Source organism: Actinokineospora fastidiosa (assembly GCF_014648415.1).
Taxonomy (GTDB): Bacteria; Actinomycetota; Actinomycetes; order Mycobacteriales; family Pseudonocardiaceae; genus Actinokineospora; species Actinokineospora fastidiosa.
In genome coordinates, this window is record NZ_BMRB01000008.1 from 1 (window position 1) to 208,041 (window position 208,041).

Here is a 208,041-nt window from a genome sequence, read left to right on the forward strand (position 1 = left end):
ACGAACATGTTACGCATCCACTGTGTGGTGTCTGAGACACCAACCACCCCCCAGCACCCGAGAAGACTCGGTGTGCGGGATGTGGGGGTTGTTTGTTTCATAGTGTTTCGGTGGTTTTAGCGGTGGGGAAACGCCCGGTCCCATTCCGAACCCGGAAGCTAAGCCCATCAGCGCCGATGGTACTGCACTCGTGAGGGTGTGGGAGAGTAGGACACCGCCGGACTTCATACCAGAAGGCCCGTTCTCGTAACGATCCGATTCAGTCGGACTGTTACAAGAACGGGCCTTCTGGCGTTTCCCTTTTGTCGAGGTGGCCTAGCGGACGCCCAGGCGCTCCAGCAGTTCGGCCGTGTCAGCCACGAACCAGGCATGGCGGCCTCGGTTGCTCTCGCGGACATAGGCGGCCAAGGCGGAGCTGCGGGAGACGTGCGTGGTGACGTCGCCGACGATCGCCACGTTCAGGTGGTAATTCAGCAGCTTCTGCACCATCTCCCCGGCTATCCGGGTGCTCAGGTCGAAGAACTCCGGCGTCAGCCGCGACACCGGGAGGGCAACCCAGTCGACCGACTGACCGTAGAGGCCGGGGACGATCGTGTCGAGCACATCGTCGGCTCCGGTCAGGACCGGCGCGTCCTCGGCGTACTCGAAGACGGGACCGTTCCGGGCTCCCATGGGGACCGCCAGCTCCGCCACTATCCGCCCGTCCTCGGGATGCACCGCGGCGCCGCAGGACGCCAGGACGCCGAGGGCGGCCGCGTTGTCCGGTGTCGTCTCGGCTACGACCACGCGGTGGCCCGAGCGGCGGGCGACGGTCAGGAGCTCGCGGACGGCGGCCGTGCCGATGCCCCGCCCCCGCGCGTCGCGGGCGAGCCACAGGCCGATCTCCGCCGTCGCCTCATCGACCGCGCGCATGCGGATGACGCCGACCGCGTCCTCTGCCCGGCAGATCGCGAACGACGTCGTGGTGGGGTCGGCGAGCTGGGCGTCGAGGAACGCGCGGTAGGCGGCGCGGGCCCCGGCTGTCCAGGTCTCGTGCCCCGGAGGCATGACCTCGGTCGTCGCCGCGGCCGTCGCGGCGACGGCGACGACGCGGTCGACGAGCGGGGCCAGCGGGGTCAGCTGGACCGCTGGGTCGGCGGTAGTGGTGTCCACCCCTCCGATTGTCCGGACCGGACAACCGGATTTCGGCCGCCGACGCCCACGACGCGCTCGCCCGACATCGCGCGGGCCACCTCGTGCAGGACCCGGCGCGCCGCCATGAGGTCGGCGGGGTCGCAGCGGTCCAGGGCGCTCAGGGCGTCGTGGGTCGAGTCGATCGCGAGGCCGCCGAGGTCGATCGCCCTGGCGTGCACGGACAGCAGCACGCGGCGCCGGTCGTGGTCGTCGCGGGTGCGGGTCACCATGCCCGCGCGGACGAGCCGGTCGACCAGCGCGGTGACCGATGCGGAGTTGAGGCCCAGGCGGCCGCACAGCCAGCCCGGGGTGGCCGGGACGCCGGTGCGCCTGGCCTCCAGCAGATGGATCAACGCGCGCAGGTCGGTCGGGTGCAGGTCGTGCTCCGCGGCGAACCGGGCGTCGAGCAGGTCCAGGCGCGCGGCGATGGTGCGCAGCAGCCGGACGGTGTGCAGGCGGGGGTCGAGGTCGTCCACCCGGGCCCTCCTTCGGGTCGGGATCGGCGGCCTGGTGACCACGGCCACGTGGACAGGTCGCCAATGCAAGTTAGGCTAACCTAAGTTGATACTGGAGGTGCGAGCATGGCCGTCCCCCTTGTCGAGCCGTACGACATGTCCGCCGCGGCGAAGCTGCCCCGCAACACCGTCGCGTGGCGCGTCGACGCCCAGCGCGCGGTTCTCGTCGTCCACGACATGCAGGACCGCATCGTCGCCTCCTTCGACGGAAGCCGTTCTCCTGCCATCGAGCTGGTGCACAACGTCGGCAAGCTGCGCGACACGTGCCGTGATGTCGCTGTGCCGATCGTCTACACGCTCCGCGGCCGCCAGGCCGGGGAACCGGTGTACGTGCCGCGCCCGTGCGACCTGGTGGTCGACGCGGGAGCGGGCGAGCCCTATGCCGCGCTGCGCGACGTCCTCGACGCCGGTGGCCGCGACCAGCTCGTCCTCGTCGGGGTCCGTGCCCACGCCGCCTGCCTCATGGCCGCGGGCGGGTCGTACCTGGCGGGGACGCAGGTGTTCGCGGTGGCCGACGCGATCGCCGACCTGAGCCTGGACGAGCACCGCCAGGCCGTCCGGTCCGCGGCCGAGTACGGCGCGATGACCACGACCACCGGCCGGGTCATCGGCGAACTCCTCGGCGTGCTCGCCTGAGAGCCCGCCACGCGGGTGAGCGTCCCGCCAGGAGAACCTGGCGGGACGCCCACATCCGGCCCGTCCCGGCCGGAGCCTAGCCGCGCATCGCGGTGATCAGCTCACCGTTGGTGGTGTCGCCGGACAGCTCCCAGAAGAACATGCCGCCGAGACCCTGCTGCGCGCTGTAGCTGCGCTTCCCCGCGATGGTCGCCGGGGTGTCGTAGCTCCACCACTGGTTGCCGCAGTGGGCGTACGCGGTGCCAGCGACGGTCCCGTTGGCCGGGCAGCGCGTCTTGAGGACCTTGTAGTCCTCGATGCCCTGCTCGTAGGTGCCGGGCGCGGGGCCCGTCGCCGTGCCGCCGGGGGCCGACTGCGTGACGCCGGTCCAGCCTCGGCCGTAGAACCCGATGCCGAGCAGCAGCTTGCTCGCCGGGATGCCCTTGGCCTTGAGCTTCTGGATGGCGGCGTCGGAGTTGAAGCCGTCCTGCGGGATGCCCGGGTAGGCCCGCAGCGGGGAGTGCGGGGCCGTCGGGCCCTGCGCCGCCCACGCGCCGAAGAAGTCGTACGTCATCGGCATGTACCAGTCGACGTACTGGGCGGCGCCCGCGTAGTCGGTGGCGTCGATCTTGCCGCCGTTGGAGGCGTCCGCGGTGATGGCCGCGGTGACCAGGTTGCTGGCGCCGAAGCGGGACCGCAGGGCCCGCATCAGGTTCTCGAACGCCTCGGGGCCGCTGGTGTCGCACTCCAGGCCGCAGGCGTTCGGGTACTCCCAGTCGATGTCGATGCCGTCGAACACGTCGGCCCAGCGCGGGTCCTCGACCAGCTTGTAGCAGCTGTCGGCGAACGCGGTGGGGTTGCGCGCCGCGTCGTCGAACCCGCCGGACCAGGTCCAGCCGCCGAAGGACCACACGACCTTGATGTGCGGGTACATCTTCTTCAGCTTGCGCAGCTGGTTGAAGCTGCCGCGCAGCGGCTGGTCCCAGGTGTCGCCGACGCCGTCGACGCTCTGGTCGGCCCCGTAGGACTTCTCGTAGTCCGCGAAGGAGTCGCCGATCACGCAGCGGCCGCCGGTGACGTTGCCGAACGCGTACATGATGTGCGTCAGCTTCGAGGCCGAGCCCGACGTGTGGATGTTCTTCACGTGGTAGTTGCGCCCGTAGACGCCCCACTGCGCGAAGTAGCCCACGACCTTGGAACCGGGCGGCGGCGGGGTGTCCGTCGTCGTCGTGGTGGTGGTCGTGGTGGTCGGGTCGTCCGAAGTGGTCGTGGTCGTCGTCGTGGTCGGCGGGATGGTGCCGTCGCACGACGCGCCGTTCAGGGTGCAGTTGGTCGGCGTGCCCGCACCCGAGCCGATGAAGCCGAACGACACGCTGGCGCCGGGGGCGACGGTGCCGTTCCACGACAGGTTGGAGAAGGTGTACTTGGTGCCCGACACCGAGCGCTGGGCGTCCCAAGAGGACGAGATCGTGCCGGGGCTGAGGGTGAACTCGATCCGCCAGTTCGTCAGTGCGGTGTCACCGTTGTTGCGGATCGTGTACTTGGCCTGCCAGCCCGAGCCCCAGTCCTGGGTCTTCTCGAACACGGCGGTCGGGGCGGCGGCGCCGCTGGCCGGGGCCGCTACTACCAGGCCCAGAGTGATCGTGCCAGCGGCCACCAGGGCCGCTGTCACATGCCATCGGGTTCTGGACACGTGGGTCACCTCGCAGGGAGAGGATCGGTGGGGGATGTTGGGTTGACTTTGGTCCAGACCACCTGACGGGGACAAGGTCTAGACCACTGGTCTCACTCGAATGGAGTAAGGCCGGTTCTAGTGTCGACAGGCCTCGGCCACCGTTTCGGCCGCTGCCCGCAGACTGGGGCGGGACGCCCCGAACGTGTCGATCCGCGCGCTGGCCCCGAGATCGGGGCCGGGCACGCCGGTCTCCACGTGGACGGTGACCGGATTGGTGTGGACCAATTCGGCCACCAGGGCGCGCACGGCCGGGTGCCGGTGCGCGTCCCGGGTCACGATGACGACCCCCGCCGCCGTGCGCGCGGCGGCCAGCGCATCGGCGGGCTCGGCCGCGTCGACGCGCAGGACGGTCGTCTCGGGGACCAGCTCGCTCAGGTGCGGGCCGAGCCCCCACGGCACGGGCCCGGCGGCGATGGTCGGATCGACCTCGACGTCGAGCACGAGCGGGTCTTCCAACTCGGGCAACGCGGTCGCGCGGATCGCCTTGCGCGCCACGGTGATGCCCAGTCGGTGGCGGTGGCTGTCCGGCCCCCCGCCGCCAGGATATGCGGGGGAGGAGGGTGGGGGCGAGGGATGGTCGGCGGGTGTGGACAGCCGCTCGCCGGTTGTCCACAGGCCCGTGGTCGTGTCAGCACTGCCGTCCCCGCGCCCGATATCCTGGCGGCGGGGGGCCGGATGCCCGCCATGCTCCGGCGCCGTGCCCAGCGCGCGGGTGCGGGCGGCGGCCTCGGCGAGGCGTTGCTCGTCCAGGGTGCCGTCGGCGACGGCGGCGGCGATGCGGCCGACGATGCGGTCCAGGACCTCGGGGCCCGCCTCCTCGCCGCCGATGCAGAGGGCGTCGGCGCCCGCGCGCAGCGCGCGGACGGCGGCCTCGGTGAGGCCGTCGGTGTCGCCGAAGGTGCCCGCGACGGCGCCCATCTCCAGCGCGTCGGTGATGACGGCGCCGGTGAAGCCGAGTTCGCCGCGCAGGATCTCGTTGATGGCGACGGAGTTGAGCGTGACCGGGTCGTCGCCCCACCCCGGGACCACCAGGTGGCCGGTCATCACTGCCCGCACCCCGGCGGCCAGCGCGGCCCGGAATGGGACCAATTCGCAGGCGCGCAGCTCCTCCGGGGTGCGGGGCAGGACCGGCAGCGCCACATGCGAATCCGATGTGGACGCCCCGTGACCGGGGAAGTGCTTGGCGCAGGCGGCCACGCCGACGCGCTGGTGCCCCCGCACGAACGCCCCGACGTGCGCGGCGGCGGCGTACGGGTCGGACCCGAACGCGCGCACGCCGATGATCGGGTCGTCCTGGGACAGCGTCAGGTCCGCGCACGGGGCCAGGTTCACCGTCACCCCGCAGGCGGCGAGCCTGGCCCCGAGCGCCGCCCCCACCTCGGCGGTCAGGGCGAGGTCGCCCGCCGCGCCCATCGCCAGCGGACCGGGCAGGTCGCTGCCGGTGGCCGCGTCGAGGCGGGTGACGTCGCCGCCCTCCTCGTCGATGCCGACCACGACGTCGTCGCGCTCGGCGCGCAGCGCGGCCGTCAGCGCGGCCACCTGCTCGTCGTCGACGACGTTGCGGCCGAACAGGACCACGCCGCCGAGCCCGGCGGCCACCCGCGCCCGCACCCAGTCCGGGGCGGTGGTGCCCCGGAACCCGGGCAGCAGCACCGCCTCGGCCATCGCGCGCACCGAGTCGTCCACTCCGGAACGCGCCGTCATCGGATTCGCCATCAGCCCTTCACCGCCCCCGCGGTCGCGCCGGACACCAGCTTGCGCTGGACGAACATGAAGAAGACCAGGGCGGGCACGGCGTAGATGACCGACGCGGCCATGATGCCGCCCCAGTCGGTGCCGAACGCCGTCCGGAACGACGACAGCCACACCGGCAGCGTCTGGTTGCCCTTGTCCCTGATGAACACCAGCGCGAACAGGAACTCGTTCCACGCGGTGACGAAGCTGAACACCGACGTGGCGACCAGGCCGGGCCCGAGCAGCGGCAGCGTGACCCTGCGGAACACGCCCCACCGGCCGCAGCCGTCCACCATGGCCGCCTCCTCCAACTCCACCGGGATGCCCTTCACGAACCCGCGCAGGGTCCAGACCGTGAACGGCAGGGTGAAGGCGACGTACACCAGCAGCAGCGACGGCAGCTTGTCGAGCAGGTTCGCGTCCCGCATGATCAGGTAGAGCGGGACGAACAGCGCCTCCAGCGGCGCCAGCTGGGCGATGAGCACCAGCAGCACGAAGCCCTTGCGGCCGCGGAAGCGCATGCGCGCCAGCGGCACGGCCGCCAGCAGGCCCGCCGCCAGCGCCACCGCCACCGAGCCGAGCGTGACGATCAGGCTGTTGGTCAGGAACGAGGTGAAGCCGTCCTTGCCGAACGCCGAGGCGAAGTTGTCGAAGGTGACCGACAGCGGGATCAGGTCGTAGTCCGGCGACAGGATCTGCGCGGGCGTCTTCAGCGCGGTGGTGATCATCCAGTACGTCGGGAAGAAGAAGAACACGGTGGCCGCGATGCCCAGCACGGCGAGGCCGACGCGCTGCCCACGGGTCTTGTGCATCTACAGCTCCGTTTCCTGCGAGCGGACCAGCAGGCGCATGTACCGCCAGGTCACCAGGACGAGGACGATCAGCATCAGCACGGCCACCGCGGCGGCCACGCCGAACCCGCTGCCGGAGATGCCCTTGAGGTACAGCAGCACGGGCAGCGTCGTGCTCTGCCCGTCCGGGCCGCCCTGGCGGATGGCCCAGACCTGGGTGAAGACCTTGAAGTCCCACAGCACCGACAGGAAGACCACGATCGCCAGCACCGGGCGCAGCGCGGGCCAGCTCACCGCCCGGAACGCCTGCCACCCGGTCGCGCCGTCGATCGACGCGGCCTCGTAGAGGTCCTTGGACGCGCCGAGCAGCCCCGCGTAGAGGGTGAACGCGACGAACGGCACGGCCTGCCAGCACACCAGCAGACCGATGACGGTCAGCGTGCTCGCGCCGGTGCTGAACCAGGAGTGGCCCGAGTAGCTCTCGAAGCCGAGCAGCACCAGGGTCTTGTTGAGGATGCCGTACTGCTGGTCGAACATCCACTGGAACACGGTGGTGGTCGCGATGATCGGCGTGGCCCAGGCCAGCACCAGGCTGATCTGCAGGGCCATCCGGACACCGCGGCTCAGGTGCCGCATCAGCACGGCAAGGCCGAGGCCCAGGAGCACGGTCGCGGCCACGACCCCGGTCGTGAAGACCACGGTGCGCAGGGTGATCGTCCAGAACTCCGGGTCGGACAGCACCTCGACGTAGTTGTCGAAGCCGGTCCAGATCACCTCGCCGCGCACGAGCTCGCCGAGGTTGAGCTCGCGGAAGCTGATGAACACCACCTGCAGCGCGGGCCAGCCCAGCAGCGCGACCAGGAACACCAGGGCGGGCGCCATCATCAGGTAGGGCACGGCCCGCTCGCTGACCCGCAGGAAGCCGCGGGGCCCGCGCGGGCCGGACCGCCCGGCCCGCGGGTTCGCACCCGCGGGCCGAGCGGCCCGTGCCGATGTCGTCGAGGTCATGACCCGATCAGCCCGCGAATGCCTCGTTGAGCACGGCGTTGGCGTCCGCGGTCGCCTGGTCGATGCTCTTGGCGCCGGTCAGGTACGCGGTGAGCATGTCCTTCAGCGGGTTCTGGCCCGCCTCGATCGTGGCCCAGCCCGGCGTCGCCGGGACGCCCTTGCCGTTGGTGGAGGACTTGGCCATGGCCGCGCTGGCCGGGCCGCCTGCCTCAAGGGCGGACAGGTCGGTCGAGGTGCCCGGGATCATGCCCGCCTTAGCGAACTCGCTCTGGTACTTCGCGCTGCTGATCAGCTTGATGTACTCCTTGGCGAGGTCCTGGTCCTTGCTGTTGGCCGGGATGGCCAGGTTCGAGCCGCCCTGGAAGACCGGCGCGGGGCCCGCCTTGCCCGGGATCGGGAACGCACCGGTCAGCTCGGTGATCTTCGGGTCGCTCTTGGCGGCCGTGGCGACCTCCCAGGGCAGACCGATGATCATCGCGACCTTGCCGCCGCCGTAGATGCCCGCCTGCTCGGGGGTCTGCTCGTCGGCGTCCTTGGGCGCCTTGGTGCCCGAGGCCTCGACCAGCTCCTTGTAGAACTCCAGGCCCGCCTTGGCCTGCGGGCTGTCCAGCGCCGCCTTGAAGGTGGTGCCGTCCTGGGTGGCGATGTCGCCGCCCTCGTCCCAGATGAACGACAGCAGCGAGTACCAGTTCTGGCCGGGCAGGTAGAGCGCCTGGAAGTCCTTGTCCGAGCCGAACTTGGCCTTCAGCTTCTCGATGGCGGCCAGCCACTCGGCGCGGTTGGTCGGCTCCGCGGTGACGCCCGCCTGCTCGAACATGTCCTTGCGGTAGAGCACCACGCGGTTGGCGGCGTAGAACGGCACGGCGTACTGCTTGCCGTCCCAGGTCGCCGAGCCCTCAAGGCCGGAGAGCCACTGGTCCTTGTTGAAGCTCGCGGTGTCCGCGCTGATGTCGAGCAGCACGCGCTGCTGGGCGAACTTCGGCGACTGGGTGTTGCCGATTTCGATGACGTCCGGGGCGTCGTTGCTGGCCAGGGCGGTGGTCAGCTTGTCCTGGATGCCGTTCCACTGCTGCACCTCGTACTTGACCGTCACGCCGGGGTGGGCGGCCTGGAACTCCTGGTGCAGCGCGTTGGTGAGGGTCTCGGGGGCCGACCCGTTCATCAGCCACACGGTCAGCTCCCGGGGACCGCTCTGGGCGTTGTCGCCCCCGGTGTCGCCACCGGAGCCCGCGCAGCCTGCGACCGCAAGGGCGACCGCGACACCCCCGATCAGCGACTTCGACCAACTTCTCACTGGAGGTACTTCCTTTCGAGCAGCCCATCCGGCAACGAAGGGCTTGAGTGGTTTAGACCATTGCGATTAGAGTGGTCCGTAGTTCTCGGGCTTGTCAAGATAAATGCGGAACCGTGACCTTTCGTCCCCGCAGCGGCCCACCCTGCCCATCGGCGCGCGACCAAGGAACACTCATGGCGGACAACCTCGCGGAAAACGGCCGGAAATCGGCCCGTACGCCCAAGCACTGGGCGCTGAAGGACCGGCTGCTCGCCATGGTCGCCGCTGCCGGGCCCGGCGGCCCGCTGCCCGGCGAGCGGGCGCTGGCCGAGGGGTTCGGGGTCTCGCGGACCACCGTGCGCAAGGCGCTCACCGAGCTGATGGCCGAGGGCAGGCTGACCCGCGTGCACGGCAGCGGCACCTACGTCGGCTCGGGCAAGGTGACCCAGCGGCTGCAGCTGTCCTCCTACACCGAGGACATGCGCTCGCACGGGCTCAACCCCACATCGTCCCTGCTGGAGGCCGCTATCGAGGCCGCGGAACCGGAGCTGGCCGCGCTGCTGGCCGTGCCTGCGGGGGCCGACGTGCTGCGGCTCAGGCGGCTGCGCAGCGCCGACGGTGAGCCCATGGCGATCGAGACGTCGCGGCTCCCGCTGACCCGCTTCCCCGGCCTGGAGGCCCGCGTCGGGGACACCTCGCTGTACCGGGTGCTGTGGGAGCACTACGGCGTGGAGCTGGGGCACGCGGAGGAGACGATCGAGACCACGCTGGCCACGCCAGCGGACGCCGCCCTGCTCGGCAATGAGGTCGGCGCGGTGATGCTTCGGCTGTCGAGGCATTCTTTCGACACCGACAATCGGCCGGTTGAATGGGTGCGCTCGGTTTACCGTGGCGACCGGTACAAGTTCGTCGCGACGCTGGTTTCCCCGCGCGAAGTGGAATAGGGAAGGAATTTTCCGGCCCGGTCGAATACGGCCGGGCCGCTTTTGTGCGGTCGCGTCGAAAGCGGCTCCTCTCCTCAGCGCTGCCTGCCGGGCACGCCCGGCCGGGTCTGCCACGGCAGGGGGCCCGAGAGCGGGCGGTACTCCACGCCCAGCGCGTCGAGCCGGGGCAGGTGGTGGGCGGCCAGCCGCTCGACGAACCCCGCCGGGTCGCGGCGCTCCGGCGGCGTCCACACCACCTCGGCGAAGGCGGCCAGCCGAGGGAACGCCGCGTAGTCCACCCGGCGCGGGCCGTCGAGGTGCTCGGTCCAGATCTGGGCCTGCGCCCCGAGCACGCGGTGGTGGGCGTCCTCGGGCAGGCCGTCGGGGATGGGGTCGTAGGCGTAGACGTCCTCGACCGTGCGCACGTACCCGACGGGGATCGGCTCGTCGGGGCGCTCGGACTGCCGGTGGTCGAGGTAGACGTGCTGCTCCGGGCACATGACCACGTCGTGGCCCGCGAGCGCCGCGGCCCGCCCGGCCTCCTCGCCGCGCCACGACGCGACGATGACCCCGGGCGGCAGGTCGCCTGCGTCCATCACGTCGTCCCAGCCCAGCGTGCGCCTGCCGTGCGCGGCCAGGTGCCTGCCCAGCGTGCGCAGGAACCAGCCGGGCACCGCGTCGACGGAGTCGAGGCCGAGTTCGGCGACCCGGTCGGCGTGGTGCTCCTGCCACTGCTTGGTCGGCACCTCGTCGCCGCCGAGGCAGACGACCGGCGCGTCGAACACGTCCAGCACGTGGTCCAGCACGGCGGTGTAGAAGTCGATCACGTGGTCGGTCGGGGCGAGGACGTGCTCGCTGACGCCCCACGCGTGCCACACCTCGACCGGCGCGCCGGACGCGCCGAGCTCCGGATAGGCGGCGATGGCGGCCTGGCTGTGGCCGGGCACGTCCACCTCCGGCACGACGGTGATGTGCCGCGCGCGGGCGTAAGCGACGATCTCGCGCAGGTCCGCGGTCGTGTAGAAGCCGCCGTGCGGGCGGCCGTCGTGGGTGAGGTCGCCGTCGGGCTGGCGGCCGGTCCACGAGCCCTTGCGCCAGGCGCCCACCTCGGTCAGCCGCGGATAGGCGGGGACCTCGATGCGCCAGCCCTGGTCGTCGGTCAGGTGCAGGTGCAGGACGTTGAGCTTGTGCGCGGCCATCAGGTCGATGAACCGCAGCACCGCCGCCTTGGGCTGGAAGGTCCGGGCGACGTCGAGGAGCACGCCGCGCCAGGGGAAGCGCGGGTGGTCGACGACCTCCCCGCACGGAAGCGTCCACTCGCCGGTGTGGATGTCGGCGGCGCGGAAGGCGTCCGGGCCGAGCAGCTGGCGCAGCGTGCGGGCGGCGTGGGCCGCGCCAGCCGCGTCGCCCGCGGTGGCCTGGACGCCCTGCGGTGTGATGGAAAGTCGGTATGACTCAGGATGTGGCAGCGCGACCGGGTCGATGACCACAGTGGAGGCGTCGGTGAGCGCGGCGGGGTCGGTGACCCGGCACGTCCCCCCGGTCGACCGGGCCGACACCGGGCGGGGGAGCAGGGTGTCGAAGGCGTTCATCCCCGATCCTTCCCCGCTGTTGCATCTTACGCAACATAGATTTCACTGGCGGCAATGGAGAGGATGGTAGAACGCGCTCATCCCGGGCACAAGCTGACCCTCTCAGGCGAACGCCACCATGCACGCGCCACGGACCGTGACACTGCCGACCGGCTCGCCCAGCTCGCCGGTGGCCGGGTCGCGGGGCAGCCAGGTGACGTTGTGGGAGCGCTGGTTGGCCACGTAGAGCCAGCGCCCGGTGGGGTCGACGGCGCAGTGCCTCGGCCAGTCCCCGCCCACCGGGACGCTCTGGCGCAGCGTGCCGTCGAGGTCGAGCCGGGCGATCACGTTCTCGCCCCGGTTGCTCGTGTAGAGGTGCGTGTCGGCCGCGATGATCTCGGCGGGGAACGTCTCGGGCGCGCCCGGCGCGGTGACGAGGTGGTGGCCGGTCACGGTGAAGGCGCCCGCGTCCCAGGCGAGCCGCGTGACGCCGGGGATGTACTCGCCCAGGACGTAGGCGGCGGTGTCCCCGTGGAACGCGAGGTGCCGGGGTCCCGTGCCCTTGGGCAGGTCGCAGCGCGCGTGCTGGGTGATCCGGCCGTTGTCGACTCGGTGGGTGAGCACTGCGTCCGCGCCGAGGTCGACGGCGACCAGCCAGTCACCGTGCGAGACGACCTGGTGCGCGTGCGGCTCGTCGGCCTCGTGGCGCAGGCGGTCGGTGACGGCGAGGGTGTCGAGGTCGTGGATCGTGACGGTGCCGTCGGTGTAGTGCGCGACGGCCAGGTGGTCGCCGTGCAGGCACAGGTGCGTGGGGCCCGCCTGGCCGGTCGCGACGACCCGGCGGACCCTCGGCGCGGCCGGGTCGGCGATGTCGAGCTCGGTGACGGCGCCCTCGGGCTCCTCGACCACCGCGTACAGCGTGGTCCCGCGCATGGCGAGGAAGGAGGGCTCGCGGACGTCGGCGAGCGTGTCGGTGACGGTGAGCCCGCCGGTGGCCGGGTCGGCGGTGGCGACGGTGAGGCCGTCGCCCTCGATGGCTCCGATGTAGACGATCACGGTGTCCCCTGGCGGATGCTGTGGCCCGGGAGGGCCCCGGTCGGTCGGCCGTCCTCGACCACGGGCACGCCGTTGACGAGGACGTGGTGGATGCCCGCCGCTGGCGTGCGCGGCTGGTCGAAGGTCGCCCTGTCGGCGACGGTGTCGGGGTCGAACAGGACGAGGTCGGCGGCGTATCCCTCGCGCACCACGCCGCGGTCGGCGAGCCCGAGCCTGCGGGCCGGGCGGCCGGTGAGGTGGTGCACGCACTCGACGAGGTCGAGGACCCCCTCGTCGCGGACGTAGTGGCCCAGGTAGCGGGGGAAGGTCCCCCAGGCGCGCGGGTGCGGCCGGTCGCCGACGAGCAGCCCGTCGCTGCCGCCGGTGTGGGCGGGGTGGCGCATGATCGCGCGGACGTTGTCCTCGTGGCCCACGTGCATCAGGCACGACGTGCCCAGCCGCTCGGCGACGAGGAGGTCGGCGAAGAGCTCGAACGGCCGAGAGGCCTGGCCGACGCGCGTGCCCACGTGGCGGCGGTTCGCGGGGTCGCGCACGCCGCTGATCTCGATGGCCGACCAGTCGACCGGCACGCCGTGGCAGCCGTCGGACCCCTCCTCCTCGATCTCGCGCCGGATGCGCTCGCGGGTCGCCGGGTCCGTCAGCCGCGCGATGGCGGCCTCCGGACCGCCCGCGGACGCCCAGCCGGGCAGCAGCGCGGCGAGGCTCGTGGCGCCGGGCAGGTACGGATAGGTGTCGAGGGTCAGGTCGGCGGTGTCCAGGAGCGCGAGGAGCTCCGGCGCGCGGCCGGCGTTCTCCGGGAAGTTGAGCGTCGCGTGGGCCAGGTGCAGGGGGCAGCCGGACGCCCGGGAGACGGCGATCATCTCGGCGTAGGCGTCGAGCGCGTTGCGGCCGTAGCTGCGGTGGTGGGGGCTGAAGTAGCCGCCGTGGGCCGCCACGACCTCGCACAGGGCGACGAGTTCGGCCGTGTCGGCGTACATCCCGGGGGAGTAGGTGAGCCCGGCGGAGAGGCCGAGCGCGCCCTCGGTCATGCCGGTGGCGACCTCGCGGCGCATGCGGTCCAGTTCGTCGGCGGTGGGCGGCCGGTCGTCGGAGCCCATGGCGAGCATGCGGATGGTGCCGTGCGGCAGCAGGTAGGCGGCGTTGACGGCGATGCCCTGATCGAGGCGGTCGAGGTAGGCGGCGACGGAGCGCCAGGACCAGTCGAAGTCCTCCGGGTTGCCGTTCCAGCCTGCGAGCTGGGTGCGGAGGGTGGCCAGGGTGGCGTCGTCGACGGGGGCGTAGGAGAGGCCGTCCTGGCCGAGCACCTCGGTGGTCACGCCCTGGGTGGTCTTGGCCTCGTGCGCGGGCTCGGTGAGCAGGAGCAGGTCGGAGTGGGAGTGCATGTCGATGAAGCCGGGGGACAGGACCAGGCCGTGGGCGTCCGTGCCCGCGCCGGGGACGCGCCCGATCCGGGCGACGCGGCCCTCGGCGACCTCGACATCGGCCCGATAGGCGGGGGCGCCGGTGCCGTCGATGACGGTGACGCCTTTGTAGACGGTCATCAGAAGAAGGTCCGGATGAGGTCGACCACGGTCTCGCCGTCCTCGGCGGTCACCGGGATGAGCGGCCACTTGTCGAAGGTGGTGCAGGGGTGGGAGATGCCGAGCGCCACCCAGTCCCCGATGGACAGTGGGTGGTCCGCGGGCACGCGGAGGTAGGTGTGCTGGTCGTTCATCGCCGTCACCTCGCAGCCCTCCAGCGGCGTCACACCGTCGGCGGTGCGGTGCAGGCGGGGGCGGGGCATCCCGAGGTCGTGGGAGAGGTCGCGCTTGCCCGCCGCCAGCAGGGCCAGTCCCGGCTCCGGGCGGGAACTCACCTGGGCCCACGCGGTCAGCGCGGGCTTGAGCGGCGGCACGCCCGTGAGGCGGGGCGTGGCGCCGAGAGGGGAGACGTCGCGGTAGAAGCCGTCGTCGTGGGTGATGTACGCGCCGCTGCGCAGGACGGGCAGCACGGGCATGGGCCACGCGCCGGTCAGGGACGCGGCGACCACGTCGAAGTACGCGCTGCCGCCCGCGGTGACGATCGTGCGCGGGGTCTCGACCATCGGGTGCAGGCTGACGGCCGCGGTCCGCAGGGCGTCGAGGTAGGACCAGACCGCGGACAGGCCCTCGACGTCGGCGGTGGAGGCGGCCGGGCCCTCGTAGCCCGCCACGCCCGCGAGGCGCAGCGCCGGGCTGGCGGAGACCGCCTTGGCGACGGCCGTGGCCTCCGCGAGATCCCGCACACCGGTGCGCCCGCCCGCCATGCCGACCTCCACCAGGACGTCGATGGGTCGCGGCGCGCCCGCCAGGCCCCGGGTCATGAGGTCGACGGCCTCGACCGAGTCGGCGAAGCACAGGAACTCGAAGCCGGGGTCGGCCAGCTCGCCGGACAGCCAGGCCAGGCCGCCGGGGTCGGTGAACTCGTTGGCGACCAGCACGCGCGTCACGCCGAAGGCGCGGCAGACCCGGGCCTGCCCGGCGTGGGCGACCGTGATGGCCCACGCGCCGAGGTCGAGCTGGCGGGCGAAGAGGGCCGGGGCCATCGTCGTCTTGCCGTGCGGGGCCAGCGCCAGTCCCTGCCGCGCCGACCAGTCGGCCAGCGTCGTGAGGTTGTGCTCCAGCGCGGCCTCGTCCAGCACGACCAGGGGGCCGAGGAAGCCGTCGCGGAAGAGGTTGGGCCGGGCCGCGGCGGTCTCGCCGAGCGTCCGGCCGGTGGGGACCTGGCGGAAGCGCCAGTCCAGCGGCTCGTCGCGGAGCCGGGCGACGGCGGACCTGTCGAGGCTGGCGTTCATGCGGTGCCGACCTTTCTCCCGGGTACCCGACTCCCGATCCGACCAGAACGAATCATTCTTGCCAAGTTGCACTACTTGCAACGCCTAGTGCGTCAGACGCTATGTGATGTGTAGCATGCCGCTGCGAACCGGTTAAGTTAACCGGGAGTTGTGGGGGTGCCTGTGGAGCGGGTCGACACTCCCGAGGTGCTGTGCCTCGGCGAGTCCATGGCCGTGTTCGTGCCCGGCGAGGACGGGCCCGCCGACCAGGTCCGGACCTGGGTCCGCGACGTCGGCGGGGCCGAGTCGAACGTCGCGTGCGCGCTCGCCGGGCTCGGGGTCCCGACGGGCTGGGTGAGCGCGGTGGGCGACGACCCGTTCGGCCGCGCCGTGGTCGCCGCGGTGGCCGCCGCGGGGGTGGACGTGTCCGGGGTCGCCGTCGACCCGACCCGCCCGACCGGGGTCTACATCAAGGAGGCCAACGCCTCGGGCAGCCCGATGCGGTACTACCGGTTCGGCTCGGCGGCCTCCGACATGGGGCCCGACGTGCTCGACCGCGTCGACGTCGCCGCCGCCCGGCTGGTCCACCTGACCGGGATCACCGCCGCCCTCTCGCCGCGCTGCCGCGCCCTGATCGAGGCCGTGCTCGACCGCGCGCCCCGGGTGTCGTTCGACGTCAACTGGCGGCCGGCGCTGTGGGACTCCGGCGCCCCGGACGTGCTGCGCGGCCTGGCAGCGCGCGCCGACATCGTGCTGGTCGGGGCCGACGAGGCCGAGGCGCTGTGGGGCGTGTCCGACCCGGCCGACGTGCGGGAGCTGCTGCCCGAGCCGACCACGCTCGTGGTCAAGCAGGGCTCGCTCGGGGCGACGCTGATCGAGGCGGGCGAGGCGGTGTTCGAGCCCGCGCTGCGGGTGGACGTCGTCGAGCCGGTCGGCGCCGGGGACGCCTTCGCCGCCGGGTTCCTCGCCGCCACGCTGGCGGGCCAGTCGCCGAGGCGGCGGCTGCGCGCGGGGCACCTGCACGCGGCGGGGGCCCTGCGCACCCAGCATGATGTTGCGGTCCCACTGCCCGGGGACCTCGTCGCCCGCCTGCTCGACGCGGACGCCGCGACCTGGGCGACGACGCACGTGACCGCCAGAGGGGTCAGATGAGCCAGAGCCTGGACCGCGCGCTGACGGTGCTGACCGCGCTCGCCGAGGGGCCGCGCACCCTCGACCAGCTCGCCGAGTCCGCGGGCGTGCACAAGACCACGGTGCTGCGGCTGCTGCGGACCCTGGAGGCCCACCGGTTCGTCCAGCGCGCCGACGCCCGCCACTACCGGCTCGGCGCGACCCTGTTCGACCTGGCGTCGCGGGCGCTCGATCAGCGCGATGTCCGCAGGCAGGCCGAACCGGCGCTGCGCGCGCTCAACGACGCCACCGGCCACACCGTGCACCTGGCCAGCTACGAGAGCGGCGAGGTCGTCTACATCGATAAGTACGAGAGCAAGCACCCGGTGCGCATGTACTCGCGCATCGGCAAACGGGCAGCGCTGCACTGCACCGCCGTGGCCAAGGTGCTGGTCGCGGCGTTCGACGAGCCGCGCCGCCGGGAGATCGCCGAGTCGATCACCTACACCCCGATGACCGAGAACACGATCACCAACGCCGCCGACTACCTGGCCGAGCTGCGGACCGTGGCCGAGCGCGGCTACGCCATCGACGACTCCGAGCACGAGGACTTCATCCACTGCGTGGCCGCGCCCATCCGCGACCAGGCGGGCGCCGTGCTGGCCGCGGTGTCGGTGTCGGTGCCGAAGATCCTGCTCGACCGGCCCGGCCTGCTGGCCCTGGTCCCCGACCTGCTCGCCGCGGCCGACACCGCTTCCCGCGCCTGCGGGTGGAACCCCGTCGGAAAGGACTGACATGCCCAGGACCGCCATCACCCCGCCCGGCGCGCTGCCCCCGCCCGTGCCGCTGTCGCCGGGCATCCGCAAGGGCAACATCGTGCAGGTCGCGGGCCAGGTGGCCGTCGACCCGGCGACCGGGTCGCTGGTGGGCGACACCGTCGCCGAGCAGACCCGGGCGTGCCTGCGCAATGTGTTCGCCGTGCTGGAGGCCGCGGGCGCGACCGAGCAGGACATCGTGATGCTGCGGGTGTACCTGACCGACGTGGCGCACTTCGCCGAGATGAACGCCGCCTACGCCGAGCTGCTCAGCGAGCCGTTCCCGGCGCGGACGACCGTCTACGTCGGACTGCCCGAGGGGCTGCTCGTGGAGATCGACGCCCTCGCCGTGGTCGACTAGTCACGCCGGGGACGCCGCGGGCGACGTACCCGGCGGAACCAGCGAACGGTCCGCGCGTCCCAGGGGACGAGGGACCGGCTACCGGCGTAAGGAGAGCTCCGACGATGGTGTTCAAGAAGATGCTGCGCGCTCTGGGCGTGGGCGGCCCGTCCGTGGACACCGTGCTGTCCTCGGGCTCGGCCATGCCCGGCGGCACGGTCACCGGCGAGGTCCGGATGCAGGGCGGCGAGCACGACGCCGACATCGATTACGTCGCCCTCTCGCTGGTCACCCGCGTCGAGCGCAGCGACGACACCCAGGGCCACGTCGAGTTCGACCGCCACGTCGTCGCAGGCCGCTTCCCGCTGCGCGCGGGCCAGACGCACGTCGTGCCGTTCCGCATCCAGATCCCGTGGGAGACCCCGGTGACCGCGATCGGCGGCCACCGGCTCCACGGCATGACGCTGGGGCTGCGCACGGAACTGGCGGTCGCGAAGGCCGTCGACAAGGGCGACATGGACCCGCTGCACGTCGAGCCGCTGCCGTCGCAGGCGGCGGTGCTGGCAGCCTTCGAGCGGATGGGCTTCCGCTTCCGGAGCGCGGATCTGGAGATGGGCCGCATCCACGGGGTGAACCAGCAGCTGCCGTTCTTCCAGGAGATCGAGTACCACCCGCCCGCCCAGCTGGCGGGCGGCATCAGCCAGGTGGAGCTGACGTTCATCACCGATGCGCACGGCATGACCGTCGTCCTGGAGGCCGACAAGCGCGGCGGCCTCTTCACCCAGGGCGGCGACGTCTTCGGCCGCTTCCAGGTCAGCCACGCGGAGGCGGAGACGACCGACTGGACGTCCCGCATCGGCGAGTGGCTGACACAGGCGGCGGGCAGGCGGGCGTCCTTCGGCCAGGGCGCCCACGGCGCCCATGGCGGCGATGGTGCCCATGGCGGCGGCCACGGCCTCCACGGCGGCGGCTTGGTCGCAGGCGCCGCCGCAGGCATCGTCGGCGGCATGATCCTCGGCGAAGTCCTGGACGAAATCGGCGACGCCATCTTCGGCGACGACTAGAAGCGACAGGCCGCCCTGAGTGGCGGCTGGGTGGCGGGTGGCCGGGCGGGTTGTGCGCCCGGTCGCCCGGTGGCCGGTCCGGTGGTCCTGATGGTGGTCGGCCGTGGTGGTGGGTCGGGTGGCGGCTGGGTGGTGGCCGGGCGAGTGGTTGGCCCGGTCGCCGAGCGGTCGGCCTGGTGGTCCTGACGGTGGGTTGGCCGTGATGGTGGTTGGCCGTGGTGGTGGTTGGTCGGGTGGCGGCTGGGTGGTGGCCGGGCGAGTGGTTGGCCCGGTCGCCCGGCGGTCGGCCCGGTGGTCCTTATGGTGGTGGGCCAGGGGTGGTGGGTTGGTCGTTGGCGGCCGGGGTGGTGGGTGGCCGGGGCGAGTGGTTGGCTCGGTCGGCTGGGGGTCGGCTCGGCGGCCCGAGGTGGTTGGCCGGATAACGGTCGGTGGTGCTGGCTGGTCGGGTGGGTGGTTAGCCCGATGGTCCCGGTGGTTGGCGCGGTGGCCCCGTGGTGGTGGTTGGTGGGGCGGTGGTTGTCGGGGGATGGTTGGCCGGGCCGGTGGTTGACCTGGTGGCCCGGCGCCGGTTGGCCGGATGGTGGTGGGGGGCGGGTGCAGATTCGGTGGGTGGGCGGTTGGCCCCAGCGGTCGGGCTGGCCCCGGGGTGGGGCCAGCCCGGGGGGTGGGCCGGGCCCGGGGTTGGGCCGGGCTCGGTGGTTTGGCCCGAGGGTGGTCGGTCAGGCGGTGGTTTGCCGGGTGATGGTTGGCCGGGTGATGGTTGGCCGGGGTGCGGTTAGCCGGGAGGGCGGGTGGCACGGTGCCCCGGTGGCCGAAGGTGGCTGGTCGGGTGGTGTTCTGCCGGGTGCCGGGTGCCGGGTGCCGGGTGCCGGGTGCCGGGTGCCGGGTGCCGGGTGCCGCTTGGGGTGCCGGGTGCCGGTTGGGTGCCGGGTGCGGGATGGGGGTGCGGGTGCTGGGTGCGCGGTGCCGGGTGCGGGCGTGCCGGGTGTCGGGTGGTCGGGCTGGTGGTTGCTGTGTGGCGGGCGGGAGTGGGCGGTGCTCGCCCCCCGTAGTCTTGGTTGCGTGTGGCAGCCCGATGCGGAGTTTCTGGCGTTCTGGACGGAACGTCATTTGTGTACGTTGACTACTCGGCGGGGGGATGGGTCGCCGCATGTTGTGCCGGTGGGGGCGACCTTTGATGGTGACGCTCGGTTGGTTCGGGTGATTACCTCGCGTGGGTCGTGGAAGGTGCGGAACGTGGTCGCTGATCCGGTGGTGGCTGTTTGTCAGCTGGACGGGCGGCGGTGGTCCACTGTGGAGGGGGTGGCTACCGTGCGGGACGATGCTGTTGCTGTGGGGGAGGCGGTTCGGCGGTATGCGGAGCGGTATCGGCAGCCTCGGCCTAATCCGGAGCGGGTGGTCATCGAGATCGCGGTGGGGAGGGTGATGGGGACTGTGAAGGGTGTCCGCGATCTCGGATGATGTGAACATCTGAAATCTTGTCAGATGATGGCGTCATCCGCGATGGAGATGATGTCATCATGCGGAATTGGGATGATGTCGCCATCTGGAAGTCAGATGGTGACATCATCTGGGGCTGCAAGATGCTGTCATCTGGGCTTAGGGGGTCCAGCGGATGTCGGCGAGGCCGGTGAGGGGGTGGGGTGGGGTGTCGGCCTCGGGGCGTGGGGGTGCGGTGTCGGCGTCGGTTAGGGCGGTGGGGAATTTGAGGCCGGTGCGGGCGCCTACCTCGGCGACCGGCAGTTGGTACACCGCGAACTCGTCCAGGTCCAGCGTCTCCAGCCGGTCCAAATTCTGGGTCAGGAGGAACGCCGACGCGCGCAGCTCCCCGCCCACCGTGTGCGCGATGACCTTCCAGAACTCCCGAGGCACCGCCACCCCCCGATACACCCGGTCGTCCGCGCCGAACACCGGGCCCGCCACCACGCTCACCCGCAGGTCGTCGACCTCTACGTCCTCGAAGAGCGCGTCCTCCAGACGCCCCCACAGCCCGTTCCGCGCCGCCTGGTTGAACGCGTCCAGCTGCGGCGTGATGTTGGTGAAGTAGAACGAGTCCCGGTTGGCGCGGTCCGCCTCCTCCGCGCTGCCCCACAGCAGATCCGCCCGCCGCGCCAGGTGGCCGCGGTCTAAGCGGTTGCCCCGGTACAGCTCGTCGCCGTGCTGGGTGTCGGCGGGCAGCCTCGGGTCCTTCACGAAGGCGATCCCCGACCGCGGCAGCTTGCGCAACCCGCTGCCGTCGATGTTCCACGCCACCCAGAACGCGAACCGGCGGACGGACGACAGCGCCAGCGAGAAGTGCGTGTAGTCGATAGTCGTGCTGCCGTCGAGCACCACCGCCGACGCCCCCGCGTCCAGCCCCGGCACCGGCACCTTCACGCCCAGGAACTCCGCGTCGTAGCCGATCGCGGTCTCGGCGACCTCCGGCCGGTCCAGCGTGATCCCCAGCTTGTCGAACACCGACTTGGGCAGGCAGGCCAGCGCGTGCTCGTCCGGGTCGCCGCCGCCCTCGCCCGCGAAGTGCAGCCCGGCCAGTACGCCGGTCGGCTTCCCGTCCGCCACGACCAGCCAGGCCGCGCCCGAGTCCCCGCCCCGGCTGATCTCGCCGTCGGCCGCGCGCCGGTCCGGGTCCGGGCCGATCTCCAGGCCGCCGATCTCCCGGGTGCCGATGGCCCCGCCGTAGTCCAGCTTGGCCAGCACGTCGACCCGCCGCACGATCCCGTGCGTGACGCCCGTCGTCCGGCCGCTCTTGACCACCGCGTCGCCCAGCTCGGGATCGCCCAGCTCGCTCGGCACCACGTCGAGGTCGAGCACCGACGGGTCGATCCCGCGCCCGCTCACCGACACCACCGCGCAGTCCCCGGCCACCCCCAGGTGCGAGCGCGCGAGCACGCCCACCGCGTTCTGCTCGGTGCGGTTGTCGTCATGTGTCCCCGGCTGAACGACCGTGTCGCCCAGTTCGCCGTCCAGCCCATGCAGGACGTGCCAGTTGCTCAACAGATATGGCGCGCCCGTCTCCCGGTCGTACACCACCGCGCCCACCGTCCCGCAGGTGATCCGGGGATGGCCGATGCTCACCCCCGGCCGCACCGGGTCCATCCGCGACTTGCGCGGCTCCGGCGGCGAGGCTTCCACCACGCGGAACGCGGGCCGGTAGGTCCGCTCCACCACGTCGGTCGGCACCGACACGCCCGCGATCTCGATCGACTCCGGCAGCGGCGACGTCGCCAGGTCCCCGAGCGCCTCCGGCTCCACCTTCGCGCCGACCGTGAACTGCACGCACACCTCGTCCGTGCGCTCGCCCCCGCGCACCTTGTGGCCGATGCCGATCGAGGTGACGTTCGGGTCGCGGAGGTAGTCCGAGCCGCGGAGTCGGACGAACGAGCGCAGCGCGGCGGAGAGATCCGTCATGGCGGTTCCTTACAAAAACGGTGGGGTGTCCCGACCATGCCCACGCCCACCGCCGGGCGACAAGGGCCGGGGGTCACCCGTCACCGCTTGTTGCCCTTTCGGTCACCCGCCCTGGCCCGAACGGGTTGCCGCTACCCGAAACGGGGGTGTCACCCACGCCGACGGGTGAACCGGTACGCTCCGGATGCGCGTACCGCAGGCGATCATTGGCTCTCCGTGATATTGATCAAGGTGCACGCGCAACAACTCACTCGGTGAGGTGAAGCTGGGATGGCTGGAGAAGGGGAACGTGAAGCTGACTAGTGGTCCGCAGCAGCCGGGCGACACCCGCGCTACCACGACCATCCGTTCCCGCCTGACCGGCGTCGTCGTCTTCCCCAGTGTGATCCTGCTGGTGATGTGGGCGGTCTTCTCGTCCTACACCGTCTTCGACGCGATCTACCTCAAGGCCGTCACCAGCGGCGTCAAGGACGCCTCGATCCCCGCGCTCAACACCTTCAGCGCCGTCCAGCGTGAGCGCCAGCTCACCATGACGGTGCTGTACTCCAACAACGACGACACCGTCGGCCTGGAGAACCAGCAGCGCGCCACCGACCGCGCCGTGCGCGAGCTGCAGACCGCGATGGCGGAGCTGTCGGCCAACGCGCCCACCGAGGTGACGGTCAAGGTCGAGGCGCTGACCGAGGTGCTCGGCCCGCTCGACCAGCGCCGCGCCCAGGTCTCGGCGGGCAACGCCGACCCGGACGAGATCTACCGCTACTACAACAGCCTGCTCGACGCGGCCCACGGCCTGTTCGACACGCAGGCCCGCATCGTGCCCGACCCGGTCGTGCTCCAGGAGGCCATCGACGCGGTCGGCCTGTTCCGCGCGGGCGACTTCATGTCGCGCGCGTCCTCGGTGGCCTCCGCCGCCATCGCCGCGGGCAAGTTCACCCCGGCCCAGCACGTCGAGTTCACGTCGCTGGTCGGCAGCTACCGCACGCAGCTGGCCGCGATCGCGCCGACGGCGACCGACCAGGTCCGCGACCACTACCGCGAGCTGACCGGCTCCGACACCTGGCAGCAGCTCGGCGCCGCGGAGAACCGGCTCATCGGGGCCGCCGCGCCGCCGCCACCGCCGGAGAACGGCGAGAACGGCGAGGACACCGTCGAGCCCACGGTCCCGGTCTCCGCCGCGCAGTGGCAGGAGCTGACCACCCGGGTCTCCGAGGAGCTGATCAAGCTCACCACCGAGCAGAGCAACGCGGCCGTGCAGCTCGGCCTCGACCGCGCCGACGAGCAGTTCACCGAGGTCATCATCGGCAGCCTGATCGCGCTGCTGGCCGTGGTGACCGGCATCGTGGTCGCCATGCGGATCTCCCGCCGCCTGGTCAACAAGGCCCTGGTCACCCGCCTGGAACAGCTCAAGACCGACTCGCTGCGGCTGGCCCACGAGCGGCTGCCGTCGCTGGTCGACCGGCTGCGCCAGGGCGACCGGGTCGACGTGGCCGCCGAGGTCCCGCCGCTGGACTACGGCACCGACGAGATCGGCCAGGTGGCCGACGCGTTCAACGCCGCCCAGTACACCGCCGTCGCCGCCGCGGTGAAGGAGTCCCAGGCGCGCGAGGGCGTCAACCGCGTCTTCCTCGGCATCGCCCACCGCCACCAGGGCCTGGTCCACCGCCAGCTCAAGATCCTGGACCGGATGGAGCGCGAGGAGGAGAACCCCGAGCACCTCGACTCGCTGTTCCAGCTCGACCACCTGGCCACCCGCGCCCGCCGCAACGCCGAGAACCTGATCATCCTGGCCGGCGAGCAGCCGGGACGGCAGTGGCGCAAGCCGGTGCGGCTGCTGGACATCCTGCGCGCCGCGGTCGCCGAGACCGAGCAGTACGTGCGCGTGCGGGTCAACCAGGTGCCGGACGTGTCCCTGCACGGCGTCGCCGTCGCCGACACCATCCACCTCGTCGCCGAGCTGGTGGACAACGCCGCGTCGTTCTCCCCGCCGCGCTCGCAGGTCGAGGTCTACACCAGCCAGGTCTCCGGCGGCGTCGTCGTCGAGATCGAGGACCACGGCCTCGGCATGGCCCCGGAGGACCGCGACCAGCACAACCGGATGCTGGCCCACCCGCCGGAGTTCGACGCGATGGCGCTGCGCGGGGAGTCCCGGCTCGGGCTGTTCGTCGTGGCCCGGCTGGCCGCGCGCCGCTCGATCCGCGTGGAACTGCGGGAATCCCCGTACGGTGGGACCGTGGCCCTGGTGTTCCTGCCCGCCGAGATCGTGGCCGAGACCGCGGAGTACCCCGCCGAGCCCGAGCGCCCCAGCCCGCGTCCGCGCAAGCAGACGGAGCGGCGCGCGGGCACGGTCCCCTCGGCCCGCGAGCCCGCCGCGCTGACCGCCCACGCGCCCCCCGGCCGGTCGCACCAGTGGGCCGACGCCGAGGAGATCGAGGCCCAGTGGCCCGTGGATGACGAGGAGATGCCGGAGATCTCCCCGCCGCTGCCGAAGCGGCTGATCACCGAGGAGAACGGAATCGGACCCACGCCGCGACGCGCCGATCCGCCCAGCAACGATGATCCGCACCCGCCCGCTCCCGAGTTGAACGGGAACGGCGGACGACCCGCCCTTCCGCGCAGGCAGCGCCAGCAGAACCTGGCGCCGCAACTGCGCGGGGAGCCCCTGCTGCCGGACTGGGCCGAGTACCCGGAGCCGGAGGAGGAGGATTCCGCCGAGCGGGTCCGCGACACGATGTCCGCGTTCCAGCGCGGCACCCGGCAGGCCCGCGAGGCCGATCCCGGGGTCGAGTCATGATCGCCGCCACGATGTCCGGTTACCCGGGGAAGGACCGCGCAAGGTGAACGACAAGATCGGCCAGGACCAGCAGCTGAACTGGCTTTTGGACGACCTGGTTCGTCGGGTCGTCGGCATCCGCCATTCGGTCGTGCTCTCCGCGGACGGCCTGCTCCTCGGCAGGTCGGCCGAACTGTCCAAGGACGACTCCGAGCACCTGTCGGCGATGGCCTCGGCGTTCCAGAGCCTGGCCAGGGGCACCGGCAGGCACTTCGGCGGCGGTCAGGTGCGCCAGACCATCGTCGAGATGGACCACGCGTTCCTGTTCGTCACCGCGGCGGGCCGCGGCGCGTGCCTTGCCGTCCTCGCCGAGGAGGACGCCGACGTGGGCATGATCGCCTACGAGATGAACATGCTGGTCAAGCGGGTGGGCGCGCACCTGGCGTCGGCGCCGCGCTCGGGGTCGACACCTCCGGGCGGCCAGCCCATGGCGGTGCCCGGCCGACGCCCGTCGTGAGGGCGCGCGGATGAACCCGGACCACGACTGGTGGTACGACGAGGCGGCTGGCCCCCTGGTCCGGCCCTACGCGATGACCAGGGGGCGGACGCGCCCGAACGCGCCGAACCTCAACCTGGTCACCCAGGTCCGCGCGGCCGGTCACCCGGCCGATCCCGGCGCGCTGAGCCCGGAGCACCTGCAGATCCTGGAGATCTGCCAGGCCCCGCTGTCGGTCGCCGAGGTCGCCGCCTACCTCGACGTCCCGCTGGTCGTGGTCAAGGTGCTGCTCGGCGACCTGATGGAGAGAGGTCACGTGGTCGCGGGCGCGCTGTTCCAGACCTCCGACATCACCGACACCAAGCTTCTGCAGGCCGTACTCGATGGCATTCGGAGGATCTGAACAGGTGAGCGACACGCCGCTGATCCCCACCTCGATCAAGATTGTGGTGGCGGGCGGATTCGGGGTCGGCAAGACCACGCTGGTCAACACGGTCTCCGAGATCCCGCCCCTGCGCACGGAGGAGGTGCTGACCGAGGCGAGCGTCGGGGTGGACGACCTCGTCGACGGCAAGGAGACCACCACCGTCGCGCTCGACTTCGGCCGCATCACGATCAACGCCCAGGTGGTCCTGTACCTGTTCGGCACACCCGGTCAGAACAGGTTCTGGTTCATGTGGGACGAGCTCGCCCACGGCGCGCTGGGCGCGATCGTGCTGGTGGACACCCGCAGGCTGGACTCCAGCTTCCCGTCGATCGACTTCTTCGAGCGGCGCGGGATCCCGTTCATCGTCGCGGTCAACGAGTTCGAGGGCGCGTGGCCGCACACGATGGAGGAGGTCCGGCACGCGCTGGACATCGCCCCGTCGGTGCCGGTGATCGCCTGCGACGCGCGCGACCGCGAGTCGGCCAAGCGGGTCCTGGTGGAGCTGGTCCACCACACGATGCGCAGGCTGGAGACGGCGCCCGCCTGATCACGGCGTCCACAGCAGGCTCGGCCGCCGCACCAGCCGCGGCGCGCCCGGTGCGTCGGGTTCGGGCAGCGCCGACAACTCGCGGGCGATCTCGGCGAGGTCGCCGCCGTCCTTGAGCCAGACGCAACCGTCCCCGTCGAGCACGCGCGCGCCGACGAAGTGCCCTCGGTCGAAGACGAACAGGGCGTCGGTGAAGTCCTGGCGGCAGCGCGTGCCCACCAGTCCGGCGAGTTCGCCGCGCCCGTCGCGCAGCGGCCGGAAGACCCAGCCCGCGTCCTTGAGCCGCACCAGCTCCGCGAGTTCGGGATACCGCCGGACCGAGTCGTTCACGGCTCCAGCACTCCTCGCGCGAGCGCGACGAAGCGCTCCAGGGCGTGAGCGCTGAAGAGGAGTTCGAAGCCCTCCTCGAAGGTGACCTCGATGGCCCCGCACGCGGTCACCTCCATTTCCATGCGGCAGTTGTCGTTGATACACGCCCAGGTCCCGAGGGCCATCTCACTCACTGTCGGTGCCTTCCGGTAGCAATACGCTGTGTTGCCGAAAGTAGGCCGTTGCCCACGTGGACAGAAAGGTGAGAGAACGATGACGGATCGCCACAAACTCGGAACGCCGCGCGATCGTGCGCTGGGAGCGGAACTTCGGAGCATTCGCGAGCAGGCTGGCATGAGCCTCACGCGGGTTTGCTCGCAACTCCACTGGAATGTCTCGACGCTAAGTCGACTCGAAAGGGGGATGCGCCATGTCTCGCCGGAGGCGGTGATGGGCCTGGCTGTGATCTATGGCCTGCCACCAGACCGGCGCAAGCAGTTGCTGCGGTGGGCAAAGACTTCGCCCGCATCAGGGTGGTGGGACAGCGGCCCGATGGGGATGCCAGGCGAGCTAGGAGCCCTGACCTCCTACGAAGAGGACGCCGTGAGGATGACCAAGTGGGCTCCCGGCCTGCTGCCCGGATTGCTGCAAACCGCCGAGTACGCCGCCGCCGTGATGCGGGACGACGGGCACAGTGAGGAGAAGGCCCAATCCCTTGTTGATGCCCGACTCCAACGACAGGCCTTGCTGGATCGCCGGAATGTGGATTATCTGGCGATCATCGGGATCGGCGCCCTTCGGAACATGTTGAGCAGCCGCAAGGACTTTGTCGAACAGCTATGGCATGTTCGGTGTCTGAGCAAGCGAGACGGCATCGACATCCGGCTGGTAGAGCGGCCGACGTTGCACGCCGTGGGCGGCTGGTACCTGCTGGACTTCGACCGCTTCGGCTCGATGGTGCATCTGGAGCACCTGCGATCGGCCACGTTCCTGTTCGACGAGGAGGCCAAGCCTTATCAGGAGGTCAAGCGACGCCTGCTGGAAATCGCTCTCCCGCCTGCGGAGACGACGACTAGACTGGAAGTGATCACCAAGATGTGCGAGGACGGGAGTTGGCCATGACCAAGGAAGCGTTGCGGTTCAAGAAGGCCAGCCGTTCTGCTGGCCACACTGAGTGCGTTGAACTTGCCCACACCCTGACTGCCGTCCGGGACAGCAAGAACGGCGCCGTCCTCACCGCCGACGCGCGCGCTCTGGTCGCGTACGCGCGCGCACAGCGCTGACGTTCCACCGGACATCGCTGTCGGCCAGGATGCCGGTGACGGACAGCGCTGATCGCGCGAAAACCGTTCGCTCAGCGCTCCTACACTGGGCTCCGTGACCACCGACGTACGTGCTCTCTTTCTGTCCACTGCGGACACCGCGGTCCGGCTCATCGCCCATCCGGCGGTGGGCCGGGCCTGGGACGGCCCCAGCGCGCTGCCCGAGTTCTCCGTCCGCGGCCTCGCCGGTCACCTGGCCGGGCAGATCTTCGCCTTGCCCACCGTGCTCGCTCTCGACGCGGCGACCAGCGAGCCCATCTCCGTGCTCGACCACTACCTGCGGGCCAAGTGGCGCGAGCCCGAGGTCCCGCTCGACGACCCGAGCAAGGTCAAGGCCCGCGACTCCGGGGAGTCCCACGCCGCCGACGGGCAGGACGCCCTCGTGCGGCGGGCGGGCGACGCCGTCCGCGACCTCGCGGACGCGCTCACGCGGGAAGCCGCCGACCGGGTCGTGCCCATCCCGTGGGCGGGCACGACCCTCACCCTCGACGGCTTCATCACCACGCGGCTGCTCGAACTCGTCGTCCACTGCGACGACCTCGCCGTCAGCGTCGGCATCGACACCCCGGAGCTGGACCCGGACGCGGTCGCCGTCGTGCTCGACGTCCTGCTGAAGCTCTCCGTCGACCGCCACGGCCCGATGAGCGTCCTGCGCGCGCTCAGCCGGGCCGAGCGCGCGCCCGCGCACATCTCCGCGCTGTGACGACCCGCTAGGAGATCGGTTCCGTGCGGCAGTGGAAGTGGCGCAGCAGCTTCGGCGCCGACACGATCCGCTGCCCCGGGACCGACTCCGGGTCCTTGGCGATCCCGGCGATCACCTCGGCCACGTACTCCAGGTGGCTCTGCGTGTAGACCCGCCTCGGGATGGCGAGGCGGACGAGCTCGTACGGCGCAGGCTTGACCAGCCTGCCCTCGGCGTCCTCGACGCCCAGGTACAGCGAGCCCAGCTCCGCGCAGCGGATGCCGCCCGCGACGAACAGCTCGCAGGCCAGCGCGTGGCCCGGGTACTGCGCGGGCTCCAGGTGCCTGAGCAGCCTGCCCGCGTTGAGGTAGAGCGCGTGGATGCCCGCGGGCCGCACGATCGACACGCCAGCGGCCTGGATCAGCTCGGCAAGGTACTCCGTCTGCGCCGCGCGGGTCCGCAGGTACGCCGGGTCCACCACCTCGCGCAGGCCGACCGCGATCATCTCCAGGTCGCGCCCGGCCAGGCCGCCGTAGGTGCGGAAGCCCTCGGTCGCGATGAGCATCGCCTCGCACCGGGTGGCCAGCTCCCGGTCGCGCAGCGCCAGGAACCCTCCCATGTGCACGATGGCGTCCTTCTTCAGGCTGCACACCGCGCCGTCGGCCAGGTCGAACGCCGCCCGCGCGACCTCGGCCGGGGTGCGGTCGGACCAGCCGGGCTCGCGCTGGATCACCAGCCAGGCGTTCTCGGCGAAGCGGGCGGCGTCGAGGATGAGCGGAACCCCGTGCGCGCGGCACAGCTCGGCCGTGGCGCGCAGGTTCGCCATGGACACCGGCTGGCCAGCGCCGCCGTTGTTCGTGATGGTCATGACGACCACCGCGACGTCCTCCGGGCCCGCCAGCATCGCCGAGAGCGCGTCGAGGTCGATGTCGCCCTTGAACGGGTCGTCGCTGTCGAGGTCCTTCATGGCCGCCGACGGCAGGTCGACGGCCGTCGCCCCGCTCAGCTCCACGTTGGCCCGGGTGGTGTCGAAGTGCGTGTTGGACACACAGACCCGGCCCGGACCGAGCATCGCGCCGAACAGGATGCGCTCGGCGGCGCGGCCCTGGTGCACGGGCAGGATGTGCTCGAAACCGGTCAGCTCGGCGACGGCGTCGTGGAATCGGAAATAGGACCGCGCGCCCGCATATGTTTCGTCGCCGAGCGCCCCTGCTGCCTGTTGCGCCGCGGAAAGCGCGCCTGTTCCCGAATCGCTGAGCAGGTCAATCGTGATCCGGTCGGCGGAAAGGTTGAACGGATTGTAACCCGCCGTTTGCATGGCCTCGGTCCGCTCGGCGCGGGTGAGCACCGGAATCGGCTCCACGACCTTGATTCGGTACGGCTCCATCAGCGGCATCGGCGACAACCCCTCGTCAGCACGTCAACTCCTCATGCGGCCCCCACACTACGGCCACGGGTGATCATGGCGTACGACTCGGCGGAGAGGTACACCGTCATCCCCGGCCGCGGCGGGCCGGTGCGCAGCGACAGGTGCGCGATCAGGCCGGGGCCGTCGCGCAGGTCGCGCCCGAGCACGGCCGACACGGCAGCGTCGACCGCGCGGGCGGGCACGCCGTAGCGGGTCGACAGGTCGCGCGTGCGGTTCAGCGCCTCCAGGTCGTCGGTGACGTAGTCGCGGACCGGGACGTACAGCGAGTACCCGCTGGGCTCGGCGCCGTCGCCGCTGAGGAAGGTGTAGGAGGACACCAGCGGCCTGCCGGTGTACGGACCGTCCGAACCGGCCGCGGCCAGGCAGAACCGGGCCACCTCGGCCGGGTCGCCGCCGCGGCTCACCGCGGCGGCGCGCTGGGCGTCGGCGCGGGTCGCGCCCGCCTGGCTGACGTACACCTTGGCCCGCGCGTCCGGCCGGTCGTCGAGGTCGAGCGCGAAGAACGAGTAGTGGTCCACTGAGGACAGATCGCGCAGCCCGCCGCGCAGCACCCGCTCCGCCCCGGTGAAGCCGAGCCGGTCCAGCGCCTCGCCGACCAGCTCCGGCGCGCGCTGGCGGCCGTGCGCGAGCGGGTTCAGGTACACCTTGAGCATCGGCCGCACGCCGGGCCGCGCGACCAGCGAGAACCACAGCGAGAACGGCTCGGCGGGGGTGTCGGCCAGGAACGGCTCGGCCACGCGGGAGAAGCGGTCCAGACACAGTGGAAGCCGGCTGGCGAGCCGGTCCAGCGCGGCGAGCGCGGCCCGCTGGTTCGCCGCGGGGGACGGGTCGTCGGCGACGCACTCGACCAGCAGGCGCAGGGTGGGCGAGCCGTCGGGGGCGAAGGCGACCGAGTACTCGATGGGGGAGTGGTCGTCGGCCACATCGGACGACCAGCGGGGAGCGGTCAGCGGCCAGCGCGCCGCGGCGCCGAGCAGGTCGTCGAGCAGGCCGCGGACCCGGTGCGTCGTGGCGCCCAATCCGATCGCGGAGCCGAGCGCCCGCAATTGCGCGTTGACGTGATCGCCGAGTGTTTCCGCGCTCATCCCGACTCCGAAGATTGTGAACACAACAGCCCGCCGACCGGGCAAACCTACGGGTGAACGCTGACCGTCCTCTACCGCCAAAATGGTGATCTACGCCTCGTCGCCACTCACCGAGCGTGAGAGATTTCGGCGAAACACCCGCCGGTTGTGATCCCACCGTCCTGTGTGATAAGAGCTCACTTTCGCTACGGAGCGTGGCTAATCGCAATTACCGCGATATGTTCGCCAATTCCTCGAATACCGTTGTGGCGAAGGTCCTGATCAGTGCGGATCGGACGGTTTGGACATCCACACCGGAGTGGACGGCCCATGGGATGATCACCGCGCGTGGTCGCGTGATCGCGCGCACGTCCTGCGGGCCAGGGCTCTGCCGCGCCCGATTCGTCGTGTTAGCTTGGATCCATGAGTTCGGAAGGCTGCAGTACCGCGCCGGGTCGCACCCGGCACCCCGCGGCGGTCCCGCCGTGTTGATCCTGCTCGGCCTCGCCACCATCGTCCTGCTCACCGCCGCGACGGGCTACTTCGTCGCGCAGGAGTTCGCCTACGTCGCCGTCGACCGCAACCGGCTGCGCGGCGCGGCCCAGGCGGGCGACAAGGTCGCCGAACGCGCCTACCGCGTCACCGAGCGCCTGTCGTTCATGCTCTCCGGCGCCCAGTTCGGCATCACCGTGACCGCCCTGCTCGTCGGCTACGTCTCCGAACCGCTCCTCGGCCGCGGCGTGGCCGAGGCGTTCGGCGCGACCGGGCTGCCCGGCGGCGTGACCACCGCGCTGTCGGTGGTCATCGCGCTGCTGTTCTCCACCGGCGTGCAGATGGTCCTGGGCGAGCTGGCGCCGAAGAACCTGGCCATCGCCAAGGCCGAGGCGCTGGCCCGGGCCCTGGCCCGCTCGACGCTGATCTACCTGGCCGTGTTCGGCCCGCTGATCCGCCTCTTCGACGCCGCGTCCAACCGGCTGCTGCGCGCCGTGGGCATCGAGCCCATCGAGGAGCTGCCGTCCGGGGCGACGGCGGAGGACCTGCGCGGCATCATCGACGAGTCGCGCAGCGGCGGCGCCCTCGACGAGGGCACCTCCCGGCTGCTGGAGGGCGGGCTGGACTTCCGCGTCCTGGTCGCCGGTCAGGTCATGACCCCGAGGGTCGACGTCCACACGCTGCGCGCGAACGAGCCCGCCGCGCGCGTGGTCGAGCTGCTCGACACCGGCCGCTCGCGGTTCCCGGTCGTCGGCGCGGACGTCGACGACGTCGTCGGCGTGGTCGGCCTCGCCGAGCTGCTGACCGTGCCGCCCGCCGACCGGGCCGCCGTGACGGTCGGCGAGATCGCGGCCGCGCCGCTGTACCTGCCCGACAGCCTGCCGCTGCCCGAGGTGCTGGAGCGGCTGCGCGCCGAGCACCGCCAGCTCGCCGTCGTCGACGAGTTCGGCGGCTTCGCGGGCGTGGTGAGCTTCGAGGACGTCGCCGAGGAGGTCGTCGGCGAGATCCTCGACGAGGACGACGCGGTCGAGGCCGCCGCCGTGGCCAACCCCGACGGCTCGTGGTCGCTGCCCGCCCGCTGGCGGGTCGACGAGATCGCCGAGGCCACCAGCATCGAGCTGCCCTCCGGCCCGGACTACGACACCGTCGGCGGCCTCGTGCTGGAGCGGCTGGGCCGCACTGCCCGGCCCGGCGACCGCGTCGAGGTGCCCGCGGCCCTGCCGGAGACCGACCCCGACGAACCGGCCCCGCGCCGGGTGGCCGTGATCGAGGTGGTCGACGTGCGCAGGCACGTGCCCGCCCAGGTCATGATCACGGTCCGCGACTCGGAGGTGCCCGCATGAGCCTCGGCTGGGCGCTGACCGTCTCGGTGCTGCTGCTGGCGGCCAACGCGTTCTTCGTCGCCGCCGAGTTCGCCCTGGTGGCGAGCAAGCGGCACCGGCTGGAGGAGATGGCAGCGGGCGGCAGCCGGGCGGCCAGGGCCGCCGTCGACGGCGCGCGGCACCTGTCGCTGATGCTGGCGGGCGCGCAGCTGGGCATCACCCTGGCCACCCTCGGCCTGGGCGCGCTGGCCAAGCCCGCCGTCGCCGAACTGCTCGCGCCGCTGTTCGACCTCGTCGGCCTGTCGTCGGGCTGGGCGGACGCGGTGGCGATCGTGCTGGCCGTGGCCCTGGTGGTGTTCCTGCACATGGTGATCGGCGAGATGGCGCCGAAGTCGTGGGCGATCTCGCACCCGGAGCGCTCCGCGCTGCTGCTGGCGCTGCCGTTCCGGGCGTTCACCACCATCACCAAGCCGCTGCTGCGCTGGCTCAACGGCATGGCCAACGCGCTGCTGCGGATGGTCAACGTGCAGCCGCAGGACACCGTCGCGCAGGCGCACGGGCCCGACGACCTGCGGATGCTGCTGCGCGAGTCGTACGAGCACGGCCTGCTGCCCGACCAGCAGGCGCGCATGCTCGCGGGCGTGCTCGACGTGCGGCGCATCCGCGTCGCCGACGTGATGGCCCCGCGCGCGGACCTCGTCACCGTCCCGGTGCACGCCGACACGGCCGCGATCGAGGCGGCCAGCCGCGACAGCGGCCGCTCCCGCCTCGTCGTGCTCGACCCGGGCCGGCCCGACGCCGACCCGCTCGGCATCGTCCACGTCCGCGAGGCCGTGCGCGCCGAGGCTGCCGGACGCCGCGCCACCGCCCGCGAGCTGATGACCGAGGCGCTGGTCCTGCCCGCCGAGCGCACCGCGGCCGAGGCCGTCGCGGAGATGCGCGCCCGGCGCGCGCAGCTGTGCCTGGTGCGCGGCGGCTCCGGCGCCGTGGTCGGCCTCGCGGCGATGGAGGACCTGCTGGAGGAGATCCTCGGCGAGTTCGAGGACGAGACCGACCGGTAGCGCGTTCACAGCGGTTTTTCAGGGTGGTTGCCTACCCTTGCCGATCGTGGACCGCAGGCTTCCCTTGCTCGGACTGACCTCGTTGCTCGCGGGCGTGATGGTGTTCCTCGCCCTGCACGTGCTCCCGCCGACCAGCGGGATCAGCCCGGTGCGCCGCACGCTCAGCGAGTACGCGCTCGGCGAGAGCAAGTGGGCCTTCGACCTGGCCGTCGTGCTGATCGCCCTCGGGTCGGCGCTGGTGTTCGCCGAGCTGCTGCGCCGCGGCCACGGCCGCTTCGCGGTCGTGATGGGCGCGGTGTGGACGGCCAGCCTGGTCGTGGTGGTCGTCTTCACCAAGACCGACTGGTCGGTGGGCCCGAGCCTGGGCGGCACCATCCACCGCTACGCCAGCGTGGCCGCCTTCCTGTCGCTGCCGGTGGCCGTGATGGCGGCGGCGGGCGCGGTCTTCCCGGCCGCCGCGGGCTGGCGGCTGCTCACCCGCGCGCTCAGCGCGGTCTCGCTGGCCTGGTTCGGCACGATCGTCGTCGGCGTGGTCAACATGGCCATGGGCGGGGTGAGCTGGTGGCGGTTCGTCCCGCTCGGCCTCGTGGAGCGGATGATCGCCGGGTTCGCGGTGGCGGGACTCGCGGTGCTCGTCCTCGGGCTGCTGCGGGCTAACCGGCAGGCCGCGCTCCCACGGTGAACGTCGTGGCCGCGGCGGTCAGCAGGCCGAGCAGCTCGGTCAGCGGGGTGCCGGAGAGCCGGTCGCGCCAGTCCACCGCGGTCCCCTCGACGTCGAGTCCCGTCTCGGTCACGGTGACGCCGGTGATCCGCACGTTCGGCGGCAGGTCGGGCAGCGCGACCGGGATCGCGGGGCGGGTCACCGGGACCCGCAGCCTGCCCGCCCGGACCGCCACCGGCCGCACCAGTAGCGCGCCGTGGGCCACCTCCGGCTCCACCTGGAGCGCGCCCGGCCAAGGGCTCTTCCGCACCCACAACCGGCCGTCGACCACCTCCAGCGCCAGGGGAGGCTTCGCGATCGCCTCGGCGGACACCGACACCCGCAGCCCGACCGACCCGATCACGACGCGCGTCGACAGCGGACCGCCGAAGCGCACATCGCGCCCGCACACCGTCAGCGCGTCGACCGGCAGGCCCGGCCACGCCACGTCCCGGGCGGCGAACCGCACCTCGTTGATCCGGCCCTGCGCCAACCCGACCGTGTCGGTGGACACAGCAAGGTCCACGACGGTCATCGGCACGTCCCGGACGGTCACCACGCGCCCGCGCATGCGGTCGGCCGCCACGCGCACGGCGCTCTCCAGCACCCCGGCCGGGGTCGCTGAGCGGCCGACGGACAGCAGCGCGTCGATCCCGGGGAGCCAGTCGCCGAACACCGGCCCAGTCTTGCCGACGCCCGCCTGGTGGGCCGGACGGGCGGGGGTTGTGCGTCAAGTGCGCGAACCACCACGCTGAGCGGGTACGACCGCGCGTCCCGCGATGGCGGGCGGGCTGCGGGAGACTACGATCGCAACGCCTTGTCAGCGCCAGTGTGAGTGCACCGTGGAGTCGGGTGGATGGATGTGTCCGTGGCCGCGCGCGACCTTGTCAGCGTTCTGCTGGTCGAGGACGACCCTGGCGACACCCTCCTGGTGAAGGAACTGCTGGCCGACGGCGACGCCCAGGTCCGGCTCACCACCGTGCGCACGGTCGCCGAGGCGCGCCGCAACCTGGCGGGCCAGGACTGCGTGCTGCTCGACCTCGACCTGCCCGACGCCACCGGCCTTGAGGCGCTGCGCCTGCTCGACGACCCCGACGGCGTGGCCGTCGTGGTGCTCACCGGCCGCTCCGACGCCCAGCTCGGCGTCGCCGCCGTGGCCGCGGGCGCGCAGGACTACCTGCTCAAGGGCGAGGTCGACCCCGACCTGCTGGCCCGGGTCATCCGGTATGCCGTCGGCCGCGTCAAGGCCGAGGAGATGCAGCGGCAGCTGCGCGAGGAGCGGCTGCTGGCGATGGAGAAGGCCCGCCTGGAGCGCGGCCTGCTGCCCTCGCCGCTGCTGGACGACCCCCGGCTGCGCGCCGACTTCCGCTACCAGCCCGGCCGCCAGCGCGCCCTGCTCGGCGGCGACTTCTACGACCTCGTCCAGGCCGACGACGGCACGGTCCACGCCATGGTGGGCGACGTCTGCGGCCACGGCCCCGACGAGGCCGCGCTCGGCGTCTACCTGCGGGTCGCCTGGCGCACGATGATGCTGGCGGGCAGGCCGGTGGACGAGGTCTTCGACGCGATGCAGCGCGTCCTGGTCCACGAGAGACACCTCGACGGGCTGTTCGCCACCCTGTGCACGCTGTCGGTCTCCGCCGACCGCGAGACCGCCGACCTGCGGATCGCGGGCCACCCCGCGCCCGTCCTGCTCACCCCGGACGGCGCCGCGCTGCTCAGCGCGCCCATCGGCATCCCGCTCGGCGTGCTCGACGAGGCCAGCTGGGAGGCGCAGACGGTGAAGCTCGGCCCGCAGTGGTCGGTCCTGCTGTTCACCGACGGGCTCATCGAGGGCCGCATCGGCTCCGGCGCCGAGCGGCTGGGGCCCGAGCGGCTGGCCGAGATGGCGGGCCAGTTCGCCGCCGCGGGCGGGGACTGGCGCGCGTCGCTGCTGGACGACCTCGTGCGCACCGTCTGCGCCCTCAACCAGGGCGACCTGGTCGACGACGTCGCGGCGCTCATGCTGACCAGGGTCGCGGATGCCTGAGCGCCGCCGCCCCCGCTGGCCGCTGCGTCAGTGGATCACCGTCACCATCGGCGCGGCCATCGCCATCTGCGTCACGTCCATCGTGATCGGCGCGCTGGCCATCGCCTCGCTGTCGGACAACCAGCACCAGCTGGTGGACCGCATCGACCCGGCCGTGCAGGAGGCGCTGCGCCTGGACAACGCCCTGCTCGACCAGGAGAGCGGCGTCCGCGGCTACGTGCTCACCGCCGACCCGGTCTTCCTCGACCCGTACCACGAGGGGATCGGCAGGCAGGAGGACGCGGTCACCTCGCTGCGCGAGCTGGTCCGAGGGCACGCCGAGCTGATCGCCGAGCTCGAACGGGTCGCCTGGCACATCTCGCTGTGGCGCAAGGAGTACGCCACCCCGGTCATCGACCTGGTGCAGGCCGACGTCGAGGAGCCGCAGAAACCCCTGCCCGAGCGCACCGAGGCCGCCAAGCAGCGCTTCGACGCCGTGCGCGGCGCGTCCAACCGGCTGCAGGCCGGGCTGGAGCGGGTGCGGGCGGAGAGCCGGGAGGCGCTGGACCGCGCCACGAACCGGGTCGTCGTGGTGTCGGTCGCCGTGGCCGTCGTCCTCCTGCTGATCTTCGTGCTGCTCACCCTGGTGCTGCGCGGCGCGGTCGTCGGCCCGCTGACGAGCCTGGCCGGACAGGTCCGGCGGGTCTCCGACGGGGACTTCCAGCACGCGCCCAAGGTCACCGGCCCGCAGGAGATCGTCACCCTCGCCGACGGCGTGGACTCCATGCGCAGGCGCATCCTCGACGAGCTGGCCGCCCAGCGGGAGATCAACGCCGAGCTCGACCTGCGCACCGAGGACCTGGCCCGCTCCAACAGCGAGCTGGAGCAGTTCGCCTACGTGGCATCGCACGACCTGCAGGAGCCGCTGCGCAAGGTCGCCAGCTTCTGCCAGCTGCTCGAACGCCGCTACAAGGGCCAGCTCGACGAGCGCGCCGACCAGTACATCGGCTTCGCCGTCGACGGGGCCAAGCGCATGCAGGTGCTGATCAACGACCTGCTCGCGTTCAGCCGGGTCGGCAGGCACGTCAACGACCACGTGCTGCTGTCCGCCGCGGACATCGTCGAGCAGGCGAAGGTCAACCTCGCCCACGCGCTGGAGGACGCGGGCGCCGAGGTGGAGGTCGGCGACCTGCCCGTGGTGCGCGGCGAGGCGGCGCTGCTGACCGCGGTGTTCCAGAACCTCATCGGCAACGCGGTGAAGTTCCGCGGCGAGGAGCTGCCCCGCATCCGCGTCGAGGCGGTCCGCGACGGGGACTTCTACGAGTTCTCGGTCAGCGACAACGGCATCGGCATCGAACCCGAGTACGCCGAGCGGGTGTTCGTGATCTTCCAGCGCCTGCACGGCAAGGAGGAGTACCCGGGCACCGGCATCGGGCTGGCCATGTGCCGCAAGATCATCGAGTATCACGGCGGCCGGATCTGGCTGGACCAGGAGTACGCTTCCGGGACGCGGTTCCGCTTCACCCTCCCGGTGCCAGATACGCTGGACGCCGAGGACGCCGAGGCGCCCCCCACACCGGATCGGAGCGAGGAAACCCAGTGAGCGAAGCGGACTTGAAGGCCATTGACGTCCTCCTCGTGGAGGACGACGAGGGCGACGTCCTGATGACGCGCGAGGCGTTCGAGCACTACAAGATCCGCAACTCGCTCCACGTCGTCCGCGACGGCGAGCAGGCCGTGCAGTTCCTGCGCCGGGAGGGCTCCTACGCCGACGCCCCGCGCCCCGACCTCGTCCTGCTCGACCTGAACCTGCCCCGCTTCGACGGCCGCCAGGTGCTCGCCGAGATCAAGTCCGACGCCGCGCTGCGCTCCATCCCGGTCGTCGTCCTCACCACCTCCGAGGCGGAGGAGGACATCGTGCGCAGCTACGAGCTGCACGCCAACGCGTACGTGACCAAGCCGGTGGACTTCGACCGGTTCATCGAGGTCATCCGCAAGATCGACGAATTCTTCGTGACCGTCGTCAAGCTGCCGGGCTGATCACCACGCGGCGGGCTGGTAGTCCTTGAGGAACACGCCGTAGAGGTCCTCTCCCGCCTCGCCCCGCACGATCGGGTCGTACACCCGCGCCGCGCCGTCCACCAGGTCGAGCGGCGCGTGGAACCCCGCGTCGGCCAGGCGCTCCTTGGTCGGCTGCGGGCGCTCGTCGGTGATCCAGCCGGTGTCCACCGACGTCATCAGGATGCCGTCGCGGTAGAGGTCGTCGGCGCTGGTGCGGGTGAGCATGTTGAGCGCGGCCTTGGCCATGTTGGTGTGCGGGTGCCCCGCACCCTTGTAGCCGCGGGCGAACACGCCCTCCATGGCCGAGACGTTGACGACGTACTTGCGCCGCGCCGTGGAGCGCTTCATGGCCGGGCGCAGCCTGCTGACCAGGATGAACGGCGCGGTCTGGTTGCAGAGCTGCACCTCGAGCAGCTCCACCGGGTCCACCTCGTGCACCCGGTGGGTCCAGCTGTTCACCGGATCGGGGTCGGGCACCAGGCCGCCCGCGTCGATGCCGTCCTCGGTGCCCGCGGTCAGCGCCTTGGCGGTCACCTCGGCGGGCGCGACCATCCCGGTGATCGCCACCGGGTGCGCCCGGTCCGCGCGGCCGAGCGCGACGATCTCCGGCAGCGGCCCGGACGGCAGCGGCGCGCTCTCCGCGGCGATCAGCGGCGCGTAGGCCGCGGGGGAGCGGCGCACGGTCTGGGCCGCGTTGTTGATCAGGATGTCCAGCGGCTCGTCGGCCATCAGGTCGGCCAGGGCGACCACCTGGCCGGGATCGCGCAGGTCGATGCCCACGACGCGCAGCCGGTGCAGCCACTCCGCGCTGTCCGGCTCGGCGGCGAAGCGGCGCACCGCGTCGGTGGGGAAGCGCGTGGTGATGGTCGTCCGCGCGCCGTCGCGCAGCAGACGCAGGGCGATATACATGCCGATCTTGGCGCGGCCGCCGGTGAGCAGCGCCGTGCGCCCGGTGAGATCGGTCCCGGCGTCCCGCTTGGCCCGGTTGACGGTCGCGCAGGCGGGGCAGAGCTGGTGGTAGAACGCATCGACCACGGTGTAGCGCTGCTTGCAGACGTAGCACGCGCCCGCCTTGATGAGCGTGCCCGCGACGGCGCCGGGGGCGTTCGACACCAGCGGGATGCCGCGCGTCTCGTCGTCGATGCGCTTGGGCGACCCGGTGGCGGTCGCGGCGATCACGGCCTGGTCGGCGGCTAACACCGCGGCCCGCTTGGCGGCCTTGCGCTGCTTGCGCACGGCCTTGTAGATGCCTGCGGTCGCCCTGCGCACGGCGACCGCGTGCGGGTGGTCGTCGGGCAGGGCCTCGACCTCGGCGAGGACCTGGAGGCAGGTCTGGAGGCGGTCCGCGTCGATGCCTGTCATGCCGTCCCTGCCGTGCTAGCCCGTCTGTTCGGCCCTCACTCTAGAAGCGGGCGGGCAGGGGGTTAACCGAGGGCCGCGAGCAGCTCCCGGCAGGCTCGCTCGCAGGCGCGGCAGGCGTCCGCGCAGGTCCGGCAGTGCTCGTGCATGTCGGCGTGGGACGCGCACTCGTCGCCGCAGCTCTTGCACGCGGTGGCGCAGGCTTCGAGGACGGCGCGGGTGAGATGGGCGTCATAGCCGGTGTGCCGCGACAGGACGCGGCCGGTGGTCTCGCAGATGTCGGCGCAGTCGAGGTTCGTGCGCACGCACTTGACCAGCTCCGCCACCATGTCCTCGCTCAGACAGGCGTCGGCGCACGCGGTGCAGGCCTGGGCGCAGGTGAAGCAGGCCTCGACGCAGGCGGCGAGCTTGGCGGTGTCGACTCCGCCGAGGTCCTTCGGGTAGGTCCTGAGCATGTCCGCGGCGACGCTCATGCGTCCGCTCCTCTCCTCTGGGGTGAGGACGCGGTACCCGGCGGGCGCGCCCAGGAAACGCGCCCTGCCGCGCCCAGGCCACCGGCGCGGCAGGACGCCCAGGCGGTCAGCCCTCCTGGAGCTCGGCCAGCGCGGCCTTCACCTTGTTCAGCTCCTCCTCCAGCTCCGCCATCCGCGCGCGGTGCTGCTCCCGAGCGGTCTCCAGGACCGACTCGATGGCGGTGGAGATGTCGGTGTGCAGCTCAGCCGCCGCCCGCGACACGGCGGCCGCCGGGACGGAGAGCCCCTGCAGGACCCGCTTGCCCGCCTGGGTCAGCTCGGCCTGCCACTCGCCGTCGGCGGTCCCGGTCACGGTCAGCGTCAACTCGACGGTGCGGGTCTTCTTGGCGGTGCTGACCGCCTTGGCCGCCCGCGGCTTCTTGGCGGCCTTGGGCTCGGCGGCCTCCTTGGGCTCGGCGGCCACGGTCTCCTTCGACTCGGCGGCCTGCGGCTCAGCGACCGGGTCGGGCGTCGCCGATGGCTCGGACCCGCTCATCTCGGGCGCACGCTCCACCGGCACGGTCTCGGTATCGGTCGACACCATCCACTCCCTCTCAGGACTCCTGCTGGACCGGTGTGAATTAGAACATCCGTTCGTCTGCGCGAGATCGTCGGGTTCGGTCCGCGCCCGCGGTGGCGAGGATCTCCACCGCGGGTCGGTCCCCCGGCCGGTCGGAAACCGGATGAGCGGCCGCCGGGCCATTGCCTAGGCTTGACGCGAGATGAGCACCGACCTCGACGCTTCCCCCGCCGACCTGCGCGATCGCCTGGCCGGGTTGATGGCGCACGACCGTGACCGGCTCGGCCGTCGGCTCGACGGTGTCCGCAAGCTGCGGGACAAGCACAAGCGGCGGGCGGTGCTGGGCCGCATCGAGGCCGACGTGGTCGCGGCGGAGGCGCGGGTCGCGGCGCGGCGGGCGGCGGTGCCGGTGCCGCGGTATCCCGAGGAGCTGCCGGTCAGCGCCAAGCGGGACGACATCATGGCGGCCATCCGCGATCACCAGGTCGTGATCGTCGCGGGGGAGACCGGGTCGGGCAAGACGACGCAGATCCCCAAGATGTGCCTGGAGCTCGGCCGGGGCGTGACCGGCCACATCGGGCACACCCAGCCGCGCCGCATCGCCGCGCGGACCGTCGCCGAGCGGGTGGCCGAGGAGTTGGGGACCGAGCTCGGCGAGGTCGTCGGCTGGAAGGTGCGCTTCACCGACCAGGTCGGGCCGAACACGCTGGTCAAACTGATGACCGACGGCATCCTGCTCGCCGAGATCCAGAACGACCGGCTGCTGCGCCAGTACGACACGATCATCATCGACGAGGCGCACGAGCGGAGTCTGAACATCGACTTCCTGCTCGGCTACCTGGCCAGGCTGCTGCCCGACCGGCCCGACCTCAAGATCATCATCACCTCCGCGACGATCGACCCCGAGCGGTTCTCACGGCACTTCGGGAACGCGCCCATCGTGGAGGTGTCCGGCCGCACCTACCCCGTCGAGGTGCGGTACCGGCCGCTGGTCGACCCGGAGGACCCCGACGCCGACCCCGACCGCGACCAGGTGCAGGGCATCCTCGACGCCGTCGACGAGCTGCGCGCCGAGGGACCGGGCGACATCCTGGTGTTCCTCTCCGGCGAGCGGGAGATCCGCGACACCGCCGACGCCCTCGCCGCCCGCAAGCTGCGCGACACCGAGATCCTGCCGCTGTACGCGCGGCTGTCCGCCGCCGAGCAGCACCGGGTGTTCCAGCCGCACCGCAACCGGCGGATCGTGCTGGCCACCAACGTCGCCGAGACCTCGCTGACCGTCCCGGGCATCAAGTACGTCATCGATCCGGGAACGGCCCGCGTCTCCCGCTACAGCAACCGGCTCAAGGTGCAGCGGCTGCCGATCGAGCCGATCTCGCAGGCGTCTGCCAACCAGCGCAAGGGCCGCTGCGGCCGCACCGCCGACGGCATCTGCATCCGCCTCTACACCGAGGACGACTTCCTCGCCCGGCCCGAGTTCACCGACCCGGAGATCCTGCGCACCAACCTCGCGTCGGTCATCCTGCAGATGACCGCGGCCGACCTCGGCGAGATGGCGGACTTCCCGTTCATCGAGCCGCCCGACCGCCGCCACATCGCCGACGGCGTCAACCTGCTGCACGAACTGGGCGCGCTCACCGCCGACGGCAAGGCGCTCACCCCCATCGGCCGCACCCTGGCCCAGCTCCCCGTCGACCCGCGGATGGGCCGCATGGTCGTCGAGGCGGGCAGGACGGGCGCGGTCGCCGAGGTCATGGTCATCGCCGCCGCGCTGTCCATCCAGGACCCGCGCGAGCGCCCGCAGGACCAGCAGCAGGCCGCCGCCGAGAAGCACGCCCGCTTCGCCGACCCCGACTCCGACTTCCTCGCCTTCCTCAACCTGTGGAACTACCTGCGCGAGCAGCAGAAGGAGCTGTCCGGCAACCGGTTCCGCAAGATGTGCAAGGCCGAGTTCCTGAACTACCTGCGCGTGCGCGAGTGGCAGGACATCCACTCGCAGCTGCGCCAGGTGGCCCGCCAGCTCGGCATCGACGTCAACGACACCCCGGCCGAGCCGCGCAATATCCACATCGCGCTGCTGTCGGGCCTGCTGTCGCACGTCGGCTTCCGCGACCCGCAGGGCCGTGAGTTCTTCGGCGCGCGCAACGCCAAGTTCGCAGTGTTCCCCGGCTCGGCCCTGGCGAAGAAGCCGCCGCGCTGGGTGATGGCCGCCGAACTGGTGGAGACCTCGCGGCTGTGGGGCCGCATCGCCGCGCGCATCGAGCCGGAGTGGATCGAGCCGCTGGCCGGGCACCTGGTCAAGCGCACCTACAGCGAGCCGCACTGGGAGGCGCGCCAGGGCTCGGTCGTGGCGATGGAGAAGGTCACCCTGTACGGGCTGCCGATCGTCGTCTCCCGCAAGGTCCAGTACGGCCGGATCGACCCGGAGCTGGCCCGCGACCTGTTCATCCGGCACGCCCTCGTCGAGGGCGACTGGCAGACCCGGCACAAGTTCTTCCACGCCAACCGCGAGCTGCTGCGCGAGGTCGAGGAGCTGGAGCACCGGGCGCGCAGGCGCGACATCCTGGTCGACGACGAGTCCCTGTTCGCCTTCTACGACCAGCGCGTCCCCGCCGACGTCGTCTCCGCGCGCCATTTCGACGCGTGGTGGAAGAAGACCCGCCACGAGCAGCCCGACCTGCTGACCTACCCGAAGGACCTGCTGGTCAACGAGTCCGCGCGGGACATCACCCCGGAGTCGTTCCCGGACACCATGACCCAGCGCGGGCTCACCCTCCCGCTCACCTACCGCTTCGAGCCCGGCCGCGCCGACGACGGCGTGACCGCGCGGGTGCCCATCGCCGTGCTCAACCAGCTCACCGGGGACGGGTTCTCGCTCACCGTGCCGGGGCTGCGCACCGAGGCGGTCACCGCGCTCATCCGCTCGCTGCCCAAGCAGCTGCGCCGGATGTTCGTGCCCGCCCCGGACTTCGCCAAGGCCGTCGCGGCCCGGCTCGCCGACGACGAGCCGTCGCTGCCCGACGCGGTCGGCCGGGAGCTGAAAGCCCTGACGGGCGTGGCGATCCCGCGCGACGCGTGGAACCTCGACGCCGTCCCCGACCACCTGCGCACGACCTTCGAGGTCGTCGACGACGGCAGGACCCTGGCGACGGGCAAGGACCTGGAGAAGCTGAAGCAGCAGCTCAAGGACAAGCTGCGGCAGTCGCTGACCGCCGCGACCGACCTCGCCCGCTCGGGGCTGACCGAGTGGACGATCGGCTCGCTGCCGAAGGTCGCGCGGACCGCGCAGAACGGCATGTCCGTCACCGCCTACCCGGCCCTGGTGGACGAGGGCGGCTCGGTGGCGGTGCGGATGTTCGACACCGAGCCCGAGCAGCGGCAGGCGATGTGGCTCGGCACCCGGCGGCTGGTCCTGCTGGGCGTGGCGTCCCCGGTCAAACAGGTGGTGCGCGCGCTGTCGAACCAGGCGAAGCTGACGCTCTCGCACAACCCGCACGGCAGCGTCAACGCCCTGCTCGCCGACTGCGTCGACTGCGCGGCCGACCACCTGATCACCGCAGCGGGCGGCCCGGCGTGGACCGAGGCGGCCTTCGCCCGGCTGCGCGAGTCCGTCCGCAGGGAACTGGTGCCGACGACCCTGACCACGCTCGAACGCGTCCGCGCCGTCGTGGCCGCGTGGCAGTCGGTCACCGAGCGCATAGCCCGCACCCGGGGCCCGATCTTCACCGAGCCGCTGGCCGACATCCGCGAACAGGTGGCGGGCCTGGTGTTCCCCGGCTTCGTCACGGCCACCGGCTTCGACCGCCTCGCCGACGTCGAGCGCTACCTGCACGGCATCGAGCGCCGCCTGGACAAGCTGCCCGAGCGCCCGGACCGGGACCGGACGTGGATGCACATCGTCCAGGACCTGGAGGACGCCTACCACGAGGTCCTCAACCGACTCCCGACCTGGGCCCAGGACACCCCCCGCGCGCGGGCGGTGCGGTGGATGATCGAGGAGCTGCGGATCAGCTACTTCGCCCAGACCCTCGGCACCGCCGGTTCAGTCTCCGACAAACGAATCCGCACCGCGATCGCCGAACTGGCGCCCTGATCGTCGGCTGGGCGTCGCACCTCCGGGTGGTTGTCCTCCCGCCTGCCATGCGCGTGCGCCGGCCGCGGTCTAGGACGCCCGCTGGAGGACACCCAGGCGTTCACCGCGGCCTGCGACCGCATGATCGTCACCGCGTTCCGCGGCACCGAACCGAGGAAGATCAAGGACTGGCTCTCCGACGCATCGACCCCGCCGTGGCCGGGGCCGGGCGGCACGGGGTTCATCCACTACGGCTTCGGCGCGGCGCTCCAGTCGATCTACCCGCCCGTGCGCGAGGCGATCACCGAGTTCCGCGACAACGACCAGACGATCTGGTTCACCGGCCACAGCCTCGGCGGCGCGCTGGCCGCGCGCACCGGTTCGTCAACAACAACGACATCGTCCCCCAGGTGCCGCCCGCACCGGCGTTCCAGCACACCGATGCGGTGCACTACATCGATAGCGACGGCAGGATCCGCGACTCCCTGTCGGTGTTCGGCGGGTTGGCCGACCGGGCCGAGGGGCTCACGGCGGACGCGTTCGCCCCGGCGGGCGACGGCCGTCCGGGACCACCTGATGAACCGCTACCTGGAAGCCCTGAGGAACAACGCGGGCTGATCAGAGCAGCATGTAGAGCCGCACGACCGTGCCGCGCTTGGGGCAGGAGCGGATGCGCACCAGGTCGCAGAGCTGGTTGGCCAGCCACACACCGCGGCCGCCGCGCACCGAGGGCAGGGGGGCGACCCGGCCGATCAGGGCGGAGTCGAGGTGGCCGCTGTCGCTGACCTCGCACACGATCGCGTCGGGCTCCGTCCACACGCGCAGGGTGCCGCGCTCGCCGCCGTGGCAGATGCTGTTGGTGACGATCTCGTTCACGGCCAGCGTGAGGTCCAGGGCGCGGTCGCGGTCGAGGCCCGCCGCGCTCGCCCTGATCGTCACCAGGTCGCGCAGTTCGGGGAGGTCGTCGAGGCAGAAGTGGGCGACGTCGGCGACGGTGTCGGGGTTGTCGTCCATGGCGGCGCTGAAGGTGACCGTCGCCAGGTCCGGGTCGTAGGACCGGCTCGGCCGCTCGGCGCCCGCCTCGATCACCGACCGGTGGCAGGTCTCCAGCCACGGCGGGCCGTCCACCGGGTACGGGCACATCAGCCGGAAGCCCGCGGAGTCGGCGAAGGCGATGTCCAGCAGGGCCTCGTGCAGCATGACCTCCGAGGTCGCCGCCGGGCTGCGCGTCGGCCACCACGACTGGCCCAGGCCGCGGACGCGCCCGCCGTCCGCGGCGTCGGCGATCTCGCGCAGCACGGGGACGATCCGGGCGGGGTTGGCGCCGACGGCGGCCATGTCGATGATCCGCACGGCCGTGCCGTCCTCGCCCAGGGCCTCGCGCAGCGGGTCGGCGGTGGCGGGCGGGACGATGGCGAACACGGTCTCCCCGTCGGCCAACCCCGCGCGCAGGTACGACACCGACTCGGTGACGAGCTCCGCGGTGTCGCTGTACACGAGGGCGTGGTGCGCGAAACCTCGTGTGGTCATGGGGCTGCCTCCGGGCGACCGGGTTCTCGGGGCCCCGGTCGGCCGACGCCAGGGTACCCAAACCGGCCGGTGGCTGCGAGGCATCCGGTGTGGCCGGGGGCGGCGCGCCGTGCGATCGTTTCCCACCATGGTCGTCTCCCTGACGGGCTCGCCGAAGAAGCTCCGGGTCAGCCTCGACGACTGGCTGATGATGGCGCTCGCCGTGGTGTCGGTCGGGCTGCTGGCCTACCGGGCGTTCTTCGACCCGCCGCCGCACGTGGCCGAGACGATCGTGCGGATCGACTGGGGCTTCTGCGCGGTCTTCCTGATCGAGTTCCTGTGGCGCTGGCGGGCGGCCCGGTTCCAGGCCCGGTTCCTGCGGGTCAACTGGTACGACGTCGTGGGCATGGTCCCCGTCGCCCACCTGGCGTTCCGCTCGTTCCGACTGCTGCGCGCGGTGCGGATCGCCGTCGTCCTGACCCGCCTGAGCAGGCCGGTCAACCGCTCGGTGGGGGAGGAGCTGGCCTACCGAGCCCTCGGCCGCTTCGGCGGCGCGCTGATCGACCCCGTCGTCGACCTGATCAAGAAGCCGCTGACGGTGGCGGTCCTGGACGAGGTCGTCTCGGTGCTGCGCACCGGCCACTACGCCCGCAACGTCGCCGCGGCGCTGGAGGAGAACCGCACCGAGATCCGCGCGATGGTCCTGGAGAAGATCAAGCAGGACCGGCAGGCGGGCAGGCTCTCGATCCTCCCCTTCCACGACGAGATAGTCGGCACCGTCACCGACACAGTCCTCCGAGTCGTCCTGGAGATGCTGGCCGACCCCCGCACCGACGAACTGATCAGCGACTTGCTGAGAGAGAACATCGACCAGATCCGCCGATCCGTCCGCGCTGGCGACCACCGCGACCTACCCGACCCAAGCCCGCCGGGCCTGTAGCCCCTGATCGGGGGGATGTCGGGGGAGGTAGCGCCCGCTCGGGGGCCTCACTGACCCGGGTCGGGCCGCCCGGGTTGGACCCTGAACGCGTGCACGGCTCGGGCAGGTGGGACAGCGAGACCCGCCCGAGCCAGCGTCGCTGCCGGGCTTGGGGGGCGGGGTCGATCCTGCGTTCGCCCACCGGGCATCGCTGCCCGGCTGGGGCAGGTGGGACGGGGCGACCTGCCCGTGCCTGCGTCGCTGTCGGGCTCGGGGACGGTGACGGGTTCGATCCCGCGCTTGCCCACCGGGCATCGCTGCCCGGCTGGGGCAGGTGGGACGGGGTGACCCGCCTGTGCCTGCGTCGCTGTCGGGCTCGGGGCAGTGACGGGTTCGGTCCGGTGTCCGCCCACGGGGTGTCGCTGCTCGGCTGAGGTAGGTGGCACATCGTGGCCCCGCCTGTGCCAGCCTTGCTGCCCGGCTTGGGGGTTGGTGATGGCAGTTCGGTCCCGCGCCCACCTACCCGGCTGGGGCGGCGGAACGTCGTGACGCGCCCTCCGGTGTCCGCCTGGTGGCGGCGTTGCTGGGCTTGGGTGGGTGGAGCGTCGTGGCCTCCGCGCTCCACCTCCCGTCTACTGGACGTCGCTGCCGGGTTCGGGTAGTTGGAACGTCGTGATCGGTTCGATCGCCTCCACGCCATCGACCTCGGCGAGGGCGGACACCGCGTCCACCGCGACCGCGCCGCTGATGACCCCGACCGAGTCGAGCACCTCGTCGACGCGCAGACCGGCGGCCTCCAGCCCGGCCACCACCTCGGGCAGCCGGGCCAGGCCGGAGTCCGCCAGCACGACGAGCACCCGCTCGACGGGGTCCTCGCTCACGGGGCCTGCACCAGGCCGGAGCCCACGTCGGTCGAGGGCAGGGGCAGCCGCTGGGCCGTCTGGGTCAGGCGGGCCCACAGCTCCAGCCCGCGCGCGCCGGTCGCCTGGGCGATCAGCGCGGCGACGCCTGCCGCGTGCGGGGTGGCCATGCTCGTGCCGCTGATGCGATTGTGCCGCAACGGCACCGGCCACGACGAGTGCACGTCGACACCCGGCCCGACGAGGTCGACCGCGCCGATCTTGTCGACCGTGCCGCAGGAGAAGCGCGCGATCTTCGACTGCGCGTCGATCGCGCCGACCGCCATGATCGACGGGCAGTTCGCGGGGTGTCCGACGGGTGCCACGACGCCATTCTGCCGCTCGGACTCGTTTCCCGCCGCCGCGATGATGAGCGTGCCCTGGGCCAGCGCCCGCGCCGCCACCCGCTCGTACGTGCGCGAGTACGGGTCGCCGGGCCGGGTGCGCGCGCCCAGCGACATCGACACGACCGGGCAGTTGTTGCTGATCGCCCACGCGATGCCGGACAGGATGCCGCCGTCGGAGCCGGACCCGGCGTTGCTCAGCACCTTCCCGGCGAAGATCTCCGCCTCGTAGGCCACGCCGTAGCCGGGGCCCTCCGACGGCTCGCGCGGCCCGCACGCCGTGCCGATGCAGTGCGTGCCATGGCCGTGCCCGTCCTGGACCTCCTCGCCCGGGACGAACGAGCTCGACTCGATTTCGCGCTCGGCGAATTCGGGGTGGGCGAGGTCGAAGCCGGTGTCCAGCACCGCGACCCGGATGCCCTTGCCGGTCGCCGTGCTCAGCTGCGCGCCGACGGCCTGCAGGCCCCAGGTGAACACCGACTCGTCGCTGACCGTCGGCTCCTCCGCGGGCGCGGGAGCGGCGATCGCGTACACCATGCGCTCCTGCTCCAGCAGCGCGATCGGGCCGGGCTCGACCACCGCGCGGGCGAGCGCCATGGCCTGTTCCTCGTCGGCGTTGACCACCGCGACGCCGAGCTGGTGCAGCACCACCCCCTGGCTGGCGTCGAAGCTCATCATGTCCACGCCCGCATCGGCCGTGCTCGCCGCGCGGATGCCCGCGACCTGGTTCAGCGCCTTGGTGCCCGCCGCGACCGCGTCGTCCTGCAGCAGCACCAGATAGCGCCCCGTCGTGCCGTTGTCCGCCGTCGTCATGGTCTCCCCGCCTCCCGTTGATGGCTCCCGCATCTAGTGTCTGACGGCGGCCAGACAATGTAACGGGCATCACACGTTCGGCCCTGTGCGAATTCCGTCATCCGGCCAACTCGCACCTGATCGGACGAACGCCGTTTACTGTCGATGTATGCAGACTTGGCTCTCCCAGCCGGTGCCCCGGGTGCCGGGGCCGCCGCGCCCCCTCCGACTGCACGACACCGCGACCGGCGAGATCCGGCCGACCGCGCCGGGCCCCACCGCGACCATGTACGTCTGCGGGATCACCCCGTACGACGCCACCCACCTCGGGCACGCCGCCACCTACCTGGCGTTCGACCTGGTGCACCGCGTCTGGCTGGACAACGGCCACGACGTCCGGTACGTGCAGAACGTCACCGACATCGATGACCCGCTGCTGGAGCGCGCCGCGCGCGACCAGGACGACTGGGTGGTGCTGGCGATGCGGGAGACGGCGCTGTTCCGCGAGGACATGACGGCGCTGCGGGTGCTGCCGCCCGCGTCGTTCGTCGGGGCCGTCGAGTCGATTCCGGAGATCGTGGAGGCCGTCGCCAAGCTGCTCGCGGGCGGGAGCGCCTACCGGGTCGACGACCCGGAGTTCCCGGACGTCTACTTCGACCACACCGCGGGCGGGCGCTTCGGCTACGAGTCCAACTACGACGAGCCGACGATGGCCCGCTACTTCGCCGAACGCGGCGGCGACCCGGACCGGCCGGGCAAGCGCCACCCGCTCGACGCCCTGCTGTGGCGCGCGGCCAGGCCGGACGAGCCGAGCTGGGACTCCGAGCTCGGGCCGGGCAGGCCGGGCTGGCACATCGAGTGCAGCGTCATCGCCCTGAACCGGCTCGGCATGGGCATCGACCTGCAGGGCGGCGGCTCGGACCTGATCTTCCCCCACCACGAGTACAGCGCGGCGCACGCGGAGTGCCTGACCGGCGAGCACCCGTTCGCCCGGCACTACACCCACGCGGCGATGATCGGGCTGGACGGGGAGAAGATGTCGAAGTCCCGCGGCAACCTGGTCTTCGTCTCCCGCCTCCGCGCCGACGGCGTCGACCCGATGGCGGTGCGCCTGGCGTTGCTATCGGGCCACTACCGGACTGACCGGGCGTGGACCGATGAGCTGCTGGCCGAGGGCGAGGCCCGCCTGACCCGCTGGCGCGAGGCCGTGTCCCGCCCCTCCGGCCCCGACGGCGCGGCGTTGGTGGCCCGCCTCCGCGACCACCTGTCCGACGACCTGGACACCCCCGCCGCCATAGCCGCGATCGACGCCTGGTCCGCCCAAACCCTCCAGGGCGTAGGCCAAGACCAGACCGCCCCCACCCTCGTCCGCACCGCCGTGGACGCCCTGATGGGCATCGCCCTGTAGCCGAGCCGCTCGGATTCCGGATGGTCAGATCATATGATCTGACCATCCGGATGATGAGCTCATATGATGTCATCATCCGAATGTTGGCTCACCTGGATGACGACATCATCTGGATGGCGAGAACATCTAAAAGGTCGACCCCTGCCTGCCGGGGCGGGCCCAGCGGCCCTGCGTGGCGATCGTGCACGGCGGCCCTGGGTGGCGATCGTGCGGGGCGATCTTGCGCGGCGGCCCTGCGCGGTGATCGTGCGGGGCGGCCCTGGGTGGCGATCGTGCGGGGCGACCCTGCTCGCCGACGCTGCGGGGCCGGTCGTCCCGGTCCCTCGGGTTCGGTCGGCCGGGGCGCGGTATCCGCCAGCGGCCCGGCCGCGCTCCTCGCCTCTCAGCGCCACGCCCGTAGCGCCCCGCCCCGTCGTGGCGGTTGCGCCTGCAGCGCTTCGTGCCGTCTCGGTGGTCGCACGTGCGTCGCTCCGCCTTGCCAGGGGCGTTCAGATGATGACATCATCCGGATGATGTCATCATCTGAACGCGCGCGAGGGGGTCCGCGAGCTGTTCGGATGGTCGCGTCATCCGGATGATGTGGTCATCCGGGCGAGCGCGGTCCGCGCGGCGCGTGGGCGGCCTAGGTGCGGGCGGGCCCGCTAGTGCCGGGTGGGCTGGGCCACGGGCCCGTTAGATGCCCGTAGGGCCTGGGCCGCTGTGGCCTCGGCCTGGGCCTCGCCTGCGGAGGTAGCGCTCGAACTCCGCGGCGATCGTCTCGCCGCTCGTTTCGCCGAGGGTGTCCTCTGCGTCCCCGCGCTCTTCCAGGGCTCGGACGTAGTTGCGGACGTCCTCGTCCTCCTCCGCCATCTCGCTCACCGTGCGCTGCCATTCCTCGGCCTGTTCGGGGAGGGAGCCGAGGGGGACCTCCACGTCCAGGACCTCCTCCACGCGGTGCAGGAGGGCGAGGGTGGCCTTGGGCGACGGCGGCTGCGACACGTAGTGCGGGACCGCCGCCCAGATCGAGATGGCGGGCACCCCCGCGCGCACGCACGCGTCCTGGAAGACGCCGACGATGCCGGTCGGGCCCTCGTACCGCGAGCGCTCCAGGCCGAACTGGGCCGCCGACTCCGCGTCGTACGCGGTGCCGGTGACCGGGACCGGGCGGCTGTGGGGCGTGTCGGCCAGCAGGGCGCCGAGGGTGACGACGGTGGTGACGCCGAGGTCCTCGACATGACCCAGCAGCTCGCCGCAGAACTTGCGCCAGCGCATGTTGGGTTCGATGCCGTGGACCAGCACCACGTCGCGGCGGGAGCCGGGCGGGCGGCACACGGACAGCCGGGTCGTCGGCCACTCCACCCGCCGGGTGACGCCCTCGATCAGGCGCACGGTGGGCCTGCTCACCTGGAAGTCGTAGTAGTCGTCCGGGTCGAGTTCGAGCAGCGGCGTGGCGTCCCAGGTGAGCTGCAGGTGCTCGATGGCGGTGGTGGCGGCGTCCCCGGCGTCGTTCCAACCCTCGAAGGCCGCGACGAGGACGGGCTCGTCGAGCACGGACCGGGCGGTCGGGGTGTCGGTCGGGGGCGGTTCCGCATTCGTCACCGCGCAAGACTACGACCCAACGGCCGCCGAGGGAGATCGTAGGCCGCGTGTCCGGGTAGCGTTGCGGCGGAGAATCCCCCGTTGACCTGTTGGAGGACCGTTTGACCGCGCCCGCCGCCGTGCTGTGGGACATGGACGGCACCCTGTTGGACTCCGAGAAGCTGTGGGACATCCCGCTGCACGAGTACGCCGCGAAGCTCGGCGCGCGGCTGTCGCCGGAGACCAGGGCCGCCATGGCCGGGACCAACATCCCGACCACCATGGCGCTGCTGTTCGGCGCGGCGGGCCTGGAGCCGAGCACCGGCGACATCCGCGACGCCATGGCCTGGATCGACCTGCGCATGGCCGAGCTGTTCCGCTCCGACCTGCGGTTCCGCCCCGGCGCCGAGGCCGCGCTGCGGGCCGTGCGCGACTCCGGCGTGCCGACGGCCCTGGTCACCTCCACCGAGCGGCCCCTGGTCGAGATCGCCCTGGACACCGTGGGCCGGGAGTTCTTCGACGTGATCGTCTGCGGCGACGAGGTGGACGGGCTCAACAAGCCGCTGCCCGAGCCGTACCTGCGCGCGGCCCGCCTGCTGGGCGTGGACCCGGCCGCGTGCGTCGCCGTGGAGGACTCGCCCACCGGGACCGCGTCGGCCGTCGCCGCCGGGTGCTCGGTGCTGGTCGTGCCGTGCGATGTGGACGTCGAGCCGGGGGAGCGGCGGGTGTTCCGCGACAGCCTGGTCGGGGTGGACATCCACGTGCTCGCCCAGGTCCTGCGCGGCTAGTCCTCCACCCGCTCGCGGCGCTCCTGCTCGCGGTAGCCGTAGGTGGCCAGGCGCACGGTCGTGTCGTCCTCCAGCCCGGAGCCGACCGCGCCCGCCAGGGTGCCGAGCGCGCTCGCCATCAGCGCGATGGTGACGTAATCGCCGACGCCGACCGGATGGCCCAGGGTGGTCTCCAGATAGGCGGGCGGGACGACGATCGCGACGGCCGCGAGCGCGATGGCGAACAGCGCCGTGAAGAACGCGAACGTGCCGACGGCCACCGTGATGGCGGTGCTGGCGTTGCGGAGGCGGACCTGCGGATCGGGGACGACCGTCGCCCGCGACCGCGACTCCCACAGCCGGTGCCCCGCGATGAGCCACACCGTCATCGCCGCGATCGTCGCCACGGTGAGCGCGGCCAGCCGCAGCGGGTGCAGCGCGGTGGCCAGCGCCCAGATCGTGGAGTAGAGCACGCCGAACGCCACGCCCGTCATCGCGCTGGCCAGCGCCCGGGACAGGCCGAGGATGAGCTGCCACGGCCGGTTCGCCCTGACCATCCCGGCCAGCAGCCGGGTGCGGTGGAACCGGCCCGGCCAGACGATCTCGACCGTGCCGTCCTCGGGGTCCGGCGCGAGCACCCGCAGTCCGGGCAGCTCGCTCGGCACGCGCCGCTCGGCCAGGGCGCGGATGAGCGGCAGCACGACCGAGCGCAGCCTGCTCAGCAGCCGGACGCCGCCCAGCGCGGGCAGCGAGACGACCGCGACCCGGCTTGCCGGGTCCACGCTGGCCAGCACCGGCCCCGACGCGCTGCGGATCGGCAGGTCGGTGATGCAGATGGCCAGGTCCCAGCTGGTGGCCCGGATGCGCTCGGTGGCCTTGTCCATCAACCGGCCGTGGTCTGGGTACATCGACTCGAACGGGTCCTGGGCCGTGTCGACGGTCGCGGCGGGCTCGCCCAGCCGCTCGGGCAGGTCCGCGCTCAGCCGCTCGGCCAGCGCGGCGGGCAGGTCGGGGTCGGCCAGCAGGCCGATGACGATGTCTCTCACAACGGGTCTCCCATGGCAGTCGGACACGTACCCGATCGGCGAGCGGGGAAACAGCGGCCGTGCGACGGTGGGGGCATGCGTGCGCTGACCGTTGTCCCGAAAACACCCGGGTCACTGGCGGTGACCGACGTGCCCGAACCGCGCCCGGGGCCCGACGACCTGCTGGTGGACGGCATCGCGCTGGGCGTGTGCGGGACGGACAAGGAGATCGCCCGCGGCGAGTACGGCTGGGCCCCGTCCGGGCAGGAGCGGCTGGTGCTCGGCCACGAGTCGCTGGGCCGGGTCCGCGCGGCGCCGGAGGGCGGCGATTTCGCCGAGGGCGATCTGGTGGTCGGCGTGGTGCGGCGCCCGGACCCCCGCCCGTGCGGCGCGTGCGCCCGGGGCGAGTTCGACATGTGCCGCAACGGCGAGTACACCGAGCGCGGGATCAAGGAGATCGACGGCTACGGCAGCCAGGTGTGGACCGTGCACCGCGACTACGCCGTGCGGCTCGACCCCCGGCTGGAGCGGGTCGGGATGCTGATGGAGCCCACCACGGTCGTCGCCAAGGCGTGGGAGCAGATCGAGCGCGTGGGGGCGCGGGCGTGGTTCGAGCCCAAGCGGCTGCTGGTCACCGGCGCAGGCCCGATCGGGCTGCTCGCCGCGCTGCTCGGCAGTCAGCGCGGGCTGGAGGTGCACGTGGTCGACCTGGTGACCGACGGCCCGAAGCCGGGGCTGGTCAAGGCGCTCGGCGCGATCTACCACCACGACCCGGTCGCCGAGGTCGCGCCGCGGCTCGAACCCGACGTGGTCATCGAGGCCACCGGCGTCGGCGCTGTCGTCTTCGACACGATCGCCAACACCGCCCCCTACGGGATCGTCTGCCTCACCGGGGTCTCGCCTGCTGGCCGCAAGCTGGACGTCGACGCGGGCGGAATCAACCGGGACATGGTGCTGGAGAACGACGTCGTGCTCGGCTCGGTCAACGCCAACCTGCGCCACTACCGGCAGGCCGCCGACGCGCTGGCCGGGGCCGATGTGGACTGGCTCGAGGAGATGGTCACCCGCAGGGTGCCGCTGAGCCGCGCCGAGGAGGCCTTCGACGCGCGGCCGAACGACGTCAAGACCGTCATCGACCTGGACGAGTCGTGACGGCGCGGACGACGCCCGCCGGGATCGAGGACTACGCGCTGCTCGGCGACCTGCAGACGGCCGCCCTGCTGGCCCGCGACGGCGGCATCGACTGGCTGTGCCTGCCGCGGTTCGACTCGCCCGCCTGCTTCGCCATGCTGCTGGCCGACCAGGAGGCGGGCATGTGGCGGCTGGCGCCCGCGTCCGGCGGGGTGGCGAGCAGGCGCGGGTACGTGGGCGACTCGCTGATCATGTCGTCGGAGTGGGACACCCCCGACGGGACGGTCCGCGTGCTGGACTTCATGCCCCCGCGCGGCGAGGCGGCCGACGTCGTGCGGATCGTGGAGGGCGTCAGCGGGGCCGTGCCCATGCGGATGGAGCTGCGGCTGCGGTTCGACTACGGCTCGATCGCGCCGTGGGTCCGGCACAACGGCGGTGAGCTGGTGGCGATCGCCGGTCCGGACGCGGTGTGGGTGCACACGCCCGTCCCGCTGCACGGGCACCAGATGGCGACCGTGGCGGAGTTCACCGTCCGGCCGGGCGAGCGGGTCCCGTTCGTGCTGACGCACAAGCCGTCGCACCTGCCCGCGCCCCAGCCGGTCGACGCCGAGCAGGCGCTGCGCGACACCGAGCGGTTCTGGGCGGACTGGATCGGCAAGTGCGACTACTCGGGGCGCTGGTCGTCGGCGGTGCGGCGCGCGTTGATCACGCTCAAGGCGCTGACGTACGCGCCGACCGGCGGCATCGTGGCGGCCGCGACGACGTCCCTGCCGGAGGACCTGGGCGGCTCGCGCAACTGGGACTACCGGTACTGCTGGCTGCGCGACGCGACCTTCACCCTGCAGGCGCTCATCGGCACCGGCTTCGTCGACGAGGCGCGGGCCTGGCGCGAGTGGCTGGTCCGCGCGGTGGCGGGCGACCCGCAGAAGCTGCAGATCATGTACGGGCTGGACGGCTCGCGGCGGCTCCCGGAGTACACACTGGACTGGCTGCCCGGGTACCAGGGCGCGGCCCCGGTGCGTATCGGCAACGGCGCGGCGACGCAGTTCCAGCTCGACGTCTGGGGCGAGGTCCTCGACGGCCTGCACCTGGCGCGCGAGGCCGGGCTGCCGACGCTGGACCCCGCGTGGGACCTGCAGCGCGCGCTGCTGGACTTCCTGGAGGGCCACTGGGACGACCCCGACAAGAGCCTGTGGGAGGTGCGCGGGCCCGACCGGCACTTCGTCCACTCGAAGGTGATGGCGTGGGCTGGCGTGGACCGCGCGGTGGACACCGTGGAGAACCACGGCCTCGACGGCCCGGTCGACCGGTGGCGCGCCCTGCGCGAACGCATCCACAGCGAGGTCTGCGCGAAGGGGTACGACGCGGAGCGGGAGACGTTCACCCAGTTCTACGGCTCGCGCGGGCTGGACGCGGCGCTATTGCTGTTGCCCAGGGTCGGGTTCCTGCCATGGGACGACCCACGCGTGCGCGGCACCGTCGACGCGGTCCGCCGCGAGCTGTCCGAGGACGGCTTCCTCCTGCGGTACCGAGTGGACGCCGACGGCGGGGTGGACGGGCTGCCGGGGGAGGAGGCGACCTTCCTGCTCTGCTCCTTCTGGCTCGCCGACGCCCTGCACAACACCGGCCGCCGGGAGGAGGCGACAGCGCTGTTCGAGCGCCTCCTGAGCCTCCGCAACGACGTCGGCCTCCTGAGCGAGGAGTACGACACCAGGACCGGCAGGCTCGTGGGCAACACCCCCCAGGCGTTCAGCATGGTCGGCCTGGTCAACACCGCCCGCCAACTCACCGGCAGCCGCACCACCACCTCGGCGTCCCGGGGCGAGCAGGATTTGGACCGGGGGAGCCGGGGACGGCGGAGGTAGCCGGGTGGGTTGAGGGGGTCGGGCGCGGGCTTGATGGCCCTGGGCGGATCGATCCGGTTGGACGGGCCTCGGTTGTGGGCTGCGAGTCTGGGCGGGTTGATTCTGTGGGGTGGGGCTGTGGGTTTGCGGATCTGGATTGGCTGATGCGGTAAGGCGGGCTTGCGGGCCTGGGTGGGCCGACCCTGGTTGGTCGGGCTTCGGTCGGTGGGTCTGGGTGGGCTGGTGCGGTGGGCGGGGCTGCGGGGTTGCGGGCTTAAGTGGGGCCGAACCCGGTTGGTCGGGGCCTCGGTTGCAGGTTGTGGGTCTGGGTGGGCCGACGCGGTGGGCGGGCTTGCGCCTTTGCGGGTCTGGGTGGGTTGATTCGGTTGGGTGGGGCTGCGGGTCTGGATTGGCTGATGCGGTGGGGCGGGCTTGCGGGCCTGGGTGGGCCGATCCCGGTTGGTCGGGCTTCGGTTGCAGGGTGTGGGTCTGGGTGGGCTGGTGCGGTGGGCGGGACTGCGCGATTGCGGGTCCGGGTGGGGCCGATCCGGTTGGACGGGCCTCGGTCACAGGCTGCGCGCCCGGGTGGGCTGATGCGGTGGGCGGGGCTGCGGGTGTGCGGGTCCGGGTGGGCGATTCGGTTCGGCGACTGTGGCTGCCAGCGCGGCCTCCGGCTGCTGTCGGCCCGGCCTCGGAGCGCGCGAGCGTTGTCCTGGTTGGACAGCGCCGTCGCCGGGCGGGTGTCAGGGCAGTAGGGCGCGGACCAGGTAGTCGACGCTGGTGTCCGGGGTGGACTCGGGGACGGCGCGGCGGAGGGTTACCCAGCCGACGTAGGTGGCGTAGGCGACGCGGGCGCGGTCGTGGGGGTCGGGGGCGCCTGCGGCGGCGAAGGCCTCGGTCAGGTAGGCGATGCGCCTGCCGGTGACGCGGTGGAGGACGGGGGCGACCTGCGCGTCCTCGGCGTGGGCGACCAGGGCGGCCTCCAGGCCCTCCGTGGGGTCGTCGGTGATGGCCATGCGGAACAGCGTGGCCAGGCGCTCCCGGGGGTCGGCGATGGGAGCGACCTCCTCGATCAGGGCGGTGGTGCCCTTCTGCTCCCACCATTCGAGTGCGGCGTCGAGCAGGGCTGCGCGGTCGGCGAAGTGCCAGTAGAAGCTGCCCCTGGTCACCCCCAGCTCCGTCGCCAGCGGGTCGACCGCGACCGCGGCGACGCCGCCGCGGGCCAGCGCGGCCAGGGCGGCGGTGATCCAACTCTCGCGGCTCAACCTGGGCTTCGGCACCTCCGTACACTACTGTACGGATTGACCATACAGTGGTGTATGGAAGGAGTCGGAGATGACCGTCGTCGTCTGGGCGCTGGTGGTGGCGCTGGTGTTGATCGCGATCCAGCACGTGGTCTGGATGATCAGCCCGTGGCCGTTGCGCACGCCCGAGGAACTCGCCCGGAAGGTGGTCGGCGTCGAGGCCGACCGGCTGCCCAGCAGGCCGCTGACGTTCGGCGTCGTCGTGCTCCTGGCGGCCGCGGCCTACCTCGTTGCCGCGCGCGGCGGCCTTGTCGACGCGCCGGGGCCGGAGTGGCTGGTCACCGTCGGCGCGGGCGGCGTCGCGGTGGTGCTGCTGGCCCGCGGCCTCTCCGGGATGGCCACGTCGCTGCGCAGGGACACCGAGTTCGCGCACTGGGACGTGCGGATCTACTCGCCGCTGTCGCTGACCCTGGGCGTGCTCGGCGCGGTGGTGACCCTGCTCGCGTGATCTGGGTCCCCTCGATGCTGCCGAGGGTGGGCGGGGATGAAAGGATCGGTCCCCGTGAAGACGTTCGACGAGCTGTTCGCCGAGCTCAGCGACCGCGCGACGACCCGGCCGGAAGGCTCGGGCACCGTCGCGGCGCTGGACGCGGGCGTGCACGCCCAGGGCAAGAAGGTGCTGGAGGAGGCGGGCGAGGTGTGGATCGCCGCCGAGCACGAGTCCGACGAGCGCCTGGCCGAGGAGGTCTCCCAGCTCCTGTACCGCGTGCAGGTGCTGATGCTGGGCCGCGGCCTGACCCTGGAGGACGTCTACCGACATCTGTGAGGCGCGTGTCCCGGCCACCCCCTCACACCCTCCATTGGAGCCCCCATGCTGCGCGTCGCAGTCCCCAACAAAGGCGCCCTCGCCGCCGCCGCGTCCGAGATGCTCTCCGAGGCCGGATACCGCCAGCGCCACGAGTCGCGCGACCTGACGGTCATCGACCCGGCCAACGAGGTCGAGTTCTTCTTCCTGCGCCCCAAGGACATCGCCATCTACGTCGGCTCCGGCGAGCTCGACCTCGGCATCACCGGCCGCGACCTGGCGCTGGACTCCCGCGCCCCGGTCACCGAGCGCCTGGCGCTCGGCTTCGGCGGGTCCACCTTCCGCTACGCCGCCCCCGCCGGTCGCGAGTGGAAGGTCACCGACCTCGCGGGCAGGCGGCTGGCGACCAGCTACCCCAACCTGGTCGTCGACGACCTGGCCCGCCACGGCGTCACCGCCGACGTGATCCGCCTCGACGGCGCGGTCGAGATCTCCATCCAGCTCGGCGTCGCCGACGCGGTGGCCGACGTGGTCGGCTCCGGCCGCACGCTGCGCCAGCACAACCTGGTCGCCTTCGGCGAGGCCATCTGCGTGTCCGAGGCCGTGCTCGTGGAGCGGGCCAACGCGGAGCCGTCGGCCGCCCGGGACCAGCTCGCCGCGCGACTGCAGGGCGTGGTGTTCGCCCAGCAGTACATGATGCTGGACTACGACTGCCCGAAGTCCCTGTTGGACGCCGCGATCGAGATCACCCCGGGCCTGGAGTCGCCCACGGTGGCGCCGCTGGCCAGCGCCGACTGGGTCGCGGTGCGGGCCATGGTGCCGCGCAAGGACGTCAACGCGACCATGGACGAGCTGGCCGCGCTGGGCGCGAAGGCCGTGCTGGCCTCCGACATCCGGGCCTGCAGGCTCTAGTCCGCGCGGTCCACAAGCGACTCGTCGCTCGCATCAGGCTCCGGCCACCCCGGGTACTCCGGCGGCGTGCCGCCGAACTCGGGGCAGTGGGCCTGGTGCGAGCACCAGTCGCACAGCCGCGACCGGTTGGGGCGGAAGTCGCCCGTGCGGCCCGCCCGCAGGATCGCCTGCCAGATCGCGTCCAGCGTCCGCTCGAACCGGGTCAGCTCGGCCTCGTCCGGCGTGTACGCCAGGGACTGCCGGTCGGCCAGGTACATCAGCCGCAGCTGGCGGGGGACCACGCCGCGCAGCCGCCACAGCGCCAGCGCGTAGAACTTCATCTGGAACAGCGCCTTGGCCTCGCCGATCTCCCGGGGCGCCGTGCCGGTCTTGTAGTCCACCACCCGGATCTCGCCGGTCGGCGCGACGTCCAGCCGGTCGATGTACCCGCGGAGCAGGACCCCGCTGGGCAACTCGGTCTCGACCAGCAGCTCGCACGCCTCCGGCTCCAGCCGCCGCGGGTCCTCCAGCTCGAAGTACCCGCCCAGCAGCGCGCCCGCCGAGTCCAGCGCGCCGCCGGAGAGCAGCGTGGCCAGCGCTGGCTGCTCGGCCACCAGCCGCTCCCACGTCGGGGCCACGAGCTCCTGGGCCCGCGACAGCACCCGCTCCTCCCGGGGCAGCCCGAACAGCTGCTCCAGCACTGCGTGCACGACCGTGCCGCGCAGCTGCGCGGCCGACGGCGTCTCCGGCAGCTTGTCGATCGCCCGGAAGCGGTACAGCAGGGGGCACTGCTTGAAGTCGCCCGCCCGCGACGGCGACAGCGCGGGCCTGCGCGGCGGGGCGCTCTCCTCGGCGACGAGATCGGGAAGCATGGCCTGACCATATAGTCGGCGACCGACAGCCCCGGATCACCCCCATCCCACACCCGCCGCTCTACGCTGGGCCGGATGTCGAGCACGGCGCCACCCGCCCCGCCCGGCGGCGGACTCCTGCTGTTCCGCTTCCGCGGCGTCCCGGTCGTGCTCGCCCCGTCGTGGTGGCTGGGCGCGGTCGCGATCGTCGTCCTCTACACGCCGCTGGTCGAGCGGCTGCTCCCCGGCGCGACCACGACGTCCTCCGTCGCCCTCGCGGCCGCGTTCGCGGTGCTGCTCGGGCTGTCCGTGCTGGCCCACGAGATGGGGCACTGCGTGACGGCGCTGCGGCTGGGCCTGCCGGTGCGCAGGCTGCGGCTGTTCCTGCTCGGCGGCCTCGCCGAGATCGCCAGGACCCCGCGCAGGCCCGCCCACGAGGGCGTGGTCGCCGCCGCGGGCCCTGCGGTGTCCATCGTGCTCGCTGCCCTCTTCGGCGCGATGGTGCTGGTCCTGCCCGGGCAGGGGGCGCTATGGCTGCTCGTGCTGGAGTGCGCCTTCGCCAACGTCGCCGTCGCCGTGTTCAACCTGCTGCCCGGCCTGCCCCTCGACGGCGGGCGCATGCTGCGCGCGGGCGTCTGGGCGATGACCGGCCGCCGCGCGACGGGCACCCGCGCCGCCGCGGTCGGCGGCTGGGTCGTGGCGGGCCTGCTGGTCGCCTGGGCGCTCTGGGGCGTGGCCACCGAGTCCCCCGACCGCTGGCTCCGCCTGGGCATCTGCCTGTTCACCGCCTGGTTCGTGGTGGCGGGCGCGGGCGGCGAGCTGGCCGCGGAGCAGCGGCCGCTGCCCGAGGGGTTCCGGCTCGCCGACGTCGTGCGCCCGATCCTGCAGCTGCCCGCCGAGAGCCCGGTCGCCGACGCCCTCGCCGCCGCTGCGGGCCGGGGCGTCGTGCTGGTGCGCGCGGACGGCGTGGCCGCCGGGCTGCTCGACCAGGCCGCCGCCGAGCGGCTGGCCGCCAGCTCGCCGTTCTCCCCGGCCGAACTGGCCGCCGAGCCGATCCGGCCGGAGTCGGTGCTGCTGGCCTCCGAGCCGGTCGCCGACATCGTCGACCGGGTGCGCGAGACCGCCGCGTGGCAGTTCGTCGTGGTCGACGACGACGGCAGGCCGTCCGGGGTGCTGCTGCGCACCGACCTCGGCGCCGCGCTCGACGGGGCTGGCTGAACCGGCGCGCACGCGCTCTGCGACCATGTCCCGGTTTGCTTAAGGAGGCGAATCGGTGACGGCGCGCAGGATCAGCGGCCCCTTCCAGGCCGGGGACCGGGTACAACTGACCGACCCGAAGGGACGGCACTACACCCTGGTTCTCACCCCGGGCGAGAAGTACCACACCCACCGCGGCGCGCTGGCCCACGACGACATCATCGGCCAGCCCGAGGGCTCCGTCGTCACCTCCGCTGTCGGCACCGGCTACCTCGCGCTGCGCCCGCTGCTGTCGGACTACGTGCTGTCGATGCCGCGCGGCGCCCAGGTGATCTACCCCAAGGACGCCGCGCAGATCGTCATGCAGGGCGACATCTTCCCCGGCGCGCGCGTGCTGGAGGCGGGCGCCGGGTCGGGCGCGCTCACCTGCTCGCTGCTGCGCGCCGTGGGTCCGCAAGGGACGGTGACCTCGTACGAGATCCGGGAGGACCACGCCGTCCACGCCGAGCGCAACGTCATCGAGTTCTACGGCGAGCACCCGGCCAACTGGACGCTGACCGTCGCCGACCTCGCCGAGCACACCGGCGAGGTCGACCGCGTCATCCTCGACATGGTGGCCCCGTGGGAGGTGCTGCCGACGGTCGCTGCCAACCTGATCCCCGGCGGCGTGCTGGTGGCCTATGTGGCCACCACGACCCAGCTGTCCCGGGTGACGGAGGCGCTGCGCGAGCAGCAGTGCTGGACCGAGCCGTCGGCGTGGGAGACGCTCATCCGCCCGTGGCACGTGGTCGGCATGGCGGTCCGCCCGGAACACCGCATGATCGCGCACACGGCGTTCCTGCTGACCGCCCGCCGCCTCGCCGACGGGGTCACCCCGCCCCGCCCGCAGCGCAGGCCGAGCAAGGGCTGACCGTCTACAGGCTCACGCACCAGCCGTTGTCCTCCTGGCTGAGCAGGATCGGGAACGGCTCGTCGCCCACCGAGGTCTTGGTGTTGACGGTGGCGAAGGTGCCCGCCACCTCGACCTGGCCGGAGATCTCCACCGTCCCGTTCGCCGCGACGATGGCGGTGTACATCAGGCCGGGCGGCTCGGTGCTCGCGCAGACCAGGTCGCCCGCCGCGGACTCGTCGCGGTCGTTGACGGCGTCGACGTAGGCCTGGGCCACCGCGTCCGGGTCGTCCCCGCCGCCCCCGCCGGAGTCCCGCTCGGTGGTGGTCGGGTCGGCCGACTCCTCCGTGGTCTCCTCGGTGGTGGTCTCCTCCTCGGAGGTGGTGGTGCGCGGCGGCGCGGTCGTGCTGCCGCCGCTGCCCGCGGTCTGGCCGCTGTCGCGGGTGAGGAAGTACACGCCGACGCCCGCGCCGCCGAGGACGAGCAGGGCGATCGCGACGATGGCCACGATCTTGCCGGTGTTGTTGCCCTTGGGCGGCTCGCCGCCGCCGTAGGGCTGCTGGTAGCCGTACTGCTGGTCGTAGCCGGGCTGGCCGTAGGGCTGCTGCTGGCCGAACACCGGCTGGGCGTAGCCCGGTTGCGGCTGTCCGTAGGGGTCCGGCTGCTGTCCGTAGGGACCGGGCTGCTGGCCGTACGGGTCCGGCTGCTGGCCGTACGGGTCCGGCTGCTGGCCGTACGGGTTCTGGCCGTAGGGGGGTGGCGTGGTCATGGCCCGACTCCTCGGATCGCCCGCTGGGGGGTGTTGGCTGGTTGTGCGAAGGGTGGCGCGGTCAGGCCGTTTCCTCCCCGCAGAACCGCCACTCGCCGTCTTCCTTGACGATCTTGATCTCGATGTCGACGTTCTTCACGTCGCCCCCGCCGGACAGCTCCAGGGCGATGCGCGCCGTGGCGACGTCGCCCCTGACCTCCGGCGCGCCCTGCGCCGAGCCGGTGATCTCGTACTTCTCCAGCTGGCTCTCCAGCTGGGTGGTGTCGGTCCCGTACTTCTTCTTGTACGCCTTGCACGCCTGGCCGGTCACCGCGGCGAAGCTCTTGGTCTCGTAGGCGTCGATGTAGTCCTCGACCACCGCTTCCGGGCCCGCGTCCGCCGCCGTGGTCTCGTCGGACTTCGGGGAGGTGGTCACCGGGGCCGACGGGGCGCCAGCGGTGTTCGGGCCGCCGTCGCGCGTGAGGAAGTACACAGCCACGCCCGTGCCGCCGAGGAGCAGCAGGGCCATGGCCACGATGGCCACGACCTTTCCCGCGTTGCTCTTCTCCGGCGGGGGCGGCGGCGCCGGGGGCTGGGGCGGGCCGTATCCCGGCTGACCCGGGTATCCGCCCTGGTAGGGGCCCTGCTGACGCCACGGATCGCGACCGTAGCCCGGCTGCGGTGGTCCCCCGTACGGACCGGGCTGCTGCGGTGGGTAGGTCATGTCGATCCCCGGCTAGTGGTGGTGTCGGCCCATCCTATTGGCCGATATCGGACGAGCTGACACCGCCGCCGCCCGGCGAGTTGCCCGGCGGCGGCGGAGTGTGCGGAGGTCAGGCGGGGCCGAAGTCGTCGGCGCACCAGTCGCCGTCCACCTTCTTCATCTTGATCTCGAGGTCGATGCTCCTGCCCTCGAAGGTGGCCGTCACGAGCGCGGTCGCGGTGTCGCCGCTCTCGGTGACCTTGCCGAGGGTGATCTTGAGGTCCGAGGGGAACTCGTCGGTGTCGACCGAGTCCTCGATCTCCTGCGGGTCGCACGCCACGGAGCGGACCGCGGAGGCGTCGCGCGCCGTCATGCCGTCGACCACGGTCTCGGCGACGTACTGCGCGGAGTTCCCGCCGGTCAGGACCAGGATCAGGGTCACGGCGACGCCGATGACCACCACGCCGACGCCCGCCAGGATCCACGGCATCGCGCTCTTCTTCTGCGGCTGGCCGTAAGGCTGGCCGTACGGGCCCGGCTGCTGCCCGTACTGCTGCTGCTGGCCGTAGGGGTCGCCACCGAAGGGCTGGCCGCCGGGCGGGGTGCCGTAGGGCTGGCCGCCGGGGGGAGTGCCGTGCGGCTGGCCGCCCGGCGGAGTGCCATACGGCTGCTGGCCGTATTGCGGCGGCTGCTGCTGGGGGAAGCCGCCCTGCTGCGGCGGCGGGTACTGGGGTTGCTGCGGCTGGCCACCGTAGGGGTCCTGCGGTGGCGGCGGGTAGGTCATGTCTTCCCCGGTCGTTAGCTGTGAATAGGAGGTGCACAACGCTGGCGCGAGTGGCCTAATACACCGACGCACGGTAGCGGCAGCCCGGTTCCGGCGGATACCGGATCGGCCCAGTGACTGCGGCCGAGCGGGTGTTGCGGACCGGTGACACGCGGGTTCCGGGATGCGGATGCTCTGTTGTTGTCGGTGATCGCCGGTACCGTAGTGGGTACGAGTTCGGGAGGAGGTGCCGACATGCAGCACGATCGTCCCGGCAGTCGGCCTGAAGATGCCGACGATCAGCACGGTGACACGCCCGGCCCGGGGGGCGAGCGCGAGCAGCGCTCGGCGGCCGCGCAGATCCGATTCCTGGAAGAGGAAGTCGCTCTGCTGCGCCGGAAACTGACGGAATCGCCGCGGCACTCGCGGCTGGTGGAGCAGCGGTTGGCCGAGGCGACCGAGCGGGTGAACCAGCTCACCGAGCGGAACACCAAGCTGGTCGACACGCTGCGGGAGGCCCGCGGCCAACTGCTCGCGCTGCGCGAGGAGGTCGACCGCTTGGCGCAACCGCCCAGCGGGTACGGCGTGTTCCTCGAACGGCACGAGGACGGCACGGTCGACGTGTTCACCGCGGGCCGCAAGATGCGGGTGTCGGTTTCACCCGCGGTCGAGGGCGAGGACCTGCGCAAGGGTCAGTCCGTACGCCTCAACGAGGCGCTCACGGTCGTCGAGGGGGGCGGCTTCGAGCGCACCGGCGAGGTCTGCGCCTTGCGCGAGTTGCTCACCGCGGACGGCGACGAGGTGCCCACCCGGGCGCTGGTCGTCGGGCACGCCGACGAGGAGCGCGTGGTCTGGCTGGCCGATCCGCTGTTCGAGGCGCCGCTGAAGCCCGGCGACTCGCTGCTGGTCGACGCCAAGTCCGGCTACGCCTACGAGCGGGTGCCCAAGGCGGAGGTCGAGGACCTGGTGCTGGAGGAGGTGCCCGACGTCGACTACGCCGACATCGGCGGCCTGTTCCGGCAGATCGAGCAGATCCGCGACGCCGTCGAGCTGCCGTTCCTGCACAAGGACCTCTTCGCCGAGTACGAGCTGCGCCCGCCCAAGGGCGTGCTGCTCTACGGCCCACCCGGGTGCGGCAAGACGCTCATCGCCAAGGCGGTGGCGAACTCGCTGGCCAAGAAGGTGGCAGCGGCGCGGGGCGACCGCAGCCCGTCCGACGCCAAGTCGTACTTCCTCAACATCAAGGGCCCCGAGCTGCTCAACAAGTTCGTGGGCGAGACCGAGCGGCACATCCGGCTCATCTTCCAGCGGGCCAGGGAGAAGGCGTCGGAAGGCACCCCGGTGATCGTGTTCTTCGACGAGATGGACTCGATCTTCCGGACCAGGGGCAGCGGCGTCTCCTCCGACGTCGAGACCACGATCGTGCCGCAGTTGCTCAGTGAGATCGACGGTGTCGAGGGCCTGGAGAACGTCATCGTCATCGGCGCGTCCAACCGCGAGGACATGATCGACCCGGCGATCCTGCGACCAGGCAGGCTCGACGTGAAGATCAAGATCGAGCGGCCGGACGCCGAGGCGGCGCGGGACATCTTCTCCAAGTACCTGACCCCCAAGCTCCCCATCCACGCCGACGACCTCGCCGAGTTCGGCGGCGACCCGGCCGCGTGCATCGACGCGATGATCCAGCACACGGTCGAGCGGATGTACGAGGAGACCGAGGACAACCGGTTCCTGGAGGTCACCTACGCCAACGGTGACAAGGAGGTCCTGTACTTCCGGGACTTCAACTCCGGCGCGATGATCCAGAACATCGTGGACCGGGCCAAGAAGTCGGCGATCAAGTCGGTGCTGGAGACCAAGCAGCCCGGCCTGCGCGTGCAGCACCTGCTGGACGCCATCGTCGACGAGTTCGCCGAGAACGAGGACCTGCCCAACACGACCAACCCGGACGACTGGGCGCGGATCTCGGGCAAGAAGGGCGAGCGCATCGTCTACATCCGCACCCTGGTGACCGGCAAGAACCAGGAGGCGGGCCGGGCGATCGACACGGCCAGCAACACCGGTCAGTACCTCTGACCCGAACCGCGGCGGCCCCGGAGCGCACGCTCCGGGGCCGCCGCGCGTACGCTCACCGCCGATGGTGTCGATCAACCGGTTCGGGCTGGGGCTGGCCGCCCTGGGCAGGCCCGCCTACCTCAACGTCGGCCGCGACCTGCCGCGTGACCGTGGCGTCGAATCGCTGCGTGCGCGCACCTGGGATGTCCTGGACGCGGCCTATGCCGCAGGGGTGCGGCGGGTCGACGCGGCCCGGTCGTACGGGCTGGCGGAGGAGTTCCTGGCGGGCTGGCTCGCCGAGCGCGGCGTGTCCGATGTGTCCGTCTCGTCCAAGTGGGGCTACGCCTACGTCGGCGAGTGGCGGGTCGACGCGGCAGTGCACGAGGTCAAGGAGCACTCCCTGGCCCGGTTCCGGCAGCAGTGGGACGAGACCCGCGCCCTGCTCGACGTGGACCTCTACCAGGTGCACTCGCTGACCGAGGACAGCCCGCTGTTCGCCGATGACGCGCTGCTGGACGCGCTGGCCGCGTCCGGGGTCCGGCTGGGCTTCTCGACCTCCGGCCCCGACCAGGCCGCGGCCATCCGGCGCGGGCTGGCGCTCGAACGCTCCGGCGTCCGGCTGTTCACGGCGGTCCAGTCGACGTGGAACGTGCTGGAGCCCTCCGCCGGGCCCGCCCTGGCCGAGGCCCACGCCGAGGGCGTCCACGTGACGGTCAAGGAGGCCATGGCCAACGGCAGGCTCGCGGTCAACCCGCCCGGCGCGGTCCGCGAACTGGCCGACGCGCACGGCGTCGGGCCCGACGCGGTCGCCCTGGCCGCCGCCGCCCAGCCGTGGGCGGACCAGGTGCTCATCGGTCCGGCGAGCGTCGACCAGCTGGCCGCCAACCTGCGCGCCCTCGACCTCCCCGACGCCCTCGACCTGCCGGACCTGGCGCGCGAACCCCGCCGCTACTGGACCGAGCGATCCCGGATGACCTGGAACTGACGTTTCGGGTAGTTTGCCCCCGTTGTCGGGTCGGGGGACTTGACTGGGGGAGTTCCTGGTGCGGCCTGCGCTGCTGGTATCGATGGCCGTGTCCCTGCTGGCACTCGGCTGCACTGCCGATCCCGACGTGCCGCCGCTGGGACCGCGCACGTCGGCGGAGTTGACGTCGGCCCTGGTCACCGAGGGGGACCTCGCGGGCGAGGGCGTCGTCGCCCGGGTCGAGAGCGAGCAGAAGCCGTTCCTCGGCGCCTGCGTCCCGGACAGCCCGTCCGCGCACGCCCTGGCGCGGTGGACCCTGCGGGAGGACCGCGCGGTCACGCACGCGGTGGAGACCTACCGACGCCCCGCCGACATGATCGACGCGCTGCGGGACCGGGAGGTGTGCCTGGAGAAGGGCATGCGGACCGCCATGGGCCCGGTGCTGGGCGCGCTCGACGTGGACGCGCAGCACTCCTGGTGCCTCACCGAGGACGACCGGCACTACCGGTGCGGCGGCGTGGTCGCCAAGGGCGACCTGCTGGTCATCATCAGCGCGGACGCGGTGGGCCGGAACGAGACCGGGACGATCGTGGCGAACCTCTTCCCCGCAGCCCTGCGCGGCGTGGAGCGCGTCGGGGTCAGGCCGAGCAAAGTCCTGCCCGCCGATCCGACCCCGGGCGAATGGGCGCCCGGTGACCCCTCGGCCGCCCTGCTGACCCTGGACGACCTCGCGGGCGAGGGGGAGGTGCGGTCCCTGAAACCGCCTGCTGCCTCCGTCGCGCAGCTCTGCCTGCTGGCGACGCCCGAGGCCCAGGCCATCGGATCCTGGCGGCTCGCCGACGGGAGCGTGGTCGTGCACTCCGTCGAGTCCTACGAGAACGCCGCGGGGCAGGTCCGGGTGTTCACCAGGGACAGCCGGTGCACCTACGGCGACGGTCGGTGGGAGCCGGGGCCGGAGTGGGGACACCTGGACGTGCACGTCCAGGTGTCGTGGTGTTCCACGCGGCCAGGGGTGCGGGGCTGCGGCGGGGTGGTCGTCCGGGGCGACCTGATGAGCACCGTGGTCGTGGCGGCGGAGACGACGGCCGCCGCGCGGGCGGCCGTGGCCCGGCTGATGCCACTGGCGGTCGCGGCGCTGGACCGCGTGTAGGCGGGTGCGGTGGGACCGGTAGGTTCGGCGGGCGTACCGCAGTCGATCTTTGGGGGACCGTTGTTCCGCCGTGCGCTCGCGCCCGCCGCGGTGCTGCTGCTCGCCGCAGGCTGTTCCGGCCGGGCGAACGACCTCGACACCTACTACGACGACCCGACGACCACCGTCGAGCCCACCCTGGTCGCGCCGGTCGCCGCGCCGACCACCCCGGTGTCGACCACCACGCCACCACCCACGACGACCACGCCCCCGGTCGATGCCGACGCGGTGCTCCTCACCGACGACGACCTCGCGGGCGAGGGCGTCGAGCAGGTGGGCAGCCTCTCCTACACCCCGCTGAACTGCGCCCCCGACGCCAGCGCGGCCTGGGAGTACCCGAGCGGGTCGACGCTCGACCAGACCGTCCACGTCCTCCCGGACGCCGCCGGGCGCGTCGCGGAGATGCGCGAGACGGGCGAGTGCCTGGACACCGACGGCACCATCGCACGCCCCGACCTGCCGGAACTCGGCGACGACCGGTTCGGCTGGTGCTTCGTCGGCCCCACCGACCGCGGCTGCGGCGCGGCCATAGCCAAGGGCGACCTGCTGACCGTCATCGTGGTCAAGGCGGGCACGGTCGACCGCGCCAGCGCCGCCGTCCGTCGCATAGCCCCCTTGGCCGCCGACGCCCTCGACCGCGCCTGACCGCCACCCGTTCCGGGATGACGCTCAGCCCCGGAGGGCGAACCAGCGCTCCATGACCAGGCGCCGTCCGGGACGAAGGGCCATTCGTGGGTCGCAGGCGGGTGCGGAGCTGGTCGACGGGCATCCATCAGCTCTCCTCGACCGCGCCAGCGCCGCCGTCCTTCGCATAGCCCCCTTGGCCGCCGACGCCCTCGGCCGCGCCTGATCGCCGCCAGGGCGCTCAGCCCCGGAGGGCGAACCAGCGCTCCATGACCAGGCGCCCGTCCGGGACGAAGGGCCACTCGCGGCCCGCCAGGCGGGTGCGGAGCTCGTCGATGGGCATCCACCAGCCCTCGGCGATCTCGCTCTCCTGCGGCGTGATCGGGCCGTCCCAGCGGGTCTCGTAGGCGAACACGTGCGTGCGGACCGGGGGCAGCTCGACCGGCATCGTGAACACCGGGGTCAGCTCGGCGCCGACCACGCCGTACTCCTCGGCCAGTTCGCGGGCGGCCGCCAGCGCGGGGTCCTCGCCCGCCCCGACCACGCCGCCCGCGGCGCAGTCGTGCAGGCCGGGGTAGATGTCCTTGGTGTCGGTGCGGCGGTGCACGTAGACCCGCTCGCCGTCGCCGGAGCGGACCAGGACGGCCGTGGCGGCGTGCCAGAGGCCCTCGGCGCGCATCCGCGCCCTGGTCGCCGACCCGATGACCCGACCGGCCGCGTCGTACAGCGCAACCCACTCGTCCGTGCTCACTTCGCCCATCCTGCCCTCCGCGACGCGGCTCACCGCCGGTTCGTCGGGATCGCCCCGTAGGCTGGCCGGTATGCGGCGGATCATGGGAACCGAGGTCGAGTACGGCATCGCGGTGCCGGGCGACCCGACGGCCAACCCGGTGTTGACATCGACCCAGGTCGTGCTGGCCTATGCCGCGGCGGCGGACATACCGCGGGCCCGGCGGGCCCGCTGGGACTACGAGGTCGAGTCCCCGCTGCGCGACGCCCGGGGGTTCGACCTCGGCGCGCCCGGCATGGCGCCCACCGACCCCGACGTCGAGGACCTGGGCGCGGCGAACGTCATCCTCACCAACGGCGCGCGGCTCTACGTCGACCACGCCCACCCCGAGTACTCCGCGCCCGAGGTGACCAACGCGCGCGACGCCGTCATCTGGGACAAGGCGGGGGAGCGGGTCATGGAGGAGGCCGCCCTGCGCGCGGCCACCGTGCCCGGGCAGCCGCGCCTGCAGCTCTACAAGAACAACGTCGACGGCAAGGGCGCCAGCTACGGCACCCACGAGAACTACCTGATGGCCCGCAACACGCCGTTCACCGCGGTCATCGCCGGGCTGACGCCGTTCTTCGTCTCCCGCCAGGTCGTCTGCGGCTCCGGCCGGGTCGGCATGGGCGTGGCGGGCGAGGAGGCGGGCTTCCAGCTCTCCCAGCGCGCCGACTACATCGAGGTCGAGGTCGGCCTGGAGACCACGCTCAAGCGCGGCATCATCAACACCCGCGACGAGCCGCACGCCGACGCCGACAAGTACCGGCGCCTGCACGTGATCATCGGCGACGCGAACCTGGCCGAGACGTCGACCTACCTCAAGGTCGGCACCACCGCGCTCGTGCTCGACCTGATCGAGGCAGGCGTGCGGTTCGACCACCTCAAGCTGGCCGACCCGGTGCGCGCGGTGCACGTCATCAGCCACGACCCGACGCTGAAGACCAAGGTCGAGCTGGCCAACGGCCGCAAGTACAGCGGCCTGGACATCCAGTTCGCCTACCACGAGATGGTCGCCGACAAGCTCGGCCGCGCCGACGTCGACCGGGTCTCCCTCGACGTGCTCGACATGTGGGGCACGATCCTCGACGCGCTGTCCCGCGACCCGATGGAGTGCGCCGACCGGCTGGACTGGCCCGCCAAGCTGCGGCTGCTGGAGGGCTACCGGGCCCGCGACGGCCTGGCGTGGTCGTCGCCGCGGCTGCACCTGGTCGACCTGCAGTATTCCGACGTGCGGCTGGACAAGGGCCTCTACAACCGCCTGGTCGCCCGCGGCTCGATGAAGCGGCTGGTCAGCGAGGAGGAGGTGCGCGCGGCCATCGTCACGCCGCCGTCGGACACCCGCGCCTACTTCCGCGGCCGCTGCCTGGAGCGCTACCCGACCTCGATCGCGGCGGCGTCGTGGGACTCGGTGATCTTCGACCTGGGCCGCGAGTCCCTGGTCCGCATCCCCACCCTCGAGCCGCTGCGGGGCACGAAGGCGCACGTCGGCGCGCTGCTCGACGCGGCGAACACCGCAGAGGAGCTGGTGGACGCGCTGACCGGGGCGCGGCGTTAGCCCCGTTCACCCAGGGCGAATTTCGATCTCGGTCCCGGCGGGGACCGCGACGAAAGTCGGTCCCGCTCGGTACTGTTCGGTATAGGCCAGACCACCGGGAGGCGAGGATGTCCCAGGAGCAGAAGCAGCGCCAGGGCGGCGGCGACGGCGACGAGGGTGTCGACGACACCACCGCCGCCGGTCAGGAGCGCCGGGAGAAGCTCAGCGACGACACCGACGCGATCCTGGACGAGATCGACGACGTCCTGGAGGAGAACGCCGAGGACTTCGTCCGCGCGTACGTCCAGAAGGGCGGCCAGTAACCCCGGCCGCTCCGTCCCCGCCCCGCGACCCGAAACGAAAGCAGGCATGGATCACACCTCTTCCCGTGGGCTGCCCGCCGCCTACCTCACGACGGGCACCTCGTCGTTCACCGACTTCCTGCGCGCCCAGGCCCCCGAACTGCTGCCCGGCGGCCGCCCGATGAGCGGGGCGGCCCCGGCCGACCTCACGCACGGCACCACGATCGTGGCCGTCGCCTTCTCCGGCGGCGTCCTCATCGCCGGTGACCGGCGGGCGACGGCGGGCAACCTGATCGCGCAGCGCGACATGGAGAAGGTGTTCGTCACCGACGACTACTCGTCGGTGGGCATCGCGGGCACGGCGGGCATCGCGGTGGAGATGGTCCGGCTCTACGCCGTCGAGCTGCAGCACTACGAGAAGATCGAGGGCACGTCGCTGTCGCTCGACGGCAAGACCAACAAGCTGGCCACGATGGTCCGCGGCAACCTCGGCACCGCGCTGCAGGGGCTGGCCGTGGTGCCGCTGTTCGTCGGCTACGACCTCGCCGCGGCTGACCCGGCAAGGGCGGGCCGGATCGTCTCCTTCGACGTGGTGGGCGGCCGCTACGAGGAGCGCGCGGGCTTCCACGCGGTCGGCTCGGGCTCGAACTTCGCCAGGTCGGCGCTGAAGAAGCTCTACGACCCCGACAGCGACCGCGACAAGGCAGTCCGCATCGCCGTCGAGGCCCTCTACGACGCCGCGGACGACGACTCGGCGACCGGCGGGCCCGACCTGGCCAGGCGGATCTACCCGAGCATCGTCACCATCACCGCCGAGCAGGGCGCGGTGCGGCTGTCCGAGGAGGAGGCCGCCGCCGTCGCCGAGGCGGTCGTGACCGAGCGCGCGGCCCGCCCCCGAGGCTGAGTTTCGATGACCCCCACCGACCGAAGGAGCCCACAGTCGTGACGATGCCGCTGTACGCCTCTCCCGAGCAGCTGATGCGCGACCGCTCGGAGTACGCCCGCAAGGGCATCGCCCGGGGCCGCAGCGTCGTCGCGCTCAAGTACGCCGACGGCGTCCTGTTCGTGGCCGAGAACCCCTCGGCGACGCTGCACAAGGTCTCCGAGATCTACGACCGCATCGGGTTCGCGGCCGCGGGCCGCTACAGCGAGTACGAGAGCCTGCGCCGCGGCGGCATCCGGCACGTCGACCTGTGGGGCTACTCCTACGACCGGCGCGACGTCTCGGCCCGCCAGCTGGCCAACGTCTACGCCCAGACCCTCGGCACGATCTTCACCGAGCAGGTCAAGCCGCTTGAGGTGGAGCTGTGCGTGGCCGAGGTCGGCGCCACCGCGGCCCAGGACCAGCTCTACCGGCTCACCTACGACGGCTCCATCGTCGACGAGCCGCAGTTCCTGGTCATGGGCGGGCAGACCGACCCGATCGCCGCGTCGCTCAAGGAGACCTTCACCGAGGGCATCACGCTGGCCGACGCGGTCGGCCTGGCGATCAAGGCGTTCGCGGCGGGCGGGGCCAACGGCGCCAACACCCCGCCGTCGCCGGACAAGCTGGAGGTCGCGGTGCTGGACCGCAACCGGCCCACCCGCGCGTTCCGGCGGGTCACCGGCGCGGCGCTGACCGCGCTGCTGCCCCCCGAGGCGCGCACCGAGGCGGGCTCGGAGTCCCCGGCCAAGCCGGTCGAGGACGTGCAGCTGCCGCCCGAGGAGTAACCAGCGGGACCATCGACGGGGCCATCCGATCGGGTGGCCCCGTTCGCTGTGCGCCAAGATCACGACTCGATCACCACATCGAATAAAACCGCTGGTCGCGTCGATGTTATGGGCGTTCGGGATGGGAGTGTCACAGGTCGATCGGGCCATAGTGCCTCAACGGATTCGCTCGATCGGGTGAGATATCGGGTGTCCGGATCACCCTGCTCAACCCGAGGAAGCCACATGCCGCGTCACCGGCCGAGACGCCTCGCCGCGCTCGCCGCCGTCCCCGCCCTGGTCGCCACGCTGGCGGGCGGGACAGCCGTCGGACAGCCCGCCCCGACGGACCTCCCCGAGGCCCCGATCCGCCTGGTCAGCGGCGAGTTCCTGCCCAGCGCCCTGCCCGCGTACCCGGCCCCGGCGCTCGCCGCCGCCGAACGCGGCTCCTACCTCGTCCAGTTCGCGGGCCCGGTCCGCGAGGACTGGAAGGCCGGGCTGACCGCGATCGGCGCCCGGCTCGTCGAGTACATCCCCGACTTCGCGTTCAAGGTCCGGATGAACCCGGGCCAGGCGCGACGGGCGGAGAAGCTGCCCGGAGTGCGCTGGGTCGGCCGCTACCAGGCCGCCTGGAAGGTCACCGCCGACGCGCGGGCGGAGATCGCCGAGGGCAAACCCGCCGTCTACGAGGTCCACGCCGAGAACGGCGTCGACCTGGCCGCCGTCGCCGCCGCCGCCACCGCGACCGGCGCCGTCGCCACCCCCACCGGCAGCCGGACCCTGCTGCTGGCCGCCACCCCCGCCCAGGCCACGAGCGTGGCGGGGATCGAGGACGTGGCCGTCGTCGACGGCTTCCACGTCCACGAGAAGCACAACGACCACGCCGCCGGTGGCCTCATGCGCGGCAACCAGGCGTACGCGCTCGGCTACGACGGTTCCACCCAGATCGTCGCGGTCGCCGACACCGGGCTCGGCGGCGGCACCCCCGCCACCGCGCACCCGGACATCCCCGTCGCCCGCGTCAAGGCCATCCGCCCGTGGGCGGGCGCGGACGCGGCCAACTGCTACGACGTCCAGCCCGACGGGGCGCAGGACGTCGACAGCGGCCACGGCACCCACGTCGCCGTCTCGGCGGTCGGCGACGGCATGGCCGACGGCCGCGGCAAGGCGGCGGCGCACTCGGCCCGCCTGGTGTTCCAGGCGGTCGAGGACTACGTCGACATCATCGGCGCCTGCGCCCAGCAGGGCTACCCCGACGGCTACTACCTGTTCGGCATCCCGACCGACCTCGGGCTGCTGTTCCAGCAGGCCTACGACGAGGGCGCGCGCATCCACGCGAACTCGTGGGGCGCGGACGAGGCGGGGGCCTACACCGAGGACTCCCGTCTCGCCGACAAGTTCGCCAACGAGCACCGCGACATGCTCATCACCTTCTCCGCGGGCAACGCGGGCGTCGACCTGAACGCCGACGGCGTCGTCGACAACGACTCCATCGGCGCCCCGGGCACCGCCAAGAACGTGCTCACCGTCGGCGCGTCCGAGGTCAACACCCTCGCGCCGCAGTGCGACCGGAACCTGACCTACCAGGCGCAGAACCAGGCCGAGCGCACCACGATGGGCAACCGCTCCTGCAACCAGGCGGGCGGCAACAACGTCATCCCGACCTGGGGCGACTGGTGGGGGTCGTCCTTCCCGGCCAACCCGATCAGGTCCGACCGCCAGACCGGCAACCACCAGCAGATCGCGGCGTTCTCCAGCCGGGGCCCGACCGACGACGGCCGGATCAAGCCCGACGTCGTCGCGCCCGGCTCCTGGGTGCTCTCCGGCTACTCCGACAAGCACCAGCAGCAGTACGACGGCACCTCGGTCAACCCGAAGACCCGCGTCCACCAGCACGACGGGTACGGCTTCCCGCTGAACGACGACTACAAGTACTTCAGCGGCACGTCGATGTCGAACCCGCTGGCCGCGGGCGGCGCCGCGGTGGTCCGCGACTTCTACAAGAAGAACTGGGCCGTGGACGCCTCCGGCGCGCTCGTGAAGGCCACGATGGTCAACAGCGCCACCGACCTGCTCGACGAGAACAACGACGGGTCCAACGACAACGACCTGCCCATCCCCAACGCACACGAGGGCTGGGGTCTGGTCAACCTGGAGAAGGCGACCGCGGGGACGGCCCGCTTCCTCGACGAGACCGTCCCGGTCAGCACCGGCGGGGTCCACGAGACGCGGTACAGCATCCGCGGCGGCTCCGGCCCGCTGAAGATCACCATGGGGTACACCGACAAGGAGGCGGCGACCACGGCCGCCGTGTCCCTGGTGAACGACCTCAACCTCATCGTGCAGTCGCCCAGCGGCATCACCTACTTCGGCAACAGGTTCTCCGGCGGCTGGTCCACCGCGGGCGGCAGCCCGGACCAGCGCAACAACGTGGAGAACGTGTTCATCCCGAACCCCGAGGCGGGGGAGTGGACCGTCCGGGTCACCGGGAGCAACGTGCCCTCCGGCCCGCAGCGGTTCGCCCTGGTCGTCGACGCCACCTTCGGCCAGGAGGGCAACACCGCCAATCCGGTCGTCACCAACCCCGGCAACCAGGCGGGCGAGCGCGGCGTCCCGGTGAGCCTGCAGATCCAGGCCACCGACGCCGACGGCGACACCCTGGCCTACTCGGCCACCGGCCTGCCCGCCGGGCTGACGATCAACGCCGAGACCGGCCTGATCACCGGCACGCCGACGACCGCGGGCACCACCCACGTCCGGGTCCGGGCGAGCGACGGCCGCGACGGCCTGGGCACCGCCGCCTTCACCTGGCGCATCGGCGCGCCCGCCCAGCTGCTCAAGAACCCGGGCTTCGAGTCGGGCACGGCGAACTGGAGCGGCCAGACCACGGTGATCACCAACAGCACGGTCCGCCCGACCCACGGCGGGACGTACTGGGCGCGCATGGCGGGCACCGGGCGAAAGGGGTCCGAGACGCTGTACCAGCAGGTCGCGATCCCCGCGGGCGCGCTGTCGGCGACCGCGTCGTACTGGGTGCGGGTGGACACCGCCGAGCAGACCACCACGGGCCGGTACGACACCCTCCAGCTGCGGGTGCTCGACACCAACGGCGCGGTGCTGGCGACCCTCGGCGCCGTGTCCAACCTCGACGCCGGACCGGCGTACGTCCAGAAGACGTACGACCTGAGCGCCTACAAGGGCCGCACGATCCGGCTCGCGTGGGTCGCGACCGAGGACAGCTCGCTGCAGACGACCTTCGCGGTCGACGACACCGCCGTGGTCGCGGTGTCCTGACAGGCAACCGCGGCGCGGGCGGTGCCCGCGTCGCGGTCTCCACCCCGGCTCCGGGGGCGCCGTGCGCCGCACGACGCCCCCGGAGCCGTTTCGACACGCCGCGAGCGCGAAATGTGGCACTGTTCCCAAACGCCACCCGGAATTTGCATAACGTCGCCACAGGGGGCATAACACTCGTGTGAACGAGCTGGAGCTGCGTCATCTCCGAGTCATCTGCGCCGTCGCCGACGCCGGGAGCCTGTCCAAGGCAGCCGTGCAGCTCGGGGTGTCGCAACCGGCGCTGACCGCCCAGCTCCAGCGGCTGGAACGCCGCGTCGGCGGCCTGCTGTTCGCCCGCACCGGGACCGGCGTCGTGCCCACCGACCTGGGCAGCTACGTGCTCACCACCGCCCGCCTGCTGCTCGGCGAGGTGGACGACCTGATGGCCGGGATCAAGCAGCGCACGCAGAGCACCACGGCCACCGGCGTCGTGCGGGTGGGCGGGCCGCCCGGGCTGATCGTGCCGCTGTTCGCCACCGCCATCGCCGACCGGCTCGGCGGCGCCGAGGCCGCCATCGAGATCGAGACCCAGCCGACCGAGGTGCTGCGCAAGCTGGTCGACCGCAAGCTCGACTTCGCCGTGCTGGAGGAGAACCCCGGCTTCCGCACGCCGCTGCCCGCCCACGTCCACGCCCGCGTGATGCTGCGCGCGCCGCTGTTCGTCGCGCTCGCCGAGAACCACCCGCTGGCCCACCGCGGCGACATCGACCTCGCCGAGCTGGCCGACGAGAACTGGGTGATGCCGCCGGTCGCCGAGGGCACCGAGCAGCTGGCCTTCGTCCGCGCCTGCGCCGCGCGCGGGTTCACCCCGAGGATCCGCCACCAGATGTCGGACTCGACCACCACCAGGGCGCTGGTGCAGGCGGGCGCGGTGACGCTGGCCAAGCCGGTCGCCAGGGAGGGCAACGGCCTGGTGATCCGCGGCCTGGTCGGCAACCCGATGCTGCAGGAGATCGTGCTGGTCTGGCACGAGGACAGCAACCTGGCCGACGCCGCGCGGGAGGCGCCCAAGTCGCTGCTGGAGGCCTACGACCAGCTGACCGACACCAACCCGCTGTTCGCGGCGTGGTGGGCCGAGCACAAGCACAGCCCCATCCAGCCCGAGGTGAGCCCACCGGCTCGGTAGGGGGTGGCGGTTCCGGGTGGGTCAGTCCTCCTGCCCGATGGGCCGGTAGACCGACAGGGCCTGCGGGCGGGACCGGAAGACGAACCGGCTGCCCAACGGCCCGACCTCGCCGTCGGTGGCCACCCTGCGCTCGACGTCGTCGAGCAGCACCACGTCCAGCTGGGCCGCGTCGCGCTGGCGGTAGACGTGGCTGGTGTGCAGGGTCCTGGTCAGCGTGGCCAGCACGAACCGCAGCCGCGAGTACGGGACGTCGGCGCGCAGGTAGCGCACGTCGAGCAGGCCCGAGTCCAGCACGGGGCGGTGGGTGGGCACGAAGCCCTTGGGGGAGTAGGTGCCGTTGCCCACGAACAGCCACCACACCAGGTGCGAGCGGCCGTTCAGCGACAGCCGGATCGGCTGGGCGCGGCGCAGCGTGCGGTGCAGGGCGACCGCGGCGGCGGGCCACTTCGGCCAGCCGCGCCCCTCCAGCCGCTCGCGCAGCCGCACCATCTCCGGGTAGCCGCCGAGGCTGGCGGTGTTGACGAACCAGCGGTGCCGCCCGCCGCCCGCCCCGCCGATGTCGACCCCGGCCAGGTCGACCACGACGCCCTCGCCCCCGGCGACCGCGTCCGCCGCGGCGTCGACGTCGGCCACGCCGATGTCGCGGGCGAAGTGGTTCAGCGTCCCGGCGGGCACCACGACCAGCGGCAGCCGGAACTCGGCCGCCACCGCGGCGACCGCGGCGACGGAGCCGTCACCGCCCGCGACCCCCACGGCGCGGATGTCCGCCGGGCCCCGGGTGAGCTCGTCGGCGAGCTGTTCTACCAGGTCCGCGCCCGGGTGCGGGTGCACGACCGTGGCCCTCGGCCAGCGCTGCTTGACCACGTCCGTCGCGTCCTCGCCCGCGATGCCCGCGTTCGGGTTGACCAGGATCAGCAGGCCGTCGCCGTCCTCGAGGGCAGGCACGCGGGCGGCGTGCGCGGTGCGGGCGGGGCGCTCCGGGCCGAGCGGCCACCAGTGCAGCGTCGCGTAGGCCGCGCCGACGCCGATCGCCGCGCCCGCCATGACGTCGGTCGGCCAGTGCACGCCGGTGTGGACTCGCGAGTAGGCGACCGCGCCCGCCAGGGGGGCGACGAGCCTGCCGAGTCCCTTGTGCTCGAGCGCCAGCGCGGTGGTGAAGGCCGCCGCGGAGGCGGCGTGTCCGGAGGGGAACGACGAGCTCGTCGGCCGCGGGGTCAGCCTGCGGTAGATCGGCAGCAGCTCCGCGGCGGGGCGCCTGCGCGGGAACAGGTTCTTCCCGACCAGGTTCGCCGACACGCTGGCGATGGCGATCGCGCCGATCCCGCGCAGCGCGGCACGTCTGGTCTTGCCTTTTTTCGCGCCCAGGATGGTCGCGATCGCGAACCACAGGGTGCTCTTGTTCGCCGCCATCGACAGCGACGTGAGCGCCGCGTCGACCGGTGTCGGCGGCAGGTGCGCGCTGCGGATGACCAGGTCGCGGTCGACTCGGTTGACCTGCCGCGCCGAGCGCCGGACGTGTCTCATCACGGTCGCGATTGAACAGGACGGGCCGGTCGGACGCCGAATGAGTCCGGAGTGAGACACGCGCCGACCCGAACGGCGCACGGCTTTGGACGGTGCGAGGACCTAGGCTGGTGGGATGCAGCGGCGGATCTTCGGGATTGAGACCGAATTCGGCGTGACCTGTACGTTCCACGGGCAGCGCAGGCTGTCGCCGGACGAGGTCGCGCGCTACCTGTTCCGGCGGGTGGTGTCGTGGGGGCGTTCCTCCAACGTGTTCCTGCGCAACGGCTCGCGACTCTACCTCGACGTCGGCTCCCACCCGGAGTACGCCACGGCCGAGTGCGACGACCTCGTGCAGCTCGTCACCCACGACAAGGCGGGCGAGCGGATCCTGGAGGACCTGCTCGTCGACGCCGAGCGGCGGCTGGCCGACGAGGGCATCGGCGGCGACATCTACCTGTTCAAGAACAACACCGACTCGGCGGGCAACTCCTACGGCTGCCACGAGAACTTCCTGGTCACGCGGGCCGGGGAGTTCTCAAGGATCGCCGACGTGCTGCTGCCGTTCCTGGTCACCCGCCAGCTGATCTGCGGCGCGGGCAAGGTGCTGCAGACCCCGAGGGGGGCGGTGTACTGCCTGTCGCAGCGCGCCGAGCACATCTGGGAGGGCGTCTCCAGCGCCACCACCCGGTCCCGGCCGATCATCAACACCCGCGACGAGCCGCACGCCGACGCCGAGCGGTACCGGCGGCTGCACGTGATCGTCGGCGACTCCAACATGGCGGAGCCGACGACGCTGCTGAAGGTCGGCACGGCGAACCTGGTGCTGGAGATGATCGAGGAGGGCGTGCAGTTCCGCGACTTCAGCCTCGACAACCCGATCCGCGCCATCCGCGAGATCAGCCACGACCTGACGGGCCGCCGCCTGGTGCGCCTGGCGGGCGGGCGCGAGGCGTCGGCGCTGGACATCCAGCGCGAGTACTACGCCAAGGCCGTGGAGCACGTCGCCCGGCGCTCGCCCGACCCCCTGGCCGACCGCGTGGTCGAGCTGTGGGGCCGCGTGCTCGACGCGGTGGAGGCCCAGGACCTGACCCGGATCGATCGGGAGATCGACTGGGCCATCAAGCACCGGCTGGTGGAGCGGTACCGGGCGAAGCACGACCTGGACCTGTCGAGCCCCCGGATCGCCCAACTGGACCTCGCCTACCACGACATCCGCCGCGGCCGGGGCATCTTCGACCTGCTCCAACGCAAGGACCTCGTCGCCAGGGTCACCGACGACGGCGAGATCGAGGCCGCCAAGGACACCCCGCCCCAGACCACCCGAGCCAAGCTCCGCGGCGACTTCATCGCGGCCGCGCAGCAGGCAGGGCGCGACTTCACGGTCGACTGGGTCCACCTGAAGCTGAATGACCAGGCCCAGCGAACGGTCCTCTGCAAGGACCCGTTCCGAGCGGTGGACGAACGGGTGGAACGCCTGATCGCGTCGCTGTGACGATGGTTCGCGGGAGGCCCTGGTGCTTGCGCACCGGGGCCTCTCTGTGTCTGGGGGAGGTGGCGGGTAGTCCTGGCCGGGGGCAGGTGGGGAGAGCAGTGCTGGCAGGCGGGGGTGCCGGACACGGCGCCGAGGACGTGGTGCGGACGCTTCCGGTTGGGTGAGGTGATGGGGGCGGGCCTGACAGGTGAGTAGATGGTCCGCGTCGGATCCGGCGCGCTGGGAGGCCGCCGAGAGCTGACGCTTCGGGACTCGTTGATCTCGTGGTGAGGGCCGGTGACCGCGTCCCGGCCCCACCCGCGCCCCTCGGCCACGCCCACCCGCTTCGACCGGGCAACCGCCCCGCCACCCTCTCGTGCCGTGCTCGTGTGGCGGCCTGACCTCTGCGGCTCTGCGGCTCTGCGGCTCTGCGGCACCTCGGCACCTCGGCACCTCGGCACCTCGGCACCTCGGCACCTCGGCACCTCGGCACCTCGGCACCTCGGCACCTCGGCACCTCGGCACCTCTATCGTCATTCTTCTACTTCTCCCTATTCACTATCAAGATATCTGGAATATCCCGCACATGAAGGCCGCGCGGTAAGGCGCGCGGGCGGCGGAAAGGGGTAAAAAGCACAGCCCGGAGGGGTGGGTGGGCACACTACCGCATCGTTCGCACGTATGTTCGGTGTGTTGGGTGTCGGGGCCGGTGGGGGGCGCGTTAGGGTGCGCGGGTGTCCGTTGCTCGCGCGGAGCGCTTGGTGAATCTGGTGCTGTGTCTGTTGTCGACGCGGCAGTACCTCAGTGCGGAGCGGATTCGGGGGATTGTGCCCGGGTACGCCGACGCGCCCTCTGATGAGGCGTTCTTCCGGACCTTCGAGCGGGACAAGACCGAACTGCGGGAGTTGGGCATCCCGCTGGAGGTCGGCCGCAACTCGATGTTCGACACCGTCGACGGCTACCGCATCGCGCGGCGGGACTACGAGCTCGGGGAGATCGACCTGGAGCCGGACGAGGCCGCCGCCGTCGCGTTGGCCGTGCGGCTGTGGGACTCGCCGGAGTTGACCGGGGCCGCGCACGGCGCGCTGCTCAAGCTCAGGGCCGCCGGGGTCGACGTCCACCAGTCGCCGCACGCCATCGTGGAGCCCAAGGTCAGGACGACCGAGCCCGCGTTCGCCCCGCTGCTGGCCGCCGTCGAGGCGAGCCAGGCGGTGACCTTCGACTACCGCAGGCCCTCCGGCCCCGAGGCGCGGACCCGGACGCTGGAGCCCTGGGGCGTCGTCTCCTGGCGCGGACGCTGGTACGTCGTCGGCCAGGACCGCGACCGGGGCGCCCCGCGCTGCTTCCGGCTGTCGCGCATCGTCGGCGATGTGGGCAAGGTCGGGAAGCCGGGGCAGGTCCGCAGGCCCGACGGCGTCAACCTGATGGCGTTCGTCGCCTCGTTCGACAGCGAGCAGCGCCCCGGCCAGCCCGTGCGGCTGTGGGTGGCCGAGGGCCGCGCCGCCGGGGTGCGCAGGCGGGCCACCGTGGTGGGCGCCCAGGAGATCGACGGGGCGAAGGGGGACGTCGTGGAGCTCGACCTGGCCTACCCGGACTCGGCGGCCAAGTGGCTCGCCGGATACGGGCCCGACGTGGTCGTGTTGGCCCCGGACGTGCTGCGCAAGGCCGTCCGCGAGCGCCTGCTGGCCGTGGCGGAGGAGGCCCGATGACCGCCGCCCAGGACCGGCTGCCGCGCCTGCTCGCGCTCGTCCCCTACTTCATCGCCCGCCCCGGCATCCGCATCGACGAGGCCGCCGCCGACTTCGGGGTCACCGTCAAGCAGCTGCGCAAGGACCTCGAACTCCTCTGGATGTGCGGCCTGCCCGGCTACGGCCCCGGCGACCTCATCGACATCTCCTTCGACGAGGACACCGTCACCGTCACCTTCGACGCCGGGATGCGCAGGCCGCTGCGGCTCACCGGCGCCGAGGCGACCGCGCTGCTCGTGGCCCTGCGCGCCCTGGTCGACACCCCCGGCGTCGCCGACGCCGACGCGATCCGGCGCGCGCTGGCCAAGATCGAGGCCGCCGCGGGCCAGGCGGAGCCCGCCGGCGTCGCCGTCGGGCTCGGCGTCCGCGAGGGCGCGGCGACGGCCGAGGTGCGCGAGACCGTCCAGTCGGCGCTGCGCGACAAGCGGGCGCTGCGGATGTCGTACTACACCGCGGCGAAGGACGAGGTGACCCAGCGGGTCGTCGACCCGATGCGGGCGATGATCGTCGAGGGGCGCGGCTACCTGGAGGCGTGGTGCAGGCGGGCCGAGGCGGTGCGCCTGTTCCGGCTCGACCGCATCGATGACGTCACCGTGCTGGACGAGCCGTCGGTCCCGCCGCCGCACGCCCGCCCGACCGACCTGACCGGCGGGTTCTTCCAGCCCGAGCCCAACCAGCGCACCGCGCGCCTGGTCCTGGAGCAGGACGCGCGCTGGGTGTCGGAGTACTACCCGGTCGACGACGTCGAGGAGCTGCCCGGCAACCGGCAGCGCGTGGTCATGCGCTACGCCGACGAGTCCTGGATGACCCGCATGCTGCTCGGCCTCGGCGGCGACGTGCGCGTGGAGGAGCCCGAGGCCCTGGCCGCCGCGCTGCGCGCCCGCGCTGCCGACGCCGTGCGGCGCATCGATTCGCTGGGCTGACGCCCCTGGTTGGTTTCCCGGTCATCCGCTCACCGGTAGAGTCGGGATGTGCCGTTCCTGCTCAGCGCGTTGATCCTGGTCGCACTGGTGTGCCTCGCCGTGGCCCTGATCGCGGTGCTCCGCCGGGCGGGCCGGACGCGGGCCGCGCTGCGCGCGGCGGGTGCGGGTCTGGCCGACCGGTCGGGCCTGGTGCGGGCCAGGGGCGCGGCGCTGCGGGTGGCGATCGACGACCGGAGGTCGCCCGGCCAGCGCGTAGGATCGATCCAGCGAGGCGAGACAGGAGGTCGGCCGTGAACTTTGGACCGTGGGAGATCCTCATCATCGCGGTGGTGATCGTGCTGCTCTTCGGGGCGCGCAAGATGCCGCAGATGGCGAGGTCGCTCGGACAGTCCATGCGCATCCTGAAGGCCGAGACCAAGGGCATGCGCAAGGACGAGGACGACGACGCCCCGGCGAAGGCGGAGGCCCCCGCCCCGCAGCAGCTGGCGGCCGCGAAGCCGGAGAAGACCCCGGAGCAGCTGCAGAAGGAGATCGACGAGCTGCAGCGCAAGGTCGACCAGCAGCAGAAGAACGCCAGCTGAGCGGATACTGACGGTGGTGCGTGATCAGTCCCGCCGGTCAGCGCGCCGCGAGCAGAGGAAGCTGCGCAGCCGTCGGCACAACCCCGACGGCACGATGTCGCTGCGGGAGCACCTGTACGAGCTGCGGCACCGGCTTGGCCTGGCGGTCCTCTTCGTCCTGCTCGGCGGCGTCTTCGGCTTCGTGTGGTTCATGGTCCCGCTGGGGCCGGTGCCCTCGCTCAGCGACATCCTGCTGACGCCCTACTGCGCGCTGCCGACGGACGTGCGGTTCGAGCCGGTCCCCGGGCAGTGCCAGCTGTTCCAGACGAAGCCGTTCGAGGCTTTCATGGTGCAGTTCAAGGTGGGCATCGCCGTCGGACTGGTCGTGATGTCGCCCGCCTGGCTGTACCAGGTGTGGGCGTTCATCACCCCGGGCCTCTACGCCCGCGAGCGCAGGCTGGCGCTGACGTTCGTGCTGATCGGCTCGCTGCTGTTCGCCACGGGCGGCTGGCTGGCCTTCTTCGTCATCCCCGAGGGCCTCGAGGTCCTGGTCAGCTTCGGCGGCAACGCGTTCATCACGGCGCTGAACGCCCAGGACTACATCTCGTTCGTCCTGGTCATGCTGCTGATCTTCGGCGTCAGCTTCCTGCTGCCGCTGCTGATCACGATGCTCAACCGGGTCGGGGTGCTGCCGTACGCCAACCTCAGGAAGTGGCGGCGGTTCATCATCTTCGGCCTGTTCGTCTTCGCCGCGGTCGCGACCCCGGGCACGGACCCGGTGTCGATGATCGTGCTGGCGGCGGCGATGACCGTGCTGTTCGAGGTGGCGGTGCAGATCGCGCGCGTCCACGACCGCCGCAAGGCCAGGCGGGAGGCGCTGGAGGACGCGGAGAACGCGACCGACCTCGACACCGCGTCCGACCTCGACCTCGCGGTGAAGCCGGTGGAGCCCGCGCGGGACCTCGACGACGTCACTTGAGTCTTCCGCGCCGGTCTGGTGGAGTTACCGACCGGTAGAGGGAGGGCTCATGCGCGTGGCGCTTGCGGTGCACCCGGCCTCCGGGCACGGCGCGGCGGGCCGGGTGGCCGACGCGGTCGCCGGGCGGCTGCGGGCGGTCGTCGACGACCTCACGGTGGTGTCGGCGGCGTCGGTCGAGGAATCGCGGGCGCTGATGCTGCGGGCCCGCGACGCCGGTCTCGACCTCGTCGTGGTGCTCGGCGGTGACGGGTCGGCGCACCAGGGCGTGCAGTTCTGCGCCGAGCACGACGTCGCGCTCGCCGTGGTCCCCGCGGGCACGGGCAACGACCTGGTCCGCGCGCTCGGCGGCCCGACCGAGTCGCTGAGGGCGGCGGACGCGCTGGTCGAGGCGCTGGGCCGGGGCGCGGCGCGCAAGCTGGACCTGGGGCGGGTCGACGGCGGCCCGTGGTTCGCGACGGTGCTGTGCGCGGGGTTCGACTCCGCGGTCAACGAGCGGGTCAACCGGATGCGCTGGCCGCACGGCCGCCGCCGCTACGACCTGGCGATCCTGGCCGAGCTGGCCGCGCTGCGCCCCAAGCGGCTCGTCGTGGACACCGACGACGGCCGGATGGAGCTCGACGCGGTCCTGGTCGCGCTGGGCAACACGCCGTACTACGGCGGCGGCATCCCGGTCTGCCCGGACGCCGACCCGGCGGACGGGCTGCTGGACGTGACCGTGGTCGGCCGGGCGTCCCGGCTGGACCTGCTGCGCATCCTGCCCGGCCTGCGCACCGGCAGGCACGTCGATCACCCCGCTGTGCGGACGCTGCGCGCGCGGCGGGTGTCGCTGGGCGGGGACAACGACTGGATCGCCTACGCCGACGGCGAGCGGATCAGGCCGCTCCCGGCGACCGTCGAGTGCGTGCCCGGCGCGTTGACCGTCATTGGTTGAGGCAGGTGTCGTCCAGGTGTGAAAGCCTGGTGGTGTGTCCGCTGGTGCAACCCCCTCTCCGGCCGAGGCGTACGCCGCATCCCGGCGTCGTGCCCGCCACCCCAAGCTCACCGACTTCACCGGTGAGCTGTCGTTCGAGCTCGATCCGTTCCAGCACGACGCCTGCGCCGCCCTGGAGGACGGCCACGGCGTGCTGGTGTGCGCGCCGACGGGCGCGGGCAAGACCGTGGTGGGCGAGTTCGCGGTGCACCTGGCGCTCACCGAGGGCCGCAAGTGCTTCTACACGACGCCGATCAAGGCCCTGTCGAACCAGAAGTTCGCCGACCTGACCGCCCGCTACGGTGCGAAGTCGGTCGGGCTGCTGACGGGCGACACCGCCATCAACGGCAGCGCGCCCATCGTGGTCATGACGACCGAGGTGCTGCGCAACATGCTCTACGCCGAGTCCTCGGCGCTGCACGGCCTCGGTTATGTGGTCATGGACGAGGTGCACTACCTCGCCGACCGCTTCCGCGGCGCGGTGTGGGAGGAGGTGATCCTGCACCTGCCGGAGTGGGTCACCCTGGTCAGCCTGTCGGCGACGGTCAGCAACGCCGAGGAGTTCGGCGAGTGGCTGGTCGAGGTGCGCGGCGACACGACGGTGGTCGTCGACGAGCACCGCCCGGTCCCGCTGTGGCAGCACATGCTGGTGGGCAACCGGATGCTGGACCTGTTCGCGGGCGGCGAGCCGGGGACCGACGCGCGGATCAACCCGCAGCTGCTGCGCCGGGTCGAGGACGTCGGCCGGATGCACGCGCCGTGGCGGTCCCCGCGCCAGCGCGGCGGCAGGCCGGAGCGCGCGCCGCGGTCGCGGTTCCGTCCGCCGTCGCGGATCGACGTGATCGGTCGGCTGGACGCCGAAGGGCTGCTCCCGGCGATCGTGTTCGTGTTCAGCCGGGCGGGCTGCGAGGCGGCCGTGACCCAGTGCGTGCGGTCCGGGCTGCGGCTCAACACCGAGGACGAGGTGGCCGAGGTCCGCAGGATCGTGGAGCGGCGCACCAAGGACCTGCCCGACGCCGACCTGACCGTGCTGGGCTTCTGGGAGTGGCGGGAGGCGCTGGAGCGCGGGTTCGCCGGGCACCACGCCGGGCTGCTGCCCGCGTTCAAGGAGACCGTCGAGGAACTGTTCGTGCGCGGGCTGGTCAAGGCCGTGTTCGCCACGGAGACGCTGGCGCTGGGCATCAACATGCCCGCGCGCACGGTCGTGCTGGAGCGGCTGGTCAAGTACAACGGCGAGGCGCACGTCGACCTGACGCCGGGCGAGTACACGCAGCTCACCGGGCGCGCCGGGCGGCGGGGCATCGACGTGGAGGGCCACGCCGTCGTGCTGTGGCAGCCCGGCGTCGACCCCAAGGCCGTCGGCGGGCTCGCCTCGACCAGGACCTACCCGCTGCGCTCGTCGTTCCGGCCCGGCTACAACATGGCGATAAACCTCGTCGACCGGCTCGGCGTGCGGGAGGCGCGGGAGATCCTCGAGCAGTCCTTCGCCCAGTTCCAGGCCGACCGCTCGGTGGTCGGGCTGGCCCGGCGGGTGGAGCGCAACAAGGAGGCGCTGGAGGGCTACGCCGAGTCGATGACCTGCCACCTCGGCGACTTCGCCGAGTACGCCGAGCTGCGGCGGCGCATCTCCGAGCGGGAGAAGCAGCTGGCCAGGCAGAACACGGCGGCGCGGCGGGCGGAGACGGCGCGCTCGCTCGAGGCGCTGCGCAAGGGCGACGTGATCGCCGTCCCGGCGGGCAGGCGCTCGGGCCTGGCCATCGTGATCGACCCGGGCGTCGAGCCGATGGGGGAGCCGCGGCCGCTGGTGGTGACCGAGGACCGGTGGGCCGGACGGCTGTCGGTGGCGGACTTCCCCGCGCCGGTCGAGCCGCTGGGCCGGGTCCGGCTGCCGAAGCAGGTCGACATCCGCTCGCCCAAGTCGCGGCGGGACCTGGCCTCGTCGCTGCGGGCCACCGGGATCGAGGCGCCCGGGCGCGGCAAGCGGCGGACCGGGGCCGACGAGGACAGCGAGCTGCTGGCGCTGCGGCGGGCGCTGCGCGCGCACCCCTGCCACGGGTGCCCGGACCGGGAGGCGCACGCCCGCTGGGGCGAGCGCTATCACCGGTTGCGTGCCGAGACCGACCAGGTGGCGCGCAAGGTCGCGGCGACCACGCACTCGCTGGCCCGGCAGTTCGACCGGATCCGGGCGCTGCTTGCCCAGCGCGGCTACCTGGCCGCGGACGACGAGCGGCCCGGCGAGCAGGTGGTGACCGAGCACGGCAAGCGGCTGTCCCGGCTCTACAGCGAGTCCGACCTGCTGGCCGCGGAGTGCCTGCGGCACGGGGTGTGGGACGGGCTGGACGCCGCCGAGCTGGCCGCGGTCGTCTCGGCGCTGGTGTTCGAGGCGCGCCGCGACGGGCCGATGGAGGCCAGGGTCCCCGGCGGGGCGGTGACCGACGCGCTCACCGCGACGGCGCGGCTGTGGGCCGAGCTGGAGTCCGACGAGCGGCACCACCGGCTGGACCGCACCCGCGAGCCGGACGCCGGTTTCGCCTGGACGGTGTACCGGTGGGTGCGCGGGGAGTCGCTGGAGAAGGTGATCACCGCGGCCGAGTCGGCTGGCCAGGAGCTCTCCGCGGGCGACTTCGTGCGCTGGTGCCGTCAGGTGATCGATCTGCTCGACCAGATCCGGGACGTGATGGGGGAGAAGGCCCCGGTGGGGGCGGCCGCGGCCGCCGCGGTGAAGGCGATCCGGCGCGGGGTGGTGGCGTTGGCCTCGGCGTAGCGGGTCGCCGCACACGCGGGCGGGTCGCTGTGGTTTGATCGCGCGAGGTGGTGTCTGGGCGTCGGAGTCCGGGCGGTGGCGCGCGAGACCAGGCGGAGGCGAACGATGAGCAGCCCTTACGGGCCGTCCGGTGGACAGGACCCGCAGCAGCCGTGGGGCCAGCAGCCCTATGGCGGCGGCCAGGTGCCCGGCCCGCCCTCGGGCGGGTTCCCGGCGCAGGGCTACCCCCAGCAGGGGTACCCGCAGCAGGGCCAGCCCCAGTACGGGTACGGCCAGCAGCAGCCCCAGCCCACGCAGCAGTACCCGGGCGGCGGCTACCAGCCGTACGGGGACCAGCACCAGCAGCCGTACGGCGAGCAGCAGCAGCAGTACCCGGGCTACGGCCAGCAGCAGCAGTACCCCGGTCAGCAGCCGAAGAAGAAGTCCAACGGACTGATCTGGGGCATCGTCGCCGTCGTGGTGCTCGCGGTCGGCGCGGTGGTGGTGCTCGGCTTCGTGACCCCGGGCTGGTTCAACAAGCGCGTGTTCGACAACACCGCCGTGCAGGACGGTGTGAAGACGGTGCTGGTCAACGACTACGGCGCCGACGACGGCAAGATCGAGTCGGTCTCCTGCCCCGAGGGCGAGCCGGTGACGAAGGACCACCGCTTCACCTGCACCGTCAAGTACGACGGGCAGGAGTTCCAGGTGGACATCACCGTCCGCGACGAGTCCAACGGCCAGTACGAGGTCGCCAACCCCAACCTGCCGGACTGATCCTTTGCCCGACGTTCGACCGCTCGCCGCCGACGAGGTCCGCGCGGCGCACACGCTGTTCCGCGCCGCGCTGCACCGGGGGCCGATGTCGGCCGACCAGTGGGCGTTCAGCGGCCGCTCCTTCGAGCCCGGCCGCACGCTCGGCGCCTTCGTCGACGGCCGAATGGTCGGCACGGCGCTGGCCTGGTCGTCCGATCTCGTCGTCCCCGGCGGCGCGACGCTGCCGATGGCCGCGGTGACGCGCGTCGGCGTGCGCACGGACTTCCGGCGGCGCGGCGTGCTGCGGGCGCTGATGCGCGAGCAGGTGGACGACGTGGCCGAGCGCGGCGAGGTGTTCGCGGGTCTGCACGCGACAGAGCCGGTCATCTACGGGCGCTTCGGATACGGCGTGGGCACGCGCGCGTTGCGCGTCGCCGCCCGGGGCGCGCGGCTGCTGCCCTCGGTGCCGACCGGCGGCGCGGTGCGCGTCGTCGACCCGGGTTTCCCCGGCCTGCCGGGGATCTACGACCGGGCCAGGCGGTCCCGCGTGGGATCGATCGCCCGCCCGCCGGAGTGGTGGGTGAACTACGAGCGGGCGTGGGGCGTCAACGAGAACCTGGTCGTCGCCGTGCACAGCGGTGACGACGGCGACGACGGGTTCGTGGCGTGGCGGCCGTCGGAGACTGCCGACCCCACCGACACGACCACGCTCGCGGTGGAGGACTTCGTCGCGGCGACGCCCGCGGTGGCCTACGCGCTGTGGGAGTTCCTGCTGGGCATCGATCTCGTCAGCTGCGTGCGCGCGTTCATGCGCCCGCTGGACGAGTCGCTGACGGTCGCGGTGCCGGACCCGCGCACGGTGTCCATCGAGGACGTGGTGGACGACCTCTGGCTGCGCCTGGTCGACGTCCCCGCCGCGCTCGGCGCGCGGGTCTACGGCGACGCCGACCCGGTGGTGGTCGAGGTGGCCGACCCGTTCCGCCCCGGCAACGACGGCTGCTACCGGATCACCCCGGACAAGGCCGAGCGCTGCGACGACGCGCCAGCCGTGTCCGTTGGGGTCGAGGTGCTGGCGATGCTCTACTTCGGCGCGTGGTCGTGGTCGTCGCTGGCCGAGGCGGGCCGGGTGACGGTCGACGACCCGGCCGCGCTCGCGCACCTCGACCGGCTCTTCGCGCTGGAGCGGCCCGCCTTCTGCGGGACGTACTTCTAGGGCGCGGTCAGCGCGTCGATCAGGCGGTCGACGGAGCTGCCGAGGTCCCAGCGCTCCTGGAGCGCGCGCATCCGGTCGACGTCGACCTCGCCGGGCAGCGCGTCCGGGCAGCTCGCGGTGATCAGGGCGTCCTCGTTGACCTTGACGACCAGCGGCGCCTTCGCCAGGTAGTCCGCGTCGTGCTCGAACGCCTGCCGCACACGCAGAGGCACGTCCGACGAGCCCGCGGCGGCGGCGTCGACCAAAGCCTGCAGCGAGCCGAACCTGGTGATCAGCCGGGCGGCGGTCTTCTCGCCGATGCCGGTGATGCCGGGCAGGCCGTCGGACGGGTCGCCGCGCAGCACGGCCATGTCGGCGTAGGCGGAGCCGACCGGCGGCAGGCCGTACTTCTCGGCCAGCTCGACCGGGCCGATCACGGTCTTCTTGCGCCAGCCCGCACCCACGTACACCACGCGGACGGTCGTGGGCTCGTCGCGCACGCACTGGAACAGGTCGCGGTCGCCGGTGATGATCTCCACCGGGTCGGCCTTCTCCCGGGCGGCCAGCGTGCCGATCACGTCGTCGGCCTCGTGGCCTGCGGACTCGGCCATGCAGATCCCGGCGGCGTCGAGCAGGTCGACGATGATCGGGACCTGCGGGGTGAGCGTGTCGGGCACCTCCTCGACGTTGTTGGCCGGGTCGGCCACCCGCTGCGCCTTGTAGCTCGGGATCGCCGCGACCCGGAACGCCGGGCGCCAGTCGGCGTCCATGCACGCCACCAGCCGCGAGGGCGACCGCTCGGTGATGATCTGCGCGACCATCCCCGCGAACCCGCGCACGGCGTTGACCGGCACCCCGTCGGGTGAGGTCATCGACTCCGGGACGGCGTAGAACGACCGGAAGTACAGGCTCGCCGAGTCCAACAGCACCAGGGGTCCGCTCACGCCGCGAACCCTGCCACACCGGGCCGACAAGGTCCACGTGAGCGAGCACCTGGGTGCGAAGAGAGCAAGGTGGGAAGTTTCGCCGAATTCCCCCGTCATGGGGATGCCCCGGCCCCGTCTCCCGATCATGCGGAAGCCCCGACTGTCCTCGAGCAGGCGCCCCGCGATCCCCGGTCCACGCCCGACCTCCGAGGTGCGGACCGCCATCGCCGCGCTGCCCCCGGTGCAGCGCGAGGTGCTGCGCCTGCGATTGCTCGAGGGCCTTTCCGCCGACGAGGTGGCCGAACGCCTGTCGATGACCCCGGCGGCGGTCCGCCTGGTCCAGCACCGCGCGTTGACCGCGCTGCGCGCGTACCTGGCTTCCCGGAACTGAACGGCCCCGCGTCCCGGGCCGGATCGTCCACATCGGAGCGCTGGCGGGTGGCGGCGGCGGAGTGCGCGGGAGCCCCTGGCGCGTTCCACCGGATTGTGCGGCGGGCGGGCCCGCGGCTCGGCGTACCGCGGGCCCGGCTGCGCGTGGAACCGGTTCCGGAACCGGTTCCGGGACTGATTGAACCGAACCGTCGCCGGTCGCGTCAAGGCGCGGATTCGCGGACGACCAGGGTCGTCGGCACCACGACCGGTCCCTCGGGCGGCGGCTCGCCGTCCAGGAGGCCCAGCAGGAGGCGGGCCGCGGCCTCGCCCATCTCCCTCGACGGCTGGCGGATCGTGGTCAGCGCGGGCACGGTGTGGCAGGCGAGGTCGTCGAAGCCGACCACCGCCACGTCCGTCGGCACCTTCAGCTCGGCCGCGCGCAGGGCGTCGAGCGCGCCGATGGCCATGTGGTCGTTCTGGGCGAAGACGCCGTCGAAGCCGACGCCCTCGGCCAGCAGGCCCTCGATGGCGGCCCGGCCGCTCTCGCGGGTGAAATCGCCCTCGACGACCAGGGCGGCGGGCAGGCCGCGGGCGGACAGCGTCTCGGTGAAGCCCTCGGTGCGGGCGTGGGTGCAGCCGAACTCGGCCGGGCCGGTGATCAGCGCCAGCCGCTCGCGGCCCAGCGCCAGCAGATGGCGGGCGGCGTCGGCCGCGCCGTCGCGGTTGGTGGTGGCCACGGACGGGAAGCCCGGGTTGTCGCCGCGGTCGTCGATCATGACCACCGGCAGGCCGGACTCGTGCAGGCCCGTCAGGTAGCCCAGGGTGCCGGGCGGGGCGATGAGCAGCAGCCCGTCGAACGCCTTGGCGCTGACGTGGCGGGCGAACTGGGCCAGCGACTCCTCGCCCCGGTTCATCGTGTTGAGCAGCAGCCCGTAGCCGCGGGCCTCCAGGACGTCGGCGACGCCCTGCAGCACCTCGCCCATCCACGGCCACGTCAGGCTGGGCACGAACATGCCGACGGTCTGCGTGCGCCCCCGGGCGAGCCCGACCGCGCGGGCGCTGGGGGTGTAGCCGGTGGCGGCGATCACCTCGCGCACCCGGACTGCGGTGGCGGCGTCGACGTCGTCCTTGTTGTTGAGCACGCGGGAGACCGTCGTCTTGCTGACCCGCGCGCGGCGGGCGATCTCGGCGATGGTGACGCGCACCGGCGCCTCCTTGTGTTCCGCGGGTGCGGGTGGCCCGCCGTGCCCCTACCGTGACACCGTGATCACCGAAGACCTGGCCACCCTGGCGTCAGCCTACGGCGTCTCCACCGGCTACGAGGACGGCGCGGGGGACTGGCACGACGTCGACGCCGAGGTCGTCGTCGCCGTCCTGGCCCAGCTGGGCGTCCCGGCGGGCAGCCCGGACGAGATCAGCGCCAGCATCGCCGCCGCGCCTGCCGACCCGACGCCGACCGTGGTGACCCAGGGCGACGCCGTCCACCTCGGACAGGGCGAACTCCTGCTGGAGGACGGCGGGACGCTCCCGGTCGACGGCGTGCTCCCGGCCGACGCGCCGCTCGGCTGGCACCGGCTGCGCCGCGGCGACACGGTGACGCCGCTGGCGGTCACCCCCGCGCGGCTGACCCCCGTCCCGCGCGCCTGGGGGTGGATGGTGCAGCTGTACGCGCTGCACTCCGAGCGCTCCTGGGGCATCGGCGACTACGCCGACCTGCGGACCTTCGCCGCGGGCACGGCCGCGCAGGGCGCGGGCGCGCTGCTGGTCAGCCCGGTCGGCGCGATCACCCCGACCGAGCCGGTGGAGCGCTCGCCGTACTCGCCGTCGAGCAGGCGGTTCCACAACCCGCTGCTGCTGTCGGTCACCGAGACCGAGGCGTTCCGCGCCGCCGACCCGGACACCCGCGCCGCCGTGCTCGCGCTGCGGCCGGACGAGCCCGACGATCTGATCGACTACCAAGCCGTGTGGCGCGCGAAGTCCGCGGCGCTGGCCCTGCTCGCGCCGCGCGAGGTGCCCGAGCCCGACGCCGCGCTCGGCGAGTTCGCCACCTTCTGCGCCCTGGCCGAGCGGCACGGCGGCGACTGGCGCACCTGGCCGCACGGCCTGCGCAGGCCCGACTCGCCCGAGGTCGCCGCCGCCCGCCGGGAACTCGCCGAGCGGGTCGCCTTCCACGTGTGGGTGCAGCGCGAGTGCGCCGCCCAGCTGGCCTCCGCGCACGCCGCCGCGCACCGGATGGCCGTCGGCATCCTGCACGACCTGCCGGTGGGCGTGGACCCCGGCGGGGCGGACGCGTGGGCGCTGCAGGACGTGCTGGCCGCGGACGTCACCGTCGGCGCGCCGCCGGACGCGTTCAGCCCCAAGGGCCAGGACTGGGCGCTGCCGCCGCTGCGCCCCGACCGCCTCGCCGCCGAGGGCTACCTGCCGTTCCGCGACATGATCCGCGCGGTGCTCGCCCACGGCGACGGCATCCGCGTCGACCATGTGGCCGGGCTCTGGCGGCTGTGGTGGATCCCGCCGGGGCAGTCGCCGGACCGCGGCACCTACGTGCGCTACGACGGACGCGCCATGCTGGGCGTGCTCGCGCTGGAGGCGCACCGGGCGGGCGCGGTCGTCGTCGGCGAGGACCTGGGCACCGTGCCCGACGAGGTCTCCGCCGAACTGCGCGAGCGCGGCGCGCTGGGGTGCGCGGTGGCCTGGTTCGAGCGCGACGACGACGGCAAGCCGCTGCCGCCGGAGCGCTGGCCCGCCCGCGCCGTGGCCACACTGTCCACTCACGACCTGCCGACCGCCGCGGGGTTCCTCTCCGGCGAGCACGTCCGCGTCCGCGCCGACCTCGGCCTGCTCGACGACCCCGACGCCGAGGCGAGGCGCGCGCGGCAGGAGCGCGACGACCTGCTCGACCTGCTCGCCGCCGAGGGCCTGACGGACGACGACCGCGTCCTCGCGCTGCACGAACTGCTCGCGCGCACCCCGTGCGACCTGGTGCTCGCCGCGCCGACCGACGTCATCGGCGACACCCGCCAGCCCAACCTGCCGGGCACCGTCGACGAGTACCCCAACTGGCGAATCCGGCTCCGCCCGGACGTCCACGAGCTGCTGGCCGACGCGCGGATGCAGCGCATCGCGGCGCTGCTGGGCGACGCCGCTCGGTAACGCCCTCTATACATCCGCGTGTCAGTGCGCCTATGCTCTCGAAACTGAGAGCGCTCCCAACGCCATGTCCCACGCCGTCGGAGTGGACGGCACGGCACGTCGATGTGCCGTTAGGCAAGGAGTTTGTCGATGGTTTCGAGCCAGAGGCGCAGACTGGCGCGGATCGGGGTGGCCGCGACGGCGACCCTGGTCGCGGGCACGGTCGTGACCGCGCTGCCCGCCTTCGCCGACCCGCCGTACGAGCGGATCGTGGGCGGTGAGTTCACCGGGAGCACGCCGGACCCGTTCTGGAACGGCACCGGCACCACGGGCCGCGTCGTCGACGGCGAGTTCTGCACCGAGGTCCCCGGCGGCACCGTGAACCCGTGGGACGCCCTCGTCGGGCAGAACGGCGTGCCGTTCGAGGCGGGCCAGTCCTACACCCTGACCTTCGACGCGCACGCCACCCGGCCGCAGCCGGTCGGCGCGGGCGCAGGCGAGGGCGTCGCGCCCTACCGGGAGATCGCGCGGCAGACCTTCGCGGTCACCAGCGTGAAGCAGACCTTCTCCTTCACCTTCACGTCCACACTGGACTTCCCGGAGGCAGGCAGCGGCCAGGTGACCTTCCACCTGGGCGGGCAGGCCGAGCCCAACACCTTCTGCCTGGACAACGTCTCGCTCATCGGCGGCGTCGTCCCGCCGGGCGGGACGCCGGAGGAGGCGCCGCCGATCAAGGTCAACCAGGTGGCCTACGTGCCGAGCGCGGCCAAGCGGGCCAGCGTGACCTCGGACTCGACGACCCCGCTGGCGTGGACCCTGCGCAACGCCGCCGGTCAGCCGGTGGCGACCGGGCAGACCACCCCGCGCGGAAACGACCCGCTCGCGGGCGAGTCGGTGCACGTCATCGACTTCTCCGACTTCGAGACCCCCGGCGCCGGCTACACGATCGCCGTGGGCGACGACGTGAGCAAGCCGTTCGACATCGGCGTGGAGGAGATCCAGTCCCTGCGCGAGGCGTCGCTGGCGTACTTCTACCACAACCGCAGCGGCATCGAGATCGAGGCGCAGTACGTCGGCGCGGAGCACGCCCGGCCCGCTGGCCACATCGGCGTCGCCCCCAACCAGGGCGACACCTCCGTGCCGTGCCGCCCGAACACCGGCTGCTCCTACAGCCTCGACGTCAGCGGCGGCTGGTACGACGCGGGCGACCACGGCAAGTACGTGGTCAACGGCGGCATCTCGGCGTGGCAGCTGCTCGACCTGTACGAGCGGACCGCGGCCTTCGGCGACCTCGACGCCTACGCCGACGGCAGCCTGGCCATCCCCGAGCAGGGCAACGGCGTGTCCGACCTGCTCGACGAGGCGCGCTGGGAGGTCGAGTTCCTGCTGAGCATGCAGGCCCCGGCGGGCAGCGTGAACGCGGGCTGGGTGCACCACAAGATGCACGACGACGCCTGGACCGGGCTGCCGATGATGCCGCACCTCGACCCGCGCGCCCGCTACCTCGCGCCGGTCTCCACGGCGGCGACGCTCAACATGGCCGCGGTGGCCGCGCAGGCCGCGCGCGTCTGGGCCGACATCGACCCCGAGTTCGCCGCCCGCGCCCTGAGCGCGGCGCGCACCGCGTACTCGACGGCGAAGAACAACCCGGTCAAGATCGCCGACCCGAACGACGGCACCGGCGGCGGCTCGTACAGCGACGGCACCGTGACCGACGAGTTCTACTGGGCCGCCGCGGAGCTGTACGCCACGACCGGCGAGGCCGGGTACCGCTCGGACGTCATGGCCTCGCCGCACTACAAGGGCGCGGGCATCACCACCCGCGGGTTCGACTGGGGCTCCACCGCGGCCTTGGGCGACATCACCCTGACCGTGGTGGACAACGGGCTGCCCGCCGCGGACCTGGCCGCGATCGAGGGCGTCATCACCGACACCGCCGACGCGCACCTGGCCCAGATGGCCACGATGGGCTACCCCGCGCCGTACCGCGAGGGCAACGGCGAGTACGTGTGGGGCTCCAACGGCCTGATCGCCAACAACGGCGTGGTCATCGCCCTGGCCCACGACCTCACCGGCGACGACCGCTACCGCGACGGCGTGTACGAGACGCTGGGCTACCTGCTGGGCCGCAACCCGGTGGACTACTCCTACGTGACCGGCTACGGCGAGCGTCCCGTCCGGAACGTGCACCACCGGCACTGGGCCAACCAGCTCGACCCGAGCACGCCGATCGCCCCGCCGGGCGCGCTGTCCGGCGGTCCGAACAGCGGCCTGCAGGACCCGATCGCGGCCCGGCTGCTGCCCGGCTGCGCCCCGCAGAAGTGCTTCGTCGACCACATCGAGGCGTACTCGCTCAACGAGGTCACGGTCAACTGGAACTCGGCGTTCGCCTGGCTGGCGGGCTGGACGGCGGAGAAGGCCGTCGTCGACCCGCCCGCCGAGGACACCCCGCCGACCGCGCCGGGCACGCCGGTCGCCTCCGCGGTGACCAGCACCGGCCTAACCCTGACCTGGCCAGCGTCGACCGACGACAAGGGCGTGGCGGGCTATGAGGTCCTGCGCGTGCAGGGCGACGCGATCGCGGTCGTGGCCACGGTGAGCGGCACGACGGCGCAGCTGTCGGGCCTGACCCCGAACACCGAGTACACCTACGCGGTGCGGGCCAAGGACACCGCAGGCCAGTCCTCGCCCCTGTCGCCCCGGGTGACGGTGCGGACCGCGCCGGTCTCGACGGCAGGCTGCAAGGTCGTGTACTCGGCGCACACGTGGAACAACGGGTTCACCGCGTCGGTGACGATCACGAACACCGGCTCGTCGGCGTGGACGGACTGGTCGCTCGGCTTCGCCTTCCCCGGCGACCAGCGGGTGACCCAGGGCTGGTCGGCGACCTGGTCGCAGTCCGGCAAGAACGTCACCGCGAAGAACATGCCGTGGAACGGCGCGCTGGCCAAGGGCCAGTCGGTGAGCATCGGGTTCAACGGCTCGCACTCCGGCGGCAACCCGGCCCCGACCGCGTTCACGGTGAACGGAGCGACCTGCGGATAGGTGTCCCTCCGCACGGAGACGGCCGCCGGTGGCAATCCCACCGGCGGCCGTCGCCGTCTCACCGCAGCGCGTGGACCGTGGTCTCCGCTGTGCGCCCGCGCAGGGTGACCGTCGTGTGGGCGGCCCAGTGCGCCTGCTCGTCCGCGTCCGCGGCCCTGACCGCCTCCGCGGACGCGGCGAGGTTGCCCGGCACGGTCTTCGCCAGCTCCGTCAGCCGCGCCGCCTCGTTCACCGGGTCGCCGATCACGGTGTACTCGAAGCGGTGCGCTGCGCCGATGTTGCCCGCCACGGCCTGGCCCGCCGCGACGCCGATCCCGGCCGGGCACTCGGGCACCTCGGCGGGCAGCCGGGCGGCGATGGCGCGGGCGGCGGCCAGGGCCGAGCCCGCCGCGTCCGGCAATTCGGCCGGGGCGCCGAAGACGGCGAGCGCGGCGTCGCCGATGAACTTGTTCACGAACCCGCCGTGCTTGTCGACCTCGTCGACGATGACCGCGAAGAAGCGGTTGAGCAGCTCGACGACCTCCGTCGGCGGACGGGTCGCGGCCAGCGTCGTGGAGCCGACGATGTCGACGAACACCACCGCGACCGGGCGGACCTCCCCGCCGAGGCGGTCGGCGCCCCCGGCCACCGCGACGTCGGCGACCTCCTGGCCGACGTGCCTGCCGAACAGCTCCCGGATGCGCTCGCGCTCCCGCAGCCCGGCCACCATCCGGTTGAACCCGGCCTGCAGCATCCCCAGCTCGGTCCCGTCGTAGACGGGCACCTCGGCGGCAAGGTCGCCGCGCTGCACGCGGTCCATCCCCACGCGCACGGACTGGATCGGGGCGACGGTGTTGCGCGCGCTGAACACCATCACCACGAGCCCGATCACCAACGCGATCGTGCCCAGCACGATGACGGTCACCGCCAGCTGCGTGGTCGAGTAGTCGCGCACGAGCGCGAAGATCGCCACGACGACCACGCCCGCCACCGGCACGCCCGCGCCCAGCGCCCAGAACAGCAGCGTGCGCACCAGCACCCCGGCGCCCGCCACCCGGGCGGGCGCGCTGCCCGACAGCGCGCGCGCCGACACCGGGCGCAGGGCGAACTCGCTGAGCAGGTAGGCGTTGGCGCAGACCACGATCCCGGCGAAGCTCACGGTGAAGCCGACGGTGGGCACCTGCGCGGGCTGCAGCGCCCAGAACAGCCCGGTGAACACCACCGTGGCCAGCCCCCACAGGAACACCTGCATCACCGTCAGGTTCAGCGGCACCCGCAGCGCGGACCGGCGGGCCTCCTCGTCGTTGGCCGGGTCGTCGTCCTCGGCGCCGTCGAGGGCCCAGCGCAGGTCCCGCAGGGCCCAGCGGGTGCCCCAGACACCGCCGACGATGAGCGCCCCCACGACGTAGACCGGCACCGCGATCGCCATGACCACGGCCGTGCGGTCCTCCAGCCCCGGACCGGGGATGACCACGGTGGACAGCACCGCGACCACGACCGCGCCGATCAGGTTCGCCACCACGAGGGTCACGGTGAGCAGCAGCTGCACCCGCGTGCGCAGCGCCACGCGGTCCTCGCCCGCGGGGCCGAGCAGGCGGGAGCCGAACGGGCGCCGGGCCGGGTCTACGCTCACCGGCGTCAATTTACTGGGCAGTAGGAAATGGTGCGCGAGTGGGCGCGTGATCGATTCATCCGACACTCGTGATCTCTGGGGTCGTTCGACGGCAGACGAAATTCCTACCATGGACCGCGTCCGGTGTTCGAGAACTGGCGGGGGGTGGCGGTGCTCGACTTCGCGGCCGGTCACACGCGGGAGGACGGCGACACGTGCGGCGGCGGGGTCGTCCGGCTGCCGATAGCCGAACTGCTGACCATGCGGTCGCCGCGCTCGGCTGGCGAGGACCCCGAGCACGTGCGGCGGCTGGCCGACAGCCTGGCCGAACTGCCGCCGATCGTGGTGCACCGCGACACGCTGCGGGTCGTGGACGGCCGCCACCGGCTGCGCGCGGCCATCCTGCGCGGCCAGGACGACATCGCCGCCCGCCTCTTCGACGGCGACGAGATCGAGGCGTTCCTGTTCTCCGTGCGGGCCAACACCACGCACGGGCTCCCCCTGTCCACAGCGGACCGCAAGACGGCGGCGGCGCGGATCGTCACCGCCCGTCCGCAGTGGTCGGACCGGCTGGTCGCCTCGGTGGTCGGGCTCGCGCCCGCCACCGTCGCCGAGGTGCGCAGACGCCAGTCCGGGCCGCAGCCGGTGGCCCGCATCGGGCGCGACGGGCGCATCCGGCCGGTGGACGCCGCGGCGCGCCGCCGGGCCGCCCGCGAGCTCATGGTGGCCCAGCCGCAGCTGTCCCTGCGCCAGGTCGCCCACCGGGCGGGCATCTCCCCGGAGACCGCCCGCGCCGTGCGGGCGAGCCTGGCCACCCCGGAACCGCGGCCCGACTCGGACACGGCGGCGCTGATGCGCGCGCTGCGGTCGGATCCGAGCCTGCGGTTCTCCGAGAGCGGGCGCATGCTGCTGCGCCTGCTCGACGCGGGCGCGATGAGCCACGAACGCTGGGCGGCCATCGGGCAGAGCGTCCCCCCGCACTGCCGCGACGCGATCGCGCGCGCGGCCATGGAGGCCAGCAGAGGCTGGCGCCGGTTCGCCGAACGCCTGGCCCAAGAGAGCTGAAGGAGACGGCAATGGTGGGCATCCCCGCCATCGGGTCCTACCCGATGCCCGTGCGGGACGACCTTCCGGACAACATCGCGCCCTGGGTCGTCGACCCGGACCGCGCAGTGCTGCTGATCCACGACATGCAGCGGTTCTTCCTGCGACCCTTCGGCGAGGACGTGCGCGGCACGCTCGTCGCCAACACCGCCGCCGTGCGGGCGCGCTGCCGCGCCGCGGGCGTGCCGATCGCCTACACCGCCCAGCCCGGCGGCATGACCGAGGCCGAACGCGGTCTCCTCAAGGACTTCTGGGGACCGGGCATGCGCGTCGACCCCGCCGACCGCGCGGTGGTGGAGCAGCTGGAGCCCGAGCCGGGCGACTGGCTGTTCACCAAGTGGCGCTACAGCGCCTTCTGCCGATCGGACCTGTTGGAGCGCATGCGCGAGCACGGCCGCGACCAGGTCGTGCTGTGCGGGGTGTACGCGCACATCGGGGTGCTGATGAGCGCGGTGGAGGCGTTCACCAACGACATCGAGGCGTTCATCGTCGCCGACGCCGTGGGCGACTTCTCCGCCGAGCACCACCGGATGGCCGTGGAGTACGCGTCCCGGATCTGCGCGGTGGTCGTCACCGCCGACGAGGTCCTGCCGTGAGCGGGGCGACGGTGCGGGACGACCTGCTGGCGCGCGTGCTCGCGCCCGACCCGCCGCCGTTCGCGCTGCTGCACCGCGGCGGCGACCGGGTCGACGTGCTGGTGGGCGCGGTGTCGGAGGTGGCGAGCCTGCGCGAGGTCGAGCTGGCCGACCACACCGGGCACCAGGTGCTGCTGCTGGTGCCCTACCGCCAGCTCGCCGAACGCGGCTACGCCGTGGTGGACGACGGCGCCCCGCTGCTCGCGCTGCGCGTGGACGAGCAGGACGTGGTGAGCCTGGACGACGTGCTCGCCCGGCTGCCCGCGGAGCCGGTCGCCCTCTCCGGCGGCGAGTTCGAGCCTGACGACGCCACCTACGCCGACACCGTGCGGCGGGTCATCGACGAGGAGATCGGCGCGGGCGTCGGGGCGAACTTCGTCATCCGCCGGACCTACCGCACCCGCATCGCCGACTACCGCACCGCGCACGCGCTGACGTTCTTCCGCAGGCTCTGCGAGCAGGAGTCCGGCGCCTACTGGACGTTCATCGCCCACACCGGGCGGACCGCGTTCGTCGGCGCGACCCCGGAACGGCAGGTGAGCCTGCGCGGCGGGGTCGCGGCGATGAACCCCATCAGCGGCACCTACCGCTACCCGCCGACCGGGCCGACCGTCGCGGGCGCGCTGGAGTTCCTCGGCGACGGCAAGGAAAGCGACGAGCTGTTCATGGTCGTCGACGAGGAGTTGAAGATGATGGCCCGGCTGTGCCCGGACCGGGTGCGCGTGCTGGGCCCGCGGCTCAAGCGGATGGCCCGCCTGGCGCACACCGAGTACCACATCGAGGGCCGCACCGACCGCGACGTGCGCGACGTGCTCGCCGAGACGATGTTCGCCCCCACCGTGACCGGCAGCCCGGTGGAGAGCGCGTGCCGGGTGATCAGCCGCTACGAGTCCACCGGCCGCGGCTACTACAGCGGGGTGGCGGCGTTGATCGGCCGCGACGCCGACGGCCCGACCCTGGACTCGGCCATCCTCATCCGCACCGCCGAGATCGCCGAAGACGGCGCGGTCCGGGTGGGTGTCGGCGCGACCCTGGTCCGCCACTCCGACCCCGCCTCCGAGGCGGCCGAGACGCGGACCAAGGTCGCCGGGCTGCTCGGCGCGCTGGACGGCACCGCGGCCTGGCACGACCACCCCGACGTGACCGCCGCGCTCGTGCGGCGCAACGACGGCCTGGCCCGGTTCTGGCTCACCGGCGACCGCCCTGCCACCCGGTTCGCGGGCCTGCGCGTGCTAGTCATCGACGCCGAGGACACCTTCACCGCGATGATCGCCCACCAGCTGCGCGCGCTCGGGCTCCTGGTCGAGGTGCGCCGCTTCGACGAGGAACACCGCTGGGACGGCCACGACCTCGTCGTGCTGGGCCCCGGGCCGGGCGACCCGACCGACGCGGCCGACCCGAGGATCGCGCACCTGCGCGCGGCGGCGACCGGGCTGCTGGAGGGGCGGCTGCCGTTCCTCGCGGTGTGCCTGAGCCACCAGGTCCTCAGCGGGGTGCTCGGCCTGCGGCTGGCCCGCTGCCCGGTGACCCTGCAGGGGACCCGGCGCGAGATCGACCTGTTCGGCGCGCGGGAGACCGTGGGGTTCTACAACTCCTTCGCCGCGCGCAGCGACGCCGACGAGCTGCGCCATCCCCGGTTCGGTCGGGTGGAGATCAGCCGGGACGCCGACACCGGCGTGGTGCACGCGCTGCGCGGCGGCTGGTTCTCGTCCATGCAGTTCCACGCGGAGTCGGTGCTGACCGAGGACGGGCCGCGCATTCTCGCCGACCGCATCGGGGAAGTGGTGGCGTTTCACCCGACCGTGGAGGACGCCGACGCGGCCTAGACTACGCTGCCGGGCGTGCCCAGCTCAGACCGCCGCGACACGCCCGCCCGCCCGCTGGTCGGATTCGGTCCGATCGACCTGTTCTGCCTCTTCGCGGTCGTGCCGCTGGTGATCGCCGCGGGCATCCTGATCATCGAGGGCGTGCCGTCGATCGGGATCGTGTTCATCGTGCTCGCGGCGCTGGTGCTGGCGTTCGACTCCTGGGTGCACCGGCCCGATCCCCGGTAGCCTGGCGGGGTGACCGAGCGCAAGCCCGCGAACGTCGACTTCGCCGACTGGATCGAGGCGCAGATCCGCGCCGCGCAGGAGCGCGGCGACCTCGACGGCCTGCCCGGGGCGGGCAAGCCGCTGCGCCACCTCGACGACGACCAGTGGTGGCTCAAGGCGTTCCTCAAGCGCGAGGACCTGGACACCGCCCCGCTGCTGCCGGAAGGCCTGCGGCTGCGCAAGGAGATCGAGCTGCTGCCGACCGCGGTGGCCGCGGTGCCCACCGAGGACCGCGTCCGCGCACTCGTCGCCGAGCTGAACGAGCGGATCGACCAGTGCATCCGCACCCACACCGGCCCGACCGTCCTGGTCCGGTTCGTCGACCCCGACGAGATCGTCGCAGGCTGGCGGGTGGACCGGGCCGCGCTGCTGGAACGGCTCGCCGATGCCGAACCGGAGCCTGAGCCGGAGCCCGAACCGCCCGCGAAGCGGCGGTGGTGGCGCCGCAGGCGTTGAACATGCGCCCCGGGCGCCTGGCGAGAGGCCAGAACACGCCCGCCTTCCCGGTTCTCGACGCCCGTGGAGTTCGGCCGGTCCCGTGGGCCGCCCGGTGGTGTGGGATCGCGGCGCTGATGTTGCTGTTGCCGAATCCCCCCGCCGCTCAGGTTGATCCCTTCGGGCGGGTGCGCAGGTGCGCTCGCTCGCCCTGTTTGCCGAACAGGCTCAGGAACTCCACCGGCTCGCCGTCGGCCGGGCCGAACCAGTGGGGGACTCGGGTGTCGAACTCGGCCGCCTCGCCGGGCACGAGCACCACGTCGTGGTGGCCGAGGACGAGGCGCAGGCGGCCGTTGAGGACGTAGATCCACTCGTAGCCCTCGTGGGTCTGCGGGTCCGGCTCGCCGGGGCGGTCGGTGATCACGATCTTGAACGCCTGGATGCCGCCCGCCCTGCGGGTCAGTGGCAGCATCGTCATGCCGTGGTGGGTGACCGGGCGCAGGTGGATGCGCGGGTCGCCGGTGAGGGGGGCGTCGACGAGTTCGTCGAGCGTGACGCCGTGGGCGCGGGCCAGCGGCATCAGCTGCTCCAGGGTCGGCCTGCGCGCGCCGGACTCCAGGCGGGACAGCGTGCTCACCGAGATCCCGGTCGCCGCCGACAGGTCGGCCAGCGTGGTCTCCCGTTGCTTGCGCAGCGCGCGCAGCCGCGGCCCGACGGCCCGGATCGCCTGCTCGTCGTGGTTGGTCTCGTGCATGCCCGCCAGTTTGCCAGATCGGCAACTCGATTTGCGCTCCGGTCGGGTCAGGCCGCATGGTGGTCATGGAGGTGGTCGACAGTGACCGATCGGCTGTTAGACGGATATGACGTGGTAGTGGTCGGCGGAGGCGCCGCGGGGTTGAACGGGGCGCTCATGCTGGCCAGGGCCCGCCGGTCGGTCGTGGTGATCGATGCCGGTTCCCCGCGCAACGCCCCCGCGTCGGGCGTGCACGGGCTGCTGGGGCGCGAGGGGATGCCGCCCGCCGAACTGCTGGCGCGTGGTCGCGCGGAGGTGCGCGAGTACGGCGGCCATGTCGTCTCCGGCGAGGTCCGCGACGTGACCCGCGAGGGCGAGGAGTTCGCGGTGGCGCTGGCCGACGGCCGGACCGTCCGCGCGCGCAGGCTGCTCGTGGCCACCGGCGTGGTCGACGACCTGCCGGAGATCCCCGGCGTGCAGGAGCGGTGGGGCAAGGACGTGCTGCACTGCCCGTACTGCCACGGCTGGGAGGTGCGCGACCAGGCGATCGGCGTGCTGGCGACCGGCCCGATGTCGGTGCACCTGGCGCTGATGTTCCGCCAGTGGAGCCCCGACATCACCTACTTCGCCCACACCCGCCCGCTGAGCCCGGAGGACGCCGAGCAGTTGGCCGCGCGCGAGATCCGCGTGGTGACCGGCGAGGTCGCGGCCGTCGAGTCCGCCGACGACCGGCTCACCGGCGTGCGGATGGCCGACGGCACGGTCGTCGCCCGCGCCGCGCTGGCGGTCGCGCCCCGGATGTCCGTGCGCGCGGACTTCCTCGCCACGCTCGGGCTGCGGGCCACCGACCACCCGTCGGGGATGGGGGAGTACCTGCCCGCCGACTCGACCGGCCGCAGCGACGTGCCCGGCGTGTGGATCGCGGGCAACGTCGTGGACATGGCCGCCCAGGTCGGCGCCGCCGCCGCGGCGGGAGCGGGCGCGGGCGCCCAGATCAACGCCGACCTGATCGACGAGGAGACCCGGCTGGCGGTCGCCGCCTACCGGGAGCCGTTCGCCGCGACGGCCGAATCCGAGGTCTGCGACCTGGTGGCGGGCGAGCGCCGCCACGGACTGTGAAGGAGCGTCCCGTGTTCGACCAGGCCTATTGGGAAGAGCGCTACCGCGCGGGCGGGCACCACCGGCAGGTCCCCAGCCCGCAGCTGGTGGCCGAGGTCGCCGACCTCCCGCCCGGGACCGCGCTGGAGGCGGGCTGCGGCGAGGGCGCCAACGCCATCTGGCTCGCGGGCCGGGGATGGCGGGTGACCGCGGTCGACATCTCCGCCACCGCGCTGGAGCGCGCGCGGGAGGACGGCGCGGACGTCCCGGTCGACTGGGTGCACGCCGACCTGACCGACTGGACGCCGCCCGCCGAGCACTTCGACCTGGTGTCCGCCCACTACGTCCACCCGACGGGCCCGCCCGGCGCGCTGTTCGCCAAGCTGGCCTCGGCCGTCGCGCCGGGCGGCACGCTGCTCGTCGTCGGCCACGACCCGGCCGACCACCACTCCGTGCCGGAGGCGCACTCCACGACCGCCGACGTCATCGCCGCCCTGGAGCCGGACCGGTGGGACGTGGTCGTCGCGGAGTCCCGGACCCGCGTCGCCACCGACCCGCACGGGCGCGGCGTCGAACTGCACGACGCGGTCCTGCGGGCGCGGAAGCGGTCGTGACATGCTCCGACCCATGATCACGCGCTTCTCCCACGACGTCCTCGGCGACCCGATCCGCGCCCAGTTCGAGGCTTTCATCGACGAACACCGCCACGCGCTCAACAACAGCCTGGACGGGCTCACCGAGGACCAGGCGCGGCGGTCCCTGGTGCCGTCCCGGACCACGCTGCTGGGCCTGGTGAAGCACGCGGTGTTCGTCGAGAAGGTCTGGTTCGACGAGTCGATCAGCGGCCGGACGCGCGCGGAGCTCGGCCTCCCGCAGACCCCGGACGAGTCGTTCATCCTCGACGACACCGACACCGTCGAGTCCGTCCGGCAGGCCCACCGCGAGGCGTGCGAGGCCTCCCGGCGCGCGGTGGCGGGGATGGACCTCGACGACCTCGTCCACCACAACCGCCGCGGCCCGCTGCCGCTGCGCTGGGTGTACCTGCACGTGCTGCGCGAGCTGGCCCAGCACTGCGGCCACGCCGACATCCTGCGGGAACAGGTGCTCAGCCAGTAACGTGGAGTGATGACCGAGTGTCCGTGGGAACCGCCGCTGGCGGGCAGCGAGGTCGAGCACCTCGTCGGCGCGCTGGACCGACTGCGGGCGACGTTCCGCTGGAAGGCCGACGGCCTCGACGCCGAGGGCCTGCGGACCCGCGTCGGCACGTCGGCGCTGACCCTGGGCGGACTGCTGAAGCACCTCGCCGCGGTCGAGGAGCACACCTTCACCACGAAGCTGACCGGTGACCCCGTCGGCGCGCCCTGGGCGGGCCATGACGAGGAGTGGCCGTTCACCTCGGCCGCCGACGACTCCCCGGACCGGCTCTACGCGCTCTGGGACGGCGCCGTCGCCCGCTCGCGCGCCCGGCTGACGGCGGCGCTGGCCCAGGGCGGCCTCGACCAGCCGGTCCACGTGGCGGCCGCCGACGGCCACCGAGCCAGCCTGCGGCGGCTCGTCTGCGACCTGATCGAGGAGTACGGCCGCCACACCGGCCACGCCGACCTCCTCCGGGAGGCAGTGGACGGCGTGGTCGGCGAGGACCCGCCGCCGGGATGGCACCCCACCTCCCCGACCGGCGGGTGATGGCGCCGAAGGGGATCTAGGCGTGTCGCTCAGCGGTGCACGGTGGGTTGCCTGGCGTGAATCCGCCCGCCCTGCGGGGATGTCGGCCCGGGGTCGCGGCTAGTTCTCCGGGCGGAAGGCGATGACCGCGCCGAGCGCGGAGGTGAAGATCTCGCCTGCCGGGGTCTCGCGTAGCGGGAAACCGTTGTCCTGCAGGAGTTGCCGGGTTGTCCCGAGGTCGCGCACGGCGACTGTGGTGGCGACTAGGGCGGGGACGGCGGGCGGGGTCACGCCCGGCAGTACGGCGTCGAGGTCCGAGGCGGCCACGAGGGTCACAGTGGCGTCGCCGATGGCGAACACGCGGGTCTTCCCGTCAACGCGGGCCTTCCTGCCGAGGTAGCGCTCGTAGCGGTCCTGGGTCTCGTCCACGTCGGTCGCGCACAGCAGGACGTCGGCCAGACCGGTGGCGCCGTTGGGGTGCCCGGTGAGCCGGGCCGCCTGGAGGCGGGGGTCGAGATCGGCGACGACGCCGACCCGGCCCTCGGCGACGGCCCCGGGGCGTTCGCCGTCGATCTCCAGGTAGCGGACGGTCTCCACCTCATCGCCCGCCGGGCGGCGGACCGTGGTGACGCCGCCGTGGCCGACCCCGGCGGTGCGCAGGCGGTCGGCGGCGGCGTCGATGTCGGACGCGGAGAACATCAGGATGTGCAGGCCCTCGAAGCGTTCCAGGCACGCGGCGAGGGTCGCGCTGGTGGCCGTGACGCGCTCCAGCAGGGTCGGCAGCACCTCGGGCGGGGCCTGCAGCGGGACCACCCGCGCGTCCGCCGGGACCGCGCCGCCCGGGTCGAGGACGGTGGCCAGCTCCAGGAAGTCGGCGGCGAAGTCGGCGTGCGTGTTCGCCGCCCCGAACGGCACGGGCTCGCCGTCGTCGCCGGGCAGCGCCGGGTAACTCGGGGCGGGCACGGCGAACCCCAGCCGCCGGTACCCATCGAGCGCTGCGGTCATGTCGCGGACGACGTGGCCGATGTGGTGCAGGCCGGTGATCTCCATGCGGCCCACGGTAAAGTAGCTCGACCAAGTGGTCAAACAACCTGGTACCGTCACGCCGGTGGACACCGACGGCAGGCGCCTGCGCTATCAACACCGCCGACCCGAACTCCTCGACGCCGTGGTCGACTACGTGCTGGCCCACGGCGTCTCCGGCCTGGCGATGCGCCCGCTGGCCGCGGCCGTCGGCGTCAGCCACGGCACGCTGCTGCACCACTTCGGCTCCAAGGAGAACCTGGTCACCGAGGTGATCGACGTGCTGCGCCAGCGGCTGAGCGAGGCGGCGGGCAGCACCTCGGAGCCCGCCCGGCTCGCCGACCTCACCGACTGGTGGCGGCGGTCCACGACCGAGGAGCGCCTGCCCGTCTACCGGCTGCTGTTCGAGGTCTTCGCCCACGCCGTCCGCGAACCCGCCCAGTACGAGCGGTTCCTCCGACAGGTCGTGCACGACTCGCTGGCGCTCATGGAGAACCTGCTCATCGCCGACGGGTGCGCGCCGGAGCGGGCGCCGCTGGTCGCCTCGATCGTGGTCGCCCAGGCCCGCGGCCTGCAGCTGGACCTGCTCGCCACCGGGGACCGCGAGCGGGTGGACGCGGCGTTCGCGCTGTTCGTGGACCTGATCGATCGGATCTAGGCCGCCGGGAACCCGAGGACGTCCGGCTGTCCGACGCGCACGGCGACGACCGCGCCCGGGACGGACAGCAGAACCGCAGGCGGCCTCCCGCTCCACGGCAGGGGGACGCGGGTGATCGGGCCGCCGTAGGTGTGCCAGACCAGATCGACTCCGTCGGCGTTCTCGCACAGCCGCAGGTAGGTCGTCGCGGTCGTGGCGTCGTCCAGCGGTCTCGGGCAGGCGCGCGGGTCCAGCGCGGTGGGCTCGCCGGTCTCGACGTCGAGCACGGCGGCCCGCAGCACCTCCTCGGCGGCGCGCTCCTCCGCCACCGGCCGGACGCCGAGGTCGACGCGGGGGTAGCGGGGGCCGGACGCGAGGTCGGCGACCGGCTCCCCGGACTCGGCCCACACCAGGCGCGGGTCGCGGCCGGGGAGCGTCACGGCGGCGACGCGGCCGTCCGGGCTGGTCGTCGTCGTGAACCGGCCCGCGGCGAAGGGCTCGGACTGCTCCCAGCGCACCTCGCCGGTCCGCTCGTCCAGCGCGAGGACGGTGACGGTGTCCGCGCACCACAGCGGGACCAGCAGGACGTCAGCGCCGCTCACCGGACCGTCGGCCGTCGGGCGGCATCCGGCGGGGGCCGACCACGACCACAGCCGGGTGCCGTCGCGGAGGTCGACCCCGGTGACGCGGTGGTCGTCGTCAATGCCCTGCCAGATGGGGAGCACGGTGGTCGTGGGCGTCGTCGGGTGCGCCTCGCCCGCCCATTCGCTGAGCGGCTCCCCGGTCATGGCGTCGAGGGTGACGAGCAGGGACTGGTGGCTGCGCCAGTCGTTGCCGGGGGCGAAGGCGGCCACCACCAGCGCGCGGTCCGGGGTGGCGGTGAGCGCGGTCAGGGCGGCGTCCGGGCGGGCGTAGCTCCACCGCCGGGCGCCGGTGGGGCCGTCGACGCCGACGATCTCGTCGTGGCCGGGGGACTCGTCACGGGCGCCGATCACGACCCCCGCGCCCGCGGGCACGGCCGCCATCACCGCGCCGCTGCCCGTCCACTTCCACGGCTGGTCGGCCGGACGTTCCGCGAGCGCCGCCGGGACCACCGGCTCGCCCGCGGTGAGCGACACGGCGGTCGCGGGCACCCACGCGGCGCCGGACACCGCGAGCGCGGCGACCAGCACGACCGCGATCACCGCGCCGAGCACCCGTGTGCCGCCGATCAGCGCGCCTGCCGTCACGGCCAGCGCGGACACCAGGAGCACCGTCGTGGAGTTGCCCGGCACGCCGCTGTCGAGGTCCACGTAGAGCAGGACCGCCGCCCAGAGCGCGGCGACGACCCCCAGCGGTCCGGCCCAGTGCTGCCGTCCGGCCAGCGCAAGCCCGGCGGCGACGAGCACGACCACAACACACGCGATGACCAGACCCGGATACGGGCGCGCCGCGCCGCCGTCGCCCCAGAGGGCCGCGACCACCGCGCAGACCGCTCCTGCCCCCACCACCGCGTTGCCGATCACCCCCGTCCGGACGCGCGACCGCCCCTCGGGGTTCCGGTACGGTCCCAAGCGAACCGACTAGGGGAGGACGGCATGGAGCACGTCGACGTCCTGATCGTCGGCGCCGGGCTCTCCGGCGTCGGGGCTGCCTGCCAGCTGCGCGAGCGCGTGCCGGGCGCGTCGATCGCGATCGTGGAGTCCCGGGGGGCGATCGGCGGCACGTGGGACCTGTTCCGGTACCCGGGCGTGCGCTCGGACTCGGACATGTTCACCCTCGGCTACTCGTTCCGCCCGTGGCGCGCGGCCGCCGTCCTGGCCGACGGGTCGTCCATCCGCGAGTACATCCGGGAGACCGCCCGCGAGTACGGCGTCGACCGGCTCGTCCGGTTCAACCACCGGGTCACCGCCGCCGCTTGGGACTCCGACACCGCGCGGTGGACGGTGACCCTCGACCGCGGCGGCGAGACCGTGGAGATGACCTGCGGGTTCCTGTTCAGCTGCACCGGCTACTACCGCTACGACGAGGGCCACACCCCGGACTTCCCCGGCCGCGAGGACTTCGCCGGGCCGGTCGTGCACCCGCAGCACTGGCCGCAGGACCTCGACTGGACGGGCAAGCGGGTCGCGGTGATCGGCAGCGGCGCCACCGCCGTGACGCTGGTGCCCGCGCTCGCGGAGAAGGCCGAGCACGTGACGATGGTGCAGCGCTCGCCCAGCTACGTCGTCTCCCTCGGCTCGCGCGACCCGCTGGCCGACTTCCTGCGGAAGGTCCTCCCTGACCGGGTCGCCCACCCGGCGGTGCGCTGGAAGAACGCCCTGGCGGCCACCGCGCTGTTCCGGTTCAGCCGCTGGCGGCCGGACGTCATCCGCAGGCTCATCCGCTGGGACGCCAAGCGCAGGCTGCCCGAGGGCTACCCGGTCGACGTCCACTTCCGCCCCCGCTACGACCCGTGGGACCAGCGCATGTGCTTCGTCCCCGACGCCGACCTGTTCCGGGTGATCGGCAGCGGCCGGGCCTCGGTGGTCACCGACGCCGTCACCGGCTTCACCCCCACCGGCCTCGCCCTGGAGTCCGGCGCGACGGTGGACGCGGACATCGTCGTCACCGCCACGGGCCTGTCGGTCCTGCCCTTCGGCGGCATCCAGCTGACCGTTGACGGCACCAAGATCGACTTCGGCGACACGGTGGCCTACAAGGGGATGATGCTCAGCGGGGTCCCCAACCTCGCGGTGGCCATCGGCTACACGAACGCGTCGTGGACCCTGAAGTGCGACCTGGTGGCGGCCTACGTGTGCAGGCTGCTGAACCACATGCGCGCCAACGGCCTGCGCCGGGTCATGCCCCTGGCCCCCGACCCGAGCCTGCCGACCGAGCCGTTCATCGACCTCAAGGCCAACTACGTCCTGCGCGCCCTGGACCAGCTTCCCCGGCAGGGCCCGACGACGCCGTGGCGGCTGCACCAGAACTACCCGAAGGACGTCGTGCTCCTCCGTCACGGCCCGGTGGACGACGCTGGGGTGGAGTTCGCGTAGTCCGGTCGTGAGGTCGGGCGGATGTTCTGGTTGAGGTGGAACACGTTGTCTGGGTCGTAGACGTCCTTCAGCGCCGTCAGCCGGGCCAGCTTGGCCGGTGGGTACGCGCGGCGCACACCCGCGGCGCCCTCGTCCGCGAGCATGTTCACGTACACGCCCGCGGCGTGCGGGGCCAGGTGCGCCGCGGTCCGCCGCGCGTCGGCGATGCGGTCGGGGTCCTCGGCCGGGTCGGTCCAGGACATGCCCGCCCCGTACTCGAACTCCGTGCCCCGGAAGCCGAACGCCGCGTCGTCGTCCGGCACGTCCGCGATCGCGCCGCCGTAGGCCTGTAAGCCCTGGTTCGGGACGAAGCCGTCCTCGACGGTGAGGAACGCGTCGATCGCGGCGTCGGTCAGCTCCGGGAGGTAGTGCCCCGCCGAGTACCGGCGGATCGCGTGCTTCTGGACGGTGTCATCGCGGGTCTGCAAGTCCAGATAGGACAGCTCCCGCACAACAGCCGACCGGGGCGTGCCCAGCGCGTTCAACTCCGACGTCAGGGCTCGACCGGCATCGGGATCGCCCACCCACACGAAGCCGACCACCAGCGTGTCGCCGTCGCGGAAGGACGCGTCGAACGTCGCCTGCCGAGGGGCCGAACGGCTGATGTCGCGCCAGGCGCGCAGGACGTCGGCGGACGGGTCGAAGGTGTACTCCGCCGACAGGGCCCGGGTGCCGACGGGGTGCAGGCGGAACTCGAACTCGGTGACGACGCCGAAGTTGCCGCCGCCGCCCCGCAGGCCCCAGAACAGGTCCGGGTGCTCGTCGCGGCTGGCCGTCACCACCGTGCCGTCGGCCGTCACCACCCGGTAGGAGAGGACGTTGTCGCAGGCGAGGCCGTGCGCGCGGGCCAGCCAGCCCATGCCGCCGCCCAGCGTCAGGCCGCCGACGCCGGTGTGCGAGACGTTGCCCGCCGTCGTGGCCAGGCCGTACGGCTGCGTGGCCGCGTCGAGCGCGCCCAGCAGCGCGCCGCCGCCGACGCGGGCGGTCGACCACTCCCGGTCGACGCTCACACCGTCCATGCCGCGCAGGTCGATCATCAGCCCGTCCTCGGGGACGGCGAAGCCCACGGCGTTGTGGCCGCCGCAGCGCACGCCGAGCTCCAGGTCCCGCTCGCGGGCCAGCCGCACGGCGGCGGCCACGTCGGCGTCGGTCGCGCAGCGGGCGATCAGCCGGGGGCGGCGGTCCACCATGCCGTTCCACACCCGGCGGGCCTCGTCGTATCCGGGCTCGCCCGGTCGGATCAGGATCATGGCGACCAGCATGTCCGAGATTGGTTCTGGCGGTATGGTCCATTCCGATGACTGTTCCCAGGACCAATTTCGCCCAAGACCTGGTCCTCGACCTGCGCCGCGGCGACGGCCCGCTGCACCGGCAGATCGAGACCGCGCTGCGCGCGGGCATCCGGTCCGGGCGGCTGGCCGCGGGCACCGCGCTGCCGCCGACCCGCGCGCTTGCCGCCGACCTCGGCGTGTCCCGAGGGGTCGTGGTCGAGGCCTACCAGCAACTCGTCGCCGAGGGGTACCTGACCAGCCGGATGGGCGGCTACACCCACGTCGCCGCGGTCACCGCGACCGCGCCGTCGCCGGGACCCGTCCGGCAGCCGCCCCTGCCCTACGACTTCGGCTACGGCCGCGCCGACGTCACCCGCTTCCCGCGCGCGGCGTGGCTGCGGTCCGTGCGCCGGGTGCTCACCGAGGCCCCCGCCGACCGGTTCGGCTACCTCAGCGGGCGCGGGATGCCCGAGCTGCGGGACGCGCTGGCCGACTACCTCAACCGCGCCCGCGGCACCGCGGCGCACCCGGACAACATCGTCGTCTGCTCCGGCTACGCGCAGGGCATCGCGCTGCTGCTGCAGGTCCTGGCCGCGCGCGGCGCGCGGCGGCTCGCCGTCGAGGACCCGTCGGCCGACGACGACGCCCGCCCGATCGCGGCCAGCCTCGGCATGGAGATCGTGGGCGTCCCGGTCGACGAGGGCGGCGTCCGGGTCGACGAGCTGGCCAAGCGCTCGGCGGACGCGCTGATCCTCACCCCGGCCCACCAGTGGCCGACCGGCGGCGTCCTGCCCGCCGACCGCCGCGCCGCCGTGCTGCGCTGGGCCGGCGAGCACGACGCGATCGTCATCGAGGACGACTACGACGCCGAGTACCGCTACGACCGCCCCGCGCTCGGCGTCCTGCAGGGCCTGGCCCCCGACCGCGTGGTCTACGCGGGCTCGGCCAGCAAGACCCTCGCCCCCGGCATGCGGCTGGGCTGGCTTGCCCTGCCCGCGCACCTGGTCGACGCCGTGGCCGCTGCCAAGCTCGCCGCCGACCGCGGCGCGCCCGCCCTGGACCAGCTCACCTTCGCCGACTTCCTCGCCCGCGGCGAGTTCGACCGCCACCTGCGGCGCATGCGCCCGATCTACCGCGGCCGCCGGGACGTCCTGCTGTCGGCGCTGCGGGAGCGGCTGCCCGACTTCGACCCCGTCGGGATCTCCGCGGGCCTGCACCTCGTCGCGTGGCTGCCGCCGGGGCTGGGCGAGCAGGACACGATCGCCGCCGCGCGCACGGCGGGCGTGGGCGTCGGGGGAGTGGGCCCGTACCGGATCGCGCCGTCGGGGCGCGGCGGGCTGATCTTCGGGTACGCCACCCTCAACGAGCGCGCCGTCCGGGCCGGGATCGACGCGCTCGCGAGGGTGCTGGACGTCAGCGGCACGCGCCGCCGTTGAGGCTGAACGCCGCGGGCGGGCTGTTGGCCCCGGTGCGCGAGCCCAGGAATCCGAACTGGACGGACGCGCCCGGGGCGATGGCCGCGTTCCAGTCGGCGTTGCCCGCTGTGACGGCCGCGCCCTCCTGGCGGACGGTCGCGTTCCACACCTGCGTGACCCGCTGGCCGTCGCCGAACGACCAGGCCAGCGACCACGCGGGCACCGGCTCGGCCCCGGTGTTGGTGACGGTCACCTCGGCGTGGAAGCCGGTGCCCCACTGGGTCACCAGCCGGTAGTCGACCGCGCAGGACGGCTGCGTCGCCGTGGAGCGGAACGACACCTTGTGCAGCTGGCCGGGCAGGTCGTTGACCAGGTAGATCTCGCCGTCGGCGTCGGTGCCGAAGCTGGTCGGCTGGATGGGCAGCTCGCCGATGCGCGCGTGGGTGTGGGTGCCGTCGGGATTGGCGCGGATCGCGAACGCCGGGTTCGTGCAGTAGTCCGACGCGAGGTAGACGCCGTCGGCGATGTCGGCGAACCGCGAGCCCCGGTAGACCACGCCGCCGATGACGGCGCAGCCTTCGACCGAGGTTCGGTAGGTGAACACCGGGTCTACATAGGACTCGCCTGCGCGGCAGCGGGAGGCGTCGAACACCTCGGTGCCCTCCCGGCACGACCAGCCGAGGTTCGCGCCCGCCTGGTCGGCGCGCAGGTGGTCGACCTCCTCCAGGGTGCCCTGGCCCACGTCGGCGATCCACAGCGAGTCGTCGGCGGGGTCGAAGGAGAAGCGCCACGGGTTGCGCAGGCCGTACGCCCAGATCTCCGGCCGCGCGCCCGCGACGCCGACGAACGGGTTGTCGGCGGGCACGCAGTAGAGCGGGCAGCTCACGTCCAGGCGCAGGATCTTGCCGAGCAGCGTGTCGAGCCGCTGGCCCGCGTCGAACGGGTCGCCCGCGTCGCCGCCGTCGCCGATGCCCCAGTACAGCAGGCCGTCGCCGTCGAAGGCGAGCTGGCCGCCGTTGTGGTTGGCGTAGGTGGCGTGGTCCTGGCTCAGCAGCTCGGTCAGCGCGCCGTCGGCGTGGCGGGCGAGGGTGACGGCGTTGTCGGACGCGCGCGTGTAGGCCAGGTAGAGCGTCTGGTCGGTGGCGTAGTCGGGCGACGGCGCGATGCCGAGCAGGCCGCGCTCGTTGCCGCTGACGCTGACGTGGGCGGTGATGTCGATCAGCGGCTCGGCGGCCAGTCCGGTCTGCGGGTGGTAGACCCGCACGATGCCCGCCTTCTCGGTGATGAACAGCCTGCCGCTGCCGTCGTCTGGCGCGGCGATCGCCGTCGGCCGCTTGAGTCCGAACGCGACCTGCGTCGTCTCCACGGTCAGCGTCGGCAGGTCGGCGGCTTGGGCCTGGGGGACCGTCACCGCCGCCGCGCCGATGACGACCGCGGTCAGCGCGGCCCTGCGCATGCTTCGTCGCATGTCCACTCCTGTCCTGTTGGGAGCGCTCCCAGACTGGCCGGTGGAAGTTGCTCTGTCAACCGTGCGTTTCGCAGGCGTGGGGGCGCAGGAGGAGATCGCGGGCGGCGGCGCGGGCCCAGTTCCACTCGGTCGGGCTGTCGTCGGTGACGCGGGCGGCGTGGGGGAGGAGCACGCACGCGCGGACGGGCTCGGGCAGGTCGGCGAGCGCGGGGACGGCGTCGGCGGAGAGGGTGCCCAGGTAGGCGGTGTCGATGCGGCCGGTGTCGGCGTAGCGCTGGACGTTCCACCGGGCGATGAACGCTTCCGGATTGAGGACGACCAGCCCGAGCAGCGCGGCGAGCCCGCTGCCCAGCACCGCGCGCGGCAGCCATGCCGCCGCGAGACGCCTGCCCGCGGCGAGCACCATCAGGCACACCAGGCCGAGCCACAGCTCGGCGACGCCGACGAGCAGGCGCAGGACCGTGAAGCCGTAGGTCTCCTGGTAGAGCCACAGGCGGGTGAGCGCGGACGCGACGATCACCAGGGTGGCGGCGGTCAGCCCGCCGAGCAGCCCACGCAGCCAGCCCCGCTCGACGGCGGTGCGCCGCGGCGCGACCCGGGCCGCGATCGCGATGACGGCGAGCGTGAGGGCGGTGACGGCGAGGAGCTGCCAGAACCCGGACCGGGCGTACTGGGCGTAGGTGAGGCCGGAGGTGCGGGTGACATAGGCGTCCCCACCGAAGAGGACGGCCACCTGCACGCCGATGAAGAGGGCGAACAGCATCAGCAGGACACCCACCGGCAGCGCCCACTCCACCAGCCGCACGCGCTTGACCGGCCGCCCCGCCCGCGCTGGCGCGCCCCGGTGATACGCCGCCCCCGCCAGCAAGACGACCACGATGAGAAACACCACCACCGACGGCCCGGGAACCCCGGAGAAGTCCGGAACCAGCGACGACACCACCTCGGCGAACGCCGCGTCCGCCGCCGCGAACAAGGCCCCGAACACCAGCACCAACACCGCCCCGACCCCCACCGCGGCCCAGATCCGCACCCCGCCTTGACGACTGCGCACCGCGACCCAAGCCCCCACCACGAGCCGAGGCCACGACAGCAGCCCCGACCCCCACACGGCGACCGACCCCCGGGCAAGCTCACCGGCGGACCGTCCACCCGCGACACTCAACGACAGGCACACCGCCGCCCCCACCACGCAGAACCCGAACAACCACCCGGCATCCCGAACCGCCCCGGCAACCCCGAGCCCGACGGCGAGCACCAACCACCCCGCCTGCACATGCCTGCGCTCATCGATCCGGCCCAGTACGACGATCGCGCAGGCGACGACCGCCACCGCCAACGTCCACCCGAGCCCGACTTTCCCGATGGGGACCAGCATGGCCGCGACAATCCCGCCTGCGCTGACAACACCGAGAACGGCCCGGGAGGCGGGCGTGGCCCACTCCCGGTCAGGGGTGGTCAGCTGGCCGATGGAAACGGATTCAGACATGGCTCTCCCGTGAGTGCTATTCGAGGAATGGATTGGTGCAGGGGAATTTTTGGAGATGGGCGCATCGGACGAGTCTGCTATGGACTCCGGAGAACCCTGGGATGACCGAGAAGGACGGGGGTTGGGCTTACGTGAACGGCGTGCTGGTGGTGATGGGCGGGATGGTGTGTGTGTCGGGGAGGGAAGGAGGAGGGAGGGTGAGGGCAGGGAAGGAGGGTGAGGGCAGGGAAGGAGGGTGAGGGCAGGGAAGGAGGGTGAGGGCAGGGAAGGAGGGTGAGGGCAGCGAGGGAGGGCGAGAGGGCGGGAGGTTGTTCGTGTTCTGTGGTGGGTGGGATGTGGGTGGTCCCGGCTGGAGCAGCTGGGGTTTCGATCAGTAGTGGTCGCGGTGGTGTCGTGTGGCCTTAGTAGGTGGGTTGTGGATTGGGTGGGTGTGGCCCCGTGGGTGGGCGGTGGCCCGGGTGGGTGGGCTGTGGTCGTGGTGGGTGTGGGCGGTGGCCCGGGTGGGTGGGCTGTGGTCGTGGTGGGTGTGGGCGGGGCTTCGGTGGGGTGCAGCTGTGGTCTCGGTGAGTGGACTGTGGTTGCGGTAGTGCACTGCGGCCGTGGTGGGTGCGGCTGCGGCCTCGGCGGAGAGCGATCCCTGCGGCCGGTGCGGGCGGGGAGGGCGGTGGTCAGCCTCTGCCGACGCGCCTGCCTAGGGCTACGCGCCCTCAGGCGGGGAGGGTTACCCGGATTCGGCAGCCGCGCGTGGAGTCGATCACGCCGATGGTTCCGCCGTGGAGGTCTACCGCCCAGCGGGCGATGGAGAGGCCCAGGCCGGTGCCGCCGCCGGAGGCTCGGTCGCCTCGGGTGAAGCGGCCGAAGACCTGGGCGCGTTCCTCGACGGCGATGCCGGGGCCGTCGTCGGCGACCTCGAGGGTGAGGCCGGTGGGGCCCATGGTCGCCGTGACGCGGACCTCGCCGTCGGCGGGGCCGTGGCGGACGGCGTTGTCCAGGAGGTTGGCCAGGACCTGGTGCAGGCGTTCCGGGTCGGCCCGGACCACGGCGGCGGAGGGTTCGACCGAGACGCGGAAGGTCGGGGTGCGGGCGGTGGCCGCGGCGTTGACCTCGGCCTCGGCGACCACGTCGGCCAGCAGGGGGGCGACGGCGACCGGTTCCAGGCGCAGGGGGTGGGCGCCCGCGTCGATGCGGGACAGGTCCAGCAGCTCGGTCACCAGCCTGCCCAGCCGCTCCGTCTGGGCGAGGGCCGTGCGCAGGGTCGCCGGGTCAGCCGGGCTGACGCCGTCGACGACGTTCTCCAGCACCGCGTGCAGGGCGGCGATCGGGGTGCGCAGCTCGTGGGAGACGTTGGCGATCAGCTCGCGGCGGGTGCGGTCGACGTCGGCGAGGTCGGCGCTCATCTGGTTGAACGCGCGGCCCAGCTCGCCGACCTCGTCGCGGGCGGTGACGCGGATGCGGCGCGAGTAGTCGCCGCGGGCCATCGCGCGGGCGGCGGCCGTCATCTCGCGCAGCGGACGGGTCATGCCGTGCGCCAGGATCTGCGAGGTCAGCAGCGCGCCGATGATCGCGGTGACCGACGTGGTCGGCGGGATCCAGCCGATCATCAGCCAGAAGTACGCCAGCGCTGCCCCGCCCGAGGCGACCAGCAGGATGCCGAGCTTCAGCTTGATCGACCGCACCGGGTCGAGCGGCCGGGGCAGCAGCTCCACCAGCGCCGACAGCCGGGCCCTCACCGGGCCACCTCCAGCGCGTACCCCACGCCGTGGACGGTGCGGATCAGGTCCGCGCCCAGCTTCCGCCGCAGGGCCTTGATGTGGCTGTCGACCGTGCGGGTCCCCGCCGCGTCCGTCCAGTTCCAGATCTCGGCGAGCAGCCGCTCCCGGGGCTGCACCGCGCGCGGGCGGGCAGCGAGGTAGGCCAGCAGCTCGAACTCGATGGGCGTCAGGTGCGCCTCCACCCCCGCCCGCCGCACCCGCCGCTCCACCGGGTCCACCTCGAGGTCGCCGACGACGAGCGGCCCCGTGGTGCTCGCCGCCCGCTCGACCCGCCGCAGCAGGGCGTGCACGCGGGCGGCGAGCTCGCGGATCGAGAACGGCTTGGTCAGGTAGTCGTCCGCGCCGACGGCGAGGCCGATCAGCATGTCGGTCTCGTCGTCGCGGGCGGTCAGCATGAGCACGGGCACCGGCCGCTCGGCCTGCACCCTGCGGCACACCTCCAAGCCGTCGAAGCCGGGCAGCATGACGTCCAGCACGATCAGGTCCGGCGGGTTCGCCTGGGCGGCGGCCACCCCGGACGGCCCGTCGCTGGCCACCTCGACGGTGAACCCCTCGGCCCGCAGCCGCGCCGCGACGGACTCCGCGATGGTCTTCTCGTCCTCGACCACCAGCACTCGCCTGTTGCCCATGCAGCCGACTCTAAGCAGGGGTTGTGGGCGGCCCCGGGGCGAGGTGTGAAGGTTGTGTGCGCGTCAGCTCGTCCAGAAGTCCCAGAACGCCTGCAGGATCAGCGCCACGATCACCACGTACCAGAGCGCGAGGATCACGCTGTGCACCCGCCGCAGCGACGGCAGCGCGAAGGTGTCGAGCAGCGTGTACCAGAACAGCGGGGCCATCACCGCCCACACGACCATGCAGTACGGGCACAGCGCCCGGATGTCGTACAGGCTGGCGAAGATCAGCCAGTGCACGAACAGCAGGCCGAGCGCGGTCCCGACGAGCATGCCCAGCCGGAACCACCTCGGCGGGGTGAACCCGGTCAGCCCGACCACGCCCACGGTGACCACGACCGCGAACGCGGCGATGCCGATCAGCGGGTTGGGGAACCCGAACGCGGCGGCCTGCGGGCTCTCCATCACCGAGCCGCACGAGACCACCGGGTTGATCGAGCACAGCGGGACGTGCGTCGGGTCGGCCAGCACGGCCAGCCGCTCCAGGATCAGCGCGACGGCCGCGACCAGGCCGATGCCGCCGCCGACGACGTAGAGCCAGGCGAGCGCCCGGCTCACTCCGCCAGCTCCGCGTCGATCCGCTCGCGCAGCTGCCGCTCGACGTCGGCGTAGGTCTCCCCGGTCGGCTCGAACAGCTGCCCGCCGACGAAGATCGACGGCGTGCCGGACACCCCGGCGGCCTTGCCGTCGGCGATGTCCTTGTCGATGCGCGCCTGCACCTCCGGCGAGGCCAGGTCGGCGGTGAACTTCGCGACGTCGAGGCCGCTGGCCTCGGCGTAGCCGCGGAACAACTCGGTGGCGCGCTCGACGTCGTCGCTGACGGCCTGCCCGTCGGGGGCGAGTGCCCACTCGTTGTAGTTCTCGTACAGCGCGCGGTACATCTCCCGGAACTTGCCCTGCAGGGCCGCGGCCTCCGCGGCCCGGGCGGCGGGCATCGCCAGCGGGTGCATGTCCAGCGGGTAGTTGCGCACCACGAAGGTGATCTTGCCTGCGTAGTCCTGCTCGATCTTGCTGGTGACGGTCTTGTAGTACTGCTCGCAGGCCGGGCACTGGTAGTCCAGGAACTCCACGACCGTCACCGCGCCGTCGGGCGCCTCGGTGAGCGTGTGGCTCCCCTCGGGCGCGAGCACCGACGCGGGCACCGCGCCCTCGTCGGAGCCGGAGTTCTTGAACAGCAGGATCCCGCCGACGACCAGGACAGCCACGACCACCACGACGGCGGTCAGGATCACGTTGAGGGACACCCCGCGCCGGGCGGCGGTCACGGGGTTCTTGCTGCGCGTCATCTCTGGGGGTCCACCTCGGCGTCGACAGTACCTGCACCTGAGTAGTCGGACGGGTCGGCGCGGGAGTTCCCGGCTACGGTGGGGCGCGTGCGGATCGCCACCTGGAACGTCAACTCGGTCAAGCAGCGCGTCCCCCGGCTCCTGCCCTGGCTCGACCAGCGCGCCCCCGACGTGGTCTGCCTCCAGGAGACCAAGCTCTCCGACGAGGCGTTCGCCGAACTGCTGTCGGCGGAGTTCGCCGCCCGCGGCTACGAGGTCGCCGCGCACGGCGAGGGCCAGTGGAACGGGGTCGCCCTGCTGTCGCGGGTCGGGCTGGACGACGTGGTCGTCGGGCTGCCCGGCGGGCCCGGATTCCCGCACCAGGAGGCCAGGGCGATCTCGGCGACCTGCGGCGGCCTGCGGGTCTATTCGGTGTATGTGCCCAACGGGCGCGTGCCCGACTCCGACCACTACCGCTACAAGCTGGAGTGGCTCGCCGCCCTGACCCGGGACGTCGCCCCGCACGCGGACTCTGCGGTGGTGTGCGGGGACGTGAACATCGCGCCCACCGACGCCGACGTGTTCGACCCGGCCGCCTACGCGGGCCACACGCACGTCACCGGGCCCGAGCGGGCCGCGCTCGCCGCGCTGCAGGACCTCGGCCTGCACGACGTCGTGCGCGAGCGGTGGCCGGACGAGCGCGTCTTCTCCTACTGGGACTACCGCGCGGGCATGTTCCACCAGAACCTGGGCATGCGCATCGACCTGATCCTGGCCGCGACGCCGCTGCGCGACCGGGTGCGGGCGGCCTGGGTCGACCGGCACGCGCGCAAGGGCGCCAAGCCCAGCGACCACGCGCCGGTGATCGTCGACCTCGACGAGGCGCCCGACGGCGACATCGGCCCGGTCGTGCCGCCGCCGTCGGCGGGGGCGCCGCGGCGCGGGAAGCGGCTGCCGCAGTCCGACATCGCGGGCTGAGCCCGTGCGCCGACCCTCAGCCGACCGTGCGCGGCGTGGGTGAGTGTGGTCTCGACAGCAAGAGACCACGACAGCAAGGGCGATCATGACGAAGCAGCTGACCCTGATCGGACTCGGACCGATGGGGCAGGCCATGGTGGGGCGCTACCTCGACGCGGGCTACCGGGTCACGGTGTGGAACCGGACGGCGAGCCGGGCGGACGGGCTGGTCGCGCGGGGCGCGGTGCGCGCGGAGACGGCGGCCGACGCCGTGGCCGCGAACAAGCTCGTGCTCCTGAGCCTCACCGACTACAAGGCGATGTACGACATCCTCGACGGCGTCGACGTGGCGGGACGCGTCATCGTCAACCTCAGCTCGGACACCCCGGCCGACTCGGTCAAGGCGGCGGCCTGGCTCGCCGAGCGCGGCGCCGAACTCGTCGTCGGCGGGGTGATGGTCCCGGCCCAGCTGGTGGGCGAGGAGCCCGCCTACGTCTTCTACAGCGGGCCGCGGGCGGTCTTCGACGAGCACGTCGAGACCCTGCGGGTCATCGGCAGGCCGGACTACATGGGCGCGGAGCACGGGCTGGCGCAACTGTTCTACCAGGCCCAGCTCGACGTGTTCCTGACCAGCCTCGCGGTGACCCTGCACGCGAGCGCGCTCATCGAGGCGGCGGGCGTCGACCCGAAGGTGCTCGGCCCCTACCTGGCCGAGACGTTCACGACGATGCCGATGTACTTCGAGGAGACCTTCGAGCACATCGCCCGGGGGGAGCACCCGGGCGACGAGGCGAACATCCTGATGATGGGCGCGACCGCCGAGCACGTCGTCGGCGCCAGCGAGCAGGCGGGCGTGGACGCCGCGCTCCCCGCCGCGGTGGCGTCGCTGTACGAGCGGGCGATCGCGGCGGGGCGCGGGCGGGAGAGCTGGACGGCCCTCTACGACGTGATCCGTCAGCGCACGCTGGTGCCGTAGTGGCGGTCGATGCGCAGCCGTAGCACCAGCCGCTTCTCGGCGACCATGGCGGCGCGGTACTCGTCCCAGTCGGGGTGCTCGCCGCTGATGTCCCGGTAGAGCTGGACCAGTTCGTCGACGGCTGCGTCGTCGGGGGACGCCGCCACGGCGGAGAACTCGGCGGTGCCTTCCACCACCAGGAAGCGCCAGCCGTCCTCGCTGCTGACGTAGTAGGAGGCGCGGGGATCGCGGCGCAGGTTCGCGGTCTTGGCGCGGTCGGCGGTCACCGAGACGCGCAGGGTCGCCGACTCGGCGTCGTAGTGGTGGATCACGTTGGACAGCTGGGGCCTGCCGTCCTTCTTCAGGGTGACGAGCGCCCCGATGCGGCGGGTGCGGAGCAGGTCCAGCGCGGTGTCGTCGGTCATGACCGACCCCAACGCGCCGGACCCGCACCGTGTTCCTTCACGGACGTGCTCTGCTCACCTGCGGCCGCCGAGGCCCAGCCAGCCCCTGCGGTGGTGCTGCTCGTCGACGGCGGTCTCGTCGCGGGCGGCCTGCTCGTAGACGTCGTCCCGGCTCATGTCGGTGCTGGCGCGGTGCTTGCCGCCCGCGTCGTCACGGGCGATCCGGGTGTCGTCGTCGTGCAGGGTGTCGCCGCTCCGGACGTCACCACGGAGACTTTCACCGCCGAGGTAGTCACGGCGGACGGTGTCGCCGCGCAGGCTGTCCTCGCGGACCTCGCCTTCGGGCGCCGGGCGGACGTCACGCTCGCGGGTGACGCGGGTGTCGTCGTCGTGCAGGGCGCGGTACTGCTCGGGCACCTCGGCGACCACACGGCCCGTCCCCGCGGTGAACCGGCCCAGCGCCACCGCCGCCAGGAACACGATCAGCGTGCCGAGGCCGAGGTGGTAGATCAGCTCGATGACGCCGCGCCCGGCCGGGGAGTCGGCGATCGGCTGGCCGGTGATGGGCCTGCCGCCGTTCCACATCGAGCTGATCGTCGGCCCGAGGACGAACCAGGCCCCGCCCAGCGCGGCCAGCCATCCCCACAGGACCCCGCCCGCGCTGTGCTTGCTGGCGATGAGTCCGAGCCCGGCCAGCGCGACGAGCAGGCCGGGCAGGATGTTCAACAGCAGGCGGTCGGCCGTGAACTGCCACGGCCGATCCGTTCCGTACGACAGGCCCAGATAGGGCCCGATCAGCGGGAGCAGCGCTCCCAACAGCCCCAGCAGCACGAGAAGTGTCCCGTTCACCGCTCCCCGCCGCCGGGGCACGCGTCCCACGTCCTCCCGGTGCGTGGTGACGACATCGGCCCTGGTCATCTCGTCGGTCCTCTCGACAGACAATGGGTATGGCGGGGATACCCATCCGGTGGCGGACCGAATCACGCTGAGCTGTCGAGCAGGCCCGTTCGGGTGATTCAGGCCTGCTTCGCGATGATCGCCGAGGTCTCCATCGGCAGGTCCGCCACGCGCTCCACCACCAGGCCCGCGCGCTCCAGCATGCCGACGAAGCGGTCGAGGGTGCGGTGCCTGCCGCCGTTGGTCATGAGCAGGTGCAGGTCCCACAGCGACGGCAGGACGGTCGCGCCCTCGTCGACCACCAGCCGCTCCAGGATGACGACCCGGGCGTCCGGGCCGGACAGCCCGGCCCGGCAGTTCTCGAACAGGCCCACCACGGCGTCGTCGCTCCACCCGGCCAGGACCCGGCACAGCAGGTAGACGTCGCCGCCCTCGGGCACGGCGGCGAACATGTCGCCGCCGACGACCCGGACCCGGTCGCCGAGGCCCGCGAGCTTCTGCTCGGCGATCGGGGCGACGTGCTCGCGGTCGATGAGCGTGCCGCGGGCGTCCGGGACGGCCGCGAGGATCGTGCCCAGCAGCTGTCCCGCGCCGCCGCCCACGTCGACGACGTGCTTGCCCGCGAAATCGATGACGTCCGGGACGTAGTCGAAGAACAGGTTGCCCGCCTTCATCGCCGCCTGGAAGCGGTCGGCGGCCTCGGGGCGGCTGTCGAGATAGGTGTAGAGCGGTTCGCCGAAGGCGACGTCCCAGCCCGCCGTGACGGTGCGGATGGCGTGCTCGGCGTGCGCCCAGGCGGTGTAGAACTCCTCGCCGTAGAGCAGGCACATGTCGCGCAGCGTGCCCGGCCGATCCAGCAGGACGCGCGCGACGTCGGTGTTGCGGTAGCCGGACTCGCCGTCCCCGGCGAACACGCCCATCGCCACCAGCAGGCGCATCAGGCGGTGGACGCCCTCGGGGTCGGCCCCGGTGGCCTCGGCCAGCTCGGCGGTCGTCGCCCGCCCGGCGTCGATGTGGTCGGGCACGCCGAGCTTGACCGCGACGTAGAGGGCCTGGGCCCGCCAGCCGCCGGTGATGATCTCGATGGCGTCCCTGGTCGCGGTGAGATCGGTCTGCACTGGTGCTCCTCAGGTCGGGATGCCGCCTCGGTTGATCACCGGTACCTCGATGCCGAGGGCCCGGAGCTGATTGAACGGGTTCATGAACTCGCGCTGGCGCGCGATCCGGCCGTCGGCGAACTCGAAGGAGTGGATGAAGTGGTTGCGGTACACCCCGGGCGCGTAGTTGGGGTACCGGATCTCGCCTTCGCCGTCGCACTCGGCCCAGAACCGGTTGGGGTCCTGGGTCTCGAAGACCTCGATGTTGAACCACTTCCAGTCCGGGAACATCCGCAGCGACCACTCGCCGTGCCTGCGCAGCAGCTCGTGGCCCTGGGAGACGACCGGCTCCGGGGTGTCGGCGGTGTAGAGTCCTGCGCTGCCGTCCTCGGTGAACAGCAGGTACCGGGTGAGCCGGGATTCCCCTTGCCTGCTCAGGTAGTCCTCGACCACCGCGCGGTTGCGGCGGCGCAGCTCGATGTCGGTGTCGAACACGCGAACCTCGCTCGGTCGGCGGGAGTGTGACCCAGTTCTAACGATCACCGCCGCGCGGGGTCAACCGGTGTCCAACCGGTCAATCGAGGGGTTGGACGAATCGCGGTAGCGTGCCTGCCATGACCCCCTACACGATCGCCGACGTCTTCACAGACGTTGCCCTGCAAGGCAATCCGGTCGCCGTGTTCACCGAGGCCGACGGCATCCCGGCCGAGCGCATGCAGCGCATCGCCCGGGAGATGAACCTGTCCGAGACGGTCTTCGTGCTCCCGCCGCAGGGCGGCGGCGACGTCCGGGTGCGCATCTTCACCCCGGTCAACGAGCTCCCGTTCGCGGGCCACCCCACGCTGGGCACCGCGATCGTGCTCGGCGAGCGGGCCGACGGCGACGAACTGGTCATGGAGACCGGGATGGGCCCGGTCCCGTTCCGGCTCACCCGGGTCGACGGCGTGGTGCGGTCGGCGTCGATGAGCCAGCCGGTGCCGGTGTGGGAGCCGTACGAGCGCGCGGACCACCTGTTGGCCGCGCTGGGCGTGGAGGCGTCGACGCTGCCGGTCGTGGTCTACCGCAACGGCCCCCGGCACGTCTTCGTCGGGCTGCCGGACGAGCCCGCGCTGGCCGCGCTCCGCCCCGACCTGCTGATGCTGGCGGAGCACGAGGACATGGCGGCCAACTGCTTCGCGCCCGCCGGTCCCCGCTGGCGCACGCGGATGTTCTCCCCGGCCTACGGCGTCGCCGAGGACGCGGCCACCGGATCGGCGGCGGGCCCGTTCGCCCTGCACCTCGCCCGCCACGGCCTTGCCCCCTACGGCGAGCGGGTCGAGATCCTGCAGGGCGTCGAGATGGGCCGACCGTCCACAATGCACGCGACCGTCACGGGGTCGGACGCCGCTGTCGAACGGGTGGACGTCGCCGGCTCCGCCGTGGTCGTGGCCAGGGGGACGTTCCTCGCCTAGGGCTGCAGTCGGGTCGTGGTCCAGCCGTCTGCGCCGCGGTCGTAGCGCAGACGGCGGTAGAAGCGGTCCGGCTGGTCCTCCCAGAACTCGATGGTGGACAGGGTGATGTGGTAGCCGACCCAGGTCGCGGGCCTGGCGGGCCGCTCGCCGTCGGCCAAGGCGCGCACCCGGGCGCGCAGGCTGTCGGCGTCGGTCAGCGGCGCGCTCTGCCGGGTGGCGACCGACATCGGCAGCACGTGGTCGGGCCGGGCCGCCCACAGCGCGTCCGACTCGGCGGCGGGCATGATCGCCGCGGCGCCCGCCAGGGTGACCTGGCGGCGGTTCTCCCGCCAGTACAGCACTCCCGACGCCCAGCCGGTCGCGGCGATGTCACGGCCCTTGGGGCTGTCGCTGAAGCTGGCGAACACCACGCCGGAGTCGGTCACCCGCAGCAGCTGCACGATCCGGCTGGACGGGCGCGCGTCAGTCCCCGCCGTGGCCAAGGCCAGCGCGCCCGGGTCGGCGAGGCCGGGGACGGCCAGCCACTCGCGCAGCAGGTCGCACGGATTCGCCGCGGGGTTCTCGTACCAGGTCGTCACCAGTCCTGGATAGGCCGGGATTCCCGGCCGGACAAGGGAAACAGCGGCGAAGGTGACCAAGTCACGCCGTGGCCGTGGCCCGGATCAGGTCGCGGTACCACGCGTAGCTGGACTTCGGGGTGCGCTCCAGCGTGGCGTAGTCGACGTGGACCAGCCCGAACCGGGGGCCGTAGCCGTGCGCCCACTCGAAGTTGTCCAGCAGCGACCAGTGGAAGTAGCCCCGCACGTCCACGCCCTGCGCGATGGCGTCGGCCAGCGCCTTGAGGTGGGCGTCGAGGAAGGCGATCCGCTCGGGGTCGTGGAACGGCGGGCCTTGCGGGTCCGGGTAGGCGCAGCCGTTCTCGGTCAGGTAGATCGGCGGCAGGTCCGGGTAGCGCCGGACGAGGTCGGTCAGCGCCTCGGTCAGGCCCGCGGGCTCGATCGGCCAGCCCAGGCCGGTGCGCGGCACGTCCGGCAGCCGGGTGAGGTCGACGCCGATGTCGTCGGCGGTGCGCGCCGCCGGGTCCGCGGTCGCCGGGGGAGCGTCGGCGACATGGCGGCGGTAGTAGTAGTTGATGCCGACGTAGTCCAGCGGGACGCCGATGACGTCGAGGTCGCCGTCGCGGCGGAACGACAGGTCGCTGATCGCGCCGAAGGTGTCGGCGTAGTCCGCCGGGTACGCGCCGCCGAACAGCGGCTCGGTGAACTGCCTGCGCAGCAGCAGGTCGAACCGGCGGGCCGCGTCCGCGTCGCCCGGCCCGACCGGCACGGCGGGGGACTGGTTCAGCACGATCCCGAACCGGTGCGACCCCGGCGCCTGCTCGCGCATCGCCCGCACGCCCAGGCCGTGGGCGAGTTGCAGGTGGTGCGCGGCGGCGAGCGAGCCGTGCCCCTCCCGCGCGCCGGGCGCGTGCCTGCCCTCGGCGTACCCGGCGACGGCGGAGACGAACGGCTCGTTCATCGTCGTCCAGAACCGCACCGAGTCGCCGAGCTCGCCGTGGATGAAGGCGGCGTAGTCGGCGAAGCGGTGGGCGGTGTCGCGGGAGCGCCAGCCGCCCAGGTCCTCCAGCCCCTGCGGCAGGTCCCAGTGGTAGAGGGTCGCGAACGGCTCGATGCCGCGCTCGCGCAGCCCGTCGACGAGGCGTCGGTAGAAGTCCACGCCCCGCCGCTCCGGCGTGCCCCGGCCCGTCGGCTGGACGCGGGGCCAGGAGATCGAGAACCGGTAGGCGCGCACGCCCAGCCCGCTCAGCAGATCCAGGTCCTCGCGCCAGCGGTGGTAGTGGTCGCAGGCGACCGCGCCGGAACTGCCGTCCCGGATGGCGCCCGGCGTCGCGGCGAAGGTGTCCCAGATGGACGGACCGCGGCCGTCGTCGGCCGCGCCGCCCTCGATCTGGTAGGCCGAGGTGGCCACGCCCCAGAGGAACCCGTCGGGGAACTGCATGTGGTGTCGCTCCAGGTCAGAAGGGGTCACGTGAGGTCGGTCAGCAGCCGCGCCCACGACTCGTCGGGGGCTTGGCCCTGTTCGACGCGCTGGACGGCCGCGTCGAGGGCGGTCTGGACCGCTGCGGCGTCCGGTCCCCGGTACTGCGGCTTGAGCGCCTGGGCGGCCTCGGTGAACAGCACGCCGACGCGGGCGTCGCCGAGCGCGGGATCGGTGCGCCCGGCCAGCGATTGCTCCCCGTACACCGACGGCGTGGACGGGATCCGGCCGTGGCGGGCGAACCGGCGGGCCTGCTGCTCGGGCGCGGTCAGCCAGTCCGCGAGCGCCACGGCGGCCTCCGTCTCGTCGCCCTGCGCGGGCACGGTCAGGTACGAGCCGCCTCGGTTGCCCGCCTTGCCGGGAACGGCGACCACGCCCCACCCGCCCGCGTCCCGCACCGCCGCCAACTGGGAGGCCGAACAGAGGATGGTCGCGAAGCGGCCCTGCTTGAGCCCTTCGGTCCACTGCTCGGTCCCGGGGCTCAGCCCGGCGGACAGGTCGGCGTCGACGGCCGCCGTGGTGACGGCCCACGCCCGCGCGATGTCCGGGTTGGTGTCCACGACGACGGCGTCCTGGGCGTCGTGGTAGCCGACCGGGGCCTGGTCGATGATCGCGTCCAGCAGCGTCGCGGCCCCGTCCATCCAGCGCACGTCCTCCGGCGCCTGAGCCTGGAACCGCCTGCCCGCCTCGACGTAGGCCTCCCAAGTGGGCCAGTCGGGGGCGTCGACGAGCTCGGCGCGGTAGCAGAGCGCGAGCCCGCCGACCTCGGCGGCGTAGCCGATCTGCCTGCCGTCGCGGCTCAGCGATGCCGTCCACGCCCAGTCCAGCCAGCGCCGCTGGAACGCGCCCGCGGAGTTGAGGTCCACGAAGTGCTCCGGGGTCGCGGTGAACCGGGAGATCAGCTCGGCGTCGACCGCCTCGACGTCCGCGGCGCCCTCCTCGCCGGCCAGGTGCGCGGCGAGGTCGTCGTGGTGCTGGGCGTGGGGCGCCACGCGCTCGACGATGTCGATGTCCGGGTGCGCCTGCTCGTACTCGGCGAACAGGTCGGCGTAGCCGTGGTCGCCGAACAGGCCGACGGTGATCTCGGTCTTGCCCGACCCGCAGGCGACCAGCATCCCGGCGGCGAGCACTCCGACCAGCGCGACGGCTTTCCCAGACACCTGCTTATGGGAGCGCTCCCACCCGGCCGGTGTCAAGTAACGGAAGCATCACGCCGGCCGTCAGACCGCGCAGTGCAGGGGCCCGCCGTTCCAGGTGATGGCGTCGGTGAGCGCGCCGACCAAGTCCACCGGCCGCCCGTCGAGGTCGGCGTAGGCGCGGTGCAGGTTGAGCACGACGCGCTCGGGGTCCGGCCAGTCGGCGAACTCGCCGAGGTCGGCGTCGGTGGCCACGGCCAGCGGCGACTTGCCCGCCGCCCGGCCCGCCACGGCGGTGGCCTCGATGAAGCGGTAGTACCGCTCGTGCGCGTCGAGGACGGGCGCGAGGTCGTGGATCACCGGCCCGTGCCCGGGGACGACGGTGGCCGCCCCGAAGTCCGCCAGCCACCGCAGCGAGCGCAGCGCGCCCGCGAGCGAGCCCATGAGGATCATCGGCGTGATGCCGTGGAACAGCAGGTCGCCCGCGAAGAGGACCCCGCTGTCGGGCAGCCAGGCGACGACGTCCCCCTCGGTGTGCGCGGCGTACCCGGGGTGCACGAGTTCCACGCGCCGCTCGCCGACGTACAGCGTCAGGGAGCTGTCGACGATCACGGTCGGCGGCCGGACGGCGTCGACCCCGAAGTCCGGCATCGGCGACCAGACCGGCGGGGCCGCGGTCAGCAGCACGTCGGCGAGCAGCCCGTCCCGCGTCTTCGAGTGCCCGGCAATCGCGGTCTCGGCGGGCAGCAGCGCGTTGCCGTAGCAGTGGTCGCCGTGCAGGTGTGTGTTCACCGCGAACCGGATCGGCGCCGGGCCCGCGACCTCCCGCACCGCGGCGAGGAACCGCTCGGTGCGCTTGCGCGTGGCGCAGGTGTCGATCAGCGCGACCTCGTCGCCGTCGCACACCATCCCGGCGTTGTTGATCCACCACGTGCCGTCGGGCTGCACCCACGCGTGCACGCCCTCGCCGATCCCGGTCAGCACACCGTCGCCCACGGGCACCCCTTCCGTCGGGGTGAGGCTACCGGCGGTGGATCTTGGCGGTCGAGATCACCACGACGCCGCCTCCGGGTGCACCAGGCCGTGCTCGTAGGCGAACACCACGGCTTGGACGCGGTCGCGCAGGCCCAGCTTCATCAGCACGCGGCCGACGTGGGTCTTGACCGTCGTGGACCCGAGGACGAGTTCGGCGGCGATCTCGGCGTTGGACAGGCCGCGCGCCATCAGCACCAGCACCTCCCGCTCGCGCGGGGTCAGCGCGGCGACGGCGTCGGTGTCGGTGCGGACGGGCGCGTGCCGGGTGAACCGGTGGATCAGCCTGCGGGTCACCGTGGGCGCGAGCAGCGCGTCGCCGGAGGCCACGACCCGCACGCCGTCGACGAGCCGGTCGCAGGGCACGTCCTTGAGCAGGAACCCGCTCGCGCCCGCGCGCAGCGCCTCGTAGACGTACTCGTCGAGGTCGAAGGTCGTCAGGATCAGCACCGGGATCGGGTCGGCCACGCCCGGCCCGGCCAGCGCCCTGGTCGCGGTGATGCCGTCCATCCTGGGCATCCGGACGTCCATGATCACCAGGTCGGGCCGGTGCTCGCGGGCCAGCGCCACCGCCTCGGCGCCGTCGCCCGCCTCGGCGACCACCGCGATGTCGGGCTCGGCCTCCAGGATGAGCCGGAATCCCGTGCGCATGAGGGCCTGGTCGTCGGCGAGGAGAACGGAGAGGACGCCCATATCGGCCGCAGCGTAGTCCCGGCCCGGGGGCCGCGATCGGCCCTTCACCCGGCAGTGGGCGGTTCAGCCCTGATAGGGGAGCGTGGCCGTCACCCGGAACTCGCCGGGGTCGTGCCGGATGTCGATCGCGCCGCCGACCAGCGCTGCCCGCTCGCGCATGCCGATGAGGCCGTGGCCGGGGTCGCCGCCGCCGCGGCCGGGGCCGTCGTTGCGGACGTCGATGCGCAGTTCGGCATCGCGGTAGTCCAGATCGACGGTGACCTTGGTCGGCTTGGCGTGCTTGGCGGCGTTCGTCAGGGCCTCCTGCACGATCCGGTACGCGCACAGCTCGACGCCCGCGGGCAGCGGCCGCCGGTTCCCCGCGACGGACAGCCGGACGGGCAGGTCCGCTGCCACGCAGCGGGCGACGAGGTCGTCGAGGTTGTCCAGGCTGGCGTGCGGGGCGAGATCGGCAGGCTCGGTGCGCAGCGCGCCCAGCAGACGGCGCAGCTCCGCCAGGCTCTCCCGGCCGGACGCCTCCACCTGCGCCAGCGCCGCGTCGGCGCGCCCCGGGTCCGAGGTGACCGCGCGCCGGGCCACCGAGGCGTACAGGACCATGACGCTCACCGTGTGCGCGACGACGTCATGCAGTTCCCGCGCGATCCGGCTGCGCTCGGCCGCCGCCGCGAGCCGGGCGCGGGCCTGCTGTTCCTGCGCGGCCAACTCGCGGTTGGCGCGCTGCTGGTCGCCCAACACCACCGCGGTGCAGTAGAGGATCAGCAGCACCGGGATCCAGGACGGGACGAACCCCGCCACCAACTCGGCCGCGACCTTGGCGAGCCCGAACCCGACCAGGCACCGCACCGCCATCGACCGGGGCCGCCACGAGCCGACGGTGTAGAGCGCGACCAGGACGCCCGCCTCGCTGATCGCGACGCCCGCCACCGTGCCCGCGACCACGACGGTCCCGACGATCCCCAGCACCGGGACCGGCGCGAGCCGCCGCCAGCCGAGCGGGAGCGTGCTGCCCGCGAGGAACGCCGCCGACCACGCCATCGGCGGCGTGGGGGACTGCACGGCGGCGTTGAACCAGATGTCGACGGCGAGCAGGACGAGCGCGCCCGTGCTGTCCGCGGTGTTGGGGCGAGCGACGCGCATGGCCCCCAACACTAACGAGCGAACCTGCCCCCGGCCCGCCGTCCACGAGGGGTTCGTCCGCCAGACTCGGCTCGTGCTCACGCGCGCTGTCCTCGCGACGCTGGCCGTGCTGGCCGCGTTGGCCGTGCTGGTCGGGGCCGCCCCGGTCCACTCATCCTCGGCATCGTCCTGCGCCCCGCCCGGCGACCACACCGAGACGGCGTGGCCGGTGGTGCAGCACAAGCCCGACGGCACGCCCGTCGCCCGCACCTACCGGGCGCACGTCCCGCCCGACCCCGGCGGCGCGCTCGTCCTCGACCTGCACGGGGCGCTGAGCGACAAGGACGAGCAGGACGCCCGCAGCGGCATGCGCGCCAAGGCGGACGCGGAGGGCTTCGTCGTCATCCAGCCGGACTCCGCGCCGCACTGGACCACCTCGCCCGCCGACGAGGCCGCCCGCGGCGTCAGCGACATCGAGTTCCTGCGGGCGCTGATCGATATCGCCGTCCGGCACCTGTGCGTCGACCCGGACGCCGTGCACGCCGTCGGGTTCTCCAGCGGCGGGCTGATGGCCACGCAGCTGGCCTGCGCTGGCGCGCAGGGCCGGCTCGGCGGGGTCCGGCTCGCGGGCATCGGCCTGGTGGCCGCCGCACCGCTGCCGGACGCCACCGGCCGCGCCTGCCCGGCGCTGCGCGCGCACCCGGTGCCGATGCGGTTGGTGTTCTCCCACAACGACCACGTGCTCGCCCACTGCTGCGGCGGCGACCTCGCCGCGATGACCGCGGGGGTGCGCATCATGGCCGGGGTGTGGGCCGACGACAACGGCTGCGCGGGCAAGCAGGTGGCGACGGCGACCGGCCACACCGGGTGGGGAGTGCTGGCCGTGCAGGTCCATTACCACTGCTCCCATCCCGGCGAGGTCGTCATCGATCAGCTCGACACCGGAAGCCCCGGCCGCGACGGCCACTTCTGGCCCGGCCCGCCCAGCGGCGCGGCGTTCGACGCGACCCGTGCGTTCTGGTCGTTCTTCACGGGGTGAGGCAGGACCCGCGGCGGGGCCGCGGGTCCTGCGCCGGTCCGCGTCGGTACCCCCAGTGACCGGCGCGGGTTCCCCCGTCAGCTGATGCTCATCCGCCTGCTCCCTGTCCGATCGACTGGGTCAAGGATCGCCCGCGGCGCGGGGCCCTGTCGTCGTGCGCTGCGACGATTCCGGTGATCGCCATCGGGGAGGAGCCGGGTCCTCCTCCGGGAGGACCCGGCGCTGTTCCTCAGTAGACGCCGCGCACTGCTCCTGACGGCGGTTCGGTCGGGTCGGCGAGGGCCGATACTGGGCGGGGCGCGGGGACGGAAGGCTGAGGCCGTGGGTGTGCTCCAGGATGTGATCGCCTTGGTCCGGCATGCGCGCTGGGCGGGGGCGGTGCCCGGGGTCCGGCGGCGCGCGGCGCGGTTCGTCGCGGTGTTCGACCGGGTCGCGCTGCCCGTTCTGACGCGCGGCGGGGCGGACGACGGGGTGGCCGACGAGGTGGCCGATGTCCTGCGGGCAACGGCGGTGAAGCTGGCGTTCCTCGCCTCGGCGTACGCCGACATGGCGCGGGTCGCGCTGCGGGAGGACCTGGCCGTGCTGGCCGGGGCCGTCACCCGGGTCTACGACGACCTGGTCGACCACTTCGGCGGCCCGGGCGTCGACGAGCGGCTGGCGCTGCGGTTCGCGGGCGGCGGGTTCACCCCGGCCAACGCCATGGAGGCCGTCTTCGCCGGGCTCTACGACGAGATCATCGCCCGGCTCGACCGCCCGCCGGACGACCCGGTGTTCGGCGCGCTCGCCCGGGCGCACGCCTTCCAGGTGCGGTCGCGGGAGCAGACGTCGCCCCACATCGACAGCGCGACCGTCGAGCGGATCACCGACGGCAAGGGCGGCTACGGCATGGTCGTGCTGTTCGACGTGGCCGCCGGTCCGGTCCCGCCGCAGGCGGTGGGGCTCATCCACGAGTTGGGCGGCGCCCTGCAACTCCTCGACGACTACCAGGACGTCGACGCCGACCGCGCCGAGGGCGTGACCACCAGCGCGACGCGGGGCGCTGCCGGGCTCGCCGAGGTCTGCGCCCGGCTGCGGGACCTGGCGCCGCGCCTGCGCGCCTGCTTCGGCGACCACTCGCCCCTGTACGCGGTGGTCTACGCGGCGCTGTGGATGTCGTTCGTCCGCAGGCGTTTCCCCCGGCGGGCGCGGGCGTCCCGGAACCCGCTGGGGATCCTGCTGCGCCGGGTGCTGCCGCTCACCGCCGCCGCGCCAGGCGGTCGCGCAGGAGTTCGTGGCGGAACTGGTACACCGGACCGACCAGGCGCAGCACGCCGACGCGGTGGGCGTCGCGGAGGAACGCCATGAGCCGCCACGGGGTCTTCCCGGTCACCGCCAGCCAGATCCGCGCGGTGTTGAAGCGCGCGGACGCGCTCGTGGCGTAGGTCGCCAGGCCGAGCCCGCCCGCCCCGCACAGCAGGCCGACGGCACCGCCGAGCAGGCCGAGCTGGACCGGGTCGGTGATCGGCACGACGAGGTCGTGCGCGGGCAGGCCGATCACGCCTGCGAAGAACGCGCCCACCAGCATCCCCAGGCCCGAGCCCAACGCCGCGGCGATCAGCACCGCGCGGCGGTCGTCGCGCAGCACCGAGTCCGGCGTGACCGCCTCGGTCGGCTCCGTGGGCTCGGTGAAGCGGCGCACCAGTCCGAACGCCGCGCCGAAGACCAGACCGATGACCACCCCGTACAGCCCGCCGTAGAGAGCGCCGACGGCCACACCGCCCGCGACCGCGCCGACCACGGCGAAGACGAGGTCGCGGCTCACCTCGTCGCGCCTGGGCACCCTCGGCACGAACCGGCGCGGCGGGTCGGCGGGCACAAGGCCGAGGCAGACACCGCTGACCAGGCCCACCGCTGCGCCGAGCAGCAGGCCGAGCACCGGCCTGCCGAACAGGCCCAGCAGCAGCCAGCCCAGCAGCGCCGACAGGGTCCCGCCGATCAGCACGCCGCGCGCGACGAACACCCAGGCAGGCACCTTGCGCCACAGCTGCCACCAGGCCACCTCGCGGTACTGGTCGGCCAGGAAGCCCAGCCAGCGCTCGGCCCGCCTCGGCGGCCACCGGCCCGGCCGGTGCTCGGAGCTGTCGAGCGGGGACGGCCGCCGGGTGGTGAACGCCCGGGTCGTGAACTCGTCCAGCAGCTTCGCCGCGACGGCCTCGGCGTCCGGGAGGCCCAGCAGCTCGCGCACGTCCCGCTTCGGGTCGCTGTAGACCGAGTGCGCGAGCGACAGCATCAGCGGCGTGCGCAGCACCTGCCCGAGCGGGCCGTCCGGACGGTCGGTCAGCTCGGCGAGCACCGGCTCCCACCGGTCGATTCCCGCCTGGGGCACGGTGGTGCGCAGGTGGCCGACGATGTCGCGGTCCCGCAGCGGCAGCAGCCGGACCACCTGCGAGTCGCGGATCTGCCCGCCTGCGTTGGCCGAGGCGAACTCGGCCGTGCGGCTGGTGAGCACCAGCGGCCTGCCCGCGCCGAGGTCGCTGTTGATGGCGCGCAGGGCGGCCGTGCGCTGGTCGTCGGGCAGCTCGTCGAGCCCGTCGAGGACGAGCAGAACCCGATCCCTGGCCAGGATCTCCCGAGCGGCCGTCGGGCCGTAGCGGGAACGGCTGCCCAAGGAGGGGTACGTCTCCAGCAGCCAGGTCAGCAGCCACGCCTCGAAGTTCTCGTCCGGGTTCCACGCCGAGACCGGCACCAGCAGCGGCACCCGGTCCGCGTCCGGCCTGCGCAGCATCTCCAGCGTCAGCAGCACGCACAGCCCGGTCTTGCCCGATCCGGGCGGTCCGACCACCACCAGCCGCCGGGGCGCGTCGGCGTACGCGGCGACGAGTTCGTCGCAGTCCACCTCGTCGCCCGATCCGCCGTGCAGGGGCGCGCAGCGCACGTCGAGCCGGTTCGGCTCGTCGAGCATCCGCCTGCGGCCCTCGGGCACCCACTGCTTGACCAGCTCGCGGGCGAGCGCGTCGACCGCGGCGTCCACCTGCTCGGGCGTGCTCGCGCCCGGCTTCGGCTTCCACCGGCCCGCCATCAGGAACTGGGTCACCGCAGCGGCTCCGGTGAGGATCGTCAGCGCGGTGGCGACCGCGTTGGCGTCGTGCCGGGACCAGATGAGGATCAGCCCCAGGACGAGCAGTCCCCACAACGCCAGTTGGACGAGCGCTCCGCGACGAGACACAGGGAGCAGTCAACCGCACAAGGTCACGTGCGCCAAAGGCCGTCAGGCGACTCGCCACGCGGGGCCGCGGAAGACCGCATGGACGTGCCATTCGCGATGTTCCCTCGCCACCGGCGGCTCGCCCGCGCGCGGACCGCGCAGTGGCGCGCCCGCCAGCCCGACCACGGCGGCCGGGGACCGGCTCTCGAAGTCCGACGACACGGTGACGGTGTCCTCGTCGACGGCGATGCCGAGGACGCCGCCGTCGAACAGCCGGTGGTGCAGCGCGCACAGCGCCATGCCGTTGTCCGTGGTGTCCGGGCCCTCGATCGCCCACCAGCGCACGTGCGCTGCGTCCACGCCGATGCTCTGGCCCTTGAGGTAGCCGTCGTACCCGCACATGGCGCAGCGGTAGTCGTACGCGTCGAGGACCGCCTCGCGGAAGGCGGGGTCCCTGCGGCGGTCGGACGCGGTGATGACGTCGATGACCTCAAGGCCAAGGCCGGTGCGCGCGATGAGGTCCGCGTGCAGCGACGGCGCGAAGTTCGCGTCCAGCAGGTGCCGCACGACGGAGGCCAGCAGCACCGGATCGGTGGCCAGGGCGCGCTCGAACTCCGGCTCGAGGCGGCCGATGGCGCCTGCGGCGCGGAGCGCGCCTGGGCGGGCGTCCAGCGCGGTGCCGTTGCCCTCGGCGTCGGTGATCACCCACAGGCCGTCGTTCGCGAGATAGCGGAACGGGTAGGCCGCCTCGGTCTGCCGGGGCGGTCCGAAGTCGCGCAACAGCGGGTCGAGCAGCTTCTCGACCTCGGTGAACGCGATGGGACCGAGGTGGCCGCGCCGGACCCTGCCGAGCATGAGCAGCAGGAGCAGGGGTTTGTGGGCCGCGCGCTCGCCCTTGCGCGCCCACTGGCGCACGCTCCGCACCCGGTCCAGCCAGTCCTCCCGCATGCGCACATCCTGGCGTCCGCGACCCGTGCGGCCAAGAGTAGATCACGGAGCTGGCCCAAACCGAACGATCGTGCTAGAAAGGAGCGGTGAGCAAGGGCGAGGCCACCAGGCAGGCCGTGCTGGACCAGGCGGCGGCGACCGCCAGCCGCATCGGTCTCGCGGGCCTGACCATCGGCACGCTCGCGAGCAGCACCGGCATGTCCAAGAGCGGGCTGTTCGCCCACTTCCAGTCCAAGGAGTCCCTGCAGTCGCAGGTGCTCGCGCACGCCAGGGAGAAGTTCGTCGACCAGGTCGTGCGGCCCGCCCTGGCCGCGCCGCGGGGCGAGACCCGGGTGCGCGCGCTGTTCGAGCACTGGCTCGCTCTCAGCCGCGACGGCGGCTCGGCGTGCCTGTTCGTCTCCGCCTCCGCCGAGTACGACGACCAGCCCGGCCCGATCCGCGACCAGCTCGTGCGCGACCACCTCGACTTCTCCGACTCCGTGGCGCAGATGTTCCGCACCGGGATCAGCGAGGGCCAGTTCCGCGCCGACGCCGACCCCGACCAGTTCGCCCACGACCTGCACGGCGTGATGCTGGCGTTCTTCCACGCCTACCGCCTGCTGAACGACGACACGGCCGAGACGATGGCCCGCCGCGCGTTCGACGCCCTCCTCGCCGCTGTGCGAGTCCCCGAGTAAATCCCGTGTCACGGAAGGACCGGCACCATGTCTCTGGTAAAGAAAAGCACGATCGTTCGTGCTAAGTTCAGCGCACTGAAGGCGACGTTCCGGGTGCTGGAGCGGGCCGCGCCGAACGTGGGCGGTGCGCTCGCCTTACGGCTGTGGTGCACTCCCCGCCACGCGCGACCCGCGGCGGCGGGCACACCGGGCACCCGCCGCCGGATCACCGTCCACGGCGGCGAGGTGCTCACCGAGACCTGGGGCGAGGGCCCGACCGTGTACCTGGCGCACGGCTGGGGAGGGCACCGCGGCCAGCTCGCCGGACTGGTGGACCCGTTGGTGGCGGCCGGATGCCGGGTCGTCACCTTCGACGCGCTCAGCCACGGCGAGTCCGGCCCGGGCGCGCTCGGCCCGGACCGCTCGACGCTGCCGGAGTTCGCCGCCGTGCTCACCGCCGTGGTCGCCGAGTCCGGCCCCGCGCACGGCATCGTCGCGCACTCGATGGGCGGCACGGCGGCCGCACTCGCCGTCCTCGACGGCGTGCGGGCGAGCAGGCTGGCCCTCGTCGCCCCGGTGGCCGAGCCGATCGGGCAGACCGCCGAATTCGCCAAGGCCCTCGGCTTCGGCGAGCGCGTCCACGCCGCGATGCTGCGCCGCCTGCGCAGGCTGGTTGGCCGTCCGCTGACCGACTTCGACATCCCCGCCCGGGCCGCGGGCCGCGCCGACCTGCCCCCGCTGCTGGTGGTGCACGACGTCAAGGACCGGGAGGTCGCCCACGCCAACGGCGCCGCCATCGCCGAGAGCTGGCCGGGCGCGCGGCTGGTCACCACCGAAGGGCTCGGCCACCGCCGCGTCCTCGCCGACCAGGACGTACTGCGCGCGGTGATCGGGTTCGTCACCGCGCACGAGCCCGCCGCGGCGCGCTGAACGGCAGCGTTCGGCGGATTACGCCGGGGCGCGCGGAGGTCTAGCCTCTGGCGGATGGGGCTTGAGCTGCGGCACCTCCGCTCGGTGTGCGCCATCGCGGACGCGGGCAGCGTGACCAGGGCCGCGACCGTCCTCGGGGTGTCGCAGCAGGTGCTGACCGCGCGGCTGCAGCGGGTGGAGCGCGAACTGGGCGGCAGGCTGTTCGAGCGGGACCGCGACGGCGTCACCCCGACGCCGCTCGGGGAGTTCCTGCTGACCCGGGCGCGCGGTGTGCTGCTGGGCATGGAGGAACTGCGCCGCAGCACCGGGCGGCACGTCTGCGCCGAACGCCCGCTGGTGACGCTGGGCGGGGTGGCCTGCGCGGTGTCGGTGGGACTGGCCGACCGGGTCAGCGACCTGCTCCCCGGCGTCGAGGTGCGGCTGCGCGCGGAGTACTCGCCGCGCGCGCTGTGGGACCTGCTGCTCGCCGACCGCATCGACGCCGCGGCCGTGGTGGACTACCCCGGGTTCCCGCTGAACACCCCGTCCACGGTGGTCTCCGACGTGATCGCCGTGGAGCCGGTGTTCGTCGCCATGTCGGACCGGCACCCGCTGGCCGGGCGCGACGAGGTGGCGCTCGCGGAGCTGGCGGGCGAGCGGTGGGCGCTGACGCCGCAGGACGGCGCGGGCTGGCCCGACTGCTTCTACGTCGCCTGCCACCAGGCCGGGTTCACACCCCGCGTGCTGTACTCGGTCTCCGACGCCGTGCCGCAGCGCGACATCGTGGCCACCCGGCGGGCGGTGAGCCCGTGCCAGGCGGTGTTCCCGACCGGCGACGGGGTGGTCGTCAAGCCGCTGGCCGGGAACCCGCTCCACATGCGACACCTGCTGGTGTGCCGGGGGGAAAGCCTGCTGGCGGACAGCTTCGACGACCTGCTGCGGCTGGCGCGGGAGGCCTACCACGCCTATGCGGGTCGTCGTCCGCACTACCAGTCGTGGTTGAGCCAGGCGTCACGCTAGGCGTGGTGGCAGGCGGCCACGTGCTCGTCGGTCCCGGTCAGCGCGGGTTCCTCGACAGCGCACAGGTCGTCGGCTTTCCAGCAGCGGGTGCGGAAACGGCACCCGCTGGGCGGGTCGACCGGGCTGGGCACGTCCCCGGTGAGCCGGATGCGGGGCCGGGGCGTGCCCGTGCGCACCACCGACAGGTCAGGCGCGGCGGACAGCAGCGCCTGGGTGTAGGGGTGGCGCGGCCGGGTGTAGATCTCCTGCGCCGTGCCGGTCTCGACCACCTTGCCGAGGTACATGACCGTCACGCGGTCGCAGAAGTACCGCACCACGCCGAGGTCGTGGGCGACGAACAGGACCGCGATGCCGAATTCGCGGCGCAGGTCCTGCAGCAGGTTCATGATCTGCGCCTGGATCGACACGTCGAGCGCGCTGACCGGCTCGTCGGCCACGATCAGCCGGGGCCGGGTCGCCAGGGCGCGGGCGATGCCGACGCGCTGGCGCTGCCCGCCGGAGAACTCGTGCGGGTAGCGGTCGACGTGGTCGGCGTCGAGGCCGACGACCTCCAGCAGCTCCCTGACCCGCGTGCGGGTCTCCCGCTCGCCCGAGCGCGCGACGGCCGCGCCGATGATGGCGCCCACGGTGTGGCGGGGGTTGAGCGAGAGGTACGGGTCCTGGAAGACCATCTGGATGTCGCTGCGGAAGGGCCGCAGCCGCCGTTCGGTCAGCCGGGCGATATCGGTGCCGCGGTAGTGGATCCGGCCGCTGGTGGGCGCGAGCAGCCGGGTGACGAGTCTGCCCAGAGTGGACTTGCCGCAGCCGGACTCGCCGACCAGGCCCAGCGTCTGGCCCTCGGCCAGCTCCAGGCTCACCCCGTCCACCGCGCGCACCCGCTCTCGCCGGGGACCGAAGTGCTTGACGACGTCCTCCACCCGGAGGAGTTCATCGGACATGCTGGTCTCCCGTGCCGAGCAGGGGCAGGACCTCGGCGCGGAACACCTGGTCCGGCCGGGGGAGGTGGCACCGCGACAGCCGGTCCCCGTCGCCGGTCAACTCGGGCATGCGGTCGCGGCACGCGGTGTCGCCCACCCGCTCGGGGTAGCGGCAGCGGGGGTGGAAGGCGCATCCGGTCGGCGGGGTGCGCGGGTTGGGCGGGCTGCCGGGGATCGGGCGCAGGCGGGCGGGCTTCTCGGCGACGACCGGGATGCTCTCCAGCAGGCCCCAGGTGTAGGGGTGGGCGGGGGCGCCGAGGACCGTCCTGGTCGGTCCCCGCTCGACGCACCGGCCCGCGTACATCACCAGCACGTCGTCGGCGATCTCGGCGACCACGCCGAGGTCGTGGGTGATGACCACGACCGCGGAGCCGAACTCGCGGCGCAGGTCGGCGATGAGGTCGAGGATCTGCGCCTGCACGGTCACGTCCAGCGCGGTGGTCGGCTCGTCGGCGATGAGCAGCTTGGGGTCGTTGACCAGGGCCATCGCGATCATGACGCGTTGGCGCATCCCGCCGGAGAACTGGTGCGGGTAGTCGTCGAGGCGGCGTCGCGCCGCGGGGATGCCGACCCGGCCGAGCACGTCGGCGGCGTGCGCGCGAGCCGCCCTGCGGGAGACGGCGTTGTGCGCCCGGTACGCCTCGGCGATCTGCGCGCCGACGGTGAAGTACGGGTGCAGGGCGGACTGCGGGTCCTGGAACACCATCGCCGCCCGGCTGCCGCGCAGCGCGCGCAGCTCGGCGGGCGCCATGCCGACGACCTCGGCGCCGCCGACGGTGACGGACCCGGTGATCCGGGTGGTGGCGGGGTCGTGCAGGCCCATGACGGCCAGCGCGGCGGCGGACTTCCCCGAGCCGGACTCGCCGACGATGGCGAGCGTGCGGCCGAGCGGCACGGCGTAGCTCAGGTCGGACACCGCGCGCACGTCCCCGAAGGCGACGGTGAGGTCGCGGACGGCGAGGTAGGGGGTCGTGGTCATGTCAGGCGCACCCTCGGGTCGAGCACGGTGTAGGCGATGTCGACGACCAGGTTCATCACGACGAGGATGGTCGCGCCGACCAGCACGGCGCCCATCAGCACGGGCAGGTCGAAGACCGCGAACGCGCGCAGGGTGAGCACGCCGAGGCCGGGCAGCCCGAAGATCGCCTCGGTGAACAGCGCGCCGGTGAGCTGGAAGGCCACGTCCATGCCGAACAGCGTGGCCACCGGGGTGATCGCCGCCCGCAGCCCGTGCCGGTAGACGACCCGCCGCTCGCTGAGCCCCTTGGCGCGCGCGGTGCGGATGTAGTCCTCGCCGAGGGACTCGATCATCGCCGCCCTCGCGTGCCGGGTGTAGGCGGCCGCGCTGACCACGCCCAGGGTCAACCAGGGCGCCAGCAACCCGGCCGCCCACCCGAGCGGGTCCTCGGAGATCGGGATGTGCTCGGCCCGGGGCAGGACGGTGCCTGCGAGGTAGAGCGCGGAGATGAGCGCGACGACGAAGAACGGCACCGAGCCCAACCCCAACGCCGCGGCCACGGCAACGCGGTCGGCGACCCGCCCCCGCCTGCGCGCCGCGAACGCCCCGGTGAGCACCCCGACCGTGAGTGACACCGTCGCCGCACCGGCCACAATGGACACGGTAACGGGGAGCGCGTCGGCGATGAGCGCGGTCACCGGCTGGTTGAGCTGGTAGGAGAAACCGAGGCAAGGGGCCGAACACTCGACGACGACCCCGCCCGCCTCATACGTGCGCCCCACCAGCACGCCGGTCAGATAGGCCCCGAACTGGCTGAGAAACGGCTCATCGAGCCCCAGACTGGCCCGGATATGCGCTATCCGCTCCGCGGAACAGTTGTTGCCGCAGATGGCGCCGGCGGCGTCGGTGGGCGCGAGGAAGAACAGCCCGAACCCGGCGAACATCGTCGCCACGACCACCGAGACGGCCGACGCCAGCCGCCGCAGCACGTAGAGCAGCATGCGATTCCTTCCACGAGCCGCTCCGGCGGCAGGGGAGGCCGCCGGACCGGTCTGCGCCGGGCCCGGTCACCGCGGTGGACACCACCAGGGGGCGCGTTCACCGCGGGGTCGGCTTGGTCGAACGGGTGCATTCCGTCGGGATGTGGTCTGGTCGGGAGCCCTGCTCACCGCCAGTCGACCCGCATGACGCTGGCCAGGGCCACCACACAGGGTCGCGCTCAGTCGGCGCCGGTCGGTCGGGTCGTCCGCGTGCGGGTCGTGCTGTCCGGGCCCGAGTCCCTCGCCGCCGGTACCCCGCCCGTGGCCCGTGATCGGCCAGCCTGGGTCCATCGCTCCCACTACGCGCTCTTGACGTAGAGGTTGGTGTAGGTGGGCTGGCCGAGGGAGCTGTCGGCGGCCGCGCCGCCGACGGCGGTGCCCACGATGAAGGCCGTCTTCATGTAGAAGCGGGGGATCACCAGGTACATCTCCATCAGCTTGCGGTCCAGCTCGCCCCACTTGGCGGTCGCCTCGGCGGCGGGGAGGGCGGCGATGGACTCGATCTCGGCGTCGACGGCGGGATCGGTGAGCATGCCCAGGCTCTGCCGGTTCGCCAGGGCCTCGGAGGTGAACAGGACCGGGAACCAGCCGCCGCCGGTCGGCCAGTCGGAGCACCAGCCCTGGGGGCTCTGGCCCATGTTCACCGGGGCGTCGTAGTCCGACGTCTTCGCGCGGACCTCGGCGGTGGTGATGCCGATCGGCTTGACGGTGAAGCCCGCGGCGGTGAAGGCGTCGGCGCGGATCTGGGAGGTCTGTTGGGCCTGCGCGGAGGTGTTGTCGTAGTACCAGCTCAGCTCGAAGCCGAGTCTGCCCGCGTCCTCCAGCATCTTCCTGGCCGCCGCGGGGTCGCCGGGGCCTTCGCTGGTCAGGTCGGGGACCGGTGGGTACTGGGTGTACCCGGGCACGCTCGGGGACAGGATCGTGGTGGCCTTCTGGGCGATGTGCCCGTTGAGGCCTTCCGCGCGCCACATCTGGTCGGCGGGCCACGCCTTGGCGACGGCCTTGCGCACCTCGAGCGGGATCTTGCGGGAGTCCAGCTGGAACGTGCGCGTGCACGGGCTGGCCCCGGTGACCAGCTGCGCTGCCTTGTCCCCGGCGAGCTGGGGGAGCAGGGAGGCGTCGACCTGGGCGTAGTTGAGCGCCGCGGCGTCGGGGCCGGTGGAGTTGAGCACCTGCTGCTGGGTCTTCACGTCGTCCTGGCCCCAGCGGAAGTCCCAGCCGTCGACGTACTGGTGGCGGGCCGGGTCGCTGGCCGGGTCCCAGTGCGGGTTGCGCTTGAGCGTCAGCCTGCTGCCCGGGGTGTACGCGTCGAACTGGTACGGCCCGGTCGCCATCGGGTCGTTGCCGTAGGTCTCCTTGGTGTCCTTCGCCTTCGGGATCGGCGTGAACAGCGGGAAGGCCATGAAGAACGGCAGGTCCGCGAACGGCTTGGCCAGGTGGATGACCAGGGTCTGCGCGTCCGGCGTCTCCACCCCGGAGTAGTCGTCCCCGGAGGCGTAGGGCCCCTTGTAGGTGTCACCGTCGCGGAAGTAGGACAGCTGGTACGACGGTCCATACGGGAACACGTCGTGGGCGAAGGACCGCTTGATCGCGTAGGCGAGGTCTTCGACCCTGACCTCGCTCCCGTCGGCGTACTTGATCCCGGGCCGCATCCTGAACGTCCACGTCAGCTTGTCGTCCGACACCGTGCCCAGGTCGGTGAGGTCGGGCACCAGCACCGGGTTCCCGTCGCGCATCATGACCTGCGTCGGGGTGCGGAAGATCAGCTTGGCCATGGCGTTGGCGTCGGCGTAGTAGATGTTCGTCGGGTCGAACGTGTTGGGCGTCGTCCGCGCGTAGACGGTGATGACGCCGCCCCGGCGCGCGCCAGGGACCTCCGGCGCGGGGCCGGTGGCCGCCGGGTCGATCGCCGTGCGGTCCTGGGCGATCCCGCCCGCCGGGCCCGGGTCCTGGCTCTGCCGCCCGCTTCCGCCGCAGCCCGCTGCGGCCAGGCACACGGCCAACGCGGCGGCGAGGGTGCGCATTCTCTTCACGGTGCTGCTCCAGATCATCGGGGGCGGGTCTTGGGGTCGAACGCGTCCCGCACGGCGTCGCCGAGCAGGCTCAGGGCCAGCACCAGCACCGTGATGCCCAGCACGGGCAGCCACAGGTACAGCGGTTCGGCGCGGTAGTAGGTCTGGGCGGCGGCGATGGTCCCGCCCCACGACGGCGTCGGCTCGGTCAGGCCGACCCCGAGGAAGGTCAGGCCCGCCTCGACGACGATGTAGCCGGGCAGGGCCTGCGACGCGGCCACGGTGATCGGCGCGACCAGGTTCGGCAGCAGCTCGCGGAACAGGATCGCCCGCCGGGGCAGGCCGAGGACGCGGGCGGCGCTGATGAAGTCCCGCTCGCGCAGCGACAGCACCTGCCCGCGGATGAGCCGGGCCAGGCTCGCCCACCCGAACACCGTCAGCACCGCGATCAGCGACCAGAACCGGACCCCGCTGACCTGGTCGGGATTGGTGTTCTCGGCCGAGCCGTAGACCACCGAGATCACCACGGCGGGCAGCGCGATGGCGACGAGCAGGTACGGCAGGCTGAGCACGAAGTCGATCACCCAGGAGAGCACCCGGTCCACCCACCCGCCGAAGAACCCGGCGACCAGGCCGACGACCACCCCGATCACGGTGGTCAGCACCGTCACGATCCCGGCGACGAGCAGCGACGGACGCGCCCCGTACACCCAGCGCGCGAACAGGTCGCGCCCCAGCCGCGGCTCGACGCCGAACCAGTGCTCCGCCGTGGGGCCGTCGAACGGGAAGCCGTAGTCGTCGAGGAGTTCGAAGTGGAGCGTGTACGGGTCCTGCCCGGCCAGCCGCGCGAGCAGCGGCGCGAAGACGGCGACCGCGACGAAGAACCCGAACACGGCCAGGCACGTCATCGCCACCCGGTCCCGCCGCAGCCGCGCGAGCGCGATCCGCGACGGCGAGCGGTTCGGCGCGCTCGCTGCCGCCACGGCGGTGGCGTCGAGCGGGCGCGAGCCGGGACCGGACATCGGGGCGCCTCCAGGGATGCGGCGGGAGTCGCGCCATCCTGTGGTCGCGGCCGCGGCGAACACCAGCCCCCCGCCCGTGCGCGGCTCCGCGTCTTCGCAGGTAGGCGTACTTCGATAATCGGGGAGCTATGGAAGGTGTGATGCCGGGACCGGCCGCCCCGGGGCAATAGTCGGACCACCGCCAACGTCGACCGGGGGTTCCCAGCCATGCCCTTGACCTACCGCCGCCCCGACCAGGTGTGCGTCGAGCACACCTTCACGGCGCCGCTGGACCACGCCGACCCGGCCGGTCCGGCCATCGAGGTGTTCGCCACCGAGGTCGTGCGCAGCGGCAACGTCGGCAGGGACCTGCCGACCCTGCTGTACCTGCAGGGCGGGCCCGGCCACGCCGCCGACCGGCCGTCGTCCGGGGCGGCGTGGCTCGCCAGGGCGCTGCGCGACTACCGCGTGGTCCTGCTCGACCAGCGGGGCACCGGGCGCAGCACGCCCGCGACGAGGCAGTCCCTCGAGCCGTTCACCAGCAAGGAACAGGCCGCCTACCTGCGCCACTTCCGCGCCGACTCCATCGTCCGCGACGCCGAGCTCGTGCGGGGCCAGCTGATCGGCGACCGCCCGTGGAGCCTGCTCGGGCAGAGCTTCGGCGGCTTCTGCGCGCTGACCTACCTGTCGCTGGCCCCGGACGGCCTGGCCGAGGTGATGATCGCGGGCGGCCTGCCCGGCCTGACCACGGGGCCGGACGAGGTGTACCGCGCGGCGTATCCGCGCGCGGTGGCGCACAATGAGCGGTTCTTCGCCCGGTACCCCGGCGACCGCGACATCGCCAGGGCCGTCGCCAAGCACCTCGCCGACACCGACACCCGCATGCCGACGGGGGAACGGCTGACCCCGGAGCGGTTCCGCATGCTCGGCCTGTGCCTGGGCATGGCGGGCAGCTTCGACCTGGTGCACCACCTGCTGTCCCAGGCGTTCATCCCCGCGGGCGCGGGCCCTGCCCTGTCCGACGCGTTCCTGCGCGGCGTCGACGGCGCGCTGTCCATGGCCGAGCGCCCGCTGTACGCGCTGCTGCACGAGTCGATCTACTGCCAGGACGGCGCGTCGGGGTGGTCGGCGCACCGGGTGGGGCAGGAGTTCCCCGAGTTCGGCGCGGACGTGCTGTTCACCGCGGAGATGTTCTACCCGTGGCTGTTCGAGCAGGACCCGAGCCTGGCGCCGCTGCGCGACTGCGCGCACCTCCTGGCCGCCACCCCGTGGCCGCCGCTGTACGACCTGGGCAGGCTTTCCGCCAACACGGTGCCCGTCGCGGCGGTGGTGTACTTCGACGACCTGTACGTCGACCGCGGGCAGTCGCTGGCCACCGCCGCGCTGGTCCGCGAGCTGCGCCCCTGGGTCACCAACGAGTTCGGCCACGAGGGGGTCGGCAGCAGGCCGGGGGTGTTCGACCGGCTGCGCGCCATGGTCGCGGGCGAGGCGGGCTGAGCGGTCAGGTCCGCAGCCGCTCGTCGAGGTCGCGGACCCGCCGGTGCCCGCCCCAGCGGCGGGTGAGCCGGGCGTGGAAGTCCTGGAACTCGCGGCGCACGGTGATCAGCGGGGCCGAGGGGATCTCGGGGATGATCGGGTCGACGGTGGCCAGCGCGGCGTCGAGCTGGCCCGCGCAGGCGTAGCTGTCGGCGAGGCGGACGGTGAACTGCAGGTACGTGGGGCGCATCCGCGTGGGCAGGTGCTCGATCGCGTCCTGTGTGGACACGATCGCCTGCCGCGCCGTCGACGTGTCGCCGGTGATGGCCGCGACGGTGCGCAGGGCGCTGGACAGCGCGGACTCGATGCGCATGCGGCCCTCGTCGCCGGTCAGCCAGGGCGCCTCCACGCGGTCGCGGAGGTCGAAGCGGGCGATCGTGGCGCGTGCCCGTTCGATGTGGTGACGGCACTGGGCGAGGTCGCCGCGCTGCCCGTGGCCCAGGGCGCGGTTCACCTCGGCCATGACCGACGGCCAGCGACCGCCGCCGGAGACGCCGAAGAGCGCGTCGGCGTACGCCGACGCGGCGTCGACGTCGTGCTCCAGGCGCGCCACCAGGCCCATGTCGCACAGCACGGACACCTTGACGGTCCGGCTCCCGGACACCTCCGCCCAGCGCAGCGCCTGGTCGAGCCACGCCATGCCGGTCCCGGTCTGCCCGGCCAGGATCCGCAGCCTGCCCGCGAGGTGGGCGTACTCGGCCGCGGTGCGCAGCAGGACCTGCGCGGTCCGCTCGTCGGCCCGCGCCGCCCAGCCAGCGGCCCGCCTGGCCACGTGCTCGGCGACCCCGCGCTGGGCGGACGGCGAGCCCGACTCGCACTGCCCGGTCAGCGCCACGTACCAGGCGGCGAGCAGGTGGATCGCGTCGACGTCGGGAAGGTCTCGGTCGGCGCCGAACACCACGCGCTGGAGGTCGGCGGCGTCGGCGGGGGCGGGCAGCGCGCACCCGGAGTACCCGTGCACCGGGCAGGCGTACCCGCGGTGGGGCAGCTTGGCAGGCCAGTCGGCGGGCGACACCGCGCCGACCGACGACGCGGGCGCGTTCTCGTTGGCGGCGAGCACGCCCGCGCCGCCGACCCACTGTCCCAAGCGGAGGGACGTCGTCATCCTGGCCAGCTCGCCGCCGGTGCCCAGCAGGCGGTCGGCTCGCCGGAGGACGTCGACCAGCGGCTCGCGCGACCCGTTCTCCAGCTTGCTGATCTGGCTGTGGTGGTACCCGAGCCGGTCGCCCAGTTGGGCCTGGGTCAGGCCGGCGCGTCTGCGCCAGTGGCGCAGCGCCAGGCCGATCTGCCGCCACTGCGCCTGTTTGGCGTCCATGGCACCTCCCGAAGCCGTCGTCGGCGACGGACCACAGTAGCCCCGTGGGCGCTGCCGTGACCAGGTGCGGGAAGCGGAGGCCCGGGCCCGCCGCGCGGGCAGGCCCGGGCCGACGCGTCATGGCGCGTCGTAGCCGAGCGCGTAGGAGCCCGAGCCCTCGTAGGCGTGCACCCGGTACCGGTAGTACCCGGCTGAACCGGTGTAGGTGAGCGTTTCGTCAGCCTGGTCGGTCGTTCCCTGGGCCACGGTTGTCCACGTGCTTCCGTTCCAGAGCTGCAGATACAGGTCGAAATCGCCCGCCGGGCCGTCCAGGCAGGCACGGTGCGCGCCCGCGGCGCTCTGGAAGTAGCCGCCGTCGGGCTGGTAGGCGCTGGCGCCCGAGGCGAGCGTCCCGGTGCGCCGCGTCTCGTACCCGGCGCACCCGCCCGTCCCGCCCCGGACGGTCAGCTGATACGCAGCGGTGCGCGTGGCGCTGGCGCCTTGGCCCGTGACGGTGATCGTGTACGTGCCCGCTGGCGTCGTGGCGGCGGTGCTGACGGTCAGCGTGGCGGACCCGCCCGCGGTCACCGACGACGGCGTGACCGTCGCGGTCGCCCCGCTGGGCAGACCGGTCGCCGACAGGGCGATCTGCTGGCCTGCGCCGGTGGTCGAGACCGTCGCCGTCGCCGACCCGCCCGCGTCGACGGTGCCCGACGCCGGGGACACCGCGAGCGAGAAGTCCGGATCGCCCGGATCGGAGAGCGCGGCGATGGCGGCGCGCAGGTTCGGCAGCGAGCCGATGGTGCCCGAGGACGGGTTCACCTGCGGCGTGCCTGTGGCCTTCAGCATGCTCCTGACCTGCGCCGGGGTCAGCGTGACACCACGCTGCTTGGCCACGCTGGACAGCGCCGCGGCGGCGGACGCCACGATCGGTGACGCGCTCGACGTGCCCGCGAACTGCTTGGTGTACATGCTGTCCGTGCTGGGCCGGTAGAGGTCGCCGTAGCCGGTGGTCACCACGCACTCGCCCCAGCCCTGCAGGTCGACACGGCTGCCGTAGGTGGAGAACGACAGCCGCGCGCGGGCCGTGCTGCACCCGGGCGCGCCGCCCGCGCCGACGATGATCGCCCCGGAGTCGGCCCGCCCGCGCGGGAACGACGAGCCGAAGCAGGCGGCGTCGAGGTTCATCGAGCCGTTGCCCGCGGCCTCGACCACGACGATCCCCGCTGCCGTGGCGCTGACGACCGCGTCGTACACGGCCGGGATCCACTCGACCGGGACGTAGCCGGAGCAGCCGGGCGGTCCCGCCGCCTGCTGTTCGAGGAGCATCACGTCGCCGGGGCGCAGGACGGTCATCGCGGTGGTGATCGCGGTGGGCACGTCGTAGCCGCGCTCGCGGTTGTTGGCGTTGGTCACGTGCATCCGGGCGTCCGGCACCAGGCCGGTGACGCCACCGCCGTTGTCGTCGCCCACGATCTCCCCGGCCACGGCGGTGCCGTGGTTGGTGTCGCCGAACGGGTCGGCCGGGGTGCCGTTCGGGACGTAGGCGCCCGACTCGCGGAGCTTGGACAGGTCCTCGTGCCGGGAGTTCCACGAGTACTCGATGTCCAGCACGCGCACGTTCTGGCCGCGGCCACCCGGGACGGTGTGCGCGTAGTGGGCGTCGATGCCGCTGGCGGACGCGGGGGCGTGGTAGCCCTGCCTGCCGCTGTAGTCCGGCGCGATCGGCTGGCGGACGGGCAGCGGCTCGGCGTACGCGATCTCCACAATGGACAGCGCGTTGAGCGCGTCGATCACCCGGGCCGGGTCAGCGCCGGGCCGCACCCGGAACCGGTACCACTGGTTGAGGTCGGCGATCCGCCGGTCCGACCGGGCCGCCGCGGTCGCGGTCAGCCTGGCCAGGGTGGCCTCGTCGGTGCCGAACAGCCGGGTGACGCCGCTGACCGAGTCCCGGACCAGCGCGCGCACCGCGGAGAGGTCGGCGGGGGAGTCGAGCTTCCCGCCGCGCAGCCGCACGCGCGTGCTGTCGACGAACTTGACGTGCACGAACTCGCGGGAGTCGGTCGCCGACAGTGTCGTGCCCGCGGGTGGGGCCGCATCAGGCCGGGCGACGGCCGGGGGCGCCGTCGCGACGGCGGCGAGCAGGGCGGCCGCGATGATCGACGCGCGCCACGGGCGCCGTCGACGATGGGGTGTCGTACGCAAGATGATCGCCTTTCCTGCAGGGAGGCAGGCATCCCCGCGCCCATCCGGCGGCGCGGCGACCCGGCCCGTGGCAAGCGATCCTGAGTGGGGCCCTGGTGGTGGGCAAGGTTTCGCGGGCGTCCGGCGAAAACTGGCAAGTTCGGCCCGCGGGCTTCGCCGCGGCCGCGCCCAGCGGTGATGATGCGGTTCTCCCCGTCCGCTCACCCCAGGAATGGCGCCGATCATGGAGCTGGAACTCCGGCATCTCCGGGCGATCACCGCCATCAACGACACCGGCAGCCTCAGCAAGGCCGCCCGCAGGCTCGGCATGAGCCAGCCCGCCCTCAGCGCCATGCTCCAGCGCGTCGAGCGCGCCGTCGGCGCGGAACTGTTCATCCGCGGCGTGCACGGCGCCCAGGTGACCCCGCTGGGCGCCGACGTGCTCAGCGAGGCCGTCGCGGCCCTGCGCGCGGTCGAGGAGATCCAGCGCTGCGCGCGGTCGTGGATCGATCGAGGCGGCAGCCCGGACACCGTGCGCGTGGGCGGGACGTGCGGCCTGCTACCGGTCGAACTGAGCCGATGGATGCGCACGCAGCCGTGGGCGGGCCCGGTCAGCGTGCAGGAGGACATCGACCCGCACACGAACGTCGACATGGTGGTGGCGGGCACGCTCGACCTGGCGCTGGTCTACCTCCCGCCGACGTCCACGCTGACGACGGCGCAGCTGTCCGTGCCCAGCGCGGTCGTCTTCCCCGAGGAACCCGTCTTCGTGGCGATGGCCCACGACCACCCGCTGGCGCACGAGGAGACCGTCTCGCTGGACACGGTGGCGGACTTCCCCTGGATCGATGAACCCCCGGGCCATTCCCCGTGGCCCACCTACCTCCGCCAGGTCTGCCGGGCCTGGGGCGTCCGCCTGGACCAGCAGTACAGCACGATCAGCGTCTCCACCGTCCGCGACCTCCTGACGTCGACGGCAGCCGTGGCGCCCGTCCTGGCCCCCAGCCGCAACCGCCCCGACAGCGTCGTCATCCGCCCCCTCCACGGCGACCCCCTACGGCAGGAGCTACGCCTGTTCTACCGACCGTGCACGGTGGTCGAGACGCACCTGCCGCGGATCATCACCCAGATCGTCCACATCTACGACCTGCTCATCGGCCGCAACGACGCCTTCGACACCTGGTGGCTCAAGTCAGGCCGCGCGAGCGTGGCCTGACGGCGTCGCGCCGGAGCATGCGGGGAGTTGTCGTTCGCCGGTGTGCGCACAAGGCTGGGGGGAGATGCGGAGGAACGGAGCGAGGGGACCGATGGCGCACATCGAGCTTGGGGTGGACGAGAACCAGTTCCCGGGGATCAACGGGCCGATGCGGTTTCGGCCGGAGACGGCGAAGCCGCTGAGCGAGTTGGCCGAGGTGCTGCTTCGGCAGGGGCCGCATCCGCTGAGCGCGGGGGAGCGGGAGCTGATCGCGGCGTATGTGTCGGGGCTCAACGAGTGCGACTTCTGCTGTTCGTCGCACGCCGCGTTCGCCGCCGCGCAGCTTGATGAGGGGATGTCGCTGGTCGAGCAGGTTCGGGTGGACCTGGACAACGCGGCGGTGTCGGAGAAGTTGCGCGCCTTGCTGCGGATCGCCGGGGCCGTGCAGGAGAGCGGGCGCAAGGTGACCGCGGACCTCGTCGCCGCCGCGCGGGCCGAGGGCGCGACCGACCTGGAGATCCACGACACCGTGCTGATCGCGGCCGCCTTCTGCATGTACAACCGCTACGTCGACGGGTTGGGCACGCTCGCGCCCGGCGACCCGGCGCGGTACGCGGCGGCGGCGAGCAAGATCGTGGAGCGCGGGTACCTCGACTGATCGGGTCGAAAGTATTCGGATGGGAAATGTTTCGGGATTTCGAGACTTTTGATTGTCGACACCCGTGATCATTGATCGCTATCGTCGGCTTATCACCCCATTCGGAGGGAGGGCCCAGTGATTGTCGGCTCGGGCCGCTCAAGGATCCGTTCGACGGCCGTCATGCTGGCGGTGGCGGCCCTCGCGATCACGGGAGCGGCGACGGTGGTTGCCAGAACCGCTGAACCAGGCGCGTTAGCGGCGCCGGTCGAGGACGACGGCGCGGACTGCCCGGTGACCCTGCCGGGCTCTCTGCCCGCCACTGCGAAACTGCCGGACCCGTTTCGGAAAGCGGACGGAACGCGCGTCTCCGCCAAGTCCGATTGGCGGTGCCGACGCGCGGAGATCCGGGAGTTGGCCGAGCGGCACGTCTACGGCGAAAAGCCCGCCAAACCGTCCAGCGTCACCGGAACGGTCTCCCGAACCGGAATCACGGTCACCGTCTCGCACAACGGCAGGAGCGCCGCATTCTCGGCGAGCGTCGACCTGCCCAGCGGCACCGGCCCCTTTCCGGCCGTGATCGTCGTCGGCGGCTTCGGCGCGGACACCGCCGCCATCAAGGCCGCGGGCGCCGCCGTGATCAGCTACGACCCGCTGGCGGTCGGGCGGGAGGGCACGCCGCGCACCAACAAGCAGGGCGCGTTCTACAGCATCTACGGGTCGTCGAGCAGCACCGGCCTGCTCGCCGCCTGGGCGTGGGGCGCCAGCCGGATCATCGACGTCGTCGAGCAGTCGGGCGGCACGATCCTCAGGGCCGACGCGCTGGGCGTCACCGGATGCTCCCGCTACGGCAAGGGCGCGTTCGCGATCGGCGCGTTCGACCAGCGCATCGCGCTCACCATGCCGGTCGAGTCGGGCAGCGCGGGCGCGCCGATCTTCCGGGGCATCGCGGGCGAGAGCGGCGCGCAGCCGCTGAGCAGCGCCTACGGCGAGCAGCCCTGGCTGGGCGACGCCTTCGGCTCCCACACCGGCAACCCGGCGGGCCTGCCGGTCGACACCCACCAGGTCGTCGGCATGATCGCGCCGCGCGGGCTGTTCATCATGGAGAACCCGCACGTCGACTGGCTGGCCGCGCGCTCGGGGAGCGTCGCAGCGCTGGCGGGCGCGGAGATCTACAAGGCGCTCGGCGAAGGGGCCAACATCTCCTACTGGTCCGACGTCCAGGACGGCACCCACTGCGCCGCGCGCTCGGAGTGGCGGGCGCCGCTGCAGCAGAGCATCCAGCGGTTCCTGCTGAGGACGGGCGCCGCGCCCGGCGTCTTCCGGGTGTCGCCCCGCAAGGCGGGCAATCTGGCCGACTGGAGGGACTGGCAGACCCCCACCCTCTCCGACGGCCCCACCACCCCGCCCACCACGACAACGACGACAACCACCCCGCCGCCGGTCGGTGACGACTGCACGGCATCGGTGTCGGTGAACCAGTGGACGGGCGGATTCGTCGCCACCGTGCGGGTGACGGCGGGATCGTCGGCCGTGAACGGCTGGACGGTGGAGATGGCGCTTCCGCCCGGCACGAGCATCACCAACGCCTGGAACGCCAACCGCAGCGGGAACACCGGCACGGTGCGGTTCACCAACGTCGGCTACAACGGCGCCATCGCCCCAGGGCAGTCGACCGAGTTCGGCTACCAGGGCACGGGCGGCCCGCCGGGTTCCCCGCCCACCTGCTCGGCGGGCTAGCCCTCGCGATATCCGGTGCGGCGACCTCGCCGCGCCGGATATCGGCTCGTCCTGGCCGGAGCGGCGGGATACGTTGGCGCGTATGCGCGTGCGCGAGTTCACCGACACCGACTGGCCGCGGGTGTGGCCGATCGTCCGCGAGGTCATCCGGGCCGAGGACACCTTCCCCTACGACCCGGCCTGGACGTCGGACCAGGCAAGGGACGTGTGGGTGGTGCGCGCCCCCGGCGTGACGGCGGTGGCCGAGGAGGACGGCCGCATCCTGGGCACCGCGCACATGCAGTCCAACCGACCCGGCCGAGGCGCGCACGTCGCCACGGCCAGCTTCATGGTCGCGGGGCACGCCCGCGGCCGCGGCGTCGGCCGGGCGCTGTGCGAGCACGCGCTCGACTGGGCCCGGTCCCTCGGCTACGCGGGCATGCAGTTCAACGCGGTCGTCGAGACCAACACCGCGGCCGTGAACCTGTACCTCGACCTGGGGTTCACCATCATCGGCACCGTCCCCGGCGCGTTCGACCACCCCCGGCACGGCCGCGTCGGCCTGCACGTGATGTATATCGAGCTCGGCTGACCGATCTGCCACGAACGGATATCCCCGGGCGGCGCGTTCCCGCCACACTGGAGCCATGTACTTCCGCATCACCGAGGACAGCGTCGAGCTCGTCGAGCCGGAGAACCTGACGGCGTTCCACGCGGTCCGCTCACCCGGGCTCGGCGACGCCGCCTTCGCCGAGAGCGTGCGCCGGGCCGGGCTCGGCGAGCCCGTCGGGGACGGCCACCTCATGGTGTCGATCGACGCCGTGCGCAGGCTCGCCGCCGGACGGGTCGGCCCGGACTGGGCGGACGGTCTGGCCAAGATGGTGGCCTACGCGGCGGGCAAGGGGTGGGTCGACGAGACCGGCGCCCGCGTCCGCGCCCACGTGGAGATAATCGATTGACGATCATCCGGGTGATCGGCAGGATTTGCGTTACCGGCCAAGGAGGAAGCGATGGGACAGCGGGGAACGCAGCGGCGTTATCGCGTCGGCGGCCTGTCGCGTCCCCGATCCTCCGGCTCCCCGCCATGACCCGTCGGTCATGATCCGGGAGCCGCCCGTCGGGAGTCCGACCGGGCGGCTTTCCTTTGTGGACTCTCCAGGTGGAGCTGGGCTGTGGAGCCCGACCCGGCGGTAAACCGGGAGCCCCTGCGGGCACAGGTGGTTCGACCCCACCCTCCACCACATACCCCTGTAGCTCAGCTGGACAGAGCAGCGGTCTACGAAGCCGCGGGTCGTCGGTTCGAATCCGGCCGGGGGTGCGGCGTCGCGGACAGGGGTGCCCGCGACGCTTTTCGCGGCCGTGGTGAACTCGGCGGACACGCCGGTCATCGACCGGAGCAGGGGGTTCGATGCCCTCCGGCCGCGCCGACCACTCTCCGTCACCGCTGTGTACAGGTCGGCATCTCGCGGTGTACCGTCCCCGACGATGTCTGGGAGCGCTCCCAGATTTGGCTGTCGAGAGATGAGGAGGGCCCAGTGAAGCGCTCCATCGCCGCTCTTGCGGCATGCGGGGCGGTCGTCGGCGCCGCGGCGGTGGTCCTGCCGCAGGCCGCGGCCGCGGCCCAGGGATGCCGCGTCGACTACACCGTCACGAGTCAGTGGCAAGGCGGCTTCCAGGCGAGTGTGAAGCTCACGAACCTCGGGGACCCGGTCAGCGGCTGGTCGCTGGGCTTCGGCTTCCCGGACGCCGGGCAGCGGGTGTCGCAGGGGTGGAACGCGGCCTGGACGCAGTCCGGGTCGGCGGTCACCGCCGCCAACGTCGACTGGAACCGGTCGCTGGCCACCGGGGCCGTGGTCGACCTCGGCTTCGTCGGGTCGTGGTCGGGCAGCAACCCCGAGCCCGCGTCGTTCACGCTCAACGGCGTCACGTGCACCGGAGGCACCACCCCGCCCACGACGACGACCACCACGACCACCACCACGCCCCCGCCGACCGGCCGCACGCCGGTCGAGATCAACGGCCAGCTGCGGGTGTGCGGGGTCAACCTGTGCAACCAGTACAACCGGCCGATCCAGCTGCGCGGCATGAGCACGCACGGCCTGCAGTGGTTCTCCCGCTGCTACAACAACGCCTCCCTCGACGCGCTGGCCACGGACTGGCAGGCCGACCTGTTCCGCATCGCCATGTACGTGCAGGAAGGCGGCTACGAGACCAACCCGTCCGGGTTCACCAGCCAGGTCAACAACCTCGTCGACATGGCCGAGGCGCGCGGGCTCTACGCGGTGATCGATTTCCACACGCTCACCCCGGGCGACCCGAACTACAACCTCGACCGCGCCAAGACGTTCTTCGCCTCCGTGGCGTCCCGCAACGGGGCGAAGAAGAACGTGATCTACGAGATCGCCAACGAGCCCAACGGGGTCAGCTGGGCGGCGATCAAGAGCTACGCCGAGCAGGTCATCCCGGTGATCCGCCGGGCCGACCCGGACGCGGTCATCCTCGTCGGCACCCGCGCGTGGTCGTCCCTGGGCGTCTCGGAGGGCTCGAACGAGAGCGAGATCATCAACAACCCCGTGAACGCGACGAACATCATGTACACGTTCCACTTCTACGCGGCCTCGCACAAGGACAACTACCGCGCCACGGTGAGCCGCGCGGCGGGCAGGCTGCCGCTGTTCGTCAGCGAGTTCGGCACGGTCACCGCCACCGGCGGCGGCGCGTACGACCGGGCCAGCACCGCGGCCTGGCTCGACCTGCTGGACCAGCTCAAGATCAGCTACGTGAACTGGACCTACTCCGACGCCAACGAGAGCAGCGCGGCCTTCCGCCCGGGCACCTGCAACGGCGGCACGTACACCGGGAGCGGCGTCCTGACCGAGTCCGGGGCGTACATCAAGAGCCGGATCAGCACGCCGGACACCTTCCCGACCAGCTGACCGACGCCCGGAGCCCTGCCGAGGCAGGGCTCCGGGCCACCTCCTCCGACGAGGCCGCCCCATGCAGACCGGCATGGGGCCGTTGTGCGGGCAAACCGCTATGGCCGGTTGTGATCTCCCGACCTCGCGCGGGTCGCGCCTACCGTCCAGGTACCACCTGGGCCGCGGTCGACCCGGTGCGCCGCCCGGTGGTCCAACCCCTGCACAGCGAGGAGTCTTCCCATGCCCTTTGCGCTATCCAGACCAGGACGTGTCGTCGTGGCCGCGGTGGTGCTCGCCGCGTCGTTCACGGCGGGCGCGGCGCAGGCCGAACCCACCCAGGAACAGGCGGTGCTCGCCGCCATGGAGCGTGATCTCGGTCTGGACGCCGCCGCCGCGCGGGCCAGGCTGACCGCCGAGCGCACGGCGATGGGGGCCGAGCGGGCCGTGCGCTCGCGGGTCGGGCCGGGCAAGCTCGGCGGCGCCTGGTTCGACGCGGCGCGCGGGGCGCTCGTCGTCGCGGTCACCGATCCGGCCGCCGCGGCTGCGGTCCGCGGCCTCGGCGTCGAGACCACGCTCGTCGCGCTGTCGCAGTCCACTCTGGACAGCACCAAGGCCCGGCTGGACGCCGAGGTGGCGACGAAACCGGCGGCCGTGCCCGGGTGGTACGTCGACGTGACCACGAACTCGGTCGTCGTCAAGCACCGGGGACCGGGCGAGGCCGCCCGCGCCTGGGTGCGCGGGGCCGGCGTGACCGGCGGGGTGCGGTTCGAGCAGACCTGGGAGCAGCCCAGGCTGGCGATCGACGTCGTCGGCGGGAACCGGTACTGGACCTCGCAGTACGGGTGCTCGGTCGGCTTCGCGGTGCAGGGCGGGTTCATCACCGCGGGGCACTGCGGCAAGGTCGGCGAGACGACCACGCAGCCGTCCGGGAGATTCGCGGGCTCCAGCTTCCCCGTCGACGACATGGCGTTCGTGCGCACCGACGCGGGCAACACCTTGATCGGCGCGGTCAACAACTACTCGGGCGGCCGGGTCGCGGTCGAGGGGTCGCGGGAGGCGCCGGTCGGGTCGTCGATCTGCCGCTCCGGCGGCACGACCGGCTGGCACTGCGGCACGATCCGCTCCCGCAACGCCACCGTCGACTACGGGTCGCAGGGCAAGGTGTACGAGGCGATCGAGACCACGGCGTGCGGCGAGCCCGGCGACTCCGGCGGGTCGGCGATCTCCGGCGGCCAGGCCCAGGGCGTGACCTCCGGCGCGGCGGGCGACTGCCGCGGCGGCGCGGCCACGACCTGGTACCAGCCGGTCCCGGAGATCCTGACCCGCTACGGCGTCACCCTGCTGACCACCGACGGCGGCGGCGACCCGCCCGGCGAGTGCGGCGCGGACCGCTACAGCGGATCGCTGTCCGCGCGCCAGAGCGCCGTGCAGCCGACCTCGGGGTACTACCAGGCCGCCGCGGGAACGCACCGTGGCTGCCTGACCGGCCCGTCGGGCGCTGACTTCGACCTGTACCTGGAGCGGTGGACGGGCTCGGGGTGGGCCGCGGCCGCGTCGGGCACCAGCGCCGCCGCCGACGAAAAGGTCGAGTACAGCGGGCAGGCGGGCTACTACCGCTGGCGGGTGCACGCCTACAGCGGCACCGGGGCCTACACGCTGCTGGCGGCCAAGCCCTGACCGCGCCGGTGGACCCGTCGGACCCGTGCCGGTCCGGCGGGTCTACCGGTCCGCCCGCCCGGGCCCGTACTCTCGGCCGGTGCGCCGCCTGCGCGCGCTCCGGGAGGTGCCCATGCGGTTGGAGATCCGCCATCTGCGCACGCTCGCGGCGATCGAGGAGACCGGCAGCCTCAGCCGCGCGGCCAAGCGGCTGGGCATGTCCCAGCCCGCGCTGACCGGCCTGCTCCAGCGGATGGAGCGCAGCCTGGGCGGGCGGCTGTTCGTCCGGTCCGAGCGCGGCTCGGTCCCCACCCCGCTGGGCGCGGAGGTGCTCGACGAGGCCAGGGTGGTGCTGCGCGGCATGGACGCCATTCACGCCAGGGTGGACCGCTGGTCGCGGCGCGGCGGGGACACCCAGCCGGTGCGGCTGGGCGGGTTCTGCGGGTTCCTGCACGTGCCGCTCGGGCAGTGGCTCGGCGAGCAGCCGTGGGTCCCGGACGTGGCGCTGTGCGAGGACGTCGACCCGAGGGCCAGCGTGCACAAGGTCGCCATCGCCGCCGTGGACCTCGCCGTCGTCTACCGCTCGCCCACAGACCCGCAGCCGCTGCCGCCCAACGTGCGGGCGCGGACCGTGCACCCGGCCGAACCGGTGTTCGTCGGCATGGCCCACGACCACCCCCTGGCCGACCAGCGCGCCGTCGACCTGGCCGCGCTGACCCGCTACCCCTGGGTGGACGAGCCGCCGGGCGCGACGCCGTGGTCGCGCTACATCGCCCAGGTCTGCCGCGAGGCCGACATCGATTTCACGCACGTGCACACCACGATGAGCGTCGTCACCGTCCTCGACCTGCTGCGCGGCTCGACCGCCACCGGCCCGGTGCTGGCCACCAGCCGCGAGCACGACCACGACGTGGTGATCCGCGCCGTGCGCGACATGCCCCTGTGGTGGGAGCTGCGGCTGGTGTACCGGGCGGAGACGGTGATCGCCGACCACATCGACCAGATCCACGCGCAGGTGATCGACCTCTATCGCGGCCGCCGCGGGTGCAACCCGGCATTCGACGAGTGGTGGTCGACGTCGGGGGCGGAACTGGCCTCGGCCGGGTGAGCGGTCAGTCGAAGCCGAGGGGTTCCCAGTAGGCGGGGTGTGTCGCCCTGTCCAGTTCGTGCAGGGCCGCGGCGATGGCATGCGGCGACCGTCCGGTGTCCTTGGCGAGGTAGAGCGCGCCGATGAGGTTGCCGTACTCCGCTTCCAGCTTGTCGATGAGGCCGTAGCCGTCGCCGAAGATGGGTTCCCAGTGCGACGCGCGGCGGGTGTCGAAGTGGCTGAGCGCGGCCTCGGCGACGGACACGTAGTGCGCCACGAGCCGGTCGAGCGCCGGTTCGCGTTCGGCGTCGCCGTCCACCTGCTCGGCCGCGTACAGCCGCAGCAGGTCGTGCATGCGCCAGCGGCCGCGGCTCGACCCCGCCTGCACGAGGTGGGCGCGGCGCAGGTGGGCGAGCACGCGTCGGGTCTGGGCGACGGTGTGGTCGGCGAGCGCCGCGGCGGTCGCGGTGCGGACCTCCTCGCCGGGGTTGAGCGCCAGGAGGCGGAACAGCCGCGCCGCCGGGTCGGGGAGGTGGCGGTAGGACAGGTCGAACGCGGCGCGGACGTCGAGGCTCCCGTCGTGGTTCAGCTCCGACAGACGTTCGCGTTCGTCCTCCAGCGCGTCGGCCAGCTCGCTGACCGGCTGGCCGGGGTCCTCGGCCAGCAGGGCGGCGGCGACCCGCAGGGCCAGGGGCAGTCCGCCGCACAACCGGACGAGCCGCCGCGCGGCCTCGGGGTGGGCGTGCACGCGGCCGTCGTGGGCGTGGCAGGCGGCCAGGTGCTCCCGCAGCAGCGCCACGGCCTGCGCCGCGGACAGCTCGCCGATCTCGACGAGCCGCGCGGCGTCCACGTCGGTCAGGCTGTGCCTGCTGGTGATCAGCACCCGATGGGCTCCCTCGCCGGGCAGGAGAGGGTGGACCTGATCGCCGCTGCCCGCGTTGTCCAGCACGACGAGCATGCGCTGGCCCGCGGCGTGGCGGTCGGCGAGGAGCGAGCGCCACAACCGGGACCGATCGGCCTCGCCGTCGGGGATGTGATGGCGGGAGACGCCGAGCGCGCCCAGCAGGCCCGCCAGCGCCGCGGCAGGCGAGACGCGCTGGTCGTAGCCGCGCAGGTCGACCATGAGCACGCCGCCGGGGAACCACCCGGCGGCGACCGCGTCCAGGGCGGCGCGCACCGCGAGCGCGGTCTTGCCCGCCCCGGGCAGACCGGCGACGACCGCGCCCGCGCCGGGCCCGGCCGCCGGGTCGAGCACCTCGGCCACCCGGGCCAGCTCGGCCTCGCGGCCGACGAACAGCGGTTGCGCGGGCAACCCCGCGACGGCCTCCGGCTGCGCGTCGGGCAGGGCGATCGTGACGTCCCGCCCCTGAACCACGGTCCCGACCACCGTGCCGCTGAACTCGTTGCGCACCTGCGGCTGTTGGCTCACGTGATCATTGTGGCAGCGCGGGAGGCCCGGCGACACGCGCGCGAGGTCGCCGTGGTCGGGTCGGACGCTCCGCTACGGTCACGGCTCCGACGCCGTCCCAACAAGGGAGTCCACCCATGGAACTGACCAAGTCCACCACCGCGTTCCTCGCCTGCCACTGGGAGAACGACATCGCGGGCACCGACGGGGCCTTCGCGCCCTTCTTCCGGGCCGAGATCGAGCGCCGGGGCGTCATCGGGGTGGCCCGGCGCCTGCTCGACGGCGCCCGCGCGGCCGGGGGCCAGGTCGTCTACACCAGAGTCGCCTTCCAGGAGGGGCACCGCGACCTGGTCGCCAACATCCCGCTCCTGGGGATCGTGGCCCAGCAGGGCAGCCTGCTCGACGGCACCCCGGCCACCGCCATCCTCGACGAGCTGACCCCCGGGCCGGGCGATCTGGTCGTCACCAACCCCAAGGTGGGCGCGTTCGCCGCCAGCGACCTCGACGAGCGGCTGCGCGCGGCCGGGATCGACACCGTCGTCCTCTTCGGCGTGGCCACCAACATCACCATCGAGAACACCGGCCGCGCGGCGGGCGACCTCGGCTACCGCGTAGTGGTCGTGGAGGACGCGTGCGCGGCCGCGTCGCCGGAGGCGCACGAGGCCACCATCGCCTCCTTCGGCCTCCTGGGCGAGGTCGCCACGGCCGACGAGGTGCTCGCGGCGCTCTAGTCGGCGAAGTGGGCGACGACCATCTCGGTCAGCGCCGCCACGTCCGCGTCGACCATCGGGGCGCCGGTCATGCCCATCCGGTGCAGCAGCGCCCCGACGACGGTGTCGATGAGGAGCAGGACCCGGTGCCCGGGCTCGCCCAGCGCCTCCTGGAGCACCAGGAGGTACGGGTCCTGCAGCCGCGTGGACAGGATCTCCCGAAGCGACGCGTCGTTGACCGCGTCGACGAAGACGCCCGCGAACGCCGTCCCCACCCCCGGTTCGCCGGTCTTCGCCGCGATCCACCGACGACGCTCCTGCGGGGCATGTACCACCGGCTGGGCGACCACCTGGCCCGGCTGGCACACCGCCGCCCGGGTCGGCGAGGTGTCCGTCCTGGCCAGCACCGGCGTATTGCAGGGCGTGGGCGTGATCGCGCACCTGCTGGCCCCGTTCATCTCCGCCTGCGTGACACCCCTGACGGTCATCGCCGTGATGCTTGCGTACCACTGGCAGCTGGGCCTTGCCGCGCTCGTCGCGGCCGCGCGGGCGGCCGGACGGCGGACCGCTTCGGCCTGCTGGACAACGCCCTCACCGACCTGCAGCGCGCCTCGCGCCGCACACTCCTGTCCGCGCTGCCCGGCGTCGTGGCGCTGACGCTGGTCGTGCAGGCGACGTTCACCGCGCTGCTGGTCCTCGGCGCCTACCTCGCGCTCGGCGGGCACATCGGCGCGGCCGAGGTCCTGGCGGTCCTGGTGCTGGCGGCCCGGTGCGCCGATCCGCTGCTGTCGTTGTCGGACCTCGGCGGCCAACTCCGCGCCGGACGCGCCGAACTGGCGCGGCTCGACGCGCTGCTGAGCGCCGCTCCGCTGCCGGAGCCGCCCGACCCGGTGCGCCCGGACCGCCACGACCTGGAGTTCGACTCCGTCGTCTTCCGCCGGGGCGAGCGCACGGTCATCGACACCGTGTCGCTGTCCGTGCCCCAGGGACACCGGCTCGCCGTCGTCGGGCCGTCGGGCTCGGGCAAGACCACGCTGCTGCAACTCCTGGCCCGCTTCCACGACGTGGACGCGGGCGCGGTGCGCGTCGGCGGGGTCGACGTGCGTGCGATGGACCCCGCGGAGCTGATGTCCCGCATCGCCATCGTGTTCCAGCAGGTCTACCTCTTCGACGGCACGATCGAGGAGAACGTCCGCGTGGCCCGCCCCGACGCCACCGACGCCGAGCTGCGGGCGGCGGCCGCTGCCGCCCGCCTCGACGAGGTGGTCGCCCGCCTCCCCGGCGGCTGGTCGACCCCGGTCGGCGAGGCGGGCGCCGCCCTCTCCGGCGGCGAGCGCCAGCGCGTCTCGATCGCCAGGGCCCTGCTCAAGGACGCCCCGATCGTGCTCATGGACGAGGTGACCTCCGCGCTCGACCCGGTCAACGAGTCGGCCGTGCACGCGGCCGTCGAACGCCTCACGGAGGGCCGGACGGTGGTGATGGTCGCCCACCGCCTGCGGACCATCCGGAACGCCGACCACATCGTGTTCCTCGACAAGGGCCGGATCACCGAGTCGGGCGCCCACGACGACCTGCTCCGCCGGGGCGGCCGCTACGCCGAACTCTGGGACCTGTCCCGGACGTAGTGGCCTGACCGCTCAGACGGTCTCGGCCCGGCGGGCGGGGATCAGGGTCCGCAGGGCGGCGTCCGCCTGGTCGGTCTCCAGGAGGAAGCCGTCGTGCCCGTGCGCCGAGGTGATGGTGTGCAGCGCGGCGTCGCGCAGGTGGGACGCGAGGTCGCGCTGCTGCCGCACCGGGTATAGCCGGTCGCTGTCGACGCCCACGACCAGGGTGGGCGCGGTGATCCTGCGCAGCGCCGCCGCCGTCCCGCCCCGGTCGCGCCCGACGTCGTGGTGGTTCATGGCGGTGGCCAGGACGACGTAGGTGCCCGCGTCGAAGCGGTGGGCGAGTTTAACCGCGTGATGGTCCAGATAGGACTCGACAGCGTATCGGGCATGCCCACCCGGTTGCCGCGACCGGCCGAACCGGGTGTCCAGTTCGGACGGCGTGCGGTAGGTGATGTGGGCGATGCGGCGGGCGATGCCGAGGCCCCGGTGCGGGCCGCGGCCCGGCGGCAGGTGGTGGTAGTCGCCGCCGTGCCAGCCCGGGTCGCCGCGGATCGCCTCGATCTGGGCGTGGGTCCAGGCGATCTGCTCCGCGCTGCTGCGGGCGGTGGTGGCGAACAGGGCGAGGGCGCCGACACGGTCGGGATGGGTGACAGCCCATTCCAGGGCGCGCATACCGCCCATGGAGCCGCCGACGACCATCGCCCAGGTGCCGATGCCGAGGTGGTCGGCCAGCGCGGCCTCCGCGGCGACCTGGTCCCGGAGGGTGAGCGCCGGGAACCGGCTGCCCCACGGCCTGCCGTCCGGCGCCGCGCTGGCCGGGCCGGTGCTGCCCTGGCAGCCGCCGATCACGTTGGGGACGACCAGGAACAGCCTGGTGGGGTCGAGTGCGCGTCCCGGACCCACCAGGCCGTCCCACCACCCGGCCGTGGGGTGGCCGGGTTCCCGGGGACCGGCGACGTGGCTGTCGCCGGTGAGCGCGTGCAGCACCAGCACCGCGTTCGCGCGGTCGGGGGCGAGCGTGCCCCAGGTCTCGTAGGCGACGCGGTAGCCGGGCAGGACTCCGCCGGACTCCAGCGCGAGCGGCCGGTCGGCGGTGAACCAGCGGCGGCGGCCGGGCGGGTCCCCCTCCCGCCACGCGCCGCTGGCAGGCGGGGTCACAGCCGGTCCTTGGCCGCGCGGAATCCCGACTCGAGGTCGGCCGTGAGGTCCTCGACGCCCTCCAGCCCGACCGACAGGCGCACGAGGCCGTCCGACACGCCCGCGACGCGCCGCTCGTCCGGGGTGAGCTGGGAATGCGTGGTGCTGGCCGGGTGCACGATGAGGCTGCGGACGTCCCCGATGTTGACCAGCTGGCTGAACAGCTCGGTCCCGTCGATGAAGGCCCGCGCGGCGTCCGCGCCGCCGCGCAGCTCGAAGGAGACCACCGCGCCCGCGCCGCGCGGCAGGTAGCGGCGCGCGGCGGCGTGCCACGGGCTCGACGGCAGCCCCGCGTAGTGCACGGCGGCGACCTCGTCGCGGCCCTCCAGCCACTCGGCGACGGCCAGGGCGCTCGCCGAATGCCGCTCCAGACGCAGCGAGAGGGTCTCGATGCCCTGGAGGACAAGGAAGCTCGACAGCGGCGCGATCGCCGCCCCGGTGTCGCGGAGCCACTGCACGCGCAGCTTCGCCGCGTAGGCGCCGGGGCCGATCGCGGGCCAGTACCGCAGGTCGTGGTAGCTGGGGTCGGGCCGGGTGAACTCGGGGAAGCGGGCGGGATCCGCGCCGAAGTCGAAGGACCCCGCGTCCACCACGACCCCGGCGACCGCGGTGCCGTGGCCGCCGAGGAACTTCGTCGCCGAGTGCACGACGATGTCCGCGCCGTGCTCGATCGGGCGCAGCAGGTACGGGGTGGGCACGGTGTTGTCCACCACCAGCGGCACCCCGGCGTCGTCGGCCAGCCCGGCGACGAGGTCGATGTCGAGCACGTTGGCCCGGGGGTTGCCCAGCGTCTCGGCGAAGAACAGCTTGGTGTTGGGCCGCACGGCCGCGCGCCACTGCGCCGGGTCGTCGGGATTCTCGACGAAGGTGGTCTCGACGCCCAGTTTCGGCAGCGTGTGGTGGAACAGGTTGTAGGTGCCGCCGTAGAGCGAGGCGCTGGAGACCAGGTGGTCGCCCGTGCCCGCGAGGTTGAGGATCGCGGCGGTGGTGGCGGCCTGCCCCGACGCGAAGGCCACCGCGGCCACCCCGCCCTCCAGCGCGGCGACCCGCTGTTCGAGCACGTCCTGCGTCGGGTTGTTGATGCGCGTGTAGATGTTGCCGGGCTCGGCGAGGCTGAACAGGTCGGCCGCGTGCCGGGTGTCCCGGAACGCGTACGAGGTGGTCTGGTAGATCGGCGTCGCGCGGGCCCCGGTCGCGGGGTCGGGCGCGGCCCCGGCGTGGATCTGGCGGGTCTCGAAGGACCAGGTCATGGCATGTCCCCTGTCAGCGGGAGTGGGGGTGGATGCCGGCGATCGTGGCACGCGGCGGGACTGCCGCGCGGAGCGTCCCGCATTGTGAAATGTCATTCCATCGACCTGGTGGCGGCGGGCCGAACCGGCCGGTGACCGGCTCGGCCCGCCGGTGTCAGGTCCCCGGCCCTCGGCGGACGATGAGGCGCTGCAAGGCGATGAAGGCCAGCAGCAGCACGCCGATGACGATCTTGGTCCACCACGAGCTGAGGGTGCCCTCGAACGAGATGAGGGTCTGCACGGTGCCGAGCACCAGCACGCCCACCAGCGAGCCCGCCACGTAGCCCACGCCGCCCGCCAGCAGGGTGCCGCCGATCACGACCGCGGCGATGACGTCCAGCTCCATGCCCACCGCGTGCAGGCCGTAACCGGAGAGCATGTAGAGGCCGAACAGCAGCCCGCCCAGCGCGGAGCAGAAGCCGCTGACGACGTACACGCCGACCTTCGCCCGGCCGGTGGCCAGGCCCATCAGCCGGGCCGACGACTCGCTGCCGCCCACCGCGTAGACCGTGCGCCCGAAGCGCGTCAGGTGCAGGACGTACGCCCCGGCCACCAGCACGAGCAGGGCGACGACCACGGCGTAGGTGATCACGACGCCGCCGCCCAGCCCGATGGTGTCGGTGGCGGCCGCCCGGAACGCCGGGTCCTTGATGGACACCGACTCGACGCTGATCAGGAAGCACAGGCCGCGGGCGAGGAACATGCCCGCCAGCGTCACGATGAACGGCTGCACCTGGAAGTGGTGGATCACCAGGCCCATCAGCAGGCCCAGCGTGCTGCCCGAGGCCAGCACGGCCAGCACCGACAGCCAGACCGGCCAGCCAGCCTGCAGCGTCGCCGCGGCGATCATCGTCGACAGCGCCAGCACCGAGCCGACCGACAGGTCGATGCCGCCGGTGAGGATCACAAACGTCATGCCCACGGCGAGCACGATGAGGTGGGCGTTGTCGATGAACAGGTTCGCGACCACCTGGCCGGAGGCGAAGCCCTCGTAGCGGACCGAGCCCGCGCCGAAGGTCAGCACGAAGACCGCGAACGTGGCCACGACGGGCAGGAAGCGCCGCGGGATCCGCGTGGGGGCCATGGCGGTCATCGGGCCGCCACCTCCTCGGCTCGGGCCGGGCGGCGCAGCAGGGCCGCGGAGCGCGGCGACTGCAGCAGGCACACGGCGATCACGACGACGGCCTTGAAGACCAGGGTGACGTTGGGCGGCACGCCGATCGTGTAGACGGTGGTGGTCAGCGTCTGGATGACCAGGGCGCCGATCAGGGTGCCGACCAGCGAGTACCGGCCGCCCGCCAGGGACGTGCCGCCGATGACCACGGCCAGGATCGCGTCCATCTCGATCCACAGGCCGATGTTGTTGGCGTCGGCGGAGTTGACGTTGGAGCTGATCATCAGCCCGGCCACGCCCGAGCAGACGGCGATGAAGACGTAGACCGTCCAGACGATCGTCCGCGAGCGCACCCCGGCCAGCCTGCTGGCCTCCGGGTTCACCCCGACGGCCTCGATCAGCATGCCGAGCGCCGTGCGGCGGGTGAGCAGCGCGACGCCAGCCAGCGCGGCCAGGCTGATCAGGATGGCGATAGGCAGCACCAGGAAGCCCGCGCCGACCTGGCTGTAGAGGTCGTCGGAGACGGTGATGATCTGGCCCTCGGTGAGCAGCATGGCCAGGCCGCGCCCGGCGATCATCAGCACGAGCGTGGCGATGATCGGCTGGATGCCGACGACCGTCACGAGGAAGCCGTTCCACACCCCCAGCAGCGCCGAGAGGCCCAGGGCCAGCAGCATCGCGGTGATCGCGTCGCCGCCGGAGGCGATGTGCGTGCACGCGACCGCGGCGGCGATCGCGGCGATCGCGCCGACGGACAGATCGATGCCCCGGGTGGCGATGACCAGGGTCATGCCGAGCGCGATGAGCAGTGTGGGCGCGCCGTTGCGCAGGATGTCGACGGTGCTGCCGAACAGGTGCCCGTCCTGGAAGCGCAGCTCCAGGAACGACGGGGTGACCACGACGTTCAGCACGATCAGGGCGGCCAGCGCCGCGAGCGGCCAGAGCAGGCGGTTGGCGCTCACCCGGCCACCGCCGTCGGCTCGGGGTGCGCGGCGATGCGGGTCATCACCGCGTCGACCGTGACCTCGCCACCGCGCAGCTCCCCGACGACGCGCCGGTCGCGCAGCACGACCACGCGGTCGGACACGCGCACCACCTCCTCCAACTCGGCGGAGATGAACACCACCGCCATGCCGTCGGCGGCCAGGTCGGCCACCACCTTCTGGATCTGGGCCTTGGCGCCGACATCGATGCCGCGGGTGGGCTCGTCGAGGATGAGCACCTTCGGCCGGGTGACCAGCCAGCGGGCCAGCAGCACCTTCTGCTGGTTGCCGCCGGACAGCGTGCCGATGACCGCGTCCGGGTCGGCTGGCCGGATGTCCAGCTTCCCGATGAACTCCGCCACCAGCGCGTCCGCCGTCCGGCGCGGGATCGGCCGCGCCCAGCCGCGCGCGGCCTGCAGCGCGAGCACGAGGTTGTCGCGGATGGTCAGGTCGGCGACCAGGCCGTCGGCCTTGCGGTCCTCCGAGGAGAACGCGACGCCGCGGGCGATCAGGGACCGGGGGCCGCGGACGCGGACCGGCGTCCCGCCGACGACCAGCCTGCCGGTGTCGGCGCGGTCCGCGCCGAACAGCAGCCGGGCCAGCTCGGTGCGGCCCGAGCCGAGCAGCCCGGCCAGCCCGACGACCTCGCCCGCGTGCAGGTCGAGGTCGAACGGCGCGATCGCGCCCGCGCGGCCGACGCCCTCGGCCCGCAGCACGACGTCGGCGCCGGGGGAGTGGCGCTCCCCCCGCCGCTCCACCTCGGCCAGCGCGCCGAGCTCGCGGCCGATCATGGCCGACACCAGCGCCATGCGGTCCAGCTCCTCGGTGCGCCACTCGCCGACGAGACGGCCGTTGCGCAGCACGGTCATCCGGTCGGAGATCTCGTAGACCTGGTCGAGGAAGTGGGAGACGAACAGGATCGCCACGCCGTCGTCGCGCAGCACCCGCAGGATGCGGAACAGCTCGGCGACCTCCTCGGCGTCCAGACTGGACGTCGGCTCGTCGAGCACCAGCACCCGCGCGTCGACCGTCAGCGCCCTGGCGATGGCGACCAGCTGCTGCACCGCGATCGGGTGGCTGCCCAGCGTGGAGCCGGGATCGATGGCCAGGCCGATGCGGGCCAGCAGTTCGGCGGCGCGCGCCCGGGTGGCCTTGCCGTCGATGCGGCCGAACCTCCTCGGCTCACGGCCCAGCAGGATGTTCTCCGCCACCGACAGGTTCGCGCAGAGGTTGACCTCCTGGTACACCGTGGCTATGCCCGCCTCCTGCGCCTGGCCGGGCCCGGTGAAGGAGACCTGCGCGCCGTCGAGGCGGATCTCGCCGGTGTTGTGGGTGTGCACGCCGGTCAGGGTCTTGATCAGGGTGGACTTCCCGGCCCCGTTCTCGCCCATCAGGGCGTGCACCTCGCCGGGGAACAGCCGGAAGTCGACCGCCGAGAGCGCCTTCACGCCCGGGAACCCGATGGAGATCCCGCGCATGTCGACCACCGGGTCGGGGCCACCCCGTGGGGAATCGGTCATCGCCGAACTTTCGTCGTCGGTGGAACGCGGCCCCCGCCACCGCCTCACGCGGACCAGGGCGTCCGTGGTGGCGGGGACCGCGGCTGGGGGATGGGCGGACAGGCCAGGTCTCAGTACTGCCGCTCGGGAAGGACCGCCTTGGCCTGCTCGGGGGTGAAGGTGGTCTCCTCGGTCACCACCCGGGCGGGGACCTCCTCGCCCGCGACGACCTTGGCGGCGAGGTCCATCAGCTGCTCGCCCAGCAGCGGGTTGCACTCGACGATGAAGTTGATCTCGCCGTTGGCCAGGGCGGTCATGCCGTCCTTGACCGCGTCAACGGTCACGATCTTGATGTCCGTGCCGGGCTTCTTGCCCGCGGCCTTGATCGCCTCGATGGCGCCGAGCCCCATGTCGTCGTTGTGGGCGTAGACGACGTCGATGTCCGGGGTGGACTTGAGGAACGCCTCCATGACCTGCTTGCCGCCGGACCGGGTGAAGTCCCCGCTCTGCGTGGCGACGATCTTGATGTCCGGCCGCGCCGCGATGACCTCCTCGAAGCCGGTCTTGCGGTCGATGGCGGGCGCCGCCCCGGTCGTGCCCTGCAACTCGACGACGGTGACCGCGCCCTGGGTGTTGTCGACGACCCACTGGCCCGCCTTGCGGCCCTCCTCCACGAAGTCGGAGCCGAGGAACGTCTTGTAGAGCGAGGTGTCCTCGGAGTCGATCGCGCGGTCGGTCAGGATCACCGGGATGTCGGCGCGCTTGGCCTCCAGCAGCACGGTGTCCCAGCCCGTCTCGACGACCGGGCTGAACGCGATGACGTCGACCTTCTGCTGGATGAAGGACCGGATCGCCTTGATCTGGTTCTCCTGCTTCTGCTGGGCGTCGGAGAACTTCAGCTCGACGCCCGCCGCGGCGGCGGCCTCCTGGATCGACTTGGTGTTCGCCGTCCGCCAGCCGCTCTCGGCGCCCACCTGGGAGAAGCCCATGGTGATCCTGTCGTCGCCCTGGGCCGCCCCGCCCGGCGCCGCCGCGCCGTCGCCGCCGCCGCACGCGGCGAGCGTGGACAGCAGGACCGCGCCGACCGCCGCCGTGATTGTTCTCAACACGATGCTTCTTCCTCCGTGGTCAACCGTGGCGCCCGCTGTCGGCGAAGCGCGTGACCCTGGTCACGGGAGCTAGAGTGAACGTTCACAATCCTGCCGTCAACCCCTGCGGAACCACGAATTCGCATCGTTGACACCCCGTGAGCGGCCCCGTCGGCTGCGTGCCAGCTTTCCTTGCAAGGTACGGCCACCAGGCACTCCTGGTAGTCTGACCACTGTGATCGGCGCGGCGGGACCGTCGCCGGGTCGGTCGACGGATCGGTTCAGATCCCTGTTATCGCTAACAAGTATCGAACCGGTAACGACGGAATCGAGGCTGCTGTGGACAATGCGACGGCGAGTGGGCGCGTGGCCAGGGACCCGGCCATGGTCGACGTCGCGCGGCTGGCGGGCGTGTCGCACCAGACGGTGTCGCGGGTCCTCAACGGCCACCCCAACGTCCGCGAGCAGACCCGGCTCCGGGTGCGCGCCGCGATGGAGGAGCTGGGCTACCGGCCCAACGCCGCGGCCCGCGCGCTGGTCACGGGCCGCTCGCAGCTGATCGGGGTGGTCGCCCAGAACTCCACCCTCTACGGGCCGTCGTCGCTGCTGGCCGCGTTCGAGCTGGCCGCGTCCGCGGCGGGCTTCGCCGTCAGCGTCCGGCGGGTGCGGGAGCTGGACCGGTCCTCGATAGAGGCGGCCCTCGAACAGCACCGCAACCAGCGCGTCGCGGGCATCGTGGCCATAGCGCCCACGGCGTCGGCGAACGAGGCCCTGGCCACCGTCTCGGCCGGGGTCCCGCTGGTGACCATCGACGGCGACCCCGAGCGCGGCGCGCCGCTGGTGACCGTCGACCAGGAGGCGGGCGCCTACGCGGCCACCAAGCACCTGCTCGACGCGGGCCACGCCACGGTGTGGCACGTGTCCGGGCCCGCGGACTGGTTCGACGCCGACGGCCGCGTGCGCGGGTGGCGCCGTGCGCTCGACGAGGCGGGCGCGGAGGTCCCGCCGCTGGCGGCCGCGGACTGGAGCGCCGCCGCCGGGTACCGCGCCGGGCAGATGTTGGCGCGGATGCCAGAGGTCACCGCGGTCTTCGCCGCCAACGACCACCTCGCGCTGGGCATCCTGCGCGCGCTGAGCGAGCGCGGCCGGTCGGTGCCCGACGACGTCAGCGTGGTCGGCTTCGACGACGTGCCCGAGGCGGAGTTCTTCATCCCGCCGCTGACCACCATCCGGCCGGACTTCGACGCCGTGGCCGCCGAGACGCTCGGCCTGCTGCTGGCCCAGCTCTCCGGCACCCAGGCGGCCCCGGTGCAGCGCACCCTCGTCCCGGAGCTGGTCGAACGTCGCAGCGTGGCGCCGCCCCAGCGCTGATCACCGTCCGAACGAGGGCCGGGATACACATCCCGGCCCTCGTTTTGTGCACGCTCACTGCGGCTGACACCGCTTGTTGGAACCGGGTCTTGACGGCGATCGTGTTAACGATAACACTCGGCGCTGTCCCCCTCTTCCCCCTGACAAGGGCGGCTTCATGACCAACGATGACGACGCGCTGGTGGTGGGTGTCGACTTCGGCACCCTGTCCGGCCGCGCCGTGGTGGTCCGGGTGCGCGACGGGGCCGAGCTCGGCGCCGCGGTGCACGAGTACCGGCACGGCGTGGTGGACCGGGTCCTGCCCGCCACCGGCGCCGCGCTCCCCCCGGACTGGGCGCTGCAGGTGCCCCAGGACTACCGCGACGTGCTGCGCTCGGCCGTGCCCGCCGCGCTCGCCGACGCCGGGGCCGACCCGGCCAGGGTGATCGGCGTCGGCACCGACTTCACCGCCTGCACGATGGTCCCCACCACCGCCGACGGCACGCCGTTGTGCGAGCTGCCGGAGTTCGCGGGCAACCCGCACGCCTACGTCAAGCTGTGGCGGCATCACGCCGCCCAGCCGCAGGCCGACCGGATCAACGAGCTGGCCGCCCGGCGGCGGGAGAAGTGGCTGCCCCGCTACGGCGGGCTGATCTCCGCGGAGTGGGAGTTCGCCAAGGGCCTCGAGTTGCTGGAGGAGGCGCCCGAGGTCTACGCGGCGATGGACCGCTGGGTCGAGGCCGCCGACTGGATCGTCTGGCAGCTCACCGGCCGCTATGTCCGCAACGCCTGCACCGCCGGGTACAAGGGCGTCTACCAGGACGGCCGGTACCCGAGCCGGGACTTCCTGGCCGCGCTCGACCCCGGCTTCGCCGACTTCGTCGCCGACAAGGTCGAGCAGCCCATCGGCGCGCTCGGCGCCAGGGCGGGGACGCTGACCGCGGCGGCCGCCGCGTGGACCGGGCTGCCCGAGGGGATCGCCGTCGCGGTCGGCAACGTCGACGCGCACGTCACCGCGCCCGCCGCGCGCGCCGTCGAGCCCGGCCAGATGGTGGCGATCATGGGCACGTCGACCTGCCACGTGATGAGCGGCGACGTGCTGCGCGAGGTGCCGGGGATGTGCGGGGTGGTCGACGGCGGCATCGTCCCCGGGCTCTGGGGTTACGAGGCCGGGCAGAGCGGCGTCGGCGACATCTTCGCCTGGTACATGGAGAACCAGGTCCCGCCGCGCTACCACGAGCAGGCCAGCGAGCGCGGGATCAGCGTGCACGACCTGCTGTCCGAGCTGGCCGCCGCGCAGGAGATCGGCGAGCACGGGCTGGTCGCCCTCGACTGGCACAGCGGCAACCGCTCGGTGCTGGTCGACCACGAGCTGTCGGGGATCGTGGTGGGCATGACGCTGGGCACCCGCGCCGAGGACGTCTACCGCGCGCTGGTGGAGGCCACGGCGTTCGGCACCCGGGTCATCATCGACTCGTTCACCGACGCGGGCGTGCCGGTGCGCGAGCTGATCGTCGCGGGCGGCCTGCTGCGCAACCCGCTGCTCATGCAGATCTACGCCGACGTGGTGAACCTGCCGCTGTCGGTGATCGGGTCGGCCCAGGGCCCCGCGCTCGGCTCGGCGCTGCACGCCGCCGTCGCCGCGGGCGCGTACCCGGACATCCGGGCAGCCTCGGCGGCGATGGGCGCGAAGGAACCGTCGGTGTACCAGCCGGTCCGGGCGAACGTCGCGGCCTACGAGCGGCTGTTCGCCGAGTACGCCGAGCTCTACGACCACTTCGGGCGCGGCGGCAACGACGTCATGCACCGGCTGCGGGCGATCCGGCGCGCGGCCGTCGCCCGGCGCGAGGGGGAGGACTAGATGGCGCTGACCCAGGCGGTGGCCGACGCGGTGGCCGGACTGCGCCGCACGGTGGCGGACCTGCACCGGGAGCTGACCCGGTACGAGCTGGTGATCTGGACGGCTGGCAACGTCTCCGCGCGGGTCGCGGGCGCGGACCTCATGGTGATCAAGCCGTCCGGGGTGTCCTACGACGAGTTGGGGCCCGAGAAGATGGTCGTCACCGACCTGCACGGCAACCTCGTCGACGGGGAACTCGCGCCGTCGTCGGACACGGCCGCGCACGCCTACGTCTACCGGCACATGCCCGAGGTCGGCGGCGTGGTGCACACGCACTCGCCGTACGCCACGGCGTGGGCAGCGCGCGGCGAGCCGATCCCGTGCGTGCTGACCATGATCGCCGACGAGTTCGGCGGCGAGATCCCGGTCGGCCCGTTCGCCATGATCGGCGACGACTCCATCGGCCGGGGCATCGTGGAGACCCTGCGCGGCAGCCGGTCACCGGCGGTGCTGATGCGCAACCACGGCCCGTTCACCATCGGGCGGGACGCGCGCGCGGCGGTCAAGGCCGCGGTCATGGTCGAGGACGTCGCCCGCACCGTCCACTTCGCACACCAGCTGGGTAGGCCGGACGTGATCGACAGCGGCGCCGTCGACCGGCTCTACGAGCGCTACCAGAACGTCTACGGCCAGTAGCCCACCGACTTCCCAGGGGACTCCCATGTCAACACCGCCCAAGCCGCAGGTCTGGTTCCTGACCGGCAGCCAGCACCTCTACGGCCCGGAGACGCTCGAGCAGGTCGCGGGCCAGTCGCAGCGGATCGAGCGCGCGCTGACCGCGACCGGCGCGCTGGGCGCCGAACTGGTGTGGCAGCCGGTGCTGACCGACTCATCGGCGATCCGCCAGACGCTGGAGGCGGCCAACACCGACCCGGCCTGCGTCGGTGTGATCGCCTGGATGCACACCTTCTCCCCGGCGAAGATGTGGATCAGCGGGCTGGACGCGCTGCGCAAGCCGCTGCTGCACCTGCACACCCAGCTCAACGAGGCGCTGCCGTGGTCCACGATCGACATGGACTTCATGAACCTCAACCAGGCGGCGCACGGCGACCGGGAGTTCGGCTACATCCAGACCCGCATCGGCGTGGCGCGCAAGACGGTCGCCGGACACGTGTCCGACCCGCGGCTGGTGAGCCGCGTCGCCGAGTGGGTGCGCGCCGCGGTCGGCCACAACCACCTGCGCGGGCTGCGCCTGGCCCGCTTCGGCGACAACATGCGCGACGTCGCGGTGACCGAGGGCGACAAGGTCGAGGCCGAGTTGCGCTTCGGCGTCAGCGTGAACACCTACGGCGTCAACGACCTGGTGGCGGTGGTCGACGCGGTGGCGGACGCCGAGATCGACCAGCTGGTGGCCGAGTACGCCGACGCCTACCGGCTGGCCCCCGAACTGGCCGTGGGCGGGGAGCGGCACGAATCCCTGCGCTACGCCGCGCGCCTGGAGGCGGGTCTGCGCCGGTTCCTCGTCGACGGCGGGTTCGGCGCGTTCACCACCAACTTCCAGGACCTGGGCGGATTGCGGCAGCTGCCCGGCCTGGCGGTGCAGCGGCTGATGGCCGATGGCTACGGCTTCGGCGGCGAGGGCGACTGGAAGACGAGCGCCCTGCTGGCCGCGGTCAAGGCAATGGGCCCGTCGGCGTCGTTCATGGAGGACTACACCTACCACTTCGGCCCCGGGACGCCGAAGACGCTCGGCGCGCACATGCTGGAGGTGTGCCCGTCGATCGCCGCCGACCGGCCGTCGTGCGAGATCCACCCGCTGGGCATCGGCGACCGCGACGACCCGGTGCGCCTGGTCTTCGACGCCGAGCCCGGCCCGGCCGCGGTGATCGGCCTGGCCGACCTCGGCGACCGGTTCCGGCTGGTGGCCAACGAGATCGACGTCGTGCCGCCGGACGAGCCCCTGCCGAACCTCCCGGTCGCGCGCGCGGTGTGGACGCCGCGGCCGTCGCTTCCGATCTCGGCGGAGTGCTGGCTGACCGCGGGCGGCCCGCACCACACCGTCCTCACCCGGTCGGCGGGCGTGGGCGTGCTGCGCGACTTCGCCAGGATGGTCGACACCGAGCTGGTCGTCATCGGCGAGGCCACCACGACCGACGACTTCACCGACCGGCTCCGCTGGAACCAGGCCTACCACCGGCTCGCCCAGGGCCTGCGCTGACGGTCAGGGCCGGGGGCCTTCCTGCACACCGGCAACGGCCTCTCGTCGAAGACCTCACTCGACCGGATCGCCTTCCGTGGCGCGGGTTCGGCGTTCCCCGGCGGCACTGCGCCATCCGCAGCCGGGTGCTCGGAGTGAACGGCGCCGCCGCAGCCGGTGCGCAGATCGTCTTCCGGGAACCACCACGGGAGCGACGACCACCTGCGCTTCGTGCAGACGCGCGCCGTGGCCCGCCTGGGTGGCGGGCCACGGCGGTGGTCATTTCTCCGGGATCAGCTCAGCGGAGGGCGAAGCTGGGGTGGGGTGGCTGGTTGTAGGCGGTGTTCTGCCAGGCGATCGCCACCCGGTACTGGGTGTCGTGGACGAGCGTGGTGAAGCGCCGGTCGGTGGGGTGGGGGGTCGAGTAGATGCGCAGCGCGCGGTTGTCGAGGGTGGGCCAGATGACCTCCTCGCGCCAGTCGCCGAGGATGTCGCCGGACAGGGACGGGGTGGCCTTGGAGCCGTTGTTGGAGTGCACGCCCGACGCGGTGAGCAGGCGGGTGTCGCCGCCGGTGCCGTACTTGTCGATGCGGGTCTGGTCCAGCAGCTCGCGGGTCGGGTCGCCGTCCCACCACACCAGGAAGTTGATCGAGGAGGGCTTGCGGCCGACCGCCTGGCCACGGGTGTTGCGCAGGCTGCCGTCCATCGCCGACCAGGACTCCGCGCCGGGGCTGCCAGCGTAGATGTCGGCGGACACGCCGCGGCCGTTGTCGCCGCCGGACGCGGTGGTCCACAGGCGCTGGCCGGTGCGGGCGTCGGCGAACCAGGAGCCGGGCTGGTTGCTGCTCTCGGAGACCTTAAGGTACTCCAGGCCCGGCCGCGACGGGTCCAGGTCGCCGAGGTGGCCAGCGTCGCCGTGGCCGAGGCCGGTGGTCCACAGGCCCCGGCCGTTGTCGTCGATGGCGGCGGCGCCGTAGACGATCTCGTCGCGGCCGTCCTGGTCGACGTCGCCCACCGTCAGGGAGTGGTTGCCCTGCCCGGCATAGCCGCTGGCGGTGTTGCTGTCGAAGGTCCAGCGCTTGACGAGCCGCCCGTCGCGGAAGTCCCAGGCCGCGATGACCGCGCGCGTGTAGTAGCCGCGGGCCATGATCAGCGACGGGCGGACGCCGTCGAGGTAGGCGGTGCCCGCCAGGAACCGGTCGACGCGGTTGCCGTAGCTGTCGCCCCAGGAGGCGACGTTGCCGCGCGGCGGGTCGTAGTCCACCGTCGACATGGCCGCGCCGGTCAGCCCGTTGAACATCGTCAGGAACTCCGGGCCGGACAGGATGTAGCCGCTGGAGTTGCGGTAGTCGGCGTTGGCGTTGCCGATCACGACACCGCGGCCGTCGCGGGTGCCGTCCGCGGTCTTCATCGCGACCTCGGCGCGCCCGTCACCGTCGTAGTCGTACACCTGGAACTGCGTGTAGTGCGCGCCCGCCCGGATGTTGCGGCCGAGGTCGATGCGCCACAGCCGGGTGCCGTTCAGCCGGTAGGCGTCGATGTAGACGTTGCCCGTCACGCCGGACTGCGAGTTGTCCTTGGCGTTGTTCGGGTCCCACTTGAGGACGATCTCGTACTGCCCGTCGCCGTCGAGGTCGCCGACGCTGGCGTCGTTGGCGCTGTAGGTGCTCCCCGGCGGCTGGATCGGCACGTCGAGGTGCCCGCCGCCGGTGAACCGCAGCGACGGCTCCGACGGCGCCCGCTCCACGCCGCCGACCACTGCGCGGACCGTGTAGGAGGCGTCACCGGCCGCGCCGTTGTCGAGGTAGTTGGTCGAGGAGGTGATCGGGCTGCCGTTGAGCCTCGTCGTGCCGCGGTAGACGTTGAACGCGACGCCCTGCGGGTCACCGGCCAGCAGCCGCCAGCTCACCAGGTTGCCGTTGCCCGACCGCACACTGGTCAGACCCCGGTTCAGGCTCTCGAGCTGGCGGCCGTCCGGACCGGGGCCGGGGTCGGGGTTCGCGTCCACCCGCACCAGCCGCCACTGCTGGTTGGCGCCGTCCTGGTCGGTGTACTGGGACACCCGCGCGCCGTCGGCGGTCGACCGCTCCCACACGTCCAGCGCCTTGCCGCTGTTGCGGTTCACCAGCCGCACGTGCCCGTCCGCGGAATCGCGGAGCTGGAACTGCTGGTTGGTCCCGTTGTGGTCGGTCCACTGCACCACGTTGGCGCCGTTCTCGGTGGACCGGCCCTCGACGTCGAGGACCTTGCCGCTGTGCCGGGACTTGAGCCGGTAGTAGCCCCCGCCGGAGTCGACGAACTGCCACTGCTGCCACGCGCCGTCGTTGCGCGCCCACTGCACGATCGGCGCGCCGTCGTCGGTGGCGAGGTTGTAGACATCGAGAGCTTTGCCGCTGTGCCGGTTCACCAGCACGTAGTAGGCGTTGGTGTCGACCACGGCCGCGGACGCGGACTGCGTCACCACGACCGTGCCGCCTACCACCATCGCGGTGGCCGCCAGGGCCACCCCGAGCTTTCTCATCGGGTCCTCCACTTCGTCATGCCCGTGGGAGCGTCTTGGGGGCAGGCTCACTCCAGGACGAACGTCGCGTCCGCCCGGCCGAGCGCGTCCGGCGCGGTCGCGAGGACCAGCTGGAAGCCGACGTGCCGGAGGTAGTGGCCCGGGAAGTTGACCGACTCGAACGACACGCCCGCGCTGGACGCCAGGCCGGGGCGGCGGTGGAACGACGCGTCGGCGCGGAAGGTAGCGCTGCCGTCGTTGCGCTCCACCCACGCCTCGTGGTCGCGGTGGCGGAGGTAGTAGCCGGGGAAGTTGGTCGACTCCAGCGACACCGTGCCCGATCCCGTCAGGCCGGGAACGACGCGGAACTGGGAGTCGGCCAGCGGGGTGACGCCCGCGTCGATGCGGGCCCGGTGCTCCCAGTGGCGCACGAACCGGTCGGGGAAGTTGTGGGACCTCAGGCGCACGGGCGTCACACCGTCGGCGACCGGGATGCCGAAGTCCGGGGTGCCGTCGGGCTTCCAGTAGAACTTCTGCACGCGGGTGCGGCGGTTGGGGTCGCGCAGCGGGTCGCCCGCGATGTCGCGGTAGTCGCGGTCGTGGTAGACGAGGATGTCGCTCTGGCCGTCCTCGGACGTGGTGAACGAGTTGTGCCCGGGCCCGTACTGGCCGGTGGCCGCGTTGGACTGGAAGACCGGGTTCGGGCTCTTGGTCCACGAGGCCGGGTTGAGCAGGTCGGCGGACGCGGACGCGGTCAGCATCCCGAGGCAGTAGTTCGCGTCCGTGGCGCTGGCGGAGTAGGTCATGAACACCCGGCCGTTGCGCTGCACCACCGCGGGCCCCTCGGCCACGCGCACGCCGCCACGGGTCTCCCAGGCCAGGGTGGGGACGGTCAGCCGGGCGACCGGCCCGGTGATCTGCCAGGGGTTCGCGCCCATCCGGGCGAGGTAGAGGTTGGAGTTGGTGGAGATCCCCGGCTCGGCCTGCGCCCAGGTCAGGTAGCGCACGCCGTTCACGGTGAAGGTGGACATGTCCAGGGAGAAGGTGTCCCACGGGACGTTGACGCGGCCGCGCTCGACCCAGGAGCCGGTCATCGGGTCGGCGCTGGAGTTCTCCAGCACGTACGGGCGGATGCGCCACACGTCGTCGGTGCGGCCCGCGGCGAAGTAGACGTACCACCGGCCGTTGATGAAGTGGATCTCCGGCGCCCAGATGTGCGCGCCCATCTCGCCGCTGGCGTGCCGCCGCCAGATCACCGACTCCGGCGCGGTGGCCAGGCCCTGGATCGTGGTCGCCCGGCGCAGCACGATCCGGTCGTACTCCGGCACCGTGGCGGTGAAGTAGTAGTAGCCGTCGGAGTGCTTGACGATGTGCGGGTCGGCCCGCTGGGCGGCGATCGGGTTCGTGTACCGGACCGCCGGGGCCGCCGAGGCCGGGGCCGCCATCACCGTGGTCAGGCAGGCCAGCAGGGCGACCACCACCAGCACGACACGATGGCGCGGAACGCGGGTGTTCATCGAGCAGCTCCTCTCTCACCACCCAGTGCGCGCCGGTGCGGCGTTATCGCTAACAGAGCGGAGTCCGGCTTCCGGGCCGCAGGCGCGCGGGGGAGTGTCTATGGGTAACGCGAAACTTATCGCCGTGTCAATAGACCGATTGTGCTGGGGATTTGCACGCTGCAACCGCTCCCAGTCGAGCCGATCATGGGACGTGCTCGTTGGGTGGGAAATCGTCGCGGCGACGGCTGAGGCTTGCCGCCCATCTCTGGCTGCTGTTAACGTTCACAGCACTGTTCGGCCGAGTGTTCCCCGGCTTACCGGTCTGTCGCGGGTCCCGCTGGCCGCCATCCCGGACGAGGAGTTGTCCGACCATGCCGCAACGACGCGCATTCCTGGTGGGCGGGCTGTCCGCCGTCGCCCTGGCGGGCGCGGGCCGCCTGGTCGCGCACGCCGCGCCCGGCGATTCCGCTTACGTGATGGGCTACTTCACCGAGTCGCCGGACCGGCTGGCCGACCGGTACGCCCTGCACCTGGCGGTCAGCTCGGACGGGCTGAACTGGGTCCCGCTCAACCAGGGCAACCCCGTCGCCACGCCGACCGAGGGCACGCGCGGCCTGCGCGACCCGTTCATCATGCGCAAGCGCGGTGGTGGGTTCGTCGTCCTGGCCACCGACCTGACCGGGACCGACTTCACCCGGCAGAACCAGCACATCCACGTGTGGGACTCGCCGGACCTGCGGTCGTTCACCGGCTACCGCAGGCTGCGGATGCACTCGATGCCGACGCACACCTGGGCGCCCGAGGCGTTCTGGGACGCCGAGCGCGGCCAGTACGGCATCATCTACTCGGCCAACAGCGGCGGACGCGACGGGATCTGGGTCAACCACACCACCGACTTCGTCACCGTCGGCCCACCGCAGCTGTTCTTCGACCCCGGCTTCGATGTCCTGGACGCAACTGTCCACCTGGGACAGGGCATGAACTTCCTGTACTACAAGAGCTTCGCGGACGGGCGTCTCTACGGCGCCCGCTCGCCCACGCTCACTCCGCGCAGCTTCACCACGTACACACGCGGTGTGGTCAGCGGCGGGATCGAGGCGCCGATCGTCGTGAAGGCCCACGACCGCGACGAGTGGTGGCTGTGGGGCGACTCCTTCGCCCCTGTCAACGGCGAGCTGTACGCCTGGCGCAGCGGCGACATCGCCACCGACTCGTGGGCACCGCTCTCCAAGGCGGAGTACACCCAGCCGCTCAACGCCAAGCACCCCACCATCTGCGGCATCACCGCGACGGAGCACGCCGACCTGCTCGCCCGCTGGGGCGCGCCGGGCTGGAACCGGATCAAGTCCCACAACCTCCCCGACCACCTGATCCGGCACGCCGACAACGTGGGCCGCATCGACCCGTACCCGTTCGACCCCTACCAGGACGCGATGTGGCGGCTTGTGCCCGGTCTCGCGTCGCCGGCCGGGCTGTCGTTCCGCTCGGTCAACTATCCCGACCGCTATCTGCGGCACGCCGGTTTCGCGGTGGGCCTGGCCCGGAACGACGGCTCGGCCCTCTTCGCCGCCGACGCCACGTTCCACCGCGTGCCCGGGCTCGCCGACAGCACGTGGACCTCGTTCCGGTCGCACAACTTCCCGGACCGGCACCTCCGGCACGCAGGCCACGTGCTGCGCGTGGACCCGATCGCCACCGCGGCCGACCGCGCCGACGCCACCTTCCGGATCGGTCACTGACCGGTCCCGTCCCGCAGAGTGGAGGACCCGATGAGAAAGCTCGGGGTGGTCTTGGCGGCCACCGCGACGGTGTTCGCAGGCACGACCGCGGCGCCGCGGCAGGCGTCCGCGGCCGTGGTCGACACCAACGCCTACTACGTGCTGGTGAACCGGCACAGCGGCAAGGCATTGGACGTCTACAACCTCGCCACCGAGGACGGCGCGCGTATCTCGCAGTACACGCGTAACGACGGGGCCTGGCAGCAGTGGCAGTTCGTCGACTCCGGCGGCGGCTACTACCGGCTCAAGTCCCGGCACAGCGGCAAGGTGCTCGACATCGAGGGCGCGTCGACGGCCGACCGGGCCGACGTGATCCAGTGGGCCGACCACAACGGGAGCAACCAGCAGTTCCGGCTGGCGGACTCCGGGGGCGGGTTCGTCCGGCTGGTCAACCGCAACAGCGGCAAGGCAGTCGACGTGCTGGACTTCTCCACCGCCGACGGCGCGCGGCTCATCCAGTGGCCCGACACCGGCGGGGCGAACCAGCAGTGGCGGCTGGTGAGACTCGGCGCGTTCACCAACCCGATCAAGCGCAACGGGCCCGACCCGTGGATGCAGTACCACGACGGGTACTACTACCTGGCCACCACGACGTGGAACTCCACGATCACCATGCGCAGGTCGCGGACGCTGGCGGGCCTGTCTACGGCCGCCGACCAGGTGGTCTTCAACCTGGCTGGCAGGCAGAACGGGTGCTGCAACATGTGGGCCCCGGAGTTCCACCTGCTCAACGGCCGCTGGTACCTGTACTACGTCGCGGGGCAGAACGTGCCGGACTTCAACCCGACCCAGCGCATCCACGTGCTGGAGAGCGCGGGCGCCGACCCGATGGGTCCGTACTCCTTCAAGGCCGACCTGGGCAGCACGTGGGAGCTGGACCCGAGCGTCCTGCGGCACAACGGCAGGCTCTACCTGCTGGGCAGCGCCATGGACGGCACCCAGAGCATCACCATCACACCGCTGTCCAACCCGTGGACGATCAGCGGGGCGCGCCGGACGATCAGCCAGCCCACGCTGGCCTGGGAGCGGCAGACGCACCCGGTCAACGAGGGCGCCGAACCGCTCTACCGCGACGGCCGCGTCATGATCGTCTATTCGGCCAGCGCGTGCTGGGGTCCGGACTACAAGCTGGGCCTGCTCACCCTGACCGGCGCCGACCCGCTCAACCGGGCGCACTGGACGAAGACGCCCACCCCGGTGTTCCAGCGCAACGACGCCAACGGCGTGTTCGCCCCGGGCCACAACGGCTTCTTCAAGTCCCCCGACGGCACCGAGGACTGGATCGTCTACCACGCCAACGACTCCGCCACCGGCGGCTGCGACATGAACCGCTCCACCCGGGCGCAGAAGTTCACCTGGAACGCCGACGGCACCCCGAACTTCGGCACCCCCGTCCGCCTCGGCACCCCCCTTCCCGCGCCCTCCGGCGAGCCCACCGCCTGACCGAAAGCCGCCTGCGGGCGCCGAGCCATCGGCACCCGCAGGCGGTTCGGACGGCGGGCGGATGCCACCAGCGCGCGGCGCCTCGGGGCAAGCGGGACATCGGGACTCCCTGGGCGTGGTCGGTCGGGCCGCGCGTGACGATTTCGGCTCGGTCACCGGCATTGGGAGCGCTCCCAAAGGATGCTAACACGCCCCGCCTGTGGGCTCAAGGTGCGGAGTTTCCTGGATTCCCGTCCCGTGCTGCGTGGTGAGCGGGGAGCCCGGGGCTGCCGGGCTCCCCGCTCCGCGGGGATCAGGGGCCAGCGACGGCCTGGGCCGTCGGGTTGCGTTCGAAGACCGACCAGAACGAGGACGAGCAGCACGCGCAGTTCGGGCCGAAGTGGAGGCCGCGGGCCTGCTCGTCGTTCATCAGGTGGGGGCGCGAATGCCGGAGAGGGTCGACTGTCCGCCGAATCCGGATGTGTAAGGAAATCCATTGAGCGGACAATGGAAAGGGGGCATGTAAGCCGCTGATCGCAGGCTCACACGCCCCCGGGCATTCGGGACGGACGCTACAGATTCCGCCGGACGCCGTCAATGAGGCGGCGTGCCACCTCGTCGCCCCGGTCGAGCGGCCAGGGGAGCAGGCCCTGGCCGGAGGCCCGGCCGCGGTGGCCGTCGGCGAGGAGGTCGTTCAGGCAGGAGAACGGGCCCGAACTGGCGGACAGGCCGGGCGCGAGGCTGGTCAGGATGGAGCTGGTGAGGTCGAGGCCGATGTAGTCGGCGTTCTCCATGGGGCCGACGGACGCCAGCCGCAGCCCGAAGCTCGACCGCACCACGGTGTCGATGGTGGCGGCGTCGCAGACGCCTTCCTGCAGCAGGTGCAGTGCCTCCCGGAGCAGGGCGAACTGGAGCCGGTTGCCGATGAAGCCGGGCACGTCGCGGTGGAGGCGGACGGTCGTCTTGCCGAGCGCGCCGAGCAGGTCCTCCACTTGCGACACCAGCTCCGGCGCCGTTCGCGCGCTGGGCGCGATCTCCACCAGCGGGATGACGTGCGGCGGGTTCCACCAGTGGACGCCGACGAGGCGGTCGGGGTGGCGCATCGCGGACCCGATGTCGGTGAGCGGGAGGACCGAGGTGTTCGACCACACCGGCACCCGCGGGGAGACGACCGCCTCCACCTCCGCGATCACCTCGTGCTTGACGGACAGCCGTTCCGGCACCGCCTCGACGACGACATCGGCAGCGCGCAGGGCGTCCGGCAGGTCGGGCGTGGGGATGATCCGGTCGCGCGCCCGGCTGCTCTCCTCCTCCGATGCGCCGCACAGGCGCAGGGCCTTCTCCACCCGGATGTCGAGGCTGCCCAGCGTCGCCGGGTCCCGATCGTGGACGTGGACCCGGTGGCCGCCCTGGGCGAGCGCGACCGCGATCCCGTGTCCCATGAGCCCGGCACCGATGATGCCGAATCGCGCCATGACTGTCCTTCTGCTTGTGCTGACATGTCGGCTGTTCGCCGTGATCGACGCTATTGGCGACGGCGGCGCACGCTCAATGTCCGTTGCTCTACAAGCCCGCCGCGTTCTGTGGAGATCCGAACACTGTGGAGCACCACATGCCGGGTGCGGCGAGAGTGTTCCCATCTCCATTGTCGGCCGAGGAGGCGGTGCCGAGAATGCCGTATTCACCCGGGGGAATGTCGGAAGGGTTCGCATGAGAAGGTCTGTCGTTCTTGTCCCGCTTGCCGCGTTAGCGGCCTCCACGATCGCCTCCGCTCCCGCGTCCGGGACGGCGGAGCCAGCCGCCTGCGCCGATCTCGCCGGGCTGCCGATCCCCGCCTCGGTGATCGGGCTGCCGACCGGGGGAGGGGAGGTCACCGCCGCGCGCCTGGTCGCCCCGTCCGGGCAAGGGCCCGCCGCGGTCGGCGAGCACTGCCAGGTCGACGCCGCCGTCCACCCGGTGGACCCGGCCGCCCCCGACATCAGAATGCGCGTCGCGCTGCCGACCGGGTGGAACCGCAAGGCGATGATGTTCGGCGGCGGCGGATACGACGGCGTCCTCCCCGCGATCACGGGCACCGTCCCCTACGGCCCGGCCGACGCGCCCACCCCGCTCGGACGCGGATACGCCACGTTCGCCAGCGATTCCGGGCACCAGGCCGCGCCGGACTTCCGGCCGACCCCGCTCCTGGACGGCTCCTTCGGGGTCAACGACGAGGCGCTGCGCAACTTCGCGGGCGACGCGCTGAAGAAGACCCGCGACGCGGCCGTGTTCCTCATCCACGCGCGGTACGGCGAGAAGCCCGCGCACAGCTACTTCGCGGGCGGCTCCAGCGGCGGCCGCGAGGGCCTGGCCGTGGCGCAGCGCTGGCCGACCGACTTCGACGGGGTGATCGCGGTCTACCCGGCGTGGAACGCGGCCAGCCTCGACCTGTTCTTCGGCTACCAGGCCCGCCTTCTCGCGCAGCCCGGCGCCTTCCCGAACCCGGCGAAGCAGGCCCTGCTGCACCGCAGCGTCATCAAGGCGTGCGACGGCATCGACGGGCTCGCCGACGGGGTCATCTCGCATGAGTCGGGCTGCCGGTTCACCCCCTGGTCGCTGCGCTGCCCCGGCGGCGGGGACCGGGGCGACACCTGCCTGTCCGGCCGCCAGATCCGCGCTGTCACCGCGCTGTCGTCGCCCCTGCGGTGGCCGTATCGGCTCGCCAGCGGGGAGCGGGGCTACCCCGGGTTCCCGTTCCTGTCCGGGGCCGACATGACGACCCCACTGCTGGGCATGGGCGCCGTGGCCCCGGCCGACCCGATGCCGAAGGACAGCGGCTTCGGCCCGCAGTTCTGGGACCAGTGGGTGCGCCACTTCGTCACCCGCGACGCCGGTTTCGACCCGCTCGCCATCGACCCGCGCGCGCCCGGGCCGTGGCAGCGGCGCATCAGCGAGCTGTCCGCCCTGCAGGACGTCAACGAGCCCGACCTGCGGCGCTTCGCCGCGAACGGGGGCAAGCTGCTGCTCCTGCACGGCACGGCGGACGAGTTGGTCAGCCATCGGTCCACAGTGGAGTACTTCGAGCGCGTCCAGCGGACCATGGGCAGGCACGCCGTCGACCGGTTCGTCCGGTTCTACCTCGTGCCGGGCGCCAACCACGTCAACGTCGACACGCCGTTCGCCGCGGGCTGGGACTCGGTCGGCGCCCTGGAGACCTGGGTCGAACACGGTCAGGCGCCGGTCCACCCCGTGGTCGCCGACAAGAACCCGACCGCCGACCGCACCCGGCCGCTGTGCCGGTACCCGACCTGGCCGAGGTACGACGGCTCCGGCGACCCGGACTCGGCGGCGAGCTTCACCTGCGTGCGAGGGCGCTAGCGGGGGCACGCCCGCGACGGACCCGTGTGTCCGTCGCGGGCGGGGGTCAGGTGGCCTGCAGCGAGTGCAGGCGCAGCGCGAGCTGGATCTCCAGGATCCGGTCGGGGGACTGCCAGTCCGGGCCGAGCAGCCTGCCGATCCGGTCAAGGCGCTGGCCGACGGTGTTGACGTGGATGTGGAGCAGGTCCTTCGTGCGGGGCAGGCTGCACCCGCTGGTGAAGTAGGCCTCCAGGGTGCGGATCAGCTCGGTCCCCCGGTCGCGGTCGTAGTCGAACACCGGCCCGAGCGTCTGCTGGATGAAGCCCGCGTGGTCGGCGCGGTCGGCCAGGACGAGGCCGATGAAGCCCAGCTCGGCCATCGACGCCCCGGTGCCGTCGCGGCCCAGCCGCAGCAGCGCGCGCAGGCACCGCTCCGCCTCCCGGTAGGCGGCGGCCAGACCCGCGGGCCCGCGCGCCGGGCCGCCCGCCGCGACCGTGACCGGGCAGCCCGCCTGGGCGCCGAGCGCGGCGGCGACCCGGGCGGCCAGCGCGCCGGGCGCCTCGGTCTGGGCCAGCAGCACTACCTGTTCGGCGTGGATGCCGCTCAACGCGGCGAACTGGGCGGCGGCCGCGGCCAGCCGTCGCCGCGACACCCCGTCGGCGTGGGCGATGAACACCGCGTACCGGGTGGTCAGGTCCACGCCGAGGTGCCTGCCCCGGTCCACCAGGGTGCCGGGGTTGCGGTCGGGCGCGGTCAGCAGGTCGGTGAGCAGTTCGCCGCGGACCTCGTCCTCGGCCTTGGCCACCGACCGGCGCAACAGCTGCAGCAGGGCGGTGACCACGGCGGCGCGCTCGAACAGGTGCCGGTCGGCGTCGGTCAGCTCGGTGTCGGTCGTGAGCACGATGCTGCCCAACAACTCCGGCCCGGCCTGCACGGCGCACACCCAGCCGCGCTCGGTGCGGGTGGCGCGGCCGGAGTTGTAGGACGCCGCGACAGCGTCCGGGGCCGGGGCCGAGGTGGGCAGCCCCGCGTGCGCGAGCTCGCCGCCCCCGGTCGTGTAGACGCCGATCCCGCCGTGCAGCACGTCGGCGACCGCGGCGGCGACGGCGGCGATGTCCCCGCCGCGCAGCACCAGGTCCATGAGCCGGTCGTGGGCGGCCTCCGCGCGCTGGACGGCCTCGCTGTGCGCGCTGACCTCGGCGAGCAGCCGCGCGTTGTCCAGCGCGATGGCGGCGTGGTCGGCCAGGGAGGACAGCAGCGCGATCTCGTCGGGGGTGAACTCCCGGGCGGCGCGGTCAGCGGCGTACAACACGCCGATGACGGTGTCGCCCACCGCGAGCGGCACCGCCAGCAGCGCGGTCAGCCCCTCGCCGCGCACGGCGTCGTCCACCGGGTCGGAGTGCAGGAAGTGCTGGTCGGACAGGTAGTCCGGGGTGGTGTAGGGGCGGGCCGTCTGCGCGACCAGCCCGCCGAGACCCACCCCCATCTTCATCCTGACCTGCGGGAACAGCGGCGAGACCGACCCGTCGGTCACCCGCATGTAGGTGATGCCCGCGTCGGCGTCGTTGAGGGTCAGATAGGACAGGTCGACGCCGAGCAGGCGACGGGCGCGGTGCACGATGGACCGCAGCACCGCGTCCGGGTCGCGCAGTCGCGCCAGGTCGCCCGCGGTGTCGAACAGCGCCGACAGCTCGGCCTCGCGCCGCCGGTGCCCGCGCACGGTCGCGTTGATCCGCAGCGCGAGCTCGACGGCCGCGGCCGACCCGGGCTCCTCCACCGCCAGCCGCGCCAGTTCGTCGCTGCCCGCCCCGGCCGCGACCAGCTCGAGCAACCGGAAGGCGACACCGTCCACCCGCCCACCTCCTCACCGCGCCGCGGCGCGCACGGTGCGCCGCTCGATCCGTTTCTCCACATCAGGGCCGACGTGCACGACCCGCTGGACGAACACGCCGGGCAGGTGGACGTCGTCGGGGTCCAGCTCGCCCGGCTCGACGAGGTCCTCGACCTCGGCGACGGTGATCCGGCCCGCCATGGCGCACAGCGGGTTGAAGTTGCGGGCGGACCGGGCGAACACCAGGTTCCCGTGCCGGTCGCCGCGCGCGGCGTGCACCAGGGCGTAGTCGCAGGTGATGGCGTGTTCGAGGACGAAGCGCCCGGGCCGCCCGTCGAGGATGAGGTCGCAGACCTCCTTGGGCGGCGACGCGACGGCGACCCCGCCGTCCTCGGCGTAGCGCAGCGGGATGCCGCCGTCGGCGACCTGCGAGCCCACCCCGGTGGCGGTGTAGAAAGCGGGGATGCCCGTGCCGCCCGCGCGCAGCTTCTCGGCGAGGGTGCCCTGCGGGACGAGCTCGACCTCCAGCTCGCCTGCGAGGAACTGCCGCGCGAACTCCTTGTTCTCGCCGACGTAGGAGCTGGTCATGCTGGCGATGCGGCGGTCGGCGAGCAGGATGCCCAGGCCGAAGTCGGCCACCCCGCAGTTGTTCGACACCACCCGCAGCCCGCCGACGCCGCGGGCGTGCAGCGCCTTGATCAACTCCGTCGGCACGCCGCAGAGCCCGAACCCGCCCACGGCCAGGCTCGCGCCGTGGGGGATGTCGGCCACGGCCGCCGCGGGCGTGGAGACCACCTTGTCCATGCTGCCCTCTCTCCATAGGTCACGTGGACGTCAACACTGCTGACCCGGCAGGCGCCCCGACAATGTCTCCTCACACACGCTCGGACCGGCCATTATGTGTCACCGCACATTGGTTTGCGAGGGGGCCGCGCCTACCGTTCCCCGGCATGCGCACCGCCCACCCCGGTCCGTTCCGCTCCGCCCGCGCCGGGCGGGGCCCGGGCCGGAGGGCCGCCCGCCCGGCGAGCGCCGAGCACGGCGTCACCGGGTGATCCCGGCGCCGACCCCCGGGTCGCTCCCGACCCAGCACGGGCCGTCGCCGGGGGTGCCTGTCTCCCGGCGACCCGCCCGCACCACTAGGAGCACGTGATGAGCACTGCCGCCGCATCTCCACCGCAACCAGGGACGCGCATCGGCCGCGTGCTGGCCGCCAGCCTCGTCGGCACCGCCGTGGAGTGGTACGACTTCTTCCTCTACGGCTCGGCCGCGGCACTCGTCTTCAACAAGCTGTTCTTCCCGCTGAGCGATCCGCTGGTCGGCACCATGCTGGCGTTCCTGACCTACGCGCTCGGCTTCGTCGCCCGTCCCCTGGGCGGGCTGGTGTTCGGCCACTTCGGCGACCGGGTCGGCCGCAAGAAGCTGCTGATGGTCAGCCTCGTCATGATGGGCGTCGCCACCGCGGCGATCGGCCTGCTGCCCACCTACGCCAGCATCGGGGTGTGGGCGGCCATCCTGCTCACCGCGCTGCGCCTGGTGCAGGGATTCGCCATCGGCGGCGAGTGGGGCGGGGCGGTCCTGCTGGTCAGCGAGCACGGCTCGGCCCGGCACCGGGGGTTCTGGGCCAGCTGGCCGCAGGCCGGTGTGCCGGTGGGCAACCTGCTGGCCACCGCCGTGCTCGCGATCCTGGCCGCGACCATGGACGACGCGACGTTCGAGAGCTGGGGCTGGCGGGTGCCGTTCCTGCTGTCGGCGGTGCTGATCATCCTCGGCTACTGGATCCGCTCGTCCATCGAGGACGCGCCGGTCTTCACCGAGGCCCGCGCCAAGGCCGAGGCCGAGGGCGGGCCGCGGCGGGCGCCCGCGATCGAGGCGCTGCGCCGCTACCCCAAGCAGATCGGGATCTGCATCTCGGCGCGGCTGGTGGAGAACATCTCCTACTACGTGATCACCGCGTTCGTGCTCACCTACGTCACCACCCACCTCGATCTCGGCCGCGGCCTGGTGCTCAACGCGCTGTTGATCGCCAACGTCGTCCACCTGGTCGCCATCCCCGCCTTCGGGGCGCTGTCGGACCGCCTCGGCCGCAAACCGGTCTATCTGTTGGGGACCGTGGGCATGGGCCTGTGGGCGATGGTGTTCTTCCCACTGCTGGACACCCGCGACGGCTGGCTGATCACCCTCGCCATCACGGGCGGGCTGATCGCGCACGCGGCGATGTACGGACCGCAGGCGGCGTTCTTCGCCGAGCAGTTCGACACCACCGTCCGCTACTCCGGCACCTCCATCGGCTACCAGGTCACCTCGATCATCGCCGGATCCCTCGCCCCGCTGATCGCCACCGCCCTGCTCACCCGGTTCGGCAGCCCGACCCCCGTTGCCCTCTACGTCGTCATCGCCGCCGTCATCTCCACCGCGGGCGTGCTCATGGCGACCGAGACCCGCTCCCGCGACCTGGCGGAGGTGCCAGCCCGATGAGCCTCACCCGGACCCAGATGGCCGCCCGCGCCGCCCGCGAGCTGCCCGACGACGCCTACGTCAACCTCGGCATCGGACTGCCCACCCTCATCGCCGACCACATCCCCGACGGCAAGCACGTCGTCCTGCAGTCCGAGAACGGCATCCTCGGCGTCGGGCCGTACCCCGTCGACGGCGCGGAGGACCCCGACCTGATCAACGCGGGCAAGGAGACCGTCACCGTCCAGGCGGGCTCGTCCTTCTTCGACTCGGCGCTGTCCTTCGGGATGATCAGGGGCGGGCACATCGACGTCGCCGTCCTCGGCGCCATGCAGGTCTCCGCCGTCGGCGACCTGGCGAGCTGGATGATCCCCGGCGCGGTGGTCAAGGGCATGGGCGGCGCGATGGACCTCGTGCACGGCGCGAAGAAGGTCATCGTCCTGATGGAGCACACGGCCAAGAACGGCGCGCCGAAGCTGGTGGACGCCTGCTCGCTGCCGACCACCGGCCTCCGGGTCGTGCACCGGGTGATCACCGACCTCGCGGTCATCGACATCACCCCGGGCGGGCCGGTGCTGCGCGAACTCGCGCCGGGGGTGAGCGTCGCGGACGTGCGGGCGGCCACCCAGCCGGAGCTGCGGGTGGACGGGCAGCTCACCCCGATGCGGTAGCCGCGGGGGATCGGCGGCCGTCCCGCCGGTCCCCACCCCATCCGACACACGAAAGGGCATGACCGGTGACAGGCGCGGAATTCTCATGGGATCGGGAGAACCGGACCGCCGCGGGGTACGCCGCCCGCCACCTCGGCGGGCAGCTCGCCGACCCCGCCGACTTCGGCGCGGTGTGGGCCAACATGACCCGCGGCTTCCACGTCGGCGAGCTGCGCGACCTGCCGCCGCTGGAGGCCGCGTTCACCGACTGGCTCCACGAGCTCCGACTCCACCAGGACGAGCCCCGGACCTGACGCGGGCCACGATCGCACGCGTCCGCGCCCTGGTCCGCCGATACGGTCGATTCCGACGATTCGGGTCCCCGCGTGGGCGGGATCTGCCAGACTGGCGGCTCCTAAGATCATCAGCGGAGGGCTTCGTGGCGCAGTCGGACCAGCGCGGCCGGTGGCCGCTGATCATCGCGGTGGTGGTGGGGCTCGCGGCCAGCGGCGGCCTGTACGCCTACCTGGACGCCGCGGACCGGCCGCCCGCCGACTGCGTTCCACTGGAGATCAGCTCGTCCAGCGAGAAGGACAAGCTGCTCGCGCAGATGGCCGCCGACTACAACGCCGCCGACCGGGAGTTCGGCGGCAAGTGCGCCAAGGTCAGCGTGCACGGCCTCACCTCGGGCGCGGCCATGGAGGCGCTGATCGGGGGCTGGGCGAGCGCCAAGACGGGCACGCCCGAGCCGCAGGTGTGGATGCCGAGCACGTCGCTGTGGCTGTCGCGGATGGGCGCGCGCAACAGCACCGGGCTCGTCGTGCGGCTGGACAACCCGTCGGTCGCGGCGAGCCCGCTGGTGATCGCCATGCCGGAGGAGATGGCCGAGCAGGTGCGCACCCGCACCCCGGACCCCGGCTGGGCGGACATCCTGCGCCTGGCCACCGCCCCGGACGGCTGGGCCGCCGCTGGCAGGCCGGAATGGGGCGACTTCACCCTCGCCCGGGACAACCCGCTGCTCTCCTCGTCCGGCCTCGGCGCGTCGGTGGCGACCTTCCACGCGGGCGCGGTGGCCGCCCGGACACCGCTGACCGACGACGCCGTGCACAACGCCGAGGTGCTGAAGTTCGTCCGCGGCGTGGAGTCGTCGGTGACCCGCTACGGCAACGACGCCGCCCGCTTCGTCGAGGAACTGGCCGACGACGACCGGCGCGGCACGCCGCCGATCAGCGCGATCGTCATGCAGGAGGAGCTGGCCTACCTCTACAACCGCGGCGCGACCAGCGGCGAGCCCGGCGCGCTCGACCGGGGCACGCCGCCCAACCGGCCGTTCTCGGTCATCCACCCGCGCGAGGGCACGCTGGTCTTCGACCACCCGTTCGTCGTGCTGGCCTCCGCCAGTCCCGAGCAGCGCGAGGCCGCTGAGGACTTCCGGCGGTTCCTGGCCGAGGACGAGCAGCGGGCCCGGTTCCGCCAGTCGGGCTTCCGCGACGCCGACGCCCCGGACCGGGCGACCGCCGAACTCCAGGACGCCCTCGGCCTGTCCGCCGACGCGGGCCTCGCGGTGATCGCGCCGCCACCGCCGAAGGTGGTCGAGGCGATGGTCGACGCGTGGGCCGCCACCCGCAGGCACGCCCGCGTCCTGCTCGTGCTCGACGTGTCCGGCTCGATGGCCGAGGTCGCCGACCCGAACAGCGTCGACGCCGACCTGGCAGGCCGGTCGAAGATCTCCCTGCTGCCGACCGCGGTCACCCGCGCGCTGGAACTGCTCAGCCCGCACGACGAGGTGGGCCTGTGGACGTTCTCGACCGGCAGGCAGCAGAAGGTCCCCATCGGCGCACTCAAGTCCAACCGCGACGCGCTGCTCACCACGGTCGAGGACCTGCCGACCAAGGGCGAGACGGACCTGTACGACACCGTCGTCGCCGCCCACGACGCCATGGTCGGCTCGCTCGACGGCGACCGCATCAACGCCGTCGTCGTCCTGTCCGACGGGGCCAACACCCCGGCGGACGAGCGCGGCAGGAAGGCCATGCTGGACAAGATCGACGTCGACAACAGCGAGGTCGCCCTGCCCGTCTTCACCATCTCCTTCGGCGCGGACGCCGACCGCGAGACCATGGCCGCGATCGCCAAGGCCACCAACGCCCTCCACTACTCCGCCGTCGACGACCCCGGCACCATCGACGAGGTGTTCGCCAGCGTCTTCAGCCACTTCTGATGCGCAGACCCGAACCCGCGGCCTGGGCCGCCGCCCTGGTGATCGCCGCCCTGGCCGCGTCGGCCACCGCGGCCCGCGCGCCGTCGCCGTGGTGGGCGCTGCCCGTGTTCGCCGTCATGGCGGCGTTGGTCCTCGGCGTCCACGCCCTGCTGTCGCGCGGACCCGCCCCGCCCGAGAGCACCCGCACACCCCCGCTCCCGGCCGAACCGCTGGACCGGGCCCGCGCGCTGGTCCGCCGGGCGTCGGCCCTCGCCGGCGAGATCCGCGCCCAGACCCTCGCGGTCCCCGAGGCCGACGCCGTGGCCACCAACGCCGCCATCACCGCCGACGCCGCGCACCGCCTGGCCTGCCTGGCCGCCCGCTCCCCGGACTCCGCCCCCGCCGCCCTCACGACGCTCGCCAGCGCCCTGGAGGACATGCGGACGACCGCCGAGAACCTCACGACCCCGACCGGGATCCCGGTCCGGCACCTGGTGGAGACCCTCACCGCGATCCGGGCGTCGATTGAGGACAAGGAGACCGAGATCCGGACCAGCTTGCGCGGCCACCCCTGAGCCCCGTGACGGGGTTCGCGGATCGCGCCGGGTCCGGTGCTCGATCGGCGCAGCGGTCATGCCGGGGTCAGGGGAGAGGTGGAGTGCTGGCGGGCGGCCTGCGGTGTCGGGTTGCCTGTTCGTAGTCGTAGCCGAGGCCGAGCAGGGTCGGTTCGGTGAAGGGGCGGCCCAGCAGTTCCACGCCCACCGGCAGGCCGTCGGGTGTGAAGCCCGCCGGGACCGTGAGTGCCGGGAAGCCGGTGTTCGCGGCGAGGTTGCACGGGCGGTTGCCCGCCTGCGGGATGCCGATCGGCGCGGCCTGCTGCTGGACCGTCGGGTAGACGATCGCGTCGAGGTCGTTGTCCGCCAGCAGCGCCTGGAGCAGGTGCTGCGCCCGGGCGCGCTGGGCCAACCGCTCGTAGTACGGGCCCGACGGCCTGTCCCGCCTGCTCTTGATCCGCTCCAGCACAACGGGATCGACCTGGCCGGAGGCGATGATGTCGTCCAGGGTCACGATGTCGGCGGGCGGCTCCAGCCGGGCCAGCGGGCGCGGGAACCGGGAGCCCGGCGCCGCCAGGTAGCGGTTGAGGTCGCGCTCGAACTCGTCGCCGTACACGCTGGACGCGTCGACGGCCGTCATCAGCGCGGGCTGGGCGGGCAGCTCGACCACGACCGCCCCCTGCGCCGCCATGTCAGCCGCTGCCGCCCGGATCAGCACCGTCGTCGCCTTCGCGGGCGCCGAGGTGTCCAGATAGTCGGTCAGCACGCCGATGCGGGCGCCCCTGAGCGCGGTGTCGTCCAGCGCCGCGGTGTAGGTGCGCGGGACGCGTCCGATGGACGCCGCGGTCGACGGGTCGTCCGGGTCGTACCCGGCGGTGGCGTCCAGCACCAGCGCGACATCGCCGACCGACTTGGCGAGCGGCCCGCCGACGTCCTGGGTGGCGGAGATGGGCGCGATGCCGTCGCGGCTGGACAGCCCGGAGGTCGGGCGCAACCCGACCAAGCTGTTGTGCGCGGCCGGATTCCGGATGGAGCCGCAGGTGTCCGAGCCGAGGCCGACCGCGCCGAACCCGGCCGCCACCCCCGCGGCCGTGCCGCCGCTGGACCCGCCGGGGTTGCGGGACTGGTCGTACGGGTTGCGGGTCTGGCCGCCGAGCGAGCTGACGGTCTCGATCCCGGAGGCGAACTCGTGCAGGTTCGTCTTCGCGACGATGACCGCGCCCGCCGCGCGCAGCCGCGCGACCTGCTCGGCGTCGTCCGGGGTGCGCCAGCGCGCCAGCGCCAGCGAGCCGTTGGTGGTGGGCAGGTCCCCGGTGTCGTAGTTGTCCTTGATGAGGACGGGAATGCCGTGCAGCGGGCCGCGGACGTGTCCCCGACGGCGCTCCGCGTCCAGCCGGGCGGCGTCGGCGATCGCCGTCGGGTCCGCGCGGATGACCGCGTTGACGCCGGGCTGGTCGTCGTATGCCTCCTCGTACGCGTCGATCCGCGCCAGGTACGCCCTGACCAACTGGACCGAGCTGACCCGGCCGCTCGCCAGCAGAGCGCTCAGCTCGCCCGCGTCCTTGTCGACCACCCACCGCGCGATAGCCGCATCGGGTTCCGCGTGGACCGGCGCCGCCGTGGCCGCCAGGGCGCAGGCCACGAGGGCAGCCGCTCGGGTTCGCCGCTTCCGTCCGGCCACACCGGCCTCCTCGTCGGACCGCGGTCAGGTCCAGACCCGGGTCGTTCCCGTCTCCCGTCGCGCGGTGGGCAGCGTGGCGGAGTTGAGCGCCGTCTCCAGTTGCTCCCAGCGCGTGACGAGGTCCGACATCATGACCATCATGACGTCGGGGAAGGCGTAGAGGAAGCTTTGGTAGCGGTAGTGGTCCAGGTACCACACCACGGTGTCGTCGCCGAGGGCGGTGACGGAGGTGGTGCGGGCGTCGAAGAACAGGTCGTACAGGCCCAGAAGCGCCCCTCGGCCCAGGACCGCGCGCTCGTAGATGCCGCCGAAGTCGACCTCCACCTGGCCGCTCGCGACGAGGAACACGCCGTGGGCGACGCCGTCCTCCCGGCAGATCGGGTCGCCCGCCGCGTACGGGATCTCGTCGAACATCGAGGCGAGCGTCTCCAGCTCCGACGGGGCCAGCGCGGCGAGGACCCGCACGCCGTGCGGGTCGAAGCTCTCCCGCAGGCAGGCCACCCGCTCGGTCAGCTCGCGCTCGGTGATGTGCGTCATCCGCATCCGCACGAAGCGCAGCATCCGGTCGGTGTTGCGCGACTGGCGGCGGGACTTCCCGGCGCTGGGCGGGGTGTAGACGGCGGAGTTGCCGCTGATCCGCGCGGCCTCGCGCCTGCCGGACTCGTACGCGCTGTGCACGCACGCCCAGTGGTAGGGGTTGGTGCCCTCGCCCGCGAAGAACAGCCGGTCGCCGACCGGTTCGGCGAGCGTGGCGATGTCCCGGGGCGAGGCGTCGACGCCGATGCAGGTGTAGGAGCCCCGCGCGAAGGGGTCGGCGGACCACGCGGTGCGCGAGATGCGCTCGGGCTCGGGCGCGTGGTCGCCGAAGATGTCGCGGACGATGGTCGTGGTGTAGTCGGCGACCTCCGCGTCGGACCAGCTCTCCAGCTCCCGGCCGAGCGACGCGCCCAGCAGGATCACCAGGATCGGCTTGCCGTGGGACTTCCACATGCTGATGACGACGGTGGGGTAGCGGTCGGTGTCGCGGCACAGGTAGCCGAAGACGTACTGCTCGGTCGGCCAGAAGGGTTCCCGGTAGTGCAGGGCGATCTTGTTGAGCGTGCCGAAGCCCAGCCGGGCGATCGCCGACCGCTTGGCCTCGGGCAGCTCGGGCTCGAAGCGGACCGCACCCGCCTTGAGCACGCCGAGCGGCACGGTCACCAGTACCTTGTCCGCCTCGAACACCCGGTGGTCCGTGGTGACCCGCACCGGCGTTGCGCGGGTGTCGATCCCGGTGACCACGTGCCCCAGCCGGACGTCCAGTCCCTCGGCGAGGGCGTCGACGACGCACTGGTAGCCCTGGTGCAGGATGCTGTCGCCGTGGCCGTAGACGAGGTAGCCGTCCTCCCAGTACTTCAGGGACAGCTTGTCGATGTCCTCGGCGACGTCCTCGCGCAGGATGATGTTGAGGTGGTAGCGCACCGCCTGCTCGTCGTCGGGAGACAGCCCGCGCTGGGCGATGATCTGGGTGACGGCCGCGCCCAGCGGGATATCCGGCTGCTGCTCCTTGCGCGCCAGCTCGGCCCGCTGCTCCAGCTCGTGCAGCACGTCGTCGACCAGCTCCAGGGTGCGGCTCTTGCGGCGGTGGTTCGCCCTGCGGTGGTCCGCGCCGAACAGGTCCAGGTTGTCGAAGCCGCCGGTATAGGCGCTGTCGCCGCCCACATAGCTGTAGGGGATGCCCAGCTGGTCGACCAGTTCGGTGATCGGGTTGCCGTCCGTCCCGTGGATCCAGTGCGCGCCGAGGTCGACCCCGTGCTCGTCGGTCCAGATCCGGCCGCCGACCCGGTCCCGCGCCTCCAGCACGGTGACGGGATGGCCGAGGTCGCGCAGCGCCCGCGCGGCGGCCAGGCCGGACATCCCGGCTCCCACGATCAGGACGGGGCACGCACCGCCGGTGTCGCCTTCGCTGGCCATTGCGTGATTGTCGGCCTGGTCGGGCTACCCCGGACAGCCCCGGATCGGGTGGTTACGGCGCAGTGGACCGCGCCGTTCGGGCCACGAGGAGGGCGGACGCGGCCGCCCGGGCGCTGTCGGCGGCGTTCGGATTCCGCATGATGGAGGCGGAGACGATCGCGCCGTCGATGAGCAGCAGGAGTTCCTCGGCCAGCCGCGCGTCCACGGGAAGGCAGGCGACCAGCCCGTCGAGGTAGTGCCGCAGCGCGTCCTTGTGCTCGCGCGCGATGTCGGCGACGACGGAGGGCGTGCCGAACTCGCCGAAGGAGTTGACGAACGCGCAGCCGCGGAAGCCGGGCTCGGCGAACCAGCGGCCCAGCCAGTCGAACACCGCCAGCACCCGCTCGGCGGGGTCGGTCCGCTCGTCGACGAAGTCGGCCATCCTGCGCCGCCACCGCCGATCGCGTCGACGGAGGTATTCGGCGACCAGGTGCTCCTTCGACGGGTAGCACCGGTACAGGCGCTTGAACGGCACGCCGGACGCCGCGCGGATCGCGTCCATGCCGACGGCCTGCACGCCGCGCTCGTAGAACAGCGCGTCGGCGGCGTCCAGGACCCGCAGCGCGGCCTCGTCGTGATCCACAGCACCTCCGATGGGCAACGAGAACGATCGTTCTCTACGGTAGCCCAGAGAACGATCGTTCTCCACCCGACAGAGGGAGATCCCGGATGCGACCGCCCTTCGACGAGCAGACCGCGCTGGCCAAGGTGCAGGCGGCCGAGGACGCCTGGAACACCCGCGACCCGGAGCGCGTGGCGCTCGCCTACACCGAGGACTGCGTGTGGCGGAACCGCGACCGGCACGTCACCGGCCGCGCCGAGATCGTGGAGTTCCTGCGGCGGAAGTGGGACCGCGAGCTGGACTACGCGCTGCGCAAGGAGCTCTGGGGATTCCGCGGCAACCGCATGGCCGTCCGCTTCCAGTACGAGTGCCGCGACCGCGACGGGCGGCACTGGCGCAGCTACGGCAACGAGCTGTGGGAGTTCGCCGAGGACGGGCGGATGCGCCGCCGCGAGGCGAGCATCAACGACGTCCTCATCGCCGAGTCCGAGCGCCGCATCCTGGGCCCGCGCCCCGCGTCCGAACGCGAGGTCCTGCTGCCGATCCTCTAATCGTGTCCTAAGTAGACTTACCGGCGCGGTGCCGCTCGTAGTGGCGGGCGGCCCGCGCCCGGTTGCCGCAGCCGGATGAGCACCACTCCCGACGCGAGTGGTCCTTCCGGAAGTACAGCACGCATCCCGGCCCGTAGCAGGCGCGCAGGGTGGTGGCGGCCTCCCCGGTGAACAGGTGCGCCGCCGCCAGGCCGATCGCCGCCAGGGCGTGCTCCGCGCCGCGCGCGGTCGTCTCCCAGTCCAGCACGAGGCCGGTGTCCCGGCGCACGAGCACGGGAGTCCTGGCGACCGCGACGGAGTTCAGCTCGGCGATCGCCGCGTCGAGATCGGCCATCGCCGACGCCGCGCGCTCGCGGCTGTCGGCGGTCACGTGGGCGGCGATGCGGCGCAGCGCGTCGCGCAGGCGCACGAACGCGGCGAGGTCGGCCTTCGGCGCGGGCTCGAACCCCGCGCCGGCGAGCCAGCGGCGCAGACCCGCGGCCGTGGCCAGGTCGTCGTGGCGGCCGTCGCGGTCGGCCCAGACCGTGTTCATCAGCCGGATCGGCAGCGGCTCGTCCGGGAGCAGATCGGCGATCTCGTCCGCCATCACGCACCTTTCCTCGGTCTTCTAATGGTAGAGCTCTGGGCAAGCGTGAGGAGTTCTAACGGATAGATCGTTGACAAGCGTTAGAGGACGTGCGAGGGTTGATCTAACGGAAGCAACGCTTTCAAGCGTTAGAACACTGGAGGGACCCGATGGGCGCCACCGCTCTCAAGGCCGGACACGTCGGCATCAACGTCACCGACCTCGACCGCTCGACCGACTTCTACCGCCGCGTCCTCGACGTGGACGTGCTGGGCTCCAGCGCCGACGGCGACCGCCGGTTCGCCTTCCTCGGCAGGGACGGCGCGCTGCTGGTGACCCTGTGGCAGCAGAGCGCGGGCGTGTTCGCCACCGACCGGCCCGGCCTGCACCACATGTCGTTCGAGGTGCCGGACATCGCCGACGTGCGCAGGGCGGAGGCGACCCTGCGCGAACTGGGCGTGGAGATCCGGCACGACGGCGTCGTGCCGCACGGCGAGGGCGCGTCCTCCGGCGGCGTGTTCTTCCACGACCCCGACGGCGTCCGGCTGGAGATCTACGCCCCCAGCGGCGCCGACGTCGCGCCCGCCCCGACGCCGGGCGCGCCGACCTGCGGCTTCTTCTAAGCGAACGGACCCGAGGACGAGGAGCGGCGGTGCACCACCCCGGAGAGATCGAACTGCAGCGGCGGGTCGGCATGACCCGCGCGTGGGGCAGCGGGCGCGTCGGCGCGGACATCCCGCCGGTGGCCGCCGACTTCCTCGCCGCGCAGCGGCTCGTCGTCATCGGCGCGGCCGATGACGACGGGGCCGTGTGGGCGGGTCCTCTGGCCGGTCCGCCCGGCTTCGCCCGCGCGAGCGGCAGCCGGACCGTCGTGGTCGACCGCGAGCCCGTCGACCACGACCCGCTCGGCGCCCTGTTCGCCACCGAGCGCGATATCGGGATGCTGGCCATCGAACCGGCGTCCCGGCGGCGGATGCGGATCAACGGACGCGCCCGCCAGAGCGGGGGCGCGCTCGTCCTGCACACCGAGCAGGTCTACGCGAACTGTCCCAAGTACATCCAGACCCGCACCGTGGTCGACGGGGACGACCCGCCCGCGACGACCGTGCGCACGTCCACCTCGCTGGACGCGGACCAGCGAGCGTGGATCACGGCGGCTGACACGTTCTTCATCGCCACCCGCGCGCCCGGTCTGGGCGCTGACTGCTCCCACCGCGGCGGCGGCCCCGGTTTCGTCACCGTCGCGGGCGATCGGCTGACCTGGCCGGACTACGTGGGCAACTCGATGTTCATGACCCTGGGCAACCTCGAACTCGATCCGAGGGCCGGACTGCTGTTCCTCGACTGGGAGCGCGGCGCGACCCTGCAGCTCACCGGCCGCGCCCGCGCCGACTGGGACGGCGAGCGGGCCGCGGCCGTGCCCGGCGCCCAGCGGATGGTCGACTTCGACGTCGAGCGCGTCGTGCAGATCGCCGGGCTCGCCCTGCCGCGGTGGGTCTTCGGCGCCTATTCCAAGTTCAACCCGGGAAACCCGTGACGCCCGTCCGGTCATCCCGAGCGCGTCCCGTGGTTGTCGGTGATCTTCCGGCCGGTCGGGCGATACGGAGCGGGGGTGCCCGACGATGTGATGATCATGAGCGAGCAGGTCGAGGCGAGGCGCGCTAGGTCATTGCCCGCGCACGCGGTGCGGATGGTGCGGGACGGCATGGCCGATCCGGACCGGGCGCGGCCGTTCCTGGCGGACACACCGGAGTGGCTGCGCTCAACGCGTGCTCTGGCCAACATGACCCGGACACTGTTGCTCGCCCACGATCGCCTGACGCCGGAAGACCTCGACCTGGAGGCCGTGTACCTGTCGGCGTGCTTCCACCAGGCCAGGGCGGCGGTGGTCGATCCGGAGGTCGTGCGGCACGACGCCGCGGCCGCCGCCGCCCTGTTCTCGGTGGTCCACGCCGTGCGCCCGGACGCGGTCCCCGAGCCGCTGCGATCGGCCTACGCCGAGAGTCCGCCCGCACTCCTGTCGCCCGCGACGATCCTGTACCGCGCCGGGGCGGTGCTGATGGTGGAGGGCGCGCGCGCCCGAGACGTCAAGTTGCTGGAGCAGGCGGTCGGCCTGATCGTGCTGGCGGACAGAGCCGGATTCGATCCCGACGTGCGGCCCTCGATGCTGTTCGCCATCGGTTCCCTGTATGTGCAGATGGGGTTGCTGACAGGGGACAAAGAGCGGTTCGAGAAGGCGGTGGGGTTCATCCGCTTGGCGGTGAGCGACTGGCCTGCCGACCGTCCCCTGCCGAGGCAGACGCTCCGGATGCTGGCCGCCGCGCGGGCGGGGCTGCCCGAGGAGGCCTCGCCCCTCAAACAGCGCTTCAGCCGGTACCTGGACTCGGGGACGAAGGACCCGGCCGAGTTGGCCGCGCTCATCGCCGACACCCGCGCGGCGCTGGTGGACACCGGGCCCGGCGACCCCGACTGGCACCTGAACCGGAACATCCTGGCCTCGCTGCTGCGCATCCGGTTCGAGCTGGCCGGGGAGGCCGACGACATCGACCAGTCGATCGCGCTGCTGCGCGAGACCCTGGAGACCACCGACGACCGGGCGATCACGGGGATGCTCAACAGCGCGCTCGCCTCCGCCTGCCTCGACCGCCACATCGAGACCGGCGACCCGGACGACCTGGCGGCGGCCATCGCCGCGGGCCGGGCCAGCGTGGCCGCGAGCCTGCAGCACGAGCCCGGGCACCCGAAGTCGCTGACCAACCTGGCAGCCGTGCTGCAGACCAGTTACAGCCGGACCAGAGACACCGCCGAACTCGACGAGGCCATCGGCTACCTGGAGATCGCCGTCGACGCCGAGGTGGCAGGCACCGGCGACCACCAGGTCATGCGGATCAAGCTGGCCGTCGGGCTGCTCCTGCGCGCGCTGGCGACGGACCGGGAGGCCGATCTCGACGACGCCGCCCGGCTGTTGGAGTCCGTCGCGGTCGAGGAGCCCGTGGACGGCGTCAACCAGCATCAGGCGCGGCTGGAGCTGAGCCGGGTCGCGTTGGTCCGCGCTGCCCTGTCCCGACGGCCCGAGGAGCTGTACTCGGCGCTGGTCGGATTCCGGGACACCGCGCAGGCGGCCTCGCACGACCTGCGGACCCGGCTGCAGGCGGGCGGCCACTGGGCCGACGCGGCCGAGCGCTTCGGCGACGCCGAGGAGACGGCCCGCGCCTACGGCTACGTGCTCGACGAGCTGCTGCCCAAGTCGGCGGGCCTGGCCCTCGACCGGCGGTCGCGGGAGCTGCGGCTGCGCCACACCAGCGGCTATGCCTGCGACGCCGCGTGGGCCGAGCTGCGGTGCGGCCGGGTGCAGGACGCGATCGTCCGCCTCGAACAGGGTCGGGGCGTGCTGCTGACCCAGGCGCTGCGGCTGCGCGGCGCGCGGGAGGCGCTGGCCGAGGCCGCGCCGGGACTGGCCGAGCGGTACGACCGGATCGGCGCGGCGCTCATCGCCGACACCGCGCTTCCCGAGGAGCGCAGCAGGCTGGCGGCGGAGTTCGACGAGGTGGTCAAGCTGATCCGGGCTGTGCCCGGGTTCGCGCGCTTCGGGATGCCCGCCGACTGGGCCCGCCTGCGCACCGCGGCGGACGGCGGGCCGGTGGTGGTGGTCAACGTCGCCAGCCGGGGCGGTGACGCGCTGATCCTGCGTCCCGGCGGCGACGTGACGGTGGTCGCGCTGCCGAAGGTCAGCCACGACGAGGTGGCGCGGAGGGCCGATGCGTTCCTGCACGCCGTCGACGGGATGTCGGCCTCGGCATCGGACCTCGCCGCCCGGATGGCTCACGACGGCGTCATCACCGGCACTCTCGGCTGGTTGTGGAAGAACGTGGCGGGGCCGGTCCTGGGCGCGTTCGACGCCGTCCCGGAGCGGCTCTGGTGGTGCCCGACCGGTCCGCTGGCGCTGCTGCCCCTCCACGCCGCGCACCGGGAGAGCGACGGCGTCTACGTGCACGACCTGGTCGTCTCCTCCTACACCCCCACGCTGACCGCGCTGATCGAGGCCCGGACGCGGCCGCCTGCGCCCGACACCGGCCTGCTGGGCGTCGCGTTCGCCGGGGAGCCGCCGCTGCTCGGCGTCGCGGAGGAGGTGGCCGCGATCGGGCACGACACGGACCCGGCGACGGTGCTCGTCGGCGCGGACGCGACCCCGGGCGCGGTGCTCGCGGCAATGGGCGAGCACACCCGCGTTCACCTGGCCTGCCACGGGGTGCGCGACCCGAGCGACCCGTCGAACGGCGCGCTGTGCCTGCACGGCGGGGACCTCACGGTCCGCGAGCTGGCGAGGTGGCGGTCGCACGGGGCCGAGCTGGCGTTCCTGTCGGCCTGCCACACCGCCGCGGCCGGGCCGGAGCTGGTCGACGAGGTGATCACCCTGGCGTCGGCGCTGCGGCTGTGCGGGTACCGCCACGTCGTCGGTGCTATGTGGACGGTGCAGGACGTGGTGGTCCCGCAGCCCGCGGTCGAGTTCCACCGTCTGCTGCGGGAGGCGGGATCGCTGGCGCACACGGCCACCGCCCTGCACGCCGCGGTCGATCTTCTCCGGCGGACCCCTGAGTACTCGTCCCCGCTGTACTGGGCCTGCCTGGCCCACATCGGCCCCTGAGGAGGAGCCCGTGACCGACGACCGCCGATACCTGCTGGCGTTCTGCCAGGCCCTGCCGGAACTGCTGCTGGTGACGCGCGCCCAGGGCGCGGAGGCGGCGCTGGAGGAGGCCGCGGAGCGCGTCCGCGCGGGCACCCCCGTGCTCCACGTCCTTCCCCGCCTCGGCATACCACCCCACGTGCTGACCGGCACCGGCCCGGGCAGACGCGCGGGCGACATGCTGGCCCCACTGCCCCGCCCCGCCTCCGGCGAGACCTACCGCTGCCCCGACGGCGCGTGCGGACTGGAGGTGCCGAGAGCCCCCGGCGGCCCCATCCCGAAGGAACGATGCTGGCTCCGCAACCGCCCCCTGACGGCAGGAGAGGCCTGACCCATGACGCACCTCCGCAACGCGCTGGGCAAGAACCTCACCGAGCCCCGACTGCCGCGACCGGCGGTGCCGGGCGCGCTGGTGGTCGTGGCGGGCGGTATGGGGCAGGGTTCGGCACTGGACGCGGCAGTGGCGGGTGCGGGGATGGACACCGCTGCCGCGACGGTGGCGCGTTGGCTGTGGGCGAGGCCGGACCGGTGACGTCGTTTCCCGATGAGCTGGGCAAGAGGCTCGCCGAGCGCTGGCTGGTGGTGCCGGAGGTGCTGATCGAGGCGGGCGTTGTGGTTGCGGGACGCTTCGGCGGTGGACTTGTCGTAGCGCGCGCGAACGGCTGGCACCGCTGCGGCGATGGCGATCCACGGGCCGTGGGGGAGACCGAGCCGGTGACGCCGTTTTTCGATGAGCTGGGCAAGAAGCGCGATGAGCCCTGGCTGTCGCGGTGGGGCCGGGCGCGCTGTTTGATCGCGACGGTGGCCGCTGGCCGTGGGCAGGTTTCGTCGGTGACGCCGTTTTCAACGGATTGGGTAGGGACCTGGCTGCGCGATGGTTGTCGCGGTTGGTGGTGCGCGGGTCTGCTTTTGGTCGCGACTCTGGCCCGTTGGCTATGGGGGAGGCCGGATCGGTGACGTCGTCTTCGCATGGGTCGGGCAGGAAGTTCGCTGAGCGGTGGGTGGTGCCGGGGCTGCCGTTGGTTGCGATGGTGGTTGGCGGGAGGGCGGGCCGGTGATGCT

The 208,041-nt window shown here is 72.7% G+C and carries 186 protein-coding genes, 2 tRNA genes and 1 rRNA gene; 108 read left to right on the plus strand and 81 right to left on the minus strand.

What is annotated here, in order from left to right:
• Positions 1 to 106: 106 nt before the first annotated feature.
• Positions 107 to 223: ribosomal RNA gene (gene rrf, locus IEY98_RS28650) — 5S ribosomal RNA — on the plus strand.
• 92 nt (positions 224 to 315) lie between these two features.
• On the opposite strand, the gene IEY98_RS32935 is transcribed toward rrf, so the two are convergent.
• Both IEY98_RS32935 and IEY98_RS28665 read right to left on the minus strand, forming a co-directional pair.
• Positions 316 to 1,152, minus strand: coding sequence for a GNAT family N-acetyltransferase (locus tag IEY98_RS32935; protein WP_229787657.1), 837 nt, complete (start codon positions 1,150 to 1,152; stop codon positions 316 to 318).
• A complete protein-coding gene (locus tag IEY98_RS28665) occupies positions 1,116 to 1,649 on the minus strand; it encodes a MarR family transcriptional regulator (protein WP_189213798.1) in 534 nt (177 codons plus the stop codon). Before IEY98_RS28665 ends, IEY98_RS32935 begins: the two co-directional genes overlap by 37 nt.
• Before the next feature lie 105 nt (positions 1,650 to 1,754).
• On the opposite strand from IEY98_RS28665, the gene IEY98_RS28670 reads away from it, so the two are divergent.
• Positions 1,755 to 2,324 carry an isochorismatase family protein gene (locus IEY98_RS28670; protein ID WP_189213799.1) on the plus strand — a complete coding sequence of 190 codons (570 nt, stop codon included), beginning with the start codon at positions 1,755 to 1,757 and terminating at the stop codon, positions 2,322 to 2,324.
• Between the two features lie 76 nt (positions 2,325 to 2,400).
• Here the strand turns inward: IEY98_RS28670 and IEY98_RS28675 are convergent, their stop codons facing one another.
• From IEY98_RS28675 to IEY98_RS28695, 5 genes are all read right to left on the minus strand, one after another.
• Positions 2,401 to 3,996 (minus strand): glycosyl hydrolase family 18 protein, encoded by a 1,596-nt coding sequence (locus IEY98_RS28675; RefSeq protein ID WP_189213800.1) that lies wholly within the window; start codon positions 3,994 to 3,996, stop codon positions 2,401 to 2,403.
• Between the two features lie 117 nt (positions 3,997 to 4,113).
• Positions 4,114 to 5,742 (minus strand): glycoside hydrolase family 3 protein, encoded by a 1,629-nt coding sequence (locus IEY98_RS28680; RefSeq protein WP_189213801.1) that lies wholly within the window; start codon positions 5,740 to 5,742, stop codon positions 4,114 to 4,116.
• 11 nt (positions 5,743 to 5,753) lie between these two features.
• Positions 5,754 to 6,584 (minus strand): carbohydrate ABC transporter permease, encoded by an 831-nt coding sequence (locus IEY98_RS28685; RefSeq protein ID WP_189213802.1) that lies wholly within the window; start codon positions 6,582 to 6,584, stop codon positions 5,754 to 5,756.
• Positions 6,585 to 7,571, minus strand: a complete 987-nt coding sequence (locus tag IEY98_RS28690; protein WP_189213803.1) for a carbohydrate ABC transporter permease — start codon at positions 7,569 to 7,571, stop codon at positions 6,585 to 6,587.
• A 7-nt stretch (positions 7,572 to 7,578) separates the two neighbouring features.
• Positions 7,579 to 8,865, minus strand: a complete 1,287-nt coding sequence (locus tag IEY98_RS28695) for a sugar ABC transporter substrate-binding protein (protein WP_189213804.1) — start codon at positions 8,863 to 8,865, stop codon at positions 7,579 to 7,581.
• Positions 8,866 to 9,038: 173 nt separating this feature from the next.
• Between IEY98_RS28695 and IEY98_RS28700 the strand changes: the two genes are divergently transcribed.
• On the plus strand, positions 9,039 to 9,788 hold the full coding sequence (locus IEY98_RS28700; RefSeq protein ID WP_189213805.1) for a GntR family transcriptional regulator: 750 nt from the start codon (positions 9,039 to 9,041) through the stop codon (positions 9,786 to 9,788).
• Between the two features lie 74 nt (positions 9,789 to 9,862).
• Here the strand turns inward: IEY98_RS28700 and IEY98_RS28705 are convergent, their stop codons facing one another.
• From IEY98_RS28705 to IEY98_RS28720, 4 genes are all read right to left on the minus strand, one after another.
• Entirely contained in the window at positions 9,863 to 11,359 is a 1,497-nt protein-coding gene (locus IEY98_RS28705) for a beta-N-acetylhexosaminidase (RefSeq protein WP_189213806.1), read from the minus strand.
• 102 nt (positions 11,360 to 11,461) lie between these two features.
• Positions 11,462 to 12,394 (minus strand): lactonase family protein, encoded by a 933-nt coding sequence (locus IEY98_RS28710; RefSeq protein WP_189213807.1) that lies wholly within the window; start codon positions 12,392 to 12,394, stop codon positions 11,462 to 11,464.
• Positions 12,391 to 13,935: an N-acyl-D-amino-acid deacylase family protein gene (locus tag IEY98_RS28715; protein ID WP_373292485.1), complete on the minus strand. Its 1,545-nt coding sequence runs from the start codon at positions 13,933 to 13,935 to the stop codon at positions 12,391 to 12,393. Before IEY98_RS28715 ends, IEY98_RS28710 begins: the two co-directional genes overlap by 4 nt.
• Complete coding sequence (locus IEY98_RS28720; RefSeq protein ID WP_189213808.1) at positions 13,935 to 15,206, minus strand: alanine racemase; 1,272 nt, start codon at positions 15,204 to 15,206, stop codon at positions 13,935 to 13,937. Before IEY98_RS28720 ends, IEY98_RS28715 begins: the two co-directional genes overlap by 1 nt.
• Positions 15,207 to 15,368: 162 nt before the next feature.
• Between IEY98_RS28720 and IEY98_RS28725 the strand changes: the two genes are divergently transcribed.
• From IEY98_RS28725 to IEY98_RS28745, 5 genes are all read left to right on the plus strand, one after another.
• Entirely contained in the window at positions 15,369 to 16,337 is a 969-nt protein-coding gene (locus IEY98_RS28725; protein ID WP_373292491.1) for a sugar kinase, read from the plus strand.
• A complete protein-coding gene (locus IEY98_RS28730; RefSeq protein ID WP_189213809.1) occupies positions 16,334 to 17,089 on the plus strand; it encodes an IclR family transcriptional regulator in 756 nt (251 codons plus the stop codon). The genes IEY98_RS28725 and IEY98_RS28730 overlap by 4 nt, the downstream gene beginning before the upstream one ends.
• A 1-nt stretch (position 17,090) precedes the next feature.
• A complete protein-coding gene (locus IEY98_RS28735; RefSeq protein WP_189213810.1) occupies positions 17,091 to 17,471 on the plus strand; it encodes a RidA family protein in 381 nt (126 codons plus the stop codon).
• Positions 17,472 to 17,575: 104 nt separating this feature from the next.
• Positions 17,576 to 18,514 (plus strand): sporulation protein, encoded by a 939-nt coding sequence (locus IEY98_RS28740; RefSeq protein ID WP_189213811.1) that lies wholly within the window; start codon positions 17,576 to 17,578, stop codon positions 18,512 to 18,514.
• A gap of 1,062 nt (positions 18,515 to 19,576) precedes the next feature.
• Positions 19,577 to 19,975 carry a PPOX class F420-dependent oxidoreductase gene (locus tag IEY98_RS28745; RefSeq protein ID WP_189213812.1) on the plus strand — a complete coding sequence of 133 codons (399 nt, stop codon included), beginning with the start codon at positions 19,577 to 19,579 and terminating at the stop codon, positions 19,973 to 19,975.
• Between the two features lie 138 nt (positions 19,976 to 20,113).
• On the opposite strand, the gene IEY98_RS28750 is transcribed toward IEY98_RS28745, so the two are convergent.
• Positions 20,114 to 21,922 carry a DNA/RNA non-specific endonuclease gene (locus tag IEY98_RS28750; protein ID WP_189213813.1) on the minus strand — a complete coding sequence of 603 codons (1,809 nt, stop codon included), beginning with the start codon at positions 21,920 to 21,922 and terminating at the stop codon, positions 20,114 to 20,116.
• Between the two features lie 259 nt (positions 21,923 to 22,181).
• On the opposite strand from IEY98_RS28750, the gene IEY98_RS28755 reads away from it, so the two are divergent.
• The 4 genes from IEY98_RS28755 to IEY98_RS28770 are packed head-to-tail and all read left to right on the plus strand — an operon-like array spanning position 22,182 to position 26,162.
• Positions 22,182 to 24,713 (plus strand): sensor histidine kinase, encoded by a 2,532-nt coding sequence (locus tag IEY98_RS28755; RefSeq protein ID WP_308425936.1) that lies wholly within the window; start codon positions 22,182 to 22,184, stop codon positions 24,711 to 24,713.
• A 43-nt stretch (positions 24,714 to 24,756) separates the two neighbouring features.
• On the plus strand, positions 24,757 to 25,209 hold the full coding sequence (locus IEY98_RS28760) for a roadblock/LC7 domain-containing protein (RefSeq protein ID WP_189213814.1): 453 nt from the start codon (positions 24,757 to 24,759) through the stop codon (positions 25,207 to 25,209).
• Positions 25,210 to 25,219: 10 nt separating this feature from the next.
• On the plus strand, positions 25,220 to 25,591 hold the full coding sequence (locus IEY98_RS28765; protein ID WP_189213815.1) for a DUF742 domain-containing protein: 372 nt from the start codon (positions 25,220 to 25,222) through the stop codon (positions 25,589 to 25,591).
• Positions 25,572 to 26,162: a GTP-binding protein gene (locus IEY98_RS28770; protein ID WP_189213816.1), complete on the plus strand. Its 591-nt coding sequence runs from the start codon at positions 25,572 to 25,574 to the stop codon at positions 26,160 to 26,162. The genes IEY98_RS28765 and IEY98_RS28770 overlap by 20 nt, the downstream gene beginning before the upstream one ends.
• Here the strand turns inward: IEY98_RS28770 and IEY98_RS28775 are convergent, their stop codons facing one another.
• The gene (locus IEY98_RS28775; protein ID WP_189213817.1) at positions 26,163 to 26,492 is read right to left on the minus strand and encodes a hypothetical protein; all 330 of its coding nucleotides are present in this window, start codon (positions 26,490 to 26,492) and stop codon (positions 26,163 to 26,165) included. It lies immediately after the preceding gene.
• On the minus strand, positions 26,489 to 26,614 hold the full coding sequence (locus IEY98_RS33220; RefSeq protein ID WP_268244617.1) for a hypothetical protein: 126 nt from the start codon (positions 26,612 to 26,614) through the stop codon (positions 26,489 to 26,491). Before IEY98_RS33220 ends, IEY98_RS28775 begins: the two co-directional genes overlap by 4 nt.
• A 130-nt stretch (positions 26,615 to 26,744) precedes the next feature.
• Here IEY98_RS33220 and IEY98_RS28780 point away from each other — a divergent pair, with 130 nt between their 5' ends.
• From IEY98_RS28780 to IEY98_RS28790, 3 genes are all read left to right on the plus strand, one after another.
• Entirely contained in the window at positions 26,745 to 27,593 is an 849-nt protein-coding gene (locus tag IEY98_RS28780) for a helix-turn-helix domain-containing protein (RefSeq protein ID WP_189213818.1), read from the plus strand.
• Positions 27,590 to 27,754 carry a DUF397 domain-containing protein gene (locus tag IEY98_RS28785; protein WP_189213819.1) on the plus strand — a complete coding sequence of 55 codons (165 nt, stop codon included), beginning with the start codon at positions 27,590 to 27,592 and terminating at the stop codon, positions 27,752 to 27,754. Before IEY98_RS28780 ends, IEY98_RS28785 begins: the two co-directional genes overlap by 4 nt.
• A 94-nt stretch (positions 27,755 to 27,848) precedes the next feature.
• Entirely contained in the window at positions 27,849 to 28,496 is a 648-nt protein-coding gene (locus tag IEY98_RS28790; RefSeq protein WP_189213820.1) for a maleylpyruvate isomerase N-terminal domain-containing protein, read from the plus strand.
• A gap of 7 nt (positions 28,497 to 28,503) precedes the next feature.
• Here IEY98_RS28790 and IEY98_RS28795 read toward each other — a convergent pair whose 3' ends face one another.
• Together IEY98_RS28795 and IEY98_RS28800 are read right to left on the minus strand one after the other, a co-directional pair.
• Positions 28,504 to 29,871 (minus strand): tryptophanase, encoded by a 1,368-nt coding sequence (locus IEY98_RS28795; protein ID WP_189213821.1) that lies wholly within the window; start codon positions 29,869 to 29,871, stop codon positions 28,504 to 28,506.
• Between the two features lie 32 nt (positions 29,872 to 29,903).
• Positions 29,904 to 30,989, minus strand: coding sequence for a tryptophan dimethylallyltransferase family protein (locus IEY98_RS28800; RefSeq protein WP_189213822.1), 1,086 nt, complete (start codon positions 30,987 to 30,989; stop codon positions 29,904 to 29,906).
• 464 nt (positions 30,990 to 31,453) lie between these two features.
• On the opposite strand from IEY98_RS28800, the gene IEY98_RS28805 reads away from it, so the two are divergent.
• From IEY98_RS28805 to IEY98_RS28815, 3 genes are read left to right on the plus strand one after another with little or no spacing between them, the layout of a single operon-like run.
• A complete protein-coding gene (locus IEY98_RS28805; protein ID WP_189213823.1) occupies positions 31,454 to 32,803 on the plus strand; it encodes a hemolysin family protein in 1,350 nt (449 codons plus the stop codon).
• Positions 32,800 to 33,843: a hemolysin family protein gene (locus IEY98_RS28810; protein WP_189213824.1), complete on the plus strand. Its 1,044-nt coding sequence runs from the start codon at positions 32,800 to 32,802 to the stop codon at positions 33,841 to 33,843. Before IEY98_RS28805 ends, IEY98_RS28810 begins: the two co-directional genes overlap by 4 nt.
• Positions 33,844 to 33,889: 46 nt before the next feature.
• Positions 33,890 to 34,525, plus strand: coding sequence for a DUF998 domain-containing protein (locus IEY98_RS28815; protein WP_229787660.1), 636 nt, complete (start codon positions 33,890 to 33,892; stop codon positions 34,523 to 34,525).
• Here the strand turns inward: IEY98_RS28815 and IEY98_RS28820 are convergent.
• Positions 34,497 to 35,219, minus strand: coding sequence for an LmeA family phospholipid-binding protein (locus IEY98_RS28820; protein WP_189213825.1), 723 nt, complete (start codon positions 35,217 to 35,219; stop codon positions 34,497 to 34,499). The genes IEY98_RS28815 and IEY98_RS28820 overlap by 29 nt on opposite strands.
• Positions 35,220 to 35,399: 180 nt before the next feature.
• On the opposite strand from IEY98_RS28820, the gene IEY98_RS28825 reads away from it, so the two are divergent.
• From IEY98_RS28825 to IEY98_RS28835, 3 genes are read left to right on the plus strand one after another with little or no spacing between them, the layout of a single operon-like run.
• A complete protein-coding gene (locus IEY98_RS28825) occupies positions 35,400 to 36,572 on the plus strand; it encodes a PP2C family protein-serine/threonine phosphatase (protein ID WP_189213826.1) in 1,173 nt (390 codons plus the stop codon).
• Positions 36,565 to 38,154 carry a sensor histidine kinase gene (locus IEY98_RS28830; protein WP_189213827.1) on the plus strand — a complete coding sequence of 530 codons (1,590 nt, stop codon included), beginning with the start codon at positions 36,565 to 36,567 and terminating at the stop codon, positions 38,152 to 38,154. The genes IEY98_RS28825 and IEY98_RS28830 overlap by 8 nt, the downstream gene beginning before the upstream one ends.
• Entirely contained in the window at positions 38,151 to 38,591 is a 441-nt protein-coding gene (locus IEY98_RS28835; RefSeq protein ID WP_189213828.1) for a response regulator, read from the plus strand. The genes IEY98_RS28830 and IEY98_RS28835 overlap by 4 nt, the downstream gene beginning before the upstream one ends.
• Here the strand turns inward: IEY98_RS28835 and IEY98_RS28840 are convergent, their stop codons facing one another.
• The 3 genes from IEY98_RS28840 to IEY98_RS28850 all read right to left on the minus strand — a co-directional run bounded on the left by IEY98_RS28840 (position 38,592) and on the right by IEY98_RS28850 (position 40,979).
• Positions 38,592 to 39,974: an SDR family NAD(P)-dependent oxidoreductase gene (locus IEY98_RS28840; protein ID WP_189213829.1), complete on the minus strand. Its 1,383-nt coding sequence runs from the start codon at positions 39,972 to 39,974 to the stop codon at positions 38,592 to 38,594.
• 62 nt (positions 39,975 to 40,036) lie between these two features.
• Positions 40,037 to 40,444 (minus strand): four-helix bundle copper-binding protein, encoded by a 408-nt coding sequence (locus IEY98_RS28845; protein WP_189213830.1) that lies wholly within the window; start codon positions 40,442 to 40,444, stop codon positions 40,037 to 40,039.
• Positions 40,445 to 40,550: 106 nt separating this feature from the next.
• On the minus strand, positions 40,551 to 40,979 hold the full coding sequence (locus IEY98_RS28850) for a DUF6319 family protein (protein ID WP_189213965.1): 429 nt from the start codon (positions 40,977 to 40,979) through the stop codon (positions 40,551 to 40,553).
• 226 nt (positions 40,980 to 41,205) lie between these two features.
• Between IEY98_RS28850 and hrpA the strand changes: the two genes are divergently transcribed.
• Both hrpA and IEY98_RS28860 read left to right on the plus strand, forming a co-directional pair.
• The gene (gene hrpA, locus IEY98_RS28855) at positions 41,206 to 45,096 is read left to right on the plus strand and encodes an ATP-dependent RNA helicase HrpA (protein WP_189213831.1); all 3,891 of its coding nucleotides are present in this window, start codon (positions 41,206 to 41,208) and stop codon (positions 45,094 to 45,096) included.
• Between the two features lie 120 nt (positions 45,097 to 45,216).
• Positions 45,217 to 45,693 (plus strand): lipase family protein, encoded by a 477-nt coding sequence (locus tag IEY98_RS28860; RefSeq protein ID WP_229787662.1) that lies wholly within the window; start codon positions 45,217 to 45,219, stop codon positions 45,691 to 45,693.
• Here the strand turns inward: IEY98_RS28860 and IEY98_RS28865 are convergent, their stop codons facing one another.
• On the minus strand, positions 45,694 to 46,605 hold the full coding sequence (locus tag IEY98_RS28865) for an anti-sigma factor RsbA family regulatory protein (RefSeq protein WP_189213832.1): 912 nt from the start codon (positions 46,603 to 46,605) through the stop codon (positions 45,694 to 45,696).
• A 127-nt stretch (positions 46,606 to 46,732) separates the two neighbouring features.
• Here IEY98_RS28865 and IEY98_RS28870 point away from each other — a divergent pair, with 127 nt between their 5' ends.
• Positions 46,733 to 47,524, plus strand: a complete 792-nt coding sequence (locus tag IEY98_RS28870) for an ion transporter (protein WP_189213833.1) — start codon at positions 46,733 to 46,735, stop codon at positions 47,522 to 47,524.
• Between the two features lie 611 nt (positions 47,525 to 48,135).
• Here the strand turns inward: IEY98_RS28870 and IEY98_RS28875 are convergent.
• Positions 48,136 to 48,384 carry a ketohydroxyglutarate aldolase gene (locus IEY98_RS28875; protein ID WP_189213834.1) on the minus strand — a complete coding sequence of 83 codons (249 nt, stop codon included), beginning with the start codon at positions 48,382 to 48,384 and terminating at the stop codon, positions 48,136 to 48,138.
• Positions 48,381 to 49,559, minus strand: a complete 1,179-nt coding sequence (locus IEY98_RS28880; RefSeq protein WP_189213835.1) for a S8 family peptidase — start codon at positions 49,557 to 49,559, stop codon at positions 48,381 to 48,383. Before IEY98_RS28880 ends, IEY98_RS28875 begins: the two co-directional genes overlap by 4 nt.
• A 148-nt stretch (positions 49,560 to 49,707) precedes the next feature.
• Here IEY98_RS28880 and mshC point away from each other — a divergent pair, with 148 nt between their 5' ends.
• Positions 49,708 to 50,946, plus strand: a complete 1,239-nt coding sequence (gene mshC, locus IEY98_RS28885; protein WP_189213836.1) for a cysteine--1-D-myo-inosityl 2-amino-2-deoxy-alpha-D-glucopyranoside ligase — start codon at positions 49,708 to 49,710, stop codon at positions 50,944 to 50,946.
• 672 nt (positions 50,947 to 51,618) lie between these two features.
• On the opposite strand, the gene IEY98_RS28890 is transcribed toward mshC, so the two are convergent.
• On the minus strand, positions 51,619 to 52,524 hold the full coding sequence (locus tag IEY98_RS28890) for a PAC2 family protein (RefSeq protein ID WP_258907471.1): 906 nt from the start codon (positions 52,522 to 52,524) through the stop codon (positions 51,619 to 51,621).
• Between the two features lie 131 nt (positions 52,525 to 52,655).
• Here IEY98_RS28890 and IEY98_RS28895 point away from each other — a divergent pair, with 131 nt between their 5' ends.
• On the plus strand, positions 52,656 to 53,291 hold the full coding sequence (locus tag IEY98_RS28895; protein WP_189213967.1) for an HAD family hydrolase: 636 nt from the start codon (positions 52,656 to 52,658) through the stop codon (positions 53,289 to 53,291).
• On the opposite strand, the gene IEY98_RS28900 is transcribed toward IEY98_RS28895, so the two are convergent.
• Entirely contained in the window at positions 53,288 to 54,316 is a 1,029-nt protein-coding gene (locus tag IEY98_RS28900; RefSeq protein ID WP_189213837.1) for a hypothetical protein, read from the minus strand. The two genes, IEY98_RS28895 and IEY98_RS28900, sit on opposite strands and share 4 nt — an antisense overlap.
• 129 nt (positions 54,317 to 54,445) lie before the next feature.
• Between IEY98_RS28900 and IEY98_RS28905 the strand changes: the two genes are divergently transcribed.
• A complete protein-coding gene (locus tag IEY98_RS28905; protein WP_229787664.1) occupies positions 54,446 to 55,447 on the plus strand; it encodes a glucose 1-dehydrogenase in 1,002 nt (333 codons plus the stop codon).
• Complete coding sequence (locus IEY98_RS28910; protein ID WP_189213839.1) at positions 55,444 to 57,291, plus strand: glycoside hydrolase family 15 protein; 1,848 nt, start codon at positions 55,444 to 55,446, stop codon at positions 57,289 to 57,291. The genes IEY98_RS28905 and IEY98_RS28910 overlap by 4 nt, the downstream gene beginning before the upstream one ends.
• 722 nt (positions 57,292 to 58,013) lie before the next feature.
• Here IEY98_RS28910 and IEY98_RS28915 read toward each other — a convergent pair.
• Positions 58,014 to 58,550 (minus strand): TetR/AcrR family transcriptional regulator, encoded by a 537-nt coding sequence (locus IEY98_RS28915; RefSeq protein WP_189213840.1) that lies wholly within the window; start codon positions 58,548 to 58,550, stop codon positions 58,014 to 58,016.
• A gap of 55 nt (positions 58,551 to 58,605) precedes the next feature.
• Here IEY98_RS28915 and IEY98_RS28920 point away from each other — a divergent pair, with 55 nt between their 5' ends.
• Genes IEY98_RS28920 through hisG form a run of 3 tightly spaced genes read left to right on the plus strand, consistent with a single transcriptional unit; the run spans position 58,606 to position 60,231 of the window.
• A complete protein-coding gene (locus IEY98_RS28920) occupies positions 58,606 to 59,022 on the plus strand; it encodes a DUF3995 domain-containing protein (RefSeq protein ID WP_189213841.1) in 417 nt (138 codons plus the stop codon).
• 54 nt (positions 59,023 to 59,076) lie between these two features.
• Positions 59,077 to 59,340, plus strand: coding sequence for a phosphoribosyl-ATP diphosphatase (locus IEY98_RS28925; RefSeq protein WP_229787665.1), 264 nt, complete (start codon positions 59,077 to 59,079; stop codon positions 59,338 to 59,340).
• A 45-nt stretch (positions 59,341 to 59,385) separates the two neighbouring features.
• Positions 59,386 to 60,231, plus strand: a complete 846-nt coding sequence (hisG, locus tag IEY98_RS28930) for an ATP phosphoribosyltransferase (protein ID WP_189213843.1) — start codon at positions 59,386 to 59,388, stop codon at positions 60,229 to 60,231.
• On the opposite strand, the gene IEY98_RS28935 is transcribed toward hisG, so the two are convergent.
• Positions 60,228 to 61,082: a RecB family exonuclease gene (locus tag IEY98_RS28935; RefSeq protein ID WP_189213844.1), complete on the minus strand. Its 855-nt coding sequence runs from the start codon at positions 61,080 to 61,082 to the stop codon at positions 60,228 to 60,230. The two genes, hisG and IEY98_RS28935, sit on opposite strands and share 4 nt — an antisense overlap.
• Positions 61,083 to 61,157: 75 nt before the next feature.
• Between IEY98_RS28935 and IEY98_RS28940 the strand changes: the two genes are divergently transcribed.
• Together IEY98_RS28940 and IEY98_RS28945 are read left to right on the plus strand one after the other, a co-directional pair.
• Complete coding sequence (locus IEY98_RS28940) at positions 61,158 to 62,279, plus strand: site-2 protease family protein (protein WP_189213845.1); 1,122 nt, start codon at positions 61,158 to 61,160, stop codon at positions 62,277 to 62,279.
• A gap of 55 nt (positions 62,280 to 62,334) precedes the next feature.
• Entirely contained in the window at positions 62,335 to 63,168 is an 834-nt protein-coding gene (locus IEY98_RS28945) for a tRNA (adenine-N1)-methyltransferase (protein ID WP_189213846.1), read from the plus strand.
• Positions 63,169 to 63,172: 4 nt separating this feature from the next.
• On the opposite strand, the gene IEY98_RS28950 is transcribed toward IEY98_RS28945, so the two are convergent.
• The 3 genes from IEY98_RS28950 to IEY98_RS28960 all read right to left on the minus strand — a co-directional run bounded on the left by IEY98_RS28950 (position 63,173) and on the right by IEY98_RS28960 (position 65,382).
• The gene (locus IEY98_RS28950; RefSeq protein WP_189213847.1) at positions 63,173 to 63,916 is read right to left on the minus strand and encodes a flagellar basal body-associated FliL family protein; all 744 of its coding nucleotides are present in this window, start codon (positions 63,914 to 63,916) and stop codon (positions 63,173 to 63,175) included.
• Positions 63,917 to 63,977: 61 nt separating this feature from the next.
• Complete coding sequence (locus IEY98_RS28955) at positions 63,978 to 64,619, minus strand: hypothetical protein (protein WP_189213848.1); 642 nt, start codon at positions 64,617 to 64,619, stop codon at positions 63,978 to 63,980.
• Positions 64,620 to 64,728: 109 nt separating this feature from the next.
• On the minus strand, positions 64,729 to 65,382 hold the full coding sequence (locus IEY98_RS28960) for a hypothetical protein (RefSeq protein ID WP_189213849.1): 654 nt from the start codon (positions 65,380 to 65,382) through the stop codon (positions 64,729 to 64,731).
• A gap of 234 nt (positions 65,383 to 65,616) precedes the next feature.
• Between IEY98_RS28960 and arc the strand changes: the two genes are divergently transcribed.
• The 4 genes from arc to IEY98_RS28980 all read left to right on the plus strand — a co-directional run bounded on the left by arc (position 65,617) and on the right by IEY98_RS28980 (position 70,214).
• Positions 65,617 to 67,437 carry a proteasome ATPase gene (gene arc, locus IEY98_RS28965; protein WP_189213850.1) on the plus strand — a complete coding sequence of 607 codons (1,821 nt, stop codon included), beginning with the start codon at positions 65,617 to 65,619 and terminating at the stop codon, positions 67,435 to 67,437.
• Positions 67,438 to 67,498: 61 nt separating this feature from the next.
• Positions 67,499 to 68,401, plus strand: coding sequence for an aldo/keto reductase (locus IEY98_RS28970; RefSeq protein ID WP_189213851.1), 903 nt, complete (start codon positions 67,499 to 67,501; stop codon positions 68,399 to 68,401).
• A gap of 58 nt (positions 68,402 to 68,459) precedes the next feature.
• Positions 68,460 to 69,530, plus strand: coding sequence for a hypothetical protein (locus IEY98_RS28975; RefSeq protein ID WP_189213852.1), 1,071 nt, complete (start codon positions 68,460 to 68,462; stop codon positions 69,528 to 69,530).
• Between the two features lie 60 nt (positions 69,531 to 69,590).
• Positions 69,591 to 70,214, plus strand: coding sequence for a hypothetical protein (locus IEY98_RS28980; protein ID WP_189213853.1), 624 nt, complete (start codon positions 69,591 to 69,593; stop codon positions 70,212 to 70,214).
• A 220-nt stretch (positions 70,215 to 70,434) separates the two neighbouring features.
• On the opposite strand, the gene IEY98_RS28985 is transcribed toward IEY98_RS28980, so the two are convergent.
• Entirely contained in the window at positions 70,435 to 70,944 is a 510-nt protein-coding gene (locus IEY98_RS28985; protein WP_229787666.1) for an NUDIX hydrolase, read from the minus strand.
• A gap of 70 nt (positions 70,945 to 71,014) precedes the next feature.
• Between IEY98_RS28985 and dop the strand changes: the two genes are divergently transcribed.
• The 6 genes from dop (at position 71,015) to IEY98_RS29015 (ending at position 78,949) form a co-directional block, all read left to right on the plus strand.
• The gene (gene dop, locus IEY98_RS28990; RefSeq protein ID WP_189213855.1) at positions 71,015 to 72,520 is read left to right on the plus strand and encodes a depupylase/deamidase Dop; all 1,506 of its coding nucleotides are present in this window, start codon (positions 71,015 to 71,017) and stop codon (positions 72,518 to 72,520) included.
• Positions 72,521 to 72,627: 107 nt separating this feature from the next.
• Complete coding sequence (locus IEY98_RS28995; RefSeq protein ID WP_189213856.1) at positions 72,628 to 72,822, plus strand: ubiquitin-like protein Pup; 195 nt, start codon at positions 72,628 to 72,630, stop codon at positions 72,820 to 72,822.
• A 46-nt stretch (positions 72,823 to 72,868) separates the two neighbouring features.
• A complete protein-coding gene (gene prcB / locus IEY98_RS29000; RefSeq protein ID WP_189213857.1) occupies positions 72,869 to 73,705 on the plus strand; it encodes a proteasome subunit beta in 837 nt (278 codons plus the stop codon).
• A gap of 38 nt (positions 73,706 to 73,743) precedes the next feature.
• A complete protein-coding gene (prcA, locus tag IEY98_RS29005; RefSeq protein WP_189213858.1) occupies positions 73,744 to 74,511 on the plus strand; it encodes a proteasome subunit alpha in 768 nt (255 codons plus the stop codon).
• Between the two features lie 225 nt (positions 74,512 to 74,736).
• The gene (locus tag IEY98_RS29010) at positions 74,737 to 77,784 is read left to right on the plus strand and encodes a S8 family serine peptidase (RefSeq protein WP_189213859.1); all 3,048 of its coding nucleotides are present in this window, start codon (positions 74,737 to 74,739) and stop codon (positions 77,782 to 77,784) included.
• Between the two features lie 178 nt (positions 77,785 to 77,962).
• A complete protein-coding gene (locus IEY98_RS29015; protein WP_189213860.1) occupies positions 77,963 to 78,949 on the plus strand; it encodes a LysR family transcriptional regulator in 987 nt (328 codons plus the stop codon).
• Positions 78,950 to 78,970: 21 nt separating this feature from the next.
• On the opposite strand, the gene IEY98_RS29020 is transcribed toward IEY98_RS29015, so the two are convergent.
• Complete coding sequence (locus IEY98_RS29020; RefSeq protein WP_189213968.1) at positions 78,971 to 80,473, minus strand: bifunctional phosphatase PAP2/diacylglycerol kinase family protein; 1,503 nt, start codon at positions 80,471 to 80,473, stop codon at positions 78,971 to 78,973.
• 115 nt (positions 80,474 to 80,588) lie between these two features.
• Here IEY98_RS29020 and pafA point away from each other — a divergent pair, with 115 nt between their 5' ends.
• The 10 genes from pafA (at position 80,589) to IEY98_RS29070 (ending at position 91,818) form a co-directional block, all read left to right on the plus strand.
• Positions 80,589 to 81,947, plus strand: a complete 1,359-nt coding sequence (gene pafA / locus IEY98_RS29025) for a Pup--protein ligase (protein WP_189213861.1) — start codon at positions 80,589 to 80,591, stop codon at positions 81,945 to 81,947.
• 713 nt (positions 81,948 to 82,660) lie between these two features.
• Positions 82,661 to 83,635, plus strand: coding sequence for a helix-turn-helix transcriptional regulator (locus IEY98_RS29030; protein ID WP_189213862.1), 975 nt, complete (start codon positions 82,661 to 82,663; stop codon positions 83,633 to 83,635).
• Positions 83,632 to 84,597 carry a helix-turn-helix transcriptional regulator gene (locus IEY98_RS29035; protein ID WP_189213863.1) on the plus strand — a complete coding sequence of 322 codons (966 nt, stop codon included), beginning with the start codon at positions 83,632 to 83,634 and terminating at the stop codon, positions 84,595 to 84,597. Before IEY98_RS29030 ends, IEY98_RS29035 begins: the two co-directional genes overlap by 4 nt.
• 48 nt (positions 84,598 to 84,645) lie before the next feature.
• Complete coding sequence (locus tag IEY98_RS29040) at positions 84,646 to 84,891, plus strand: hypothetical protein (protein WP_189213864.1); 246 nt, start codon at positions 84,646 to 84,648, stop codon at positions 84,889 to 84,891.
• Positions 84,888 to 85,178 (plus strand): Sec-independent protein translocase subunit TatA, encoded by a 291-nt coding sequence (gene tatA / locus IEY98_RS29045; protein WP_189213865.1) that lies wholly within the window; start codon positions 84,888 to 84,890, stop codon positions 85,176 to 85,178. The genes IEY98_RS29040 and tatA overlap by 4 nt, the downstream gene beginning before the upstream one ends.
• Positions 85,179 to 85,191: 13 nt before the next feature.
• On the plus strand, positions 85,192 to 86,136 hold the full coding sequence (tatC, locus tag IEY98_RS29050; RefSeq protein ID WP_373292486.1) for a twin-arginine translocase subunit TatC: 945 nt from the start codon (positions 85,192 to 85,194) through the stop codon (positions 86,134 to 86,136).
• Positions 86,137 to 86,185: 49 nt separating this feature from the next.
• Entirely contained in the window at positions 86,186 to 87,067 is an 882-nt protein-coding gene (locus IEY98_RS29055; RefSeq protein WP_189213866.1) for a diacylglycerol/lipid kinase family protein, read from the plus strand.
• Between the two features lie 34 nt (positions 87,068 to 87,101).
• A complete protein-coding gene (locus IEY98_RS29060; RefSeq protein ID WP_189213867.1) occupies positions 87,102 to 89,870 on the plus strand; it encodes a DEAD/DEAH box helicase in 2,769 nt (922 codons plus the stop codon).
• A 105-nt stretch (positions 89,871 to 89,975) separates the two neighbouring features.
• Positions 89,976 to 90,626, plus strand: a complete 651-nt coding sequence (locus tag IEY98_RS29065; protein ID WP_189213868.1) for a DUF4333 domain-containing protein — start codon at positions 89,976 to 89,978, stop codon at positions 90,624 to 90,626.
• A gap of 4 nt (positions 90,627 to 90,630) precedes the next feature.
• On the plus strand, positions 90,631 to 91,818 hold the full coding sequence (locus IEY98_RS29070) for a GNAT family N-acetyltransferase (protein ID WP_189213869.1): 1,188 nt from the start codon (positions 90,631 to 90,633) through the stop codon (positions 91,816 to 91,818).
• Here IEY98_RS29070 and IEY98_RS29075 read toward each other — a convergent pair.
• On the minus strand, positions 91,815 to 92,741 hold the full coding sequence (locus IEY98_RS29075) for a 5'-3' exonuclease (protein WP_229787667.1): 927 nt from the start codon (positions 92,739 to 92,741) through the stop codon (positions 91,815 to 91,817). The two genes, IEY98_RS29070 and IEY98_RS29075, sit on opposite strands and share 4 nt — an antisense overlap.
• 127 nt (positions 92,742 to 92,868) lie before the next feature.
• On the opposite strand from IEY98_RS29075, the gene IEY98_RS29080 reads away from it, so the two are divergent.
• Entirely contained in the window at positions 92,869 to 93,114 is a 246-nt protein-coding gene (locus IEY98_RS29080; RefSeq protein WP_229787669.1) for an RNA polymerase sigma factor, read from the plus strand.
• 202 nt (positions 93,115 to 93,316) lie between these two features.
• Here IEY98_RS29080 and IEY98_RS29085 read toward each other — a convergent pair whose 3' ends face one another.
• The gene (locus IEY98_RS29085) at positions 93,317 to 94,300 is read right to left on the minus strand and encodes a LacI family DNA-binding transcriptional regulator (RefSeq protein WP_189213872.1); all 984 of its coding nucleotides are present in this window, start codon (positions 94,298 to 94,300) and stop codon (positions 93,317 to 93,319) included.
• Positions 94,301 to 94,361: 61 nt separating this feature from the next.
• Here IEY98_RS29085 and malQ point away from each other — a divergent pair, with 61 nt between their 5' ends.
• On the plus strand, positions 94,362 to 96,248 hold the full coding sequence (gene malQ, locus IEY98_RS29090; RefSeq protein ID WP_229787712.1) for a 4-alpha-glucanotransferase: 1,887 nt from the start codon (positions 94,362 to 94,364) through the stop codon (positions 96,246 to 96,248).
• Positions 96,249 to 96,377: 129 nt separating this feature from the next.
• Complete coding sequence (locus IEY98_RS29095; protein WP_189213874.1) at positions 96,378 to 99,272, plus strand: glycoside hydrolase family 9 protein; 2,895 nt, start codon at positions 96,378 to 96,380, stop codon at positions 99,270 to 99,272.
• A gap of 58 nt (positions 99,273 to 99,330) precedes the next feature.
• Here the strand turns inward: IEY98_RS29095 and IEY98_RS29100 are convergent, their stop codons facing one another.
• Entirely contained in the window at positions 99,331 to 100,884 is a 1,554-nt protein-coding gene (locus tag IEY98_RS29100) for an adenylate/guanylate cyclase domain-containing protein (RefSeq protein WP_229787671.1), read from the minus strand.
• Positions 100,885 to 101,007: 123 nt separating this feature from the next.
• Between IEY98_RS29100 and IEY98_RS29105 the strand changes: the two genes are divergently transcribed.
• From IEY98_RS29105 to IEY98_RS29125, 5 genes are read left to right on the plus strand one after another with little or no spacing between them, the layout of a single operon-like run.
• Positions 101,008 to 101,928 carry a ParB/RepB/Spo0J family partition protein gene (locus tag IEY98_RS29105; protein WP_229787673.1) on the plus strand — a complete coding sequence of 307 codons (921 nt, stop codon included), beginning with the start codon at positions 101,008 to 101,010 and terminating at the stop codon, positions 101,926 to 101,928.
• Between the two features lie 11 nt (positions 101,929 to 101,939).
• Positions 101,940 to 102,563, plus strand: a complete 624-nt coding sequence (locus tag IEY98_RS29110; RefSeq protein ID WP_189213876.1) for an isochorismatase family protein — start codon at positions 101,940 to 101,942, stop codon at positions 102,561 to 102,563.
• Positions 102,560 to 104,428: an anthranilate synthase family protein gene (locus IEY98_RS29115; RefSeq protein ID WP_229787675.1), complete on the plus strand. Its 1,869-nt coding sequence runs from the start codon at positions 102,560 to 102,562 to the stop codon at positions 104,426 to 104,428. The genes IEY98_RS29110 and IEY98_RS29115 overlap by 4 nt, the downstream gene beginning before the upstream one ends.
• Positions 104,429 to 104,443: 15 nt before the next feature.
• The gene (locus IEY98_RS29120; protein WP_189213877.1) at positions 104,444 to 104,656 is read left to right on the plus strand and encodes a hypothetical protein; all 213 of its coding nucleotides are present in this window, start codon (positions 104,444 to 104,446) and stop codon (positions 104,654 to 104,656) included.
• 9 nt (positions 104,657 to 104,665) lie between these two features.
• The gene (locus IEY98_RS29125; protein ID WP_189213878.1) at positions 104,666 to 105,151 is read left to right on the plus strand and encodes a DnaJ family domain-containing protein; all 486 of its coding nucleotides are present in this window, start codon (positions 104,666 to 104,668) and stop codon (positions 105,149 to 105,151) included.
• Positions 105,152 to 105,296: 145 nt separating this feature from the next.
• On the opposite strand, the gene IEY98_RS29130 is transcribed toward IEY98_RS29125, so the two are convergent.
• Positions 105,297 to 105,884 carry a helix-turn-helix domain-containing protein gene (locus tag IEY98_RS29130; RefSeq protein ID WP_189213879.1) on the minus strand — a complete coding sequence of 196 codons (588 nt, stop codon included), beginning with the start codon at positions 105,882 to 105,884 and terminating at the stop codon, positions 105,297 to 105,299.
• Between the two features lie 111 nt (positions 105,885 to 105,995).
• On the opposite strand from IEY98_RS29130, the gene IEY98_RS29135 reads away from it, so the two are divergent.
• From IEY98_RS29135 to IEY98_RS29150, 4 genes are read left to right on the plus strand one after another with little or no spacing between them, the layout of a single operon-like run.
• A complete protein-coding gene (locus IEY98_RS29135; RefSeq protein ID WP_229787677.1) occupies positions 105,996 to 106,982 on the plus strand; it encodes an NAD(P)/FAD-dependent oxidoreductase in 987 nt (328 codons plus the stop codon).
• Between the two features lie 11 nt (positions 106,983 to 106,993).
• Positions 106,994 to 107,575 (plus strand): class I SAM-dependent methyltransferase, encoded by a 582-nt coding sequence (locus IEY98_RS29140; RefSeq protein WP_229787679.1) that lies wholly within the window; start codon positions 106,994 to 106,996, stop codon positions 107,573 to 107,575.
• Between the two features lie 13 nt (positions 107,576 to 107,588).
• Positions 107,589 to 108,077 carry a DinB family protein gene (locus IEY98_RS29145; RefSeq protein WP_189213882.1) on the plus strand — a complete coding sequence of 163 codons (489 nt, stop codon included), beginning with the start codon at positions 107,589 to 107,591 and terminating at the stop codon, positions 108,075 to 108,077.
• 9 nt (positions 108,078 to 108,086) lie between these two features.
• Positions 108,087 to 108,644 carry a DinB family protein gene (locus IEY98_RS29150; RefSeq protein ID WP_189213883.1) on the plus strand — a complete coding sequence of 186 codons (558 nt, stop codon included), beginning with the start codon at positions 108,087 to 108,089 and terminating at the stop codon, positions 108,642 to 108,644.
• A gap of 99 nt (positions 108,645 to 108,743) precedes the next feature.
• Here IEY98_RS29150 and IEY98_RS29155 read toward each other — a convergent pair whose 3' ends face one another.
• Entirely contained in the window at positions 108,744 to 109,673 is a 930-nt protein-coding gene (locus IEY98_RS29155; protein WP_189213884.1) for a VOC family protein, read from the minus strand.
• A gap of 58 nt (positions 109,674 to 109,731) precedes the next feature.
• Between IEY98_RS29155 and IEY98_RS29160 the strand changes: the two genes are divergently transcribed.
• Positions 109,732 to 110,304, plus strand: coding sequence for a TetR/AcrR family transcriptional regulator (locus IEY98_RS29160; RefSeq protein WP_229787681.1), 573 nt, complete (start codon positions 109,732 to 109,734; stop codon positions 110,302 to 110,304).
• On the opposite strand, the gene IEY98_RS29165 is transcribed toward IEY98_RS29160, so the two are convergent.
• Positions 110,301 to 111,746, minus strand: a complete 1,446-nt coding sequence (locus IEY98_RS29165; RefSeq protein ID WP_189213886.1) for an outer membrane protein assembly factor BamB family protein — start codon at positions 111,744 to 111,746, stop codon at positions 110,301 to 110,303. The two genes, IEY98_RS29160 and IEY98_RS29165, sit on opposite strands and share 4 nt — an antisense overlap.
• Before the next feature lie 114 nt (positions 111,747 to 111,860).
• On the opposite strand from IEY98_RS29165, the gene IEY98_RS29170 reads away from it, so the two are divergent.
• Positions 111,861 to 113,300, plus strand: a complete 1,440-nt coding sequence (locus IEY98_RS29170; RefSeq protein ID WP_189213887.1) for a flavin-containing monooxygenase — start codon at positions 111,861 to 111,863, stop codon at positions 113,298 to 113,300.
• On the opposite strand, the gene IEY98_RS29175 is transcribed toward IEY98_RS29170, so the two are convergent.
• Entirely contained in the window at positions 113,261 to 114,589 is a 1,329-nt protein-coding gene (locus tag IEY98_RS29175; RefSeq protein WP_229787683.1) for an FAD-binding oxidoreductase, read from the minus strand. The two genes, IEY98_RS29170 and IEY98_RS29175, sit on opposite strands and share 40 nt — an antisense overlap.
• A gap of 47 nt (positions 114,590 to 114,636) precedes the next feature.
• Between IEY98_RS29175 and pdxR the strand changes: the two genes are divergently transcribed.
• Positions 114,637 to 116,046 (plus strand): MocR-like pyridoxine biosynthesis transcription factor PdxR, encoded by a 1,410-nt coding sequence (gene pdxR / locus IEY98_RS29180; RefSeq protein ID WP_189213889.1) that lies wholly within the window; start codon positions 114,637 to 114,639, stop codon positions 116,044 to 116,046.
• Here the strand turns inward: pdxR and IEY98_RS29185 are convergent.
• The 6 genes from IEY98_RS29185 to IEY98_RS29210 form a co-directional block, all read right to left on the minus strand.
• Complete coding sequence (locus IEY98_RS29185) at positions 116,024 to 117,493, minus strand: PQQ-dependent sugar dehydrogenase (protein WP_189213890.1); 1,470 nt, start codon at positions 117,491 to 117,493, stop codon at positions 116,024 to 116,026. The two genes, pdxR and IEY98_RS29185, sit on opposite strands and share 23 nt — an antisense overlap.
• A gap of 55 nt (positions 117,494 to 117,548) precedes the next feature.
• A complete protein-coding gene (locus IEY98_RS29190) occupies positions 117,549 to 118,982 on the minus strand; it encodes a DUF4153 domain-containing protein (protein ID WP_189213891.1) in 1,434 nt (477 codons plus the stop codon).
• 707 nt (positions 118,983 to 119,689) lie between these two features.
• On the minus strand, positions 119,690 to 120,712 hold the full coding sequence (locus tag IEY98_RS29195; RefSeq protein WP_229787685.1) for a HAMP domain-containing sensor histidine kinase: 1,023 nt from the start codon (positions 120,710 to 120,712) through the stop codon (positions 119,690 to 119,692).
• A complete protein-coding gene (locus IEY98_RS29200; RefSeq protein WP_189213892.1) occupies positions 120,709 to 121,383 on the minus strand; it encodes a response regulator transcription factor in 675 nt (224 codons plus the stop codon). The genes IEY98_RS29195 and IEY98_RS29200 overlap by 4 nt, the downstream gene beginning before the upstream one ends.
• Positions 121,384 to 121,446: 63 nt before the next feature.
• Entirely contained in the window at positions 121,447 to 121,983 is a 537-nt protein-coding gene (locus IEY98_RS29205) for a vitamin K epoxide reductase family protein (RefSeq protein ID WP_189213893.1), read from the minus strand.
• The gene (locus IEY98_RS29210) at positions 121,980 to 122,711 is read right to left on the minus strand and encodes a DsbA family protein (RefSeq protein ID WP_189213894.1); all 732 of its coding nucleotides are present in this window, start codon (positions 122,709 to 122,711) and stop codon (positions 121,980 to 121,982) included. The genes IEY98_RS29205 and IEY98_RS29210 overlap by 4 nt, the downstream gene beginning before the upstream one ends.
• 87 nt (positions 122,712 to 122,798) lie before the next feature.
• Between IEY98_RS29210 and IEY98_RS29215 the strand changes: the two genes are divergently transcribed.
• Positions 122,799 to 123,668, plus strand: coding sequence for an exodeoxyribonuclease III (locus IEY98_RS29215; protein WP_189213895.1), 870 nt, complete (start codon positions 122,799 to 122,801; stop codon positions 123,666 to 123,668).
• An 85-nt stretch (positions 123,669 to 123,753) separates the two neighbouring features.
• Entirely contained in the window at positions 123,754 to 124,623 is an 870-nt protein-coding gene (locus IEY98_RS29220; protein WP_189213896.1) for an NAD(P)-dependent oxidoreductase, read from the plus strand.
• On the opposite strand, the gene IEY98_RS29225 is transcribed toward IEY98_RS29220, so the two are convergent.
• The 4 genes from IEY98_RS29225 to IEY98_RS29240 form a co-directional block, all read right to left on the minus strand.
• Complete coding sequence (locus tag IEY98_RS29225; protein ID WP_189213897.1) at positions 124,602 to 125,027, minus strand: PPOX class F420-dependent oxidoreductase; 426 nt, start codon at positions 125,025 to 125,027, stop codon at positions 124,602 to 124,604. The two genes, IEY98_RS29220 and IEY98_RS29225, sit on opposite strands and share 22 nt — an antisense overlap.
• Before the next feature lie 54 nt (positions 125,028 to 125,081).
• Positions 125,082 to 125,924, minus strand: coding sequence for a hypothetical protein (locus tag IEY98_RS29230; RefSeq protein ID WP_189213898.1), 843 nt, complete (start codon positions 125,922 to 125,924; stop codon positions 125,082 to 125,084).
• A 98-nt stretch (positions 125,925 to 126,022) separates the two neighbouring features.
• Complete coding sequence (locus IEY98_RS29235; protein ID WP_189213899.1) at positions 126,023 to 127,021, minus strand: methyltransferase; 999 nt, start codon at positions 127,019 to 127,021, stop codon at positions 126,023 to 126,025.
• Between the two features lie 9 nt (positions 127,022 to 127,030).
• Complete coding sequence (locus IEY98_RS29240) at positions 127,031 to 127,495, minus strand: PhzA/PhzB family protein (RefSeq protein ID WP_229787689.1); 465 nt, start codon at positions 127,493 to 127,495, stop codon at positions 127,031 to 127,033.
• A 119-nt stretch (positions 127,496 to 127,614) separates the two neighbouring features.
• On the opposite strand from IEY98_RS29240, the gene IEY98_RS29245 reads away from it, so the two are divergent.
• Positions 127,615 to 128,451 (plus strand): PhzF family phenazine biosynthesis protein, encoded by an 837-nt coding sequence (locus tag IEY98_RS29245; RefSeq protein ID WP_189213900.1) that lies wholly within the window; start codon positions 127,615 to 127,617, stop codon positions 128,449 to 128,451.
• Here IEY98_RS29245 and IEY98_RS29250 read toward each other — a convergent pair.
• The 6 genes from IEY98_RS29250 to IEY98_RS29275 all read right to left on the minus strand — a co-directional run bounded on the left by IEY98_RS29250 (position 128,448) and on the right by IEY98_RS29275 (position 134,486).
• On the minus strand, positions 128,448 to 129,029 hold the full coding sequence (locus IEY98_RS29250) for a pyridoxal 5'-phosphate synthase (RefSeq protein WP_229787691.1): 582 nt from the start codon (positions 129,027 to 129,029) through the stop codon (positions 128,448 to 128,450). The genes IEY98_RS29245 and IEY98_RS29250 overlap by 4 nt on opposite strands.
• 61 nt (positions 129,030 to 129,090) lie before the next feature.
• A complete protein-coding gene (locus tag IEY98_RS29255) occupies positions 129,091 to 130,449 on the minus strand; it encodes a GH1 family beta-glucosidase (RefSeq protein ID WP_189213901.1) in 1,359 nt (452 codons plus the stop codon).
• A gap of 26 nt (positions 130,450 to 130,475) precedes the next feature.
• A complete protein-coding gene (locus IEY98_RS29260) occupies positions 130,476 to 131,648 on the minus strand; it encodes an ABC transporter substrate-binding protein (RefSeq protein ID WP_189213902.1) in 1,173 nt (390 codons plus the stop codon).
• 60 nt (positions 131,649 to 131,708) lie between these two features.
• Positions 131,709 to 132,620, minus strand: coding sequence for an MBL fold metallo-hydrolase (locus tag IEY98_RS29265; RefSeq protein ID WP_229787693.1), 912 nt, complete (start codon positions 132,618 to 132,620; stop codon positions 131,709 to 131,711).
• A gap of 54 nt (positions 132,621 to 132,674) precedes the next feature.
• Entirely contained in the window at positions 132,675 to 133,349 is a 675-nt protein-coding gene (locus tag IEY98_RS29270) for a response regulator (protein WP_189213903.1), read from the minus strand.
• A 63-nt stretch (positions 133,350 to 133,412) separates the two neighbouring features.
• On the minus strand, positions 133,413 to 134,486 hold the full coding sequence (locus IEY98_RS29275; RefSeq protein ID WP_189213904.1) for a sensor histidine kinase: 1,074 nt from the start codon (positions 134,484 to 134,486) through the stop codon (positions 133,413 to 133,415).
• Positions 134,487 to 134,559: 73 nt separating this feature from the next.
• On the opposite strand from IEY98_RS29275, the gene IEY98_RS29280 reads away from it, so the two are divergent.
• Positions 134,560 to 135,504 (plus strand): CE1 family esterase, encoded by a 945-nt coding sequence (locus tag IEY98_RS29280; RefSeq protein WP_189213905.1) that lies wholly within the window; start codon positions 134,560 to 134,562, stop codon positions 135,502 to 135,504.
• Positions 135,505 to 135,825: 321 nt separating this feature from the next.
• Positions 135,826 to 136,848 carry a class 1 isoprenoid biosynthesis enzyme gene (locus IEY98_RS29285; protein WP_189213906.1) on the plus strand — a complete coding sequence of 341 codons (1,023 nt, stop codon included), beginning with the start codon at positions 135,826 to 135,828 and terminating at the stop codon, positions 136,846 to 136,848.
• Here the strand turns inward: IEY98_RS29285 and IEY98_RS29290 are convergent.
• On the minus strand, positions 136,739 to 138,709 hold the full coding sequence (locus IEY98_RS29290) for an NACHT domain-containing protein (RefSeq protein WP_189213907.1): 1,971 nt from the start codon (positions 138,707 to 138,709) through the stop codon (positions 136,739 to 136,741). The genes IEY98_RS29285 and IEY98_RS29290 overlap by 110 nt on opposite strands.
• Positions 138,710 to 138,751: 42 nt before the next feature.
• Entirely contained in the window at positions 138,752 to 139,636 is an 885-nt protein-coding gene (locus IEY98_RS29295) for a phosphorothioated DNA-binding restriction endonuclease (protein WP_189213908.1), read from the minus strand.
• 86 nt (positions 139,637 to 139,722) lie between these two features.
• On the opposite strand from IEY98_RS29295, the gene IEY98_RS29300 reads away from it, so the two are divergent.
• Genes IEY98_RS29300 through IEY98_RS29310 form a run of 3 tightly spaced genes read left to right on the plus strand, consistent with a single transcriptional unit; the run spans position 139,723 to position 142,221 of the window.
• Positions 139,723 to 140,313, plus strand: a complete 591-nt coding sequence (locus tag IEY98_RS29300; protein ID WP_189213909.1) for a TetR family transcriptional regulator C-terminal domain-containing protein — start codon at positions 139,723 to 139,725, stop codon at positions 140,311 to 140,313.
• A 27-nt stretch (positions 140,314 to 140,340) separates the two neighbouring features.
• On the plus strand, positions 140,341 to 141,222 hold the full coding sequence (locus IEY98_RS29305) for an alpha/beta fold hydrolase (protein ID WP_189213910.1): 882 nt from the start codon (positions 140,341 to 140,343) through the stop codon (positions 141,220 to 141,222).
• 54 nt (positions 141,223 to 141,276) lie between these two features.
• Positions 141,277 to 142,221 (plus strand): LysR family transcriptional regulator, encoded by a 945-nt coding sequence (locus IEY98_RS29310; RefSeq protein ID WP_189213911.1) that lies wholly within the window; start codon positions 141,277 to 141,279, stop codon positions 142,219 to 142,221.
• Here the strand turns inward: IEY98_RS29310 and IEY98_RS29315 are convergent.
• From IEY98_RS29315 to IEY98_RS29335, 5 genes are all read right to left on the minus strand, one after another.
• Positions 142,218 to 143,159, minus strand: a complete 942-nt coding sequence (locus IEY98_RS29315; RefSeq protein WP_189213912.1) for an ABC transporter ATP-binding protein — start codon at positions 143,157 to 143,159, stop codon at positions 142,218 to 142,220. The genes IEY98_RS29310 and IEY98_RS29315 overlap by 4 nt on opposite strands.
• A complete protein-coding gene (locus IEY98_RS29320; protein ID WP_189213913.1) occupies positions 143,149 to 144,177 on the minus strand; it encodes an ABC transporter ATP-binding protein in 1,029 nt (342 codons plus the stop codon). Before IEY98_RS29320 ends, IEY98_RS29315 begins: the two co-directional genes overlap by 11 nt.
• The gene (locus IEY98_RS29325) at positions 144,174 to 145,157 is read right to left on the minus strand and encodes an ABC transporter permease (RefSeq protein WP_189213914.1); all 984 of its coding nucleotides are present in this window, start codon (positions 145,155 to 145,157) and stop codon (positions 144,174 to 144,176) included. The genes IEY98_RS29320 and IEY98_RS29325 overlap by 4 nt, the downstream gene beginning before the upstream one ends.
• Positions 145,158 to 145,495: 338 nt before the next feature.
• Complete coding sequence (locus IEY98_RS29330; protein ID WP_229787695.1) at positions 145,496 to 147,220, minus strand: ABC transporter substrate-binding protein; 1,725 nt, start codon at positions 147,218 to 147,220, stop codon at positions 145,496 to 145,498.
• A gap of 23 nt (positions 147,221 to 147,243) precedes the next feature.
• Positions 147,244 to 148,230, minus strand: coding sequence for an ABC transporter permease (locus IEY98_RS29335; protein ID WP_189213916.1), 987 nt, complete (start codon positions 148,228 to 148,230; stop codon positions 147,244 to 147,246).
• A gap of 207 nt (positions 148,231 to 148,437) precedes the next feature.
• Between IEY98_RS29335 and IEY98_RS29340 the strand changes: the two genes are divergently transcribed.
• A complete protein-coding gene (locus IEY98_RS29340; protein WP_189213917.1) occupies positions 148,438 to 149,706 on the plus strand; it encodes an alpha/beta fold hydrolase in 1,269 nt (422 codons plus the stop codon).
• Between the two features lie 4 nt (positions 149,707 to 149,710).
• Here IEY98_RS29340 and IEY98_RS29345 read toward each other — a convergent pair whose 3' ends face one another.
• A complete protein-coding gene (locus IEY98_RS29345) occupies positions 149,711 to 151,060 on the minus strand; it encodes a helix-turn-helix domain-containing protein (protein WP_189213918.1) in 1,350 nt (449 codons plus the stop codon).
• A gap of 117 nt (positions 151,061 to 151,177) precedes the next feature.
• Positions 151,178 to 153,244 (minus strand): S8 family serine peptidase, encoded by a 2,067-nt coding sequence (locus IEY98_RS29350; protein WP_189213919.1) that lies wholly within the window; start codon positions 153,242 to 153,244, stop codon positions 151,178 to 151,180.
• A 223-nt stretch (positions 153,245 to 153,467) separates the two neighbouring features.
• Between IEY98_RS29350 and IEY98_RS29355 the strand changes: the two genes are divergently transcribed.
• From IEY98_RS29355 to IEY98_RS29400, 10 genes are all read left to right on the plus strand, one after another.
• Entirely contained in the window at positions 153,468 to 154,439 is a 972-nt protein-coding gene (locus tag IEY98_RS29355; RefSeq protein ID WP_189213920.1) for a LysR family transcriptional regulator, read from the plus strand.
• A gap of 91 nt (positions 154,440 to 154,530) precedes the next feature.
• Positions 154,531 to 155,076, plus strand: coding sequence for a carboxymuconolactone decarboxylase family protein (locus tag IEY98_RS29360; protein WP_189213921.1), 546 nt, complete (start codon positions 154,531 to 154,533; stop codon positions 155,074 to 155,076).
• A gap of 393 nt (positions 155,077 to 155,469) precedes the next feature.
• On the plus strand, positions 155,470 to 156,795 hold the full coding sequence (locus IEY98_RS29365; RefSeq protein WP_308425937.1) for a glucuronyl esterase domain-containing protein: 1,326 nt from the start codon (positions 155,470 to 155,472) through the stop codon (positions 156,793 to 156,795).
• Positions 156,796 to 156,877: 82 nt separating this feature from the next.
• Positions 156,878 to 157,366 (plus strand): GNAT family N-acetyltransferase, encoded by a 489-nt coding sequence (locus IEY98_RS29370; RefSeq protein ID WP_189213923.1) that lies wholly within the window; start codon positions 156,878 to 156,880, stop codon positions 157,364 to 157,366.
• 55 nt (positions 157,367 to 157,421) lie between these two features.
• Complete coding sequence (locus tag IEY98_RS29375) at positions 157,422 to 157,733, plus strand: hypothetical protein (protein ID WP_189213924.1); 312 nt, start codon at positions 157,422 to 157,424, stop codon at positions 157,731 to 157,733.
• A 285-nt stretch (positions 157,734 to 158,018) separates the two neighbouring features.
• A tRNA-Arg gene (locus IEY98_RS29380) sits at positions 158,019 to 158,092 on the plus strand.
• Positions 158,093 to 158,127: 35 nt separating this feature from the next.
• Positions 158,128 to 158,198: transfer RNA gene (locus IEY98_RS29385), tRNA-Asp, on the plus strand.
• 111 nt (positions 158,199 to 158,309) lie between these two features.
• Positions 158,310 to 159,710 (plus strand): cellulase family glycosylhydrolase, encoded by a 1,401-nt coding sequence (locus IEY98_RS29390; RefSeq protein WP_189213925.1) that lies wholly within the window; start codon positions 158,310 to 158,312, stop codon positions 159,708 to 159,710.
• A gap of 222 nt (positions 159,711 to 159,932) precedes the next feature.
• On the plus strand, positions 159,933 to 161,369 hold the full coding sequence (locus IEY98_RS29395) for a S1 family peptidase (protein ID WP_189213926.1): 1,437 nt from the start codon (positions 159,933 to 159,935) through the stop codon (positions 161,367 to 161,369).
• Positions 161,370 to 161,448: 79 nt separating this feature from the next.
• Positions 161,449 to 162,456, plus strand: coding sequence for a LysR family transcriptional regulator (locus tag IEY98_RS29400; RefSeq protein WP_229787697.1), 1,008 nt, complete (start codon positions 161,449 to 161,451; stop codon positions 162,454 to 162,456).
• Between the two features lie 4 nt (positions 162,457 to 162,460).
• Here IEY98_RS29400 and IEY98_RS29405 read toward each other — a convergent pair whose 3' ends face one another.
• Entirely contained in the window at positions 162,461 to 163,864 is a 1,404-nt protein-coding gene (locus IEY98_RS29405) for an ATP-binding protein (protein WP_189213927.1), read from the minus strand.
• Positions 163,865 to 163,980: 116 nt separating this feature from the next.
• Here IEY98_RS29405 and IEY98_RS29410 point away from each other — a divergent pair, with 116 nt between their 5' ends.
• Positions 163,981 to 164,574, plus strand: a complete 594-nt coding sequence (locus IEY98_RS29410; RefSeq protein ID WP_189213928.1) for a cysteine hydrolase family protein — start codon at positions 163,981 to 163,983, stop codon at positions 164,572 to 164,574.
• Here IEY98_RS29410 and IEY98_RS32940 read toward each other — a convergent pair.
• A complete protein-coding gene (locus tag IEY98_RS32940; protein WP_229787699.1) occupies positions 164,571 to 165,041 on the minus strand; it encodes a hypothetical protein in 471 nt (156 codons plus the stop codon). The genes IEY98_RS29410 and IEY98_RS32940 overlap by 4 nt on opposite strands.
• Before the next feature lie 159 nt (positions 165,042 to 165,200).
• On the opposite strand from IEY98_RS32940, the gene IEY98_RS29420 reads away from it, so the two are divergent.
• Complete coding sequence (locus IEY98_RS29420) at positions 165,201 to 166,178, plus strand: ABC transporter ATP-binding protein (protein WP_229787701.1); 978 nt, start codon at positions 165,201 to 165,203, stop codon at positions 166,176 to 166,178.
• Between the two features lie 12 nt (positions 166,179 to 166,190).
• Here IEY98_RS29420 and metX read toward each other — a convergent pair whose 3' ends face one another.
• The 6 genes from metX to IEY98_RS29450 all read right to left on the minus strand — a co-directional run bounded on the left by metX (position 166,191) and on the right by IEY98_RS29450 (position 173,351).
• On the minus strand, positions 166,191 to 167,318 hold the full coding sequence (gene metX, locus IEY98_RS29425; RefSeq protein WP_229787704.1) for a homoserine O-acetyltransferase MetX: 1,128 nt from the start codon (positions 167,316 to 167,318) through the stop codon (positions 166,191 to 166,193).
• Positions 167,315 to 168,607 (minus strand): bifunctional o-acetylhomoserine/o-acetylserine sulfhydrylase, encoded by a 1,293-nt coding sequence (locus tag IEY98_RS29430; protein ID WP_189213929.1) that lies wholly within the window; start codon positions 168,605 to 168,607, stop codon positions 167,315 to 167,317. The genes metX and IEY98_RS29430 overlap by 4 nt, the downstream gene beginning before the upstream one ends.
• A gap of 154 nt (positions 168,608 to 168,761) precedes the next feature.
• Positions 168,762 to 169,739 (minus strand): galactofuranose ABC transporter, permease protein YjfF, encoded by a 978-nt coding sequence (gene yjfF / locus IEY98_RS29435; protein WP_189213930.1) that lies wholly within the window; start codon positions 169,737 to 169,739, stop codon positions 168,762 to 168,764.
• On the minus strand, positions 169,736 to 170,722 hold the full coding sequence (locus IEY98_RS29440; RefSeq protein WP_189213931.1) for an ABC transporter permease: 987 nt from the start codon (positions 170,720 to 170,722) through the stop codon (positions 169,736 to 169,738). The genes yjfF and IEY98_RS29440 overlap by 4 nt, the downstream gene beginning before the upstream one ends.
• Positions 170,719 to 172,263 (minus strand): sugar ABC transporter ATP-binding protein, encoded by a 1,545-nt coding sequence (locus IEY98_RS29445; RefSeq protein ID WP_189213932.1) that lies wholly within the window; start codon positions 172,261 to 172,263, stop codon positions 170,719 to 170,721. The genes IEY98_RS29440 and IEY98_RS29445 overlap by 4 nt, the downstream gene beginning before the upstream one ends.
• 110 nt (positions 172,264 to 172,373) lie before the next feature.
• Positions 172,374 to 173,351 (minus strand): ABC transporter substrate-binding protein, encoded by a 978-nt coding sequence (locus IEY98_RS29450; protein ID WP_189213933.1) that lies wholly within the window; start codon positions 173,349 to 173,351, stop codon positions 172,374 to 172,376.
• 363 nt (positions 173,352 to 173,714) lie between these two features.
• On the opposite strand from IEY98_RS29450, the gene IEY98_RS29455 reads away from it, so the two are divergent.
• From IEY98_RS29455 to araA, 4 genes are all read left to right on the plus strand, one after another.
• A complete protein-coding gene (locus IEY98_RS29455) occupies positions 173,715 to 174,701 on the plus strand; it encodes a LacI family DNA-binding transcriptional regulator (RefSeq protein ID WP_189213978.1) in 987 nt (328 codons plus the stop codon).
• A 157-nt stretch (positions 174,702 to 174,858) separates the two neighbouring features.
• Complete coding sequence (gene araB / locus IEY98_RS29460; protein ID WP_189213934.1) at positions 174,859 to 176,541, plus strand: ribulokinase; 1,683 nt, start codon at positions 174,859 to 174,861, stop codon at positions 176,539 to 176,541.
• Positions 176,542 to 177,216: an L-ribulose-5-phosphate 4-epimerase gene (locus tag IEY98_RS29465; RefSeq protein ID WP_189213935.1), complete on the plus strand. Its 675-nt coding sequence runs from the start codon at positions 176,542 to 176,544 to the stop codon at positions 177,214 to 177,216.
• Between the two features lie 25 nt (positions 177,217 to 177,241).
• Positions 177,242 to 178,738, plus strand: coding sequence for an L-arabinose isomerase (gene araA, locus IEY98_RS29470; RefSeq protein ID WP_189213936.1), 1,497 nt, complete (start codon positions 177,242 to 177,244; stop codon positions 178,736 to 178,738).
• 277 nt (positions 178,739 to 179,015) lie between these two features.
• On the opposite strand, the gene IEY98_RS29475 is transcribed toward araA, so the two are convergent.
• Positions 179,016 to 181,238 (minus strand): rhamnogalacturonan lyase family protein, encoded by a 2,223-nt coding sequence (locus tag IEY98_RS29475; RefSeq protein ID WP_308425938.1) that lies wholly within the window; start codon positions 181,236 to 181,238, stop codon positions 179,016 to 179,018.
• A 47-nt stretch (positions 181,239 to 181,285) separates the two neighbouring features.
• The gene (locus IEY98_RS29480) at positions 181,286 to 182,734 is read right to left on the minus strand and encodes a family 43 glycosylhydrolase (RefSeq protein WP_189213937.1); all 1,449 of its coding nucleotides are present in this window, start codon (positions 182,732 to 182,734) and stop codon (positions 181,286 to 181,288) included.
• Between the two features lie 353 nt (positions 182,735 to 183,087).
• On the opposite strand from IEY98_RS29480, the gene IEY98_RS29485 reads away from it, so the two are divergent.
• A complete protein-coding gene (locus IEY98_RS29485) occupies positions 183,088 to 184,455 on the plus strand; it encodes a glycoside hydrolase family 43 protein (protein WP_189213938.1) in 1,368 nt (455 codons plus the stop codon).
• Between the two features lie 30 nt (positions 184,456 to 184,485).
• The gene (locus IEY98_RS29490; protein ID WP_189213939.1) at positions 184,486 to 185,937 is read left to right on the plus strand and encodes a family 43 glycosylhydrolase; all 1,452 of its coding nucleotides are present in this window, start codon (positions 184,486 to 184,488) and stop codon (positions 185,935 to 185,937) included.
• A gap of 551 nt (positions 185,938 to 186,488) precedes the next feature.
• Here IEY98_RS29490 and IEY98_RS29495 read toward each other — a convergent pair.
• A complete protein-coding gene (locus IEY98_RS29495; protein ID WP_189213940.1) occupies positions 186,489 to 187,391 on the minus strand; it encodes a 3-hydroxyacyl-CoA dehydrogenase family protein in 903 nt (300 codons plus the stop codon).
• A gap of 235 nt (positions 187,392 to 187,626) precedes the next feature.
• Here IEY98_RS29495 and IEY98_RS29500 point away from each other — a divergent pair, with 235 nt between their 5' ends.
• Positions 187,627 to 189,273 carry a tannase/feruloyl esterase family alpha/beta hydrolase gene (locus IEY98_RS29500; protein WP_189213941.1) on the plus strand — a complete coding sequence of 549 codons (1,647 nt, stop codon included), beginning with the start codon at positions 187,627 to 187,629 and terminating at the stop codon, positions 189,271 to 189,273.
• Between the two features lie 46 nt (positions 189,274 to 189,319).
• On the opposite strand, the gene IEY98_RS29505 is transcribed toward IEY98_RS29500, so the two are convergent.
• Both IEY98_RS29505 and IEY98_RS29510 read right to left on the minus strand, forming a co-directional pair.
• Positions 189,320 to 191,104, minus strand: coding sequence for a helix-turn-helix domain-containing protein (locus IEY98_RS29505; protein WP_189213942.1), 1,785 nt, complete (start codon positions 191,102 to 191,104; stop codon positions 189,320 to 189,322).
• Between the two features lie 12 nt (positions 191,105 to 191,116).
• Positions 191,117 to 191,887: a CoA transferase subunit A gene (locus IEY98_RS29510; protein WP_189213943.1), complete on the minus strand. Its 771-nt coding sequence runs from the start codon at positions 191,885 to 191,887 to the stop codon at positions 191,117 to 191,119.
• 348 nt (positions 191,888 to 192,235) lie between these two features.
• Here IEY98_RS29510 and IEY98_RS29515 point away from each other — a divergent pair, with 348 nt between their 5' ends.
• From IEY98_RS29515 to IEY98_RS29535, 5 genes are all read left to right on the plus strand, one after another.
• Entirely contained in the window at positions 192,236 to 193,561 is a 1,326-nt protein-coding gene (locus tag IEY98_RS29515) for an MFS transporter (RefSeq protein ID WP_189213944.1), read from the plus strand.
• A complete protein-coding gene (locus IEY98_RS29520) occupies positions 193,558 to 194,211 on the plus strand; it encodes a 3-oxoacid CoA-transferase subunit B (protein WP_189213945.1) in 654 nt (217 codons plus the stop codon). Before IEY98_RS29515 ends, IEY98_RS29520 begins: the two co-directional genes overlap by 4 nt.
• Before the next feature lie 65 nt (positions 194,212 to 194,276).
• Entirely contained in the window at positions 194,277 to 194,504 is a 228-nt protein-coding gene (locus IEY98_RS29525; RefSeq protein WP_189213946.1) for a hypothetical protein, read from the plus strand.
• A gap of 125 nt (positions 194,505 to 194,629) precedes the next feature.
• Positions 194,630 to 196,411, plus strand: a complete 1,782-nt coding sequence (locus IEY98_RS29530; RefSeq protein ID WP_189213947.1) for a vWA domain-containing protein — start codon at positions 194,630 to 194,632, stop codon at positions 196,409 to 196,411.
• Complete coding sequence (locus tag IEY98_RS29535) at positions 196,411 to 196,965, plus strand: hypothetical protein (RefSeq protein WP_189213948.1); 555 nt, start codon at positions 196,411 to 196,413, stop codon at positions 196,963 to 196,965. The genes IEY98_RS29530 and IEY98_RS29535 overlap by 1 nt, the downstream gene beginning before the upstream one ends.
• Before the next feature lie 67 nt (positions 196,966 to 197,032).
• On the opposite strand, the gene IEY98_RS29540 is transcribed toward IEY98_RS29535, so the two are convergent.
• Genes IEY98_RS29540 through IEY98_RS29550 form a run of 3 tightly spaced genes read right to left on the minus strand, consistent with a single transcriptional unit; the run spans position 197,033 to position 201,200 of the window.
• Entirely contained in the window at positions 197,033 to 198,625 is a 1,593-nt protein-coding gene (locus tag IEY98_RS29540) for an amidase family protein (RefSeq protein ID WP_189213949.1), read from the minus strand.
• A gap of 24 nt (positions 198,626 to 198,649) precedes the next feature.
• Positions 198,650 to 200,578 (minus strand): FAD-dependent oxidoreductase, encoded by a 1,929-nt coding sequence (locus IEY98_RS29545; RefSeq protein WP_189213950.1) that lies wholly within the window; start codon positions 200,576 to 200,578, stop codon positions 198,650 to 198,652.
• 52 nt (positions 200,579 to 200,630) lie between these two features.
• Positions 200,631 to 201,200 (minus strand): TetR/AcrR family transcriptional regulator, encoded by a 570-nt coding sequence (locus IEY98_RS29550; protein ID WP_189213951.1) that lies wholly within the window; start codon positions 201,198 to 201,200, stop codon positions 200,631 to 200,633.
• A gap of 86 nt (positions 201,201 to 201,286) precedes the next feature.
• Between IEY98_RS29550 and IEY98_RS29555 the strand changes: the two genes are divergently transcribed.
• Positions 201,287 to 201,730 (plus strand): nuclear transport factor 2 family protein, encoded by a 444-nt coding sequence (locus tag IEY98_RS29555; RefSeq protein ID WP_189213952.1) that lies wholly within the window; start codon positions 201,287 to 201,289, stop codon positions 201,728 to 201,730.
• Between the two features lie 7 nt (positions 201,731 to 201,737).
• Here IEY98_RS29555 and IEY98_RS29560 read toward each other — a convergent pair whose 3' ends face one another.
• Positions 201,738 to 202,316 (minus strand): CGNR zinc finger domain-containing protein, encoded by a 579-nt coding sequence (locus tag IEY98_RS29560; protein ID WP_189213953.1) that lies wholly within the window; start codon positions 202,314 to 202,316, stop codon positions 201,738 to 201,740.
• A 149-nt stretch (positions 202,317 to 202,465) separates the two neighbouring features.
• On the opposite strand from IEY98_RS29560, the gene IEY98_RS29565 reads away from it, so the two are divergent.
• The 6 genes from IEY98_RS29565 to IEY98_RS29590 all read left to right on the plus strand — a co-directional run bounded on the left by IEY98_RS29565 (position 202,466) and on the right by IEY98_RS29590 (position 207,936).
• Positions 202,466 to 202,918, plus strand: coding sequence for a VOC family protein (locus IEY98_RS29565; protein WP_189213954.1), 453 nt, complete (start codon positions 202,466 to 202,468; stop codon positions 202,916 to 202,918).
• A gap of 29 nt (positions 202,919 to 202,947) precedes the next feature.
• On the plus strand, positions 202,948 to 203,832 hold the full coding sequence (locus tag IEY98_RS29570; protein WP_189213955.1) for a pyridoxamine 5'-phosphate oxidase family protein: 885 nt from the start codon (positions 202,948 to 202,950) through the stop codon (positions 203,830 to 203,832).
• 75 nt (positions 203,833 to 203,907) lie between these two features.
• Positions 203,908 to 206,940, plus strand: coding sequence for a CHAT domain-containing protein (locus IEY98_RS29575; RefSeq protein ID WP_189213956.1), 3,033 nt, complete (start codon positions 203,908 to 203,910; stop codon positions 206,938 to 206,940).
• A 10-nt stretch (positions 206,941 to 206,950) separates the two neighbouring features.
• Complete coding sequence (locus IEY98_RS29580) at positions 206,951 to 207,310, plus strand: hypothetical protein (protein ID WP_189213957.1); 360 nt, start codon at positions 206,951 to 206,953, stop codon at positions 207,308 to 207,310.
• Between the two features lie 3 nt (positions 207,311 to 207,313).
• A complete protein-coding gene (locus IEY98_RS29585) occupies positions 207,314 to 207,511 on the plus strand; it encodes a hypothetical protein (protein WP_189213958.1) in 198 nt (65 codons plus the stop codon).
• Positions 207,490 to 207,936 (plus strand): hypothetical protein, encoded by a 447-nt coding sequence (locus tag IEY98_RS29590; RefSeq protein WP_189213959.1) that lies wholly within the window; start codon positions 207,490 to 207,492, stop codon positions 207,934 to 207,936. The genes IEY98_RS29585 and IEY98_RS29590 overlap by 22 nt, the downstream gene beginning before the upstream one ends.
• The last annotated feature ends 105 nt before the right edge of the window (positions 207,937 to 208,041 follow it).

What these genes read in the sequence shown, in the direction of transcription:
- IEY98_RS28670 (WP_189213799.1), top strand. Translation starts at nt 1,755, where the DNA reads ATGGCCGTCCCCCTTGTCGAGCCGTACGACATGTCCGCCGCGGCGAAG.
- IEY98_RS28680 (WP_189213801.1), bottom strand. Translation starts at nt 5,742, where the DNA reads ATGACGGCGCGTTCCGGAGTGGACGACTCGGTGCGCGCGATGGCCGAG.
- IEY98_RS28685 (WP_189213802.1), bottom strand. Translation starts at nt 6,584, where the DNA reads ATGCACAAGACCCGTGGGCAGCGCGTCGGCCTCGCCGTGCTGGGCATC.
- IEY98_RS28690 (WP_189213803.1), bottom strand. Translation starts at nt 7,571, where the DNA reads ATGACCTCGACGACATCGGCACGGGCCGCTCGGCCCGCGGGTGCGAAC.
- IEY98_RS28700 (WP_189213805.1), top strand. Translation starts at nt 9,039, where the DNA reads ATGGCGGACAACCTCGCGGAAAACGGCCGGAAATCGGCCCGTACGCCC.
- IEY98_RS28705 (WP_189213806.1), bottom strand. Translation starts at nt 11,359, where the DNA reads ATGAACGCCTTCGACACCCTGCTCCCCCGCCCGGTGTCGGCCCGGTCG.
- IEY98_RS28715 (WP_373292485.1), bottom strand. Translation starts at nt 13,935, where the DNA reads ATGACCGTCTACAAAGGCGTCACCGTCATCGACGGCACCGGCGCCCCC.
- IEY98_RS28720 (WP_189213808.1), bottom strand. Translation starts at nt 15,206, where the DNA reads ATGAACGCCAGCCTCGACAGGTCCGCCGTCGCCCGGCTCCGCGACGAG.
- IEY98_RS28730 (WP_189213809.1), top strand. Translation starts at nt 16,334, where the DNA reads ATGAGCCAGAGCCTGGACCGCGCGCTGACGGTGCTGACCGCGCTCGCC.
- IEY98_RS28735 (WP_189213810.1), top strand. Translation starts at nt 17,091, where the DNA reads ATGCCCAGGACCGCCATCACCCCGCCCGGCGCGCTGCCCCCGCCCGTG.
- IEY98_RS28740 (WP_189213811.1), top strand. Translation starts at nt 17,576, where the DNA reads ATGGTGTTCAAGAAGATGCTGCGCGCTCTGGGCGTGGGCGGCCCGTCC.
- IEY98_RS28750 (WP_189213813.1), bottom strand. Translation starts at nt 21,922, where the DNA reads ATGACGGATCTCTCCGCCGCGCTGCGCTCGTTCGTCCGACTCCGCGGC.
- IEY98_RS28765 (WP_189213815.1), top strand. Translation starts at nt 25,220, where the DNA reads ATGAACCCGGACCACGACTGGTGGTACGACGAGGCGGCTGGCCCCCTG.
- IEY98_RS28770 (WP_189213816.1), top strand. Translation starts at nt 25,572, where the DNA reads ATGGCATTCGGAGGATCTGAACAGGTGAGCGACACGCCGCTGATCCCC.
- IEY98_RS33220 (WP_268244617.1), bottom strand. Translation starts at nt 26,614, where the DNA reads ATGGAAATGGAGGTGACCGCGTGCGGGGCCATCGAGGTCACCTTCGAG.
- IEY98_RS28780 (WP_189213818.1), top strand. Translation starts at nt 26,745, where the DNA reads ATGACGGATCGCCACAAACTCGGAACGCCGCGCGATCGTGCGCTGGGA.
- IEY98_RS28785 (WP_189213819.1), top strand. Translation starts at nt 27,590, where the DNA reads ATGACCAAGGAAGCGTTGCGGTTCAAGAAGGCCAGCCGTTCTGCTGGC.
- IEY98_RS28795 (WP_189213821.1), bottom strand. Translation starts at nt 29,871, where the DNA reads ATGCCGCTGATGGAGCCGTACCGAATCAAGGTCGTGGAGCCGATTCCG.
- IEY98_RS28800 (WP_189213822.1), bottom strand. Translation starts at nt 30,989, where the DNA reads ATGAGCGCGGAAACACTCGGCGATCACGTCAACGCGCAATTGCGGGCG.
- IEY98_RS28810 (WP_189213824.1), top strand. Translation starts at nt 32,800, where the DNA reads ATGAGCCTCGGCTGGGCGCTGACCGTCTCGGTGCTGCTGCTGGCGGCC.
- IEY98_RS28825 (WP_189213826.1), top strand. Translation starts at nt 35,400, where the DNA reads ATGGATGTGTCCGTGGCCGCGCGCGACCTTGTCAGCGTTCTGCTGGTC.
- IEY98_RS28830 (WP_189213827.1), top strand. Translation starts at nt 36,565, where the DNA reads ATGCCTGAGCGCCGCCGCCCCCGCTGGCCGCTGCGTCAGTGGATCACC.
- IEY98_RS28840 (WP_189213829.1), bottom strand. Translation starts at nt 39,974, where the DNA reads ATGACAGGCATCGACGCGGACCGCCTCCAGACCTGCCTCCAGGTCCTC.
- IEY98_RS28845 (WP_189213830.1), bottom strand. Translation starts at nt 40,444, where the DNA reads ATGAGCGTCGCCGCGGACATGCTCAGGACCTACCCGAAGGACCTCGGC.
- IEY98_RS28850 (WP_189213965.1), bottom strand. Translation starts at nt 40,979, where the DNA reads ATGAGCGGGTCCGAGCCATCGGCGACGCCCGACCCGGTCGCTGAGCCG.
- hrpA (WP_189213831.1), top strand. Translation starts at nt 41,206, where the DNA reads ATGAGCACCGACCTCGACGCTTCCCCCGCCGACCTGCGCGATCGCCTG.
- IEY98_RS28860 (WP_229787662.1), top strand. Translation starts at nt 45,217, where the DNA reads ATGATCGTCACCGCGTTCCGCGGCACCGAACCGAGGAAGATCAAGGAC.
- IEY98_RS28865 (WP_189213832.1), bottom strand. Translation starts at nt 46,605, where the DNA reads ATGACCACACGAGGTTTCGCGCACCACGCCCTCGTGTACAGCGACACC.
- IEY98_RS28870 (WP_189213833.1), top strand. Translation starts at nt 46,733, where the DNA reads ATGGTCGTCTCCCTGACGGGCTCGCCGAAGAAGCTCCGGGTCAGCCTC.
- IEY98_RS28880 (WP_189213835.1), bottom strand. Translation starts at nt 49,559, where the DNA reads ATGACGACGGCGGACAACGGCACGACGGGGCGCTATCTGGTGCTGCTG.
- mshC (WP_189213836.1), top strand. Translation starts at nt 49,708, where the DNA reads ATGCAGACTTGGCTCTCCCAGCCGGTGCCCCGGGTGCCGGGGCCGCCG.
- IEY98_RS28895 (WP_189213967.1), top strand. Translation starts at nt 52,656, where the DNA reads ATGGACGGCACCCTGTTGGACTCCGAGAAGCTGTGGGACATCCCGCTG.
- IEY98_RS28920 (WP_189213841.1), top strand. Translation starts at nt 58,606, where the DNA reads ATGACCGTCGTCGTCTGGGCGCTGGTGGTGGCGCTGGTGTTGATCGCG.
- hisG (WP_189213843.1), top strand. Translation starts at nt 59,386, where the DNA reads ATGCTGCGCGTCGCAGTCCCCAACAAAGGCGCCCTCGCCGCCGCCGCG.
- IEY98_RS28935 (WP_189213844.1), bottom strand. Translation starts at nt 61,082, where the DNA reads ATGCTTCCCGATCTCGTCGCCGAGGAGAGCGCCCCGCCGCGCAGGCCC.
- IEY98_RS28940 (WP_189213845.1), top strand. Translation starts at nt 61,158, where the DNA reads ATGTCGAGCACGGCGCCACCCGCCCCGCCCGGCGGCGGACTCCTGCTG.
- IEY98_RS28950 (WP_189213847.1), bottom strand. Translation starts at nt 63,916, where the DNA reads ATGACCACGCCACCCCCCTACGGCCAGAACCCGTACGGCCAGCAGCCG.
- IEY98_RS28955 (WP_189213848.1), bottom strand. Translation starts at nt 64,619, where the DNA reads ATGACCTACCCACCGCAGCAGCCCGGTCCGTACGGGGGACCACCGCAG.
- IEY98_RS28960 (WP_189213849.1), bottom strand. Translation starts at nt 65,382, where the DNA reads ATGACCTACCCGCCGCCACCGCAGGACCCCTACGGTGGCCAGCCGCAG.
- arc (WP_189213850.1), top strand. Translation starts at nt 65,617, where the DNA reads ATGCAGCACGATCGTCCCGGCAGTCGGCCTGAAGATGCCGACGATCAG.
- IEY98_RS28970 (WP_189213851.1), top strand. Translation starts at nt 67,499, where the DNA reads ATGGTGTCGATCAACCGGTTCGGGCTGGGGCTGGCCGCCCTGGGCAGG.
- dop (WP_189213855.1), top strand. Translation starts at nt 71,015, where the DNA reads ATGCGGCGGATCATGGGAACCGAGGTCGAGTACGGCATCGCGGTGCCG.
- IEY98_RS28995 (WP_189213856.1), top strand. Translation starts at nt 72,628, where the DNA reads ATGTCCCAGGAGCAGAAGCAGCGCCAGGGCGGCGGCGACGGCGACGAG.
- prcB (WP_189213857.1), top strand. Translation starts at nt 72,869, where the DNA reads ATGGATCACACCTCTTCCCGTGGGCTGCCCGCCGCCTACCTCACGACG.
- IEY98_RS29010 (WP_189213859.1), top strand. Translation starts at nt 74,737, where the DNA reads ATGCCGCGTCACCGGCCGAGACGCCTCGCCGCGCTCGCCGCCGTCCCC.
- IEY98_RS29020 (WP_189213968.1), bottom strand. Translation starts at nt 80,473, where the DNA reads ATGAGACACGTCCGGCGCTCGGCGCGGCAGGTCAACCGAGTCGACCGC.
- pafA (WP_189213861.1), top strand. Translation starts at nt 80,589, where the DNA reads ATGCAGCGGCGGATCTTCGGGATTGAGACCGAATTCGGCGTGACCTGT.
- IEY98_RS29035 (WP_189213863.1), top strand. Translation starts at nt 83,632, where the DNA reads ATGACCGCCGCCCAGGACCGGCTGCCGCGCCTGCTCGCGCTCGTCCCC.
- IEY98_RS29055 (WP_189213866.1), top strand. Translation starts at nt 86,186, where the DNA reads ATGCGCGTGGCGCTTGCGGTGCACCCGGCCTCCGGGCACGGCGCGGCG.
- IEY98_RS29065 (WP_189213868.1), top strand. Translation starts at nt 89,976, where the DNA reads ATGAGCAGCCCTTACGGGCCGTCCGGTGGACAGGACCCGCAGCAGCCG.
- IEY98_RS29080 (WP_229787669.1), top strand. Translation starts at nt 92,869, where the DNA reads ATGCGGAAGCCCCGACTGTCCTCGAGCAGGCGCCCCGCGATCCCCGGT.
- IEY98_RS29095 (WP_189213874.1), top strand. Translation starts at nt 96,378, where the DNA reads ATGGTTTCGAGCCAGAGGCGCAGACTGGCGCGGATCGGGGTGGCCGCG.
- IEY98_RS29110 (WP_189213876.1), top strand. Translation starts at nt 101,940, where the DNA reads ATGGTGGGCATCCCCGCCATCGGGTCCTACCCGATGCCCGTGCGGGAC.
- IEY98_RS29130 (WP_189213879.1), bottom strand. Translation starts at nt 105,884, where the DNA reads ATGCACGAGACCAACCACGACGAGCAGGCGATCCGGGCCGTCGGGCCG.
- IEY98_RS29145 (WP_189213882.1), top strand. Translation starts at nt 107,589, where the DNA reads ATGATCACGCGCTTCTCCCACGACGTCCTCGGCGACCCGATCCGCGCC.
- IEY98_RS29150 (WP_189213883.1), top strand. Translation starts at nt 108,087, where the DNA reads ATGACCGAGTGTCCGTGGGAACCGCCGCTGGCGGGCAGCGAGGTCGAG.
- IEY98_RS29155 (WP_189213884.1), bottom strand. Translation starts at nt 109,673, where the DNA reads ATGGAGATCACCGGCCTGCACCACATCGGCCACGTCGTCCGCGACATG.
- IEY98_RS29170 (WP_189213887.1), top strand. Translation starts at nt 111,861, where the DNA reads ATGGAGCACGTCGACGTCCTGATCGTCGGCGCCGGGCTCTCCGGCGTC.
- IEY98_RS29175 (WP_229787683.1), bottom strand. Translation starts at nt 114,589, where the DNA reads ATGATCCTGATCCGACCGGGCGAGCCCGGATACGACGAGGCCCGCCGG.
- pdxR (WP_189213889.1), top strand. Translation starts at nt 114,637, where the DNA reads ATGACTGTTCCCAGGACCAATTTCGCCCAAGACCTGGTCCTCGACCTG.
- IEY98_RS29185 (WP_189213890.1), bottom strand. Translation starts at nt 117,493, where the DNA reads ATGCGACGAAGCATGCGCAGGGCCGCGCTGACCGCGGTCGTCATCGGC.
- IEY98_RS29190 (WP_189213891.1), bottom strand. Translation starts at nt 118,982, where the DNA reads ATGTCTGAATCCGTTTCCATCGGCCAGCTGACCACCCCTGACCGGGAG.
- IEY98_RS29200 (WP_189213892.1), bottom strand. Translation starts at nt 121,383, where the DNA reads ATGGGCAACAGGCGAGTGCTGGTGGTCGAGGACGAGAAGACCATCGCG.
- IEY98_RS29210 (WP_189213894.1), bottom strand. Translation starts at nt 122,711, where the DNA reads ATGACGCGCAGCAAGAACCCCGTGACCGCCGCCCGGCGCGGGGTGTCC.
- IEY98_RS29220 (WP_189213896.1), top strand. Translation starts at nt 123,754, where the DNA reads ATGACGAAGCAGCTGACCCTGATCGGACTCGGACCGATGGGGCAGGCC.
- IEY98_RS29225 (WP_189213897.1), bottom strand. Translation starts at nt 125,027, where the DNA reads ATGACCGACGACACCGCGCTGGACCTGCTCCGCACCCGCCGCATCGGG.
- IEY98_RS29230 (WP_189213898.1), bottom strand. Translation starts at nt 125,924, where the DNA reads ATGACCAGGGCCGATGTCGTCACCACGCACCGGGAGGACGTGGGACGC.
- IEY98_RS29245 (WP_189213900.1), top strand. Translation starts at nt 127,615, where the DNA reads ATGACCCCCTACACGATCGCCGACGTCTTCACAGACGTTGCCCTGCAA.
- IEY98_RS29255 (WP_189213901.1), bottom strand. Translation starts at nt 130,449, where the DNA reads ATGCAGTTCCCCGACGGGTTCCTCTGGGGCGTGGCCACCTCGGCCTAC.
- IEY98_RS29270 (WP_189213903.1), bottom strand. Translation starts at nt 133,349, where the DNA reads ATGGGCGTCCTCTCCGTTCTCCTCGCCGACGACCAGGCCCTCATGCGC.
- IEY98_RS29275 (WP_189213904.1), bottom strand. Translation starts at nt 134,486, where the DNA reads ATGCGCGTCGCTCGCCCCAACACCGCGGACAGCACGGGCGCGCTCGTC.
- IEY98_RS29295 (WP_189213908.1), bottom strand. Translation starts at nt 139,636, where the DNA reads ATGCGGGAGGACTGGCTGGACCGGGTGCGGAGCGTGCGCCAGTGGGCG.
- IEY98_RS29305 (WP_189213910.1), top strand. Translation starts at nt 140,341, where the DNA reads ATGTCTCTGGTAAAGAAAAGCACGATCGTTCGTGCTAAGTTCAGCGCA.
- IEY98_RS29310 (WP_189213911.1), top strand. Translation starts at nt 141,277, where the DNA reads ATGGGGCTTGAGCTGCGGCACCTCCGCTCGGTGTGCGCCATCGCGGAC.
- IEY98_RS29315 (WP_189213912.1), bottom strand. Translation starts at nt 143,159, where the DNA reads ATGTCCGATGAACTCCTCCGGGTGGAGGACGTCGTCAAGCACTTCGGT.
- IEY98_RS29320 (WP_189213913.1), bottom strand. Translation starts at nt 144,177, where the DNA reads ATGACCACGACCCCCTACCTCGCCGTCCGCGACCTCACCGTCGCCTTC.
- IEY98_RS29325 (WP_189213914.1), bottom strand. Translation starts at nt 145,157, where the DNA reads ATGCTGCTCTACGTGCTGCGGCGGCTGGCGTCGGCCGTCTCGGTGGTC.
- IEY98_RS29330 (WP_229787695.1), bottom strand. Translation starts at nt 147,220, where the DNA reads ATGCGCACCCTCGCCGCCGCGTTGGCCGTGTGCCTGGCCGCAGCGGGC.
- IEY98_RS29335 (WP_189213916.1), bottom strand. Translation starts at nt 148,230, where the DNA reads ATGTCCGGTCCCGGCTCGCGCCCGCTCGACGCCACCGCCGTGGCGGCA.
- IEY98_RS29340 (WP_189213917.1), top strand. Translation starts at nt 148,438, where the DNA reads ATGCCCTTGACCTACCGCCGCCCCGACCAGGTGTGCGTCGAGCACACC.
- IEY98_RS29345 (WP_189213918.1), bottom strand. Translation starts at nt 151,060, where the DNA reads ATGGACGCCAAACAGGCGCAGTGGCGGCAGATCGGCCTGGCGCTGCGC.
- IEY98_RS29355 (WP_189213920.1), top strand. Translation starts at nt 153,468, where the DNA reads ATGGAGCTGGAACTCCGGCATCTCCGGGCGATCACCGCCATCAACGAC.
- IEY98_RS29360 (WP_189213921.1), top strand. Translation starts at nt 154,531, where the DNA reads ATGGCGCACATCGAGCTTGGGGTGGACGAGAACCAGTTCCCGGGGATC.
- IEY98_RS29370 (WP_189213923.1), top strand. Translation starts at nt 156,878, where the DNA reads ATGCGCGTGCGCGAGTTCACCGACACCGACTGGCCGCGGGTGTGGCCG.
- IEY98_RS29375 (WP_189213924.1), top strand. Translation starts at nt 157,422, where the DNA reads ATGTACTTCCGCATCACCGAGGACAGCGTCGAGCTCGTCGAGCCGGAG.
- IEY98_RS29395 (WP_189213926.1), top strand. Translation starts at nt 159,933, where the DNA reads ATGCCCTTTGCGCTATCCAGACCAGGACGTGTCGTCGTGGCCGCGGTG.
- IEY98_RS29410 (WP_189213928.1), top strand. Translation starts at nt 163,981, where the DNA reads ATGGAACTGACCAAGTCCACCACCGCGTTCCTCGCCTGCCACTGGGAG.
- IEY98_RS32940 (WP_229787699.1), bottom strand. Translation starts at nt 165,041, where the DNA reads ATGACCGTCAGGGGTGTCACGCAGGCGGAGATGAACGGGGCCAGCAGG.
- IEY98_RS29430 (WP_189213929.1), bottom strand. Translation starts at nt 168,607, where the DNA reads ATGACCTGGTCCTTCGAGACCCGCCAGATCCACGCCGGGGCCGCGCCC.
- yjfF (WP_189213930.1), bottom strand. Translation starts at nt 169,739, where the DNA reads ATGACCGCCATGGCCCCCACGCGGATCCCGCGGCGCTTCCTGCCCGTC.
- IEY98_RS29445 (WP_189213932.1), bottom strand. Translation starts at nt 172,263, where the DNA reads ATGACCGATTCCCCACGGGGTGGCCCCGACCCGGTGGTCGACATGCGC.
- IEY98_RS29455 (WP_189213978.1), top strand. Translation starts at nt 173,715, where the DNA reads ATGGTCGACGTCGCGCGGCTGGCGGGCGTGTCGCACCAGACGGTGTCG.
- araB (WP_189213934.1), top strand. Translation starts at nt 174,859, where the DNA reads ATGACCAACGATGACGACGCGCTGGTGGTGGGTGTCGACTTCGGCACC.
- IEY98_RS29465 (WP_189213935.1), top strand. Translation starts at nt 176,542, where the DNA reads ATGGCGCTGACCCAGGCGGTGGCCGACGCGGTGGCCGGACTGCGCCGC.
- araA (WP_189213936.1), top strand. Translation starts at nt 177,242, where the DNA reads ATGTCAACACCGCCCAAGCCGCAGGTCTGGTTCCTGACCGGCAGCCAG.
- IEY98_RS29475 (WP_308425938.1), bottom strand. Translation starts at nt 181,238, where the DNA reads ATGAGAAAGCTCGGGGTGGCCCTGGCGGCCACCGCGATGGTGGTAGGC.
- IEY98_RS29480 (WP_189213937.1), bottom strand. Translation starts at nt 182,734, where the DNA reads ATGAACACCCGCGTTCCGCGCCATCGTGTCGTGCTGGTGGTGGTCGCC.
- IEY98_RS29485 (WP_189213938.1), top strand. Translation starts at nt 183,088, where the DNA reads ATGCCGCAACGACGCGCATTCCTGGTGGGCGGGCTGTCCGCCGTCGCC.
- IEY98_RS29490 (WP_189213939.1), top strand. Translation starts at nt 184,486, where the DNA reads ATGAGAAAGCTCGGGGTGGTCTTGGCGGCCACCGCGACGGTGTTCGCA.
- IEY98_RS29495 (WP_189213940.1), bottom strand. Translation starts at nt 187,391, where the DNA reads ATGGCGCGATTCGGCATCATCGGTGCCGGGCTCATGGGACACGGGATC.
- IEY98_RS29500 (WP_189213941.1), top strand. Translation starts at nt 187,627, where the DNA reads ATGAGAAGGTCTGTCGTTCTTGTCCCGCTTGCCGCGTTAGCGGCCTCC.
- IEY98_RS29510 (WP_189213943.1), bottom strand. Translation starts at nt 191,887, where the DNA reads ATGGACAAGGTGGTCTCCACGCCCGCGGCGGCCGTGGCCGACATCCCC.
- IEY98_RS29515 (WP_189213944.1), top strand. Translation starts at nt 192,236, where the DNA reads ATGAGCACTGCCGCCGCATCTCCACCGCAACCAGGGACGCGCATCGGC.
- IEY98_RS29520 (WP_189213945.1), top strand. Translation starts at nt 193,558, where the DNA reads ATGAGCCTCACCCGGACCCAGATGGCCGCCCGCGCCGCCCGCGAGCTG.
- IEY98_RS29535 (WP_189213948.1), top strand. Translation starts at nt 196,411, where the DNA reads ATGCGCAGACCCGAACCCGCGGCCTGGGCCGCCGCCCTGGTGATCGCC.
- IEY98_RS29545 (WP_189213950.1), bottom strand. Translation starts at nt 200,578, where the DNA reads ATGGCCAGCGAAGGCGACACCGGCGGTGCGTGCCCCGTCCTGATCGTG.
- IEY98_RS29555 (WP_189213952.1), top strand. Translation starts at nt 201,287, where the DNA reads ATGCGACCGCCCTTCGACGAGCAGACCGCGCTGGCCAAGGTGCAGGCG.
- IEY98_RS29560 (WP_189213953.1), bottom strand. Translation starts at nt 202,316, where the DNA reads ATGGCGGACGAGATCGCCGATCTGCTCCCGGACGAGCCGCTGCCGATC.
- IEY98_RS29565 (WP_189213954.1), top strand. Translation starts at nt 202,466, where the DNA reads ATGGGCGCCACCGCTCTCAAGGCCGGACACGTCGGCATCAACGTCACC.
- IEY98_RS29585 (WP_189213958.1), top strand. Translation starts at nt 207,314, where the DNA reads ATGACGCACCTCCGCAACGCGCTGGGCAAGAACCTCACCGAGCCCCGA.